Source organism: Streptomyces sp. NPDC027663 (assembly GCF_055566415.1).
Map to the genome: position 1 here is coordinate 1 of NZ_JBVHSK010000011.1, position 228,608 is coordinate 228,608.

The 228,608-nt window shown below is 72.7% G+C and carries 191 protein-coding genes and 4 pseudogenes (1 of these 195 running past the window's edge); 96 read left to right on the forward strand and 99 right to left on the reverse strand.

Annotated elements, in window-relative coordinates:
• Positions 1-177: 177 nt before the first annotated feature.
• Both ACZ4SF_RS26095 and ACZ4SF_RS26100 read left to right on the forward strand, forming a co-directional pair.
• A complete protein-coding gene (locus tag ACZ4SF_RS26095) occupies positions 178-399 on the forward strand; it encodes an amidohydrolase family protein (RefSeq protein ID WP_468388618.1) in 222 nt (73 codons plus the stop codon).
• Entirely contained in the window at positions 396-1,637 is a 1,242-nt protein-coding gene (locus ACZ4SF_RS26100) for a cytochrome P450 family protein (protein ID WP_468388620.1), read from the forward strand. Before ACZ4SF_RS26095 ends, ACZ4SF_RS26100 begins: the two co-directional genes overlap by 4 nt.
• A 214-nt stretch (positions 1,638-1,851) precedes the next feature.
• Here the strand turns inward: ACZ4SF_RS26100 and ACZ4SF_RS26105 are convergent, their stop codons facing one another.
• The gene (locus ACZ4SF_RS26105) at positions 1,852-2,658 is read right to left on the reverse strand and encodes a TetR/AcrR family transcriptional regulator C-terminal domain-containing protein (protein ID WP_468388622.1); all 807 of its coding nucleotides are present in this window, start codon (positions 2,656-2,658) and stop codon (positions 1,852-1,854) included.
• Between the two features lie 115 nt (positions 2,659-2,773).
• Between ACZ4SF_RS26105 and ACZ4SF_RS26110 the strand changes: the two genes are divergently transcribed.
• The gene (locus ACZ4SF_RS26110; protein WP_468388624.1) at positions 2,774-3,658 is read left to right on the forward strand and encodes a siderophore-interacting protein; all 885 of its coding nucleotides are present in this window, start codon (positions 2,774-2,776) and stop codon (positions 3,656-3,658) included.
• A gap of 92 nt (positions 3,659-3,750) precedes the next feature.
• Here ACZ4SF_RS26110 and ACZ4SF_RS26115 read toward each other — a convergent pair whose 3' ends face one another.
• Positions 3,751-4,542 carry an SDR family NAD(P)-dependent oxidoreductase gene (locus tag ACZ4SF_RS26115; protein WP_468388626.1) on the reverse strand — a complete coding sequence of 264 codons (792 nt, stop codon included), beginning with the start codon at positions 4,540-4,542 and terminating at the stop codon, positions 3,751-3,753.
• 169 nt (positions 4,543-4,711) lie between these two features.
• Here ACZ4SF_RS26115 and ACZ4SF_RS26120 point away from each other — a divergent pair, with 169 nt between their 5' ends.
• Complete coding sequence (locus tag ACZ4SF_RS26120; protein ID WP_468388628.1) at positions 4,712-5,329, forward strand: TetR/AcrR family transcriptional regulator; 618 nt, start codon at positions 4,712-4,714, stop codon at positions 5,327-5,329.
• A gap of 228 nt (positions 5,330-5,557) precedes the next feature.
• Here ACZ4SF_RS26120 and ACZ4SF_RS26125 read toward each other — a convergent pair whose 3' ends face one another.
• Both ACZ4SF_RS26125 and ACZ4SF_RS26130 read right to left on the reverse strand, forming a co-directional pair.
• The gene (locus ACZ4SF_RS26125; RefSeq protein WP_468388630.1) at positions 5,558-6,562 is read right to left on the reverse strand and encodes a 2-dehydropantoate 2-reductase; all 1,005 of its coding nucleotides are present in this window, start codon (positions 6,560-6,562) and stop codon (positions 5,558-5,560) included.
• Positions 6,563-6,733: 171 nt separating this feature from the next.
• The gene (locus ACZ4SF_RS26130; RefSeq protein ID WP_468388633.1) at positions 6,734-7,282 is read right to left on the reverse strand and encodes a pyridoxamine 5'-phosphate oxidase family protein; all 549 of its coding nucleotides are present in this window, start codon (positions 7,280-7,282) and stop codon (positions 6,734-6,736) included.
• Positions 7,283-7,745: 463 nt separating this feature from the next.
• On the opposite strand from ACZ4SF_RS26130, the gene ACZ4SF_RS26135 reads away from it, so the two are divergent.
• From ACZ4SF_RS26135 to ACZ4SF_RS26145, 3 genes are all read left to right on the forward strand, one after another.
• On the forward strand, positions 7,746-8,648 hold the full coding sequence (locus ACZ4SF_RS26135) for an NAD(P)H-binding protein (protein ID WP_468388635.1): 903 nt from the start codon (positions 7,746-7,748) through the stop codon (positions 8,646-8,648).
• A gap of 717 nt (positions 8,649-9,365) precedes the next feature.
• Positions 9,366-10,412 carry a helix-turn-helix transcriptional regulator gene (locus tag ACZ4SF_RS26140; protein ID WP_468388637.1) on the forward strand — a complete coding sequence of 349 codons (1,047 nt, stop codon included), beginning with the start codon at positions 9,366-9,368 and terminating at the stop codon, positions 10,410-10,412.
• Positions 10,413-10,704: 292 nt separating this feature from the next.
• Positions 10,705-10,905: a hypothetical protein gene (locus ACZ4SF_RS26145; RefSeq protein WP_468388639.1), complete on the forward strand. Its 201-nt coding sequence runs from the start codon at positions 10,705-10,707 to the stop codon at positions 10,903-10,905.
• A 138-nt stretch (positions 10,906-11,043) separates the two neighbouring features.
• Here ACZ4SF_RS26145 and ACZ4SF_RS26150 read toward each other — a convergent pair whose 3' ends face one another.
• A complete protein-coding gene (locus ACZ4SF_RS26150; RefSeq protein WP_468388641.1) occupies positions 11,044-12,495 on the reverse strand; it encodes a DHA2 family efflux MFS transporter permease subunit in 1,452 nt (483 codons plus the stop codon).
• A gap of 36 nt (positions 12,496-12,531) precedes the next feature.
• A complete protein-coding gene (locus ACZ4SF_RS26155) occupies positions 12,532-13,614 on the reverse strand; it encodes a ferritin-like domain-containing protein (RefSeq protein WP_468388643.1) in 1,083 nt (360 codons plus the stop codon).
• Between the two features lie 358 nt (positions 13,615-13,972).
• Between ACZ4SF_RS26155 and ACZ4SF_RS26160 the strand changes: the two genes are divergently transcribed.
• Positions 13,973-16,783, forward strand: a complete 2,811-nt coding sequence (locus ACZ4SF_RS26160) for an AAA family ATPase (RefSeq protein ID WP_468388645.1) — start codon at positions 13,973-13,975, stop codon at positions 16,781-16,783.
• Positions 16,784-17,008: 225 nt separating this feature from the next.
• Here the strand turns inward: ACZ4SF_RS26160 and ACZ4SF_RS26165 are convergent, their stop codons facing one another.
• The 9 genes from ACZ4SF_RS26165 to ACZ4SF_RS26205 are packed head-to-tail and all read right to left on the reverse strand — an operon-like array spanning position 17,009 to position 35,722.
• Positions 17,009-17,170 carry a hypothetical protein gene (locus tag ACZ4SF_RS26165; RefSeq protein WP_468388647.1) on the reverse strand — a complete coding sequence of 54 codons (162 nt, stop codon included), beginning with the start codon at positions 17,168-17,170 and terminating at the stop codon, positions 17,009-17,011.
• 17 nt (positions 17,171-17,187) lie between these two features.
• The gene (locus tag ACZ4SF_RS26170) at positions 17,188-18,795 is read right to left on the reverse strand and encodes an acyl-CoA carboxylase subunit beta (RefSeq protein WP_468388649.1); all 1,608 of its coding nucleotides are present in this window, start codon (positions 18,793-18,795) and stop codon (positions 17,188-17,190) included.
• Positions 18,792-19,391: an NADPH-dependent FMN reductase gene (locus ACZ4SF_RS26175; protein ID WP_468388651.1), complete on the reverse strand. Its 600-nt coding sequence runs from the start codon at positions 19,389-19,391 to the stop codon at positions 18,792-18,794. The genes ACZ4SF_RS26170 and ACZ4SF_RS26175 overlap by 4 nt, the downstream gene beginning before the upstream one ends.
• Positions 19,388-19,600, reverse strand: a complete 213-nt coding sequence (locus ACZ4SF_RS26180; protein ID WP_468388653.1) for an MbtH family protein — start codon at positions 19,598-19,600, stop codon at positions 19,388-19,390. The genes ACZ4SF_RS26175 and ACZ4SF_RS26180 overlap by 4 nt, the downstream gene beginning before the upstream one ends.
• Positions 19,601-19,638: 38 nt before the next feature.
• Positions 19,639-20,874: a metal-dependent hydrolase family protein gene (locus ACZ4SF_RS26185; RefSeq protein WP_468388655.1), complete on the reverse strand. Its 1,236-nt coding sequence runs from the start codon at positions 20,872-20,874 to the stop codon at positions 19,639-19,641.
• A 1-nt stretch (position 20,875) separates the two neighbouring features.
• On the reverse strand, positions 20,876-25,162 hold the full coding sequence (locus ACZ4SF_RS26190; RefSeq protein ID WP_468388657.1) for a type I polyketide synthase: 4,287 nt from the start codon (positions 25,160-25,162) through the stop codon (positions 20,876-20,878).
• Entirely contained in the window at positions 25,159-29,718 is a 4,560-nt protein-coding gene (locus ACZ4SF_RS26195) for a MupA/Atu3671 family FMN-dependent luciferase-like monooxygenase (RefSeq protein ID WP_468388659.1), read from the reverse strand. Before ACZ4SF_RS26195 ends, ACZ4SF_RS26190 begins: the two co-directional genes overlap by 4 nt.
• Positions 29,715-34,826: an amino acid adenylation domain-containing protein gene (locus tag ACZ4SF_RS26200; RefSeq protein ID WP_468388661.1), complete on the reverse strand. Its 5,112-nt coding sequence runs from the start codon at positions 34,824-34,826 to the stop codon at positions 29,715-29,717. The genes ACZ4SF_RS26195 and ACZ4SF_RS26200 overlap by 4 nt, the downstream gene beginning before the upstream one ends.
• Positions 34,823-35,722: a DUF5829 family protein gene (locus tag ACZ4SF_RS26205; protein ID WP_468388663.1), complete on the reverse strand. Its 900-nt coding sequence runs from the start codon at positions 35,720-35,722 to the stop codon at positions 34,823-34,825. Before ACZ4SF_RS26205 ends, ACZ4SF_RS26200 begins: the two co-directional genes overlap by 4 nt.
• Positions 35,723-36,046: 324 nt before the next feature.
• On the opposite strand from ACZ4SF_RS26205, the gene ACZ4SF_RS26210 reads away from it, so the two are divergent.
• From ACZ4SF_RS26210 to ACZ4SF_RS26225, 4 genes are all read left to right on the forward strand, one after another.
• The gene (locus ACZ4SF_RS26210) at positions 36,047-36,847 is read left to right on the forward strand and encodes an AfsR/SARP family transcriptional regulator (protein WP_468388665.1); all 801 of its coding nucleotides are present in this window, start codon (positions 36,047-36,049) and stop codon (positions 36,845-36,847) included.
• Positions 36,848-36,962: 115 nt separating this feature from the next.
• Positions 36,963-37,202 carry a phosphopantetheine-binding protein gene (locus tag ACZ4SF_RS26215; protein ID WP_468388667.1) on the forward strand — a complete coding sequence of 80 codons (240 nt, stop codon included), beginning with the start codon at positions 36,963-36,965 and terminating at the stop codon, positions 37,200-37,202.
• The gene (locus ACZ4SF_RS26220; RefSeq protein WP_468388669.1) at positions 37,199-38,425 is read left to right on the forward strand and encodes a beta-ketoacyl-[acyl-carrier-protein] synthase family protein; all 1,227 of its coding nucleotides are present in this window, start codon (positions 37,199-37,201) and stop codon (positions 38,423-38,425) included. Before ACZ4SF_RS26215 ends, ACZ4SF_RS26220 begins: the two co-directional genes overlap by 4 nt.
• 170 nt (positions 38,426-38,595) lie before the next feature.
• Positions 38,596-40,146 (forward strand): GMC family oxidoreductase, encoded by a 1,551-nt coding sequence (locus ACZ4SF_RS26225; RefSeq protein WP_468388671.1) that lies wholly within the window; start codon positions 38,596-38,598, stop codon positions 40,144-40,146.
• An 18-nt stretch (positions 40,147-40,164) separates the two neighbouring features.
• On the opposite strand, the gene ACZ4SF_RS26230 is transcribed toward ACZ4SF_RS26225, so the two are convergent.
• Both ACZ4SF_RS26230 and ACZ4SF_RS26235 read right to left on the reverse strand, forming a co-directional pair.
• Positions 40,165-41,019, reverse strand: a complete 855-nt coding sequence (locus ACZ4SF_RS26230) for a TIGR03619 family F420-dependent LLM class oxidoreductase (protein WP_468388673.1) — start codon at positions 41,017-41,019, stop codon at positions 40,165-40,167.
• 9 nt (positions 41,020-41,028) lie between these two features.
• Complete coding sequence (locus ACZ4SF_RS26235; protein WP_468388674.1) at positions 41,029-41,934, reverse strand: proline iminopeptidase-family hydrolase; 906 nt, start codon at positions 41,932-41,934, stop codon at positions 41,029-41,031.
• A 217-nt stretch (positions 41,935-42,151) separates the two neighbouring features.
• Here ACZ4SF_RS26235 and ACZ4SF_RS26240 point away from each other — a divergent pair, with 217 nt between their 5' ends.
• The 6 genes from ACZ4SF_RS26240 (at position 42,152) to ACZ4SF_RS26265 (ending at position 48,656) form a co-directional block, all read left to right on the forward strand.
• The gene (locus ACZ4SF_RS26240; protein ID WP_468388675.1) at positions 42,152-43,183 is read left to right on the forward strand and encodes a methyltransferase; all 1,032 of its coding nucleotides are present in this window, start codon (positions 42,152-42,154) and stop codon (positions 43,181-43,183) included.
• A gap of 1 nt (position 43,184) precedes the next feature.
• Positions 43,185-44,225 carry a methyltransferase gene (locus ACZ4SF_RS26245; RefSeq protein WP_468388677.1) on the forward strand — a complete coding sequence of 347 codons (1,041 nt, stop codon included), beginning with the start codon at positions 43,185-43,187 and terminating at the stop codon, positions 44,223-44,225.
• Between the two features lie 23 nt (positions 44,226-44,248).
• Entirely contained in the window at positions 44,249-44,689 is a 441-nt protein-coding gene (locus ACZ4SF_RS26250; RefSeq protein ID WP_468388679.1) for an acyl-CoA thioesterase, read from the forward strand.
• 331 nt (positions 44,690-45,020) lie between these two features.
• Positions 45,021-46,220, forward strand: coding sequence for a cytochrome P450 (locus tag ACZ4SF_RS26255; RefSeq protein ID WP_468388681.1), 1,200 nt, complete (start codon positions 45,021-45,023; stop codon positions 46,218-46,220).
• Between the two features lie 92 nt (positions 46,221-46,312).
• Complete coding sequence (locus tag ACZ4SF_RS26260) at positions 46,313-47,539, forward strand: MFS transporter (RefSeq protein WP_468388683.1); 1,227 nt, start codon at positions 46,313-46,315, stop codon at positions 47,537-47,539.
• A 76-nt stretch (positions 47,540-47,615) separates the two neighbouring features.
• The gene (locus ACZ4SF_RS26265; RefSeq protein WP_468388685.1) at positions 47,616-48,656 is read left to right on the forward strand and encodes a ketoacyl-ACP synthase III family protein; all 1,041 of its coding nucleotides are present in this window, start codon (positions 47,616-47,618) and stop codon (positions 48,654-48,656) included.
• A 44-nt stretch (positions 48,657-48,700) separates the two neighbouring features.
• Here the strand turns inward: ACZ4SF_RS26265 and ACZ4SF_RS26270 are convergent, their stop codons facing one another.
• From ACZ4SF_RS26270 to ACZ4SF_RS26315, 10 genes are all read right to left on the reverse strand, one after another.
• Positions 48,701-49,162: a hypothetical protein gene (locus ACZ4SF_RS26270; protein ID WP_468388687.1), complete on the reverse strand. Its 462-nt coding sequence runs from the start codon at positions 49,160-49,162 to the stop codon at positions 48,701-48,703.
• Positions 49,149-50,429 carry an Hsp70 family protein gene (locus ACZ4SF_RS26275; RefSeq protein ID WP_468388689.1) on the reverse strand — a complete coding sequence of 427 codons (1,281 nt, stop codon included), beginning with the start codon at positions 50,427-50,429 and terminating at the stop codon, positions 49,149-49,151. Before ACZ4SF_RS26275 ends, ACZ4SF_RS26270 begins: the two co-directional genes overlap by 14 nt.
• Positions 50,426-52,663 (reverse strand): dynamin family protein, encoded by a 2,238-nt coding sequence (locus tag ACZ4SF_RS26280; protein WP_468388691.1) that lies wholly within the window; start codon positions 52,661-52,663, stop codon positions 50,426-50,428. The genes ACZ4SF_RS26275 and ACZ4SF_RS26280 overlap by 4 nt, the downstream gene beginning before the upstream one ends.
• A gap of 6 nt (positions 52,664-52,669) precedes the next feature.
• On the reverse strand, positions 52,670-53,248 hold the full coding sequence (locus ACZ4SF_RS26285) for a hypothetical protein (protein WP_468388693.1): 579 nt from the start codon (positions 53,246-53,248) through the stop codon (positions 52,670-52,672).
• A complete protein-coding gene (locus tag ACZ4SF_RS26290; protein WP_468388695.1) occupies positions 53,245-54,066 on the reverse strand; it encodes a C39 family peptidase in 822 nt (273 codons plus the stop codon). Before ACZ4SF_RS26290 ends, ACZ4SF_RS26285 begins: the two co-directional genes overlap by 4 nt.
• On the reverse strand, positions 54,063-55,766 hold the full coding sequence (locus tag ACZ4SF_RS26295) for a dynamin family protein (RefSeq protein WP_468388697.1): 1,704 nt from the start codon (positions 55,764-55,766) through the stop codon (positions 54,063-54,065). The genes ACZ4SF_RS26290 and ACZ4SF_RS26295 overlap by 4 nt, the downstream gene beginning before the upstream one ends.
• Before the next feature lie 4 nt (positions 55,767-55,770).
• Complete coding sequence (locus tag ACZ4SF_RS26300; protein ID WP_468388699.1) at positions 55,771-57,015, reverse strand: hypothetical protein; 1,245 nt, start codon at positions 57,013-57,015, stop codon at positions 55,771-55,773.
• 11 nt (positions 57,016-57,026) lie between these two features.
• Complete coding sequence (locus ACZ4SF_RS26305) at positions 57,027-57,866, reverse strand: PP2C family serine/threonine-protein phosphatase (RefSeq protein ID WP_468388701.1); 840 nt, start codon at positions 57,864-57,866, stop codon at positions 57,027-57,029.
• An 87-nt stretch (positions 57,867-57,953) separates the two neighbouring features.
• Positions 57,954-58,736 (reverse strand): vWA domain-containing protein, encoded by a 783-nt coding sequence (locus ACZ4SF_RS26310; protein ID WP_468388703.1) that lies wholly within the window; start codon positions 58,734-58,736, stop codon positions 57,954-57,956.
• A gap of 81 nt (positions 58,737-58,817) precedes the next feature.
• Positions 58,818-59,879, reverse strand: coding sequence for a hypothetical protein (locus ACZ4SF_RS26315; protein WP_468388705.1), 1,062 nt, complete (start codon positions 59,877-59,879; stop codon positions 58,818-58,820).
• A gap of 388 nt (positions 59,880-60,267) precedes the next feature.
• Here ACZ4SF_RS26315 and ACZ4SF_RS26320 point away from each other — a divergent pair, with 388 nt between their 5' ends.
• The 4 genes from ACZ4SF_RS26320 to ACZ4SF_RS26335 all read left to right on the forward strand — a co-directional run bounded on the left by ACZ4SF_RS26320 (position 60,268) and on the right by ACZ4SF_RS26335 (position 68,266).
• A complete protein-coding gene (locus ACZ4SF_RS26320) occupies positions 60,268-63,915 on the forward strand; it encodes a CHAT domain-containing protein (RefSeq protein WP_468388707.1) in 3,648 nt (1,215 codons plus the stop codon).
• 1 nt (position 63,916) lies between these two features.
• Positions 63,917-65,857 carry a caspase family protein gene (locus tag ACZ4SF_RS26325; protein ID WP_468388709.1) on the forward strand — a complete coding sequence of 647 codons (1,941 nt, stop codon included), beginning with the start codon at positions 63,917-63,919 and terminating at the stop codon, positions 65,855-65,857.
• Positions 65,858-66,165: 308 nt separating this feature from the next.
• Positions 66,166-66,960 (forward strand): Crp/Fnr family transcriptional regulator, encoded by a 795-nt coding sequence (locus tag ACZ4SF_RS26330; protein WP_468388711.1) that lies wholly within the window; start codon positions 66,166-66,168, stop codon positions 66,958-66,960.
• Positions 66,944-68,266: a hypothetical protein gene (locus ACZ4SF_RS26335; protein WP_468388713.1), complete on the forward strand. Its 1,323-nt coding sequence runs from the start codon at positions 66,944-66,946 to the stop codon at positions 68,264-68,266. The genes ACZ4SF_RS26330 and ACZ4SF_RS26335 overlap by 17 nt, the downstream gene beginning before the upstream one ends.
• A gap of 349 nt (positions 68,267-68,615) precedes the next feature.
• Here the strand turns inward: ACZ4SF_RS26335 and ACZ4SF_RS26340 are convergent, their stop codons facing one another.
• Together ACZ4SF_RS26340 and ACZ4SF_RS26345 are read right to left on the reverse strand one after the other, a co-directional pair.
• On the reverse strand, positions 68,616-69,728 hold the full coding sequence (locus ACZ4SF_RS26340) for a catalase family protein (protein WP_468388715.1): 1,113 nt from the start codon (positions 69,726-69,728) through the stop codon (positions 68,616-68,618).
• Positions 69,729-69,766: 38 nt separating this feature from the next.
• Positions 69,767-70,243, reverse strand: a complete 477-nt coding sequence (locus ACZ4SF_RS26345; RefSeq protein WP_468388717.1) for a helix-turn-helix domain-containing protein — start codon at positions 70,241-70,243, stop codon at positions 69,767-69,769.
• Between the two features lie 99 nt (positions 70,244-70,342).
• Here ACZ4SF_RS26345 and ACZ4SF_RS26350 point away from each other — a divergent pair, with 99 nt between their 5' ends.
• Positions 70,343-73,240 (forward strand): helix-turn-helix transcriptional regulator, encoded by a 2,898-nt coding sequence (locus tag ACZ4SF_RS26350; protein ID WP_468388719.1) that lies wholly within the window; start codon positions 70,343-70,345, stop codon positions 73,238-73,240.
• A 14-nt stretch (positions 73,241-73,254) separates the two neighbouring features.
• On the opposite strand, the gene ACZ4SF_RS26355 is transcribed toward ACZ4SF_RS26350, so the two are convergent.
• On the reverse strand, positions 73,255-73,608 hold the full coding sequence (locus ACZ4SF_RS26355) for a hypothetical protein (protein WP_468388721.1): 354 nt from the start codon (positions 73,606-73,608) through the stop codon (positions 73,255-73,257).
• A 492-nt stretch (positions 73,609-74,100) separates the two neighbouring features.
• On the opposite strand from ACZ4SF_RS26355, the gene ACZ4SF_RS26360 reads away from it, so the two are divergent.
• Genes ACZ4SF_RS26360 through ACZ4SF_RS26370 form a run of 3 tightly spaced genes read left to right on the forward strand, consistent with a single transcriptional unit; the run spans position 74,101 to position 79,098 of the window.
• A complete protein-coding gene (locus tag ACZ4SF_RS26360; protein WP_468388723.1) occupies positions 74,101-74,616 on the forward strand; it encodes a hypothetical protein in 516 nt (171 codons plus the stop codon).
• On the forward strand, positions 74,616-76,919 hold the full coding sequence (locus ACZ4SF_RS26365) for a bifunctional serine/threonine-protein kinase/ABC transporter substrate-binding protein (protein ID WP_468388725.1): 2,304 nt from the start codon (positions 74,616-74,618) through the stop codon (positions 76,917-76,919). Before ACZ4SF_RS26360 ends, ACZ4SF_RS26365 begins: the two co-directional genes overlap by 1 nt.
• Before the next feature lie 10 nt (positions 76,920-76,929).
• A complete protein-coding gene (locus tag ACZ4SF_RS26370) occupies positions 76,930-79,098 on the forward strand; it encodes a bifunctional serine/threonine-protein kinase/ABC transporter substrate-binding protein (RefSeq protein ID WP_468388727.1) in 2,169 nt (722 codons plus the stop codon).
• A gap of 509 nt (positions 79,099-79,607) precedes the next feature.
• On the opposite strand, the gene ACZ4SF_RS26375 is transcribed toward ACZ4SF_RS26370, so the two are convergent.
• Complete coding sequence (locus ACZ4SF_RS26375; RefSeq protein WP_468388729.1) at positions 79,608-79,736, reverse strand: hypothetical protein; 129 nt, start codon at positions 79,734-79,736, stop codon at positions 79,608-79,610.
• A gap of 68 nt (positions 79,737-79,804) precedes the next feature.
• Complete coding sequence (locus tag ACZ4SF_RS26380; RefSeq protein ID WP_468388731.1) at positions 79,805-80,248, reverse strand: hypothetical protein; 444 nt, start codon at positions 80,246-80,248, stop codon at positions 79,805-79,807.
• Between the two features lie 212 nt (positions 80,249-80,460).
• On the opposite strand from ACZ4SF_RS26380, the gene ACZ4SF_RS26385 reads away from it, so the two are divergent.
• Positions 80,461-81,840, forward strand: coding sequence for an MFS transporter (locus tag ACZ4SF_RS26385; protein WP_468388733.1), 1,380 nt, complete (start codon positions 80,461-80,463; stop codon positions 81,838-81,840).
• A gap of 181 nt (positions 81,841-82,021) precedes the next feature.
• Here the strand turns inward: ACZ4SF_RS26385 and ACZ4SF_RS26390 are convergent, their stop codons facing one another.
• The 4 genes from ACZ4SF_RS26390 to lnt form a co-directional block, all read right to left on the reverse strand.
• Positions 82,022-83,941 (reverse strand): helix-turn-helix domain-containing protein, encoded by a 1,920-nt coding sequence (locus ACZ4SF_RS26390; protein WP_468388735.1) that lies wholly within the window; start codon positions 83,939-83,941, stop codon positions 82,022-82,024.
• A gap of 76 nt (positions 83,942-84,017) precedes the next feature.
• A complete protein-coding gene (locus ACZ4SF_RS26395) occupies positions 84,018-84,833 on the reverse strand; it encodes a 3-hydroxybutyrate dehydrogenase (protein WP_468388737.1) in 816 nt (271 codons plus the stop codon).
• A gap of 54 nt (positions 84,834-84,887) precedes the next feature.
• On the reverse strand, positions 84,888-85,367 hold the full coding sequence (locus tag ACZ4SF_RS26400; protein WP_468388739.1) for an NUDIX hydrolase: 480 nt from the start codon (positions 85,365-85,367) through the stop codon (positions 84,888-84,890).
• 77 nt (positions 85,368-85,444) lie between these two features.
• The gene (gene lnt / locus ACZ4SF_RS26405) at positions 85,445-87,055 is read right to left on the reverse strand and encodes an apolipoprotein N-acyltransferase (protein WP_468388741.1); all 1,611 of its coding nucleotides are present in this window, start codon (positions 87,053-87,055) and stop codon (positions 85,445-85,447) included.
• Positions 87,056-87,437: 382 nt separating this feature from the next.
• Here lnt and ACZ4SF_RS26410 point away from each other — a divergent pair, with 382 nt between their 5' ends.
• A complete protein-coding gene (locus ACZ4SF_RS26410; RefSeq protein WP_468388743.1) occupies positions 87,438-88,427 on the forward strand; it encodes an O-antigen ligase family protein in 990 nt (329 codons plus the stop codon).
• A gap of 224 nt (positions 88,428-88,651) precedes the next feature.
• Here ACZ4SF_RS26410 and ACZ4SF_RS26415 read toward each other — a convergent pair whose 3' ends face one another.
• Together ACZ4SF_RS26415 and ACZ4SF_RS26420 are read right to left on the reverse strand one after the other, a co-directional pair.
• On the reverse strand, positions 88,652-89,197 hold the full coding sequence (locus ACZ4SF_RS26415) for a hypothetical protein (RefSeq protein WP_468388745.1): 546 nt from the start codon (positions 89,195-89,197) through the stop codon (positions 88,652-88,654).
• A gap of 367 nt (positions 89,198-89,564) precedes the next feature.
• Positions 89,565-90,350, reverse strand: a complete 786-nt coding sequence (locus ACZ4SF_RS26420) for a glutamate racemase (RefSeq protein ID WP_468388747.1) — start codon at positions 90,348-90,350, stop codon at positions 89,565-89,567.
• A 39-nt stretch (positions 90,351-90,389) separates the two neighbouring features.
• Here ACZ4SF_RS26420 and ACZ4SF_RS26425 point away from each other — a divergent pair, with 39 nt between their 5' ends.
• Complete coding sequence (locus tag ACZ4SF_RS26425) at positions 90,390-91,583, forward strand: glycosyltransferase (protein WP_468388749.1); 1,194 nt, start codon at positions 90,390-90,392, stop codon at positions 91,581-91,583.
• Between the two features lie 6 nt (positions 91,584-91,589).
• Here ACZ4SF_RS26425 and ACZ4SF_RS26430 read toward each other — a convergent pair whose 3' ends face one another.
• The gene (locus ACZ4SF_RS26430) at positions 91,590-92,933 is read right to left on the reverse strand and encodes a TerD family protein (RefSeq protein ID WP_468388751.1); all 1,344 of its coding nucleotides are present in this window, start codon (positions 92,931-92,933) and stop codon (positions 91,590-91,592) included.
• 280 nt (positions 92,934-93,213) lie between these two features.
• On the opposite strand from ACZ4SF_RS26430, the gene ACZ4SF_RS26435 reads away from it, so the two are divergent.
• The 4 genes from ACZ4SF_RS26435 to ACZ4SF_RS26450 all read left to right on the forward strand — a co-directional run bounded on the left by ACZ4SF_RS26435 (position 93,214) and on the right by ACZ4SF_RS26450 (position 98,140).
• Positions 93,214-93,651: a DUF6643 family protein gene (locus tag ACZ4SF_RS26435; protein WP_468388753.1), complete on the forward strand. Its 438-nt coding sequence runs from the start codon at positions 93,214-93,216 to the stop codon at positions 93,649-93,651.
• A 43-nt stretch (positions 93,652-93,694) separates the two neighbouring features.
• The gene (locus tag ACZ4SF_RS26440) at positions 93,695-94,519 is read left to right on the forward strand and encodes an MOSC domain-containing protein (RefSeq protein ID WP_468388755.1); all 825 of its coding nucleotides are present in this window, start codon (positions 93,695-93,697) and stop codon (positions 94,517-94,519) included.
• A gap of 347 nt (positions 94,520-94,866) precedes the next feature.
• Complete coding sequence (locus ACZ4SF_RS26445) at positions 94,867-95,472, forward strand: Rv1733c family protein (protein WP_468388757.1); 606 nt, start codon at positions 94,867-94,869, stop codon at positions 95,470-95,472.
• Between the two features lie 229 nt (positions 95,473-95,701).
• A complete protein-coding gene (locus ACZ4SF_RS26450; protein WP_468388759.1) occupies positions 95,702-98,140 on the forward strand; it encodes a right-handed parallel beta-helix repeat-containing protein in 2,439 nt (812 codons plus the stop codon).
• A 177-nt stretch (positions 98,141-98,317) separates the two neighbouring features.
• Here ACZ4SF_RS26450 and ACZ4SF_RS26455 read toward each other — a convergent pair whose 3' ends face one another.
• Positions 98,318-98,746 (reverse strand): VOC family protein, encoded by a 429-nt coding sequence (locus ACZ4SF_RS26455; protein ID WP_468388761.1) that lies wholly within the window; start codon positions 98,744-98,746, stop codon positions 98,318-98,320.
• 238 nt (positions 98,747-98,984) lie between these two features.
• On the reverse strand, positions 98,985-101,324 hold the full coding sequence (locus ACZ4SF_RS26460) for a hypothetical protein (protein WP_468389065.1): 2,340 nt from the start codon (positions 101,322-101,324) through the stop codon (positions 98,985-98,987).
• A 431-nt stretch (positions 101,325-101,755) separates the two neighbouring features.
• Here ACZ4SF_RS26460 and ACZ4SF_RS26465 point away from each other — a divergent pair, with 431 nt between their 5' ends.
• Both ACZ4SF_RS26465 and ACZ4SF_RS26470 read left to right on the forward strand, forming a co-directional pair.
• Positions 101,756-102,586 carry a DeoR/GlpR family DNA-binding transcription regulator gene (locus ACZ4SF_RS26465; protein WP_468388763.1) on the forward strand — a complete coding sequence of 277 codons (831 nt, stop codon included), beginning with the start codon at positions 101,756-101,758 and terminating at the stop codon, positions 102,584-102,586.
• Between the two features lie 89 nt (positions 102,587-102,675).
• Complete coding sequence (locus tag ACZ4SF_RS26470) at positions 102,676-103,149, forward strand: SRPBCC family protein (protein ID WP_468388765.1); 474 nt, start codon at positions 102,676-102,678, stop codon at positions 103,147-103,149.
• 165 nt (positions 103,150-103,314) lie between these two features.
• On the opposite strand, the gene ACZ4SF_RS26475 is transcribed toward ACZ4SF_RS26470, so the two are convergent.
• The 6 genes from ACZ4SF_RS26475 to cds1 form a co-directional block, all read right to left on the reverse strand.
• Complete coding sequence (locus tag ACZ4SF_RS26475) at positions 103,315-104,619, reverse strand: cytochrome P450 family protein (protein WP_468389067.1); 1,305 nt, start codon at positions 104,617-104,619, stop codon at positions 103,315-103,317.
• 91 nt (positions 104,620-104,710) lie between these two features.
• Positions 104,711-105,313, reverse strand: coding sequence for a GTP-binding protein (locus tag ACZ4SF_RS26480; protein WP_468388767.1), 603 nt, complete (start codon positions 105,311-105,313; stop codon positions 104,711-104,713).
• Entirely contained in the window at positions 105,288-105,659 is a 372-nt protein-coding gene (locus ACZ4SF_RS26485) for a DUF742 domain-containing protein (protein ID WP_468388769.1), read from the reverse strand. Before ACZ4SF_RS26485 ends, ACZ4SF_RS26480 begins: the two co-directional genes overlap by 26 nt.
• Positions 105,656-106,054: a roadblock/LC7 domain-containing protein gene (locus ACZ4SF_RS26490; protein WP_468388771.1), complete on the reverse strand. Its 399-nt coding sequence runs from the start codon at positions 106,052-106,054 to the stop codon at positions 105,656-105,658. Before ACZ4SF_RS26490 ends, ACZ4SF_RS26485 begins: the two co-directional genes overlap by 4 nt.
• A complete protein-coding gene (locus tag ACZ4SF_RS26495) occupies positions 106,051-107,253 on the reverse strand; it encodes an ATP-binding protein (protein ID WP_468388773.1) in 1,203 nt (400 codons plus the stop codon). Before ACZ4SF_RS26495 ends, ACZ4SF_RS26490 begins: the two co-directional genes overlap by 4 nt.
• Positions 107,254-107,484: 231 nt before the next feature.
• Entirely contained in the window at positions 107,485-108,609 is a 1,125-nt protein-coding gene (gene cds1 / locus ACZ4SF_RS26500) for an L-cysteine desulfhydrase Cds1 (RefSeq protein WP_468388775.1), read from the reverse strand.
• Between the two features lie 303 nt (positions 108,610-108,912).
• Here cds1 and ACZ4SF_RS26505 point away from each other — a divergent pair, with 303 nt between their 5' ends.
• The gene (locus ACZ4SF_RS26505; protein ID WP_468388777.1) at positions 108,913-109,236 is read left to right on the forward strand and encodes a hypothetical protein; all 324 of its coding nucleotides are present in this window, start codon (positions 108,913-108,915) and stop codon (positions 109,234-109,236) included.
• A gap of 198 nt (positions 109,237-109,434) precedes the next feature.
• Positions 109,435-109,893, forward strand: a pseudogene (locus tag ACZ4SF_RS26510) (ATP-binding protein); the annotation flags it as partial.
• Positions 109,894-110,531: 638 nt separating this feature from the next.
• On the opposite strand, the gene ACZ4SF_RS26515 reads toward ACZ4SF_RS26510, so the two are convergent.
• The gene (locus ACZ4SF_RS26515) at positions 110,532-110,822 is read right to left on the reverse strand and encodes an SHOCT domain-containing protein (RefSeq protein ID WP_468388779.1); all 291 of its coding nucleotides are present in this window, start codon (positions 110,820-110,822) and stop codon (positions 110,532-110,534) included.
• Between the two features lie 413 nt (positions 110,823-111,235).
• On the opposite strand from ACZ4SF_RS26515, the gene ACZ4SF_RS26520 reads away from it, so the two are divergent.
• Genes ACZ4SF_RS26520 through ACZ4SF_RS26535 form a run of 4 tightly spaced genes read left to right on the forward strand, consistent with a single transcriptional unit; the run spans position 111,236 to position 113,744 of the window.
• Positions 111,236-111,826, forward strand: a complete 591-nt coding sequence (locus ACZ4SF_RS26520; protein ID WP_468388781.1) for a TetR/AcrR family transcriptional regulator — start codon at positions 111,236-111,238, stop codon at positions 111,824-111,826.
• Positions 111,827-111,831: 5 nt separating this feature from the next.
• Positions 111,832-112,227: a (R)-mandelonitrile lyase gene (locus tag ACZ4SF_RS26525; RefSeq protein WP_468388783.1), complete on the forward strand. Its 396-nt coding sequence runs from the start codon at positions 111,832-111,834 to the stop codon at positions 112,225-112,227.
• 30 nt (positions 112,228-112,257) lie between these two features.
• Positions 112,258-112,836, forward strand: coding sequence for a DUF4865 family protein (locus tag ACZ4SF_RS26530; RefSeq protein ID WP_468388785.1), 579 nt, complete (start codon positions 112,258-112,260; stop codon positions 112,834-112,836).
• Positions 112,833-113,744 (forward strand): phosphotriesterase family protein, encoded by a 912-nt coding sequence (locus ACZ4SF_RS26535; RefSeq protein ID WP_468388787.1) that lies wholly within the window; start codon positions 112,833-112,835, stop codon positions 113,742-113,744. The genes ACZ4SF_RS26530 and ACZ4SF_RS26535 overlap by 4 nt, the downstream gene beginning before the upstream one ends.
• 187 nt (positions 113,745-113,931) lie before the next feature.
• On the opposite strand, the gene ACZ4SF_RS26540 is transcribed toward ACZ4SF_RS26535, so the two are convergent.
• Both ACZ4SF_RS26540 and ACZ4SF_RS26545 read right to left on the reverse strand, forming a co-directional pair.
• Positions 113,932-115,182: an ROK family protein gene (locus ACZ4SF_RS26540; RefSeq protein WP_468388789.1), complete on the reverse strand. Its 1,251-nt coding sequence runs from the start codon at positions 115,180-115,182 to the stop codon at positions 113,932-113,934.
• Positions 115,183-115,230: 48 nt separating this feature from the next.
• Positions 115,231-115,881: an alpha-ketoglutarate-dependent dioxygenase AlkB family protein gene (locus ACZ4SF_RS26545; protein WP_468388791.1), complete on the reverse strand. Its 651-nt coding sequence runs from the start codon at positions 115,879-115,881 to the stop codon at positions 115,231-115,233.
• A 67-nt stretch (positions 115,882-115,948) separates the two neighbouring features.
• Here ACZ4SF_RS26545 and ACZ4SF_RS26550 point away from each other — a divergent pair, with 67 nt between their 5' ends.
• A complete protein-coding gene (locus tag ACZ4SF_RS26550; RefSeq protein ID WP_468388793.1) occupies positions 115,949-117,082 on the forward strand; it encodes a methyltransferase in 1,134 nt (377 codons plus the stop codon).
• Between the two features lie 222 nt (positions 117,083-117,304).
• Here ACZ4SF_RS26550 and ACZ4SF_RS26555 read toward each other — a convergent pair whose 3' ends face one another.
• Both ACZ4SF_RS26555 and ACZ4SF_RS26560 read right to left on the reverse strand, forming a co-directional pair.
• Positions 117,305-118,189: a ketose-bisphosphate aldolase gene (locus ACZ4SF_RS26555; RefSeq protein WP_468388795.1), complete on the reverse strand. Its 885-nt coding sequence runs from the start codon at positions 118,187-118,189 to the stop codon at positions 117,305-117,307.
• Between the two features lie 34 nt (positions 118,190-118,223).
• The gene (locus ACZ4SF_RS26560) at positions 118,224-119,105 is read right to left on the reverse strand and encodes an SIS domain-containing protein (RefSeq protein ID WP_468388797.1); all 882 of its coding nucleotides are present in this window, start codon (positions 119,103-119,105) and stop codon (positions 118,224-118,226) included.
• A 232-nt stretch (positions 119,106-119,337) separates the two neighbouring features.
• Here ACZ4SF_RS26560 and ACZ4SF_RS26565 point away from each other — a divergent pair, with 232 nt between their 5' ends.
• A complete protein-coding gene (locus ACZ4SF_RS26565) occupies positions 119,338-120,117 on the forward strand; it encodes a DeoR/GlpR family DNA-binding transcription regulator (protein WP_468388799.1) in 780 nt (259 codons plus the stop codon).
• A gap of 12 nt (positions 120,118-120,129) precedes the next feature.
• On the opposite strand, the gene ACZ4SF_RS26570 is transcribed toward ACZ4SF_RS26565, so the two are convergent.
• A complete protein-coding gene (locus ACZ4SF_RS26570; RefSeq protein ID WP_468388801.1) occupies positions 120,130-120,525 on the reverse strand; it encodes a luciferase domain-containing protein in 396 nt (131 codons plus the stop codon).
• A gap of 341 nt (positions 120,526-120,866) precedes the next feature.
• Here ACZ4SF_RS26570 and ACZ4SF_RS26575 point away from each other — a divergent pair, with 341 nt between their 5' ends.
• The 3 genes from ACZ4SF_RS26575 (at position 120,867) to ACZ4SF_RS26585 (ending at position 124,127) form a co-directional block, all read left to right on the forward strand.
• Positions 120,867-122,030 (forward strand): MFS transporter, encoded by a 1,164-nt coding sequence (locus ACZ4SF_RS26575; RefSeq protein WP_468388803.1) that lies wholly within the window; start codon positions 120,867-120,869, stop codon positions 122,028-122,030.
• 102 nt (positions 122,031-122,132) lie between these two features.
• A complete protein-coding gene (locus ACZ4SF_RS26580) occupies positions 122,133-122,702 on the forward strand; it encodes an HAD domain-containing protein (RefSeq protein ID WP_468388805.1) in 570 nt (189 codons plus the stop codon).
• Between the two features lie 63 nt (positions 122,703-122,765).
• The gene (locus ACZ4SF_RS26585) at positions 122,766-124,127 is read left to right on the forward strand and encodes a C1 family peptidase (protein WP_468388807.1); all 1,362 of its coding nucleotides are present in this window, start codon (positions 122,766-122,768) and stop codon (positions 124,125-124,127) included.
• A gap of 183 nt (positions 124,128-124,310) precedes the next feature.
• Here the strand turns inward: ACZ4SF_RS26585 and ACZ4SF_RS26590 are convergent, their stop codons facing one another.
• Positions 124,311-124,709, reverse strand: a complete 399-nt coding sequence (locus tag ACZ4SF_RS26590) for a MarR family winged helix-turn-helix transcriptional regulator (RefSeq protein WP_468388809.1) — start codon at positions 124,707-124,709, stop codon at positions 124,311-124,313.
• Between the two features lie 85 nt (positions 124,710-124,794).
• On the opposite strand from ACZ4SF_RS26590, the gene ACZ4SF_RS26595 reads away from it, so the two are divergent.
• Together ACZ4SF_RS26595 and ACZ4SF_RS26600 are read left to right on the forward strand one after the other, a co-directional pair.
• Positions 124,795-126,276, forward strand: a complete 1,482-nt coding sequence (locus ACZ4SF_RS26595) for an MFS transporter (RefSeq protein ID WP_468388811.1) — start codon at positions 124,795-124,797, stop codon at positions 126,274-126,276.
• A 71-nt stretch (positions 126,277-126,347) separates the two neighbouring features.
• Positions 126,348-126,620, forward strand: coding sequence for a DUF6332 family protein (locus ACZ4SF_RS26600; protein ID WP_468388813.1), 273 nt, complete (start codon positions 126,348-126,350; stop codon positions 126,618-126,620).
• On the opposite strand, the pseudogene ACZ4SF_RS26605 reads toward ACZ4SF_RS26600, so the two are convergent.
• The 3 genes and pseudogenes from ACZ4SF_RS26605 to ACZ4SF_RS26615 form a co-directional block, all read right to left on the reverse strand.
• Positions 126,617-127,282: pseudogene (locus ACZ4SF_RS26605) on the reverse strand (response regulator transcription factor). The gene ACZ4SF_RS26600 and the pseudogene ACZ4SF_RS26605 sit on opposite strands and share 4 nt — an antisense overlap.
• A complete protein-coding gene (locus tag ACZ4SF_RS26610) occupies positions 127,279-128,499 on the reverse strand; it encodes a sensor histidine kinase (protein WP_468388815.1) in 1,221 nt (406 codons plus the stop codon). Before ACZ4SF_RS26610 ends, ACZ4SF_RS26605 begins: the two are co-directional and overlap by 4 nt.
• Positions 128,500-128,590: 91 nt before the next feature.
• On the reverse strand, positions 128,591-129,241 hold the full coding sequence (locus ACZ4SF_RS26615) for a TetR/AcrR family transcriptional regulator (protein WP_468388817.1): 651 nt from the start codon (positions 129,239-129,241) through the stop codon (positions 128,591-128,593).
• A gap of 184 nt (positions 129,242-129,425) precedes the next feature.
• On the opposite strand from ACZ4SF_RS26615, the gene ACZ4SF_RS26620 reads away from it, so the two are divergent.
• On the forward strand, positions 129,426-130,466 hold the full coding sequence (locus tag ACZ4SF_RS26620; RefSeq protein WP_468389069.1) for a medium chain dehydrogenase/reductase family protein: 1,041 nt from the start codon (positions 129,426-129,428) through the stop codon (positions 130,464-130,466).
• Positions 130,467-130,499: 33 nt separating this feature from the next.
• On the opposite strand, the gene ACZ4SF_RS26625 is transcribed toward ACZ4SF_RS26620, so the two are convergent.
• Complete coding sequence (locus ACZ4SF_RS26625) at positions 130,500-131,192, reverse strand: TetR/AcrR family transcriptional regulator (protein WP_468388819.1); 693 nt, start codon at positions 131,190-131,192, stop codon at positions 130,500-130,502.
• Positions 131,193-131,341: 149 nt separating this feature from the next.
• Here ACZ4SF_RS26625 and ACZ4SF_RS26630 point away from each other — a divergent pair, with 149 nt between their 5' ends.
• Positions 131,342-131,797: a nitroreductase family deazaflavin-dependent oxidoreductase gene (locus ACZ4SF_RS26630; protein ID WP_468388820.1), complete on the forward strand. Its 456-nt coding sequence runs from the start codon at positions 131,342-131,344 to the stop codon at positions 131,795-131,797.
• Here ACZ4SF_RS26630 and ACZ4SF_RS26635 read toward each other — a convergent pair.
• Positions 131,787-133,028: a geranylgeranyl reductase family protein gene (locus ACZ4SF_RS26635; protein ID WP_468388822.1), complete on the reverse strand. Its 1,242-nt coding sequence runs from the start codon at positions 133,026-133,028 to the stop codon at positions 131,787-131,789. The two genes, ACZ4SF_RS26630 and ACZ4SF_RS26635, sit on opposite strands and share 11 nt — an antisense overlap.
• Before the next feature lie 132 nt (positions 133,029-133,160).
• Here ACZ4SF_RS26635 and ACZ4SF_RS26640 point away from each other — a divergent pair, with 132 nt between their 5' ends.
• The gene (locus tag ACZ4SF_RS26640) at positions 133,161-134,516 is read left to right on the forward strand and encodes a M20/M25/M40 family metallo-hydrolase (protein WP_468388824.1); all 1,356 of its coding nucleotides are present in this window, start codon (positions 133,161-133,163) and stop codon (positions 134,514-134,516) included.
• A 237-nt stretch (positions 134,517-134,753) separates the two neighbouring features.
• Here ACZ4SF_RS26640 and ACZ4SF_RS26645 read toward each other — a convergent pair whose 3' ends face one another.
• Both ACZ4SF_RS26645 and ACZ4SF_RS26650 read right to left on the reverse strand, forming a co-directional pair.
• Positions 134,754-135,797 carry an NUDIX hydrolase gene (locus tag ACZ4SF_RS26645; protein WP_468388826.1) on the reverse strand — a complete coding sequence of 348 codons (1,044 nt, stop codon included), beginning with the start codon at positions 135,795-135,797 and terminating at the stop codon, positions 134,754-134,756.
• 155 nt (positions 135,798-135,952) lie between these two features.
• A complete protein-coding gene (locus ACZ4SF_RS26650) occupies positions 135,953-136,144 on the reverse strand; it encodes a hypothetical protein (RefSeq protein WP_468388828.1) in 192 nt (63 codons plus the stop codon).
• Positions 136,145-136,438: 294 nt separating this feature from the next.
• Here ACZ4SF_RS26650 and ACZ4SF_RS26655 point away from each other — a divergent pair, with 294 nt between their 5' ends.
• The 3 genes from ACZ4SF_RS26655 to ACZ4SF_RS26665 all read left to right on the forward strand — a co-directional run bounded on the left by ACZ4SF_RS26655 (position 136,439) and on the right by ACZ4SF_RS26665 (position 139,859).
• The gene (locus tag ACZ4SF_RS26655; protein WP_468388830.1) at positions 136,439-136,810 is read left to right on the forward strand and encodes a hypothetical protein; all 372 of its coding nucleotides are present in this window, start codon (positions 136,439-136,441) and stop codon (positions 136,808-136,810) included.
• Positions 136,807-137,616 (forward strand): maleylpyruvate isomerase family mycothiol-dependent enzyme, encoded by an 810-nt coding sequence (locus ACZ4SF_RS26660; protein ID WP_468388832.1) that lies wholly within the window; start codon positions 136,807-136,809, stop codon positions 137,614-137,616. The genes ACZ4SF_RS26655 and ACZ4SF_RS26660 overlap by 4 nt, the downstream gene beginning before the upstream one ends.
• 218 nt (positions 137,617-137,834) lie before the next feature.
• On the forward strand, positions 137,835-139,859 hold the full coding sequence (locus tag ACZ4SF_RS26665) for an NPCBM/NEW2 domain-containing protein (protein WP_468388834.1): 2,025 nt from the start codon (positions 137,835-137,837) through the stop codon (positions 139,857-139,859).
• A gap of 177 nt (positions 139,860-140,036) precedes the next feature.
• On the opposite strand, the gene ACZ4SF_RS26670 is transcribed toward ACZ4SF_RS26665, so the two are convergent.
• Positions 140,037-140,984 carry an ROK family protein gene (locus tag ACZ4SF_RS26670; RefSeq protein WP_468388836.1) on the reverse strand — a complete coding sequence of 316 codons (948 nt, stop codon included), beginning with the start codon at positions 140,982-140,984 and terminating at the stop codon, positions 140,037-140,039.
• Positions 140,985-141,195: 211 nt separating this feature from the next.
• Between ACZ4SF_RS26670 and ACZ4SF_RS26675 the strand changes: the two genes are divergently transcribed.
• Both ACZ4SF_RS26675 and ACZ4SF_RS26680 read left to right on the forward strand, forming a co-directional pair.
• Positions 141,196-142,245: a LacI family DNA-binding transcriptional regulator gene (locus tag ACZ4SF_RS26675; RefSeq protein ID WP_468388838.1), complete on the forward strand. Its 1,050-nt coding sequence runs from the start codon at positions 141,196-141,198 to the stop codon at positions 142,243-142,245.
• Positions 142,242-143,009 carry a hypothetical protein gene (locus ACZ4SF_RS26680; protein WP_468389071.1) on the forward strand — a complete coding sequence of 256 codons (768 nt, stop codon included), beginning with the start codon at positions 142,242-142,244 and terminating at the stop codon, positions 143,007-143,009. The genes ACZ4SF_RS26675 and ACZ4SF_RS26680 overlap by 4 nt, the downstream gene beginning before the upstream one ends.
• A 132-nt stretch (positions 143,010-143,141) precedes the next feature.
• Here ACZ4SF_RS26680 and ACZ4SF_RS26685 read toward each other — a convergent pair whose 3' ends face one another.
• Positions 143,142-144,440, reverse strand: a complete 1,299-nt coding sequence (locus ACZ4SF_RS26685; RefSeq protein ID WP_468388840.1) for a DUF6986 family protein — start codon at positions 144,438-144,440, stop codon at positions 143,142-143,144.
• 212 nt (positions 144,441-144,652) lie between these two features.
• Here ACZ4SF_RS26685 and ACZ4SF_RS26690 point away from each other — a divergent pair, with 212 nt between their 5' ends.
• On the forward strand, positions 144,653-145,594 hold the full coding sequence (locus ACZ4SF_RS26690; RefSeq protein WP_468388842.1) for an endonuclease/exonuclease/phosphatase family protein: 942 nt from the start codon (positions 144,653-144,655) through the stop codon (positions 145,592-145,594).
• 58 nt (positions 145,595-145,652) lie between these two features.
• Here ACZ4SF_RS26690 and ACZ4SF_RS26695 read toward each other — a convergent pair whose 3' ends face one another.
• The 5 genes and pseudogenes from ACZ4SF_RS26695 to ACZ4SF_RS26715 form a co-directional block, all read right to left on the reverse strand.
• Entirely contained in the window at positions 145,653-146,615 is a 963-nt protein-coding gene (locus ACZ4SF_RS26695) for an electron transfer flavoprotein subunit alpha/FixB family protein (protein WP_468388844.1), read from the reverse strand.
• A 53-nt stretch (positions 146,616-146,668) separates the two neighbouring features.
• Positions 146,669-147,454, reverse strand: a complete 786-nt coding sequence (locus tag ACZ4SF_RS26700; RefSeq protein WP_468388846.1) for an electron transfer flavoprotein subunit beta/FixA family protein — start codon at positions 147,452-147,454, stop codon at positions 146,669-146,671.
• Positions 147,455-147,671: 217 nt separating this feature from the next.
• Positions 147,672-148,181: a flavin reductase family protein gene (locus tag ACZ4SF_RS26705; protein ID WP_468388848.1), complete on the reverse strand. Its 510-nt coding sequence runs from the start codon at positions 148,179-148,181 to the stop codon at positions 147,672-147,674.
• Positions 148,182-148,225: 44 nt separating this feature from the next.
• The gene (locus tag ACZ4SF_RS26710; RefSeq protein WP_399079228.1) at positions 148,226-148,306 is read right to left on the reverse strand and encodes a putative leader peptide; all 81 of its coding nucleotides are present in this window, start codon (positions 148,304-148,306) and stop codon (positions 148,226-148,228) included.
• A gap of 83 nt (positions 148,307-148,389) precedes the next feature.
• Positions 148,390-148,786, reverse strand: a pseudogene (locus ACZ4SF_RS26715) (TlpA family protein disulfide reductase).
• A 250-nt stretch (positions 148,787-149,036) separates the two neighbouring features.
• Between ACZ4SF_RS26715 and ACZ4SF_RS26720 the strand changes: the two are divergent.
• The gene (locus tag ACZ4SF_RS26720) at positions 149,037-149,765 is read left to right on the forward strand and encodes a lysophospholipid acyltransferase family protein (RefSeq protein ID WP_468388850.1); all 729 of its coding nucleotides are present in this window, start codon (positions 149,037-149,039) and stop codon (positions 149,763-149,765) included.
• A 119-nt stretch (positions 149,766-149,884) separates the two neighbouring features.
• Here the strand turns inward: ACZ4SF_RS26720 and ACZ4SF_RS26725 are convergent, their stop codons facing one another.
• The 4 genes from ACZ4SF_RS26725 to ACZ4SF_RS26740 form a co-directional block, all read right to left on the reverse strand.
• Complete coding sequence (locus tag ACZ4SF_RS26725; protein WP_468388852.1) at positions 149,885-150,475, reverse strand: transglutaminase domain-containing protein; 591 nt, start codon at positions 150,473-150,475, stop codon at positions 149,885-149,887.
• A 78-nt stretch (positions 150,476-150,553) separates the two neighbouring features.
• Positions 150,554-151,624: a threonine aldolase family protein gene (locus ACZ4SF_RS26730; protein WP_468388854.1), complete on the reverse strand. Its 1,071-nt coding sequence runs from the start codon at positions 151,622-151,624 to the stop codon at positions 150,554-150,556.
• Positions 151,621-152,379 carry an SDR family NAD(P)-dependent oxidoreductase gene (locus ACZ4SF_RS26735; RefSeq protein ID WP_468388856.1) on the reverse strand — a complete coding sequence of 253 codons (759 nt, stop codon included), beginning with the start codon at positions 152,377-152,379 and terminating at the stop codon, positions 151,621-151,623. The genes ACZ4SF_RS26730 and ACZ4SF_RS26735 overlap by 4 nt, the downstream gene beginning before the upstream one ends.
• 38 nt (positions 152,380-152,417) lie before the next feature.
• Complete coding sequence (locus ACZ4SF_RS26740) at positions 152,418-153,815, reverse strand: DUF6421 family protein (protein WP_468388858.1); 1,398 nt, start codon at positions 153,813-153,815, stop codon at positions 152,418-152,420.
• 405 nt (positions 153,816-154,220) lie between these two features.
• Here ACZ4SF_RS26740 and ACZ4SF_RS26745 point away from each other — a divergent pair, with 405 nt between their 5' ends.
• Positions 154,221-154,904 carry a glycerophosphodiester phosphodiesterase gene (locus ACZ4SF_RS26745; protein ID WP_468388860.1) on the forward strand — a complete coding sequence of 228 codons (684 nt, stop codon included), beginning with the start codon at positions 154,221-154,223 and terminating at the stop codon, positions 154,902-154,904.
• Between the two features lie 38 nt (positions 154,905-154,942).
• Here ACZ4SF_RS26745 and ACZ4SF_RS26750 read toward each other — a convergent pair whose 3' ends face one another.
• Positions 154,943-155,482: a GNAT family N-acetyltransferase gene (locus ACZ4SF_RS26750; protein WP_468388862.1), complete on the reverse strand. Its 540-nt coding sequence runs from the start codon at positions 155,480-155,482 to the stop codon at positions 154,943-154,945.
• Positions 155,483-155,553: 71 nt separating this feature from the next.
• On the opposite strand from ACZ4SF_RS26750, the gene ACZ4SF_RS26755 reads away from it, so the two are divergent.
• Positions 155,554-155,946: a VOC family protein gene (locus ACZ4SF_RS26755; RefSeq protein WP_468388864.1), complete on the forward strand. Its 393-nt coding sequence runs from the start codon at positions 155,554-155,556 to the stop codon at positions 155,944-155,946.
• Between the two features lie 48 nt (positions 155,947-155,994).
• Here the strand turns inward: ACZ4SF_RS26755 and ACZ4SF_RS26760 are convergent, their stop codons facing one another.
• Positions 155,995-156,903, reverse strand: coding sequence for an N-acetyltransferase (locus ACZ4SF_RS26760; RefSeq protein ID WP_468388866.1), 909 nt, complete (start codon positions 156,901-156,903; stop codon positions 155,995-155,997).
• Between the two features lie 174 nt (positions 156,904-157,077).
• Between ACZ4SF_RS26760 and ACZ4SF_RS26765 the strand changes: the two genes are divergently transcribed.
• Together ACZ4SF_RS26765 and ACZ4SF_RS26770 are read left to right on the forward strand one after the other, a co-directional pair.
• Positions 157,078-157,842, forward strand: coding sequence for a VOC family protein (locus ACZ4SF_RS26765; protein ID WP_468388868.1), 765 nt, complete (start codon positions 157,078-157,080; stop codon positions 157,840-157,842).
• 72 nt (positions 157,843-157,914) lie between these two features.
• Entirely contained in the window at positions 157,915-158,967 is a 1,053-nt protein-coding gene (locus ACZ4SF_RS26770) for an aldo/keto reductase (protein ID WP_468388870.1), read from the forward strand.
• 229 nt (positions 158,968-159,196) lie between these two features.
• On the opposite strand, the gene ACZ4SF_RS26775 is transcribed toward ACZ4SF_RS26770, so the two are convergent.
• Positions 159,197-159,778, reverse strand: coding sequence for a MarR family winged helix-turn-helix transcriptional regulator (locus ACZ4SF_RS26775; RefSeq protein ID WP_468388872.1), 582 nt, complete (start codon positions 159,776-159,778; stop codon positions 159,197-159,199).
• On the reverse strand, positions 159,775-161,451 hold the full coding sequence (locus tag ACZ4SF_RS26780; protein ID WP_468388873.1) for an FUSC family protein: 1,677 nt from the start codon (positions 161,449-161,451) through the stop codon (positions 159,775-159,777). The genes ACZ4SF_RS26775 and ACZ4SF_RS26780 overlap by 4 nt, the downstream gene beginning before the upstream one ends.
• A 166-nt stretch (positions 161,452-161,617) precedes the next feature.
• Here ACZ4SF_RS26780 and ACZ4SF_RS26785 point away from each other — a divergent pair, with 166 nt between their 5' ends.
• The 4 genes from ACZ4SF_RS26785 to ACZ4SF_RS26800 all read left to right on the forward strand — a co-directional run bounded on the left by ACZ4SF_RS26785 (position 161,618) and on the right by ACZ4SF_RS26800 (position 165,037).
• Positions 161,618-162,172: a DUF5134 domain-containing protein gene (locus ACZ4SF_RS26785; RefSeq protein ID WP_468389073.1), complete on the forward strand. Its 555-nt coding sequence runs from the start codon at positions 161,618-161,620 to the stop codon at positions 162,170-162,172.
• A 90-nt stretch (positions 162,173-162,262) separates the two neighbouring features.
• Positions 162,263-163,198 carry a M56 family metallopeptidase gene (locus ACZ4SF_RS26790; protein WP_468388875.1) on the forward strand — a complete coding sequence of 312 codons (936 nt, stop codon included), beginning with the start codon at positions 162,263-162,265 and terminating at the stop codon, positions 163,196-163,198.
• A 223-nt stretch (positions 163,199-163,421) separates the two neighbouring features.
• Complete coding sequence (locus tag ACZ4SF_RS26795) at positions 163,422-164,066, forward strand: phosphatase PAP2 family protein (protein WP_468388877.1); 645 nt, start codon at positions 163,422-163,424, stop codon at positions 164,064-164,066.
• A 299-nt stretch (positions 164,067-164,365) separates the two neighbouring features.
• Positions 164,366-165,037 (forward strand): TetR/AcrR family transcriptional regulator, encoded by a 672-nt coding sequence (locus ACZ4SF_RS26800; protein WP_468388879.1) that lies wholly within the window; start codon positions 164,366-164,368, stop codon positions 165,035-165,037.
• An 18-nt stretch (positions 165,038-165,055) separates the two neighbouring features.
• On the opposite strand, the gene ACZ4SF_RS26805 is transcribed toward ACZ4SF_RS26800, so the two are convergent.
• Positions 165,056-165,571: a DUF6214 family protein gene (locus tag ACZ4SF_RS26805; RefSeq protein ID WP_468388881.1), complete on the reverse strand. Its 516-nt coding sequence runs from the start codon at positions 165,569-165,571 to the stop codon at positions 165,056-165,058.
• A gap of 196 nt (positions 165,572-165,767) precedes the next feature.
• On the opposite strand from ACZ4SF_RS26805, the gene ACZ4SF_RS26810 reads away from it, so the two are divergent.
• On the forward strand, positions 165,768-167,105 hold the full coding sequence (locus tag ACZ4SF_RS26810; protein WP_468388883.1) for an FAD-dependent oxidoreductase: 1,338 nt from the start codon (positions 165,768-165,770) through the stop codon (positions 167,103-167,105).
• 136 nt (positions 167,106-167,241) lie between these two features.
• Positions 167,242-168,654 carry a nucleobase:cation symporter-2 family protein gene (locus tag ACZ4SF_RS26815; protein ID WP_468388885.1) on the forward strand — a complete coding sequence of 471 codons (1,413 nt, stop codon included), beginning with the start codon at positions 167,242-167,244 and terminating at the stop codon, positions 168,652-168,654.
• Here the strand turns inward: ACZ4SF_RS26815 and ACZ4SF_RS26820 are convergent.
• On the reverse strand, positions 168,571-168,927 hold the full coding sequence (locus ACZ4SF_RS26820) for an ArsR/SmtB family transcription factor (protein WP_468388887.1): 357 nt from the start codon (positions 168,925-168,927) through the stop codon (positions 168,571-168,573). The genes ACZ4SF_RS26815 and ACZ4SF_RS26820 overlap by 84 nt on opposite strands.
• A 131-nt stretch (positions 168,928-169,058) precedes the next feature.
• Between ACZ4SF_RS26820 and ACZ4SF_RS26825 the strand changes: the two genes are divergently transcribed.
• On the forward strand, positions 169,059-170,138 hold the full coding sequence (locus ACZ4SF_RS26825; RefSeq protein WP_468388889.1) for an NADH:flavin oxidoreductase/NADH oxidase: 1,080 nt from the start codon (positions 169,059-169,061) through the stop codon (positions 170,136-170,138).
• 78 nt (positions 170,139-170,216) lie between these two features.
• Here ACZ4SF_RS26825 and ACZ4SF_RS26830 read toward each other — a convergent pair whose 3' ends face one another.
• From ACZ4SF_RS26830 to ACZ4SF_RS26840, 3 genes are all read right to left on the reverse strand, one after another.
• Positions 170,217-174,527: an HAD-IC family P-type ATPase gene (locus ACZ4SF_RS26830; protein ID WP_468388891.1), complete on the reverse strand. Its 4,311-nt coding sequence runs from the start codon at positions 174,525-174,527 to the stop codon at positions 170,217-170,219.
• Between the two features lie 8 nt (positions 174,528-174,535).
• A complete protein-coding gene (locus ACZ4SF_RS26835; RefSeq protein WP_468388893.1) occupies positions 174,536-175,018 on the reverse strand; it encodes a hypothetical protein in 483 nt (160 codons plus the stop codon).
• A 243-nt stretch (positions 175,019-175,261) separates the two neighbouring features.
• Entirely contained in the window at positions 175,262-176,032 is a 771-nt protein-coding gene (locus tag ACZ4SF_RS26840) for a PaaX family transcriptional regulator C-terminal domain-containing protein (protein ID WP_468388895.1), read from the reverse strand.
• Positions 176,033-176,103: 71 nt separating this feature from the next.
• Here ACZ4SF_RS26840 and ACZ4SF_RS26845 point away from each other — a divergent pair, with 71 nt between their 5' ends.
• Both ACZ4SF_RS26845 and ACZ4SF_RS26850 read left to right on the forward strand, forming a co-directional pair.
• Positions 176,104-177,783 carry a DNA alkylation response protein gene (locus ACZ4SF_RS26845; protein ID WP_468388897.1) on the forward strand — a complete coding sequence of 560 codons (1,680 nt, stop codon included), beginning with the start codon at positions 176,104-176,106 and terminating at the stop codon, positions 177,781-177,783.
• Between the two features lie 145 nt (positions 177,784-177,928).
• Complete coding sequence (locus tag ACZ4SF_RS26850) at positions 177,929-179,911, forward strand: HEAT repeat domain-containing protein (RefSeq protein WP_468388899.1); 1,983 nt, start codon at positions 177,929-177,931, stop codon at positions 179,909-179,911.
• A gap of 29 nt (positions 179,912-179,940) precedes the next feature.
• On the opposite strand, the gene ACZ4SF_RS26855 is transcribed toward ACZ4SF_RS26850, so the two are convergent.
• Complete coding sequence (locus tag ACZ4SF_RS26855; protein ID WP_468388901.1) at positions 179,941-180,528, reverse strand: Rv1733c family protein; 588 nt, start codon at positions 180,526-180,528, stop codon at positions 179,941-179,943.
• A 290-nt stretch (positions 180,529-180,818) separates the two neighbouring features.
• Here ACZ4SF_RS26855 and ACZ4SF_RS26860 point away from each other — a divergent pair, with 290 nt between their 5' ends.
• From ACZ4SF_RS26860 to ACZ4SF_RS26875, 4 genes are all read left to right on the forward strand, one after another.
• Entirely contained in the window at positions 180,819-181,907 is a 1,089-nt protein-coding gene (locus tag ACZ4SF_RS26860; protein WP_468388903.1) for a WD40/YVTN/BNR-like repeat-containing protein, read from the forward strand.
• 93 nt (positions 181,908-182,000) lie between these two features.
• Positions 182,001-182,678: a uracil-DNA glycosylase gene (locus tag ACZ4SF_RS26865; protein WP_468388905.1), complete on the forward strand. Its 678-nt coding sequence runs from the start codon at positions 182,001-182,003 to the stop codon at positions 182,676-182,678.
• Positions 182,675-183,649 carry an N-acetylglucosamine kinase gene (locus ACZ4SF_RS26870; protein WP_468388907.1) on the forward strand — a complete coding sequence of 325 codons (975 nt, stop codon included), beginning with the start codon at positions 182,675-182,677 and terminating at the stop codon, positions 183,647-183,649. The genes ACZ4SF_RS26865 and ACZ4SF_RS26870 overlap by 4 nt, the downstream gene beginning before the upstream one ends.
• A gap of 163 nt (positions 183,650-183,812) precedes the next feature.
• Positions 183,813-184,739 carry a sirohydrochlorin chelatase gene (locus ACZ4SF_RS26875; RefSeq protein WP_468388909.1) on the forward strand — a complete coding sequence of 309 codons (927 nt, stop codon included), beginning with the start codon at positions 183,813-183,815 and terminating at the stop codon, positions 184,737-184,739.
• A gap of 79 nt (positions 184,740-184,818) precedes the next feature.
• Here the strand turns inward: ACZ4SF_RS26875 and ACZ4SF_RS26880 are convergent, their stop codons facing one another.
• Positions 184,819-185,856, reverse strand: a complete 1,038-nt coding sequence (locus tag ACZ4SF_RS26880; protein ID WP_468388911.1) for a lactonase family protein — start codon at positions 185,854-185,856, stop codon at positions 184,819-184,821.
• A 415-nt stretch (positions 185,857-186,271) separates the two neighbouring features.
• The gene (locus tag ACZ4SF_RS26885) at positions 186,272-187,762 is read right to left on the reverse strand and encodes an FUSC family protein (RefSeq protein ID WP_468388913.1); all 1,491 of its coding nucleotides are present in this window, start codon (positions 187,760-187,762) and stop codon (positions 186,272-186,274) included.
• A gap of 230 nt (positions 187,763-187,992) precedes the next feature.
• On the opposite strand from ACZ4SF_RS26885, the gene ACZ4SF_RS26890 reads away from it, so the two are divergent.
• The 3 genes from ACZ4SF_RS26890 to ACZ4SF_RS26900 all read left to right on the forward strand — a co-directional run bounded on the left by ACZ4SF_RS26890 (position 187,993) and on the right by ACZ4SF_RS26900 (position 190,892).
• Complete coding sequence (locus ACZ4SF_RS26890; protein ID WP_468388915.1) at positions 187,993-188,469, forward strand: Lrp/AsnC family transcriptional regulator; 477 nt, start codon at positions 187,993-187,995, stop codon at positions 188,467-188,469.
• A 20-nt stretch (positions 188,470-188,489) separates the two neighbouring features.
• Positions 188,490-189,188, forward strand: a complete 699-nt coding sequence (locus tag ACZ4SF_RS26895) for an HAD family hydrolase (protein ID WP_468388917.1) — start codon at positions 188,490-188,492, stop codon at positions 189,186-189,188.
• 204 nt (positions 189,189-189,392) lie between these two features.
• Positions 189,393-190,892, forward strand: coding sequence for an MFS transporter (locus ACZ4SF_RS26900; RefSeq protein ID WP_468388919.1), 1,500 nt, complete (start codon positions 189,393-189,395; stop codon positions 190,890-190,892).
• A gap of 339 nt (positions 190,893-191,231) precedes the next feature.
• Here the strand turns inward: ACZ4SF_RS26900 and ACZ4SF_RS26905 are convergent, their stop codons facing one another.
• The gene (locus ACZ4SF_RS26905; RefSeq protein ID WP_468388921.1) at positions 191,232-192,044 is read right to left on the reverse strand and encodes a LysR family substrate-binding domain-containing protein; all 813 of its coding nucleotides are present in this window, start codon (positions 192,042-192,044) and stop codon (positions 191,232-191,234) included.
• Between the two features lie 279 nt (positions 192,045-192,323).
• Here ACZ4SF_RS26905 and ACZ4SF_RS26910 point away from each other — a divergent pair, with 279 nt between their 5' ends.
• Both ACZ4SF_RS26910 and ACZ4SF_RS26915 read left to right on the forward strand, forming a co-directional pair.
• Complete coding sequence (locus ACZ4SF_RS26910; RefSeq protein ID WP_468388923.1) at positions 192,324-192,725, forward strand: DUF5997 family protein; 402 nt, start codon at positions 192,324-192,326, stop codon at positions 192,723-192,725.
• A gap of 282 nt (positions 192,726-193,007) precedes the next feature.
• Positions 193,008-193,823: a helix-turn-helix transcriptional regulator gene (locus ACZ4SF_RS26915; protein WP_468388925.1), complete on the forward strand. Its 816-nt coding sequence runs from the start codon at positions 193,008-193,010 to the stop codon at positions 193,821-193,823.
• A 115-nt stretch (positions 193,824-193,938) separates the two neighbouring features.
• Here the strand turns inward: ACZ4SF_RS26915 and ACZ4SF_RS26920 are convergent, their stop codons facing one another.
• Positions 193,939-194,361, reverse strand: a complete 423-nt coding sequence (locus ACZ4SF_RS26920; RefSeq protein ID WP_468388927.1) for a secondary thiamine-phosphate synthase enzyme YjbQ — start codon at positions 194,359-194,361, stop codon at positions 193,939-193,941.
• A gap of 272 nt (positions 194,362-194,633) precedes the next feature.
• Here ACZ4SF_RS26920 and ACZ4SF_RS26925 point away from each other — a divergent pair, with 272 nt between their 5' ends.
• Positions 194,634-195,710 (forward strand): NAD(P)-binding domain-containing protein, encoded by a 1,077-nt coding sequence (locus tag ACZ4SF_RS26925; RefSeq protein WP_468388929.1) that lies wholly within the window; start codon positions 194,634-194,636, stop codon positions 195,708-195,710.
• A gap of 11 nt (positions 195,711-195,721) precedes the next feature.
• Here ACZ4SF_RS26925 and mltG read toward each other — a convergent pair whose 3' ends face one another.
• Both mltG and ACZ4SF_RS26935 read right to left on the reverse strand, forming a co-directional pair.
• Positions 195,722-196,618 carry an endolytic transglycosylase MltG gene (gene mltG / locus ACZ4SF_RS26930; protein WP_468388931.1) on the reverse strand — a complete coding sequence of 299 codons (897 nt, stop codon included), beginning with the start codon at positions 196,616-196,618 and terminating at the stop codon, positions 195,722-195,724.
• A gap of 43 nt (positions 196,619-196,661) precedes the next feature.
• The gene (locus ACZ4SF_RS26935) at positions 196,662-198,464 is read right to left on the reverse strand and encodes an ABC transporter ATP-binding protein (RefSeq protein WP_468388933.1); all 1,803 of its coding nucleotides are present in this window, start codon (positions 198,462-198,464) and stop codon (positions 196,662-196,664) included.
• Between the two features lie 112 nt (positions 198,465-198,576).
• Between ACZ4SF_RS26935 and ACZ4SF_RS26940 the strand changes: the two genes are divergently transcribed.
• The gene (locus ACZ4SF_RS26940; protein WP_468388935.1) at positions 198,577-199,026 is read left to right on the forward strand and encodes a MarR family winged helix-turn-helix transcriptional regulator; all 450 of its coding nucleotides are present in this window, start codon (positions 198,577-198,579) and stop codon (positions 199,024-199,026) included.
• A gap of 62 nt (positions 199,027-199,088) precedes the next feature.
• Here ACZ4SF_RS26940 and ACZ4SF_RS26945 read toward each other — a convergent pair whose 3' ends face one another.
• The gene (locus tag ACZ4SF_RS26945; RefSeq protein WP_468388936.1) at positions 199,089-200,699 is read right to left on the reverse strand and encodes a peptide-N4-asparagine amidase; all 1,611 of its coding nucleotides are present in this window, start codon (positions 200,697-200,699) and stop codon (positions 199,089-199,091) included.
• A 297-nt stretch (positions 200,700-200,996) separates the two neighbouring features.
• On the opposite strand from ACZ4SF_RS26945, the gene ACZ4SF_RS26950 reads away from it, so the two are divergent.
• The gene (locus tag ACZ4SF_RS26950) at positions 200,997-202,505 is read left to right on the forward strand and encodes a M1 family metallopeptidase (RefSeq protein WP_468388937.1); all 1,509 of its coding nucleotides are present in this window, start codon (positions 200,997-200,999) and stop codon (positions 202,503-202,505) included.
• A gap of 247 nt (positions 202,506-202,752) precedes the next feature.
• Positions 202,753-204,675, forward strand: coding sequence for an N-acetylmuramoyl-L-alanine amidase (locus ACZ4SF_RS26955; protein ID WP_468388939.1), 1,923 nt, complete (start codon positions 202,753-202,755; stop codon positions 204,673-204,675).
• A 44-nt stretch (positions 204,676-204,719) separates the two neighbouring features.
• Here the strand turns inward: ACZ4SF_RS26955 and ACZ4SF_RS26960 are convergent, their stop codons facing one another.
• On the reverse strand, positions 204,720-205,484 hold the full coding sequence (locus ACZ4SF_RS26960) for a L,D-transpeptidase family protein (protein WP_468388941.1): 765 nt from the start codon (positions 205,482-205,484) through the stop codon (positions 204,720-204,722).
• 239 nt (positions 205,485-205,723) lie between these two features.
• On the opposite strand from ACZ4SF_RS26960, the gene ACZ4SF_RS26965 reads away from it, so the two are divergent.
• The 4 genes from ACZ4SF_RS26965 (at position 205,724) to ACZ4SF_RS26980 (ending at position 210,486) form a co-directional block, all read left to right on the forward strand.
• Positions 205,724-207,529 carry an ABC transporter transmembrane domain-containing protein gene (locus ACZ4SF_RS26965; protein ID WP_468388943.1) on the forward strand — a complete coding sequence of 602 codons (1,806 nt, stop codon included), beginning with the start codon at positions 205,724-205,726 and terminating at the stop codon, positions 207,527-207,529.
• Positions 207,526-209,307, forward strand: coding sequence for an ABC transporter ATP-binding protein (locus tag ACZ4SF_RS26970; protein WP_468388945.1), 1,782 nt, complete (start codon positions 207,526-207,528; stop codon positions 209,305-209,307). Before ACZ4SF_RS26965 ends, ACZ4SF_RS26970 begins: the two co-directional genes overlap by 4 nt.
• A gap of 402 nt (positions 209,308-209,709) precedes the next feature.
• Positions 209,710-210,180, forward strand: a complete 471-nt coding sequence (locus ACZ4SF_RS26975) for a DUF5709 domain-containing protein (protein WP_468388947.1) — start codon at positions 209,710-209,712, stop codon at positions 210,178-210,180.
• Between the two features lie 51 nt (positions 210,181-210,231).
• The gene (locus ACZ4SF_RS26980; RefSeq protein WP_468388949.1) at positions 210,232-210,486 is read left to right on the forward strand and encodes a type B 50S ribosomal protein L31; all 255 of its coding nucleotides are present in this window, start codon (positions 210,232-210,234) and stop codon (positions 210,484-210,486) included.
• A 35-nt stretch (positions 210,487-210,521) separates the two neighbouring features.
• Here the strand turns inward: ACZ4SF_RS26980 and ACZ4SF_RS26985 are convergent, their stop codons facing one another.
• On the reverse strand, positions 210,522-211,316 hold the full coding sequence (locus ACZ4SF_RS26985; RefSeq protein WP_468388951.1) for a metal-dependent hydrolase: 795 nt from the start codon (positions 211,314-211,316) through the stop codon (positions 210,522-210,524).
• 145 nt (positions 211,317-211,461) lie between these two features.
• Between ACZ4SF_RS26985 and ACZ4SF_RS26990 the strand changes: the two genes are divergently transcribed.
• A complete protein-coding gene (locus tag ACZ4SF_RS26990) occupies positions 211,462-213,975 on the forward strand; it encodes a DEAD/DEAH box helicase (protein ID WP_468388953.1) in 2,514 nt (837 codons plus the stop codon).
• 40 nt (positions 213,976-214,015) lie between these two features.
• Complete coding sequence (locus tag ACZ4SF_RS26995; protein ID WP_468388955.1) at positions 214,016-214,882, forward strand: acyl-CoA thioesterase; 867 nt, start codon at positions 214,016-214,018, stop codon at positions 214,880-214,882.
• A gap of 456 nt (positions 214,883-215,338) precedes the next feature.
• Here the strand turns inward: ACZ4SF_RS26995 and ACZ4SF_RS27000 are convergent.
• Together ACZ4SF_RS27000 and ACZ4SF_RS27005 are read right to left on the reverse strand one after the other, a co-directional pair.
• Positions 215,339-216,172: pseudogene (locus ACZ4SF_RS27000) on the reverse strand (DUF6397 family protein); the annotation flags it as partial.
• 126 nt (positions 216,173-216,298) lie between these two features.
• Positions 216,299-216,712, reverse strand: coding sequence for a roadblock/LC7 domain-containing protein (locus ACZ4SF_RS27005; RefSeq protein ID WP_468388957.1), 414 nt, complete (start codon positions 216,710-216,712; stop codon positions 216,299-216,301).
• A gap of 91 nt (positions 216,713-216,803) precedes the next feature.
• Between ACZ4SF_RS27005 and ACZ4SF_RS27010 the strand changes: the two genes are divergently transcribed.
• Positions 216,804-217,232, forward strand: a complete 429-nt coding sequence (locus ACZ4SF_RS27010) for a PPOX class F420-dependent oxidoreductase (protein WP_468388959.1) — start codon at positions 216,804-216,806, stop codon at positions 217,230-217,232.
• Positions 217,233-217,242: 10 nt separating this feature from the next.
• Here ACZ4SF_RS27010 and ACZ4SF_RS27015 read toward each other — a convergent pair whose 3' ends face one another.
• The 5 genes from ACZ4SF_RS27015 to ACZ4SF_RS27035 all read right to left on the reverse strand — a co-directional run bounded on the left by ACZ4SF_RS27015 (position 217,243) and on the right by ACZ4SF_RS27035 (position 222,264).
• Entirely contained in the window at positions 217,243-217,845 is a 603-nt protein-coding gene (locus ACZ4SF_RS27015; RefSeq protein ID WP_468388961.1) for a GTP-binding protein, read from the reverse strand.
• Between the two features lie 197 nt (positions 217,846-218,042).
• Positions 218,043-218,453, reverse strand: coding sequence for a DUF742 domain-containing protein (locus tag ACZ4SF_RS27020; protein WP_468388963.1), 411 nt, complete (start codon positions 218,451-218,453; stop codon positions 218,043-218,045).
• 18 nt (positions 218,454-218,471) lie between these two features.
• The gene (locus tag ACZ4SF_RS27025) at positions 218,472-218,909 is read right to left on the reverse strand and encodes a roadblock/LC7 domain-containing protein (protein WP_468388965.1); all 438 of its coding nucleotides are present in this window, start codon (positions 218,907-218,909) and stop codon (positions 218,472-218,474) included.
• Positions 218,906-221,443 carry a sensor histidine kinase gene (locus ACZ4SF_RS27030; protein WP_468388966.1) on the reverse strand — a complete coding sequence of 846 codons (2,538 nt, stop codon included), beginning with the start codon at positions 221,441-221,443 and terminating at the stop codon, positions 218,906-218,908. Before ACZ4SF_RS27030 ends, ACZ4SF_RS27025 begins: the two co-directional genes overlap by 4 nt.
• A gap of 47 nt (positions 221,444-221,490) precedes the next feature.
• Positions 221,491-222,264 carry an MHYT domain-containing protein gene (locus tag ACZ4SF_RS27035; protein WP_468388968.1) on the reverse strand — a complete coding sequence of 258 codons (774 nt, stop codon included), beginning with the start codon at positions 222,262-222,264 and terminating at the stop codon, positions 221,491-221,493.
• A gap of 152 nt (positions 222,265-222,416) precedes the next feature.
• Here ACZ4SF_RS27035 and ACZ4SF_RS27040 point away from each other — a divergent pair, with 152 nt between their 5' ends.
• From ACZ4SF_RS27040 to ACZ4SF_RS27050, 3 genes are all read left to right on the forward strand, one after another.
• On the forward strand, positions 222,417-223,016 hold the full coding sequence (locus ACZ4SF_RS27040) for a class I SAM-dependent methyltransferase (RefSeq protein ID WP_468388970.1): 600 nt from the start codon (positions 222,417-222,419) through the stop codon (positions 223,014-223,016).
• 293 nt (positions 223,017-223,309) lie between these two features.
• Positions 223,310-223,603, forward strand: coding sequence for a hypothetical protein (locus tag ACZ4SF_RS27045; protein ID WP_468388972.1), 294 nt, complete (start codon positions 223,310-223,312; stop codon positions 223,601-223,603).
• A 143-nt stretch (positions 223,604-223,746) separates the two neighbouring features.
• Positions 223,747-224,598, forward strand: coding sequence for a hypothetical protein (locus tag ACZ4SF_RS27050; RefSeq protein ID WP_468388974.1), 852 nt, complete (start codon positions 223,747-223,749; stop codon positions 224,596-224,598).
• 121 nt (positions 224,599-224,719) lie between these two features.
• Here the strand turns inward: ACZ4SF_RS27050 and ACZ4SF_RS27055 are convergent, their stop codons facing one another.
• Positions 224,720-224,902 (reverse strand): hypothetical protein, encoded by a 183-nt coding sequence (locus ACZ4SF_RS27055; RefSeq protein WP_468388976.1) that lies wholly within the window; start codon positions 224,900-224,902, stop codon positions 224,720-224,722.
• Positions 224,903-225,375: 473 nt separating this feature from the next.
• Here ACZ4SF_RS27055 and ACZ4SF_RS27060 point away from each other — a divergent pair, with 473 nt between their 5' ends.
• Positions 225,376-228,297, forward strand: coding sequence for a DEAD/DEAH box helicase (locus ACZ4SF_RS27060; protein WP_468388978.1), 2,922 nt, complete (start codon positions 225,376-225,378; stop codon positions 228,295-228,297).
• A protein-coding gene (locus ACZ4SF_RS27065) for an SWF or SNF family helicase (RefSeq protein WP_468388980.1) crosses the window boundary here: on the forward strand, positions 228,294-228,608 show its start. 978 nt of this gene lie beyond the right edge of the window; the window shows 315 of its 1,293 coding nt (coding positions 1-315); the start codon lies at positions 228,294-228,296; its stop codon lies off the right edge, out of view. The genes ACZ4SF_RS27060 and ACZ4SF_RS27065 overlap by 4 nt, the downstream gene beginning before the upstream one ends.

Here is a 228,608-nt window from a genome sequence, read left to right on the forward strand (position 1 = left end):
CCCCCCCCCCCCCCCCCCCCCCCCCCCCCCCCCCCCCCCCCCCCCCCCCCCCCCCCCCCCCCCCCCCCCCCCCCCCCCCCCCCCCCCCCCCCCCCGCCGTCCGGCCGGCCCGGAGCGGCCGCCGGCCCGCGGGCCGCCGAGGGGCCTTTGGCCGACCCGGTCGCGGCGCTCCGGCGCATGTACGTCGACACGAGTCCGTTCAGCGCGGCGCATCTGAGCCTGAACGCGGAGGTGCTGGGCCCCGAACGGATGTTGTTCGGCACCGACTCACCGCCGATGGCCGCGCCGCTGGAGGACTTCGTCCACATGATCGAGAAGCTGCCGGTCGACAAGGCGGCCCAGCAGCTCATCCTCGGCGGCAACGCCGAGGCCCTCTTCGACCTCAGGAGTCGTCCGTGACCACCACGCACGAGGCCGTCACGGCAGCCGAGCGGTGCACCCCGGAGTTCCGGCGCGATCCTCACACGGTCTACGCCCATCTCCGTGACGCGGCGCCCGTCTGCCCCATGAAGCCGCCGCACGGCAACGAGACGTATCTGATCACCCGGTACGAGGACGCGCGGGCCGCCCTGTCGGACCCGCGGCTGAGCAAGGACATGTACGGGGCCATGGACGCGTACCGGAGGATCTTCGGTGACTCGTCCGTCGCGCTGGACGACAACATGCTCAACTCCGACGCGCCCAAGCACACCCGGCTGCGCAGGCTGGTGAACTCCGCGTTCACGCCGCGGCGCGTCGAGGCCCTGCGGCCGCGGATCGAGGAGATCGTGCAGGGCCTGCTCGACGAGTGCCCCACCCGGGAGCCCTTCGACCTGCTGCCCGCGTTCGCGTTCCCGCTGCCGATCACCGTGATCTGCGACCTGCTCGGCGTACCGCCCGGGGACCGGTCGCGGCTGCAGCACCTGTCCACCACCGTGGCCCAGACGGGTTTCGGCGAGGAGTTCAAGCGGGCCCAGCAGAAGGCGGAGGAGGATCTGCACGCGTTCTTCACGGACCTCATCGCCGCCAAGCGCACCCGTCCGGGTGAGGATCTGCTGAGCGCGCTCACCGCGGTCCGGGACAACGACGGCGGGCTCACCGAGAACGAACTCGTCTCCACGGCGTTCCTGCTGATGTTCGCCGGCCACAAGACGACCGCCTATCTCATCGGCAACGCCGTCCACCATCTCCTTTCCCACCCGGCGCAGTTGCGCGCCGTGCGGGAGAACCCGGAGCTGATCCGGGCCGCGGTCGAGGAACTGGTGCGTTACGACGGCTCCGTGGAGAGCGCGACGTTCCGCTACGCGACCGAGGACGTGGAGTACGACGGAACGCGGATCCCGAAGGGCTCCCTGGTGCAGATCGCGCTCAGTTCGGCCAACCGTGATCCGCTGAAGTTCGACGCGCCGGACGAGCTGGACGTGATGCGGCCCGGTAACGCGCAGGACGCCCATCTCGGGTTCGGGCACGGCAGCCACTACTGTCTGGGCGCCCCGTTGGCCCGGATGGAGACGCAGTTGGCCCTCACCCGTCTGTTCGACCGGTTCCCCGGGATGGCCCTGGCCGATCCCGACGCCGGGCCCCGGTGGCTGGAAGTGCCCTTCCCGGCCTTCCGCGGCCTCGCGGAGCTGCCGGTCGTCCTCGACCCCGCCGGCTGACGGCGCTCGACCGTCTGGCGGTCGTTCTCGACCACGCCGGCTGACGGCACTCGGCCTTCCGGCGGTCGTCCTCGATCCCGACGGTGACGGCGATCGGCCGGTGCACACTGCGCCCAGGAGCCCCTGGGCGCAGTGGCCTGCCCGGACATTTCCGGCCGAGCCGAACCCGTTGCGGCGCACTCGTTCGCCGCAGGGCGACCCACGGTCACCGCGCCTATCCCGCCGCCGCCTCGATGCCGTCGAGGAGCACCTCCAGGCCGACCCGGAACGCCTCCCGGGCCTCCCGCTCCATGTACGGCACGTCGCCCTCCGCATCCACCTCGGCGCCGGTGTCGACGGCGAGGGACGCCCCCGACTCCATCGCCGCCAGGGCGGGGAAGCGCTCGGCGAAGTCGGGTGCCACCTCCCTGAGCAGGGCTGAGCGCTCCGCCCACCATTCCTCGTCGGACACCCCGGTCTCGGGCGCCGCCTGCCGGTGCTCCGCTGCGACCCGGGCCATGCCCCGCACGAACTGGAACAGCACGGCGATGACACGGCGGAGCCGCAACGGGTCCAGGCCGGCTCCGTCCAGGATCCGCACCACCGTCTCCAGCTGCGTATATTCGCCCGGTCCGAGCACGGGTCTGGCCTGGGACACCTGAAGCACCCAGGGATGGCGCAGATAGAACGCCCAGGCGTCGCCGGCCCATGCGGTGATCGCCCGGCGCCATCCCGCGCGCGTGTCGTACTCGGTGGGCAGCTCGGCCAGCACCCGGTCGTGCATGAGGTCGACGAGTTCGCTCTTGCTCGGCACATAGGTGTAGAGCGCCATGGCGGTCCGCTTCAGCCGGGCCCCGACCGCCCGCATCGACAGGGCCGCCATTCCCTGTTCGTCGGCCACCGCGACCCCTGCGGCGACGATCGTGTCGACGTCGAGCCCGGGCTTGGGGCCGGGCCCGGTTCTGACGATCCCGGAAACGGCCGTGCGCCACAGCAGGGCCATGGAGCGGCGAGCGTCTCCCTGTCCGGCGAAAACAACCACCCGGTAACTCCTTACTGCATAAAGTAACCTCGCACGAGGTATCTCTTTACGATGTAAAGATATCAGGCGGGCACCGGCCCGCCCCGGGATGCCCGACGCTCGCGGAAGGTTTTCGATGGCAACGCTCCCCGTCTCGCTCATCCAGGTCACCGACGTCACGCGCATCACTCCCCGGATGGCGCGCGTGACCTTCGAGGCCGATCACCTGGACGACTCCGTCGGCCTGAGTCCGGACCAGCAGCTCAAGCTCTGCTTTCCCAGGAAGGGTCAGGCAGTGCCCGTCCTGCCGGAGCAGACCGACGACGCGACGAGCTGGTACCAGGCGTTTCTGGCCGTTCCGGAGGACGAGCGGCCATGGATGCGCAGCTTCACCCTCCGCCGGCGCATCCCCGGAACCAGGACCATCGAGGTGGACTTCGTCCTGCACGGCGACACCGGCCCGGCCACCGGCTGGGCCGGCTCCGCCCGCCCCGGCGACCGGCTCGGCATGGTGGGCCCGTCGGCGGTGTACGCCCGGCCGGTCTCCCTGACCGACGCGATCGCCGACGCCGACTGGCTCCTGCTGGCCGGCGACGAGACGGCGCTGCCCGCCATCGGCACCCTGCTGGAGACCCTGCCGAAGGGGGCCCGCGCGGTGGCATACGTCGAGATCGCCGACGGCGCCGAGCGGCAGGCATTCGAGACGGCGGGCGACGTCACCGTCCACTGGCTGTACCGCGACGGCGCTTCGGCGGGCCGCAGCGACGTACTGACCGACGCCGTCCGCGTGGCCGCGTTCCCGCCGGGACGCCCCTTCGCCTGGCTGGCCGGTGAGTCGGGTGCGGTCCGGGCGCTGCGCCGGCACCTGGTCGACGATCGCGGGGTGGACAAGCGGTCGATCGAGTTCAGCGGTTACTGGCGGTTCGAGCTCACGCAGGACGACGCGCCGACCGCCGAGGACATGGCCGAGGCCCAGGAGCGGCTCGCCGAGTACCGGGCCGCCGCCGGTGACCACTCCTGACGAGCCAGGCGGCGGGGTCCGGGTGCAGGCGGACCGCGCCCGCACCCGGCTCGCGCGGCGGCTCGTGTCCGGCGTCACCGGCCGCCGTCGGTTCAGCGGCTCGCCCGCTGTGCTGCCACGATCGCGTCCATGGTCTTCTCCGCGCCCGCGCGCCGCTGCACCCGTTCGGCGAACCCCGGGAACTGAGAAGCGATCTTGGTCAGGAAGCGCAGTTCGAGCGGGGCGACGTTGATCTCGGCGACATCACGCTCGATCGCCCGCGTCACGCCCTTCACGACCTGCTGCGGAGAGACCGTACGGACGCCACCGGGCGTGCGTGAACCGGTGTTGGCGAACATGCCCAGCTCGCGCACGAAGCCGGGCTGGACGATGGAGACGCCGACGCCGGTGCCGTGCAGGTCCTGACGGAAGGCGAGAGAGAGGCCGCGGAGCCCGAACTTCGTCGCGTTGTACAGGGACGACGACTTGGTGGCGGCCATGCCCGACAGTGAGCCGACGAAGCAGATGTGGCCGCGCCCGCGGGCGACCATGCCGGGGGCCAGCAGCCGCGCGAGCATTGCGGGCGCGCGCAGGTTCACCGCGAGCGCCCGGTCGATCTGCGCCGGCGTGTAGTCGAGCAGGTCGCCGCTGGAGGGCAGGGCAGCGTTGGCGATGAGGACGTCCGCGTCGGCGGCCTCTTCGGCCAGACGCCTGACGTCGTCGTCGGCGGCGAGATCGGCGAGGATCGTCTGCGCACCGTAGCGGTCGGCGAGGGGTTCGAGCGCCTCTTTCCGCCGGCCGCTGAGGATCAGCCGCGTGCCGCGCGCCGACATCTCCGCGGCGATCGCACCCCCGATGCCACCCGTGACTCCGGTGAGCAGAACTGTTGCCCCTGCAATCTGCACGACCCCTCCAGTCTGTTCGTTCGAACGAACAATAGGCAGGGCGGGACCTCCTGTCCACCGGTGAGGAAGGGAAACGTGGTTCCGGCTGCGGGTGCGAGCCGGGCCGGCAGCCGGGGCCGTCGCCCCGCGCGGTCCGGCTCCGGAGACCACTGATGGAACAATGCATGGCATGCCGAACGCCGCTTCCTCCGCCTCGACGCGCCAGCGCATCATCACCGCCGTCCTGCAGATCATCGGCAAGGACGGGGTCGCGGCCGTCACCAACCGGCGGATCGCCCGGGAAGCGGGCGTGTCACTGGGGTCGGTGACGTACCACTTCGAGACGCAGCACGATCTGTTGCGCGAGAGCCTGCTGCACTTCGTACGCGAGGAGGCCCGGCACTTCACCGAGCTGGCCGACCAGTGCCGGACGGACGGCATCGACATCGAGGACGCCGCGTCTCTGGCCGGCCAGGTCGCGTGCGGCACGGCTCTCGACACCGCCCATCTAGCCCCCTTCGAGCTGTACCTCCACGCCGGGCGCGACGAGCGGCTGCGGGAGGCGGCGGCGGAGGCGTTCAGGGCCTACGACCGGCTCGCCGCCCAGATCCTCACCGCACTGGGCGTCCCCGACGGGGAGCGCCTGGCGGCCACCACGGTCGCCGTGGTGATGGGTCTGCAACTGAGGCGTCTGGCCACCGGAAGCCCCGCGGAGGACCTGGTCGACGCCCTTCTCCTGCTCGCGCGAGGAGCTGCCGTCCCACCGGCCGAGGCAGTCCCGTCGCCCGTTGCGGACACGGCCGGCTGAGCACCACCGCGGGACGGCGCTGCGTCAGGCGTTGCGGGGCCCGGCCCCCTCGGTCGGCGTCGGTGCAGCTCCCTGGTCAACACCTGGATCTCCCGGGTGAGTTCCGTGTGCGCAGCGCCGTTCCCCGGTCGTCCGGCTCGACACGGTGGCACCCGTCGGCAGGTGAGCGAGAGGTCAGGGGCGGTCCCTGCATCGACCGCCGCTACCGCCTTCTCCCGGGGGATCCGGTCAGCGCGCAGCGCGCAGCTCGGTGAACAGCTCCGGGCCCGTCCAGGTGCGCGGCATGGACTCGGCCTCGTGCACGAGGCCGACGAGGCGGGCGTTCACGGGAGCGCTGTGCCCGTGGGCGGTGGCCAGGGTGACGATCTCGCCCTGCAGGGAATCGACCTCCGTGGGCCGGCCGCGCTGCAGGTCCTCCCACATCGAGGAGCGGGCGTGGGCGTCGATACGCAGGGATGCCGCCGCCACCCGGCGGAAGACGGCGTCGGGCAGGCTCAGTACGTACGGGGTGACGGCGGGAGCGGTGGGGCCGAGGCGGGCAGGGGCGATCCCGGCGGCGCGGTATGCGGCGAGTGCCTCACGCTGGCACAGAGCGAGGCATCGGCGGTACGCCCGCTGGCCGAGCTGGTCCCGGAGCGGCAGCCCGGAGAGGGCGTTGATCGCGTTGTTCAGGTTCATCAGCAGCTTGGCATGCTGCACCGGGGACATGTCCGTGCGGGCCTCGATGGCCAGGCCCGCCTCGCGCAGGGCGGCGAAGAGCCGGTCGTCGGGCTCGGTCATGAGCCTGCCCGGCATGCCCTGGTGCACGGTGCCGGGTTCGGACTGCACGACGTTGTAGGGCACCATCCCGGCCAGCACCGTGTGTCCGGGGAGCGCGGCGCGCAGGGTCGCGGGGTTGTGCAGCCCGTTCTGGAAGCTGACGACGACGGCGCCGGGTGCCAGATGGGGGGCGAGGTCCTCGGCGGCGGCCTCGGTGCCGGCGCTCTTCACGGTGACCAGCACGTAGTCGGCGCCGGCTGCCGCTTCGGGGCCGGTGGCGAGAGTCAGCCGGTCCGGCGTGAGGTGGACCGGCGGCCGGACCGAGGTGGTCAGGGTGAGTCCCCGCTCGCGCAGCACGTCCATGGCGCCGGACCGGCCGATGAGGGCCACGTCGTACCCGGCGGCGACAAGGTGGCCACCGAGATGACAGCCGATACTTCCGGCGCCGAGGACGGCGAAGCGGGCCTTGGACACGGATGGCTCCTACGCAAGGGCGGGGCAGGGGCAGGGGCACGAGGGTAACCGGACGCCGGCTGCGCGAGGACTGCCGGTACAGGAGTCCGACCGGGTCCGGCGGATCGGCTTCCCTGCCCCGGGGCCCTCACGAGGTACGACGTCCCGACCCGGCTCGCGTACCGCGGCCCGCTAGGCGAAGGTCCAGCGCGTGTGGCTGAACACTCCTCCGTCCCTGCCGAAGCCGTACGCCGTCGCCGGCGCCACGGCGAAGACCACCGCGTCGCCCGTGCGGAAGGCGTCCCCGATGCCGTGGAAGGTGCCTTCGGGCGAGGTGATGTGGTCCCCGTACTGTGTCTCGTAGGCGGCGACGACCTGTTCCAGCGCGGTGGGATCCGTCACTCGCTGCGCGGTGCCCTCGACCACGAGGTCGAGCCCCTCGGTGAGCGAGTTCCGGCCGGTGGTCAGTGCGCAGTGCGCGTCGTGTGCCAGATTCTTCGCCTTCTGCTCCGCGGGCCCGGTGGAGAAGTACAGCACGCCGTCGTGCCATGCGGCGATCACCGGCGTGATGTGCAGCCTGCCGTCGGGCCGCACCGTGGACAGCCAGAAGATCTCGGCGGCCTCCAGCGCCCGTTGGGCCTCCGTCCACTCGGTGGCGGTGACGTCCTTGGACCCGGGGCGGGGGTGGAGTGCGGAGCTGTAGCGGGCGTCCAGCTCCGTCCGGGGTTGCTGTGCGGACATGCGCATGCCTTCCTCGTCTCGTCCATTTCCTGTCCTTCAACGACCCTCAGCCGGGCGAGACGCAGGGCGTGCACCCGTTCGGGTGTCGTCAGCCGCGGTCGCTTGTCCGGGGAAGCCACCGCAACCCCGGCACGGGGCACACCGCGGTGACCGTCCTCGGTGGCTTCGGGGCATCAGCCGAGTGCACCGGCTCTTGTCGACGGTCCCCGAACTCCGGTGACTTCGGGGCGCGAGCCGAGTCCGCCGGGCCGCGTCGACCGTCCTCGGTGGCTTCGGAGCACCAGCCGAGTCCGCCGGCTCTCCCCCTCCCAGCGGCCACCCGGCATCCGGTACGGCCGGAGGGCTCGGGGGCACATATGAGCCGGGCGCCCACCGGCAGGCGCGTGGGCGATCGGCGGACCCCGGGTCCGGACGGTTTCGGGCGGACCTGAGGCGCCGGCCCGGAAGACAGGAGACGATCGACATGAAGGTACGGCCCATCCTGGTCACCGGCGTCGGTGGCACGGTCGGCGGGGTCGGACGCATGGTCCTCGAGCATGTGCGGGCGCACGGTGTGCCGGTGAGGGCCCTGGCGCACCACGATGACGAGCGGGCGTCGGTGCTGCGGGCCCTGGACGGGGTGGAGGTGGTGGTCGGCGACCTCACACGGGGCGCGGACGTGGTGGAGGCGCTGGCAGGCTGCCGCCGGGCCTACTTCGGGATGAGCGTGTCACCGGCGTACCTGGAGGCCGCTACGACGGTCGCGGCGGCCGTCCGGGACAGTGACGGCCTCGATCTGCTGGTGAGCATGTCGCAGATGACCGTGTCCCAGATGAGCCTCACCAGCACCGCCGAATCCCGGCAACAGCGACTGCACTGGCTGGCCGAGCAGGTTCTCGACTGGTCGGGGGCGCCGGTCGTGCATGTGCGGCCCACGGTGTTCATGGAGAATCCGCTCTTCGCCCGGGTCGCCGCGGCCTCCATCCAGCGGGACGGCACGATCCGCCTCCCCTTCGGCTCCGCCCGGACCTCCCCGGTCGCCGCGGCCGACGTGGCGGAGGTGATCGCCCACCTCCTGCTCGCCCCGGCCCCGCCGCCCCGGCGCGTCTACGAACTGACCGGTGCACGCTCCCGCGACATGACGGCCATCGCCGCCGAGCTCTCCACCGCCCTGGGCCGTACCGTGACCTACGTCGACGTGCCGTACGAGGAGTGGCTGGAGGGCGACCTGAAGAAGCAGGACCTGCCGCCGCACACCTTCGAACACATCGCCACGATGGCACGGCTGCACCGCGAACGCCGTTACGACCGCGCAACGAACGACATCGCCGAACTTCTCGGACGTCCCCCTGTGGGGTTCGGCGAGCGGAGGCCGTCCGGAGCGTGAGTGAACCGTGGTGACGACGACGCGGCCGCTCGCTACCGGCCACTGCCCGACTCCCCTGGCCGGCTCCTGGCGTGCCGCATTCCGGCCGGTGTGCCGCGCGAGGTGACCGCCGCCGTCGGCCTTCACGTCCCCGCGTGGGGGCGTCGACGGCGGAGCCGACGTGGTCGCGAGCAGGCGGGCCGTGGACTTCACAGCGGCTTTTCGGCCACGTACACAAGGGCGCCCGTGCGATGGTTCAGGACATCCGCCAGTCGTGATCTTCCCACTCTCCCGAGCCGCTGGTAGCGTCATATGCCACCACTTGACTGAAGTTGTTTTCTGTGTAAGCCGGTGAAGGCGACGCACCGGCGCATGTCCGCGATCGATGTTTCATGACGCGACCGCTGACCACGGGGAGCGAACGGGGGAGGTCCAAGCGGATGTTCACCATGGCCGAGTACCGCCTTCGATGGCGACCTCGGAGGCGGATGCGGACGTTCGACCGGCCTCCGGGTCTCTCGCCGGAGAGCCGTGTGCCGACGAGCCCCGTCTGCGACGCCTGCCGACCACGGGGCCGGCGCCACGGGCGGCCCCGCTCCACCGGTCACTGATCCGGCCCCGCCCCTACGGCGGATCGGCGCATGCACCGATCTCCAGCCGCCGGTCACAGCTGCCACAGGGCGGTTCCCACCACGTTCCCATCGCGATCGCGGCCGGCATGAGGAAGAGGGTTGCCCGATGAACATCCCGTCCGATCACCCGGCAGGCGACGATACCCAGCCGGGTGAGCTGTCACCGGCGGACATGGATCTGTACCGCGAACTCGCCGAGCACGGTCCGCTGCACGCGGAGGAACTCATGGCGCGCGAGAACCGCGAGGTCCTCGCGCGCAGCGTCGCCGCCCTCACCGCGGCCGGTCTGCTCAGACGCGTCGGGGCGGACCGGCTGGCCGTGGCCGACCCCGCGGACGTGTCGAGCCGGTTCCTCAAGCGCTGGGAGGACCGGGTCCAGGCCACCCAGCTGGACCTGCTGCGTGTGCGCGGGCAACTCGCCGAACTGGCGCTGATCCACGCCACGCAGCAACACGGCCGCGGAGGGCCCCACCTGGAACGACTGGCATCGCTGGAGGACGTGACACGGCTGCTCGACCGGCACGCCGGCGAATGCACGCAGGAAGTGCTCGCCGCCCAGCCCGGCGGTCCCCGTCCCGCGGCCCAGTTGCTGGCCGCCCGGGACCGGGACCGGCAACTGCTCGAGCGGGGCGTTCAACTGCGCACCCTGTACCAGCACTCCGCACGCTTCCATCCGCCCACGGTGAAGTACGCGGAGGAGGTCACCAGACTGGGCGCCGAGGTGCGCACGGTCACCGGTGACCTCGCCCGGTTCATCGTCTTCGACCGCAGCGCCCTCTTCCTGCCGTTGCAGGACGCCCCCGGCGGCGCGCTGGTCGTCCGCAGCCCTGATCTCATCGCCTTCACCGTGCAGATCTTCGAGTTGCTGTGGTCGTCGGGCGAACTCATCCACAAGCCCCGCGAGAGGTCTTTCGTCCAGGGCATCGCCGACCAGACGAGACGCTCGATCCTCCAGCATCTGGTCCAGGGCCACGACGACCGGACGACCGCGCGAGCCCTCGGTATATCCGTGCGGACCTGTCAGCGGCACGTCTCGGAGATCATGCAGCGCTTCGGTGCCTCCAGCAGATTCCAGCTGGGCTATCTCATAGGCCGGCACGGTCCGCTGGAGCAGGAGGGCTCGATCTCCGCCCTCTCTCTGAAGAAAGGGTGACGGCGGCGAAATCGGCAACCGGGAAGCCGCTTTGCCGGGGCCGTCACGGCGATTTTCGGCCGAAGCGACACCATCCGCTCCGGCCCCCTACACCCTCGGGTATGTCATGCGGAGCGGAATCGCGCATTCAGGCCACCCGCCGCATATTCCTGTTCCCGCCAGTCATGATCCCGTCGGAGCCTATTCGAAAAAACCGGCGATCCGCTGGGACATAATGCTCGACGGCCGCTTACCGGTCGATCCCGGGAGCGGTGCTCCGTACCGCCACGCCTTCCTGACAGGAGAACGAAGCATGACAGCTCGTCCGGCCAGCATCGGTGCCAGTGCCGGCCTCCTCCTTGCTCTGGCCGTCGGCTGCCTCACCGCATCCACGGTGTCCCCCACGCCGGGGCCGACGGCCGTCGCGGCGACCACGTCGCTGTCCCCGGACGGCGACACGGGCTGGGGCACGGCCCCGGTGGACGACACCGGATGGGGCCGCTCTGCTCCGTGACCGCTGTCCGCCGACCGGCGGGGCCGTCGTGACGGCTGTCCGCCGACCGGCGGGGCCGGCGTGACCGCCGACAGGCGTGACCGCTGTCCGCCGACCCGTACGACCGGCGGACGGCAGTGCCCGTCCTCCCCACTCACCTCACTGCGGCCGCACGGACTCCTGGGCGGCCGCAGTGCTGTCCGCTGCGGCGGCAGCGGGCGGGGGCGCCGGGCGCAGGCCCAGGACGGTCAGGACCAGGCCGAAGGCGACCACCACGGTGGAGAAGACGAAGACGGACGTGAACACATCGCTGCCGCTGATCGTGCGGTGCCCATCGACCAGCACGGCGAACGCGGCGACCCCCAGCGCGCCACCGAACTGACGTGCCGTGGTGTTGAGACCGCTGGCCGTCGCGAATCGGGCGGGCGGCGCGGAGAAGGCGGCCGAGGCCGACGTCCCCATGGTCACCAGCCCCATCCCGATACCGGCCAGCGAGGCCACCGGGAACCACAGCGACCAGAAGGCCGGCCGGTCGCCGAGCGCCAGCACCAGCCAGATGCCGCAGACGAGGAAGACCGCCATGCCGGCGACGGCGGCGGTGCGCGGCCCACCGAGCCGGGGCGCGAGACGGCTCATCCCGAGCGCCGCGACGGACGCCGTGACCGCACCGGGCGTCATGGCGAGTCCGGCCTCCAGCTCGCTGTAGTGCCAGACATCGGTCAGACACAGCACGCTGGCCAGCAGCCAGGGGTACTGCGCCATGCCGTAGAGCAGTGAGACGACGTTGGTGACCGCGAAAGGCCGGTGGCCCAGCAGCGACATCTCCACCGCAGGCGCCGGATGCCGCAGCGAGCGGGGCACCAGCACGCCCATGGCCAGCACGCCCGCCGCGAAGACCGCGAGCGTCCGCGGGTCGAGCCAGCCCCAGTCCGGACCCTCCGTGATGCCGAGGGTCAGGGCACCGACGCCGAGCGTCAGGCACACGGTGCCGAGGGGATCGGGGAAGCGGCGGGCGGCCGAGACCGGCGCGGGCGCCGGCAGCCGGGTGAGCGCGGCCGCGGTGAGCAGGACGCCGAACGGCAGGTTGATGTAGAAGACCGCACGCCAGCCGAGGCTGTCGACCAGCAGACCGCCCACGCTGGGGCCGACCGCCGCGGCGAAGGCGGACGCCGCGCTCCACACGCCGATCGACCTGACGCGGTGCTCGGCGGGGCCGTCGAGCAGCAGGATGGCGAGCGAGGCCGGGATCATCGCGGCGGCCCCGGCGCCCTGCAGCATGCGCATGGCGACCAGCGCGGGCAGGTTGGGGGCGAGCGCGCACAGCAGCGAGGCCAGGGTGAAGGTGACGATGCCGCCGACGAAGAGCCGGCGGCGCCCCAGGACGTCGGCGAGCAGGCCGGCCGAGGCGAGCAGGGCGGCGAAGACCACGGCGTACCCGCTGATGACCCAGGACAGCGCGGACAGGGAGGCGTCCGCGAAGTCCCGCTGAAGATCGGGAACGGCCAGGTTGGTCACGGTGGAGTCGAGCATCGCGAGGAACGTGCCGCCTGACGCCGTGAGCGTCAGGGCGCGTAAGGCACGCGGCGCGGGAGCCGGAGCGGCCTGCTTCACTGGTGAGCACTCCTTGAGTGGTCTGGTGCGGTGCGGTCACGCCTCCCCGGACGCCAGCCGGATGGTCCGCTCGACCTGCGCGACACGCTCCTTGTCGAAGGCTTCCGCGATGTTCTCGTCCTGCTTGGCCAGCGTGTCGATGTCCTGCTGCTCGAAGCCGATGATTCCCATGCCGGCGAACGTTTCCCTCATACGGGGGCCGAAAAGGCCGATGTCCTTGAGCGTAGGCACGATCCGCGAGAACAGATAGGTCTGGAACATGCGGTAGTGCTCGGATGATCGCATATGGCTGATGCATTCGTCAGCGTCGACGTCGAGATTCCGCCAGACTTCCTCGCCCAGGAAGCGCTGTTGCATCAGATGGCAGGCTTCCGCACAGAACTCCTCACGCTCGTTCCGCTCCGTTTCGGTCAGTTCGGGATAGAAATCACGCAATGCCAGCCTGCCGAAGGCGACATGCCGCGCTTCGTCCTGCATCACATATGCATTGAGCGCCTTGGCCAAGGGCTCACTGGCGTGGTCCCGGATCAGACTGAAGGCGGCAAGAGCCAGTCCCTCGATCAGCACCTGCATGCCGAGATACGTCATGTCCCACCGGGCGTCCCCGATCACGTCGTTGAGCAGCGCCTTGAGCCCCGGATTGATGGGATAGGCCAGTTGCAGCTTCTCCCGCAGGTACCGCGAATACACCTCGACGTGCCGGGCCTCGTCCATCACCTGGGTCGCCGCATAGAACTTGGCGTCGAGGTCGGGGACCGTGTGCACGATCTTGGACGAGCAGATGAGCGCACCCTGCTCACCGTGCAGGAACTGGGAGAACTGCCAGGCCGCCAGGTGGTGGCGGACCGTGCCGCGCTCCTTGGCGCCGAGCCGCTCCCACACCCGGGTCCCGTAGATCGCGATCGTCTCCTCGGGCACCCCCATCGGGTCGTCCAGGTCGATCTCGGTGGACCAGTCGATCCGCTCGTTGGCGTCCCACTGCTTCTGCTTGCCCTTCTCGTACAGGCCGAGCAGCCGGTCACGCCCCTCGTCGTACTCCCAGTCGAACACCGTGGTGGAGCCGTCGGGGACCTGCCACCGGGTCTGTTCGACGGGCAGCGCGTAGATGCGAGTGCTCACGAGAATCCCTTCTCCTGGGGTGACCGCCTCGTCAGTCTGGACGAGCGGCGCCCCCGGATGCAGTGGGGATATCCCTGGGTCTTCCCCGGCCTGCCGTCGGACAGTTCCAGGGGCATCTTCGCGTTTCCGCCTGTCGTGATGACGTCGATCTCCGCCCGGCCACCGTGGCGGGTGCCGTCGGCTAGGGTGACGTCCCTGTGAACGAGCCGACGACCCCAACCACTTGACGGCCAGCAGTCTTTCCACTTGCCACGGGGGCTCGATGACACGTATCAGCCATGACCCGCATCAGCTGAGAGGGACATCGGTGGATCATGCTGTCCACAGCGTTCAGGATTTCACAGCGGGAAACCGGGGATTGGCCGGCCGCAGAGCGACACTGGAATCCCTGGAGAACTCCCTGACCCAGTTACAGGCCACCGGCACCCCCCGCGTGGTCCTGGTGACCGGCGACCCCGGCGTGGGCAAGACGGCGCTCCTGGGAGAATTCGCGGACATGGCACGCTCCCGGGACGCCGTGGTGGCCACCGGGCGGGCCGGTGCGTCACTGGGCACTTCCCTGGGCTCGTTCGCCGATGCCTTCGACGAACAGCGGGAACTGGTGCGCACCGTGCTGGCCGACTGGCCGCGGGAACGCCGCGAGCAGATGACCCGCATCCTCCGCGGCGAGCACGCGCGCCGTGACGTGGCCGCGGCCGAGGGTCAGCAGGGGCGCAGAGTGGTCCACGAACTCGTCGAGGCTCTCGCCAGGCCCAGCCTCGTCCTGATCCTCGACGACCTCCACCTGGCCGACCCGGACTCCCTCGATCTGCTCGCCGGGCTGCTGCGCCGGCCGCCCAGGGCCCGGTTCCTGGCCGTGCTCGGCTACCGCGACCGACAGGTGCCGGAGCGGCTGCGCACGGCTGTCCACGGCCGGTCCGAGCGGATCACACTCGACCATCTCCCGCTGGCGCCGCTGTCCGAGCAGGAGGTCGGCCTGCTGCTCGACGGCACCACCGCCCTGTGCCGACAGGAGCTGTACCGTCGCAGCGGTGGCAACCCCGGCTACCTGCGCATGCTCCTCACCGAGCGCTCCCCCGAGGCGCGCGCCGGCATCCTCGACGAACTGGTCCCGCTGGCGCCGCCGGTACGCCGTACCGTGCAGGCGGCGGCGATCATCGGCTGCGAGTTCGACGCGGAACTGCTGACGCGGCTGCTGGAGGAACCCGAGGCGGCCGTGCTGGCCGCGCTCGGTGAACTGGTCGACCGCGACATCGTCCGGACGGTGGCCGCGGGCCATCACTTCGTCTTCCGTCATCCGGTGGTGCACCGCGCGATCTACGACGCCGGCGATCTGGCCTGGCGGGTCGAGATGCACGCGCGGGCCGAGGAGGCGCTGCGCACCCGCGGCGCGTCGGCGATCGAGCGGGCCCCGCACGTGGAGAAGTGCATCAGGTTCGCGGAGTCGGATGCGGTCGACCTGCTGTGCACGGCCGCCCGCTCGGTGGCGGCCACCGAACCGGCCCGCGCCGCCGCCTGGTTCCGCACCGCCCTGCGGGTGCTGCCGCGCGGTGCCGGCCTCTCGGTGCCCAGGGCCCGGCTGCAGACGGAGCTGGCCCGTGCCCTGGCGGACCGCGGCCGTCTGCGCGAGGCAAGGGAACTCGTCCACAAGGCGCTGCACGTGCTGCCGCGGGAACCGGCCGCCGGCCATGCCGAGGCGGTCGTGCTCGCCGCCACCGTGCAGCGGATGCTCGGCGCCCGCGAGGAGACCGAGGTGATGCTGCGCAGGGAGCTCGAGGATCTGTCGCCACACGACGAGGTGGTCGCCGCCGCCCTCAAGTGCCAGCTGGCGGCCGGCCGGCTCTACACCGCCTGCCGTGACGGAAGCGCCGTCCGGTGGACCGAGGAGGCTCTGGAGGTCGCCCGCCGCACCGACCGGCGCGCGTTACAGGCCTCCTGCCTCAGCCTGCTCGCCCTGATCGAGGCGGCCGAAGGCGACGGGCGGGCCGGGACCGGACGGCGCGCCGAGGCAGCCAGGATCCTGGACGGCATGCTCGACGACGAGCTGGCCGGCAGCCTGGACGCCGCCCTGTGGATCGGCTGGAGCGAAATCCTCGGCTGCGCCTGGGACGACGCCCTGCGCCACTTCCGCAAAGCCGTCGACTTCGCCACCCGCACCGGTCACCTGCTCCGTCTGCCGCATCTGCTGGTGGGCCAGTCCTACGCCCTGCTCGCCCGGGGTGAGCTGGCCGAGGCCCAGACAGCCGCCGAGCACGCGGTCCACCTGACCGCGGACGCGGAGTGCCTGGAGGGTGTGATCAACGCCCACGCCATGCAGGCCCTCGTCGACGTCGCCCGGGGGCGCACGGACCGCGCCCTCGAAGCCGCGCTCGCCGCAACCGTCCATCCCCGCCACTCGGCGAGCAACTGGAAGGAGGCGATGGCCCTGCGCATCCTGGCCGAGGCGCGGCTGGCGAGCGGCGATCACGAGGGGTGCCTGGCCGTGGTCTCCGAGGCCGGCGGCCCGGACCTGCCGACGGCGGACGCCGGCTCCCGTCCGGTCTGGTACGAGATGCTCACCCGTGCCGAGCTGTCCGCCGAGCGGTACGGCCGTGCGGCGCACTGGGCCGCACGAGCCGCCTCCGCCGACCCGTCCGGGGCCATGGCCGAGCTGGCCCGGGCGCAGGTGCTCGTGCACACCGACCCCGGGCAGGCGTTCGGTCCCGCCGAGCGTGCCGTGGCGGGGCTGGAGTCCTCGGGCCGGGTGCTCGACGCGCTGCGGGCGCGGATCGTGCTGGGAGTCGCGCTGTGGCACCAGGACCGTTTCGACGATGCGGCGCGGGAGCTGAAGGCCGCGGGGTCGGCTCTCGACCAGTGCGGCGCCGTGCTGCTGGCCCGGACGGCCCGTCAGGAACGGCGCAGGCTCGCGGCGCGGGCGCCGCGGACCAGGGGCCTGATCGGTGGCTCGGAAATCCTGCCGGCCCTGACCAGCCGGGAACGGCAGATCGCGGATCTCGTCGGTGAGGGGCTGACCAACCGGCTGATCGCCAGGCGGCTGCACATCGCGGAGAAGACGGTCGAGATGCATCTGTCGCGCGTCTTCGCGAAGCTCGGCGTGTCCAACCGGGCCGCGGTGGCGGCCGTGATCACCCGGGAGCCGCCCGGGTGGGCGACGCCACGGCCGGCGTGAGATCCGTCCGGCCGGCGCCTGCGACACCGCCCGGCCGGACGCCCGGGCTCGTTCCCTCCCGCAGCGAAGCCCTCCCGGCTCCCGGCCGGCCCCAGCCGGATGCCGGCGGGTCTTGGGAGTGAGGTGCCTTCACCGCTCCGGCCGGGTCCGACGGGATGCCGGCGAATCCTGTGGAGCGGGGGCCGGTCTCAGCAGGACGTCGGCGGGTCCTGCGAAGTGGGGACTTCACCGCTCCGGGTCGGGGCCCAGCGGGATGCCGGCGATGGCGCTGACGAAGCGGGCCAGCGCCCCGGCGATGGAATCGGCCGGGGTTTCCTCCCCGCGGGCCTGCTCCTCAAGGTCGTGCTCGGTCTCCATGGACGGCAGGACCCACTTCGGTACGATCACGCGTGCCGCCTTCCTCGTCACAGGGGAATGTTGCTGTGCTTCTTCGGCAGAGCGGCGACCCTCTTCGTGCACAGCGAGGCGAGCGCCCGGGCGACCGAGATCCGGGTGTCGGCCGGTGCCACCACGTCGTCGATGCAACCGCGCTCGGCCGCCACGTACGGGCTGATCAGCTGCTCCTCGTACGTCTCGGTCAGCCGGGCCTCCAGCTCCGCGGGGTCGTCGGCGGCCGTCAGGTCGCGGTGGAACAGCATGTCCACGCCTCCCCGCGCCCCCATGACGCCGATCTCGGCGGTCGGCCAGGCGAAGCAGATGTCGGCGCCGAGTTCCTTGGAACCCATGGAGGCGTAACCGCCGCCGTACGCACGCCGGGTGATGACCGTGACCTTGGGAACGGTGGACTCGATGTAGGCGAAGCCGAGCTTGGCTCCGCGACGGATGATGCCGCCGTGCTCCTGCACCATGCCGGGCAGGAAGCCGGGCACGTCGACGAAGGTGAGCAGGGGCAGGTTGAAGGCGTCGCAGAACCGCACGAACCTGGCGGCCTTCTCGGACGCGTCGATGTCCAGCGAACCGGCCAGGTGCAGCGGCTGGTTGGCCACGACACCGACGGTGGCCCCCTCCACCCGGGCGAAGCCGCAGATGATGTTGCGGGCGAAGTCCTGCTGGATCTCCAGCAGATCACCGTCGTCGACCACCGTCTCTATGGCGGTGTGCATGTCGTATGGCGCCTCGGCGCTGTCCGGGATCAGCCTGTCCAGCGCCCGGTCGCGTTCGGTCCGCCCGCCGCCGGCCGGTGCCAGGTAGGTCGGCGGTTCGGTGGCGTTGTTGGCCGGCAGGAAGGACAGGAGGTCCTTGACGAAGGCGATCGCCTCCTCCTCCCCGTCGGCGTGGTAGTGGGCGCTGCCGGTGCGGCGGGCATGCACCTCGGCGCCGCCCAGCTCCTCCAGTCCCACGCTCTCGCCGGTCACCGCCCTGATGACGTCCGGACCGGTGACGAACATGTGCGAGGTCCGCTCCACCATGACGACGAAGTCCGTGGCGGCCGGCGTGTAGACGGCGCCCCCGGCGCACATGCCCATGATCAGGGAGATCTGGGGGATCATGCCCGACGCCTCGACCGTACGACGGGCCACCTGCCCGTACGCGGACAGCGCGAGCACGCCCTCCTGCAGCCGGGCCCCGCTGGAGTCGTTGATGCCGATGACGGGGCATCCGGTGCTCATGGCGAGGTCGAGCAGCTTGCCCACCTTGATCCCGAAAACCTCGCCGACGCTGCCGTTGAACGACGTGGCGTCCTGGGCGTAGACGCACACCTGACGGCCGTCCACGGTGCCGACGCCGGTGATCACACCGTCGCCGTACGGCCGTTGGGCGTCGATACCGAAGGCGGTCGAGCGGTGCCGGGCCAGAGCGTCGGTCTCCATGAACGAGCCCTCGTCCAGCAGCAGCGCGATGCGTTCCCGTGCGGTCAGGCGGCCGAGGATGCGTTGCCGCTGGGCGGCCCGCGGCGAACCGGGGCGGCGCGCCCGGCTCTTGCGTCGCTCCAGCTCGGCGATCCGCTCCGCGGTGGTCCTGCGGGTGAGTGTGACGCCGGCGGCGGAGCCGGTGTCCTCCGTGGATTTCATCGGACTCCTTGTGCGGCGGCGCCGTGGCGGGTGCCGAAGGCGTGGGCGAACTCGGTGGTCATGCGCCCGACGGTGGACAGCTGCTCCTGGATGCGCGCACTGCGCCCGCTCTCCGCGGTCAGCGCCACGCCGAGCGGTACCGGCCAGGCGCGCAGGGCGTGCACGATGGAGCGGAGCGCAGCCATCGTGGTGCCCCCGGACTGCGAGCCGTCGCAGCTGACCACACAGCCCACGGCCCTGCCGTGCAGGTAGGGCCGGTGGTCGTCGCGCAGGTCCTCCAGGAAGTCGAGGGCGTTCTTCAGCAGTGCGGCGACCCCTCCGTGGTAGCTGGGAGTGGCCAGGACGACGCCGTCCGCCCGGGCCAGCAGGGCCAGCATGTGCCGGACGGCGGGGGCGCGTTCGCGGTGGTGCGGCAGGAAGAGCGGAAGCGTCCCGAGGAAGGCGCCGTCGAACTTCACCGTGCGGGCGCCGGACTCCTCGGCGCCCCGCAGGGCCAGGGTCAGCGCCCAGTCGGTGGTGGAGTCGGCCCGGCCGGTGCCGCCCACCCCCACCACCAGGGGCCCGTCGCCCCCGGCGGTCGTCCCGATGCCGTTCACCGGCCGGCGGTGCGCAGACTCAGTGGCCGCATGTCGGTCCACACCCGCTCGATGTGCTCCAGGCACTCGGCCCGGCGACCGGAGAACCCTTCCCGGCTCCAGCCCCCGGGGACCGGCAGGCCGGCGTCCCAGACGGCGTACTGCTCCTCGTCGTTGACGACCACCGCGTACTGGGCGGTGTCGGTGTGCTCGGTGTGCTCGGCGTTCATGTCCCTCTCCCTGGGCTGGTCCTGGTGACGGGTCCTGGCTACTTCCGGGTGTCCTTGACGATCCGGCCGCCCTTGACCACCAGCACCACGCGGTCGGGATCGTCGAAGAGTTCCGGCTCGGCGAGCGGGTCGAAGTCCACCGCGATCAGGTCGGCGAGCTTGCCGGTCTCGATGGAACCGATCCGGTCCGCGACGCGCATGATGCGGGCGTTGACCGAGGTGGCGGACATGATGGCCTCGCGCGCCCCGAGGATGCGCGCTTTGAGGGCGATCTCCAGCCCGCGCCGGTTCTGGTTCGGCCCTATGAGGTCGGAGCCCGACCCGATGGGCACGCCCGCGGCGCGCGCGGCGAGCAGACCGTCGGTCATGCCCTGGCGGGTGTCGCCGACCCGGCAGCGGATCTGCTCCGGCAGCCCGTGCTGGTCGAAGTTCTCCTCCAGCACCTTGGCGATGGCCAGGGTCGGCACCAGGCTCACACCGCGCTCGGCCATCATCGCCGCCGTCGCCTCGTCGATCCCGGTGCCGTGCTCGACGCACTCGACCCCCGCGCCGACGGCGTTGCGGACCCCGGCGACGTTGTGGGCGTGCACCGTGACGTAGGTGTGACGGGCGTGCGCCTCGGCGACCGCGGCGGCGATCTCCTCGACCGTGAACTGCGTGTCGTCCAACGAGTCCGAGAGGGAGACCACTCCTCCCGTGACGGCCATCTTGAGGAAGGACGCCCCCTGCCGGAAGCACTCCCTGGCGGCCTTGCGCACCTCGTCGCAGCCGTCGGAGATGCGGCCCACGGCGGTGAGCCCGCGGACCCGGAAGTGGAAGGTGGCGTCCGGCGGCAGGAAGGGCGATCCCAGGTGCCCGTGACCGCCCCCCTGGACCAGCGGGGACGCCGAGGCCCAGATGCGCGGCCCCGGCACCAGGCCCCGGCCGACGGTGCGCAGGACGCCGTGGTCGATGCCGCCGCAGTCGCGCACCGCGGTGAAACCGGCGTCCAGGGTCTGGCGCAGGGTGCGAAAAATGTCGGCGGCCCGTTCGGCGACGGACAGCTCCATGTTGAGCACCGCCCGGGTCTCGCTGGAGTGCCCGATGTGCACGTGCGCGTCGATGAGGCCGGGCAGCAGGGTCAGTCCGCCCAGGTCGATCACGTCGGCGTCACCGACCGGCCCGCGGTCGTCGACCGCGCCGATCCGGTCGTCCTCGATCCGGACCGCGCCGCCCCGGACGGGGTCGTTGCCCAGTCCGTCGAGGACGGTGGCTCCGGTCAGCAGCAGTGTCATGTCAGTTCTCCCTTGCGCGCGGGCGCGTGGTGGTGGAGGCCTCGGTGTCCGACGGGTTCCGGGGCGGGGGCAGCAGCCCCTGGCGTACGAAGAAGCCGAGCATCCGGGTGAAGTAGCGGCCGTCCAGGGCGGGTGCCGCGTCCAGCTCGGCCCCGGCGTGCGCCCGGACGTTGGCGCAGTCCATGGCCGGCATCCGGCGGTCGGGCACCTCGCCGATCATGGCCAGCAGCGGTGCGAGCGCGTTGTCGTCACCCTCGCTCTCGACGCGTTCGACGAGTGCCGTGCGCCAGGCGTCGAACGCGACACTGCGGACCGGGAACCCGTGGGACCGGATGTGTTCGAAGATGTCGTCCCAGGCCAGCGGCCGGGGGTCGATGGTGTGGTAGGTGCGGCCGAGGGCGCCCGGCTGCAGGGACAGGGCGACGACGAGCCGCGCGAGGTGGTCGACGGTGCCGACGGACAGCGCGTAGCGGCGCCGCGGGGCCAGGCCGAGCTGCACACAGCCCTGGATGACCTTCGTGATGTAGTCCTCGCTGTTCGCGGCCCCGCTGCGCGAGTCGGGCAGGACCCCGCCCGCCCGGAAGACGGAGACGGGGACACCGCGCTCGCGGGCGAGGCCGATGATCCCCTCGGCGACCCATTTGCTCTGGCTGTAGGCGGTGTCGTGACCGACGGGTGGCGGCAGCGGGTCGTCCTCGTGGATGCGGTCGGCGTCACCGAGCATCGCGCCGGCGAGCACCGCGAGGGTGGAGATGTGGTGGACGGGCTTGAGCCGCTTGCGGGTGGCGAGCCGCAGGATCTCCTGGGTGCCGAGGACGTTGGCGGCTTTCAGGGCGCGGTAGGGGCGCACGAAGTTCACCCAGGCGCCGCAGTGGTGGACGGCGTCGACCCGGTCGGCCAGTTCGTCGAAGGCGGCCTCGTCCAGCCCGAGTCGCGGCCGGGCCAGGTCACCGGTGACGACCCGCAGACGAGGGCTGTCGCCGCCTTGCAGACCGTAGGAGGCCAGGGCCGCGCGGATCCGCTCCCTGCCCTCCTCGGGGGACCGGGCCCGCACGAGGCAGACGACGTCGGCCGAGGTCTGCCGCAGCAGTTCGGCGCAGAGGAAGGCCCCGACGAACCCGGTGGCTCCGGTGAGCAGGACGGCCCGGGGCGGTCGCTGCGGGTCCGGCGCCGGCAGCCCCTCGGCGGTGATCTCCTCGTCGAGCGTGACCTCGGCGTCCAGATCGGGGCCCTCGGGGGCGGGCCGCCCCTCGCCCGCGAGAATCCGGTCCACCAGTGCCGCCAGGGAGGCGACCGTGGGGGCGCCCAGGACGTCACGGGCGCTGAGCGCGGTGGCGCCCGCGCGGCGCAGCTGGCGCGTCGCCTGAGTCACCATCAGGGAGTGCGCCCCGAGGTCGAAGACGTCGTCGTCTACACCGATCGTCTCCAGGCCCAGCAGGTCGCACCAGATGCGCGCCACCTGCCGCTCGCGCTCGGTGCGGGGTGCGCCGTCCTGGTCCCGAGGATCGTTTTGGCCCTGTGGCCCGGCGGGCCCGGGTGCGGCGGTGGGCTCCGGTGCGACGGTGGGCTGCGGCGGCGCCTGCCGCGCGAGGGTGCTGCCGTGCTCCACCCAGTGCCGTGGCCCGGCGAACACGCGCCCCGGCAGCGGCACGCGGCGCGGGACGGCGGCACCGTGGAAGGCCCTCCAGTCCACGGGGACGCCCGACTGCCACAGCCGGCCCACGGCGGTCACCAGGTGCGCCAGGTCGGGCAGCGGGTCCCGGGGCAGCCCCATGGTGGGCACGGCCACGGGGGCGGGGGCCAGTTGCTGGACCGTGGCCAGCTGGGTCAGTGCCCGCCCCGGGCCGACCTCGACCAGCACGCGGCCGGGCCGGTCGAGCACCGTACGCAGTCCGTCGGCGAAGCGGACCGGCTGCCGCAGGTGCCGCGCCCAGAGGCCGGGGTCCTTCGCCTGCGCGTCGTCGATCCAGTCGCCGGTCACACCCGACACGTAAGGGATGCCGGGGGACGACGGACGCAGGGCCGACAGCCGCTCGGTGAAGTCCGGCAGGTACGGCTCGACCATCCACGAGTGGCTCGCCACCGGCACGCTGACCTTGCGGCAGTCCACGTCCTGCGCCCGCAGCCGGGTCAGCAGCGCGGCGACGTCCTCGTCGGGTCCGGCCACCACGGTCAGTTCCGGCGCGTTCACGGCGGCGACCGACAGCCGGTCCCCCAGCAGCGGCAGCAGCCGCTCCTCCGGCAGCGCGACGACGAGCATCCGGCCCGGCGGCATCGCGGCGAACAGCTCACCGCGGGCCCGGGTGATCTCGAGCGCGTCGGGCAGGGTGAGGACGCCCGACAGGGCCGCGGCGACGTACTCGCCGAGGCTGTGTCCGATCATGGCTGCCGGGCGGATGCCCCAGGCCATGAGCTGCCGGGCCAGCGCGTACTCCACGGTGAACAGCGCGCAGACCGCGCCCGCACCCTGCCCGCGCCCCATGGTGGCCGCCCCGCTCACCAACTGCCTGCCCTCCAGCGGAGGGAAGGCCGAGGGGAACAGCAGACGCCTGAGGTCGAAGCCGAGCCGGTCCCCCAGCAGCTCCGCGCACCGGTCCACCTCCTCGCGGAAGACCGGTTCGGCGCGGTAGACGTCGAGCCCCATGCCGGGGTGCTGCATGCCGCCTCCGGGGAACATGAAGACGGCCTCGTGGACACCCTCCGGCGCCGGGCGGACGACCAGGCGGCCCGGGTCGGTACCGCCCAGGGCGTCCACGGCGTCGTGGCGGTCGCGGCAGACCGCGAACCCGCGCACCGCGAAGGCCCTGCGGCCTTCCTGGAGCGTGAACGCCACGTCGTGCAGCGGCAGTCCGGCGCCGGGGCCGTCCAGGTGCCCGGCGAGTCCGGCCGCACCGGAGGTGACGGCCTGCCTGGTGTCGCCGGACACGGGCAGCAGCTGCCAGGGGCGTGCGGGGGCGGCGGGCCGCGGCCCCCGGGGGGCCTGTTCGAGAACGACGTGGGCGTTGGTGCCGCCGACGCCGAAGGCGCTGACTCCCGCCCGCCGCGGGCCGTCCGGCCGCCAGGCCCGGGCCGCCGTCGGGACGTGGAACGGCGTCCGGTCCAGGCGCAGTTCCGGGTTGGGCGTACGGAATCCGACCGTGGGCGGGATGATCCCGTGGTGCACGGCCAGGGCCGCGCGCATCAGGCCGGCGGCGCCCGCGGCCGCGTCCAGGTGCCCGATGTTCGCCTTGACCGAGCCGAGCGCGCAGTGTCCGCCCGGATCACCGAACGCCTGTGCCAGGGCGGTCACTTCGATGGGGTCGCCGACCCGGGTGGCCGTGCCGTGCGCCTCCACGTATCCCACGGTCGCCGGGTCGACGCCGGCCAGGGCGAGCGCGGTGGCGACGACCCTGGCCTGACCGTCCACGCCCGGCGCGGTGAAGCCCGCCTTGAGCGATCCGTCGTTGTTGACGGCGGAGCCCCGCACGACCGCGTAGATGTGATCGCCGGCGGAGAGCGCGTCGGACAGCCGGCGCAGGACCAGCACCACGACGCCGTTGCCGGGCACCGTGCCCGCGGCCTCGGCGTCGAAGGGCCGGCAGTGGCCGTCGGCGCTGAACAGGCCGCTCTCCGCAACCGGGTAGCCGGTCTTCAGCGGTACGTTCACGGTGACCCCGCCGGCCAGGGCGATGTCGCACTCGTGGCCCAGCAGCGACTGGCAGGCCACATGGGTGGCGACCAGCGAGGTCGAGCAGGCGCTCTGCACCGTGTAGGCGGGCCCGTCCAGGTCGAGCAGGTGGGCGACGCGGGTGGCGAGGAAGTCCTTGTCGTTGTAGATCCTTGCGGCCGCGGCCATCGGGGACCGCTGGAAGCGGGCGTTGGTGGCCAGGTTCGCGGTGAGGTACTTGTTCATGAACGAGCCGGCGAAGACACCGACCGACGCGTCCACGCGTGCCGGGTCGTAACCGCTGTTCTCGAAGGCCGCCCACGCGGTCTCGCAGAAGAGCCGGTGCTGGGGGTCCATGGCCTCGGCCTCGGCGGGTCCGAGCCCGAAGAAGGCGGCGTCGAACCGGTCGGCGTCGGGCAGATGCCCGGACACCGGCACATGGTCAGGGTCGTCGACCACCGCCGGGTCGCCGCCCGCGGCCAGAAGTTCCTCCCGGCCGAACCGGGTGAGGGACTCCACCCCTTCGCGCATGTTGTGCCAGAAGGTGTCCGCGTCGCGGGCCCCCGGGACCCGGCAGCCCAGCCCGATGAGGGCCACCGCCTCGATGTCCTCGTCCATGCCGTCTCGTCCCCCGTCCGTCATGTGTCCCTCCGCTCGCGTCGCAGCCTCCCGTGGCGGTCGCGGGCCCGGGCCTGCCGGGCGGCGTGCTGCCGGGCCCCGTCCCGCAGGTCCCTGCGCGCCGCGGCGCCCCCGTCGTCCGCCGCGTCCGCGAACGCCGCGGCCAGCGCCCGGACGGTGGGGTGGCGGAAGAGGTCCACCAGTGTCAGGTGCTCGCCGAGCACCGGTTGCAGCCGTGTCCGGGCCTGCACGGCGAGCAGGGAGTTGCCGCCGTGCTCGAAGAAGTTGTCGGTCACGCCCAGCCGCTCGACCCGGAGCACTCCGGCGAGGACCTCTGCGGTGCGCCGCTCCAGGTCGCTGCCCGGGGGTTCGCCGGACGCGGTGCCGCGCGGCCGGGGGGCGGGCAGGGCCGCCTTGTCGACCTTGCCGTTCGGGGTCAGCGGCAGCGCGTCGAGCAGGACGATCTCGGCGGGGACCATGTGGGCGGGCAGGGCGCCGGCGGTGTGCGCCGTCAACTCGGCGGTGTCCGGCACGCGTCCGGCCGTGGTGCCGACGACGCAGTACGCCACGATCCTGGCGTGCTCCCCTTCTCCCCGCACCGTGACGGCCGCCGCGCGCACGCCCGGATGCTCGCGCAGGACGTTCTCGATCTCGCCCGGTTCGATCCGGTGGCCGTGCAGCTTGACCTGCTGGTCCAGCCGGCCGAGGAACTCCAGGTTGCCGTCGGCGCGCCGCCGCACCAGGTCACCGGTGCGGTACAGGCGGCCGCCGTCCGCGGCGAAGTGGTCCGGCAGGAAGCGCTCGGCGGTGAGGGCGGGCCGGCCCAGGTAGCCGCGGACGATCCCGGGGCCGCCCAGGAGCAGTTCGCCCGGGCTGCCGAGCGGCGCGGGCCGCAGACGGCCGTCGACGACGTGGGCCCGGGCGGCGGGCAGAGAGGTGCCGATGGTCACCGGGCCGGTCGCGTCGATCGCCGCGGCACTCGCCCACACCGTGGCCTCCGTGGGGCCGTACATGTTGTACGCCCGTCCCGGCAGGAGCCCGGCGAGGTCCCGGGCGAGCGGCCCGGGCAGGGCCTCACCCCCTACCAGCAGCCGGTCGAGTCGGGCCAGCGCGTCGCGGGCCTCGGGGTCGGTGGCCAGGACGCCGGCGAGCGAGGGGGTGCACTGCAGATGGGTGACGCCGTGACGGACGAGCTGGCGGCCGATCGGCTCGTCGGCGCGGGCCCTGCGCCGGCGGTCCTCGGACAGCTCCCGCACCCTGGGCAGGAGAGCCAGCGACTCGAGCACCTCGTCCGGTGCCACGCCGAAGTCGATGAGGCAGGCGATCTCGTCGACGCCGGCGCCCTTGAGGCGGTCGACGACGTCGGCGCAGTGCTCGGGGGTGCCCAGGAGCCCCGAGGTCTCGAAGAAGCGCTCGAAGGCGCGTTCCACCAGGGCGTCGAGTTCCGCCTCGGGCAGCAGCCGCGGGTCCGTCTCCTGGCCCAGGGCCTCGCCGAGTCCGGAGAGCAGGTCGAAGGAGGACTTGATGTACGCGCACAGCGGTGCCCGCACCGTCTCGCGCACGGCGTCGGTGTCGGCGCCCACGAAGGTGTGCAGCATCAGGCTGACGTGTCCGTCACCGGGATGACCGGCCTCCCGCCAGGCCGCCCGGTAGAGGCGGACCTTCTCGGCCAGTTGCTCGGCGGTGTGGCCCAGCAGATGGGTGAGCAGTCCTGCGCCCGCCTCGCCGGCCAGGCGGAAGGTTTCGGGACTGCGCGCGCTGGTGATCCACAAGGGAAGGTCGGGCTGGAGCGGCGGCGGGAAGATCCGCACCTCGCTGTCCTTGCCGATGCCGTTGCGGCGGGTGACGGTGCCGCCTCGCCACAGTGACCGCAGTTCGGTCATGGCCTGAAGCATCCGTTCCTTGCGGTCGCGGTAGCGGTCGGGGGCGAGGACGAAGTCGTCGGGCTGCCAGCCGGAGGCGACGGAGATGCCCACCCGGCCGCCGGAGAGGTGGTCGACGACCGCCCACTCCTCGGCCACCCGGAGGGTGTCGTGCAGCGGCAGGACGACCGATCCCGCCCGGACGGCGACGCGCTCGGTGACGGCGGCCACGGCGGCGGCGGTGACGGCCGGATTGGGGTAGAGCCCGCCGAAGGTGTGGAAGTGACGCTCGGGCGTCCACACGGCGGCGAAGCCGTTGGCGTCGGCGAACCGGGCGCCCTCCAGCAGCAGCCGATAGGCCTCCGAGGCCTTCGCGTCGTCGGGACTTCCGCCGAAGTAGAACAGGCTGAAGTCGACGGCCCGGGACTGGTCCGCCGCGGTCACCGCCACACCGCCCGCGCCCGCGGTGACGGCGGTCGGCTCGTCGCCGCGCACGACGATCCGGTGCCCCTGCGTCAGCGGCCACAGCAGTTCCAGCACGGAGATGTCGAAGGACATCGAGGTGACGGCGAGCCAGGTCGCACCGGGACCGGCGTCGTCCAGGCGCCGGTCCATGGCGGACAGGAACCAGGACAGGTTGCCGTGCGTCACCATGACGCCCTTGGGCCGGCCGGTGGAACCCGAGGTGTAGATGACGTAGGCGAGCCGGTCACCGCCCGCCGGGGCAGGGACCTCCTCGTCCGCCTCCGGGGCCGGTGCGTCCTGGAGTACGGGCGCACCCCCCGCCGGGGCAAGGACCTCCTGGTCCGCCTCCGGGGCCGGTGCGTCATGGAGTACGGGCGCGTCCTGCGGTGCCGGGTCGTCCGTCAGCAGCGGTGTCGCCGTGGTGCCGGCGAGCCGGTGCAGCAGCCCGCGCCGGGTCAGGACGAGCGGTGTCCGGGAGTCCTCGACCATGAAGGCGAGGCGCTGCGCGGGATAGGCCGGGTCGAGGGGGAGGTAGGCGCCACCCGCCTTGAGCACGGCCAGGAGCGCCACGACGAGCTGCGGGGAACGGTCGAGGCACACGCCGACCGGGGTGTCGGCCCGTACTCCGGCGGCGCGCAGGCGGCCGGCCAGCTCGTCGGACCGGCGGTCGAGTTGGCGGTAGGTGAGCGGTCCGCCCCCGTCCTGCGTGGCGGCCAGCACGGCGACGGCGTCCGGGGCGCGGCGCGCCTGACGGCGCACCAGCTCGTGGACGGGTGCCGGCTGCGGGCCTGTCCGGGGCGCGGGGTTCCACGCGGTGAGGATGTGCCGTTCCTCTTCCGGGGTGAGCACGGGAAGCGCTCCGACCGGGAGGTCCGGGTCGGCGACCGCTGCGGTGAGGAAGGTGCGGTAGTGGGCGCCGAACGCCTCGGCCGTCCGCCGGTCGAAGAGGTCGCTGCTGTACTCCAGCCGGGCCCGCAGCCGGTCGGCGCTGCGGGTCAGGCTCATGGTGAGGTCGAACTTGGCGGTCGCGGTGTCCCCCGGCTCCATGCGGACGGTGCAGCCGGGCAGGACGAGTCCGGTCTCGGCCTCCTCGTGGTAGCTGAACATCAGCTGGAACAGGGGGTTGTACGCCGGGTCGCGCTGCGGCCGCAGTTCCTCGACCAGCCGCTCGAAGGGCAGGTCCTGGTGGGCGACCGCGGCCCGGCTCTCGGCGCCGGCCCGCGTGACCAGCTCCCGGAAGGCGGGGTCGTCGTGGACGCCGATCCGCTGGACCACGGTGTTGGCGAAGAGGCCTATCAGGCGTTGCCAGTCGGCGTGCGGGCGGCCCGCGACCGGTGAGCCGACGACGACCTCCCCGGCGCCGGTGTGCGCGTGCACGACGGCCGCGAACGCCGCCAGGAGGACGGCGAAGAGGGTGGTCCCCCCGGCGCGTGCCAGTTCCCGCGCCCGCTCGACGACGTCGGACGGCAGCGCGAGGTCGACATGGCCGCCGCGGTGGCTCTGCACGGGCGGCCGCGGCCGGTCGGTGGGCAGCGTGGCCAGCGCGGGGGCGCCGGCCAGCCGGCCCTTCCAGTAGTCGAGCAGCTCGGCCAGCGGCTCACCGGTGAGCAGTTCCTCCTGCTGCGCGGCGACGTGCCGGTACTGCACCGGGAGAGGCGCGGGCGGGGCGGTGTGCGGGTCCGGGTACAGGAAACCGGCGTACAGGGCGCCCAGTTCCTCGGCGAGGAGGTTGAGGGACCAGCCGTCGCAGGCGATGTGGTGCAGCGTCAGGCACAGCCGGTGCTCCTGCGGTGCCAGCCGGAGCAACACCGGCCGGAGCAGGAGGTCCGACTCCAGGTCGAACACCGTGCGGGCCTGGTCGTCGCAGAGGCGGTCGGCCTCGGCCGCCGGGTCCCCGGCCGCGGACAGGTCGATCAGCTCGACGGGGACGGGCCCGGCCGGCCGGACGAACTGCCGGGGCACGCCGTCCACGGGGCGGAACACCGAGCGCAGCACCTCGTGGCGTTCGACCACGGCGGTCAGCGCGTGCTCCAGGGCGGACCGGTCCAGCGGCCCGGTGATCCGGTAGGCCAGCGGGACCACGTAGACGGCGCTGCCGGGGTCCAGCTGGTGGAGGAACCACAGCCGCTGCTGCGGGTACGACAGGGGGTGGTGCCGCTCGGCGATCCGCTGCCGGAGTCCGGCCGCCAGCCGGGCCCGCCGGTCCCCGGGGGATTCCCCGGGACGGTCCTGCGGTGTCGGATGCTGCGTCATCGTTCGACCTCGTTGTCAGCCATGTCCTGCAGGAGCCGGGCCACTTCGTCGTCGGAGAGTTCGTCGAGCCGGGCGAGCAGCCGCTCGTCGTCGGTCGGGTCGTGCGCCGGGGCGCCGTTGCGGGGCGCGGCGTCCACCTCGGCGGCCAGCCGGGCCGCCGTGGGCTCGGCGAGGAAGCGGCTGAGCGGTACGCGTACGCCGAAGTGCTCGCCGACTCCCGCCACCAGCCGCATGGCGAGCAGGGAGTTGCCGCCCAGGGTGAAGAAGTCGTCGGTGGCACCGACGGGAGAGTGGCCGAGCAGTTCCGCCATCCGCTCGGCCACGGCGCGTTCGGTCGGGTTGCGGGGGGCCACCCGCTGCGCGGCGGGGGGTGCGGTCTCGGCGACAGCGGGCAGGGCCGTACGGTCGATCTTGCCGCTCGTGGTGAGCGGCATGGACGGCAGGAATCCGAACGCGGCCGGGAGCAGGAAGGCCGGCAACACGGCCGCCAGGAACGTGCGCAGGTCCGCGGCGGACGGTGCGTCGGTGCCCGGCGGCGGGGCGACGTAGGCGACCAGCCGGCGTCCGGCCGGGCCGTCGTCGACGACGACCGCTGCCTGGCCGACCCCCGGGTGCCGGGTGAGCGTGGCCTCCAGTTCCCGGGGCTCCACCCGGTAGCCGCGGATCTTGACCTGGTCGTCGGCGCGGCCGAGGAAGTCCAGGGCCCCGTCGGAGCGCCGCCGGACGATGTCGCCGGTGCGGTACATGCGCGAGCCGTCGGCGGCGAACGGGTCCGGCAGGAAGCGCGCGGCCGTGGCTCCCGGCCGGGCCGCGTAGCCACGGGCCACGCCGGGCCCCCCGATGTACAGCTCGCCCGGGACGCCGGGCGGTACGAGACGCAGCCGGCCGTCGAGCACATAGGCCGTGGTGTGGGCGATGGGCCGTCCGATGGGGACCGAGGCGGCTCCGGCGGGGACCGTGTCGATGCGGTGGCACACCGCGAAGGTGGTGGTCTCGGTGGGCCCGTAGCCGTTGCTGAGGGCGGCCGGCCGACGGCCCGGGTCCTGTTCCAGCAGGGCGCGCACCCGCCCGGGGTGCAGGGCGTCTCCGCCGACGATCAGGTGTTCCAGGCCGGCGAAGGTGTCGGGGTGCCGGCTCATCACCTCGTTGAAGAGGGCGGAGGTGAGGAACATGGCGGTGATCCGGTGACGGTGCAGCGCCTCCCTCAGCCCGCCGGGGGCGAGCAGTTCGCCCGTGTCGACGACGCACACGCAGCCGCCGTGCAGCAGTGCTCCCCACACTTCGTAGGTGAGCGCGTCGAACGAGGCGTCGGCCACCTGGGCGATGCGCTCGTGCGGGCCGAAGTCGGCGTAGTCGGTGCCGCAGACCAGCCGCAGCACCGCGCGGTGGGGCACCATCACGCCCTTGGGGCGCCCGGTGGAGCCGGAGGTGAACAGGATGTAGGCGAGGCTGTCCGGGGTGGCGCGCGACTCGGGCGGGACGGGGGGCACGGCGGCCAGCTCGTCCTCGTCGAACGTCAGGATCCGCGCGGTCGTGCCGTCCCCGAGCCTGGACCGCAGGCCGGGGCGGGTGATCACCAAGGGCGCCGCGGTGTCCTCCAGCATGGCCTCCAGCCGCTGCGCGGGGTACCGGGGGTCGAGCGGCACGTAGGCCCCGCCCGCCTTCGCCACCGCGAGCAGCGCCGTCAGCATCTCCTCGCCGCGGTCGAAGAGGACGCCCACGGGGACGTCACGGTCCACTCCGGCGGCCCGCAGCAGCCGGGCCGTCCGGTTGGCCCGCTCCTCCAGTTCCGCGTAGGTGACCGTGCGGGCCCCGTGCACGAGCGCGGGGGTGTCGGGGTGGCGGGCCGCGCACTGCGTGAACAGCTCGGGAAGGGTCCGGTCGGCGGGGTACGGGGGGCGTGCTCCCCTGGCCGCGTCGAGGACCTCGGCCTCGGCCGCCGGGGTGAGCAGGCCGATGCGGTCGACGGGCGTGTCGGGGGCGTCCAGGGCGCGGTCCAGCAGGGTGAGGTAGCGGTCCACGAGGTCGCGCATGGTCGCCGCGTCGAACAGGTCCGTGGCGTACTCCCAGATGAGGGTGACGGAGTCGTCGCCGGTCCCGCTCTCGGTGCCCGCGACGCCGTGTCCGGCGCGCTGTTCGGCGCGTGGCAGCACCACCACGTTGAGGTCTGTCTTCGCCGACTCGTTGTGCAGTTCCCTGACGGTTCCGGTCACTCCGGCGAAGCGGAGGTCGGGGATGTGGGAGTCGTGGAAGCTGAACATGACCTGGAACAGGGGGTTGCGCGAGGGGTCGCGGGGCAGGCGCAGTGCTTCCACGAGCCGGTCGAGGGGGACGTCCTGCCATTCGTGGGCGCGCGCCGTGGTGGCGTGGACCTGGCGCACCAGCTCCCGGAAGGTGGGCGCGGCGGACAGGTCGATGCGCAGCGGCAGGCTGTTGACGACCATGCCGATCAGGTTCTCGACCTCGGTGAGCCGCCGGTTGGCCACGCCGGTCCCGACGACCAGGTCCCGCTGGCCGCTGTACCGGCTCAGCACGGCGGCGAAGCCGCTGAGCATGGTGGTGTAGAGGGTCACGGCCGAGGAACGGCTGAACGCCCGCAGCCGGCGGGTGAGCCGCCCGGGCAGTTCCACGCGCAGCGCGGAGCCGGCGAAACTCTGCGCGCGGGGCCGGGGCCGGTCGGTGGGCAGGTCCAGTGCCGGTGGCACGCCGTCGAGTTCGGCGGTCCAGTGCGCGAGGTGGGCGTCCAGGACGTCACCGGACAGCCAGGAGCGCTGCCACAGGGCGAAGTCCGCGTAGCTCGGGGTGTCGCGGCGGGCGGCGGGGACGCTCCCGGCCGCCAGGTCGGTGTAGACGTCGCGCAGTTCGCGAAGGAACAGGGCGAAGGACCAGCCGTCGTGGACGAGGTGGTGTTCGACATGGACGAGGGTGTGGTCGTCGGACGCGTGCCGGATCAGGACCCAGCGGGCGAGGGGCGGCGCGTCGAGGTCGAACGCGGGCCGTACGGTGTCCCGGACGGTCTGTTCGGTGCGCCCTGCCCGCTCGTCCTCCGGGAGGCCGGACAGGTCGACGAGCGGCAGCCGGACCCGCATGGGCGGCTGCCGGAACTGCCGGGGCGCTCCGGCCACTTCGCGGTAGGCCATCCGGAAGACGTCGTGGCGCCGGACGATCTCCGTGAGGGTGTCCGCGAGAAGACGGTCGTCGAGCGGACCGCGCAGGCGCAGGGTGGCCTGCGCGTTGTAGGCGAGGTTGCCGGGGGCCAACTGCTCCAGGTACCAGATGCGTTCCTGGGGGAAGGACAGCGGCACCCCTTCGCCGTCCGCGGTTCCCGCCGGGGTGAGGGGCGGCGCGGGCGGCGCGGACCGGCGCGTGCCGTCACCGGGGTCCCCGCCGGGCGCGTCGGTCTGCGCATCGAGGTGGCGGGCCATGGCGCGTACCGTCGCGGCCTCGTACAGGGTCTGCAGGGACAGGTTCCTGCCCAGTTCCTCACGGATGCGGGCGGCGAAGCGGCCGGCGAGGAGGGAGTGGCCGCCGAGTGCGAAGAAGTCGGCGCCGGCCGGGACCGGGCCCCGGCCCAGCAGATCGCCGAGGATGCGGGCGAGATCCCGCTCCGTGGGTGTGGCGGGCGGGCCGGCGCTCGCCGGGGCCTGCCCGTGTGCGGGTGCGGGCAGCCGGGAACGGTCGATCTTGCCGCTCGGGGTGAGCGGCATCCGCTCCAGTACGACGACGGCCGCGGGGAGCAGATGGGCGGGCAGGCGTCCGGCGAGGAACTCCCTCAGCCGCTCGGCACCGAGCCCGGCGCCCGTGGCGTAGCCGATGAGTTCGGGCCCGGCGGGGGTCTCCCGGGCGGTCACCGCCGCATCCGTCACGTCGGGGTGCTCGGCGAGGTGGTGGGCGATCTCGTCCGGCTCGACGCGGAATCCGCGGATCTTGACCTGGTGATCGATGCGGCCGAGGAACTCCAGCGCTCCGTCCGGGTGCCGGACCACGCGGTCCCCGGTGCGGTAGACCCGTGCGCCGGGGCGGAGCGGATCCGGGACGAAGCGTTCCGCGGTCAGGCCGGGGCGGCCGCGGTAGCCCCGGGCCACGCCGTCGCCGCCGACGACGAGTTCGCCGGGCGTGCCGTCGGGCAGCGGACGCAGGCGGTCGTCGACGACGAGGGTGTGCGCGCCGGGGACCGGGGTGCCGATACGGGGTTTGCCGCCGCCCGGCGCGAGTTCGGCGACGGTGGCCCACACGGTGGTCTCGGTGGGTCCGTACGCGTTGAACATGCGCCGGCCGGGCAGCCAGCGCTCCGCCAGGTGTTCGGGCAGTGCCTCGCCCGCGCAGATCAGCACGGCCAGGTCCGGCAGTTCGGCGGCCGGCAGCGTGGCCAGTACGGACGGCGGCAGCGTGACGCGGGTGATCCGCAGGTCGCGCAGTGCCTCGACCAGCTCCGGACCGGGAGGTATGTCCTCACGGGCCGCGAGGACGAGTGTGGCCCCGGCCGACAGGGCCATGACCACCTCGAACACGGACGCGTCGAAGCTGGTCGGCGCGAACTGCAGGACCCGGTCCCCGGGCGCCGCCGCCCCGAACGTCCGTGCCTGCGCACGGGCGAGGTGCACCAGACCCCGGTGGGTGAGTTCGACGCCCTTGGGGCGGCCGGTGGAACCGGAGGTGTAGATGACGTAGGCCAGGTCGTCGGGGCGCACCCGGATCCGGGGCGCGGCGCCGGGGCGGGCGCCGGCGGTCGCGACGCCGGGGTCGAGGAACTCGGCCTTCCCGGCGGGCAGTCGTGCGGCCGTCGGCGCGTCCGCGATCACCAGCCGGACGCCCGCGTCATCGATCATGTACGACAGCCGCTCGGCGGGGTAGCCGGGGTCCAGGGGCAGCCAGGCCGCTCCGGCCCGCAGCACGGCCAGCAGCGCTGCCGGAAAGTCGGGGGAGGCGCTCGGCGCCACTCCGATCAGGCTGCCGGTGGTGACCCCCCGCGCGGTCAGTTCGGCGGCGAGCGCGGCCGAACGGGCGTCCAGTTCCCGGTAGGTGATCCGCTGCCCGCGGTACTCCACGGCGACGGCGTCGGCACCGGCCGCGGCGACGACGCCCTCGAAGATCTCGCAGAAATTCATCCCTGGTCCGTTCCCCCAGCGCCGGCGACGGCTTCGTCCGTCGCACCCGCATTCGACTTCGAATCCCTCGGCTCGTCGAAGCACCAGCGAGCCCTGCCCGGTTCGACAACCAATCGCGAGGTGTCTCCGAAAACGTATTCCGCAGCGATCGGAAAGTGCTCGTCGGTGTTTTCGGCCGTGGCCATCTCTATTTCCGTGACGCGCTCCGTCGATCCGTCCGCGAACGCCATGTGCAGCCGCAGGCCGTACCCCTCGACACAGAGCCCGCCGGACAGGGGGGCCACGGTGTAGCCGAACGCGGCGAGGGCCTCGGCGACGGCCCGGGCCCGCTCGGGCCGCAGCGCGAGCCTCACGCCCACGATGTCCCGCAACAGCCAGGAGCCGTCGTCGGGGGCGCCCAGCGCCGCGTCCAGGTAGGCGCTGCGGCACAGTGCGCCGTCGGGTCCCGGCCGGGCGCCGAGCGAGGTGAAGTACTCGGGCGTGACCTCGTTGAGGAAGAGCAGGACCGGACTCGCCTCGCCCAGCGCGACGTTGATCAGGTGGTACCAGGGCCGCCGCTCGCCGCCCTGGTCGTCGGCGCGTCGTACCAGGTCGTACTGGTGGCGCACGGTCCCGGTGGCGTCGAGCAGTTCGCGTGCGGCCTGTGAGGAGCCGGGTTCCTCGAAGGAGAAGACGAGGCCCGCGGTGATCGGCGACGCGCTCGGCAGTCCCGTGCCGAAGCATTCGACGAGCGTGTTGCGGCCGGCGACGCCGAGTGTGGAGTACTGCCCCGCCAGGGAGCTGTCGGCCTCCTTGCGCTTCGTCCGGCCGAAGCGCCGTGCGAGGAAGTCACTGGCGGCCGCGGAACGGTAGGCCGTCTCGTCCAGCAGGACCATGACGTGATCGAGGCGGGGCACGGGGCGCCTGCCGTCCGTTGCTGATCCGGTCGTCACTCATTCACTCCGATCGGCCGTCGCCCAGGGTTCGCACCCGGGTGGAATTCGGTGGGAGAAGTTTTGCCGCACCGGCGCTTAGGACGTCATTGGGGGAATCCCGGGGTCCCCCTGGGGCACCCCCTGGGTCACCCCCCGGCCCGGGTCCCTGTACGGCCTTCCCTGTTGCAACCCTGGGAGAAATGGGAATGCTTGACACTCCTCCTTTTCGGCGACCACCATCGAATACCCGCCGAACTACCTAGGAGAGCTGTGCGCATAGAGATTCTTGGCACCGTCTCTGTGTACGTGGATGAGCGCGAGCGTCCGATCAAGGCCCACAAAGTGCGCGCTCTGCTCGCCACCCTGGCGCTGGACGCCGGCCGCTCGGTGTCGAACGTGGAACTGGCGGACGAGCTGTGGTCGGGCCAGCCGCTCGGCAACGTCCAGAACGCCCTCCAGGCGCACGCCGCGCGGTTGCGCAAGGTCCTCGACGGGCCGAAGCGACGGCCCGGCGGCGAGACGGTCCTGCGTACCGTGCAGGGCGGGTACGTGCTGGACGTGCCCGGCGACGGTGTCGACGCCAACCGGTTCCTGGAGCTGGCGGGCCAGGGAGCCGCCGCCCTCCGGGTCGATCCGCGGCGGGCGGTGCGGCTGCTGGAGTCCGCGCTCCGGCTGTGGCGCGGCCCCGCGCTGCTGGACGCCGGCGACGGGCTGCGCTGCCGGGCCGGGGCGGCGCTGTACGAGGAGCGCCGGCTCGCGGTGTGCGAGAACCTCGCGTTCGCCCGGCTCGTCGTGGGCGACGCCGGACAGGCAGCGGCCGAACTGCGCCGCCTGGAGACGGAGCACCCCCTGCACGAACGGTTCTGCGAACTGCTGATGATCGCTCTGTACCAGCTGGGACGCCAGGGCGAGGCGCTGCACACCTACCACCGCATCCGTGAACGCCTCGACCGGGAGCTCGGACTGGAACCGAGCGCGCCGCTGCGCGCCCGGCACACCGAGATCCTCGCCCAGCGCCAGGTGCTCACCCTGATGCCCACGCACGCCCGCGCCGGCGGTCCCGTGCTCGCGGTCCCGGCCGTCCCGGCCTGGTCGCGCTCCGCCTGAACACCCCCGCGCGGCGTCGCGGTTCCGCGCCGTACCACCCGGTCCGCCGAAGGCCGCCGGCACGACGCCGCCCGCGCGGATCCCGATCCGTCGTTCTCACACCCTTGGAGCAGCCGTGTACGAAAAGCTCGCCGACATCCTCGTCAACCACTTCCAGGTGGACCGCTCCGCGATCAGCCCGGACGCCACCTTCGAGGACCTGGAGATGGATTCGCTCTTCCTGGTCGAACTGCTGCTGGTGGTGGAGAAGGAGCTGGGCGTCAAGGTCGGCGACGACGCCGCCACGCCCCGCGACACCATAGGCCGGGCCGCCGAGATCATCGCCGCGCAGGCCGACGCCGCGGCGGCGTCATGACCCGGCCGGCCGTCGCCGTCACCGGCCTCGGCCTGGTGACCGCCGCGGGCATCGGTGTGGAACCCACGTGGTCGGGGGTGTGCTCCGGCGTGTCGACGGCCCGCAAGGATCCCGCGCTCGCCGGCATCCCGGTGGACATCTCGTGCACCGTCCCCGGCTTCGACGCCCGGCGGCACGTGGGGCGCCGCAGCGTCCTGGTGCACGACCGTTTCACCCAGCTGGCCGTCGTGGCGGCGCGCGAGGCGGTCGCCGACGCCGGCCTGGATCCCGCGAGTTGGGACGGCGCCCGGGTCGGCGTCGTCGTCGGCTGCGGCCTCGGCGGTGTCGCGACCTGGGAGAAGCAGCACAGGACACTGCTCGACGACGGCCCGGGATCGGTCTCCGCCCTGCTGATCCCGATGCTGATACCCAACATGGTGGCGGGCCATCTGGCCATGGAGTTCGGTGCCCGCGGGCCCAACCTCGTCACCGCGACCGCCTGCGCCTCCGGCGCGACGGCCATCGGAACGGCGCTGGATCTGCTGCGCGACGACGTCTGCGACGTCGTGCTCACCGGCGGCACCGAATCCGGGGTCGTCCCGCTGATGGTGAGCGGTTTCGCGCAGATGGGGGCGCTGTCCTCGCGGCGCCTCGACGACCCCGCGGCGGCCTCCCGCCCGTTCGACGCCGACCGCGACGGCTTCGTCATCAGCGAGGGAAGCGGCATGCTGGTGCTGGAACGGCAGGCGGACGCGCGAGCCCGCAACGTCCGCACCCGTGCCCTGATCGCCGGTTACGGGGCATCGGCCGACGCCCACCACATCACCGCGCCCGACCCCGAGGGCACGGGAATGACGGCGGCCCTCGACGCGGCGCTGGCCCAGGCAGGCGTCACCGGGCAGGACGTCGACCACGTCAACGCCCATGGCACCTCGACGCCGCTGAACGACGTCATCGAGGCCCGGGCACTGCGCAAGGCGCTGGGCACCGGACCGGCGGTGACCTCGGCCAAGGGTGTGCTCGGCCATGCGCTCGGCGCCGCCGGCGCCATCGAGGCGGCCCTCACCGTGCTGTCCGTCGAGCGGTCGCTGGTCCCGCCGACGGCGAACCTGTCGACGCTCGACCCCGCGGTCGAGGTGGACGTGGTGGCCGGTGAACCGCGGCACCGCGCCGTCGAGGTCGCGGTCAGCAACTCGTTCGGATTCGGCGGCCAGAACGCGGTGCTGGCCTTCACCTCCGCCTGAGCCGGGCGGACGGCCGACGGCACCGCGTCCGAAACGGCGTCCGGCGCGACATCCGGCAGGGCATCCGGCACGACGTCCGAAACGGCGTCCGGCACGGCATCCGGCAGGGCGTCTGACAGGGCGTCCGGCACACCTCACTCCGCCAGGACCTCACAAGGAGAGCGGCACACGTGACGCAATCACACAGCTCGGGGCCGCCCGGCCCCGGCCACGACGTCATCGTCGTCGGGGCGGGCTCGGCGGGCTGCGTCGTGGCTCGCCGGATGACCGACCGGGGAGCACGCGTGCTCCTGCTGGAGGCGGGCGGACCCGCCGACAACCCGGCGATCCACGACCCCCGGCGCTTCGGCGAGTTGTGGCTGAGCCCCCAGGACTGGGGCTACCGGACGGTCGGGCAGCGGCACGCGGCCGGGCGCAGACTGTTCTGGCCGCGCGGCAAGGTGCTCGGCGGCTCCAGTGCGCTGAACGCGATGATCTACGCCCGGGGCGCCGCCGCCGACTACGACCACTGGGCGTACCTCGGCAACGACGGCTGGTCCTGGCAGGACGTCCTGCCGGTCTACCGGTCCATCGAGGACTTCGACTCGGGGGCGGACGAACTCCACGGCACCGGCGGACCGTTGCGCGTCCTGTCCGCGTACCGGGCCGACCCGGTCCACAGGGCACTGATCGAGGCGGCGGCCGAGATCGGCATCCCCCACCAGGACGACTACAACACGGGCTTCCCCGAGGGGATCTCGCAGACTCAGCTGAACATCGTCGACGGCCGCCGGCAGAGCGCCGCGGACGCGTACCTGACCCCCGTCCTCGGCAGTCCGCAGCTCACCGTGCGGACCGGCGCGCGGGTCCGCAGACTGCTGCTCGACGGCACGCGCTGCACCGGCGTCGAATGGGCCGAGGACGGCCGCGTCCACACGGCCCGTGCGGCCCAGACCGTGGTGGCCGCGGGCGCACTGGAATCACCGCGCCTGCTGATGCTCTCGGGCATCGGCGACCCGGAGCACCTGCGGTCCGTCGGTGTCACGCCCGTAGTGGAACTGCCCGGAGTCGGGGATGATCTGCACGACCACGTCCTGGCTCCCGTGGTGTTCGCCACGGAACGTGATCCGGGCCGCCCTTCGCCCGGCCTGTCGCCCGCCCAGACCCATCTGTTCTGGCGCAGCCGCTCCGGCCTGCCCGTTCCCGATCTGCAGCCGCTGCACTTCCCGGTGCCGATGTATCCGCAGGGGGTGAGCGGACCTGCGACGGGCTTCACGCTGCAGGCGGGCATCGTACGGCCGTCCAGCCGTGGCACCGTACGGCTCACCGGTCCCGATCCCGAGGACGAGCTGCTGATCGACCCGGCGACCTTGCGGACCGCCGCCGACACGACGGCGCTGCTGGCCGCGGTGGCCCTGTGCCGGGAACTGGGCTCGGCCCCCACGCTGCGCAAGGAGTGGGGTGCGCGGGAGATGTACCCCGGGCCGGACGCCGCGGCCGGTGCGCGGGAGCCGGCTCTGCTCGACCGGATCCGGAGCACGGTCGCCACGTACCACCACCCTGTGGGGACGTGCCGCATGGGCATCGACGCCCGGGCGGTGGTCGACCCGCGGCTGAGGGTTTACGGGGTCGACGGGCTCCGGGTCGCCGACGCCTCGGTCTTCCCGTCGGTGACCACCGGGAACACCCACGCGCCGGCGCTGCTGGTGGGCGAGCGCGCGGCGGCCTTCATCGCGGGGTGACAGCCGCCGCCTCGCGCGTCACGGGCGCGGGGCGGCGCCCAGGCGGGCCGGCGCGTGCGCCTCGACGAAGTCGGCGAGCTGGTCGGCCGTCAGATCGACCGGCGGGACCACCACCAGCCGGTCCACACCGAGGTCGCGGTAGGCCCGGACGACATCCGGACCGAGGCGGCGGGCCGGCGCGACGGAGATGTGCAGCGGCCTGTCCCGCCCGTGCTCGGCGGCGAGCGCGCGCAGTCCGGCCACCTGCTGTGCCGTGGCGCGCAGGCCCATCAGATAGCCGAACCAGGCGTCGCCCCGGGTCACCGCGCGCCGGTGTGCCGCCGTGCTGTGCCCGCCGATCACCACCGGGATGCGCGTCTGGGCGGGGCGCGGGTGGGCGTCGACCGCTTCGAAGCTCGTGTGGGTGCCCCGGAACGCGGGGCTCTTGTCGTACCAGAGGCTCTCCATGGCCTCCAGGTACTCCTCCGCCCGCCGCGCCCGGCCGCGTGGGTCCACGCCCAGGGCGCGCAGTTCCGGCTCCAGATAGCCGACCCCCACCCCGAAGAGCAGCCGGCCCGAGCTGAGGACGTCCACGGAGGCCAGTTGCTTGGCCAGGACCAGCGGATTGCGCTGGGGCAGCACGATGCAGCCCGCGCCGAGCAGCAGATGCTCGGTACGGGCTGCCAGATGGGTGAGCGCCACCACCGGGTCCAGCAGCGGCGTACCGGGGTCCAAGGGGGACTCCTCGGTGCGCGGGGACGGCAGGACGACATGGTCGCCGACCCAGAGCGAGTCGTACCCCAGCCGCTCGGCGAGGCGCGCGATCCGCTCGGCCGTCGCCGGGTCCGCCGCGGCGTTCATGTTCATGGAGAAGAGCCCGATGGTGGGTGCCATGGGGGCATGCTACTGGTCGGCGCGATCGATGAACTTCCTTGCCAGATCGAGGAATTCGGCGGGCCGTTCCAGGTGTGGATGGTGGCTGGCCCCCTCCAGGATCGCGCGTTCGGCGTACGGCAGCGCCTCGTACAGCTCGTCCGCGGCGGCCGGTGTGACCTCGTCGTGGCGGCCCGAGGCGACCAGGACGGGCGTCCGCACCAGACGCAGCCGGTCGCGGATGTCCCACGTACGCAGGCTGCCCGTCATGCTGAACTCGCTCTCGCCCATCATGGCCCGGCACACCGTGGGGTCCTCGCGCATCGCCGCCACCGTGCGCATCAGGCACTCCGGCACCGGGCGGGCCAGGATGACGTGCCGCCGGTAGAACTCCAGCATCGCCTCCTGGTAGGCGGCCGAGTCCGTGGTGCCGGCCGCCTCGTGCTGCAGGATGACCGCACGCGCCGGCTCGGGCAGGGCGTCGACCAGCCCGCGCACCTCGGAGATGTACGTCCGCGAGGCGGCGAAGGCGCCGGTCGTGATGAGGCTGCGCAGCCCCCGGGGCCGGGTGACGGCGAGTTCGAGACCGAGCATGCCTCCCCAGGAGTGGCCCAGCAGATGGAACCCGTCCTCGATGCCCAGATGAGCGAGCAGCAGCCGGAGTTCCTCCAGGAACAGCTCGACCGTCCAGTAGCCGGCGGGCGCGTCGGGGCGGTGTCCCGAACGGCCGCCGCCGTACTGGTCGTACAGGACGCACGGTCGTCCGCCGCCGGCCGGTCCGGACAGCGCCTCGGCGATCGGCGTCAGGTAGTCGTGCGTGAGGCCGGGGCCGCCGTGCAGCAGCACCACGGGGGGCCGTCCGCCGTGCAGGTCGCCGTGGACCCGGTACCAGGTGTGCCGTTCCTGCCACTGCATCGTGCCGTCGAGCGCGGTCATCGGGCCTCCCGTCGTCGGGCTCCCGCACTGCAGCGGGCGCCCGGACGAGTCTGGGCCGAGGCGCTGACCGGTGGCTGACCCGTGCCTGACGGCCGGGGCGGCGAGGGGCCCCGAACGCGTTCGCGAGAACGGTCAGACAACCGTCAGGGTCCGGTCAGCCGGCCCCCGCAGACTGCTCCTCGACGGACCATCGGACGAACCGCCGGAGGGACACACGGTGAGTGACGACAAGGCTCAGCAGGCCGCGCAGATCGCGGCCGCCATCAGGCAGGTCCTCGGGGACTCGCTCGGGTACCTCTACCCCGCCGCCCTGCGCGTGGCCATCCGCACCAAGATCCCCGACCACCTCGCCGCGGGCCCGCGGACCACCGGACAACTCGCCGACGCCACCGGCCTGCACGCCCCCTTCCTCTACCGCGTCCTGCGCTTCCTCGCCACCCGCGGCGTCTTCCGCGAGGACGACGACGGCGCCTTCCACATCACCCCCGCCGCCCAGGTGCTGCGCTCCGACGTCCCCTACTCCGTCCGTACGACCGCGCTGCTGCTGACCGACGAGATGTACTGGAAGTCGGCGGAACGGCTGGAGGACACGGTCCGCGAGGGCACCACGGCCTTCAACAAGATCTTCGGTTCCCCGCTCTTCGACTACCTCAACACCCATGAGGAGAGCGCCCGCGTCTTCCACACCGGCATCGCCGACCTGTCCACGATCGAGCAGGGCCGCGTGGCCGACAGCTACGCGTTCCCCGAGCAGGGCACGGTCGTCGACGTGGGCGGCGGGCCCGGCGGGTTCCTGCGCACCATCCTCACCAAGAACCCAGGTCTGCGCGGAGTCCTCTACGAGCAGGCGCAGGTGCTGGAGCAGCACATCCTGGACGCACCGGAGATCGCGGGCCGGTGGGAGACGGCCGAGGGCGACTTCTTCGAGACCACCCCGACCGGCGGCGACCTCTACCTGCTCAAGCGCGTCCTGCACGACTGGTCGGACGAGGACTGCCTGCGCATCCTGCGCGCCTGCCGCAAGGGGATGGACGCCGACGCCAAGCTGCTCATCGTCGACTGCGTGGTGCCGCGCGGCAACGATCCCGACCCCGGCAAGCTGTACGACATCGCCATGATGACGATCTTCGACGGCATGGAGCGCACCGAGGCCGAGTTCGACAGGCTGCTGACCGCGACGGGTTTCAGGCTCTCCAGGATCGTCCCGACGAACGGGCCGGTCTCGATCGTGGAAGCGATACCGGCCTGACATGCCTGACATGACGGACGACAAGGCTCAGCAGGCCGCGCAGATCGCGGCCGCCATCAGGCAGGTCCTCGGGGACTCGCTCGGGTACCTCTACCCCGCCGCCCTGCGCGTGGCCATCCGCACCAAGATCCCCGACCACCTCGCCGCGGGCCCGCGGACCACCGGACAACTCGCCGACGCCACCGGCCTGCACGCCCCCTTCCTCTACCGCGTCCTGCGCTTCCTCGCCACCCGCGGCGTCTTCCGCGAGGACGACGACGGCGCCTTCCACATCACCCCCGCCGCCCAAGTGCTGCGCTCCGACGTCCCCTACTCCGTCCGCAGCGCGGCACTGCTCTTCACCGACGAGATGTACTGGAAGTCGGCGGAACGGCTGGAGGACACGGTCCGCGAGGGCACCACGGTCTTCGACGACATCTTCGGCGTACCCGTCTTCGACCGGGTCGACGGCGACGGCGCACCAGCGGTGCTGTTCTCCGAGGCACTGGACAGCCTGTCCATGACCGAGCAGGCCGCGATCGCCGACAGCTACGCCTTCCCGCCCGCCGGCACCGTCGTCGACCTCGCGGGCGGCACCGGAGGCTTTCTGCGCACGGTGCTGGCCAGGAATCCCAAGTTGCGCGGGGTCCTGTTCGAACGTGCGCCGGTGCTCGCCCGGCACCGGCTGGACGACCCGGCGACCGCCGGCCGCTGGGAGACCCTGGCCGGCGACTTCTACGAGTCGGTGCCCGCCGGCGCGGACGTCTACGTCCTGAAGCGGATCGTGCACGACAAGTCCCGGGCCGACTGCCTGCGTATCCTGCGCAACTGCAGGAAGGCCATGGGCGAGGGCTCCCGGCTGCTGATCGTCGACGCCGTGGTGCCGGAGACGGACGTGCCGCCGGGGATCGTGCTGTCCGACGTCCTGATGCTGACGGTGTTCGAGGGCAAAGAGCGGACGAAGGACGAATTCGCGTCACTTCTCGGCGAGGCGGGACTGAACCTGTTGCGCATCCATCCGACTCCCGCAAGCCTGTCGATCATCGAAGCCGGCACCGGCTGACACCTACCGCGGGAGGCACCGAGATGACCGCCCTGCCTCAGATCGTCGTCGAGCGAGGGCATGTGGAGCCCGGGTACGCCCACTACGACGACTTGGATCTGATGGGATTCGTCCACAACTGCCGCTATCCGGTGATGGTGGAGCGGGCACTGACCGGATTCTGGTCGCGCAACGGGTTCACCTACGCCGAAGGCAAGTACAGCCAGCCGGACATCTTCCTGGCGGTCGCCGAGTTCTCCATCCGCTATCGGGCGCCGATCCGCGGCACCGTCCCGTACGCGGTCCACTTCTGGATCAGCAAACTGGCCGAGTCGAGTGTGGTCTACGACTTCCGGGTGCTGTCGGAGGACGGTCGGACGGTGCACGCGGAAGGACACCGGGTGCACATACGGATCGACACGGAGACGTTCCGGCCGACTCCGTGGACCCCCGCCTTCCACGAGGTGGCCGAGAAACTGCTGTAGCGGCCGGCACGACGGCACGACGGCCCCGGGACTCGTCCCGGGGCCGTCGTCGTGTCCGCCCCGCGTCCGCCCCACCTCCACCCCGTGCCCGTCCCGAGCCCGCCCCGGGTTCACCCGTGGCCGCCCGTGTCCTCCCGTGGCCGCCTCCGGCCCGCCCGTGGCCGCCCGTGTCCTCCCGTGGCCGCCTCCGGCCCGCCCGTGGCCGCCTCCGGCCCGCCCGTGGCCGCCTCCGGGCCGCCCGTGCCCGCGCTCATGCCTCGTCAGGCGGCCGTCAGTGCTCCGTCAGCGGAGCCGGACAGACTGACGGGCGACCCGAACGATGGAGGCTGCGATGTCCGAGGAACACCCGACGATCGCCTATCCGGTGGTCCGCACCGACCCCACCCGGCCGCCCGAGGAGTACGCGCGGCTGCGGCGCGAGCAGCCCGTGTGCCCCATCACCCTGGCGACCGGCGACCCGGCGTATCTGGTCACGCGCTACGACGACGTGCGCACCGTCCTCGCGGACCGCCGGTTCAGCCGGGCGCTGATGCTGGAGCCCGACGCCCCCCGCTTCCAGGCCGCCGCCCCTTCCCCGGACGTGATCCTGAACATGGACCCGCCCCGGCACACCCGGGTCCGCAAGTTCGCCTCCCAGGCCTTCACACCGCGCCGGGTCGACGAGCTGCGCCCCCGGATGGAGGTGATCGTCGGCGAGGTGCTGGACGAGATGGCGGCCGGCCCCCGCCCGGCCGACCTGAACGAGGCCTTCGGCCGCCCGATCCCGCTGCGCATCGTCTGCGAGATGCTCGGTGTCCCCCTCGAGGACCAGGAGCAGTTCGTCGGCTGGACCGAGCGGATGATGTCGCTGCGGGACTACCCGCCCGAGGAGGTGCGCCAGGCCTTCATGGACATGCGCGCCTACTTCTCGGACCTGGTGGACCGCAAGCGCGCCGATCCCCGTGACGACCTGCTCAGCGCCCTGACCACGCTCTCGGATCACGAAGGGCCGCTCACGCAGGCCGAGTTGGTGGGCATGGGCACGGCGCTGCTGGTCGCCGGGCACGACACCAGCATCACCGTCTTCGCCAGTTCGGTGCTGACCCTGCTGCGTCATCCGGAGCAGCTGGCGGAGCTGCGCAAGGACCCCTCCCTGTGGCCGGCGGCGGTCGAGGAGCTGCTGCGTCTGGACAACCCCGGCGGCGTGATCTCACCCCGCCGTGCCTCGACCGACATCCGGCTCGGCGACACCGTCATACCGGCGGGCGCCGCGGTGATGCAGCACATCGGCTCGGCGTGCCGTGACGAGTCGGTGTTCCAGGACCCGGAGCGATTCGACCTCCACCGGACCGAGTCCACCCAGCTGTTCTTCGGCCACGGACCGCACTTCTGCATCGGGGCGCCCCTGGCCCGGGCCGAGATGGAGATCGGGCTGCGCATGCTCTTCGAGCGTTTCCCCGACCTCGAACTCGCGGTCGACCCGCGGTCCCTGAAGTGGCGGGACTTCGCGGCGCTCGGCGGCTACACGGAGTTCCCGGTCACATGGGGATGACCGGCGCCGGGCACCCGTCGTCGTCACCGGCCGGGGGCAGCACGGGGGCCCGGACCGGCGACACCGGGGTGCCCGGGAGCACGGATGAGCCCGTGACCCGGGTCCGGGCTCCGTTCGTGGCCGGTCTCGCGCTCGCCTCGCTGGGGCTGTGGACCGCCTTCTACACGCCCGTCCAGGTGTTGCTGGCCCGGCAGTTGCAGGTGATCGACCCCGGCGGCAAGGAGACGGCCCTCGCCCTCGTCACCGGGATCGGGGCCCTCGTCGGCCTGGTGGCCACACCGCTGGCCGGTGCGCTGTCGGACCGTACCGCCTCCCGGTTCGGCCGCCGCCGCCCCTGGCTGGCGGGCGGCGCGCTGTGTGCCGCCGCGGGTCTCGCCCTGCTGTCGCGGCAGGGGACCGTGGCCACGGTGGCCGGTGCCTGGTGCCTGGCCCAGCTGGGGCTCGGCGCCGTGCTGGCCGCCCTCGTCGCCGAGATCCCCGATCAGGTCCCGGCGTCCCAACGCGCCCGCGTCAGCGCCTGGATCGGTGCCGCCCAGCCGGTGTCGGTGCTGCTGGGCACCGTACTGGTCACCGAGGTGGTGACGGGCACAGCCGCAGGTTACGCGGTTCCGGCGCTCGCCGTCGTGACCGGTGCCGCCCTGTTCCTGGCCCTCGTCACCGACGCCCCGCCGGGGCACCGGCCGGCGTCGTCCGGCGCCCCGCGTCACATCCTCCGGGGCACCTGGGGGTCGTTGCGCCGCCACCCGGACTTCGCGCTGGCCTGGGTCACCCGCTTTCTGATCCAGTCCGGCAACGCCATCGGAACGCTGTACCTGCTGTACTTCCTGCGCGACGAGGTCCACTTCGAGCAGCGGTTCCCCGGCCGCAGCGCCGAACAGGGCCTGACGGTGCTGGTGTCGCTGTACGCGCTGGGCATCGTGGGCGCCGCCTTCGCCGGCGCGGCGTACTCCGACCGGTACGGCCGCCGGCGCACCCCGATCGTGGTGGCCGGCACCATGATCGCCGCCGCGGCGCTGCTGCTGGCGGTGTGGCCGAGCTGGACGGCTGCCCTGGCCGCGGCTCCTTCGATGGGACTCGGTTACGGCGTCTACGTCTCCGTCGACCAGGCCCTGGTCACCGACGTACTGCCGAGTTCGGGCGACCGGGGCAGGGACCTCGGTGTCACCAACATCGCCAACGTACTGCCGCATGTGCTGGGTCCGCTCGTGGCGGCGGCCCTGGTGAGCGCCCCGGGCGGCTACCGGTCGCTGTTCGCGGTCACCGCCGTCCTGACGCTGGCCGGCGCGCTGCTGGTCCGCCGCATCCGCGGCGTGCGCTGAGCCGCGGCCGAGCCCCGGGGCCCGGCGGCCCGTGCCACCCCCTACTCAGTGAACTTCCTCAGCGAAGAAGGACCTGATGACCGACGAGTTGTACATCGCCGGCTGCGCTGCCTGGCTGCCGCCGCCCGTTCCGGCGGCCGACGCGGTGGCATCGGGAGCGTTTCCGGCGGCCGAGGCCCGCAGGACCGGCATGCAGTCGGTCACGGTCGCCTCCCCGGACGACTCGGCACCGGCGATGGCCGCGCGGGCCGCACGAGCCGCCCTGGGCCGCGCTGGACGCTCCTCCAGCGAGGTGGGACTGCTGCTCCACGCCACGTTGTACGACCAGGGCCATGACCTGTGGGGCACGGCCTCGTACGTCCAGGCGCTGGCACTCGGCACCGGGCGGCCGGCCTGCCCCGCCGTGGAGATCCGCCAGGTGTCCAACGGCGGAATGGCCTCCATGGAACTCGCCGGGGCGTTCCTGTCCTCGGCCGAGACGTCCCACGCGGCCCTGCTCACGGCGGGCGACGTGTTCTGCCCGCCCGCCTTCGACCGGTGGCGCGCCGATCCGGGAACGGTCTACGCCGACGGCGGCGCGGCCCTCGTCCTGGCCCGGGACGGCGGCTTCGCGCGCGTGCGCAGCCTGGTGACCGTCTCCGATCCGGGCCTGGAACGCATGCACCGCGGGGACCACCCGTTCCGGCCGCCCGCCGACGGGCGGGTGCGGAAGGTGAACCTCGAGGAGTGCAAGGAGCAGTACCTGTCCCGGCACGGGATGCGGGCCACCGTGGACCGGGCCGCGCGGGGGCAGCGGTCCGCCGTGGAGGAGGCGTTGGCCGGCGCCAAGGCTGAACTCGGCGACATCGCCCGGTTCGTGCTGCCCCATCTCGGCCGCCGCAGGCTGGAGTCGGCCTACTTCCGGCCCTTCGGGATCGCCCCGGAGCGCACGACCTGGCCATGGAGCCGGACGGTGGGGCATCTCGGGGCCGGTGACCAGTTCGCCGGCCTGGCACGGCTGGTCGAGCAACGCGAGGTGCTGCCCGGCGACCTGGTCCTGCTGCTCGGCGTCGGCGCGGGGTTCACCTGGTCCGGCGCCGTGGTGGAGATCCTCGAACTCCCGGACTGGCAGGAGTGACCGCCGGCCGCACCGGCACCGTCGTCGCGTGGTACGGCAACCTCTCACAGCCCGAACTCCCGGTGGCACCAGGTGAACAGATCACGTGCCTCGTCGAGCCATCGGTCGGCCAGCGCGTCGAACGCCTGCTGGGACAGCGCACAGACCAGTGGCAGCGTACGGATGCCGCTCAGGTACGCGGGCCGGCCGCCGCCGAGGTTGCAGACCGCGAGCATCGGGGCCAGCCGATCGACGTTCCAGGCATTGGCGGCGGCCGCCGCGAGGGCGATCCGGTCCTCCGTCAGATAACGGTCGTCCGTGACCAGCACCAGCAGCAGTTCGTTGCGCGTCGTCGTGAACGCCACGGTGATCCTCCGCCGGGCGTCCGCGTGGTCCAGCCCGACCGTCACGGAGTGCGCATCGGCTTCGAGGGGAAGACCGTGCCGTGCTCCCCACGTGCGCACCAGCCGATGCCAGTGATCGGCCAGCACGAGCCCGCCGGACGACGGAAGGTCAGGTTCGGACACGTCGTACCGCCTGCAGCACCAAACGGTCGGTCAGACCGGCGTCCAGCAGAACTCTGACCCCCGCCGGGAGCGTACGCACCGGACGGGGCTGCTCCAGCGACGCGTCGGGAAGGGACGGCGGGGCGGTGACACGGGCGGGAACCGCGTCCCGGGCGAGCCAGGCCGCCCCCTTGGCCACCGCGAGTTCCGGCTCGGACACGTCCAGCACCGGCCGCCTGGAGCGGGCGGCCAGCAGTTCACCGACCATGGGGAGCCGGGAGCTGCCGCCCACCGGGACGATGAGGTCGAGATCCGCCCAGCCGAGGCCGTGGGCCCGCAGCACTCGCTCGCACTCCGCGACGGTGTCCGACAGCAGCGGGCGGATGGCCTCGCTCAGCTCGGCCCGGGTGAGCGTGACCTCGACGGGAGGATCGAGCATGGTGAGCAGATCGGTGTGCTCCGACGAGACGGACAGTTGCTGCTTGAACGCCGTGCACACCTCCGCGAGCTGCGTCCTGCGGCGCAGCACGCCCGGGCCGCGGTCGGAGGACCGCACCGAGTCCAGGGCGGCGGCGGGACAGCGGGCCTTTATCAGGCCGAGGACCGCCTGATCGATGGCCAGCCCGCCGACATGGGGCAGACCGCCGGGGGAGCCGAGAACGGTGAGGCCGTCCCGGGTCCCCCGGCCGATGGCGAGGTCGAACGTGCCGCCCCCCAGGTCGTACACCAGGATGGTCCGCTCCCGGTCCATACCGTGGTCGTGCAGGGCGTGGACGGCGGCCGCAACCGGCTCCGTGTGCACTTCGACCGTCTCCCGCGGGAGGCCCGCGGCCTCGGCGGCGTCCACCATGAGCCCCCTGCGGGCTCGCTCCCATGTGGCCGGAACGCTGATGCCCACCCGGTCCGGCTCGGCCCCAACGGCACGGCGGGCCTGTGCCACGAGGAAGCCGAGGACCCGTGCGGTCAGCTCCTCGCTGGTGAAACGGCGCTCGCCGAGCCGGTGCGGGAACGGCTCGCCGAACTCCCGCTTGAATTCGGCCCGGAAATACTCGGGACGGCGCAGGCGCGCGTTCTGGGCCGCCTGCCCCACCACCATGGATCCGTCGGGCAGCAGACACACGGCGGTGCGTACGGAGGTCGCCCCGTGAGCGCTCACGGGGTCGCGCACCGGCAGCGGGGGGTGCCCCTGACGCAGGACCACCAGGGCGGAGGTCCAGGTGCCGAAGTCGATGCCGTAGACCACGCCGTGGCCTCGGTCCGCCGTGTCCCCTGTCGTTGCATCGGTCATGGGGTGTCGAACTGGTCGGGGTCGAAGGAAGCGCCGATCACCGGCGGCAGGGTGGTGTCGATTCCCGCCGGGTCCGAAGGCCAGTCCGTCCCGGCGCCATGAGGTGCCTCCTGGTCGGGGACGACGATCGCCGTGCCGGCCGGGACGTCCTGGCCCAGCCCGTGCAGTGCGGCATCCAGGACGAGGTCCACCGCGACGTCGCCGGTCACCGCGGCCACCGTGGCCCCGGCCATGGCGGCGGCCCCGGAGCCTGCGGCCGGTGCGGCGTGCGGCGACACCCCTGACGGCGCCGAGGGCGGTGCCGGGCGCGGTACCGAGGGCGGCGCCGGGCGCGGTGCCGGTTGCGACGGCGCGGGCCGCGGTGCGGGGGGTGCTGCCGACCGCTTGGCCAGGCGGTCCACGCGGGAGCGCAGCCGGTCGAGTTCTCCCTGCAGGTGGCGATAGCGCTCCTGGCGGGCACGTAGTTCGCCGCGCCTGCGTGCGCAGGCCTCCTTGGTCTGCCGGCCCGCCTGCTGGAGCCTGCGGCACGACTCGGCCAGCGACTCCTGTTGGGCGGCGAGCTGGGCGTTCAGTTCCTTCACCATCGACTGGGCGATGTCCCCGTACGCCTGTTGGAAGGATTCGGATGCGTGCCGCCGGTTGGCGGCGAGCTCCTGGCAGACCAGCTGGAGCAGCCGCGCATCACGCTCGCGCCGGGCGCGCTCGCGCAGATCCTGCCGGTGGTTGCGGAGGCCGTGGACCAAGCCCATCAGGCCCAGCCCGGTGGCCACCACCATGCCGCTGAACGGTTCGATCATGGCGACGCCCGCTCCCACGCCGAGGCCGGCCATGCCGGTGGACCAACTCGCCCGGAGCTGGTCGAAGATGCGGGCCGGCCGGACGTTGAGCGGCACGGTCGGGACCGTGATGCCGGGGGTGAAGGGAGGCTGGGGTGCCTCGGGCGACGTGAGACGGAGACTGGTGAGCCGGGCGAATTCCTCCATGATCTGCATGGCCACGCCGGCCAGCCTGTCACGTGCCTCGGTGAGTGCCCCGTGCATGCCGGAGGCGACCTCGCCGATCAACTCGTCGGAGCCCGGGTCGGCTCCGGCGGACACCTTCTCCTGGTAGCGGCGCAGCACCGAGTCGAAGGTGTCCTGCAGCGCCGCGCGGGCCTGCCGGGTGTCCACCTCGAAGCGCCGGGTCAGCTCGGTACGCCAGCCGGCGCTGCCGGAACTCAACTGCGTGAGCCGGGCGGTGGTCTCCTCGACCTGGCCGCGGATCCGCCGCAGGGACTCGTCGGACTCCAGTGCGGCCAACTCGTTGACCAGCGGAGACCCCGCCGTCGCCAGGGCGTCGCCCAGCCCGTCCAGCGCCCGGCGAAGCTGTGTCGCCCAACTCGTGGTGGCGAGCCCTTCCCACAGTTCGAGCTCCAGTTCCGGGAATCCCGAGTCGGCGAGCAGCCGGTCGTCGGTGCGGTCCCGGAGCCATTTGAGTTTGCGGTAGGAGGACACCGGCACGATCACCAGGTCGTCGGCCGGCCTTCCGGTGCGTGCCGCGAGCTTCTCGCGGGTGCCCGCGACCACCGGGCCGGCATCCCGCACCTTGTCGGTCTTGGTGACGGCGGTGACGACCACCTCGCACTTCGCCAGGGCCTCGCCCAGGAAGTCCAGCTCGTACGTGGCGGGCGGCTCGATCGCGTCGCAGACGAAGACCAGTCCGTCGGCCCGCTCCAGGAAGGCACGGGTGGCCGCTGTGTGTTCACCGTTGACGCTGCCGACCCCGGGGGTGTCGACGACCACCAGGCCCCCTTCCAGCGGGGGTACCGGGGCCTGGATCTCGACCAGCCGGACGTTCTTGTGATTGCCGGGGTTGCCCTGCTCCGTGACGTAGTCGGCGAGCTGCGGGAGAGGCAGTTCGAGCCGCCGGGTGCGGCCCCCGGAGCCCGTGTCCCCGAGGTGGACCACGGCGCGCTCCTCGGCTCCCCACGCCAGCGTGGACACCACACAGGTGGCCACGTCGACATCCACCGGGAACAGACCGGGCCGTTCCACCAGCGCATTGAGAAGCGACGACTTGCCGCGCTTGTACTCACCGACCACCACCACATGACAGGTGCCGGCTTCCAGGCGTTCCCTGGACCGCGCAAGCAACTCCCGCTGACGGGGTCCCAGTTCGTCCAGCAGTTCGTCGAGGACTTTCGGATAGGCGGCCAGCACGTCGGTGCGAAGACGACTGGTGGCGTTGTGCCGCATGGTGGTTCACCCTTCGTCGGGCGGATGGTCGCCGGGCAGGTACTGCTGGAGGAACTTGGGCGCAAGCCGCCGGTAGGAAGGAACGAGACAGGGCTCCATCAGCCGGCCCAGCAGCGCACGGAACTCCGCGGTCACCGCCCCGTCGGGCTGCCGCCCGAGCGAGAAGGCGGCGAAGAGTTCGTCGTACACGCCGAACAGACGGGTGCGCAGCGCGCGGTACCCGTCATGCGACAGCATCTCGACGGCGGGGTGGGGGAATCGGCCGACGGGATGCGCCCACTCCTGCCGGGAGCGGCGCGGCTCCTTGAAGCGCAGGTCGGAGTACTCGACCAGACGCCCGGTGGACCAGTCCAGGGTGACAGTGGCGAACGGCGGGAAGAGATCGGCGCCGCCTGCCGGATCGGGACGCAGGACGAACAGCGGCAGCCGGGCGAAGACCCGCGGCTCGCCGTCCTGGATCACCGCGAGGGGAACGGGCCAGGCGATGCCGCACTCCATGGGCGCGACCTCGCGCATGGTCCGTGAGCGGCGCAGTGTTCTGACGAGATCCTCGCAGCGGGGCAGATCACGACCGGTACGGGTCATGCCGGCACCGCCCCGGGGGAACCGGCTGCCACCAGCAGGTTGCCGGAGTCCTGCCACGCTCCCAGGAACTCGTCCAGCGGAACGGCCAGGCCCTGTCCGTCCGGATGCCCGGAATCGTTGAGGATCACCATGGGGGAGGCCGGGTCGCTGTGGTCGAACCCGGTGACCCACACGGCGTGGTCGGCATCCTGGCCCGGGATACCCGGCACACCGCCCACGGGGTCGTCGGTCGGGTCGTACCCGGGGGTCCAGATCTCGCCGGAGTCGAGCCCCACGATGGCGGCTCCACCGCTCGCGACCACCTGTTCCAGCTGCTCCAAGGTCGCCCCTTCCACATGCTCGACCGGGACACCGTGGTACTCCAGCAGGTTTCCCACATCGTCGGGCGCGGTGCCGGAACCGTCGAACCAGCCCATGCTCGCCGCCTCCTGGGTGAGCTGCTCCTCGCTGAACTCCTGCCCGGTGAGATAGGTGAGGACCATGCCCTGCGCGCCGATGGCACAGGCGTTCTCACCGGTGTGCGGGCGCCACATCTCCATGGCTTCGCCAGGGTGTCCGGAGACCGCCGTCGGATCGCTGTGCGCCGGATCGAAGTTCGGCAGGTCGGGAATGCCGCCGACGGCCGGTTCGAGCGCCGGCGCCGGCGCCCAGCTGTCCTCGTGGGGCACCACCGCAGCAGCCGGGTCCATGGGGTCGCCCAGGAGCATCTGGTCCGTCAGGTTGACGGGGGACGCCGGATCCATGTAGTCGGTGAGGTCCACCTCGGCCTCGGGGTGGATGCCTGCACCGGCACCCGGGTCGTCCGGTTCCCAGCTCATCGCGCGGTCCCTTCGTCGTCGTTCCCGTACAGCAGCTGCCCGGCCCGGCCGATCTGGTCGGCCACCCGCTCGTAGGAACGCAGCACCACCCGCGCCGCGGTCAGGGTGGGCCCGTCGACCAGCGGGTCGGAGCACAGGGCGGCCCACTGGGCGGCGTGGCGGCGGGCCGTCGCCAGCAGCGTGTCGACGGGTGTGCCGACGGGCAGGCCCAGCCGGGCCGCACAGCTGGTGCCGTGTTCGCCGGTGACGGCGAGCAGTTGGGACTCCTGCTCCTGCGTCAGGTCGAGACCGCCGTCGTAGTACGCGCGCAGCGCGGCCAGTTCCGCCGGCCCCGGATCGGTGACCTGGAGCCGTTCCAGCAGTGTGGCCACCCGGTCCGCCGCTGCGGGTACCGGCCGCCCGGTGAGCTGCGCCGTGGCCCGCAGTCGGGACACCTCGTCGGCGATCTCGCGGCGGCCGTGGTCCAGCTTGATCAGCCCGGCCCGGTTGCCGAAGTGCCGCAGCACCGTCTCCCGCAGAGCGAGCACACCGCTGCGCTCGAGCAGCGTCCGGCGCACCGCGTCCTCCCCCAGGCCCTCCCGCAACAGGCCGCAGGCCAGAAAGACCCCCCACGCCCCCATCCGGCCGACCAGATCGGCGCGGACGCCGGCCGGGACCGGCAGCTGCGGATAGTCGCGGCCGCAGAAGTGACCGACGTCCTCCATGAGGTCCGCGAGCCGCCGAGGCGGCACCTTCGCCAGTGCCGACAGCGGACCGAAGGCCTCGGAAGGCATGCGCTGGGCGGCGATGCCGAGAAGACCGGCGACGGGCACGACCGTGCGGAACACGCGCCGCACGGCGGGCCGTAGCGCGTACGAGTCGGCGATACGGCGGGCGGTCTTCATCGGGTCGTGGTCCAGCGGATCGGCGGGCATGCCGTCGCGGCCGGTTTCGCCGATCGGCGGCCAGTACTGGTCGCTGCGCGACAGCACCCCGAACGCCTTCAGTGGGCTCACGACCGCCCCGTACGCCCCGGCGAAGCTGTCGACCGCCTGCTGGTCGGCCCGGCCCAGACCACGGCTGAAGACGAAGACGACCGCGTCGGCCCGGTCCATCTCCGCCGCGCTCAGGTCGTGCACCGACCGGGCGTCCCCGCCCAGTTCCCCGAGCACCCGGGCGGCGTCCTCGCGCTCCGCCGGATCGTCGATGCCGAGGAAGGACAGGGTGTTGTCGGCATCGGTGCCGTGCACACTGCCGAGCCCCGGAGTGTCCACGATACGGAACCGGCGCAGCAGCGCGCTGGGCCAGCCCACCTCGACCTTGCGAATGGCACGCAGCTGCCGCAGCCCCGCGGCGTCACGCACCGTCAGCCGGGACAGCGCGTCGGGTGGCCATTCCTCGACCGGGCGTCCGTCCTTGAAGTGGACCAGCAACCGCGGCCGCTCCGCGTGGTGGAACTCGGCGACGTTGAAGGTGAGTTCCAGCTGGCCGGTCTCACAGACTTCTTCGCCGAGCAAGGCGTTGACCAGCGTCGACTTGCCGCGTTTGATCTGGCCGGCGACAGCCACCCGCAAGGGCTGCGTCATGCGGATCCCCGCGGCGCGCAGGATGACGGGGAGGTTGCCTGCCTCCGGGCCCGTGGGGCCGAGTTCCTCGGCGATCCGGGCGAACACCCCTCTGTGAGGGCCTTCGGCGGACGGCGGAAGGAGCGTGTTCGTCATGCCGTCACACCCCCCAGTGGAGGCGCAGGAGGAAGAACAGCACCACGGCTGCGCCGATCAGGAGGGGCTTGATCCAGTCCGACCAGGGGTCGTCTCCGTTGGGAGGCACGGCTTGCTGTCCCGGCGGGTTGACGGGAACGGGCGGCGTGACTCCGTGGATGGCCGGCCCCGGGGAGACCGGCTGGGGCACGGGGGGCGGCCCCATGGGGGGTGGCTGCGGCGTCTGCTCGGGTGCGTTGAAGGCGTCGTGGCCCGTCGCGTCCGCCCGGTGGCACCAGGGACAGTGCGCCAGGTGGGCCCCATGGGCGTGCCTCGGCCGCCGCGGGCAGATCGTGATCGCGCCCTGCGCCCGCGACTCCTCCAGCGCCGCGAGCCACTGTCGTGACGTCGGACGCTGCGCTGTGTCGAGCAGCCCCGATCCGAACGCCTGGCGGGCCAGGGTCAGCACGGCCGGCGGCAGTACCGTCGGATCGACCAGGCCGCGCGGGATGATCAGCGATTCCGGCCGTACGACGAACGAGCGGCTGGCTGTGATGTTGTCCGAGATCTGGACGTCGTCCTCGCTGTCCCGGGGCACGCCGCCGAACGGGTGGTACCCGGCGGTCAGCAGCTGGTAGACGAGGACCGCCAGCGCGAAGTCGTCGCTCGGCACACTCCCGGGAGCGCCCTGCAGCCGCTCGGGGGCGGCGTAGTCGGGTGTGTGGAGGGTGGCGGGGAACGTCTCACCGGTGCCCGGGTCGCTGAAGCCGATCGAGTCGCAGTCCAGGAACGTGGCGAAGCCGCGCTGGTCGACGACCACGTTCTTCGCCGAGAAGTCACCGATGACCAGGCCTTCGTGATGCAGCCTGGCCGTCATGAACGCCAGGTTCCAGCAGATGCCGAGCAGGAACCTCCAGTCGGCCTCGGCGGGGAACCTGCGCAGCCGCTGCTCCCGGTTGAACAGCGCCATGAGCTGGATGTGGTCCGGCCCCGCGAAGCGCCCCATGCCGTACCCGAGGAAACCGCCGTCCGTTGCGTACGCGAGCCCCACCGGCCAGGCCAGTTCGGGTGGTTGGCCCCCGTCCAACGGGCGTCCCGCCAGGGGGTTGAGGGCGAGCATCCGCCGTAGCCGGTGCTCACGTGCGGCGTCGGGCTGGTGGTAGACCTTCACGACCAGGTCGTCGGCGCCCTCCACCGGATGTACCGCCGCCTCCAGGCCCGAGCCCAGCGCCTGCTCCAGGAGCACCACCGGCCTGCCGTCAAGAATCACCCTCCGCCCCGTCACGGCAGCTCCCCTCCGAACCCCGGACCATCCGTCGTACGGACCGCCCGCACCAGCGTCTTGTCGTCCGCGTTGAGCGCGGTGAGCCGGTCCGACAGCAGCAGCGCCTCCAGCTCCCGGGCGTCGGACCGCGGGTCCGGGCCCGGACGGTCCAGCGAGCGCAGCACCGAGGCGGCGAACGAGCGGTTGGCCGAGAGCACCGGTCCTTGCGCACGGGACAGCGCAGCCTGCGCCAGACCGTCGGTGGAGACCACGACACCGTCCACGCCGTCGTCCCGCACACAGGCGATCCCCACCCTCAGCGCGGCGTCCGCCGAGCTGAGGAACGTGGTCTCGTTGCCGTACTCGCCCGCGGCCTCGGGCTGCGGCAGCAGATGGAACTGGGGTTCGCCGTCCTCCTCACCGGCGCGCAGCACCACGAACCCGTCGCCCAGCGAGGTGTAGCCCAGCCAGCCGGGACCCAGCACCACCACGGTGAGGGTGGTGGCGAAGTCCGCCGGGCCGCTGCGGCCGGCAGTGCCGCCCGCGCGGTCGGCGGACAGTGCCCAGGTGCCGTCGAGGAACGCGTCCAGCACCTCCGAGAAGGCATCCCGCAGCTGGTTGCGGAGATCCTCGGCGCTCCGCGGCACGCCCTCTCGCTCGCCCAGACGGGCCCCGTACACCGACGTGGCCAGCTGGACCGCCAGCTGCGCGCCCTCCTGTGAGCGCGGTCTGCTGCCCGCGCCGTCCGCCACCGCCAGGACCGTGATCGGGGAATGCGCCGGCCCGCTGTGCGTCGTCCCCCACGCGTCCTGGCACGGCATCCCCTGCTGGGCGTGCCGGTACCCCTGCACGCTCATGCCGTGCACCCGCCACGCCCGGCCCTCGACCGGTCCGGTCCCTGTAGCCCGCGCCACCCGATCGCTCCTCACCCTCGCTGCTCGCTCTCAGGAACCCCAGGCCGGACGCTGCGTCTTGAACCGGTTGAACAGCTGCTCGAAGGTCTCCTCCTCCGCCCCCTGCTGTTCGGCGCTGGCGCTCGCGGACATGGTCTGCAGCAGGTCGCGGAACGGGAAGCCCTTGAGGGTGGCGTGGTACTTCGGCGCCAGTTCCCGGAGCACCTGCTGACCGTGTTCGCTGATCCCGCCGATGCCGAAGGCGTAGAAGCGGAAGCGTTTCGCGTCCTGTTCCGCGGCGAGCACCGGGACGAGCCGGCGCCAGGCATCCGTCGCCATGCCCTGGCTGTCGGTCGGCAGGCCGTCGGTCACCAGGCAGATCTGCGGGCGGTAGTACTGCAGCCCGGATCGGCGAAGCTCCGCTTTCCGTTCCGCCACCAGGCGCATCCCGGTCTCCACGGCCTCCGTGAGCAGCGTGACGCCAGAGGCGGTCAGCTGCGGCGGCCGGAACCGGTGGGCGGTGACGAAGGGACTGGCCGGGGCCTGGGGGTCGAGGAGGTTCGGGCCCTGCCAGACTCCGATCCCCGTGCCGCCGAAGGTCACCACGGCGATCTCGACGCTGGAGCTGAGGCCCACGTCGTCCTGGATCTCGCGCCCCCAGAGGGCCAGTGCCTCGTTGAGCAGCCGGATCGGCTCGCCCGCCATGGAGCTGGAGATGTCCAGGCACAGCAGCAGCGGCAGCCGCTGGGAGTTGTTGCCGAGTTCGATGTCCGCGTACGCGGCGGGCAGGTCCTGCGGCGGGGTGGTCGGCGGGCCCGGATTCGCTGGGTGCATGGGACGTGATCCCCTTGTCGTGTCCGTGGTGCGGTGCGGGTGTTGCTCGTTGCTGTCCGGCTCCGGTGTCCGGCTCCCGTGTCAGGTTCGAAAGTCGCCGGGTGCGTAGGCGAGGCGGGCTCCGGGCCGGCAGTCGGTGACGTCGACGGTCGCGCCGGGGGCCGGTGGGGCCAGGTGCGGTTCGGCCCAGCTCGCGCGGTACAGCCAGCCGTCCAGTTCGACGTATCCCTGGGGATGCAGGCCTGTGCGTACGGTCGCCGGGCGGACGGGGCCGTCAGGCACGGCGCGCGGGCCGCCCGGGGCGGGCTCCGCACGGTCCGCGGGCCACGGCCGTTGCGGTGCACCTCGCGGCGGCGCGGGCGTGGATGCGGCGGTAGGGGCCGGCGACCAGGAGTCGGTCGCGGGCGTGGGGGCGGGCAGGGTGGCGTCGTCTGCGCCTCCGGCGGCGGAGGCGGGCCGGTACCTGGTCCGGAGGACCGCCAGGACGAACAGCGCGGTCCCGGCGGTGAGCAGCATCACCAGCAGCTTTCCTGCCGGACCGGGGTTTTCCTCGTCGGAGTCGTCCGGCGGGGGCAACTGGAGCCGGTGCAGCTTGACGGGCCCTCCGGCCTTCTCGAGTGCCCCCCGCTCGTGCGGCGCCATACGGGGGTCGGATGCGGGCAGCCCGGCTTCCTTCACCTGAATCCGCTGTCCGTTGCCCTGTTCGAGGAGCCGGCACAGATTCGCCTGGTCATGTGCACAGAGCTTCAGTTTCCTGACGTCGTGCAGGACCGGGTGCGCCGGTGTGCTGATGACGGCGTCCCGGGCGACGACCGCCCTTGCGTCCGCCAGCAGCAGGAGCACCGCCCCGCCCGGCCCGCTGTCGGGTCCCGTCTGGACGACCACGAGTCGCACGTCGTGCTTCTCCTTGGCGGCGAGGACACGCCGCATGCCCTGCTCCACATCGCCGCCGTCCAGGTCGAGCGGCTGCTCCACGGTCACCACGAGGGCGCCGTGCTCCGGGGCCTCGGCGATCGCTTCCGCCGTGCGGTCGAGCTCCGTCGGAACCTCGGTGCCGTCGCCTGCCGAAGCACCCACCAGGGGGACCGTCAGGATGAGCAGCGCCGACAGCGTCGCCAGGGCGCGTCCGACCGCCCGTGCCATATGTCCCCCCGGGTACTCCCCCGATGCCGCGCAGGACCGGTCCTCGCCCCTGCGCGCCGACCGGAACAGCGTGGCAGGGCACAGGTGACCGCCGAGATGGTTGTCGGACAACTTGGGGCCGTGAGCAGGAGTGTGGAGTCGCGTGACGGCGCGCACGAACGCCGTTGTGCGCCGGGGCGCCGCCCTGAGTCGCGCGAGCGGGAACCTGCTTCCGACGTGCTGAGACGGCCGTTCCATGACACTCTCGCCCCCCATCTGCACATGGCTCCCGACCCGCTCCGCACCATGCCACTCACCAGCAGCGGAGATCCCGTCGTATTGCGGAATCGGCCACGGGAGTGGTGCGGTATCAAAGTCCCGGCTCATACCGCGGGGACAGGGGGAAGGCATGGCCGACACTGAAGGCGGGGCCGTGGCCGGGGAGGCCGGGGGTGCCCACGAGCGGCTGATCGGACTGCTGCTGACCGAACAGAAAGGCACCGACCCGGCGCCATACCTCTCCGGGGAACCGAGCACCCAGGACCCCGCGTGGGACAGATGGCTTCAGCCCGCGGCGGCGCTCGCGGCCGGCGAACCCAAGAGGGCCCTGGCTCTCCTGGCGCGTTCCAGGCCCGCGATGCCCGGCCACGCATCGCTGGACAGGGCACTGCGTGCGGCAGCCGTGGCGATGGAGCACAACTGGCACCCGGGCGCGGCGCCCCTCCCCCTCCGGCGCGAAGCCTTCCGCGCACTGACCGATGCCGGCTCCGGGATGGAGGCGGCCATCGCCTCGATCGCGGATCCGCCGGTCCGGCTCTGCGCACATCTCGCCGGGCAGGTCGGCGTCGTGCTGCTCTCCGCCCGCGTGACGCTCGGCCACGCCACGGCCTCGGTCGCGGCAAGGGCCCGGACCTTGCGATACGCAGCGCGGAACGCCTGGACCGAGCGAGAGCCGGCGGACGACGTGCTGCAGCCGCTGGAGTGGTTCGACGGACTGTACGAGGCGCTTCTGGACCTCGGTCACGCGGACGCCCGCGCGTACCACCGGCTGCTCGCGGCCGATCTCCGTGTCCGGGCCGGTGACCGGGCGGCGGCAGCGCCCCTGCTGCGGGAAGCCGAGCAGTGCATCACCGGCAATCACGCCGCCGAGGGCTTCGCTGCATTACTCACCGGTGACTGGGAGCTCGGCCCCCCGGGAACAGCGGAACACTGCGCCCTCGAACCGGCCCCGCCCGGCCCGGAAGTGCTTGCGGCGGCCGCCGACAGCTACGAGCGCGCGGAAGCGTCGTACGGTTCGGCCGGATCCTCGCGCGGCCGGGCGGCGGCGCTGCTGCGCCTCGCCCACACGCACCGGCTCGCCGGCCGGCACACGAAGTGCCGCGATCTTCTCGACCAGGCCCTCGGACTGGCGGTTTCCGCCGGCGACGGCGGGTGCACGGCGCTGCTCCGCGTCCACCGAGCGCTCGACCTGATCGAGGCGGAGGAGCCCGGGGAGGCCGAAGCCGCGGCCGCCGGACAGATCGTCGACTGGGCCACGACGGAGGGCAGTTCGTCATGGCTGCGGGGGCTGCGCCACCTCGTCGAGGCCCGGTCGCGGTATTGGGGCGCGCGGGGCGAGGCCGTCAAGAGCAAACGGGCCGACCTGCTGGCGAACCGGCTCACCGGTGAGCCCGCGGGCGACCGGGGACACCCGGCGGCCCGCGCCACGGCGGGCACCTACCAGCGGGCCGGCCACCGCCTCGCCACGTTCGTGCTCACCGGCATGGAACAGCAGGAACACCTCGACCGCATCCAGCGGCGGACCGACCGGGGCGAGCTGCCCGACCTGGCCGACTGCCTCGGCGTCATCCAGTGCGGCAAGGTCCTCCACGACCAGGCGTCGGCCCTGCGGGACCCTGATCTGATCGCCGCCACACGCTCCTCGACCCAGTCGGCGATCGACGTCGCCGAGCGCCTTCTGACCACCGCGAACGCGAAGGACACGGACACGGCCGACACCGACCCGGTCTCCCCGGAGGCGTTGTGGACCGTGCTCGGCATGCTTGAGTCCGACCTCGTCACCTCCCGTGCCCAGGAGACCTGGTTCCGCTCCCGGCGCGCCCGCTCGGCCGGACTGGTAGCGGAAGCCGACCTCCACGCACACCAGACCCTCCGGGAGGCCGAACGGATCACGGACCCGCTGTTCGCGGGACTCGTGCGCTGCTCCGCCCATCTCGACCTGCGCAACGGGGACGCGGCCCGCGCCGAAGTGGCGGCGATCGAGGAGCACCTCTCCGCGATCCAGGCCGCCGCCCTGTGGCTGAGCGTGGGCGAGCCCGAGCGCGCCGCACCGCATGTGCGCCGGATCGGCGCCGGCGGCCCCGCACCCGCACAGCCCTGGGAACTGCCCGCGATCGAAGCGGACCTGGAGCTGGGCAGGGACGGGTACGACAAGGCGGCCGATCACGCCCTGCGGGGGCTGTCGGCATACGAAGAGCGCCGCATCAGGCTGGCCCGTGACGCGTTGCGCGCCTCGTCCGCCGACGATCCGGTGGTCGCCGGCCTCTATCACGCCGCCGTGCTGTCCCTGCTGGAAGGCCGCGGACCCGACGCGGTCGCTGCCTCCTTCGACCTGGCCGAGCGCACCCGCTCCGGCTTCCTCGACGCCGTGCGCGCCCTCGACTCCGTGGGCGGCGACCGGGCGGCTCACACCGCGGTGAAGAACTGGCTGGCCGCCGAGATCCGCTGGTCCGCGCAGTTCGAGACCGAGGCCGCGGCGATCCGCCGCAGCGCGGTCACCGCGCCGGCCCACGAGCGCAGACGCCGGATCGACGAGGCGGAACGGGCCCTGGACGCGGCCGAGTCGGAGGTACGCAGGCTCGCCCCCGCCGCGTTCACCGCGTCGCACACCACCGAGCCGCCGGACGCCGCCGCCGTCGCCGCCGCACTGCCTCGGGACGCCGTCCTGCTCACCTACCACCTTCACGACGACGACCTCGTCGGCTGGGCCATGACCCGTGAAACCCTGCGCCCGCGGCGCCACGCCCGCTGGGCCCACGGCACTGTCGCGAGCGTGCGCCGGTTCCACGCCTGGTGTGCCGGTGAGGACGGCGGCGGTGACGGCGAAGCCGATGGCCAGGAGCTCGCCCTGCTGCTGCTGGAGCCCTTCCGCCGGCAGCTTCGCGACCGGCGGAAGGTGATCGTGGTCCTGCCGGCCGGTCTCGCGCTGTTGCCCTTCCACGCGCTTCCCTGGCAGGGAGACGTGCTCGGCGCCACCCATGAGGTGTCGTACCTCCCTGCGGCGTCCCTCCTCACCCGGCTCCACCGCCAGCCCCCGGAGCGGCCCTGGCCGGACCTCGACGCACTCCTGGTGGGCAACCCCGCCTGCGCCCCCCGCCTCGGACTGGCGCCCCTGCCCGGCACCGCGGCCGAGACGGTGGAGATCGCCCGGCTGCTGCCCCGCCACCGACTGCTGACGGGAAGTGCCGCGACGCGGGCGGAGGTGCTGCAGGCGGCGAGCAGCTGCGGGGTGCTCCACCTCGCCACCCACGGGCTGGTCGACGACCTCGCTCCCCACCGCGGCCGGCTCCAGCTCGCCGGGGACGACCACTTCGGACTCGCCGACCTGCTCACCGCCGCTCACGCCCCGCAGTTGCTCACCCTGTCCGCCTGCGACACCGGACGCGGTACCGCCACCGCGGGAGGTGACGTCCTCGGGCTGACCCGTGCGGCGCTGATCACGGGCGCGCGGCACGCCGTGGTCTCGCTCTGGCCGGTTCGTGACAGCACTGGCTGCCTGGTGGTCACCCGGACCTACCGCCGTCTCGCCGACGATCCGGCGGCCTCCGTCGGCGCGGCGCTGGCGCAGGCCCGGCTGGAGGTGCGGGACCTGTCGGGTACGGAACGGGACGAGGAGTTCCTGGCGCTCAGCGCCCGGGCCGGCGTGCGTCCGGGACCCGCGTACCGCTCCCGGTCCTGGCCCCGCCTCGGGACCAGGGACAGCGAACAGCTGCGCTCCGCGGAAGCGGACGACCGGCACCCGTACCACTGGGCGCCCTTCATCCACGTGGGGGTATGACATGACACTGCGCGCGGTGCTGATCGGCGCCCAGACATTCGGCCTGACGGGCGTGCACACCGACGTCGAGGTCATGCACCGGGTGCTGGGGAAGCACGGCTTCACCGACATCCGTGCCCACGTCGAGAAGGAGGCGTCCTACGCGGGCATCACACGGGCGCTGCAACAGCTGTGCCGGGACACCAGGTACGGCGACGGTGTCGTCGTCTACTTCTCGGGACACGGCGCGCTCCACGGGGACCTGCAGTACCTTGTGCCCGTCGACATCGAACAGAGCACACCCGACGATTTCAGGGGCTATGTGGCCGCGGAGCTGACCGCCGCGGTCCGTGTGCTCAGCCGTATCACGCCCAACGTCACGTGCGTGCTCGACGCGTGCCACTCCGGTGGAGCGGTGCGCGACGCCGGCCGCGAGCCGGGCCGGTGGCTGCTCAAGTCGGTGGCTCCGCCCAAGGTGATGCACGACGACGGGCTCGCCCGCGCCGCCGCCCTCGCCCGCCGGAACGCCCCGCTGGTCCCGAATGCCGTCAGGCTGTCGGCCTGTCCGCAGCACGGGACGGCGTTCGAGGCCGAGATCCGCCCGGGCGCCGGACGCCAGGGGGTGTTCACTGCCGCACTGGCCGACCTGCTCGACGTACCCGCGGCCCGCACGGTGCCCTGGTCATCGCTGATCGCTCGCGTGCGCGACCGGGTCAAGCAGCGGCAGCCGCTGCAGTGGCCGGACGCCGGAGGGCCCTCCGGGCGGCTGCCGTTCTCCCTGGAAGAGCGCTCGGAACCGGACCGGCTGCCCCTGGTCCGCAGGAACGGCCGGTTCGTCGTCCCCGGTGGCGCTCTGTTCGGCCTCGACCGCAGGGACACGCTGCGCATGGTGTTTCCGCGCGACGGCCTCGGGCGGGACCCGGTGTGCTTCGAAGCCACGGGCCAGGAGCCCGGAGGCGGGGAGCCGGGCGAGGGCACGGCCGAGACGGTGCAGGCCACCGTGGACACGATGGAGGGAGGCGATGCCGTACTGCGTACGGCGTCGAAGACCGATGCGCCCTCCGGTGAATCTCCCCTGCCTGCCGGGCTGTTCACGGCGGAGCTGCCACCTGGCTCGTACGCCCTGCCGCTGCGCGTGCACGATCGCCGGCTGGTGTGCGTCGACGGCCGCGGCCCCGTTGCCGACGCGCTGCGTCGACGGCTCGCCGACTGTCCCCGGCTGGCCGAGACCCGCAAAGGTGCCTTCGCCACCGTCCGTCTCCGCAACGGCACCGCCACCGTGGTGAACGGCGACGGCCTGCCCTTCCGGGAGCCGTCGGAGGCGACTCCGTCTCAACTCGCCCGGCTCACCGGGCTGCTGGAGGACCTGGCACGGGGCGATCGGGTGCGCGCCCTGCGCGACCCGGAGGGCGGGGCCCTGCTGGCCGCCGAAGTGGAGGTCCGGTTCGAGATCGAGGACCCGGCCCGCAGCGGCATCTGGCGCACCCTGCCACGGGTGGGCGAGCGCCTGTACGACCGGGACCGTTACCGCGTCACCGTGACGAACCATGCCGAGGAGCCGCTGTACTTCTGGGTGCTCGGTGTCGGACTGAGCGGTCGTACCACCCCGGTGACCAACGACCAGCCCAGCGGCTACCGTCTCGAACCCCACGGTGCCCCGTACCGCAGCACGCGCACGACGAGGCCTGTCAAGATCACATGGCCCGCAGACGTCCCCCGTTCGGGGGCGCGACCGGAGACCGTGCACCTCCTCGTCGGTGACCGCCCCATGGACCTGAACGTGCTCACGTCGGCCGAGGCCCGCCGGACCGCGGGAGCCATCGAGCCGGCCCTGAAGCCTCTGCTGCAGGAGGTGTGGGGGGCGTTCAGGGATCAAGTCATGGAAGGGGCGGAAGAGTTCCACTACTGCGTCCGCAGCGTGCATGCCGTCGCTCTGCCGTACCCCAGGGAGGCCGGCGCATGAATCCACTGCGCTGAGCCGGCGCTGCGGCGCCGGCCGCGCCGCGCGGGCGGGGCGAGCCGCCGCGGCCGCCCGCCCGCCGCCGGCTCCGACGGTACGCGGCGCGAGCACGGGGAACCGGTCGTCGTTCGACGGCCGGGTTTCGTGCCGTCCTCCTCGCGCAGCGAGCATGTGTTCCCGGGAGTGCCTCCCGGCAGGCGGTGCGGAGCACAACTTCTTTGCCGAACCACGGCTTTGACGCTGACCGGAGCATTACGATGCCGCATGTCGCAACTGCCACAAGGCGCCGGTGAGGTCGGGAAGGTGCCGCTATGCCGGAGAAGCATCCCACAAGCCTGCGGCCCGGGGACCACTGGCCGCACGGCACGCTCCTGGCGGAGCTGGCCGGCTCCGGGGAGGCCGTGCAGGCCCTGCTCTCCCTGGGGACACCCCGTACCTACGCCCCGGGGGAGACACTGCTCGGCGAAGGCCGGCAGGAGACCTTCGTCCTGCTGTTGACGACCGGCGTCACCAAGGTCACGGCCCTCTCCGAGAACGGCGACACGGCTCTGCTGGCAGTCCGGCTCGGTGGAGAAATCGTGGGTGAGTTCGCCGCGTTGGACAACGGACCGAGGTCGGCCACCGTCACCGCGGCAGGTGCGGTGACCGCCCGGCGCATAGGGCAAGGGGACTTCCTCGGCTGCCTGGACCGGTATCCCGCGGCCGCCCTGGCGGTGAGCCGGATGCTCGTGCGCAAGAACCGCTGGTCGGTGCGGCGCAGGGGTGACTTCCGCAGCTGTCCGGTGGCCACCCGCGTGGCCCGGGTCCTCCTCGATCTCGTGGAGGACTACGGCCGGCCGCAGGGGGACGGCGTCCTCATCGGGCCACGCCTGACCCAGGCGGAGATCGCCGGGCTGGTCGGGGCCAGGGAACGCCGCGTGCACCACGTCCTCGGTGAACTGGCCCGCAGGGGCGTCGTCCAGGTCGGCTACAGCCGGCTGACGGTCCTCTCACCGGACGGACTGCGCATGTCCGCCCGGCTGACCGGGACGGACGACGACCCGGTACCGACGCCGAGTACCGGCCGCCGCACAAGAGGTGAGGGGAGCCGTGGAGTTGGGACGTGACCACGCACAGGATGACGAACTGGCCGCCGTCGACCTGCTGGCCCGCGACACGGCGGTACCCAAAGGAGGTGAGCCCGTTCGCGACCGGATCACCGGCGCTTCCCTGGGACGCCCCCTGGCCTACGCCCTGCCCCCGGTCGCCGTCGGCCCCACCGCGATCGGACGAGCGCCGCGCGACATCCTGCTCTGTTTCCCGTTCGACCTCGAGGAACTTCCGGGCGGCCGCGACTACCGGGAGGCGACCCTCACCGTCCGGCTCGACGACGGTTCGCACGCCGTGACCCTGCACCCGGCCCCCGGCAGTACGGCAGCCGACGGAGCCGACGTCGCCGCCTTCGGGCTCGGAAAGGACCGGCTCCAATGGGTGTTCCGGGCGCCCGGGCGCAGCGGTGCGCTGCGCCCCGACGGGCGGTGGGCCCAAGCCGTCGTCCGGCTCCCGGCGGCCTCGACCGGGCTGTCCGGCAGTCTGAGCCTGTCAACGGTCACCGTGCAGCCGGTGCTCGGAGGTACGTTCCGGCGCAGGGAGGCGCAGACCCCGCAGGAGACACCGTTCCGGCTCCCGGCCGCCGACCTCTGGCCCGCCGCCGTACGGCCCACCGATCCACAGGGTGCCCTGCCCGGCGCCTGGGCACTCGCCTCCTACGAGGACAGTGCCTCGGCCGCCGGAGAGCGACTGCCACCGGGACTACGGCGCCTGTGCCTCGCCGTGGACATCGAGAGGTACAGCGTCCGCGACAACACCGACATGGTCCGTGTGCAGCGAGTCCTGCTGCGTGCCCTGCGCGCGGCGTGCCTGCGGGCCGGCATCGACTGGCACAGGTGCGGTCGCCAGGCACAGGGTGACGGCTATCTGCTCGTGTTCGAGCCGGGCGTCGACGAGACCCGGGTCGTACCGGATCTCCTGGACGGCCTCGCCGCGGCGCTGGCCGAGGCCAATGCCACCGCCCGCCCCCCGCAGCGCGTCCGGATGAGGGCCTGCCTGCACCAGGGCATCGTCCACGAGGCGGACAGCGGGTACGCGGGCTCCGCGGTGGTCTCCCTGTTCCGTGTCCTCGACTCCGACCCCGTGCGCCGTACCCTCGCCGACAACCCCGCGACCCACCTGGTCGCCGCCTTCTCGGACGGCCTTTACCAAGACCTCGTCCCCCACGGCTACAGCGGTCTGACCGGCACGGGGTTCCGGCGCGCGGAGATCCACGTGCCGGCCAAGAGCTTCACCGGCGTGGCCTGGATCCGGCCACTCCCCACTCCGGCGCCGCGGGAGAGCCGGGCACATGAACGCCCGGCTCCGGCGGCGGAAGGATGATGCCGCCTTTCGCGACCGCACTCCCCGTCGTCCGCGCTGGACACCACAGCGCAGGGTGGTCCGCGAGGACGCCGGCAGTGCAGGTGCCTGGCTGTCAGGGGCAGCACGCTTCCCTGGTCGGTCGACGCCGCGGGTTGGTCAGCCACGCCGTCCGCTCGTCCGGCTTGATGCCGGGAACGTCTGGTGTATCGCCGGCCACCGCGCGTCGCCGGTTCACCGCGTGGACGAAAGCGGGTTGTGGCGGCGGCTGCACCAGGCGGTGCTGGACAGCTCGGTGCCCGCGGTGAGCTGGACAGGACCTCGGTTGTCGTCGATGCCTCTTCTGGCGGCGGGGCGCGATCGAGACAGCTCAGCCCAGCAGCTCAGCGCTGCCGGCCGGTTCGCGCCGCTGTTGTCCGTTGATGCGGTGCCGTTCGATGGACGAGCGCCGGTACACCTCCTGCCGCACCCGCTGGATCTCGCCGATGGGTCGGTGGTCCTCGCGTGATCGCCACGGCGTGATCGACGTGGCGTCGGCGGCCGCCAGGTTGTCCTTCCCGCCGATCTCCTGGCGCGGGAGATCCACCCGGGCGACCGTCACCCAGGGGGACAGGTCCTCGGGCCATTTGACGGACGTGTTGTCCACCGGCATACGGGCAAGATCGGTGTTGAGCTGGACCTGGAGTTCGAAGGAGTGGTCTCGCTCCGCAGCCTCGGCCACCAGGGTGCGGCGGAATGCCTCATTGTCCGCGCGCACGTCCACGATCTGGTGCGTGAGCGAGGCCAGGGACGCGGCGGTCGGCACAGTACGGATCTTGGCGATGTGGTCGCCGTACCGGAAGGCGCCCATGCTGTTGTAGCTGTACGACAGCAGGTTCCTGCGCGGGACACCGGTGAACGACAGCATGGCGAGCAGTTCGTCCCACAGCCAGCTGTCGGGATCGGTGAGCGTCTGCCGACGGGTCAGGAACTCCGCCATCCAGGTCTTGCGGCGGGCTGGGTCCACGAGGGCCTCGGGCAATTCGGCGAACAAATCCTCGATCACCATGTAGTCGTAGGCCGTGTTCGCGAAGAAGACATCGTTGTTGATCAGGTTGAGGTCGAAGGTGCCGCTGTCTCGTTCGTCGTCCAGCAGCGAGGGGCCGGCAACTCCGAACAGCTTGATGCCCATTCCGCACGCCGCGCCCAGTTGGTGGTCGGGGCGGTCGTGGCCCAAGCCGTTCGAGTAGCGGACGACGGCATCGTAGGCGGTCGGCCGGGCGAAGATTCCCTGCCGGTAGAAGCCAGGATTGTCACCAACCGTGACCGTGGCCCTGAGGAGGCCGTAGGTCTTGCCGTGAGCCGTGCGGACAGCGCGGCCGACGGTCTCGCGCTCGACCGAGGCGCGAGTACGACGCGCCACCTGGGCAACGACCGCTTCCATCTCCTCCCGGTAGGACGGGCGTTCGACGGGTCGGTAGTCCTCGTAGCGGACAGGATTCATTGTGCCGCCTCCCTCTCGTGGTGTACTGCCCACAGACGCTAGTGCCCAATTCGATTGTGCACAATATAATTGTGGGCGATCACACGTCTCCGGCACCGATCGTCTGTGCTGGCTACTCGTCGGCGCCCAGCGCCCGGGATGCACTCAGAGGACGACGGAGAGAAACGGACGGCTCCCAGAAGCAGTCCAGCAGCCACCTGATCTACCTCACGCAGGAGCAGGCAACCCCGGACACCACCTCGTATCGGAGACGGGACGATCCCGTAGCGACGCATCTTGCGGTACATCGTGGCGCGGGAGATCCCGAGGTCCTGGGCGGTCCGCTGGACGTTGGAGTTGCGGTCCATCAACCCACGCAGAATGGCGTCGCGTTCCAGCGCCTCGATGGTGGTGAGGACCTTGTTCGACGACACCCGGCACTCCGGCGGCAGGTCCTCCACGTGGATCGTCCGGCCCGAAGGCCGTCGCGCCAGGCCCCGGCTTCCGCCACCGGGTCGGGTCACCTTCACATTCATTGACCCGCGTAAAGGAGGGGCACAAAACCTCCCCTTAGGGTGACCTGTGGGGAACCAAAGATCCACGCAGGTGAGAGATCACCATTGGGGGACGAGAACGTGGCGGGACTGGTAGGCAGATCGGCGGAGCTCGAACGGCTGGATGCAGTGCTGGCAGGCCTGGGCCGTTCCGGGCTGCCGGAGGTCGTCGACGTCGTCGGTGAACCCGGCATCGGCAAAAGCAGGGTGCTCGACGAGGTGTGCGCGCGGGCCCGCAGGGCCGGGTTCACCGTACTGCGCGGACGGGCCACCGAGTATGAACAGCAGGTTCCTTTCCATCTGTTCACGGACGCGTTCGCCGATGCCGATCTCGGCGCACAGGCCGCCTTCGCCGACCCCGCCTTCGCCGAGGTGCACTCGGTGCTGCACGGCGTCCGGCAGGCCCCGGGCGACGGTTGCGTCGAGAGCGCCGCCGCCCGGTTCGGGCTGCATCGTGCGATCGCAGCGCTCCTGACGCAGCTGGGTGAGCGTGGTCTGGTGCTGGCTCTGGACGACGTGCACTGGGCGGATCCCGCGTCACGCGAGCTCGTGGACCACATGATCCGGCACCCCGCGCGCGGACGCGTCCTGCTGGTCGTGGCCCGGCGGGTCCGGCAGACGCCGACAACCCTGACCGCGGCGCTGACGCGCGGCACGGACAGCGGGACCGTGCTCCACCTCCCCCTGGAGCCGCTCTCCGAACAGGAATCCGTCCTGGCGCTGGCGCCCGACATCGCCGAGGACCAGGCCAAGCGGCTGCACGCCGCCAGCGAGGGCAACCCCTTGTATCTGCTGGCGTTGGGGCACGCCCACCGCACCGGGGCGTCTCTGCCTGGCCACACCCCGGACACCCACGCCGACGCCACGGACGCCGGGTACGCGGCCGGCGTACCCGGCGGGCTCGCGGCGCTGCTGCTGGACGAGTTGGGGACGCTCACCGGGTCGCAGCGCCGGCTCGTGGAGGCGGTCGCGGCGCTCGGCGACCACGCCTCGTCCGCCCTGCTGGCCGTGGTGAGCGAGCTCTCCGTCCGGGACGTGGAGCAGGAGACCACAGCCCTGGTGGCGCGCGATCTGCTGCGCGCCGGGCCGGGCGGCCGGTGGATGTTGCGTCATCCCTTGGTCCGGGCCCTGGTCTACGAGAGGACCGCGCCGGGGCGGCGTGCCGAATTCCACCGCCGCACCGCGCGGGAACTCGCCCGCCGCGGCGCTCCCGCCACCGAGCGGGCCCACCACGTCGCACGGTCGTTGACCGACTGGGATGCCCAGGCCGCGGAGGTGCTCACCGAGGCTGCCGCACGGTTCGCGTCGACTGCGCCGGCCATCGCCGCCCAGCTGCAGGATGTCGTCCTGACCCATATGCCGGACACTCCCGACCGCTTCACGCGACGCGGCGAACTGGTCCTGGCGCGCGCCCGCGCGCTCGGCGTCAGCGGGAACCTACGGGAGAGCCGGGACCTGCTGCACTCCCTCATCGAGACCGCCGGCAAGGACCATCCCGAACTGCGGACGCGGGCCGTCGCCCAGTGCGCCGTGATGGAGCGGCACCTCGGCCACTCCCCCGAGGCCACCGCCCTGCTGCGCCGGGAGCTGTCCCGCGATCCCGGCCCGTCCCCCGCCCAGGCGGTCTCCCTGCGCCTGGCCCTCGGCATGTCCTCCTTGCTGACCGCGTCCTATCCGCAGGCACGCGCGGACGTCGCGCAGGCCGTCGCCGTCGCCCGCGCCCACGACGATCCCACCGGTGAGGCGGCGGCGCTCGCGCTTGCCGCCCTGGGCGAGGCGTACGAGGGCGAGACGGAGGCGGCGGCCGGGTTCGCCGACTCCGCCGCGTCACTCGCGGACTCGCTGACCGATCCCGGCATCGCCGGTCTGTGCGAGGCGCTGGTCTGGCTGTCCTGGGCGGAAACCCTGCTGGAGCGCTACGCCGATGCCGAGCGGCACATCACCCGGGGGCTGGGCATCGCCCGCCGCACCGGACAACTCCACGTCCTGCCCCATCTGTTGACGAGCCGGGCCTTCGTCCACCTCACCACCTGCCGTCTGCCGTCAGCGCTGGAGGCCGCCGAGGAGGCGGAGTCCATCGCCCGGGCCGCGGGCAGCGACGACCTTCTGGGCTTCACCCTTGCCATCAAGACGCTGGTGCTGTTGCTGGCCCGACCGCTGGGCGACGGAAGCGCCCTGGCCACCGGTGAGGAGGCCACCGCCGCGGCCGGCCGCAGCAGGGGCTGGTGGTCGTCGCTGGCCTGGTGCATGCTCGGGCACGCGGCCTTCGTCAGCGGTGACCCTCATCGCGCCCAGGAGGCCATCACGACGGCAGGCGGCGGCCCCGAACTGCCCCTGCTGCAGCCGTCGATCCGTCCGGGCCAGCTCGACACGCTCGCGGCCGCGGCCCTCACCGCCGGGGACGTCGAGGCGGCCGGCCGCTGGGCCGCCCAGGCCACCCACGAGGCCGGCCGGCTCGGCCTCGACGGTCAGCGCGCGGCCGCCCTGCGCGCCCAGGCCACACTGGCCGAGCACCACGGCGAGACGGGCAAGGCCGTACGGCTCCTCGACGCGGCGGCGCAGGAATACGTCCGCTGCGGCCAGACCCTGTGGGAGGCGTATTCCTTGCTGCGAGCGGCACCCTTGGTGCAGCGCTCCGGGCAGGGAGCGCGCGCCGCCGCGATGTGGCACCGGGCGCACCGCATCGCCGTCGGCGGCGGCGCACGCCTGCTGGTGGACCTCGCCGAACTGATCCGCCCCCAGGTGATGGCGGAGACACCGGCGCTCCCGGCGCAGCTCGCGGAACTGACCGTGCGTGAGCTGGAAGTGGCCGAGCTGGTGGCGCAGGGGCTGAGCAACCAGGACATCGCCGCCCGGCTCCACCTCAGCCGACGCACGGTCGAGACCCACCTGTCCTCGATCTACCGCAAGGCGTCGGTGCCGTCCCGCGCGGCCCTGGCCGGACTCATGACCCGCGTCGGACTGGGAGCCGGGTCGTGAGCGACGCCGGTGGGTCAGTTGTCGGCGCAGGTCTCGGCCGCCTGCGGCTGCGGCGCCGGGATCACCACAACGGCGACGGCGACCGTGGCGAGCCACACCCCGTACAGCACCACCGGGCGTGCCCGGCGCCGCGAGGCCACCCACGTGATCCCTCCTGCCGCTGACCCCGCGGCCGGCACCGCCATCCACAACACGCCCTGCTCCAGTGCGGCAGCACGGAACTGACCGCTGACCTGCGGGTCATCGGCCCAGGAGAACTGGATGAACGCCCAGCACACGACGCTGACCACCAGGACTGCCAGGACCTGCGCCGAGTTCCGGGCCCGGGGCGTGCCCGGGAAGGACGCGGGCCGGGGGGATCCCTGCATCGCCTCAGTGTGGCGGTGCCGTGGGGACTGGCGCATCCGTGGAATTACGTACTCAACGCCACCTCCGCACCGAACACCCTGCGACATGGCGAAACCCGTAGTCGATTACGTGTTTCCACTGAGGCCGCCGCCCCCGCCGCCGTCTACGTTCGACCAGTCGGACAACTCAAGCGGTGCAGAGGGGAATGCGTGAGAGGCAACGCCCACGGCGTACGGGGTAGTTGGGTGACACTCCTGGTGACGGGGAGTCTGCTGGCCGGGTGTTCGGCTCATGGGGCGGACGGCGGGTCCCCGCGGCAGAGCGGGGGGTCCGCGCACACCGCCTCGCCGCAAGCCACGGCGCGCCCGTCCGGCGGGTCGACCGCCACCCCCGTCTTCACACCCGACGCGTCCTTCGTCCCCAGAACCTCGAAGGACGGACAGAGGCTGGTGGACTCGGTGGTGTTCACTCCGGGTGACTGGGGGCGGGGCTTTGTCGCCCAGGATCCTGCCGTGAGCCGGCCGGGCACCTGGGCCGTGCTGGACGACGGCTGCCGCTGGGAGCGGGAGAAGGCTCCTCGGGGAGTGCTGGCCAGCCTGTCCCGCTACAGCCTGCTGCCCGCCGGCGGCTCCGAGGGTGCCGTCAAGGTGACCGCCGCGGCCACGGCACACTCCTCCGCCCTTGGCGCCGACGAACAACTGAGCACCACCCTGGAGGAAGTCCTGCGCTGCCCGGAGCAGCACCCCCGGGCCGACGCCCGGATCACAGGCCTGAACTCGCTCGGCACCCCCTTCGGCGCCCGCGAGCAGGAGTACGCCGATGACTCCGTGCTGGAGGCCGGGCAGTACGTCGAGGAGGACGGTGCCGCGCAGCCGTACCGGTGGATGGTCGCACGGCTGGGCACGGTCGTCGTGGCCGTCTCCGTGACGGGCGCGAAGGGGCACACCGAGCAGGAACTCCAACAAATGGGCGCCGACGTCCTGGGGCAGATGCTGGTGCGCGTCCAGCAGCGGTTGAAGGGGAAGTGATGGAGCCGTTGCGTACTTCCGATCCGTCCAGGCTGGCGGGTCATCGACTGCTCGGGCGGCTCGGCGCGGGCGGGATGGGTGTGGTCTACCTGGCCCGCTCGGCGGATGGTTCGCTGGTCGCACTGAAGGTGATCCAGGCCGAGTACGCCGAGGACGCCGGCTTCCGGGAACGGTTCCGCAGGGAGGCGGAGACCGCCCGCCGGATGACCAGTCCTTGGGTGGCGTCCCTCGTCGACGCGGACCCGGATGCGGCGCAGCCCTGGCTGGCCACTGCCTTCGTGCCGGGACCCTCGCTCGGTGAGGCCGTCGCGGCCCACGGGCCGTTGCCCGTACGAGGCCTGCGTGTACTGGGGACGCGGCTCGCCCAGGCGTTGGGGGACCTGCACGGCGTCGGCCTCGTGCACCGGGACGTCAAGCCGGGCAATGTGCTTCTGGCGCTCGACGGGCCCCGGCTGATCGATTTCGGTGTGGCCCGCGATCCGCAGGACACCGCGCTCACCTCGACCGGTGTGGTGGTCGGTACTCCCGGCTTTCTGCCACCCGAACAGGCTCGGGGCACAGAAGGGTTGGCTGCGCCCGGCGACATCTTCTCGCTCGGCTGCGTGCTGGCCTTCGCGGCCACCGGCCGTCCTCCGTTCGGCACCGGCTCGCCGGCCGCGCTGCTGTACCGCACCGTGCACGACGCCCCAGACCTGGAGGGCGTGCCCCGGCCGCTCGCCGAGGTGGTGCGCGGCTGCCTGGAGAAGGACCCGCGGCTGCGGCCCACGGCGGAGGCGCTGTCGGAGACGCTCACGGTCACCGCGTCCGAAACGCCACCCGACCCACGGAAGGCGCTGCAGGCGGTGCGTCCCGCGACCCCGCAGGACACCGACGCGCCGGATGCGGTCGCCGACGGCGAGGCCGAGCAGGCGGCCGACGGGCGACTCCCCGCGGACGACGCCTGGTTGCCCGAGCCGTTGGTCCGGCTGATCGCGGAACGCTCGGCGGCCGGCCTCGCCCTGCCCGCCGTCGACGTGACCGAGGTCGACCCCGCGTCCGCCGGCACCGCCCCGCCGGACACCGCGGCCGCGCAGCCGGCGGCCCGTGCCGTCGGCAGACGCCGGTTCCTGCTCCTGACCGGAGGCGCGGCGGTCGTCGCGGCCGGGGGTGGACTGGCGGCGTGGGCGGGGCTCGACGGGGAAGGCGGCGGCGAGGACGACGCCACGCCGACGGCCACGGGTCCGGTGTACACCCTCGGTCTGCACGCTGATCTGACGGGTGACCAGAAGGCAGTCGGCCGGGCTCAGGATCGAGGGCTGCGGCTCGCGGTCCACGAGTTCAACTCCCGTGCGGGCAAGTCCTTCACCCTCGCCGTGAAGACGGTGGACGACGGTGGCGACCCGACCCGGGCACCCAGGGCGGCCAAGGAACTCGTCGCCGACCGTTCCGTGCTGGCGGTGATCGGTCCCACCACGGACGCCACCGCCCTGGCCTCGCTGGCGACGTACGACGCCGCGTCGCTGCCGCTGATCGCGGTGACGCCCGGCGCCACCGCGCTGCAAGTGATGGGCAGTCGGTCCTTCCTGCACGCCCGGGTGACGGACACGCTGCTGCCCTTCTATCTGGACGCGTACCTGCGCGGTACGGCGAAGTCGCGCACGGTCGGGATCGTCGACGACCGGGCGGCGGACGCCTACGCCTGGGAGATCAGCAGCACCCTCACCACCCTCCTTCGCAAGGTCCCGATGCCTGCCGTGCCCAAGGTGGTCAGCGCACTGCGCACCGACTTCGGGCCGACCCTGGACGCCCTGCTGGACGGGGGCGCCGACTCGGTGGTCTTCGCCGGATACCACGACCGGGCCGCGCTGCTGGCCAGGGAGCTGACCAGCCGTGACTTCGCGGGAGTCAGGGCAGCCGCCCAAGGGGTGCTCGACGCCCGGTTCCTGTCCGCCGCGGGGGACGCGGCCGACGGCTGGGTGATCGTCGCCCCGGCCATGGACGCAACCGTGGCGCCTGAGGCGAAGGCGTTCAGGGCTGCCCACCGCAAGCTCTTCGGAGCGGAGCCAGAGCGGTACGCCGTGGAGACGTACGACGTGGCGCAGTTCGCCGTGAAGACGTTGCGGTCGCTGAGCGTGGGGCGCCGCACGCGGCAGACTCTGACGACGGCACTGCGATCGGGGTCGCACAAGGGCATCGCCCGGAACCTCGCATTCTCCAAGGAGACCGGGGCGCTGGTGCCCGACGGCAGCGGAGTCCACCTGTGGAAGGTCGAAGGCGGCAGATTCGCGTACCAGGGACCGGCGCCGTACCAGGTGGCCGGCTGATGGGGCGTTGATGGAGCCGTTGCGCGGAGCCGACCCGGCCAGGATCGCGGGTCACCGGCTGCTGCGCCGCCTCGGCGCGGGCGGCATGGGTGTGGTCTACCTGGCCCGCTCCGGTGGGGGTTCGCTCGTCGCGGTTAAGGTCATCCGCGCCGCACACGCGGACGACCCGGGCTTTCGGGCCCGCTTCCGCCGCGAGGTGGAGACGGCGGGCCGGGTGGCGAACCCCTGGGTCGTGCCGCTGCTCGACGCGGACCCGGACGCGGAGTCGCCGTGGCTGGCAACGGAGTTCGTGCCGGGGCCCTCCCTCGCGGAAGCGGTGGAGGAGTGCGGCCCTCTGCCGTACCGGAGTGCCCGCGTCCTGGGGGCGCGGCTGGCCGAGGCGCTGGAGGCGGTGCACGGGGCGGGTCTGGTGCACCGGGACGTCAAGCCGGCCAATGTGCTGCTCGCGGTCGACGGGCCGCGGATGATCGACTTCGGGATCGCCCGGCCGCTGGAGGACACCGCACTCACCGCCAGCGGGATGGTGGTCGGCTCCCCCGGCTTCCTCTCCCCCGAACAGGCCCAGGGGCAGGGCCGGGAGATCGGGCCGGCCAGCGACGTATTCTCGCTCGGCTGTCTGCTGGCGTACGCGGTGACGGGCGAGCGCCCCTTCGGGTGGGGCTCGGCGGCCGAGGTGCTGGTGCGTACGGTCCACGACGAGCCGGACCTGGACGCCGTACCGACGCCGTTGCTGCCGCTGCTGCGGGACTGCCTGGCGAAGGAGCCCGGCGCCCGCCCCACCGTGCCCGAGGTCCAAGCGGCTCTGGACCGTGCGGGCGAGGCCGGTGGCTGGTTGCCGGAGTCGCTCACCCGGCTGATCGCACGCCGTTCGGCCGCCGTCCTCGCTCTGCCCGCGGTCGAGGCGACCGAGGTGTCCGGCGCCCCGGCAGGCGCCGACACGATGCCGGGCTCGCAGGAACGGCCGAAGGGCGCCACGCGGCGCCGCCTGCTGATGCTGGGCTCGTCCGCCGGGGTCGTGGCGGCGGGTGCCACGGCCACCTGGTGGACCGCGGGTCGCCCCCGCCGTGCGCCGGCGCAAGGGGGCGGCACACGGCTTCCGGAGCAGGTGGTCGCCCTGCACGCCGATCTGACGGGAGACCAGAAGACGGCCGGCCTGGCGCAGGAGAACGGCGTCCGGCTCGCCGTCGACCACCTCAACCACCGTGCCGACCGCGGCTTCGACCTCACCCTCCAGGTGCACGACGACGCGGGCAGCACCACCCGGGCACAGCAGATCTCGCGGCAACTGTCGGCCGACGGCCGGGTCCGCGCGGTGATCGGGCCGACCACCGACGCCTGCGCCAAGGCCGTCCTTGAGCAGTACCGGAAAGCGCTGCTGCCCATGGTCTGCGTGTCGGTCGGGCTCGACGGAGTGTCCGCCGGAAGGTACCGGACGTACGCGGCCACCCGGCCCCCCGACCGCAACTTGGCGGCACCCCTGATCGCCCACCTCGTCCGCACCGTCCGAACGCGCAGAACGGTGCTGATCGACGACGCGGCCCAGGGCGACTTCAGCTGGGAGCTCTGCGCGGACGTCGCCCAGGCGCTCCGGTCCGGGCAGCGCACCACGACCCGGCGCACCCTCGCCGCCGAGGACGACACGGCCGACGACTTCCGTGCCCTCGCCGAGACGGTGACCGGCTGGAAGGCGGACGCAGTGCTGTTCGCCGGAGGATTCGAACGCGCGACGAAACTGGCGCGAGCACTGCGCGCAGCCGGCTACTCCGGAGCCCGGTTGGCCACCCAACGCGCCCTCGACACCCGCTTCTTCACCGTGGCCGGGGACGCCGCCGAGGGCTGGGTCTTCGCCACCGCCTTCCTCGATCCGACCCGTGTGACGGCGGCGAAGTCCTTCGTCGCCGACTACCGCCACCGCTTCGGCACCGCCCCGCCCTGGTACTCCGCGGAGGCCTACGACGCGACACTCTTCGTGGCCCGCGCGCTGACGACGCTGGGCGCGTCCCTCACTGAACGGGGACCGCTCGTGGGGCGGCTGCGGGAGACCGACTACCGAGGAATCACCAAGCGACTGCGCTACACGGGCTCAAGCGCCGGCTACACCACGAAGGCGATGTACCTCTTCCAGGCGTCCGGTGGCCGCTTCCGCTTTCTGGGCCAGTTCGAGGACGCCACGGCCTGACCCGCGCGGCGGAGCCCGATCGCGTCACGGCTCCTCGGCCGCGCTGTGCGTGATCCTGTCCTCGAAGGCCTCCAGCACTTCTGCAGCCATGGCTCCACCCCCCTTGTCTCCCTCGACCCTGAACCAGATCAGATCGTTGGTCACGAGGATGACACCGGAGGCCAAAGGCCACTCGCCGGTTGTGGCTGTCCTTCACGGCCGTCTTCCCCAGCCGCTGAGCCCGCCCTCCCGGCGCACAAGGAAGTGCCGCACATGAGCCCCCGGTTCACCGAGCGCTGATGGTGTCGAGGACCCCCGCTTCTTCGATCAGACCGACGGGCCGCAGCCGCCCGACGAACACCGCTGACGGGGCATGTCCACCGTCGCCGCACTCAGCACATGGCTCATCCGCACCAACCGCAGCCGTAACGGATCCCGGACACACCGGTACGAACACGGGAGCGTCGTCCAATTCCTCCGGACGAGATCGGTGATCTCGCCCTTCAGGGCGGAACCGAGCACCCGCTTGGTCAGCTGCAGGCCCTCGCCGCGGGCCCGGTAACCAGCATCGCGACGAGCCGCTCGTCCGACGCGGCCGACGTCATCGCACCACCAGCCGATTCCTCCGCGGACTCGCGCCCGATCATCGTCTCGCTCACGTGGCGTCTCTCCCTTGATCACCAGATCCGCCGCTGATTGGACAGTCTCCAGGCCCCCGAGAGGACGTTCAGCGCTCCGGGGCACCGTCTCCAGCGAGCGCGACGAGGTCCGGAAGCACCCCCGCCAGTTCCTCCAGCAGCCTGTCCATGTCCACCACGTCCGGCAGCGGGTGGTGAACGAAGCAGACCTCGTCCTTCGTCACCGAGACCGCCGGTCCGGCGAGCTTGACCAGGCGCTCGGGCAGCTCCGTGGCATAGAACCGCTCGGTCGTCCCCGCGCAGTCGTCGCTCATCGGCAGGTACGGCGCATCCTTGTGGACGGTGAGTCCGAGTTCCGCCGCACTCCAATTGCGCTCCAGACGCAGGTTCGGTCCGCTGCCCGGCACCTCGAACACGACGACCAACCGGTGGGCGTCGACCTTGCTCGTCAGGTTCTCAACGAGCCTGGCGACGGTGACCAGCGACCACTGCTCGTCGGACAGGTCGATCTTGTAGGGCTTGGGCACGCCCACGGCGACCAGCCCAGCCCGCCACGGCCGCCGAGGACAGCACCAATTTGTCTCCTCTTCAAGCCTCTCCGCCACCCCTCCACGAGCTGGCATGGAGGCTCGACGCATAACCCTGCCTCGAACTATGTTGCCCCACCACATGTGCCCCTGACGTGCGGCTTCCTACCGTGTGCCGACACATACCCGTCCCCACCGCACACGAGGAAGTGGCGCACATGGCCTCCGAAGCAACATCCGCTCCCCCACCTCCCGCCAGACTCCCCAGAATCGTCGCCGCCAGTCTCATCGGGACCACCATCGAGTGGTACGACTTCTTCCTCTACGGCTCCGCCGCCGCGCTGGTGTTCAACAAGCTGTTCTTTCCGGACTCCGATCCGCTGGTCGGGACGCTGCTGTCGTTCCTGACGTACGCCGTGGGGTTCGCGGCCCGTCCGCTGGGTGCGCTCGTGTTCGGGCACTACGGTGACCGACTGGGGCGGAAGAAACTGCTCGTGCTCAGCCTGGTGCTGATGGGCGGGGCGACGTTCGCCATCGGGCTGCTGCCCACGCACGCCACCGTAGGAAGCGCCGCTCCGGTGCTGCTCACCGCGCTACGGCTGGTGCAGGGATTCGCGCTCGGTGGCGAGTGGGGCGGCGCCGTGCTGCTGGTGTCGGAGCACGGGGACGCGCGGCGGCGCGGCTTCTGGGCCTCGTGGCCGCAGACCGGCGCGCCGGCCGGGCAGTTGCTCGCCACCGGCGTGCTCTCGCTGCTCACCGCCGTACTGTCCGACGACGCCTTCGGAACCTGGGGCTGGCGGATACCGTTCCTGCTGTCCGGCGTGCTCGTCATCGTCGGTTTGTGGATTCGTCTGTCTGTCGATGAATCACCGGTCTTCAAGGACGCGTTGGAGCGGGCCGAGGCACGGCGGGACGTGGAGCCCGAGAAGCTGCCGCTCGTTTCCGTGCTGCGCCACCACTGGCGTGACGTGCTCGTGGCGATGGGCGCCCGGATGGCGGAGAACATCAGCTACTACGTCATCACAGCGTTCATCCTCGTGTACGCGACCACCGCGGCCGGCGTCTCCAAGCAGACCGCGCTCAACGCCGTGCTGATCGGCTCCGCCGTGCACTTCGCCGTCATCCCGGCCTGGGGCGCGCTGTCGGACCGGATCGGGCGGCGGCCGGTCTATCTGCTGGGCGCGGCCGGTGTCGGGCTGTGGATGTTCCCGTTCTTCGCGCTCGTGGACACCGGGTCGTTCGGCTACCTGATCCTCGCGGTGACCGTCGGACTCGTGCTGCACGGTGCCATGTACGCGCCCCAGGCCGCGTTCTTCGCCGAGATGTTCGCCACCCGGATGCGGTACTCGGGTGCGTCCATCGGCGCCCAGTTCGCCTCCGTGGCCGCCGGTGCACCCGCTCCGCTCATCGCCACCGCGCTGCTCGCCGACTACGACAGCTCCACGCCGATCGCGCTCTACGTGATCGCCGCCTCCGTGCTGACCCTGGTCGCCGTGGCTCTCGCGCGCGAGACGCGGCACCGTGACCTGGCGCGGGTGGAGGAGGGAAGCGGCGAGTCCTCGGGGGCGAGTCCGGCCGCACCGGCACGGACCGTCTGACCGTCTGGCCGTCAGCCTCGCGTACCGGCCGCCTGTGCGTACCGGCCGCCTGCGCGTACCGGCCGCCTGTGGCCGGGCGCTCGGGGCACGGCGCTCGGAGCACGGCCCTTGCGGCTTGGCGTGCGAGGCGAAGGCCCAGCCCTCCGCACCTTTCCGCCGACCGGCCTCCGCGCGGGGCCGGTCAGCGCCGTTCCGGCGCGGCCAACCGGTGGAGTCTCAGGGCGAGTTGGATCTCCAGGGCCCGGGCCGGTGTCTGCCAGTCCTCGCCGAGCAGGCGGCCCACGCGCTCCAGCCGCTGCGCCACCGTGTTCACATGGACGTGCAGCGCGTCCTTGGTGCGGGCCGGGCTCATCCCGCCCGCGAAGTACGCCTCCAGGGTCTGCAGCAACTCGGTCCCGCGCCGCTCGTCGTACGCCACCACCGGGCCGATGGTGCGGTCGACGAAGCCGGCGATGTCCCGTTCGCCCGCGAGGAGCAGGCCGAGGAAGCCGAAGTCCTCGGCCGCCGCTCCGTCCCCGGCCCGGCCGAGCAGGCGCAGGGCGTCCAGGCAGCGGCGGCCTTCTGCATAGGCGGCGGCCACGGTCTCGGGGTGCGCGGCGAGGTCGGTCACGGGCGCGGAGGCGCCGACCGTGACCGGCTGGTGGACGGCTGTGCCCAGATGGCGGGCGGTGCGGCGGGCCACCTCGGTGGCGGTGTCGTCGGCAGCCAGGGGCAGCAGCAGGACGGTGCCGCCGTCGCGGGCCGCGGCCAGGCCGTGCCGGGTGGCCGCGAGGTGGGATGCGGCGGCCCAGAGCCGGCGGCGGGCCGCGGCCTCCTCGTCGGCGTCGGCCGCCGGGCCGTCGAGGCGGGCGGCCAGTACCGCATGGGTCGCGTCGAGGTCCGCGTGGAGGCGGGTGGCGCGTTCGCGCAGCAGACGCGGGTCACGGTCACGGGTGTCCAGGAGGTCGTCCAACAGCTCGCCCCGCACGCGCTGTTCCGCCTCGGCGGCGGATCGGCGGGCGAGCAGCAGCAGTGAGGTGACCATCGCGGCCCGCTCCAGGGTGCGCTGGTCGACGGGGTCCAGGCCGGGGTGGCCGCGCAGCACCAGCGCGCCGAGGAGTTCGCCGCCCGCGGCCACCGCGGCGATCCAGTCGCCGCCGTGCAGCACGGCGTGGCCCTCGGCGCGGGAGGCCTCCAGGGCCTCGGCCGGAGCGGCTCCGGCCTCGGTGAACCGGACGGTTCCGGCGAGGACCTGGGAGACGGCGGCGGCCACGTCGTGGACACCCCCGCCGCGCAGGACGAGTTCGGCGAGCCGGTCGTGGACCTCGGAGGCGCGTTCGATGACGGCACTGCGGTCCCGGATGATCTCGTTGGCGCGCTCCAGCCGGGCCAGTGCGGAGCGGGTCTCGGTGAGCAGGTTGGCGGTGTCGATGGCCGCCGCGGCGAGCGCTGCGAAGGAACCGAGCAGGGCGATCTGCTCGCGCTCGAAGACCCGGGCCCGCCGGTCCGCCGCGAAGAGGACGCCGATCACGTGCGGGCCGAGCGTCAGGGGCACGCCGAGGATGGCGACCAGGCCCTCGTCGCGCACACCGGCGTCGATGGCGAGGGTGTGCTGGAACCGGACGTCCTGGAAGTAGTCGTCGGTGACGTACGGCCGCGCGGTCTGGGCGACGAGTCCGCCGAGCCCCTCTCCCATGCCGAGGCGCAGCTGCTGGAAGCGGGCGGCGACGGAGCCTTCCGTGACCCGCATGTAGGTGTCGCCGCGCTCCGGGTCGTTGAGGCTGAGATAGGCGACGTCCGTGCCGAGCAGGGAGCGGGCGCGCTGCACGATCGCCTGCAGGACGGCGTCGAGGTCGCGCAGTCCGGCGAGGTCGTGGGCGGTCTCGAAGAGCGCCGACAGCTCCGCCTCACGCCGGCGTCGGCCCTCCAGCTCCGCGCGGACGCGCAGGGCGAGGAGTCTGGCCGCTTCCAGTGCGGCGATCCGGCCGGCCGGCTCGCCCTCGGCACGGGCGAGCAGCACGGGCTGCTCGTAGGCCTCCACGGAGGCGTCGCGGGCCAGCAGGTCGAGGTACGGGGCCTCGGCGCTGCCGCTGGGTGCCGACTGCAGGTGATCGCGGGACATGGTCACAGGATTGCGTATCGGCCACCCGGCGCGGCAGGCCTGTGGAAAACTCCCGGAGCCGGTGCTGCCGCGCTGGTCAGTGGGCCGTCCATCCGCCGTCCAGGACGAGCGAGGTGCCGGTGACGAAGGACGCCTGCGGGCTGCACAGGTAGGCCACGGCCTCGGCGACCTCGTCGGGTTCGATGAGCCGCTGCAGCGCGCTGTCCTTCAGCAGGACCTCGGACAGCACGCGCTCCTCGGGGATGCCGTGGGCCTGTGCCTGGTCGGTGATCTGCTTCTCCACCAGTGGGGTGCGCACATAGGCCGGGTTCACACAGTTGGAGGTGACCCCGTGGGCGGCGCCTTCCAGGGCGGCGGTCTTGGACAGGCCTTCGAGGCCATGTTTGGCGGACACATAGGCGGACTTGAAGGCCGAGGCGCGCAGACCGTGGACGGAGGACACATTCACGATCCGGCCCCAGCCTTGGGCGTACATGTGCGGGAGGGCACCGCGGATGAGGCGGAAGGGAGCCTCCAGCATCACGGTCAGCACCGTGTGGAACACCTCGGGCGGAAACTCCTCGATCGGCCGCACGAGTTGCAGTCCGGCATTGTTCACCAGCACATCCGTGCCGGCGGCGGCGTCTTCGGCGGCGTCCAGGTCGGTGAGGTCCACGACCCGCGGTACGACGGTGCCGGGGAGGCCGCCGATCCGCTGCGCCTGCTGGACCAGTTCGGCCAGTCCGGCCGCGTCCCGGTCGACCGCTCGTACCTCGGCCCCGGCGGCGGCCAGCCGCAGCGCGCAGGCGCGGCCGATGCCGCCGCCGGCACCGGTGACGAGAGCCGTACGGCCGTCGAGGTCGAGGGCTGGGGAATGGAGAACGGGGCCGGGCAGGGGGGCGGGCGAGGTCATGCGGCGACCCTATGCGGGACCCCGTGGTCACCACATGTGGTGACCACCCATACTTCAGCCGACAGTCGTAGGGTCAAACCATGTGGGTGCCTCAGACATGGCTTGCTTGATCCGGAAGAGGCCGAACTCGTGCAGTTTCGGCAGGGCGTCCGCCTCGAACCAGCCGACTTCCAGTGACTCGTCGTCGTTGACCCGGGCCTCACCGCCCACAGCCCGGCAGCGGATGGTGATGTCCATGTACTGGCAGATGTCGCCGTTGGGATAGGTGAACTGCTCCAGTGCCTGGACCAGAACGATCCGTTCGGGCACGCAGTGCACCGCCGTCTCCTCGAAGACCTCCCGCACGGCGCAGGCCGCGGGCTGCTCGCCGGGCTCCGGGATACCGCCGATCACCGACCACTTGCGCGTGTCGGACCGCCGGCCGAGCAGCACCCGGCCCTCGTCGTCGAAGACGATCGCGGTGACCCCGGGGAGCCAGAGCAGTTGCTGCCCGGCGGATTCCCTGAGCGTGCGGATGAATTCGGGAGTGGCCATGGTCCGACCCTAACGGGCCGGTGCGCCTCTCCCGGCCCGTTCAGGGGTCGTACCGGGGTCAGAGAGCGGTCGTACGACTACGCGTCGCCGGCGCGCCGGGCGCGCAGGCCCGACCCGATCGCCCAGCCGATCCCGCCCACGGCGACCAGCACCAGGGCGATCTCCGGAAGGATGCCCAGCTCCGTCGCGGGCGTCCGGGACGTGCGCAGCGGCACCTTCTGGACGAGGTAGGCGGGCACGAACATGCCGGTCTTCCGGGTGATCCGCCCGTCCGGCATGATGAACGCGCTGACACCGCTGGTCACCGGCACGGTCACGGTCCGGCTGTGCTCGACCGCGCGGATACGGGACATGGCGAGCTGCTGGTACGTCATCTCGCTGCGGTCGAAGGTGGCGTTGTTGCTCGGCACGGAGATCAACTGCGCGCCGTGCGTCACCGTGTCCCGCACGGCCCAGTCGAAAGCGGCCTCGTAGCAGGTGGCCAGGCCCACCTTCGAGCCCTCGATGTCGAACACGCCCGGCTTGCCGCCCCGGCTGAAGTCCTGGCGGGCCATGTCGGTCCAGCTCTTGTTCATCGCGCCGACGAGCGAGCGGAGCGGGAGATACTCGCCGAAGGGCTGGATCTGCCGCTTGTCGTAGGTCTGCGTCGGACCCTTGACCGGGTCCCACAGGATCTGCTCGTTGAACAGCTTGCCGTCCCTCTCGACCACACTGCCGACGGACACGGGCACGCCGATGTCCTTGGCCGCCTGCTCGACGACGGCGGCGGCGTCGGCGTACTCGAAGGGGTCGATGTCGGAGGAGTTCTCCGGCCACAGCACGTAGTCCGGCCTGGCAGCCTTGCCCGCCCGGACGTCGGCGGCCAGCTTGTGCGTCTCGCGCGCGTGGTAGTCGAGCACGGCCCGGCGCTGGGCGTTGAACTCCAGCCCGGCGCGCGGCACGTTGCCCTGGATGAGCGCGACGGTCGCGGTACCGTCCTCCGCCTTGTCGCTCACCAGCCCGCGGGCCGCGACCGCGCCCACCACCGGTACGGCGACGCTCAGCAGCGCGGCGGCCGCGGCGGCCCGCCGCACGGTCCGGGTCCGGCGCCGCTCGGCGATCAGCCGGCCGGCCTCGTACAGACCGAATCCGCACAGGACGACCGCGAAGCCGAGCACAGGGGTGCCGCCCACCGCGGCGAGCGGCAGGAAGACACCGTCCGCCTGACCGAACGCGATCTTGCCCCAGGGAAAGCCGCTGAAGGGCACGCGCGCGCGTACCGCTTCGCCCGCCGTCCACAGGGCGGCGGCCCACACCGGCCAGGCGGGCAGCTTGGCGACCGCGGCGACGCCCACACCGACCAGGGCGACGAAGACCGCCTCGATGGCGACCAGGGCCACCCAGGGCAGGGGCCCGACCTCCACGCTGGTCCACACCAGGAGAGGCAGCAGGAAGCCCAGCCCGAAGAGGTAGCCCAGGCCGAGGGCCGCCTTCCAGCTCCGGCCGCGCAACACCCAGCCGAAACCGGCGAAGGCGGGCAGGGCCAGCCACCACAGGGTGCGCGGCGGGAAGCTGACGTAGAGCAGCACGCCGCAGAGCGCGGAGGCGGCGGCCGGGACCAGGCGCAGCAGCCGCCCGCCGCGCGCGCCGGGGGCGGGCTGCGGCTCGAGCTGGTCCGGCTGGTCCACGGAAGTTGCGGTGACGGTCACCCGGGTGAGTGTACGGCGGTTGACGTAGCCGCCGACAGCGCGGTCCGGCGGCGGAGCATCGGCGGTTGTCGCTGGTGGGCGCCGTTTCGTCCGCGTCGGCGGTCCCGGGCCCCGCCCGCCGGCACCTACCGGGGCAGCGCACCGCCGGCCGACCGGAAACGCGGGTATTCCGGCCCGCCTCGTCCCCAAACCGGTCATCAGCCGTTACGGTGTGCCCAGCCTCGGCAGCGCGGCCGGACCCGGCGCGCGGCTGTGGCCTGCCACAGGTCGGGGGACCGGGTACGAGGGGCGGCGGGTGGGGTCGACGGGGACGGGATCCGCGACCGGTGCATACGGTGCGGACGCCTACAGCAAACGAAGAAACGTTTCCGACGGGACGGGGATGATCCTGTTGGGGGCTTGCGCCGGGTGGTCGCTGATCACCGCGGCGGCCCATGACGGGCGGCCCGAGGGCATGCTGCTCGCGGTGCTCGCCGTGGCCGCCGGTTATGCCGCGGGCCGGGTCTCCGGTGCCCTGCTGCCGGTGGCCGCGCCCGGCATCGGTGCGGCGGCCGGGCTCGCGCTGACCGTGGCGCTGCCCGGGCTCTCCCCCGGTCCGTGGTACGCCGCCCCGCTCGGGCACGCCGGTGCCACGGCCGCCCTCCTGGTGCTGGCCACCGGGGCCGCGTGCTGTGCCGCCTGGGCGACGACCGTACCGGCGCTGCGGCTGGGCCTGCGCGTGCTGGCTTGCGTGATCGTGGCCGCCGGGGCGGTGCTGGGGTCGGCGGCGGGGTGCGTGGCCAGCGCGGCCGTGCTGCTGTGCTCGTCCGCCGCGGGCTCGGCGCGCCGCCGGGGCGCATGGCTGGCAGGCCTGGCCGCGGCGGCAAGCCTGGTGGCAGGCACGGTCTGGGCGGTCGCCGCAAAGGCCCTGCCGGACGACGTCGCCGGGGCGCTCGAAGACCGGCTCGCCCCGTATCGCGTGCAGCTCTGGCAGGACGCGCTGCGGATGGCGGGCCGGAACAGCGGCCTGGGGGTCGGACCCGGCAGGTTCGGCGAACCGGGCCGGACCGGGCCGCGGACGCTGCTGTCCGACGGAACACCGCACTCGGCCCCACTGCAGCAGGCCGCCGAACAGGGCCTGATCGGGGTGTTCCTGCTGGCCGCCGTGTTCTGCTGGGTCCTGTACGCGCTGTGGCGCACTCCGCGCTGCACGCCGGTCGCCCTCACCACGGGCGCGGCCCTCACAGCGTTGGCCGCCCTCGCGTCGGTGGGCAACGCGCTGAGCTTCACGACGGTGACGGCCGGCGCGGGACTGCTGGCCGGCTGGGCGACGGCCCGGCCATGGGCGGGCGACGCGGCGAGACCGGGCGACGCGGCGACACCGGGCGTGTGAGCGAGGTGCGGTGCGAGCCGCTGACACGTCGCAAGGCCGGCCGGCCGCTGACGAGGTGCGACGCGAGTCGTGGACACGAGGCGGCACCGACTCCTGACGAGCTGCGGCACCGACCGCAGGCGCGACGCAGTGCCGGCCACTGACGAGGTGCGGTGCGAGCCGTGGCGGCATGTTGCCGAGCGGACTGCCCGGCGCTGCGCGGGGCGCGTGGGATCAGCGCCGTCTCAAGCGGCCGTTCCGGGCCTGATCGTGCGCAGCCGGTCCCTGATGACCCGTACCGCCGACTCCGCGTTGTCCACGGTGATCGTGAACGTGTGGCCGTCCCACAGGCGCAGCACGATGCCCTCACCACGGCGTACGACGACCGCCGTGCCCTTCTCGGGGCGCCAGCGGTAGCCCCAGCCGCCCCAGTTCCGGGGCGTGACGTGGGCGGTGAAGTCGGCGCCGGCCACGTTCGAGAGCGGAATGCGGCGGCGCGGCAGCCCGATGTGGCCGCAGCGCACTTCGACGCACTCCTTGTCGAGCTTGAGATCGACGTGCACGAAGGCGAGGGTGCCGAAGAGGACCAGCAGGCCGGCCGCGATGCAGCCGACGACGGACATGACCAGCGGGGCGACGCCCGAGTTCCAGGCCGAGTCGACGGCCAGCTCGATGCCGAGCGCCATGCAGGCGGCACCGACCAGCGCGAGCAGCCACTGGACCCGGTTGGTGGCACGTCCCGTCCAGACGTCCGGATCTCGTTTGTCGTCGGCCTCGGGGTGGTCCCTCATATCTACGAGGTTACTCAGGTTTCGCTGCGCGGGTAGGGCGTGGCGCAGGGTGACTGGCCCGGGCCGAGCACGGGAGTCGTGACGCGGGTGGTTCGGTGCCGGCGTGCGCCCCGGCGCGCAGGGGCGCACGCCGGCGCCTAGTCCTGACGCGCCGGGCACCGGACCACGCCGGCAGCCGCGGTCGGGCCGATCAGCGAACAAAGGCGAAGGCCGGAACCGGTCAGCGGACCACAGCGAGCGCCGGGACCGGTCAGCGGACCACAGCGAGGGCCGGGACCGTTTCGTGCCACCGCGACCAGGCCGGGACCCGGGTCGACCCGCGACGGTCGGCGGATCAGGGCAGGGGCCGGGACCCGTTCCGCGTCGGTCAGCGGACCGGCGCGACGGCCTGCAGGAAGCGGCCTTCCGGGTAGGACAGGGCCGTGTCCGGGAGGTTTGCCTCGCGGCCGCTCAGCAGCACCGTGAGGCTGGTGTCGGCGACGGCGGCCGGGGCCGGCTCCACTCCGATGCGGCGCATGGCCTGGGCGGCCACCGCTCCGGCGGTGCCGTGCAGGACGAGGGGCGGACGGCCGGGCTGCTGGACGGCGGCCCGGATGCGCTCGGCGACCAGCTCGTAGTTGGTGCAGCCCAGGACCACTGTGGTCACGTCGTCCGGGGTGCGCGCGGCGGCCGAGGCGATCGCGGCCTCGATCGCCGTCTCGTCCGCGTGGTGCACCGCGTCCGCGAGACCGGGGCACGCCACCTCGGTCACGGCTACACCCGCGGCGAACTGCTTGATCAGCCCGCGCTGGTAGGCGCTGCCCGTGGTGGCGGGGGTCGCCCAGATCGCGACGGGCCCGCCGCCCGCGGCAGCCGGCTTGATCGCCGGGACGGTGCCGATGATCGGCAGCTCCGGCTCGAAGCGGGCACGCATCGCGGGCAGGGAATGCACCGAGGCGGTGTTGCACGCGACGATCAGGACGTCGGGCTCATGCGCGGCGGCGGCCGCCGCGACGGCGATGGCACGCTCGGTGATGTCCTCCGGGGTACGCGGCCCCCAGGGCATTCCGTCCGGGTCCCAGGACAGCACGAGGTCCGCGTCGGGGCGCAGCCGGCGTACCGCGGCAGCGGCGGGAAGCAGGCCGATTCCGGAGTCCATGAGCGCGATCTTCACCCGGCCACGATAGACGATGGGCCCCTGGGGGCCGGCCGGGTGGGGCAGACTGCGGCCGTGAGCGCCTTCCTGTGGATCACCGTCGTGTCGCTGGCCGCCTGGTGCTGGCTGCTGCTGGGCCAGGGCTTCTTCTGGCGCACGGACGTCCGGCTGCCGCAGCGCCGGGAACCGGACGCGTGGCCGTCGGTCTGCGTGGTCGTGCCCGCTCGTGACGAGGCCGCCGTGCTGCCGGCGAGCCTGCCCTCGCTGCTGGCCCAGGAGTATCCGGGGCGGGCGGAGGTCTTCCTGGTGGACGACGGGAGTACGGACGGCACCGGGGAGCTGGCCAGGGAACTTTCCCGGCGGCTCGGCGGGCTGCCGCTGACCGTGGGCTCGCCCGGTGAGCCGCCGGCGGGGTGGACGGGCAAGCTGTGGGCGGTGCGGCACGGCATCGGGCTGGCCCGCGCGCGTGAGCCCGAATATCTGCTGCTGACGGACGCGGACATCGCGCACGCCCCGGACAGCCTGCGCGAGCTGGTCGCGGCGGCCCGGACCGGGGGCTTCGACGTCGTGTCGCAGATGGCGCGGCTGCGGGTGGAGAGCCTGTGGGAGCGGCTCGTGGTGCCGGCGTTCGTGTACTTCTTCGCCCAGCTGTATCCGTTCCGGTGGATCGGCCGGCACGGGTCACGCACGGCCGCGGCCGCGGGCGGCTGCGTGCTGCTGCGTGCGGGCATGGCCGACGAGGCGCGCATCCCGGATGCCATCCGGCACGCCGTCATCGACGACGTGGCGCTCGCGCGCGCGGTGAAGAGGGCCGGCGGTCGGGTGTGGCTGGGGCTGGCCGAGCGGGTGGACAGCGTGCGTCCCTATCCGCGGCTGCACGATCTGTGGCGGATGGTCTCGCGCAGCGCCTACGCACAGCTGCGGCACAACCCGATGCTGCTCCTCGGCACGGTCGCCGGGCTCGCGCTGGTGTATCTGGTGCCGCCCGCCGCCGTGGCCGTGGGCGCGGCCCGGGGCAGTACGGCGGCGGCGGTGGTGGGCGCGTCGGCGTGGGCGGTGATGGCCGCAACGTACGTGCCGATGCTGCGCTACTGCCGGCAGCCGCTGTGGCTCGCCCCGCTGCTGCCGTTCACCGCGTTCCTGTATCTGCTGATGACGGTCGACTCGGCCGTGCAGCACCAGCGCGGGCGGGGGGCCGCCTGGAAGGGCCGCACCTACGCCCGCCCGGACGCCGCGCCCGACGAGGGCTGAGCCCGGTCACTTGCGGCCGGGTGTCCAGTTCATGCCCCAGCCGTAGGCACGGTCTATGGTCCGCTGCGGGCTCGATCCGCGCTCCGGCACCAGGTACCGCGCCTCGCGCCGGACGATGAGGTCGCCACCGCTGTTGGTGATCAGGGCGAGCGCGCACACCGGGGAGGCAACGGTGCACTCGTCCAGCGAGAACTCGATGGGGGCGCCGTGCTGCGGCTGGAGGGTGACGGTGGCGTGCAGGTCGGCGAAGGAGCTGGCGCCCTGGTACACGGTGACGAAGACGAGGATGCGCCGGAAGTCCTGTGCGTGGTCGAGGTTGACGGTGAGGTTCTCGCCGCTCGCCACGGCGCCGGTGCGGTCGTCGCCGTCGAGGTGGATGTACGGCGGGCGGTGGAGCGAGCCGAACGCGTTGCCCAGGGCCTGGACGACTCCCTTGCGGCCGTCGGCGAGTTCGTAGAGGGCACACAGGTCGAGGTCGAGGTCGCCCTGGCCGCCCCACCGGCCGCCCCAGCCCGGCAGTTGTTTGCGCATCTGCCAGTTGAGGTTAACCCGCATGGCACCCGAGGTGCCGCCCTGCTTGGCCAGCGACACGGAGGGGGCCGCCTTCGTGAGGGTGACCTTGGACAGGCGGACGGGCCGGGTGGCGGGTGCGGGCGGCGGTGCCGGAGCGGCGGCGGGACGCGGGGGCGTGTTCCTCGGGGCCGCGGCGGGGGGCGCCGGCGTGGTCGCGGGAGTCCCGGCGGGCGGTGGCACGGTCACGGGAGCCGTGGTGGGGGGCCGTGGCGTGGTCGCCGGGGTCGTGGACGTGGGCGGTGCGGGGTGCTGGGGTTCGTCCACGGTGATGCCGAAGTCGGTTGCCAGGCCTTCGAGTCCGCTGCTGTAGCCCTGGCCGACGGCACGGAACTTCCAGCCGCCCTGACGGCGGTACAGCTCACCGAGGACGAAGGCCGTCTCCACGGACGCGCCGGCGCTGTCGAAGCGGGCGACGGCCTGGCCGGAGGCGGCATCGGTCACGTCGATGTAGAGGCCGGGGACCTGTCCGAACGTCCCCCCGTCCGCGGATGCGGCGAGGACGATGCGCTCCACGGCGCCCTCCACGCGGGCGAGGTCGACCAGCAGGGTGTCGGTGACGTGGGCGCCGGCCGTCCGCTTGCCCTCGTGGCGGACCGCCCCGGAGGAGTGGGCCGGCTGGTTGTAGAAGACGAAGTCCCCGTCGGAACGGACCTTTCCGGCTGCGAGCAGCAGCGCGGAGGCGTCCGCGTCCGGTACGCCCGGCGCGGTGCGCCAGCCCAATTCGATACGCAGGGCCGTGGTCGGCACCGGCGCGTTCGATCCTTTCGGCATTGACATGTCCGCCCCCAAAGCGTGTCGGCTTCCGGGTTTCGCCCGGCCGTCCCTACCTGCACAACCTATTCCCGGGCGCGGCGTACGCCCACGAACGGCACAGGAAGATCGCCGGTCAACCGCCGGTAACCCGCCAGGACCTCGGCCTTTACACGATCCAAACGTTGAATCGCGTCCCTTTTTGCCAAGTTCGCTCGGATTGGGGATCCCAGACCACTGCCGACACGGAAAACAACCCTCTTATCGGTCTCCCCAACCAGCACATCGTGGGCTTAACTTATGTGCCATGACCTCCCCCCGCTCCACTTATGGTGGCGGCTACTACTCCGCCTCCTTCCCGGACACCCCGATCTACGACTCCCTCGTGGCCGAGCGGGGCACCCCGCAGATCGCCCCGATCCGGGTCCCCGCCGCCTACGACACGGGCAGCAGCCTCCCCGCCCTGCCGTCGGCCCTGCCCGCCCTCCCGGCGGCCCCGTCCCAGCAGGCCCCCGCCTACGGCTATCCGCAGATGCAGCAGCCCGCACCGCTGCAGCAGGCGCCCACGGCGTACATCCCGCAGCAGGCGAGCGCCCCGCGCGGCTACCCCGGTCCGCAGGCCCCGCAGCAGCAGCGGCCGATGGTGGCGGGCAACGGCTACGAGGCCATGCGTCCGGCCGCGCCGCGCCCTGCGCCGGCTCCCTACCAGGACCAGTACAACAACCAGCAGTACCGCGGCTACTGACCGGCGCATCCCGGCTGTCGGTGCCACCTGGCACGATGGCGGTATGGGAAACGCCGAAGTGCTGTCGATCCACGTCCATCCGGTCAAGGCTCTCCGCGGGCTGTCGCTCCGGGAGGCCGTCGTGGAGCCCTGGGGCCTGGCCGGGGACCGACGCTGGGCACTGATCGACGACGGGGGAAAGGTCGTCACACAGCGCGAGCAGCCGCGTCTCGCGATGGCCGCCGCCGAGCCTCTGGCCGGCGGCGGCCTTCGTCTGTCCGCACCCGGGCAGTCACCGCTCACGGTCGAGGTGCCGCAGCCGGCGGCGACCGTGCCCATGAGCATCTTCGGCACGAAGGTCGAGGCGGTCCCGGCCTCGGCGGACGCGCACGCCTGGTGCAGCGCCTATCTGCAGGCGGAGGTCCGCCTGGTGCACCTGGACGATCCGGCCACCCGCCGCCCGATCGATCCCGACCACGCCCTGCCCGGCGAGACCGTGAGCTTCGCCGACGGCTACCCCCTGCTGGTCGCCACGACGGCATCGCTGGACGCCCTGAACTCCCTCATGGCCGAGGGTCCGAACGCTCAGGAGGGTCCGCTGCCCATGAACAGGTTCCGGCCCAACGTCGTCGTCGCCGGCACCGAACCCTGGGCCGAGGACCACTGGACCCGGATCTCCGTCGGCGAGGTGGTCTTCCGGGCCCCGAAGCCGTGCGGACGGTGCGTCGTGACGACCACCGACCAGGACACCGCCGTACGCGGCCGGGAACCGCTCCTCACCCTGGCGCGACACCGCAGGATCGGCGGAAAGCTGGTGTTCGGGATGAACCTCGTGCCCGTCTCGCCGGGCACCGTCCGGGTGGGCGACCCGGTGCGTGTGCTCGAGTAGGTTCCGCGCTCCGAGGTCTGCGATGGTCCGCCGCTCCGAGGTGTCGGGGTGGTCCCCTGCTCCGCGAGGTCGCGGGTGGTCCCCACCACGCGAGGTCTCGGGCAGCCCCCCGGGCTCCGACGTCCTGAGATGCTCCCTGGGCTCCGCGGTGCCGAGGGGGACCTGTCTCCCGTTCCGCTCGCCGGGGAACCCGGGGCGGTGCCCCGGTCGTTGAGGGGGCGTGAGAAATTCATGAGGAGCCGTGTGCGTCAGGTACCGCGGCGGACGTGACGTCGCTCTCTCCGGGTCCGGACCGGGGGGTGAGCGCCGATGCCGGGGGATATGACGGACCGGAAGGGGGTGGGGAGATGCGGGCACTCAGTGGGCTGTGGCGCTGGCGGCACAATCCGCTGCGCCGCGCGACCGATACGGCCGAGGCGTGGGTGGCCCTGGTGGCGCTGCTGCTGATCGCCGTGGCCGCACCCGTGACCGGCTGCCTGGTCGGTGCCGCCGCCCAGGACTCCCTCCAGCGGTCCGTACGGCAGCAGCAGCACGCGCGCCACGTGGTGACCGCCACCGTGGTCCGGGATCTGGGCGGGGCCCTGCCGGAGGCCGACCCGGACACCAGCAGCGCGAGCCAGGCCCGCAGCCGTGTCATCGCGCACTGGATCGCGCCGGACGGCACCCGGCAGCACGGCCCGGTGCTCGCGGACCTCAAGTCCCCTCACCCAGGTGACCGCTTCAGGCTCTGGACCGACCCGCACGGCCGAATAACCACCCGCCCCCTGGACTCCGCCACGGCAACGGCACATGCGGTGCTCGCCGGGTTCGGCGCGGCCCTGGTGACGGCGGTCCTGGTCGAGTGCGGCCGGCGCCTGGCCGTGTGGCGCATGGTCCGCCGGCGGTTCGCACACTGGGACCGGGCCTGGGACCGGGCGGGCCCGGACTGGGGCAAGGCGGGCACCGGCAGCTGACGGCCTTCCGGCTCTGGTCAACCCGGCATGCATGCACACGCTACGGTGGACCGGCCGAAGCGCTTTCGGCGACAACCCGCGGGTGCGTGAACCCCGGGGCGCGCAGGTTCCCGGAGCGCGAACGCGCTCATGCCCCGTGGGCCGAGCACGGTCGCGGTCCCGGCACCGGCGGCAACGCCCCGACGGACAGCGAGCCATCAGTACGACGAGGTGGGGGCACAGCAACGCCATGGCACAGGGCACGGTCCAGGTGACGCACACCGGTACTTCGCGGTGGCGGCGCCGCACGGGTGAGTACGCTTCGCTCGCCGCCGCCCTGGAGGCCGCCGCCGACGGCGACGTCCTCACGATCGCCCCCGGCACCTACCGGGAGAACCTCGTCGTCCAGCGGCCGGTGACACTCCGTGGGCCCGAGGGCTCGCCCGGCTCGGTGCGGATCGCGCCCGTGGACGGGGTGCCGCTCACCGTGCGGGCCTCGGCCGTGGTGCAGGACGTGCACGTGGAGGGCCAGGACGCGGCGGCGCCGGCGCTGCTGGTCGAGGAGGGCACACCCGAGCTGACGGACCTGCGGATCGTCACCCGGTCCGCCGTCGGCATCGAGGTGCGCGGGGGCGCCCGCCCCACCGTGCGCCGGTGCACCGTCGACAACCCGGCCGGTATCGGCATCGCCGTACTCGACCGGGCGGGCGGGGTGTTCGAGGAGTGCGAGGTCGTCGCGGCCGGGCAGGCCGGCGTGACGGTCCGCGGCGGGGCGCATCCGCGGCTGGAGCGCTGCCGGGTCCACCACACCTCGGGCACCGGGCTGTCCGCGACCGGCGAGGACTCCTCGCTGGAGGCGCTGGGTTGCGAGATCTACGAGGTGCGCGGCTCCGGTGTGCAGGTGACCCAGCGGGCCACCGCGCACCTGACCGACTGCGATGTGCACCGCACCGCCGCCGACGGCATCACCATGGACACCGACGCGGTGCTCACGCTCGCCGACTGCCGCATCCACGACATCCCGGAGAACGCGGTCGACCTGCGCTCCCGCTCGGTGCTCACGCTGACCCGGACGACGGTCCGTCAGTTCGGCCGCAACGGCCTGTCGGTGTGGGATCCGGGGACCCGGGTGGACGCCAACCAGTGCGAGATCTTCGACAGCACCGGCGACTACCCGGCGGTGTGGGTGAGCGACGGCGCCACCGCCGTGCTCGACTCCTGCCGGGTGCACGACGTACCGGACGCGCTGTTCGTGCTGGACCGCGGTTCCCGTGCGGACGTCGTCGACAGCGACCTGTCCCAGGTGCGCAACACGGCGGTGTCGGTGAGCGACGGCGCGACCGCTCAGCTGGACGACTGCCGGATCAGGGAGGCGGCCACCGGCGCGTGGTTCCGCGACCACGGCAGCGGAGGCACGCTCAGCAACTGCACCCTGGACGGCACCCAGACAGGGGTGATCGTCACCAAGGGCGCCGACCCGACGATCGAGCGCTGCACGGTCGACTCGCCCACGGAAGCCGGTTTCTACGTGTCGGCGGGCGGCCGGGGCAGCTTCCTGAACTGCCGGGTGACCGGCAGCGGCGGATACGGCTTCCACGTGATCGACGGCTGCCGTGCGACGCTGCGCAGATGCCGTACCGAGCGGTGTGCGCGCGGCGGTTACGAGTTCGCCGAGGGCGGCCCGGACGCGGGGTCCGGGGTGGGCCCGGTCGTGGAGGACTGCACCAGCGACGAGAGCGGCGGTCCGCGGACACCGACGGCTCGCGAGACAGCCGTACAGACGGTGACGCAGTCCGCCGGCCTGCTGGGGTCGTTTCCCGGGCAGCGGGCGGCGGACCAGGAGCCGCCGGTCACCGTCGCACCGCCGGAGAAGGCGCAGCGCACCCCGAAGGACGTGCTCGGGGAACTCGACGCGCTGGTGGGCCTGGAGAGCGTCAAGCGTGAGGTGCGGGCGCTGACCGACATGATCGAGGTGGGCCGGCGCCGGCAGCAGGCGGGGCTGAAGGCGGCCTCCGTCAAGCGGCACCTGGTCTTCACCGGCTCCCCCGGCACCGGCAAGACGACGGTCGCCCGGCTCTACGGCGAGATCCTCGCCTCGCTGGGCGTGCTGGAGAAGGGCCACCTGGTGGAGGTGTCGCGGGTCGACCTGGTCGGCGAGCACATCGGTTCCACGGCGATCCGCACCCAGGAGGCCTTCGAACGGGCGCGCGGCGGTGTGCTGTTCGTCGACGAGGCGTATGCACTGTCCCCGGAGGACGCCGGGCGGGACTTCGGCAAGGAGGCCATCGACACCCTGGTGAAGCTGATGGAGGACCACCGGGACGCGGTGGTGGTCATCGTCGCCGGGTACACCGCGGAGATGCAGCGCTTCCTTTCCGTGAACCCGGGTGTCGCCTCCCGTTTCTCCCGCACCATCACCTTCGGCGACTACGCCCCCGACGAGCTGCTGCGGATCGTGGAGCAGCAGGCCGACGAACACGAGTACCGGCTGACGCCGGGCGCGTCCGAGGCGCTGTTGAAGTACTTCACGGCGATCCCGAAGGGCCCGGCGTTCGGCAACGGCCGCACGGCCCGGCAGACGTTCGAGGCGATGGTGGAGCGCCACGCGAGCCGGGTCGCCCAGCTCGCCGACCCCACCACCGACGACCTGACGCTGCTGTACGCGGAAGACCTGCCCGATCTGCCCTGACCGTGCCGGGCACGCAGGACCTGCCGAACCGACCTGACCGTGCCGGACGCGGAATACCCTGCCCGGACCGCACTGACGCTGCTGTACCCCTGAGTACCTTCCCGAACCGCCCTGACCGGCCCCGCCGGCGGCCGCCCAACCGGGAGGCTCGCCGTGCAGGGCCTCGCGGCGCCCGTGTCAGGGGCGGATGTACGGACGGGTCATGATCTCCATGTTGTGGCCGTCCGGGTCGTCGAAGTAGGCGCCGCGACCGCCGAACAGACGGTTGATCCGGCCGGGTTCGGTATGGCCGGGGTCGGCGTAGTAGGTGACCCCGACAGCCTCCAGACGGGCGATCATGTCGTCGAACCGCTCGTCGGGCACGAGGAAGGCGTAGTGCTGGGACTGGATCGGCTCGTCCCTCTTCTCGTAGTAGTCGAGCGTCACGCCGTTGCCGAGGTCGACGGGGAGGAAGGGTCCGAAGGGGGCACTGACCTCCAGGCCCAGGATCACGGCGATGAACTCGGCGGACAGACGCCGGTCGCTCGCGTAGACGGCGGTGTGGTTCAACTGGACGGCAGCCACAGGCGGCTGGGCGGCGTGCGGGTACTGCTGGTCATAGGACAAGGCTGATGTCTCCGGTCTTGGCTTCCGCTGGGATGGGGCGCCGCGCTCGGGCGCCGGGAAGAAAGACGGAGAGTGTGGCGGGCCTCTTGCCCGCCTCGCGCTCACGCGGAGGCCGGTAGCCCCACTCGTGTATGGCCCATGGCCGACCCGGCAGTCACACAAAGGACCTTACAGATCATCAGAAGCTGGAGCAACGCCGTTCCTGGTCCGCTGATCTGCGGCTTGCCGGCGGCCACGGTCACGAGCCCTGGTCCGTATCGCCCGCGTCCCTGGCCGGCTCGGGACGCTGGCCCGGCAGCTCCGGATGCAGGCGGGCCAGCAGGCGGGTCCGTTCGTGGGCGAAGGCCGGGTCGGACTGGTAGTCGGAGTGGCCGAGGATGGGGGCCGGGAGGGGGTGGTCGGCGGTGCGGCCGTAGGCGAGGGGGTCGCGCAGCGGCTCGTGGTCCACGTCCGGGGTGGTGCCACCGGGCGCGCGGACGGGGCCGCCGATGGGGTCGGTGGCGCGGTGGAGGTTGCGCCAGCAGGCGACCTCGCGGTGCAGGGCGGCGAGTGCCGGCGGGCCGAAGTGGGCCGGGAACCAACGGCCGTACAGGCGCTCCAGCGGGGAGCCGTAGGTGAGCAGGGCGACCCGCCCGCGGACGGACGGCGGCAACTGCCAGGCCGCCGCGGCGGCGAGGACACTGCCCTGGGAGTGACCGGACAGGACCAGCCGGCCGCCGGTGTGCCGGGTCCAGGTCGCCATGCGCCAGGTGAGGTCCGGTACCGCGCGCTCGGCGTAGCAGGGCGGTGCGAAGGGATGGGCGGCGCGCGGCCAGAAGGTGCCGACGTCCCACAGGATGCCGATGGTGCGCCGTGCGGAGGCGTCCTTGTAGGCGCGTCTGCCCCAGGTGACGAACAGCAGGAAGCCGAGGCCGACCAGCCAGGAGCCGAGCGCCTGCGAGGTCTCGGCCACCGCCTGGACGACGTGGTGGGTGCGGCGGGCCGCCCCTTCGGGGGTTTTCCCGGTGGCGACGGCTCCGGCCAGTGCCATGGTGCCCAGCAGCAGGGTGGTGGCGGTGAGCACGGCGACGACGAGGGGCGCCCGGTCGGTGAGGGTGGCCATGGCCCGGGCGTGGGCGATGGCGCGGGTGCGGGACGGGTCCTCGGGCTCGCCGGGGTGCTCGCGGCGGACGCGGGCACGCTCGGCGCGGGCGAGCCGGGCGGTGCGTGCCGCGAGCCGCGCGGCCAGGAGCAGCAGCACCGCGAGGACCGGCGGAATGGCGGACGCCTGCCAGGTGAGCAGGACGGGCGGGCCGGGGAGCAGGGCGCGGGTGCCGTCCAGCCAGTCGGCGACGCGCTGCGCTACCCCGCCGGAGACCACTCCGCCCAGCGCGCAGCCGAGCAGTGCGACCGCGGGGCCGCCGAGGCCGCGCATTCCGGCGCGCGGGTCGGGCCTGCGCCGGTACAGGTCCGCGGCCACGGCACCGAGGGTGACGACGAGCATGCCCTGGGACAGCATGAGGGCGCCGAAGGACGGATCCCCGGGCAGCCGCCCGGCGGACTGCCAGCCGGGCCGGGACCAGCCGGCGTACAGCAGGCTGAGCAGCAGCAGGGCGAGTGCGCCGAGCGGCAGGCGGCGTACCAGGTGGTGGTCGAGCCGCTGGTCGAGGCGGTTCTCGCTGCGGCCCCGGCGGCAGACCACGGCCACCACCGCCGCCCCGCAGCTCAGCAGGGCCACGGGCAGCAGCCGGCTGAGAACGTCGAGGGCCGCGGGGCCGCCGGGGCTGTGGTCGAAGCGGACGGCCGGGGTGGCGACGGCGGCGGCCACGGTGAGCAGGCCGGCCGCGGTGTGGGCGGCGCGCAGCCGGGCGACCAGGCGGCGCCCGTACCAGAAGCCGGGCCGGGCCAACGCGCCGGCGTCGGTGTCCGGCTCGGGGTCGAGGGTGAGCGGGCGGTGGGACTCGTACGCGCTCCAGGTGCGGTGCGAGAGGTACCAGAGCAGGCCGGTCAGCGCGGCGGGCAGCGCTGCGGCGAGGGCTAGCCGGCGACCGGGGGCGCTCCACCAGCCGCCGGACGCGGTGGGTGCTCCGGGTACCGAGGGGGCCAGGAAGCCCAGCCAGGAGTGGCGGCGTACGCAGGCGCGGGTGCCCGCGCACTGCCAGGCCACGAGGTCCAGGGCCACCTCGCAGGCGGCGGCGACCAGCAGCACTGTCAGGGTGAGGGCGGTCAGCCGTACGAGGAGGCCGTAGAGGCGGACGGTGCGGGGCCGGCCGGGTGCGGCGGGGCGCATCCAGTGGGCGAGGTTGACCACCATGAACGGCAGCAGCAACAGCCACAGGGCGCGGCTGCCGTCGCCGGAGGTGAGATTGCACCAGACGTACGCTTCCTGGACCGGTCCGCTCCCGGGATTTCTCCCGGCTGCGCTCCCGGGCCCCTTCCCGGCTGCGCTCCCGGGCTCCTTCCCGGCCGGGGCGGGGCCGGCGTCCTCGGCGCGCCGGAAGACGGCGGCCGTGTCGTCGCCGGTGACCCGGACGGTGCGCGGGTCGCCGAGCATTCTCTCGGGCGTGGTGCCGCCGACCCCGTGCACCAGCAGCTCCAGATCGGTCTCGGGCCGGGCGGGCCGGTCCGCGTGCCGCCCCGCTTCCTCGTCCCCGTACCGCCCTGAAGTGCGGCCTTCGTGCTTCCCGGCGGGCCGGTCCACCCGCTGTCCCGAGGACTGTCCCTGCGCACGTTCCACTGTTCCGGCACTTCCCCCGTGACGCCCTGACGTCTGTGTCGTGCGGGTTCCAGGATCTCCGGTCCGGCGGTCGTGCACACCCCTCGTCACGGAATCTCCCCGAACCGTGTGAGGCCGGGTGGGACGGCGGATGGCACGCGTGGCGGGTGTGCGGGTCGGCAGGTGGTGGCGCGCCCTGTGGCACCGCGTGAAAAGATGGGACGCCCGCGCACTGTCGGACGGATGGAACCTCCAGGTCGGAGCCGGTGCGCCGGGCGTGTCGGACGGTTGGCGGCGAAAGGACCGGAGCGTACGTGAGTGAGAATCAGAACCTCCTCGCGGAGCAGCGCCGCGCCCTGATCCTGGACGAGGTCCGGCGCCGGGGCGGGGTACGGGTCAACGAGCTGACCCGCAAGCTCGGTGTCTCGGACATGACCGTGCGCCGCGACCTGGACGCGCTCGCCCGTCAGGGCATGCTGGAGAAGGTGCACGGCGGTGCGGTGCCGGTGGTCGAGGCCAGCACCCATGAGCCGGGGTTCGAGGCGAAGTCCGGGCTGGAGCTGACGGCCAAGGAGGACATCGCGCGGGCCGCCGCCCGGCTGGTCAGCCCGGGTACGGCGATCGCCCTGTCCGGCGGTACGACGACGTACGCGCTCGCCCAGCACCTGCTGGAGGTGCCCGATCTGACCGTGGTGACGAACTCGGTGCGGGTCGCGGACGTCTTCCACGCGGCGCAGCGGACGTCGGGGCAGCGGCAGGGGGCCGCCACGGTGGTGCTGACCGGCGGGGTGCGCACGCCGTCGGACTCGCTGGTCGGTCCGGTGGCCGATCAGGCGATCGCCGCGCTCCACTTCGATCTGCTCTTCCTCGGTGTGCACGGCATATCGGTGGAGGCCGGCCTGTCCACGCCGAACCTCGCGGAGGCCGAGACCAACCGGCGTCTTGTGCACTCGGCGCGCCGGGTCGTGGTGGTCGCGGACCACACCAAGTGGGGCACGGTGGGCCTGAGTTCGTTCGCGACGCTGGAGCAGGTGGACACGCTGGTGACCGATGCGGGGCTGCCGGCGGAGGCGCGGGCGGAGATCTCGGAGCACCTGCGAGTGGTGGTGGCGGGCGAGCCCGGGGAAGACGGCACAGACATCTGACAGGCGGTCAGCTATGGTGACTGCGCCCGATGATGGCGGCTCGGCCCGGTCGACCGCAGCTGCGGAAGTGGCACAAGGGGGTTACGTCCATGGCTCGTCGTCTGCGCCCGGTGAGTATCGACTTCGTCGAGGCCGCGCCCGTACGTCTGGTCTTCGCGCGGGGCGTCTGCGCGCCCCCCGAGCAGGTGTACCGCGCGCTCGCGGAGGACGTGCCCGGCTGGGCGGAGTGGTTCTCGGCGGTGACGCTCGCCCGGCCCACCGACGGCGGCGCCGGGCGTGAGATCCGGCTCCGTGGCGGGACGCGGTTCGCGGAGACGGTGCTCGTGGCGAAGGAGCCCGAGGTGTACGCGTACCGCGTCGACACCACCAACGCGCCGGGCGCCCGTGCCCTGGTCGAGGAGTGGCGCCTGACTCCTCGGGGCACCGGGACGCGCGTGCAGTGGACCTTCGCCGCCGACGGGCCGGCGCCGTTCCGGTTCACCCTCGGACTGGCCCGGGCGGGCCTGGGGCTTGCCTTCCGCGACGCTGTGACGACCTTGGACCGGCGCCTGACGAGGCCGTGATCAGGCCGTGATCAGGCCGTCGCGGTGACGGCCGGTACCGGCGCGGGTCGCCGGACGACGGGCACCGCCGTGATCAGGCCGTCGCGGTGACGGTCGGTGCCGGCGCGAGTTGCCGGACGACGGGCACGGCCCGGTCGGCGGCGGCCGCGTCCGGCACACGGCACGTCAGACCCGGAAGACGTCCAGGAACGTGCTCCAGAAGCCCTTCTTCCTGGCCGGTTCCCGACGCGCCGCGGCGGCCGGAGCCGTGGGCGGCCGCTGCTCCGCCGCCGTGGGGACGGCCCGGCTCTGCAGCGCGGCGGCCATGCGGGTCGCCGGCGTCGGGCTGAAGGCCACGGGCAGCGCCACCAGTGCCCGGTGGAACGGACCCGGCCGCCATGCCAGCTCCTTCTCGTGGACGGCCAGCGTCACGTCGGGCAGCGCGTTGAGGATCTTCTCGATCGCGGTGACGGCGATGACCTGTGCCGGGTCCTTGGCCGGGCACGCGTGCGGGCCCGCTCCCCACGCCAGGTGGGCGCCCCTGCTGTGCGTACGGCGGGCGTCGGCGAGCGCGGGATCGCTGTTGGCCGCCGCGAAGCTGATCACGACCGGTGTGCCCGCCTCGGCCACCACTCCCCCGAGGTCCACGTCCTGGACCGGGTAGTGGGTGGCGTAGTTGGCGATGGGCGTCTGGTCCCACAGGACGTGATCCATCGCCTCCTCGATCAGCAGTCCGGAGTCGCGTCCGCCGGCGCCGGGCGACAACAGCAGGAGCAAGGCGTTGCAGATCAGGTTGCGCTGGGGTTCCACACCGGCGCCCATCAGAATGATCAGCTGGTCCCTCAGCTCCTCGTCGGTCAGGCCCGCGGGGTGCTGGATCAGCCAGGAGGTGACGTCGTCGCCGGGCCGGCGCCGCTTGAGGGCGACCAGCTCCATGAGGCAGGAGTTGATGTCCTCGCTGGCGCGCTGGGCGTCCTTGCCGTCGAACATCGCCGACATGGCGCTGGTGAGAGTGTCACCGATGTCCGCCGGGCAGCCGAAGAGCTTGTTGAACAGCAGCAGCGGCAGCAGTTTGGCGTAGTCGTTGAGGAGGTCGGCGCGGCCTCGCTCGCTGAACTGGTCGATGAGGTAGTCGGCGATGGGCTCGACGTCCCGGCGGACCCGGGTGATGTTGAGCCGGCCGAGGCTGTCCGTGACGGCCTTGCGCAGCCGCAGGTGCACGGCGCCGTCGGTGAACAGGCAGTTGGGCCGGTACGCCATCATCGGCAGCACCGGGTTGTCCGGCTCGATCCGCCCTTCGTTCAGCGCCTTCCAGCGGCGGGCGTCCCGGGCGAAGAGCGTGGAGTTCTGCAGCACGCGCAGCGCCATCTCGTGGCCGACGACCAGGGTGGCGTCGACGCCGGGGGCGAGTTCGACCGGGCCGGCCGGACCGTGGGCGCGCAACCGGTCGTAGACCTGGTGGGGGTCGGCGGCGAACGCGGCGTCGTGCATGGGGCATCCGGCCGCGGGGGCGGGGGCTGACTGGCGGTCCATGGGGTTCCTTCTGCTGGCTCCGGGCCGGTGGTCCGGGTCGTTGGGCGTGTCAGGCTGCTCGGGTGAGCAGATGACGCACGAGCGCGATCAGCGCATGGGCGGAGGACTGCCGGTCGCGGGCGTCGCAGTAGACGACGGGGGTGTCCGGAAGCAGGTCGAGGGCCTCGCGCACCTCCTCCTCCTCGTACTTGTGGTCCGGCCGGAAGCTGTTGACCGCGATGGCGTACTCGAGGCCGTACCCCTCGACGAGGTCGATGACGGGGAAGGTCTCCTCCAGCCGGGCGGGGTCGACCAGGAGGAGTGCCCCGAGCGCGCCGCGGGCCATGTCCTCCCACAGCTGCATGAAGCGCTGCTGTCCGGGGGTGCCGAACAGGTACAGCACGAGTTCGTCGCTGAGCGTCAGACGGCCGAAGTCCAGGGCGACGGTGGTGGTCGACTTGTCCGTCACGCCCCGCAGGTCGTCCACGTGGAGCGACGCCTGCGTCATCTTCTCCTCGGTGCGCAGCGGGGTGATCTCGGACAGCGAGCCGATGAAGGTCGTCTTGCCCACGGCGAAATGGCCGACGACAAGGATCTTGGCAGCGTTGGTCACCGCGCTGGAGACGTAGATGGATCCAGAGGCCGTCTCAGCCGATGAGGGATTGGAGTCCATGCAGAACCTTCTCGAGGGTCGCTCTGTCAACGTTCTGAGCCCGGGGCGGCTCGGCGCGGCGCAGGAGGTGGCCCTGCTCGGATAAATCGGTCAGCAGCAGCCGGGCCACCCCCACCGGCAGCCCCACGTGCCCGGCCACTTCGGCGACCGACAGGTAGCCGCCCGCGCACAGCTTCCAGATCGCCATCACCTCGGGGCCGGCTCCCAGCGGAGGGGTCCGCTCGGGAGCCAGGGTGACGAGGGTGTGCAGCGCCAGGTCGTCCGAGGCCGGCAGGGTCCGGCCGCCGGTGATGACGTAGGAGCGGACGAAGTCACTGGTGACGGAGGCTTCCTCGGGCGTCGTCATACGCCGGCGCCGTCCGAGCGGGGCGCCACGCTCATCGCCTTGCTGAGGCCGGCCACCGTCTTCTGCATGCGGAACGACATGGCCTCCATGTCGACGTCCAGCGCGGCGGAGACGGCGAGGTACGAGCCCTGGCCGGCGGCGATCAGGAAGATCCAGCCGCCGTCGTACTCCAGCAGGGTCTGCTTCCAGATTCCGTGTCCCGCTCCCACGAATCCCGCGACGGCGCGGCTCAGCGACTGCATCGAACTCATCGCGGCGGCGTTCGTCTCGGCATCGTCCCGCGGGATGTCGTCCGAGCGCTGCAGCAGCAGGCCGTCGCCCGAGACGAGGATCGCGTGCCGGGCTCCGCGTACCTCGAGCACGTCGTTCAGCACCCAGGACAGGTCGATCTTCACTTGTTGTCAGGTCCTTCCGTGGTGTTCGTGGTGCGCCCGAGCTGTGTGCCGCGCGCGAACGCCCCGATCCGCGACGCCGTGACCTCGCTGGCCGGCTCGGACGTCTCCTCATGGCCGGCGCTGTCGAGGGCCGGGACCACCGTGACGGAGCCGTTGCGGCGCCGGCGTTTTGGCAGACCGCCCGAGGTCGTACCCACCACGTGCGAGGGGCCGACGACCGGCACGGGCGCCAGTCGCTGGGGAGCCGCCTCCGTACCCGCTGCGTCCTGGGCGTCGGCGGCGGGGGAAGGACCGTCGGCCGCGAGAAGGCTTTCGGGCACACGAATCACTGCACGCACTCCGCCGTAGGGGGACACGGAGCCGACGGAGACGGCGAAGCCGTAGCGGGCGGCGAGCATGCCGCACACGGCGAAGCCGAACCGCGGCGGATCGCCGAGACCGGTGATGTCGACGGGGCCGTCGACGGACAGCAGTGCCGCGGCCCGGTCCTTGGTCTCCTGGTCCATGCCGAGGCCGGCGTCGTCCACGATGAAGCACACGCCGGTCGGTACGGCCTGGATGTTGACCTCGACCGGTGTTCCGGGCGCGCTGTAGGTCGTCGCGTTGTCCAGAAGTTCGGCCAGTACGACGGCCACCGGCTCGACCGCCTTGCCGACGAGGGAGACGTTGACCTGCGAGTGGACGCCGACCCGGTCGAAGTCCCTGATCCTGCCCTGGGCGCTGCGGGCCACGTCGTACACCGTGGCGGCACCTTCGCGCCGGCCCAGCCATCCGCCGCAGAGCACGGAGATGCCCTTGGCCCGGCGGCCGAACTGGCTGCCGGTGTGGTCGACCGTCATCAGGTCGGCCAGCACGTCCGTGGTGTCGCCGTACTTCTTCAGCAGGCTGTCCAGGAGGACCTGCTGCTCCTCGGCGAGCGACTGGAGCGTGCCCATCGCGGACTTCAGCACCGCCTTGGTCGCCGCCTCGGCGTCGGCCCGTACGTCCGCGAGGTCTCGCTGCTGCTGTGCCGTCAGCCCGGCGATGTGCGCGTGCAGCCGACCGACGTCGCCGCGGGCCTCCCCCAGTCCTGCCTCCAGGTCCTTCCTCGTTCTTCGGAGCGCCATGTTGGTTCTCCGGGCCCGCATCACTGCGACGACCGCAGCGATGAGCACCACCAGCAAGATCCACAGCAGTGGATCCTGGGTCAATGACGTCATGAGACTCTCTTCAAGTCGCATCGCGCCGTGGAGCATGAGAGCGCGATGGTGCCTGTGACTGTCCCCCCGGACGTGTTCATGACACGCCGTCAGCCCACTGAAAAGTGGGATGATCTTATCAGTCACCTCGGCACAACACGCTTGCCCAGAGCCCCAATTGAGCCGTCACCAAACCCACACACCCCCGTCACCCGCCCGTCGGGCAACAGGTGATCCAGGGGCGGCCCCGGCTCAGTCCGGCCACACGCCCGTCGTCAGGAACGAGTCGAGCACTGCCGCGTACGGAGTGATGTCCAGCCCCTGCTCCCGGAGCCACGCGTCCGAGTAGTACTTGTCGAGGTACCGGTCACCCGGGTCGCACAGCAGGGTGACGACGCTGCCCGTACGCCCCTCGGCGACCATCTCCGCGACGATCTTCAGCGCGCTCCACAGCCCGGTGCCCGTGGAGCCGCCCGCCTTGCGGCCGATGGCGCCCTCCAGGGCCCGTACGGCGGCGACGCTGGCGGCGTCCGGGACCTTCATCATCCGGTCGATCGCACCGGGCACGAAGCTCGGCTCCATGCGCGGCCGGCCGATGCCCTCGATCCGCGAACCGCAGTCACAGGTGACGTCCAGGTCGCCGCTGGTCCAGCCTTCGAAGAAGCAGGAGTTGTCCGGGTCGGCGACACAGATCCGGGTGTCGTACTGCATGTAGTGGACGTAGCGCGCCAGGGTCGCCGAGGTGCCGCCGGTGCCGGCCGTGGCGACGATCCAGGCCGGCTCCGGGAACCGCTCCAGATGCAGCTGACGGAAGATCGACTCGGCGATGTTGTTGTTGCCGCGCCAGTCCGTGGCACGTTCGGCGTAGGTGAACTGGTCCATGTAGTGGCCGCCGGTCTCCACCGCCAGGCGGGCGGACTCCTCGTACATCTTCCGTGAGTCGTCCACGAAGTGGCACTGCCCGCCGTGGAACTCGATGAGGCGGATCTTCTCTGCGCTCGTCGTGCGGGGCATGACCGCGATGAAGGGCACGCCGATCAGCTTGGCGAAGTAGGCCTCCGAGACCGCCGTCGAGCCGCTGGACGCCTCGATCACCGGGCGGCCCGGCCGGATCCAGCCATTGCACAGGCCGTAGAGGAACAGGGAACGGGCGAGTCGGTGCTTGAGGCTGCCGGTGGGGTGCGTGGACTCGTCCTTGAGGTAAAGGTCGATGCCCCAGCGCTCGGGCAGGGGGAAGCGGAGCAGGTGCGTGTCCGCCGATCGGTTGGCGTCGGCCTGGACCTTGCGCACGGCTTCTTTCAGCCAGGCGCGGTAGGCGGCGTCGCTGCGGTCGACGTCGAGAGTGGCGCCGGTTCTGACTCGGGGGGTGGTGCTCACGGCGGGGCTCCTTACGCTCGTCGCCGACGGCGCCTCATGCGGGCCGGCAAGTCGAGCATAGGCACCTTTGACACCGCTTCCCACCTGCATAAACGCGCCTTTGGGCGGCCCAAAGACGCTCTGGGGCACACACGTGCGACAGGACCGGGGGCGCATGGACCGGAAGTGCACCGGCCGCCCGTCGCACCCGTCCCGTGCGTACTGGTGCTCCTCGCCGCATGGGGGCAGACTGCACGCGACGGGACCGCCCTCCCGAACGAGGGCGCACCGGTCCACGGGCAGACCGCAAGGGGGCGGCGAGACATGGCGGAGCCGGAGTTCACGGCCACAGGCGTGCGCATCGGCAAACGGCTGCGTTCGCTCACCCGGGCCGGACAGGTCCGGATCAGCGACGGCCGGCTGCAGTTGCTCACCAGCTACGGCAGCGAGATCGACAGCGCGCCGGTGCAGGCGGTGCGCGCGTCCAGGCCGTGGTTCGCGCCGGACGACAGGGCGCTGGCCGACGTCAACGGCACGCGGTATCTGCTGACCCTGGGGGAGCACGATCCCGCGCCGGGCCGGCCGGGGCCGCCCGCGGCACGGCGGTTCATCGAGGCGGTCCGCCGGGCGGCCGGACGAGGCGGCTGAGCGTCGCGGCGAGTTGCGGGAGCGCTTCCGCTGCGTCACGCTGTTCTCACGTCACTCTGGGTTTACCGGCGATAACGCTGCGAACCAGCCCGCCGGCCACGACAGCAGGCGGACGTTTGGACGCAAGCACCCTGCTGGATCCGTTGTTCTCCGTGTTTCTTCCGGTCCCTCCGGACCTCGCATCGGGGAGTCGCAGCCGTGATCAGTCACCCAAGCAGGCACTGCACGGTGGAGCTCCAAGCCCTGCCGTCGCGGATCGGCCAGGTCCGCAGAATCGTATCTGCGCAGTTGCGTTACTGGCATATGGACCCGTTGATAGACCGAGCCGCGCTCGGCGTGACGGAGTTGCTCAGCAACGTCCACCGCCATGCCAGGCCCGACAAGTCGTGCACCGTCGAGCTGGAGCTTCTCCAGGACCGGCTCACCGTGTCCGTGCGCGACCATGACCCTCGTCTTCCGGTACCGGCCGACACCCCGGACACCGCCGACGACACCCCGCTGGCCACCTGCGGGCGAGGCCTGGCGATGGTGGCCGCAGTGAGCGAGAGCTGGGGCGCGCGGCCGGACGGCGAGGACGGCAAGGTCGTGTGGTTCACGTTGCCGACCGCGGCGGCGGGCCAAAGCCGTCCGGCACGGCCGGCGCGCGGGACGGTGCGGGCAGCGCCCGCGTCGGCGCCCGCCGGGCCGGGGGTGCCTGTTGCGACGGGGGTGCCTGTCTCGATGGGGGCCGGGGCGCCCGGTCCGCTGGGTGCGCCTGTTCCCGCAGGGGCCTCTGCCGGCGCGGGAGCGTCCGTTCCGGAGGGGGCATCTGTGCCCGCAGGAGCCTCGGTCGGCGCGGCGGCGTCCGTTTCCGAGGGAGCACCTGTTCCCGCGGAAGCCTCCGTTGCCGCGGGAGCATCTGTTCCCCAGGGAGCGCCGGCTTCCACCCCCCGGCCGGTCGTTCCCCGCTGACTCGCACTCGGGCGCACGACACCCCGCAGTCCGCTGTCCGCAGCGCGCGGTCCGCAGTCCGCAGTCCGCAGTCCGCAGTCCGCAGTCCGCAGTCGCAGCACAGCGCAGCAGCGCTCGACGGCAGCGTGCCGCCCCGCACCCCTCGAACGGGGCGCGGGGCGCTCGCCATTCCGCGCCCCGAGACGGCTGGCGGTCGTCTCTCCGCCCCCTCCCACGGCGCGCGGTGCTCTCCACTCCGCCCGGGCCGTCCGCGGCGGGCGCCCCCGGTTGATCACGACCTCGCGGACCGGGCCGGTCTGCGGACTTCGGCGATCCGGTACGGACTCAGGTCGCGATCGCCGTGGTCATGACGCACCGCCCTTGCCCATACGGCCGAACTGCTCCTCCAGGACGGAAAGGCGGCGCCAGTACTCGTCCTCGTCGATCTCGCCGGAGGCGAAGCGCCGGCCGAGGACCGCGAGCGGCGAGTCGCCGGCCGGGCGTCCCCCGTCCAGGGGCCGCCAGGGTGCGCCGCGGCCGCGCAGGCCGGTACGGCGCAGGACGGTGACGGCGCCGATCACGACGGCCGCCCAGATCAGCGGGAGGAACAGGATCCAGGGGCCGGGTCCGCCGTCCCAGTTCGCCAGGGTCTGCACAGCGGGTCATCTCCTCGTCGGGATGGAAGCTTCGGGCGTTGTTCCGAGACTCCCTCCGGCAAGGGGTCGGGGTCGTCGTGCGGCAGGCGGCAGTACGCGTACCTCCCGGGGAGTACGACGCCGGGGCGCGGCTGCTGCCGGCGAACTCGCACGCCCGGCGGGCCGACGCACGCCCAGCGGGCCGACGGCCGGTGAGACGCACGCTCGGCGAGCCGCCGGCCGGCAGACCGGCACGCACGCTCACCGGAGCCGACGGCCGGCGAACTGGCACGCACGCTCACAGGAGCCCACGGCCGGCGGAGTGGCACGCTCACCGGAACCGACGGCCGTGAGACGGACGCTCGGCCGGACGATGGCGGCGGGCTCGCGAAACGGTCGCTGTCCCGAGGGACTGGCATTCTGTAACTACCAGTATGTACAGTAGTTTCGTGAGCACCTCGGAACGACTGATCGAGTCCACCCGCCAGCTGTTGTGGGAACGCGGGTACGTAGGCACCAGCCCCAAGGCGATCCTTGAGCGCGCGGGCGCCGGCCAGGGCAGCATGTACCACCACTTCAAGGGCAAGCCGGACCTCGCCCTCGCGGCGATCCGACGCACCGCCGAGGAACTGCGGGCGACCGCCGAGGCCGTCCTCGCCGGGCCCGGCACGCCGTACGAGCGCATCGAGGCGTACCTGCTGCGCGAGCGTGATGTGCTGCGGGGCTGCCCCGTCGGCCGGCTGACCATGGACCCCGACGTGATCGCGAGCCCGCAGCTGCGCGCGCCCGTCGACGAGACGATCGCCGCCATCCGCGGGCGTATCGCCGAGATCGTCGAAGAGGGCAAGCGGCAGGGGCAGTTCGCGCCCGGGCTGGACGGAGCGGAGATCGCCGCCGCGGTCCTCGCGACCGTGCAGGGCGGCTACGTCCTCGCCCGCGCCTCCGGCTCGCCCGCCGCCTTCGACGCCGGCGTCCGCGGTCTGCTCGCCCTGCTCGCGCCCCGAACTCCCGGACAGGAGAACTGAGTCACGTGCACATCACCAGACGGCGTCCCGACACCCGGCAGGGCCCGGCGGAGAACTTCACCGGCACGGTCTGGCTGGACGAGATAGCCGCCCCCGCCGCCCCGTCCCGGCTGCGCATGTTCAACGTCCACTTCGCGCCGGGCGCCCGCACGGCCTGGCACCGGCACCCGAACGGGCAGGTGCTGCACGTCCTGGAGGGCGAGGGGCTGGTGCAGCGCAGGGGCGGTGCGGTGGAGGAGATCCGCGCGGGCGACACGGTGTGGATCGAGCCGGACGAATGGCACTGGCACGGTGCCGGGCCCCGCACCTTCATGACCCACCTCGCGGTCGTCGAGGCCGCCGCGGACGGCACCACCACCGAGTGGGACCGGCATGTGTCCGCCGCCGGCCACTCCGCCTGATCACGCCCGACACGATGGAAGGAGTGCCTGATGCACGCCCTGCAGTACGAGATGACTCTCCCCGCCGACTACGACATGGACATCATCCGGGCCCGGGTCACCCGCGTCAGCCCGGCGCTGGAGGACTGGGCAGGCCTCGGTCTCAAGTCGTACCTGATACGCGAACGCGGCGTGCACGGCTCGCCGGTGAACCAGTACGCGCCGTTCTATCTGTGGAACTCGGTCGAGGGCATGAACCGTTTCCTGTGGGGCGGCGCCTTCCAGGGACTCGTCGACGACTTCGGCAGGCCCGCGGTGCGGCAGTGGACCGGGCTCGGCTGTGCCGAGGGCACCGGTTCGCGCCCCACCACCGCCGTACGGCGGCGCCGACCGGTACCGGAAGGTGTCGAGTTGAAGGCTCTGATGGAGGACGCGGTGGCGGAGGCCGGACAGTTGGCGGCCGAGGACGGTGCGGTGCTCGCCGCGGCGGCCGTGGACCCGCACCGATGGGAACTGGTCCACTTCTCCCTCTGGGAGCACGACGCCCCCAAGGCCGACGGTGACGTCTTCCAGGTGCTGCACCTGTCCGCGCCCGGCCTGGACCGGCTGCCGCGCGGCCGGCAGTGGTGAGTCACGTCCGCACGGTCCTCGGCGACATCCGTCCCGAGGAACTGGGCGTGTGCGACGCGCACGACCACCTCTTCCTGCGCAGCCCGCGGTTGCCGGGGCAGGAGCTGGCGGATGTCGCCGCCGCGCGGGCCGAGCTGGAGGCCTTCCGCGCGGCGGGCGGAGCCGCGGTCGTCCAATGGACGCCGTACGGCATGGGACGGCGGGCGGCGGACCTGCCGTCCCTGTCCCGACGGACCGGGGTACGGCTGGTCTGCGCCACGGGTCTGCACCAAGCCGCGCACTACGAGCCGGAGTTGCTCGCCCGTCTGCGGGGCGGGCGGCTGGCCGAGCTGTTCGTCTCCGAACTCACCGAGGGCATCGGCACGACCGGGGTGCGGGCCGGTCTGGTCAAGGTTGCGGGGGGCTTCCACGCACTCGACGCGCACGCCCGCTGGACCATGACGGCGGCGGCCGAGGCACACCACGCCACCGGTGCGCCCATCGCCGTACATCTGGAGCTGGGCACCGGAGCGCTGGACGTCCTCGATGTGCTCTGCGGCGAGCTGGACGTACCCGGTGACCGTGTGGTCCTGGGCCACCTGAACCGCTCCCCCGACCCGGTGGTGCACCGGCAGGCCGCCGCGTCCGGCTGCTGGCTGGCCTTCGACGGCCCGTCCCGAGCGCATCACGCCACCGACTGGCGCATGCCCGAGGCGGTACGTGCCCTGGCGGACGCCGGCTTCGGCGACCGGCTCCTCCTCGGCGGGGACACGGTGACCGCCTCGGCACGCTCGACCGACGGCGGGCCCGGCATGCCGTACCTGCTGCGCCGGGTGCGGGAACGGCTGACGGCGGCGGTGGGCGCGGAACTGGTGGACCGCATCCTCACCGAGCATCCGGGCCGGGCGTTCGCGACGGGCTGGGCGTGAAGGGCCGGCGGACCGGACCGCGCGGCGTCGGTCGACGGCCGCGTGAACGGGCCGCCGCCGCGGCCCAGCGCGGCTCCGGGTCTCATCCGACCGACGCAGCTCCAGGTCTCTCCGGTCGGAACCGACGCAGCTCCAGGTCTCTGCGGTGGCTCCAGGTCCCGTCGGTGACGCGCCGGCGGGCGTTCCGCTAGGCAGCCCCGGCGCGCAGCGCGGCCAGCGGGTCGTCCAGGACCGGCTGCCAGGCCAGTTCGGCCGCGCCCACCAGGCTGTTGTGGTCCAGGGTGCACGGGAGGATGGGGACTCCGCCGCTCTGGCCCCACAGGCTGCGGTCGGCGACCACGGCACGCAGCCGGGCCGCGTCCGCGTCCAGCAGGGTGCGGTGCAGGCCACCGAGGATGATGCGGTCGGGGTTGAGGATGTTGACCAGGCCGGCCAGACCGAGACCGAGGCGGTCGATGAGCGCTTCGGCGGCGGTGCGCACGACCGGGTCGTCGTACTGCGTGCGCAGCAGGTCGTTGGCTTGCTGGAGCAGGGACACCTCGGGGCCGGGGTCGCGGCCCGCCTCCACGAGCAGCGCCAGCGGGTCGGCCTCGACGTCCAGGCAGCCGCGGCTGCCGCAGTGGCAGGGCCGGCCCTCCGGATTCACCGTGAGGTGACCGACCTCCAGCGCGAGGCCCGAACTCCCGGTGTGCAGACGGCCGTCCAGGACGAGCGCACCGCCGACACCCCGGTGCCCGGTGGCCACGCACAGCAGGTCCCGCGCGCCCCGACCGGCGCCGTGCCGGTGTTCGGCGAGCGCGGCGAGGTTGACGTCGTTGCCGGCGAACGCGGGTCCTGCGATGCCGGCGGCACGCACCTGCTCCGCGAAGATCCGCCGGACGGGGGCGCCGACGGGCCAGGCCACGTGCAAGGGGTTGAGAGCCAGGCCGTCGGGTTCGGCGACGGCGGACGGCACGGCGAGCCCGGAGCCGACGCAGCGCCGCCCGGTCTCGCGCAGCAGCTCCGCGCCCGCCTCCACGACGGAGCCGAGCACCTTTGCCGGGTCGGCGTCGACGGTCTCGCAGCCCGGCGCGGTCGCCACGATCCGCCCGCCGAGTCCGACCAGCGCGGCCCGGAAGCCGTCCGCGTGGATCTGCGCCGCGAGGGCCACCGGCCCGTCCTCGGCGACCTCCAGCCGGTGCGAGGGACGCCCCTGGGAGCCGGCCGCCGAGCCGGGCCGGGCGTCCACCCGGATCAGGCCCAGCGCCTCCAGCTCGGCGGCCACCGCACCGGCCGTGGCCCGGGTGACGCCGAGTTCGGCGGTGAGCACGGCCCGGGTCGGTGCCCGCCCGGTGTGCACCAGCTCCAGGGCGGGTCCGAGCGCACCGCGCCCCCGGTCCAGCCGCGCCCTCGTGGTGGTCCTCTCCCCCGCTGCCCGGGGTTCCGCCTTGCCGCTCATGAGGGGGAGTCTCCCATGATCCGCACCCGTGGTGGCCTGCGCCGCCGGCTACAGACCGCTCACCCGCAGGGTGATGTTGAGCCGTCCGGCCAGGCCCAGCCAGGCCGGCGCCGTGCCCGGGCGGACGCGCGGGACGCCGTGGTGGGCGAGCCGGGACGGCCCACCGAAGACGAACAGGTCGCCGCTGCGCAGTTCGACGTCGGTGTACGGCTTCACGCGCGTCTCGGTGTTGCCGAAGCGGAACACGCAGGTGTCGCCGAGGCTCAGCGAGACCACCGGCGCATCCGCCTTCTCGTCGCTGTCACGATGCATGCCCATGCGGGCGTCGCCGTCGTAGAAGTTGATCAGCGCGATGTCGTACGGGAGCGCGGGCAGGGCGTGCGGGCCGAGCGCGTCGGCCACCGCCCGGCGGCCCAGCGCGCCGAGCCAGTCCGGGAACGGCTTCACGGTGCTGCCGTCGCCGTCGACGACCGTGCGGGCGTAGGCGTAGGGGTACCAGTGCCAGCCGAGGCAGACCTGGCGTGCGGTCATCGTGCCGCCGCCGGGGGTGCGGACCGTGCGCAGTCCGGCCGGCGGTCGTGCCCACTCCCGGCAGGCGGTGAGCAGGGCGCGCTGCCGTTCGTCGTCCAGCCAGTCCGGGACGTGCACGGCGCCCGGCGCGACCTCCGCGCGCTCCCGGGGGAACAGCTCGTCCTCCATGCCCCCATCCTGCCCCACCACCTCTGATCTGCGGCTCCGCTAGCCTGGACGCACGATGAGCGACCGTATGACGACACCGTGGGGCGAGGTCGAGCTGACCCGCTTCCCCGAGGATCCGCGTGACCGGCTGCGTGCCTGGGACGCCTCCGACGCGTACCTGCTGCGCCACCTCGCCGAGGAGAAGGTGCCGCTCACGGGCGCGGTCGTGGTGGTCGGGGACCGCTGGGGCGCCCTGGTCACCGCGTTGGCGGAGCAGCGGCCGACGCAGATCACCGACTCCTTCCTGAGCCAGGAGGCGACCCGGGCGAACCTGGCGCGGGCCGGGGCCGAGCCCGGTGCCGTACGGCTGCTCACCACGCAGGATTCGCCGCCGGAGCGGGTGGACGTGCTGCTGGTGCGGGTGCCGAAGAGCCTGGCACTGCTGGAGGACCAGTTGCTGCGGCTGGCGCCCGCCGTGCACGCGGGCACCGTCGTGATCGGCACCGGGATGGTGAAGGAGATCCACACCTCGACGCTGCGGCTGTTCGAGCGGATCCTCGGGCCGACCCGGACCTCGCTGGCGCAGCAGAAGGCGCGGCTGATCTTCTGCACACCGGACCCGGCGCTGCAGCGGCCCACGAACCCGTGGCCGTACAGCTACGCCCTGCCGGACGACACCGGCGCGTTGTCGGGGCGCAGGGTCGTGAACCACGCGGGCGTCTTCTGCGCCGACCGGCTGGACGTCGGCACCCGCTTCTTCCTACAGCACCTGCCCGGCCCGGGCGCCGGGCGCGTGGTGGACCTCGGGTGCGGCAACGGTGTGGTCGGTACGGCGGTGGCGCTGGCCGATCCGTCGGCCGAGGTGCTGTTCGTGGACGAGTCCTTCCAGGCGGTGGCCTCGGCCGAGGCCACGTACAAGGCGAACGGGGTGCCGGGACATGCCGAGTTCCGGGTCGGGGACGGGCTGGCCGGAGTGGCGCCCGGCAGCGTGGACCTGGTGCTGAACAACCCGCCGTTCCACTCCCACCAGGCGACCACGGACGCCACGGCGTGGCGGATGTTCACCGGGGCGAAGCGTGCGCTGCGGCCGGGTGGCGAGCTGTGGGTGATCGGCAACCGCCACCTCGGCTATCACGTGAAGCTGAAGCGCCTGTTCGGGAACAGCCAACTCGTGGCCAGTGACCGGAAATTCGTGGTGCTGAGGGCCGTCAGGAAGGGCTGAGCGCGTCCGCGCGCCATGGACGCCGGCCATCTGCGGGTGCACGTCGCGTACGGCGACGGCGTGCCGCGGCTGCGGATCGAAGCAGCCGACCGCGACGGTCAGGAAACCCGGGCCGCAGGGGAGGCCCGGGGCCAGGCGGACGAGGGTCGCCGCCGCCGTCGCGAACACGACCGGCACCGGTGGCGCAGCCGCCACAGCGGGAAGCGTGCGCCGTGACCGGGATCAGGCGGCGGTGCGGGTGACGACTCCGATGATCCGGGCCACCTCGTGGGCCATCGCCTCCCGGCCGACGCTGAGGTACTTGCGGGAGTCGACGGCCTCCGGATGGGCGGCGAGGAACTCCCGGATCGCCCCGGTCATGGCGACGTTGAGGGCGGTGCCGACGTTGACCTTGGCGATGCCGCCCCCGACCGCCGCGGCCAGCCCCTCGTCGGGCACGCCGGAGGAGCCGTGCAGAACGAGGGGCACGGTCACCGCGGCGGACAGCCGTTCGAGCAGCCGGTGGTCGAGGGTGGCGGTGCGGGTGGTCATGGCGTGGACGCTGCCGATGGCGACGGCCAGGGCGTCGGCTCCGGTGCCGGCGACGAAGTCCCGCGCCTGGTCGGGGTCGGTGCGGGCGCCGGGTGCGTGCGCGTCCAGCGAGGTCCGCACGGTCCGCCCCCATCCGCCCTGTCCGGCCTTGCCGCCGACCTGCCCCAACTCCGCCTCGAGCCACAGGCCCCGGGCGTGCGCCCAGTCGGCGGCGGCCCGGGTCGCGGCGAGATTCTCGGCATAGGGCAGGCGGGCCGCGTCGTACATGACCGAACTGAACCCGGCGCCGGACGCCTGCCGCAGCAGGTCGTCGCTCTGCACATGGTCCAGGTGCAACGCGACGGGTACGGCGGCCCGTTCGGCGACGGCGGCGGCGGCGCGGGCCAGCGGAAGCAGCCGGCCGTAGCGGAACTTGACGGCGTTCTCACTGACCTGGAGGACGACGGGTGTGCCGGCCGCCTCGGCGCCGGCGACGACGGCTTCGACGTGTTCCAGGGTGACGACGTTGAACGCGGCGACGGCGGAGCGGGCTGCGGTGGCGCGGGTGACCAGCTCGCCCGTGAATGCGAGGGGCACGTGCGGTGTCCTTCCGGGACGGGAGCCGGCGGGCTCAGGGGGTGAGGATCACCGAGCGGGTGAGGTGACGCGGCTGGTCGGGGTCGAGGCCCCGGGCGGCGGCGACGGCGACCGCGAGACGCTGCACGCGGACGAGTTCGGCGAGCGGGTCGAGTCCGCCGTCGATCCACGACGCGCCGGTGGCACGGACCTGGTCGGCGAGGCCGTCGGGTGTCTCGCCGAACATCCAGGTGACCGTGCCCTCGGTGGTGATGCTGATCGGGCCGTGCCGGTACTCCATGGCCGGGTAGGCCTCGGTCCAGGCGAGGCAGGCCTCACGCATCTTCAGCCCGGCCTCGTTGGCGAGTCCGACGGTCCAGCCGTGCCCGAGGAAGGTGAACTGCGTGCATTCCACGAGCCCTGCGGGCAAGGGGGTGGAGAGGGCGGTGCGCGCGTCGGCGACGACGGCGTCGGTGTGCAGTCCGAGATGGGCGCGCAGAAGGGTGAGTGCGGTGGTCGCGAACCTAGTCTGTACGACGGAGCGCTCGTCGGCGAAGTCCAGGACCACCAGGGCGTCGGCGGCCGACATGACCGGGGTGGCGGGATCGGCGGTGACGGCGGTGGTGCGCGTCCGCCCCTGCAACCCCGCCAGCAGTTCGAGCACTTCGGTGGTGGTGCCGGAGCGGGTGAGGGCGATGACCCGGTCGTACGACCGCGCGTGCGGGAACTCGGATGCGGCGAAGGCGTCGGTCTCGCCCTGCCCGGCCCCCTCGCGCAGGGCGGCCACCGCCTGCGCCATGAAGTACGAGGTGCCGCACCCGACGACGGCGACCCGCTCCCCCGGCTCCGGCAGCGCGTCCCGGTGCCGCCCCGCCTGCTCGGCCGCCCGTATCCAGCACTCCGGCTGACTGTTCAGCTCGTTCTCGACATGGGTCATGCCCACACCCTCCCCTTGCTGATTGTTCCTGCAAGATATAGCGAGCTTTCGAGCACAATCAAGCATCCGGGCACAAGGCAGAGTGCGCTAGGGTCGCCGCAGGACCGGAGACGATCGCAGAACGATCCGTGAACGGTCGCCGAGCCGGCCGGTGAGCGGTCGGGCTATCGACCGGTCGGACGCGGAGCCGGCCGGTAGCGGTCGGGCAACGATCGGAGAACGGAGGCCGCGGATGTCCCGGGACGCCCGCTGGAAGGCGCTGCTGGAACTGCTCGTCGAGCGCGGCCGGCTGGAGGTCGAGGAGGCGGCAGCCGAGCTGACGGTGTCGGCGGCCACGATCCGCCGGGACTTCGACCAGCTCGCCGAACAGCAGATGCTGGTGCGTACCCGGGGCGGTGCGGTGGTGCACGGGGTGTCCTACGAACTCCCGCTGCGCTACAAGACGGCCCGCCGGGCCTCCGAGAAGCAGCGCATCGCCAAGGCGGTCGCCGAACTCGTCGCGCCGGGCGAGGCGGTGGGACTGACCGGCGGTACGACGACCACGGAGGTGGCCCGCGCGCTGGCCGTGCGCGGCGACCTGACCGCGGGCTCACCCGCGCTGACCGTCGTCACCAATGCGCTCAACATCGCCAACGAGCTTGCCGTACGGCCACAGTTCAAGATCGTGGTGACGGGCGGGGTGGCACGTGCACAGTCGTACGAACTCATCGGTCCGCTCGCGGACGGGGTGTTGAGCCAGATCACGCTCGATGTGGCCGTGCTCGGTGTCGTCGGCTTCGACGTCACGCACGGGGCGGCGGCGCACGACGAGGCGGAGGCCGCGATCAACCGGCTGCTGTGCGAGCGGGCCGAGCGGGTGGTGGTCGCCGCCGATTCCAGCAAGCTGGGCCGGCGTGCGTTCGCCCGGATCTGTGGGACCGAGCTGGTGGACACGCTCGTGACGGACACGGCGGTGGAGCAGGAGACGGTACGCCGGTTCGAAGACGCAGGCGTACGGGTCCTGACGGTGTGACCGGCGGCGGCCTCAGAAAGCGCCGAGGTCCGCCTTCACGAACCCCGCACCCCGCTGGTCGTTGCAGCCCACCACCGGCCGGTCCGCCGGGTCGGTCCAGGTCTGCTGGGCCTTGAGGGCCACACTCACCAGGGTCAGCAGCAGATCGACGTCGCTCGCGGCGTCGAGGCGCAGGGTCACCCACTGCGAGCCCGGAACGATCCTGATCGCCCCCGAGCCCCTGAGGTCCTTGGCGAACCGCCGGATGGCCGGGTCGGTGAGCCGCAGATCGACGTCGCGTTCGGAGTGGAAGTGGGCGATCTCGCCGTGGGCCGAACTCACCGCCCGTCCCGTACCGCAGCTCGGCACGGCCTGTCTCAGGTCCGGCCAGGTCGCCAGTTGCGCGAGCGCGCGCGAGGCCAACGTCATGGGCCCATCATGGCGCGCTCACCCGCCGGCAACCAGCTCGTGAGCAAGCATTAACCGACCTGTATCCCCTGTGCGTTCCACAGCCCGCACGGACGCCCTCTTCTCGAACGCCCTCTCCCGCGGCTGCGGTTGCCCGTCCCGTCGGACACAGCCGGGCGAGGACCGCAGACCGGCGCGTACTCGGACACCCGCTCGACCGGCCCCACCTCGCTCATCGGCCACCACTCCCCCGAACGTACGACTCCGCGAGGCGGCCCTTGACGGCCTCGCTTGCCCAGCGGCCCGGCCCACCCTACGCTGAGTTTGTGCCGCAAATAAACAAAACCCGATCGCACAGCGTCGTGCCGGGCCCGTCCCTCACCGCGCTGCGTGCGGCGATCACTGCCTTCTTCGCCCTGGACGGCTTCATCTTCGCGGGGTGGGTCGTCCGTATCCCCGACATCAAGGACCAGACGCACGCCTCGGCCGGCGCGCTCGGACTGGCGCTGCTCGGCGTCTCCGCGGGCGCCGTGCTCACCATGACGCTGACCGGCCGGCTGTGCCGCCGCTACGGCAGTCATCCGGTGACCGTCGTCTGCATGGTGGTGCTCGCCCTCAGCGTCGCGCTGCCCCCGCTGACCCACTCGGCACCGGCGCTGGGAGCCGTCCTGCTGCTGTTCGGCGCGGGCTACGGCGGGGTCAACGTCGCTTTCAACAGCGCCGCCGTCGACCTGGTGGCCGCCCTGCGCAAACCGATCATGCCGAGCTTCCACGCCGCCTTCAGCCTGGGCGGCATGGTCGGGGCGGGCCTCGGCGGGCTCGTCGCCGGCGCCCTGTCACCCACCCGTCATCTGCTCGGCCTCACCGTGACCGGGCTGCTCGTCACGGCTGTCGCCGGGCGCACCCTGCTGCGTCAGGCGCCGCCCGTACCGCCGGAGCGGACACCGTCGCCGTCGGCCGCCGAGACGACACGGCAGCCGGCCGGACGCGGGCTCGTGGCCGTCTTCGGGCTCGTCGCACTGTGCACGGCCTACGGGGAGGGTGCCATGGCCGACTGGGGTGCGCTCCATCTGCAGCAGGACCTCGCGGCCTCCGCGGGCACCGCGGCAGCCGGGTACGCGTGTTTCGCGCTCGCCATGACCGTCGGCCGGCTGACGGGCTCGACGCTGCTGGCTCGCTTCGGGCGGTCCCGTACCGTGATCACCGGCGGCACCGTCGCGGCCGCGGGCATGCTGCTCGGCTCGCTCGGCCCATCCGTGTGGGCGGCGCTGATCGGCTTCGCCGTCACCGGACTCGGACTCGCCAACCTCTTCCCGGTCGCCGTGGAGCGGGCGGGCGCGCTGGCCGGCCCGTCCGGGGTCGCCGTCGCCTCCACGCTGGGCTACGGCGGCATGCTCCTCGGCCCGCCCGCGATCGGGTTCACGGCCGACTGGTTCTCCCTGCCCACCGCGCTCACCAGCGTGGCCGCGCTGGCCGCCGTAGCCGCCGTCATCGGGGTGGCGACGCGGCGGGCACTGGGCCGCTGACCTCTGCGGGCGGCCGGGCCGGATCGGGGCCCCCTCGACCGGACCTGCCGGCCAGGAGCCAAGCGCTCTCACCGGTGCGCCGCGGCGGGCTACCGTGACGCCATGACCGTGTTGTCGGAGCGCCCTCTCCCGCTGCTGTTCCTCGACATCGACGGGCCGCTCATCCCCTTCGGCTCAGCGCCCGGCCGCCCTCGGACGACTTCCGTCTCCGCCTCGGGGGAAGTGCCGGGTCCGGGCAACCCGCTGCTGGGACGCCTCGACCCCACCGTCGGACCACGCCTTGCGGATCTGGGGTGTGAGCTGGTGTGGGCCACGACATGGCTCGACGCCGCGAACGAAGTGGTCGCTCCTCGGATCGGGCTGCCGAGTCTGCCGGTGGTCAGGTGGCCGGACACCCCTGCGGACGAGGGGCCGCGCGGTCTGCACTGGAAGACGCGGCACATCGTCGAGTGGGCCGGTCACCGCCCGTTCATCTGGGTCGACGACGAGATAGGCGCCATGGACCGCCTCTGGGTCTCCGCACAGCGCCGGGAGCCGTTCCTGCTGCACCGCGTCGACCCGAACGAGGGCCTCGCACAGGACGACTTCGCCGTACTCGCCGGCTGGCTCCGCGCTGCTCCGCCCGCTCACCCGGTGACAGCTCACCGCCGACACTCCGTTGACTCCGGTTGAACGGCCGTGCGACGGTGAGAGCGCGCTCGTCCCGAGGACCCCGGGCACTGGAGGCAGGCTGCCGTGACCTACGGAATCGACGACTCCCGCGAGGCCATGGACCGCAGTCTGACCCCGGACCGACTCGAGATCTTCGAGAAGGATTTCGCCGCCGATCCGGTGAACCGGCTGATGCAGAACGCCGTCACCCAGACACCCGTGGACGACGTCGCCCTGGACCGGCGGATCCTCACCGGTATCGATCACTCGGTCTCCCACCACCTGGACGACTGGAAGGTCACCAACCAGAAGCAGAGCGGGCGCTGCTGGATGTTCGCGGGGCTCAACCTGCTCCGCGTCGGCGCCGCGCGGAAGATGGGCGTGAAGGACTTCGAGTTCTCGCAGAACTACCTGCTCTGGTGGGACAAGTTCGAGCGGGCCAACCACTTCCTCGAGGCGGTCGTCGAGACCTCGGACCGCGATGTGGACGACCGCACGGTGGCGTGCCTGCTGGCCGACCCGATCGGTGACGGCGGACAGTGGAACATGTTCGTGGCGCTGGTCGTCAAGCACGGCCTGGTGCCGAAGTCGGCCATGCCGGAGACGGACAGTTCCTCCTCCACCCGGGCGATGAACAGGGCGCTGAAGACCCTGCTCCGCCAGGGCGCCCGTGATGTGCGCGCGCAGGCCGCCGAGGGGGTCGCGGCGCAACGGGAGCGCAAGCGGGAGGTGCTGGCCGCCGTGCACCGGGTGCTCAGCATTCATCTGGGCACGCCTCCGCGACGCTTCCTGTGGCAGTGGGAGGACAAGGACAAGCAGTTCCACCGGGACGGCTGGCTCACGCCGGCCCAGTTCGCGGCCTCGTACGTGCAGCTCCCGCTGGACGACTACGTCTGCCTGGTGCACGACCCCCGGGAGTCGAGCCCGGTCGGACGCACTTTCACCGTCGAGTACCTGGGCAATGTCGTGGACGCCCCGCCGGTGGTCTATCTCAACGTGCCGATCGACCTGCTGAAGCGGCTGGCCATGGATGCGGTCGTCGGCGGCGAGCCCGTGTGGTTCGGCTGTGACGTGTCCAAGATGATGCGCGCGGACGCCGGCGTGTGGGACGCCGGGCTCTTCGACTACGCGGCCGTCTACAGCGCTTCCTTCACCATGGACAAGGCCGCCCGGCTGTTGCATCACGACACGCAGATGACCCACGCGATGCTGTTCACCGGCGTCGACGTGGTGGACGGGAGCCCGCGCCGCTGGCGGGTGGAGAACAGCTGGGGCGAGGAGAAGGCCGACAAGGGCTTCTGGACCATGAACGACTCGTGGTTCGGTGAGCACGTCTTCGAGATCGCGGTCCGGCGCTCGGCGCTGCCCCCGGAACTGTCCGCCGCCCTCGATGATCCGCCGATCGTCCTCCCCGCCTGGGACCCCATGGGCGCCCTCGCGGACTGAGGACACCAGCGACGGCGGATCGCAACGGCACAAGACCGGTAACTATCCGCAAAGAGCGGCGACTTCGGCCTTCCCTCACAGGTACGTGGCCCGCCGCGGCACACCGGCACCGTGCACCGGCGGGGCCGGCGCCCTCGCCGCTCGCCGTCCTGTGGCGGGATCCGTCGGTGATCCGAGATCCGGTCAGCCGGCGCCGGTCAGCATCCGGGCCAGCACGGCGCGCTGTACGGGCCGCACCTCGTCGTGCAGCGCGCGCCCCTTCACGGTGAGCGACACGCGCACCCCGCGCCGGTCGTCGGGACACATGGCCCGCTCGACCAGGCCGTCTCTCTCCAGGCGGCCGATGAGCCGGGACAGCGCGCTCTGACTGAGATGGACGCGGTCGGAGATCTCCTGCACCCGGTAGGCACAGCTGCCGTCCGACGGGGCGCCCTCGGCCAGCAGGTCGAGGACCTCGAAATCGCTGGCACACAGGCCGTGGGCGTGCAGCTCACGGTCCAGTTCGCACTGCGTGCGGGCGTGCAGGGCCAGGATGTCCCGCCATTGGTCCACGAGCGCCTGTTCGGCCTTCTTCGCCGCCATGAGCGCACCGTAGCAGAGAAAGCCATTTATTGCGTCGGAATTAAATGCGCTTGCATTCAATGCATGCGCATGTAGTCTCGTCGCCATGACCACTCCGCTCACCACCTCCGCGTCCCAAGGACGGTGGACTCCCCGGCTGTGGGGCACCCTGCTCGTGCTCTGCGCCGCGATGTTCCTGGACGCGCTGGACGTGTCCATGGTCGGCGTCGCCCTGCCGTCCATCGGCTCCGATCTCCACCTGTCCACGTCGGCCCTGCAATGGGTCGTCAGTGGCTACATCCTGGGCTACGGCGGCCTGCTCCTGCTCGGCGGCCGGACCGCCGACCTGCTCGGCAGGCGCCAGGTGTTCCTGGTGGCGCTCGGTGTCTTCGCCCTGGCCTCGCTGCTCGGCGGACTCGTGGACTCGGGCCCGCTGCTGATCGCCAGCCGCTTCATCAAGGGCCTGAGCGCGGCCTTCACGGCTCCGGCGGGCCTGTCCATCATCACCACGACGTTCCCCGAGGGTCCGCTGCGCAACCGGGCCCTGTCGATCTACACCACCTGCGGCGCCACCGGCTACTCCATCGGCCTCGTCTTCTCCGGTCTGCTCACCGAGGCCGGCTGGCGGTTCACGATGCTGCTGCCCGCGCCCGTCGCCCTGCTCGCCCTGCTCGCCGGCCTGCGCCTGCTGCCGCGCACCGAGCGCGAACGCGGCCGGGGCGGCTACGACATCCCCGGTGCCGTGCTCGGCACGGCCTCGATGCTGCTGCTGGTCTTCACCGTGGTCGAGGCGCCCGAGGCGGGCTGGACCTCGGCCCGTACGATCCTGTCCTTCCTCTCCGTCGCCGTCCTGCTGGTGGTGTTCGTCCTGGTCGAACTGCGCAGCCCCAGCCCGCTGATCCGGCTCGGGGTGCTGCGCTCCGGATCCCAGGTCCGGGCCCAGCTCGGCGCGTTGACGTTCGTCGGCAGCTACATGGGCTTCCAGTTCCTGGTCACGCTCTACATGCAGCAGGTGCTGGGCTGGTCCGCCCTGCACACCGCGCTGGCGTTCCTGCCGGCGGGTGCGCTGGTGGCGCTGTCCGCGACCAAGGTCGGAGCCGTCATCGACCGGTTCGGCACACCCCGCCTGATCGTGCTCGGCTTCGCCCTCATGACGGCTGGATACGCACTGTTCCTGCGCATCGACCTCGACCCGGTCTACGCGTCGGTGATCCTGCCGACCATGCTGCTGGTCGGGGCGGGCTTCGCGCTGACCTTCCCGTCCCTCAACGTCCAGGCCACGAACGGCGTGGACGAGCACGAGCAGGGCATGGTCTCCGGTCTGCTCAACACCTCGGTGCAGGTGGGCGGCGCGATCTTCCTGGCCGTCGTGACGGCAGTGGTGACCGCGCACAGTCCCGCGAAGGCCACCCCGCAGGCCGTTCTCGACAGCTACCGGCCCGGCCTGGTGGTGGTCACGTTCATCGCGGTGGCCGGCCTGCTGATGTCGCTCACCGGACTGCGCCGGTCCCGTGCAGGAGGGTCCGTCGTGGTCGCCCGGTCCACAGTGAAGGAGGCGGACGCGGACCGCGTGCCGGTCCGCGACTGACGGGGAACGCCTCCCTGTGCGCCCGGCGGAGCTGTTTGCTCCGCCGGGCGCACGGCCGGGAAACTGACGGGATGTATGACCACGGGGGCCGGCGCAACAAGGCCGAACAGGACGCGGCGACGGTCGAGATCGGGTACGCGCTGGTCAGCGCCGCCTTCGCAGCGGCCCTGCTGTTCGGGGCCGTGGCCGGGCCGGCGCTCCTCTTCGACCTGCCGCACCCGCTGGCCGTCGGCTTGTGGCGGCTGGGCATCGCCCTCGCGGCGGTGCTGTTCGTCGCCCGCGTGGTGAGCGTGCTGGTGCGTTTCCGCCACCGGTCCCGACCGGGCCCGCGCGAGGAGGCCTAGCCCAGCCAGCCCGGCCGCACCAGCCCCGACTCATAGGCCAGGACCACGAGTTGGGCACGGTCCCGTGCGCCCAGCTTGACCATGGTCCGGCTGACATGGGTCTTTGCCGTGAGCGGGCTGACCACCAGCCGGCGGGCGATCTCCTCGTTGGACAGGCCGATGCCGACCAGCGCCATCACCTCCCGCTCCCGCTCGGTGAGCCGGGCGAGGGCGTCGGCCGCCGCGGGCGCCTTGGAACGGGCGGCGAACTCGGCGATCAGGCGGCGGGTGACGCCGGGGGACAGCAGCGCGTCGCCCTCCCTGACCGCCCGTACCGCGCGCACGAGTTCGTCCGGCTCGGTGTCCTTCACCAGGAAACCGGAGGCACCCGCGCGGATCGCCTCGAAGACGTACTCGTCGAGTTCGAAGGTGGTGAGCATGACCACCTTCACCTCCTGCAGCTCCGCGTCGGAGGTGATGCTCCGGGTCGCGGCCAGGCCGTCCAGGGCGGGCATACGGATGTCCATGAGGACGACGTCCGGCCGGAGTTCACGCACCCGGCGCAGCGCCTCCTCGCCGTCGGCCGCCTCGCCGGCCACCTAGATGTCCGGCTGTGCGGCGAGCAGCGCCCGGAAACCGGCGCGCACCAGCGACTGGTCGTCGGCGAGCAGTACCCGGATCACTGGTCCTCCCTGAGCTGCGACGGCAGGACGGCGAGCACCCGGAAGCCGCCGTCGGGGCGCGGGCCCGCATCGATGGTGCCACCCAGCGCGGCGGCCCGCTCCCGCATGCCGGCCAGCCCGTTCCCGCCGCCGCCGGCGTCCGCGCCGGTCGCCGGTCCCTCGTCGTCGATGCGCAGCCGCAGTACGCCGTCGCCGTACGCGAAGTGCACGCGCGCGTGACGCGATCCGGAGTGCCGCACGACGTTGGTCAGGGCCTCCTGCACGATGCGGAAGGCGGCCAGTTCGGCGCCGGGCGGCAGGTGCGGTGGCACACCTTCGACGGTGACGGTCAGCCCGGCCGCCGCGGCCTGTTCCACCAGCTCCGGCAGGCGGTCCAGGCCCGGCGCCGGCGCGCGGGGCGCGGCACCCGGCGCGCGCAGGGTGTCCAGGACCTGACGCACCTCCCCCAGCGCCTCCTTGCTCGCGGCCTTGATGGTGGTGAGCGCCGCCCGCGCCTGCTCGGGGTCGTGGTCGAGCAGCGCGAGTCCCATGCCTGCCTGGACGTTGATGACGGAGATGCTGTGCGCGAGGACGTCGTGCAGCTCGCGGGCGATGCGCAGTCGCTCCTCGTCCGCGCGCCGCCGCGCCGCCTGGACCCGGTCCGCGCGCTCCCGCGCCCACTGCTCGCGCCGCACCCTGGCCAGCTCCGAGAGGGCGACGACGGCCAGCACCCAGGTGGCGACGACGATCTCCTGGCCCAGGCCGGCACCGCGGTCCCCGGCGGGCGGAAGCCGCCGGAAGAGCCAGAACGCGACCAGGGCGTGGCCCGCCCACAGCAGCCCGCCCGCCGTCCATGCGGCCCGGCGGTGGCCGGCGACGACCGCGCTGAAGCAGCCGACCGCGACGGTCAGGAAGACCGGGCCGTAGGGAAAGCCCAGGGCCAGGTAGACGAGGGTCGCCGCCGCCGTCGCGAACACGACCGGCACCGGGTGTCGCAGTCGCCACAGCAGGAGCACCGAGGCGACGAGCAGCAGCACGCGCGCGTAGCCGTTCAGCGGTACGCGGTCCGGCTGGCCGTGCGCGGCGACGTTGCTGCCGATGAGCACGCCCGCGGTGACCAGCGCGGTGGAGCGCCAGGGCAGGCGCGCGCGGGCCGGCTCCGCGTCGCCGGCGCGCTGCCACCACGGGGGCCCGTACCGCCACACGTGCAAGGGTCCGCGTCCGTGCCGCTCTTCCATGTCCAGCACGCTAGCCGCCGATTGCGCGCCGGCACGTCAGCCGGGCGAGGTGATCACGCCTACTCCCGGGGGAGTACGGCCGCCCCTCCGGTCAGGGCTCGCCCGCCAGTCCTGCCGCCTCGGAGGCGAACAGCAGCTCCGGATCGAAGCCCATGCCCGTGAAGTGGCCGGCGAGTTCCAGCGCGAGGACGCCGTGCAGACGGGTCCAGAACGCCAGGGCACGGTGCAGCACAGGCGGCGGGGCGGGGTGGTCGCCCGCCCATGCGCGGTGGTCCGCGAGGTGGGTCTCGAGCGCGTCGGCCGACGGGGTTCCGGGATCACCGGCCGCACAGACGTCGAGCAGGGCGGCCATGATCTCCTGGGCGATCGCGGTGATGTCGTCCGGAGCCCGGTAGCCGGGGACCGGTGTGCCGTAGACGAGGAAGTAGCGCTGGGGATCCTTCAGGGCCCAGCCGCGCAGCGCCCGGGCCAGGCCGGGCAGGTCCGAGCCCGCGTCGGCCGCGGCGCGGAAGGTGTCCGCGAGGCTGCGGTAGGCGTCCCGGACCAGCTCGGTGATCAGGTCGTCCCGGCCGGAGAAGTACCGGTAGAGCGCCGGGCCGCTCATGCCCAGCTGCTTGGCGATGGCGTTGAGGGACAGTCCCGACGCGCCCGCGGTAGCGATCTGCTCCCAGGCCTTGGCCTTGATCTCCGCCCGCACCTGAGTGCGATAGCGCTCCCGGGGACTCGCCGCGCCTGCCGTCATCGCCTTCACGCTCCTCGTGGGTCGGGTTTCAACCTATCACTGCTGAGAGAGGCCATAACAAGAGATCGGGGTGAGAGCTTGACATGGAAGAAGTGAAGCATCACTTTAGTTATAGCTTCTAACGCCAGCGAGTTGCTCTAGCAGCTTGCCGCTGGCAGTCCTTCTCTTCGCCCTGGAGGTCGTCATGGTGGAAAGCACGGAACTCGTCGAGGTCGTCCTGCCGGGCACGGTCGAGCCGGACGGGCTGCAGTTGCGGCGCCGGCCCGTCCCGCGACCCCACGCCGGACAGATCGTGGTGCGGGTGGAGGCCACCGGGGTGTCCTTCGCCGAGCAGCAGATGCGCCGGGGCCGCTACTACGACCAGCCGCCGTTCCCGTTCGTGCCCGGCTACGACCTGGTCGGCACGGTGCTCACGACCGGCACCGGCGTCACGCCGCGCCTCGTCGGCAAGCGGGTGGCGGCGCTGGTCAAGACCGGCGGCTGGGCCAGCCACGTGGTGCTCGACGCGGCCGACGCGGTGGAGGTCCCGGCGGGGATCGGCGCGGCCGAGGCCGAGACGCTGGTGGTCAACGGGATCACCGCATGGCAGATGCTGCACCGCAAGGCGCGGGTGCGCAGCGGCGGCACGGTCCTGGTCCACGGCGCCAACGGCGGGGTGGGCACAGTCCTGGTCCAGCTGGCGCGTGCGGCGGGTCTGAAGGTGATCGGCACTGCGTCCGCACGTCATCACGGGGCCCTGCGCGACCTGGGCGTCACCCCGGTCGACTACCGCACCGAGAATGTCCCGGCGCGAGTCCGTGAACTCGCCCCCGGCGGGGTCGACGCCGTCTTCGACCACCTGGGCGGGCGCAGCGTCACCGACTCCTGGCGGCTGCTCGCCCCCGGCGGGACCCTCGTCTCCTACGGCAGCGCCACCACACGGGACGACTCCGGCTCCAAGCAGTGGCCCGTCCTGAAGATCCTCGGCCGGGTGTGGTGGTGGAACGCGCTGCCCAACGGCCGCCGCGCGTACTTCTACAACGTCTGGGCGGGGCGCGCCCTGAGCAAGGACCGCTTCCGGGCCCGGCTGCGCGCCGACCTCACCCAGGTGTTCCAGGCCCTGGAACGCGGCGACCTGACCGCACGGATCGCGGCCCGGCTGCCGCTCACCGAGGTCGCGGAGGCGATGCGGCTGGCCGAGTCCGGCACGGCGGCCGGAAAGGTCGTCCTGATTCCCGGGGCATAGGTGTGGCCGGCAGCCGGGCCCGGCCTCCGGCCGTCAGGGGCGGACGAGTCCCACGTCCTGGGCGAGCCGGGCGGCCGCATGCCGGAAGAACGTCTCGCGGTCCTCGACCACCCGGTTGAACTGCCCGAACAGCTCGAACCCGATCAGCCCGAACAGCTGGGCCCATGCCGCCACCATGGCCGCGGCGACCTCCGGCGGCAGATCGGGAGCGAGGTCGGCGGCCATCCGCTCGGCCTCGGGCCGCAGGCCGTCGGGGAGCGACGGGAGGACGAGGCCCTGCCCCTGGTGCGCGTCCCGGACGATGCCGATGAGGGCGAGGCCGACCCGGGAGGCGGCCCGGACGGTGGTGTCGGGGGCGGCGTACCCGGGCACGGGCGAGCCGTAGATCAGCGCGTACTCGTGCGGATGAGTGAGGGCCCAGGCGCGGGCCGCCTCACAGACAGCCGTCCAGCGGGCCACCGGCGGGGCGTCGGATGCGGCGTCCCGGGCCCGTTCCGCGGCCTCGCCGAGGGAGTCGTAGGCATCGATGATCAGGTCGGTCAGCAGGTCGTCGCGGCTGGGGAAGTAGCGGTACAGGGCCGACGACACCATGCCCAGCTCGCGGGCGACGGCCCGCAGCGACAGCCTGGCCGCACCCTCCGCCATCAGTTGTCTGCGCGCCGCTTCCTTGATCGCTGCGGTGATTTCCTGCCTGGCCCGTGCGCGGGCGCCCCGTGCGGTGCTCATGCCAGCAGTGTGCCACGAGCAAGAGCGGTGCACACAAAGGAGAGCGTCGAACAAATAAGAGAGCACTGCTCTTGCTATGGAGCACCCGTCTACTCCAGACTGGGGTCGACCGAGAGCACCGCTCTCCCCAACTCGCCGTGGGAGTCATCATGACCGCGACCTCGCCGTACTACCTCAAGGGCAGCCCGCTCACCGTCCGCCTGAACAGGGTGATCGGCTGGCTCGCGCGGCACGGGCTCAGCCTCGCGGGCACCGCCGAGATGTCGGTGCGCGGCCGCAAGAGCGGCAGGATGCAGCGCATCCCGGTCAACCCGCACGCCTACGAGGGCGGCCAGTACCTGGTCTCGGCGCGCGGTCACTCGCAGTGGGTGCGGAACATGCGTGCGGCCGGCGGCGGCGAACTGCGCGTCGGCCGCACAGTGCGCGCCTTCACGGCGGTGGAGCTTCCCGACGCCGAGAAGCTGCCCGTCCTGCGGACCTATCTGGAGAAGTGGGGCTGGGAGGTCAACCAGTACTTCAACGGGGTGACCGCCAAGTCCTCGGACGAAGAGATCATCGCCTGCGCCTGCGACCACCCGGTCTTCCGCATCGTCGTCACGAGCTGACGGGTTCCTCCGCGGGGGCGGCGGGCCCCCGGTCCAGTGCGGTCAGGGCGCGCTGGGCGAGCGGGTGGGCGCGCACCATCTCACCCAGCGACGTGGAGCCCTGGGTGATCTCCTTGAACGCCCGCCACGCCGGACGGAAGCCGGTGAGGGCCGCGTGGAAGAGGCCGGGACGCTTCTCGAACACGGCCAGCATCCGCTTGCCGACACTCATCTCGACACCGAGCCCCGCCTTGATCGCGAAGGCGTAGTTCAGGGCCTGGCGACGGGTGTCGACGGCGTCGTTCGCCTCGGCGATCCGCACCGCCCACTCCCCCGCCAGCCGGCCCGAGCGCAGCGCGAAGGAGATTCCCTCACGGGTCCACGGCTCCAGCAGGCCCGCCGCGTCACCGCAGACCAGCACCCGGCCGCGGGAGAGCGGCGAGTCGTCGGCACGGCAGCGGGTGAGGTGCCCGGAGGAGACGGCCGGCTCGAACCCGGCCAGGCCGAGCCGGGCGATGAAGTCCTCCAAGTACCGCTTGGTGGCGGCACCTTCACCGCGCGCGGAGATGACTCCGACGGTCAGCGTGTCGCCCTTCGGGAACACCCAGCCGTAACTGCCCGGCATCGGGCCCCAGTCGATGAGAACGCGGCCCTGCCAGTCCTCGGCGACCGTCTCCGGCACCGGGATCTCCGCCTCCAGGCCGAGGTCGACCTGGTCGAGCTTCACTCCGACGTGGGCTCCTATGCGACTGGCGCTGCCGTCGGCGCCGACGACCGCGCGGGCCAGCACCGTCTCGCCGCCCTGGAGTATCACGGCGACCGTGCGCCGGTCCGGAACCGCGGAGCCGTGCTGCTCGACGCGCTGCACCGTGACACCCGTCCGCAGCTCGGCGCCCGCCTTCTGCGCGTGCTCGACCAGCTGCTGGTCGAACTCGGGCCGGTTGATCAGCCCGAACAGCATCTGCCTGGAACGGCGGGTACGCGTGAAGCGGCCGTTGTTCGAGAACGTGACCGCGTGCACCCGGTCCCGGAAGGGGAGCTCGAAACCGGGCGGCAGCGCATCGCGCGAGGGCCCGATGATGCCGCCGCCGCACGTCTTGTACCGGGGCAGCTCGGCTTTCTCCAGCAACAGGACGCGCCGCCCCGCGACCGCCGCCGCGTAGGCGGCCGAGGCCCCCGCGGGTCCCGCGCCCACCACGACGACGTCCCACACCTGCTGCACGTCGTCCGCCGAAGAGTTCTCGCTGCTCACGATGGTCTGCCGCTCCGATGAAACCGCTGCCGAAGTGTCCCCCCGCATCCTACGGTCGCCGTCCGCGCAGGCCGCTGTGGGAGGATCGCTGTACTCACCCCGTACAACGTCGCACCCACGAGGAGCGTGCCCATGTCGTCGAATCCGGTCGCCGAGACCGTGGCCTCGCTGCTGCCCCGGGCGAAGACGGAGCTGGCCGAGCTGGTCGCCTTCAAGTCGGTGGCGGACTTCGCGCAGTTCCCGAGGAGCGAGAGCGAGGGCGCCGCGCGCTGGATCGCCGACGCGCTGAGCGCCGAGGGCTTCGTCGACGTGGCACTGCTGGACACGCCGGACGGCACGCAGTCCGTCTACGGCCACCTGCCGGGCCCGGAGGGTGCCAAAACGGTTCTTCTCTATGCGCACTACGACGTCCAGCCGCCGCTGGACGAGGCCGGCTGGACCACTCCGCCGTTCGAGCTGACCGAGCGCGACGGCCGCTGGTACGGCCGCGGCACCGCCGACTGCAAGGGCGGCTTCCTCATGCACCTGCTCGCGCTGCGTGCCCTCAAGGCGAACGGCGGCGTGCCGGTGAACGTCAAGGTGATCGTGGAGGGCTCGGAGGAGCAGGGCACGGGTGGCCTGGAGCGGTATGCCGAGCTGCACCCCGAACTGCTGGCGGCGGACACGATCGTCATCGGTGACGCGGGCAACTTCCGGGTCGGCCTGCCGACGGTGACGACCACCCTGCGCGGCATGACCCTGGTCCGGGTGCAGATCGACACTCTGGACGGCAACCTGCACTCGGGCCAGTTCGGCGGTGCCGCCCCGGACGCGCTGGCCGCGCTGATCCGGGTCCTGGACTCGCTGCGCGCCGAGGACGGTTCGACGACGGTCGACGGGCTGGACTCCACGGCGCAGTGGGCCGGTCTGGAGTACACCGAGCAGCAGTTCCGCACGGACGCCAAGGTGCTGGACGGCGTCGGGCTGATCGGTGACGGCTCGGTCGCCGACCGCATCTGGGCCCGTCCCGCCGTCACCGTCCTCGGCATCGACTGCCCGCCGGTCGTGGGCGCCACCCCCTCCGTGCAGTCGGGCGCCCGTGCCCTGATCAGCCTGCGGGTGCCGCCGGGCGTCAACGCGGCGGAGGCCACCAAGCTGCTCCAGGCCCACATCGAGGCGCACACCCCGTGGGGCGCACGGGTCACCACCGAGCAGATCGGCCAGGGCCAGCCGTTCCGCGCCGACCCCTCCAGCCCCGCCTACGCAGCGATGGCCGACGCGATGGCGGTGGCCTACCCGGGCGAGACGATGCAGTACGCCGGCCAGGGCGGCTCCATCCCGCTGTGCAACACCCTCGCCGGTCTGTACCCGCAGGCGGAGATCCTCCTCATCGGGCTCAGCGAGCCGGAGGCGCAGATCCACGCCGTCGACGAGAGCGTGTCCCCCGAGGAGCTGGAGCGGCTGTCCGTCGCCGAGGCGCTGTTCCTGCGCAACTACGCGGCGGGCTGACCCCTTCTGCCCACGGCAGAGGACCCCCGCTCCCCGGCGGGGGTCCTTCCTACGGTCGGGGCATGGACGTCATCGTGGGTCGGTGCGCGTACCGTCGAAGGATGCGCGCGCCGTCGAAGGGTGCGCAGTCGGAGGGTGCGCGCGCCGTCGAAGGATGCGCATACCGTCGGAGGGTTCGCACACCGTCGGAGGGTTCGCGGCCGCTGTCGCCGGTTCGCCGGGCACCCCGGGGACGGTTCAGCCGACCGGCACCCCGGCCTCCAGGTAAAGGGCGGCGCCCCGCTCGCGCGCGCGTAGCGCCCAGCGCAGCCGCTCGTAGCGGACGGGCGGCAGCATCCCGGCGGCCTCCTGCTCGGTGGCGAACCGCCAGGCGCGCAGCTCCGGGCCGGGCAGCAGCACCCGGGACGCCTCGCCCGACTCCAGCCGGCCGCCGTCGAAGAGCAGCCGCAGCCCGCCGTAGCCGGGCGGCGCGGGCCGCTCCCAGTCCACGACGAGCAGCCTGGGCACGTCCCGCAGCCGTATCCCGGTCTCCTCGGCGACCTCGCGCATCCCGGCGCGGGCCGGGGCCTCGCCCCGCTCCACCACGCCGCCGGGGAACTCCCAGCCGGGCTTGTAGGTCGGGTCGACGAGCAGCACCCGGTCCTGCTCGTCGAAGAGGAGCACTCCGGCGGCGAGGGTCTCGGCGGTCGGCTCGGGGGTCTGCACGATGTCGCAGGCCGGCACGGCACCGCTGCCGACGGCGTCCGAGATGCGGACGGCCGTCTCGTAAGGGGTCAGGGCGCTGGTGTCCAGGAGGTGGGCGTCGGCGGTGAGCCAGGTGGAGAGGGCGGTGCGGTAGGGCTCGATGTGGTCGTAGGCCCACTGGCGTGTCCTCAGCTCGCCGTCGGGCAGCTCGGGCGGGATCTGCCGCCCGGCTATCCGCTCGCGCAGGATCGTTTCGGCCGGGGCGAGGAGCAGATGGTGCACCGGGATTCTGCGGGCCGCGAGGCCGCCGAAGATCTCGTCCCGGTACTCTTGGCGGAGCAGCGTCATGGGCACCACGAGAGTGCCGCCCAGCTCGGCGAGCATCGCGGCGGCGGTGTCGATGACCAGCCGGCGCCAGATCGGCAGATCCTGATAGTCGCCGACCTCGGCGAGGCACTTGGCCGGCAGCAGGTGTGTGAGCCCCCCGCCGATGACCTCGGGGTCGAAGAGCGTGCTGTTCGGGATCAGCTCGATCAGCTCCCGTGCGGTGGTGGTCTTCCCCGCACCGAACGCGCCGTTGATCCAGACGACGGTCACGGACTCCCCCTCTTCTGTTTGGCCCCCTGAGGCTTGCCCGCTCCACCCTGCCACGGAAACCCCGTCCCGTTGAGGGCGCCTGCCCATGCGCAACACAGGGGCGCCGGTGCCTCCGGCGGCGGAGGCACCGGCACGCACGCCGTACGGCGGTGGGCCTACTCCTGTCCGAAGGCGTCGCCGTCGAGGGCGAGGCTGTCCTGGCTGACGACGCTCTTCGCCCCGTCCAGGGTGTCCGAGACGTTCACGTCACCGGTGGAGCCGTCGTCCGCCGCGGGGGACGGGGTGATGGCAGCCACGACGAATCCGGTGGCGAGGCTGGCGATGGCGAGCATGCTGCGCTTCTTCATGCGCTGAACAACTGCGCGACGGGCCCGGAGTCACGCGGATCGCCGCAGTCGAGTTCTTGCGCCGACCGTTGCTCCAGGACGGGCGTCGTCCTGGACGCACCTGCCCTGGACCATCGCTCCCGGACGTGCCTCATGCAGGCCCCACCCGTCCAGGACCGTCGCTCCCGGACGTGCCTCATCCGGGCCGCACCCGTCCAGGACGCACGACGGCGGGGAAATCTCCTGGCCCGGGTGATCACGGCGCGGGTATCGTCCAGGGCCTCGTCCGCCGTGACCGCCCAGGAAGGTCCAGTCATGCCCCGCCCCCGCTCCACCACCACCCTCTGGCGCCCGACGGGCCCCGCAGAGCTGGAGCTGGTCCGGGAGCTGGACCGGCGTGCCTGGCCGCCGCGGCTGCCGGAGCAGCCGATCTTCTATCCCGTGCTCAACGAGGACTACGCGATCCGCATCGCCCGGGACTGGAACGTCAAGCACGACGGCGCCGGTTTCGTGACCCGCTTCGAGGTCGACACCGAGTTCCTCGCCCGCTATCCGGTCCGCCAGGCCGGCGGCGAGACGATCCTGGAGCTGTGGGTTCCGGCGGAGGAACTGGACGAGTTCAACGCCCACATCGCCGGCCGCATCGAGGTCGTGCACGAGTTCCGGCCGGCCGAGGAGCGCCCGTGAGCGGCCCCCATGCCCTCGGCGCGGCCGGCCCCCATGCATTCGGCACGGCCGGCGGCCCTGCCGGAGAGCTGCTGAAGGACGTCGGACGGTCGGGCGACCGGCTCGTCCGCAGCGCGGCGGGGCTGACCGAGGCCGAACTGCGGGCCCGGTCGGAACTGCCCTCGTGGACGCGCGGCCATGTGCTCGCCCACGTCCTGCACAGCGTCGACGCCCACGTGTGGCTGCTCCGGCTCGCGCACACCGGCCGCGAACCGGGGCCACGCGCGGACGCGGCGGCGCTGGGCGCGGCGGTACGGCGGGACTCCGCGCTCCCGGCGGACCGGCTGGCGGGCCGGTTGCGCGAGAGCCTCGACCGGTTCACGGCTCAGGGGCGCGAGATGCCCCCCGACGCCTGGGACCGGCTCGTCCCGGCGCTGGCCGGCTGGCGCCACCCCGCCTGGCATCTGCTGCTGCGCTGCCTGCGGGAGCTGGAGACACACCACCTGGACCTCGGCACCGGCCACGGCACCGACCAATGGCCGGACCGGTACGTCTCCTGGGCGCTGGACGACACCCTCACCACCCTGCGCGTCCAGGGCTTCCCGCTCGCCTCGGTGGCCGCCACGGATCTCGGCCTGCGCTGGTCCCTGGCGTCCGGCGGACCCGCGGTCGCGGGGACCGGACACCAGCTGCTCGGCTGGCTCAGCGGCAGGCGGCCGTTCGACGGGTCGGTGACCGGCGGCCCGGCCGGCCCGCTGCCGCTGCCGCCTGCCTGGCCTCAGCCGCCGCTGCCGGGCTGGGGTCGCGTCGGTGACGACCGCTCCTGAAGCCAACACTTCCGAACGTTCCGGTATGCGGCGGTAGCCCAGTTGCCGCGTGGGCGGGGTTTCTGACGGGCTGTCGCCCAGCAAGTCGGTCCTCTTCCAACAGACTCCGACACGTCCTACCGTAAACGCGCACTGATGACGCGTACATGTCGCCTGGCGCCGGGCCGGGCCGTCGCATGCCGTCATCCCGCCTTTCGCGAGTAGGAGGAACGTCAACGATGCGTCACCCTCACACCCGCACCACCCGCCGGAGAGTGGCCGGAGCGCTGGCCGCAGGACTGCTGTGCGCGGCAGCCCTCGCCGCTCCCGCTCCGGCTCTGGCCGCCCCGCCCACGCCACAGGCCCGGTCCCTGGCCGACGGTCTCGCCCCGACCCCGCCCATGGGCTTCAACAACTGGAACTCCACCCACTGCCGCCCCGAGTTCGACGAGGCCATGGTCAAGGGCATCGCGGACCTCTTCGTGGAGAAAGGCCTGAAGGACGCGGGCTACCAGTACGTCAACCTGGACGACTGCTGGGCTCTGCCGCACCGTGACACGAACGGCAGGCTGGTGCCCGACCCCGCACGCTTCCCGGGCGGGATCAAGGCGGTCGCGGACTATGTCCACGCCAAGGGGCTCAAGCTCGGCATCTACACCAGCGCCGGCATCAAGACCTGCAACAGCGCGGGCTTCCCGGGGGCGCTGGGCCACGAGTACAGCGACGCGCGGCAGTTCGCCGACTGGGGCGTGGACTACCTGAAGTACGACAACTGCAACAACATGGGCGTGGATGCCCGGCAGCGCTACCGGACCATGCGCGAGGCGCTCGAGGCGACCGGGCGCCCCATCGTCTACAGCATCTGCGAATGGGGCGAGAACAAGCCCTGGGAGTGGGCCTCGGACGTCGGCCACCTGTGGCGGACCACCGGGGACATCAGCGACAGCTGGAGTTCGATGCTGTCGATCCTGAAGCAGAACCTCCCGCTCGCGCCGTACGCCGGCCCCGGTCACTGGAACGACCCCGACATGCTGGAGGTCGGCAACGGCGGCATGACGGACACCGAGTACCGCTCGCACTTCTCCCTCTGGTCGGTCATGGCCGCGCCGCTGCTCATCGGCACCGACCTGCGCAAGGCAACTCCGGCGACCTTCGACATCCTGGGCAACAAGGAGGTCATCGCCGTCGACCAGGACCCGCTCGGCAAGCAGGGCACCGTCGTCGGCTCCGCGGGCGGACGCTGGGTCGTCGCCAAGGAGTTGAGGGACGGCAGCCGCGCGGTGGCCCTCTTCAACGAATCCGGCACCGCCCAGCGGATCGCCACCAGCGCGAGCGCTATCGGCCTGCCCGACGCCGACGCCTACACCCTGCGAGACCTGTGGCAGCACCGCGGCTTCAACACCGCCGGCACCGTCGCCGCCACCGTCCCCGCACACGGCACGGTCCTGCTGCGGGTCGCGGCAGACCCGGACTGGGCCGCCCACCCGCCCGCCGTCGACCTCGGCCTGGACGGCAGCCCGCTGGTCGAGGCGGGCACCCCGGCCACGCTCACCAGCGCCGTCACCGACCTCGGCCGCACCCCTGCGCGCCGCGTGTCCGTGTCCCTGACCGGCCCCGACGGCTGGACCGTACGGCCCGCCTCGGCGACCACGGCCGCCGCCCTCACCACCGGCAGGTCCCTGCGCACCGGCTGGCGCGTGACGGCGCCGGCCGGAACGCCGGCCGGCTCCTACGGCCTCACGCTGCAGACGCGTTACCGCTCGCCCTCCGGCCAACGCGTAAGCAGCACGCTGCCGCTGACCGCGTCCGTCGTCGTGCCACCGCCCGCAGGCACCTCGTACCTCGGCGACCTGCCCTGGCTGTCGGCGACCAGCGGCTGGGGGCCGGTGGAACGCAACACCAGCAACGGGGAAAGTGCCGCGGGCGACGGGCATCCGATCACCATGGGCGGGACGGTGTACGGCAAGGGGCTCGGCGTGCACGCGCTCAGCGACGTCTCCTTCTACACCGGCAAGGCGTGCGAGAAGGTCACCGCCGAGGTCGGCGTGGACGACGAGAAGGGGGCGAAGGGCACCGTCGCCTTCGAGATCTGGGCGGACGGCACCAGGGCCGCCGCCACCGGCGTCCTGACCAACGCCAGGCCCGCCCAGCCGGTCACCGCCGACATCACCGGCGCCCAGGTGGTCCGGCTCGTCGTCACCGACGGCGGGGACGGCATCGACTCCGACCACGCGGACTGGGCGGACGCCCGCCTGATCTGCTGATCTCCACAGGCTCACCGCAGTCGGATCCGGCCTGCGAGCCACACAGCCGCGAACCCGCCCAGCCGCAGCCGCGCCCACCACTGCCGACACCCACAGCTCACCGCGGTCGGGTCCGGCCTGCGAGCCGGCGCAGCCACGACCCGTCCAGCCGCAGCCGCGCCGAACGCCGGCCGACGCCTAAAGGCCGGCCGGATCCGGCTTCCGGGCCAGCGCGGCCGCGGCGGCGCCGACCAGCCCCGCGTCGGTGCCGGTCTGCGCGGGCACGACGGTGAGCCGCTGCACGAAGGAGAGGGTCGCGTAGTCGGTGAGGGCCTTGCGCAGCGGCGTGAGGAGGATGTCGCCCGCCTTGCCGACGCCCCCGCCGATGACCGCGATGTCGATCTCGACCAGCGTCGCGGTGGCGGCGATACCGGCGGCCAGCGCCTGCGCGGCCCGCTCGAAGGAGGCCACCGCGACCGGGTCGCCCGCGCGGGCGGCGGCGGCCACCGCGGCCGCAGAGGTGTCGCCGTCGGGGCCGGGACGCCAGCCCTGCTCCAGCGCGCGCCGGGCGATGTTGGGGCCGCTGGCGATACGCTCCACGCAGCCGCGCGAGCCGCACGGGCACGGGTCGCCGTCCAGGTCGACACTGATGTGGCCGATGTGCCCGGCGTTGCCGGTCGGACCCGGGTGGAGCCTGCCGCCCAGCACCAGGCCGCCGCCCACCCCGGTCGAGACGACCATGCACAGCGCGTTGTCGTGGCCGCGGGCGGCACCCTGCCAGTGTTCGGCCGCCGTGATCGCGACGCCGTCGCCGATCAGCTCCACCGCCAGGCCCCCGGTGGCCGCGCGCACCCGCTCGACCAGCGGGAACTCACGCCAGCCCGGCACGTTCACCGGACTGACGGTGCCCGCCGAGGCGTCCACCGGGCCGGCGCTGCCGATACCGATGGAGCCGGCGCGTCCCCACAGCGGCGAGCCGGCGAGGTCGCCGAGCACCTCCGCCACCGCCCGCATGACCGTTTCGCCATCCTGCTGGGCGGGCGTGGCCCGCTGGGCCCGGGCATGTATCCGTCCGTCGCCGTCCACCAGCGCGCCGGCGATCTTGGTGCCGCCGATGTCCAGGGCCGCCACGAGGTCGGTGTGCATCAGAGTCAGATCTCCCCGTTGAAGCTTGAAACCAAAGAAAGACAGCCGGTCAAGCGGTGGGGGCGCAGGCCGGAGACAGCGGTGGACAGTCTCTCTCGCATCTGACAACGTTGTCCAGGCTCTATGCTCGACGCCACATCCTCATACAAGCCCACGGATCGCGCACCGCCTCCCGTGGAAAGAGACGTACGAGAGACAGGACCGACGCATCGTGCCCGAGACCACCCGCCGCGCAGACCGCCTCCCCGGGAACCGGTACGGCAACCGCCCGACGATGAAGGACGTGGCGGCGCGCGCCGGTGTGGGACTGAAGACGGTCTCCCGGGTGGTGAACGGCGAGCCCGGAGTCACGCCCGACACCGAACGCCGGGTGCAGGAGGCCATCGACGCGCTCGGCTTCCGCCGCAACGACAGCGCCCGGGTGCTGCGCAAGGGCCGTACGGCCAGCATCGGCCTGGTCCTGGAGGACCTCGCGGACCCCTTCTACGGCCCGCTGAGCCGTGCCGTGGAGGAGGTGGCCCGCGCCCACGGCGCCCTGCTGATCAACGGGTCCAGCGCCGAGGACCCGGAGCGCGAGCAGGAGCTGGCGCTGGCCCTGTGCGCGCGCCGGGTGGACGGCCTGGTGGTGATCCCGGCCGGGGACGACCACCGCTATCTGGAGCCGGAGATCAGGGCCGGCGTGGCGACGGTGTTCGTGGACCGCCCGGCGGGGCGGATCGACGCCGACGTCGTCCTGTCCGACAACTACGGCGGCGCCCGGAGCGGTGTCGCCCACCTCATCGCGCACGGTCACCGCCGGATCGGGTTCATCGGCGACATGCCCCGCATCCACACCGCCGCCGAGCGGCTGCGCGGCTACCGGGCCGCCATGGAGGACGCGGGGATACCGGTCGAGGAGCGCTGGATGTCCCTCGGGGCGACGAATCCCGAGCGGGTGCGCCGGGCCGCCGAGGAGATGCTGTCCGGGCCCGACCCGGTCACCGCGGTCTTCACCGGCAACAACCGGGTCACGGTCACCGTGATCCGGGTCCTGGCCGAGCAGTCCCGGCGGGTCGCCCTCGTCGGCTTCGACGACATCGAGCTGGCCGATCTGCTGCAGCCGGGCGTCACGGTCGTCGCCCAGGACGCGGCCGCCCTCGGCCGTACCGCCGCCGAGCGCCTCTTCCGTCAGCTGGAGGGTACGCTCATGGCGCCCGAGCGGATCGAGCTGCCGACCCGGCTGATCACCCGCGGTTCGGGCGAGCTGCCTCCGGCGGACTGAGCGTGGCCACGCTGGAGGAGCTGGGCCTCGCCGTGGCGCCGCGCGACCGTCCGCTGACGTATCCCGGCGCCTGGCCCGCCGACTCCGGACTGCTGGACGGTGACCGGATGCTGCCGTTGGAGCGCCTGGTGTACGACGACCGGGCGCCGGTCCTGGCCATCGGCTCCAACGCCTGCCCCGGCCAGCTGCGGCACAAGATGACCGAGTTCGGCATCGACGCCCCGGTACCGATGGTGCGGTGCCGGGTGACCGGCATCGACGTGGGCGTCTCCGCGCATGTGAGCCGCTTCGGCTATGTCTCCGCCTCGCCCGTCAGATCCCCTCGCGCCTTACGGGAGCTGTTCGTCATCTGGCTCGATGCGCGGCAGCTGGACGTGATCGACGCCAGCGAGGGCGTACCGCTGCCCGAAGGCAACTTCCGGCGGGCCTGGCTGCCTGCACCGGACGTACGCGTCGAACTCCCGGACGGACAGGTTCTGCCCGGGGTGTACTCGTACGTCAACCGGCACGGGGTCCTGCGCAACGGCGACGGTACACCGCGCAGCCATCCCGGCCAGCACACGCTCCTCACCGAACTCCTCGTCGGATCGGCCCGGTTGCGGCAGCTGTTCGGGGTGACGCCCGAGGATTTCAGCGCCCGGGCACGCGGCGACGCCCGCCTGTGTGCGCAGGGCACGCGACTGTTCGTGGAGCACCGGTGGGTGACGAGGTCGGGTCTGGAGCCGTACGCCGACGGCCGGCTGCAGGCCGGCGACCACGGGTGACGCCGGACAGCCCCGCCGGCCCGCAGGCCACCGCGCTCCCCCGTACCCGGCCCGGCGCGGCGCCGCCCCGTTCCCGTGTCGCTGCCGCCTGTCGGCGAGCGCGTCCCGAGGACGGGGCGGGGCCGGGGTCGCCTACTTCGCGGAGGCCGTCAGGTCGCCGCGGCGGGGCGCGGCGAAGCTCTCCAGATCGGCGCGGGTCAGGCCGCTGAGGCGGGCCACCTCGGCAATGTCGAGGGCGCCGCAGTCCAGGCCGCGCAGCAGGTATCCGCTGAGGGCCTTGGCGGTGGCGGGCTCGTCCATGACGTCGCCGCCGGCCCGGTTGGCGTACCGGGCGAGCCGGCCCGCGGCCTGCTCGAAGCCCTCGCGGTAGAAGGCGAAGACGGCCGCGTAGCGGGTGGGGATGTGGCCGGGGTGCATGTCCCAGCCCTGGTAGTAGGCGCGGGCGAGGGCGCGGCGGGTGAGGCCGTAGTGCAGGCGCCAGGCGTCGTGGACCTTCTCGGTGGGGCCGACCGGCAGGACGTTCGTGGAGCCGTCCGAGACCCGCACGCCGGTGCCCGCCGCGGCGACCTGCATGACCGCTTTGGCGTGGTCGGCGGCCGGGTGGTCGCTGGCCTGGTAGGCGGCGGAGACGCCGAGGCAGGCGCTGTAGTCGAAGGTGCCGTAGTGCAGCCCGGTGGCGCGGCCCTCGGCGGCCTGGATCATGCGGGCGACGGCGGCGGTGCCGTCGGTGGCGAGGATGGACTGGCTGGTCTCGATCTGGATCTCGAAGCCGAGCCGGCCGGCCTCCAGACCGTGCACCTTCTCGAAGGCTTCCAGGAGCCGGACGAAGGCGCCGACCTGCTCGGGGTACGTCACCTTCGGCAGCGTGAGCACGAGCCCCTCGGGCAGGCCGCCGGCCTCGACCAGGCCGGTGAGGAAGACGTCGAGGGTGCGGATGCCCCGGTCGCGTACGGCGGCCTCCATGCACTTCATGCGGATGCCCATGTACGGCGCCGCGGTGCCGTTCTCGTACGCCTCGGCGATCAGGCGGGCCGCGCGGGCCGCCGTCGCGTCCTCCTCGGTGTCGGGGCGGGGGCCGTAGCCGTCCTCGAAGTCGACCCGCAGATCCTCGATGGGCTCCCGCTCCAGCTTGGCGCGCACGCGCGAGTAGACAGGCTCGGCCAGCTCGTCGGAGAGGCCCAGGACGGCCGCGAAGGAGGCGGCGTCGGGGGCGTGGGCGTCGAGAGCGGCGAGGGCCTGGTCGCCCCAGCTGCGGATGGTGTCGGCGGCGAAGGCGTCACCGGGGACGTAGACGGTGTGGACGGGCTGCCGGGTGCCGGGGTCGCCGGGGTAGCGGCGCTCCAGCTCGGCGTCGACCGATACGAGAGAGGCGCTGATCTCCTCGCTGACGGCGCCCGCGAGGCTCGTCGCCACCTTCTCCTGCTGACCCATCCCACACCCTCCAAGCTTTCCGCTCTACGGAATCAACAATCCGTATAGCGAAGTTATCTGCCAACCTTCCCGCTGGTCAACACCGCATTCCATGCGCTCCACCCCGCCATCGCGGCCCGTTCACATCCACCTGGGATCGTTGAGGCAGCACCCTCCTACCGCACAGCGCATTCAGCAACGACTCGCCGGAAGCCCTCGCAGAAGGAGCACCCGTGCCGATCCTCAGCCGAGTCACGCGCCGTATGGGCCTGAAGACCGCGTTGGCCGCCACGATCTCCGTACCCCTGTCCAGTACAGCACTGTCCGCCGGCCCCGCCTCGGCGGGCGGGCACTTCGGCGGTCCGCTCCGGGTCATGTCGTTCAACCTCCGCTACGCCTCCGCCGCCGAGCCCAACAGCTGGGCCGCCCGCCGACCCGTGATGAGTGCCCTGCTGCGCCACGAGCGCCTGCACGTCATCGGCACGCAGGAGGGCCTCTACCAGCAACTGCGCGACATCGAGGCCGCTCTGGGCGCCCCCTACGACTGGATCGGCGCCGGCCGTGCGGGCGGCAGCCGCGACGAGTTCATGGCCGTCTTCTACGACACCCGCCGACTGGCCCCGCAGGAGTACGACCACTTCTGGCTCTCCGACACTCCGGACGTGATCGGGTCCAACACCTGGGGCGGCGGCTCCATCCGGATGGTGACCTGGGTCCGGTTCCGGGACCTGGACGGCGGCCGGGAGTTCTACGTCCTGAACACCCACCTCGACAATCGCAGCCGCAAGGCACGCGCGCGTGCCGCCGCGCTGATCGCGAACGTGGTGTCCCCCGCCCGGGCGGAGCCGGGAGCCCGGGGAGGCGTCGCCGGCCTCGACCGCTCGCTCCCGCTCCTCGTCACCGGCGACTTCAACGTCGCCGCCCACAAGAAGCCGGTGTACGACACGATGCTGGGCGCCGGTCTGGTCGACACGTGGGAGGCCGCGGCCGAGCGGAGCAAGCTCTACGCGACCTTCCACGGCTACCAGCCGCTGACGTCCGACGGCGACCGCATCGACTGGATCCTCGCCACCCCCGGGGTCACGGTGCACCGGGCCTCGATCAACACCTTCTCGGTGGACGGCCAGTTCCCCAGCGACCACCTGCCCGTGCAGGCTTCCCTGACGCTGGGATGAGCCGAGGCCCCGGTGACCGCATCGGTCACCGGGGCCTCGGACACGCCTGGGGCTGGGCTCAGCCCTTGCGGACCTTGATCTCCTCGGTCAGCTGCGGCACGACGTCGAACAGGTCGCCCACCACACCGAAGTCGACCAGCTCGAAGATCGGGGCCTCGGCGTCCTTGTTGACGGCCACGATGGTCTTCGAGGTCTGCATACCGGCGCGGTGCTGGATCGCGCCGGAGATGCCGTTGGCGATGTACAGCTGCGGCGAGACCGACTTGCCGGTCTGGCCGACCTGGTTGGTGTGCGGGTACCAGCCGGCGTCGACGGCGGCACGCGAGGCACCGACGGCCGCACCGAGCTGGTCGGCGAGCGCCTCGATGATCGAGAAGTTCTCCGCACCGTTGACACCACGGCCGCCGGAGACCACGATCGCGGCCTCGGTCAGCTCCGGACGGCCGGTCGACTCACGCGGCGTACGGCCGGTGATCTTGGTGCCGGTGGCCTTGTCCGAGAAGGAGACGGACAGGGCCTCGACCGCACCGGCGGCCGGGGCGGCCTCGACGGCGGCCGAGTTCGGCTTGACCGTGATGACCGGGGTGCCCTTGATGACGCGGGACTTGGTCGTGAAGGACGCGGCGAACACCGACTGGGTGGCCACCGGACCCTCGTCGCCGGCCTCGAGGTCGACGGCGTCGGTGATGATGCCGGAGCCGATGCGCAGCGCCAGGCGGGCGGCGATCTCCTTGCCCTCGGCGGAGGACGGGACCAGCACGGCGGCCGGGGAGACGGCCTCGTGGGCGGCCTGGAGGGCGTCCACCTTCGGGACGACCAGGTACTCGGCGTACTCGGACGCGTCGTGGGTGAGGACCTTCACCGCGCCGTGCTCGGCGAGCGTGGCGGCGGTGTCGGCGGCGCCGTTGCCGAGGGCGACGGCGACGGGCTCGCCGATGCGGCGGGCCAGGGTCAGCAGCTCCAGGGTGGGCTTGCGGACGGCGCCGTCCACGTGGTCGACGTAGACGAGGACTTCAGCCATGGGATTGCTCTCCTGCGTAACGAAGTTGAGGGGCGGTCAGCGGGCGCGGGCCCTTAGATGAACTTCTGGCCCGCGAGGAACTCAGCGAGCTGCTTGCCGCCCTCGCCCTCGTCCTTGACGATGGTGCCGGCCGTGCGGGCCGGACGCTCGGTCGCGGCCTCGACCTTGGTGAACGCGCCGTCCAGGCCGACCTCTTCGGCCTCGATGTCCAGGTCGGACAGGTCCCAGGACTCCACCGGCTTCTTCTTGGCCGCCATGATGCCCTTGAAGGACGGGTAGCGGGCCTCGCCGGACTGGTCGGTCACGGAGACGACGGCCGGGAGCGCGGCCTCGAGCTGCTCCGAGGCGGCGTCGCCGTCGCGGCGGCCCTTGACCGTGCCGTCCTCGACGGAGACCTCGGAGAGCAGGGTGACCTGCGGGACACCCAGACGCTCGGCGACCAGCGCGGGGACGACGCCCATGGTGCCGTCGGTGGAGGCCATGCCGGAGATGACCAGGTCGTAACCGGCCTTCTCGATGGCCTTGGCCAGCACCAGGGAGGTGCCGATGGCGTCGGTGCCGTGCAGGTCGTCGTCCTCGACGTGGATGGCCTTGTCGGCACCCATCGAGAGCGCCTTGCGGAGCGCGTCCTTGGCGTCCTCGGGGCCGACGGTCAGGACGGTGACCTCGGCGTCGTCCGCGTCCTCGGCGATCTGGAGGGCCTGCTCGACCGCGTACTCGTCCAGCTCGGAGAGCAGACCGTCCACGTCGTCACGGTCGACGGTCAGGTCATCGGCGAAGTGCCGGTCGCCAGTGGCGTCGGGCACGTACTTCACAGTGACAACGATCCTCAAGCTCACGCCGGCTCTCCTACTGCATCGTCATTTCGGGCTGCCTCTTGAAAGGCAGCATAGGCGCCTCAAGCGGCCGATCCCGGTCGGGGCGTCGGCGCGCTCCGACCGAAATATTACTCGTCAGTACACCCAGTTCCTGCCCGCTAAGCAAGCGCTTTGAACTGTGACCTTCGCAACGCAGCGTAACCGGAATCCGACGGCTGCACAGGGGCGGAAGACGTGATCATTCCCGCAGGCCGCTGAAGCGGCCCTGGTGGTAGAGGAGCGGACGGCCGTCGCCCGAAGGGTCACCGACGACGACCTCGGCGAGCACGATCCGGTGATCACCGGCCGGCACGCGCCCCACGATCCGGCACACCAGCCAGGCGAGCACGTCGTCCAGCACCGGTACGCCTTCCGGGCCCTCCCGCCACGCGGTGGGCGCGCCGAAGCGGTCGGCTCCGCTGCGGGCGAAGGTGGCGGCCAGCTCGCTCTGGTGCTCGCCGAGCAGGTGCACGCCCACATGGTCGGCCTCGGCCATCGCGGGCCAGCTGGAGGCGCCGGTGCCGATACCGAAGGACACCAGGGGCGGGTCGGCGGAGACGGAGGTCAGGGAGGTGGCGGTGAAGCCGACCGGGCCGCGGGCGCCGCGCGCGGTGATCACCGCGACACCGGCGGCGTGCCGGCGGAAGGTGGAGCGCAGCAGATCGGGGGAGGCGAGCCGAGGGTTGCCGAGGGAGGGCGTGGCCGTCATGGAGTTGTCCTTCTGCGAGGGATGAGGGGCGGTTCCGGAGCTGCTCAGCAGCCGGGACAGCACGCGCTCGCGGTGCGGGCCAGGTCGACGTGGACCCGCCCGTGGAGAAGGAGTTCGATCGGCATAAGGTCAGGCTGACGATAGGTGGTGCGCGCAGTCAAGTGGGTTCCAGGATCTGGGAGCTGTCTCACCGTGCCCTGAGACCCAGTCACACCGCCTCGCCCAGGGCCGCGATGACGTCCGCCGTGCGGGGCTGTCCGACGGCGCGTCTGACCACCCGGCCGCCGGCGTCCAGGACCAGGACGGTGGGTGTCTTCAGGATCTCCAGGTCGCGTACGAGATCCAGGTGGGCCTCGGCATCGATCTCGAGGTGAGCCACGCCCGGGACCATGGCGGCGACCTCGCCGAGCACGCGCCGGGTGGCCCGGCAAGGGGCACAGAAGGCGCTGGAGAACTGCACGAGCGTGGCCCGCTCCCCCAGTTCGCCGCCGAGTTCGGCCGCTCGGAGCCGCTTGCCGTCGTCGCGCCCGCGCACCCGCACCTCTTCCGTTCCGCCGCTTCGTGCGGCACTTCACGACTTCATGGACGCCCGCCGCCGCGAGCAGGACATCAGGGCAAGCATTCCCGGGACCGCGAAGATTCCCGCCTCGGAGATTCCCGTCGGAGTCGGGAGAGGCACAGATTCGAGCCGGATGTAGGCCGACGTGACGAGGATCTCGCCGCCGCGGGGCACCAGGGCTGGCTCACCGTCCGTTCTTGGGGCACGATCTGCGAGACGCCGTAAACCTACGGCTGCGTAACTTTCCCCGCCGGGAGCCCCTTCCCCGAGCAGAGCAGAAAGGGTCTGTCCCGCCCATGGCAGAGCTGGTCTACCGTCCCGTCGTCGGTTTCGCCAAGACGTTGTTCAAGGTCTGGGATCTGAAGATCGACTGTCAGGGGTCGGAGAACATCCCGCGCACGGGCGGCGCCGTGCTGGTGAGCAACCACATCAGCTACCTGGACTTCGTCTTCAACGGCCTGGCCGCCCTCCCGCAGAAGCGCCTGGTGCGCTTCATGGCGAAGGAGTCGGTCTTCCGGCACAAGGTCTCCGGTCCGCTGATGCGCGGCATGAAGCACATCCCGGTGGACCGCAACCAGGGTGAGGCGGCCTACGAGCACGCGCTGGACTCGCTGCGCTCCGGCGAGGTCATCGGGGTGTTCCCGGAGGCGACGATCTCGCAGTCCTTCACGCTGAAGAGCTTCAAGTCCGGCGCGGCCCGACTGGCCCAGGAGGCGGGTGTCCCGCTCGTGCCGATGGCGGTGTGGGGCACCCAGCGGCTGTGGACGAAGGGCCACCCGCGCAACTTCAGGCGCAGCCACCTGCCTGTCACCATCCGAGTCGGCGAGCCGGTGCAGGCCCCGCGTGAGCAGTACGCGGGCGCCATCACCCGGCGGCTGCGCGAACGCGTCCAGGAGCTCCTGGAAGCCGCCCAGCGCGCCTACCCCGGCCGCCCCAAGGGTCCCGAGGACTCCTGGTGGCTGCCGGCCCACCTGGGCGGCACGGCACCCACGGCGGAGCAGCTGCGGGCCGCCGAGGTGCGCTGAGCCTGCGGTCCGGGCGGGCTGACCGGGGCGTTACCGCCCCCGTCAGCTCGTGTTCGCCGATCGACACCGGCTCCCCTGCCCCGATCCGCGCCCAGGAACCGAAAGCCGTCCGGCTCGTCTCACAGCGCGACCGGGAGCGTCTTCCACAGGTGCGGCCGGTCGGGAGCCGCGCGCAGGGCGGCGAGGACGGCCGGATGCGGTTCGGCGTACAGAATCGGGTAGTCCTCTTCTCCGGACGCCGGGTCCGGGATCCAGGCCAGCCGCTCGCCGTCCAGGGAGAACCGCGCGTCGACGCCCGGTTTGTTCCCGCGGGGGTCCTGCCGGTGCCAGGCACCGTCGAAGCGGACGGCGACCAGGCCGTGGACCGCGTGACCGCCCTCGTCGTCGGCGAGGCGCTGATAGCACAGGGCGGTCGGGATGTCCTCGGCCCGCAGCAGGGCGGCGAGGGCATGCGCCTTTGCGTGACAGATGCCGGTGCCCAGCCGTAGCACGTCGGAGGCCCGCCAGGTGACCCTGAGGTCGCCGGAGTCCTGGGAGTGCGGGATGGCGTCCCGTACGAATTCGTAGGCGGCGCGCGCATACTCATACGAGTCGGCGGCATCCGCCGCCAGGCGCGCGGCCGTCTCCCGCACCACCGGGTGGTGGTGGTCGATTACCTCGTCCGCGGTCAGGTAAGCGGACAGGCCGGCAGTGTTCTGGATCGGCTCCATGCCCGCAGAGCATAGAAATGCGATCACCCGAGAGTCAATGACTTTTCGGATGGCCGCATATCTATGCACACGGGAAGGCTAGTGGGCCATCTCCTCCTTGAGCGCCGCAAGGAACGCGTCGACGTCCTCCTCGGAGGTGTCGAAGGAGCACATCCAGCGCACCACCCCGGCGGCCTCGTCCCAGAAGTAGAAGCGGAACCGCTTCTGCAGGCGCACACTCACGTCGTGCGGGAGCTTGGCAAAGACACCGTTGGCCTGCACCGGGTAGAGGATCTCCACGCCGTGCACCGAACGGACACCCTCGGCGAGCCGCTGGGCCATCTCGTTGCCGTGACGGGCGTTGCGCAGCCACAGGTCCTTGGCGAGCAGCGCCTCCAGCTGCACGGAGACGAAGCGCATCTTGGACGCCAGCTGCATCGACATCTTCCGCAGGTGCTTCATCTTGCGCACCGCGTCCTGGTTGATGACGACCACGGCCTCGCCGAACATCGCGCCGTTCTTCGTCCCGCCCAGGGAGAGGATGTCGACGCCGACCGCGTTGGTGAACGTCCGCATCGGCACGTTCAGGGAGGCGGCCGCGTTGGCTATCCGGGAGCCGTCCAGGTGCACCTTCATGCCGTGCGCGTGGGCGTGCTCGCAGATCGCGCGGATCTCGTCGGGCGTGTAGAGCGTGCCCAGCTCGGTGCTCTGGGTGATCGACACCACCTGCGGCATCGCGCGGTGCTCGTCCTCCCAGCCCCAGGCCTGCCGGTCGATCAGCTCGGGCGTGAGCTTGCCGTCGGGCGTGGGGACGGTGAGCAGCTTCAGGCCGCCCATGCGCTCGGGCGCGCCTCCCTCGTCCACGTTGATGTGCGCGCTCTCCGCGCAGATCACCGCGCCCCAGCGGTCGGTGACCGCCTGGAGAGCGACCACGTTCGCGCCGGTGCCGTTGAAGACCGGGAAGGCCTCCGCGGTGGCACCGAAGTGACCGCGGATGATCCTCTGGAGGTTCTCGGTGTAGTCGTCCTCGCCGTACGCCACCTGATGGCCGCCGTTGGCCAGCGCCAGGGCGGCCATCACCTCCGGGTGCGCCCCGGCGTAGTTGTCACTGGCGAAACCGCGGATCTCCGGGTCGTGATGGCGACGCGCGTCGGTCTTGGGAGGATTCACGGCTTCTCGGTCAGCCACAGACGGATTCCGTTCACTTCGGCGGCGGACTTGCTCCAGACGCCCTCGATGGCCTCGGCCAGGTCCTTGACGTCCGTGAAGCCCGCGAACTTCGCGTTGGGGCGTTCGGCGCGCATCGCGTCGTGCACCAGCGCCTTCACCACCAGGATGGCAGCCGCCGAGCGCGGGCCCTCCGCGCCCTCGGCGATCCCCGCCTTGCGGAAGCCGTCGGCCATGGCGAGCGTCCACGCCTCGGCGGCGGCCTTGGCCGCGGAGTACGCCGCATTGCCGGCCGTCGGCTTCTGCGCGCCGGCGGCGCTGGTGAGGACGTACCGGCCGCGGTCGCTGCGCTGCAGGGCGTCGAAGAAGGCGAGAGACGTGTGCTGGACCGTGCGGACGAGCAGCTTCTCCAGCAGCTCCCAGTCGGCCAGGTCGGTCTCGGTGAACGTCGCGCTGCCGCGCCAGCCGCCGACCAGGTGGACCAGGCCGTCAACGCGGCCGTGGTCCTTCTCGATGCGCGCGGCCCAGTCGCGGGTGGACTGCAGGTCGAGCAGGTCGACCGTCTCGCCGGTGACCGTGGCGCCGCCGCGGGCGTAGCGGGCCGCGTCGACGGCCTCCGCCAGGCGCTCCGGGTTGTTGTCGGCGCCGACGACCACCGCGCCCGCCTCCGCGAGCCGCACCAGCGTCGCGTGTCCGGCGGGTCCGCCCGCGCCGGCCACCGCGATCACCGCACCACTGAGAGACCCGTTCCCCACCATGTTCTTCCCCTTTTGAGCAGTGTGCTTCGGACGGCCGCTCACGCGGCGAGCCGCTCGGCGCTGTCCGCCGTGATGCCCTTGGTCGAGGCGATCACATTCTTCAGCTTCTTGGACAGGGCCTCATAGAACATGCTCAGCGGAAACTCGTCCGGAAGCACGTCGTCCACGAGCTTGCGCGGGGGCTGGGTCAGGTCCAGGGCGTCGGGACCCTTGGCCCACTTCGAGCCGGGGTGCGGGGCGAGGTAGGTGGAGACCAGCTCGTAACCGGCGAACCAGTGCACCAGCTTGGGGCGGTCGATGCCGTCCTTGTAGAGCTTCTCGATGTCGGCGCACAGCTGGTTGGTGACCTGCGGGGCGCGCTCCCAGTCGATGGAGAGCTTGTTGTCGGTCCAGCGGACGACGTCGTGCTTGTGCAGGTAGGCGAAGAGCAGCTGGCCGCCGAGGCCGTCGTAGTTGCGGTTGCGGTCGCCGGTGACCGGGAAGCGGAACATGCGGTCGAAGAGCACCGCGTACTGCACGTCACGGGCCTGCGGGACGCCGTCCGCCTGGAGCTTCACGGCCTCCTTGAAGGCGGTGAGGTCACAGCGCAGCTCCTCCAGGCCGTACATCCAGAACGGCTGGCGCTGCTTGATCATGAACGGGTCGAACGGCAGGTCGCCGTGGCTGTGGGTGCGGTCGTGGACCATGTCCCAGAGCACGAAGGCCTCTTCGCAGCGCTTCTGGTCGTGGACCATCGCGGCGATGTCCTCGGGCAGCTGGAGGCCCAGGATGTCCACGGCGGCGTCGGTGACCCGGCGGAAGCGGGCGGCCTCGCGGTCGCAGAAGATGCCACCCCAGGAGAAACGTTCCGGCGCTTCACGGACGGCGATGGTCTCCGGGAAGAGCACGGCCGAGTTCGTGTCGTAGCCCGAGGTGAAGTCCTCGAAGGTGATGCCGCAGAACAGCGGGTTGTCGTAGCGGGTGCGCTCCAGCTCGGCCAGCCAGTCCGGCCAGACCATGCGCAGCACGACCGCCTCGAGGTTGCGGTCCAGGTTGCCGTTCTGCGTGTACATCGGGAAGACGACCAGGTGCTGCAGGCCGTCCGCGCGGTTCGCGGCGGGCTGGAAGGCCAGCAGGGAGTCCAGGAAGTCCGGCACCCGGAAGCCACCCTCGGCCCAGCGGCGCAGGTCCTTCACGAGGGCCTGGTGGTAGGCGGCGTCATGCGGGACCAGGGAGGAGAGCTGCTCGACCGCGTCGGCGACACGCTCGACCGCCGCCACGGCTTCGGTCTGCTGCGGGGCGCCCTCGGCGGCGAAGTCGATCGATCCGTCCTTCGACTGCCATGGCCGGATCTGCTCCACCGTCTCCTTGAGAACGGGCCAGGACGGGTGCTCGACCACCCTGGTCAGCGAAGAAAGCTGCTCCTCCGCACCGGCCTGCTCAAGAATTTCCATCATGTCCCATCCTTCACGGGAGAACCTCGCGTATGGACACCGTATGCATACCCGGTTTCTCTCAGCAAGAGCCAGGTCGGGAAATTATTCTGTCCGATGCCTTGGTCACCGACATTTTTCCGGCGGTAAACCGTGACGACGCTCACTTCCGCCGAGGGCGAGGTGAGCGCGGCACGTCTGCGACCCGGTGGGTCAAGGCTCACAGGGACTCGCCCACGACAGGGTGACGGCCGGGGCGGATACCGGCCAGTCGCCGCCTGGCTCGAGCCCTCGCACCCCGCGCACATGCGGGTTCATCGCGCGTTCCGGCCGTTAGGCTGCGACCCTGCCGCGCGGACGCCGGGGTCCGGAACGGGGGCCACCGGTCCGCGCGTCGCCGAGCCGCCGTCGACGGAAGCGAGTTGAACCTTGAACTTCCTTACCATCGGTCACCGCGGGGTCATGGGCGTCGAGCCCGAGAACACCCTCCGTTCCTTCGTCGCCGCGCAGCAGGCCGGCCTCGACCTGATCGAACTCGATCTGCATCTGAGCAAGGACGGCGCCCTGGTCGTCATGCACGACACGGACGTGGACCGCACGACCGACGGCTCCGGCCCGATCGCCGAGAAGACCCTCGCCGAGCTGCGCGCCCTGGACGCGGGACGCGGGGAGCGGGTGCCGGTGTTCGAGGAGGTCCTGGAGGCGGTGCGCACGCCGCTGCAGGCCGAGATCAAGGATGTGGCGGCGGCGCGGGCGCTGGCCGAGGTGATGCACGCGCGCGATCTGACCGGGCGGGTGGAGGTGTCCTCGTTCCACGACGAGGCGGTGGCGGAGATCGCGCGCCTGGTGCCCGGTGTGCGCACCGCACTGATCGCGAGCCGGTACGGCACCGAGGTGGTCGACCGCGCCGTCGCCGTGGGCGCCCCGACCGTCTGCCTCAACATCCGCCGGCTCACCCTGGAGATCGTCGAGCGCGCCCGCGCGGCCGGCCTGCGGATCATCGGCTGGGTGGTGAACACCCCGGACCAGCTGCGGCTGGTCCGGGCCCTGGAGCTGGACGGCGCGACGACCGACTACCCGGAGATCAAGCGCACCGGGCGCTTCACGGCGTAGCGCTCGCGCCGACAGGTGCAGGGAGCACGCCGAAACGATCAGGCGAGCTTCTTGACCAGCAGCTCGAACTGGAGGTCGTCGCGCTGCGGGATGCCGAAGCGCTCATCGCCGTACGGGAACGGCGTCATCTTTCCCGTACGGCGGTAGCCGCGGCGCTCGTACCAGGCGATGAGGTCGGTGCGGACCGAGATCACCGTCATGTGCATCTCGGTGACGCCCCAGTCTTCACGGGCCTGGCGCTCCGCCTCCGCCATGACGATCTTGCCGAGGCCTGCGCCCTGCAGGGTCGGGCCGACCGCGAACATGCCGAAGTAGGCGTGGGACCCACGGTGTTCGAGCTGGCAGCAGGCGACGATCCGGCCGTCCTGCTCGACGGTCAGCAGCCGGCTGTCGGGCGACTTGACGACCTCCAGCACGCCTTCGGGGTCGGTCCGCTGTCCGCCCAGGATGTCGGCCTCGGTGGTCCACCCGGCCCGGCTGGAGTCTCCGCGGTACGCCGACTGGATCAGCGCGACCAGGGGTTCGACGTCGGCGTCGGTGGCGTCGCGGAAGGTGAGTCCGATGGCGGGGGTGTCCATGGGCGCGGTCTCCGATCTCGGGCGTGGCTGAGCCAGGGATGAGCGTAACTCTGCCACTACGCTCCACATGCATGGTGCAGGTACTCAGCAGCCGGACACTTCTGCAGCCCACCGATCCCGAGCGGTCCCGTGTCTTCTACGGCGGGCAACTGGGCCTGGCCGTGTACCGGGAGTTCGGTACGGGGCCCGAGCGGGGGACGGTGTACTTCCTGGGCGGTGGCTTTCTGGAGGTCTCCGGCAGGTCCGAGGTTCCGCCCTCGCCCGCCGTGCGGCTGTGGCTCCAGGTGGCGGACGTGACGGCCGCGCACGAGGAGCTGCGGGCGAAGGGCGTGGACATCGTCCGTCCGCCGGTGCGGGAACCCTGGGGCCTGGTGGAGATGTGGATCAACGACCCGGACGGCATCCGGATCGTCCTGGTGGAGGTTCCGGCGGACCATCCGCTGCGGTACCGGCCGGGCATCTGACCCTCTTCGACGGTCCGGGCGGCGCCGCATCGGCCGCCCGGCACACCGTCAGTCCGGCCGGTGTTCCCAGCCCCGGTCGGTGCGGGTCAGTTCACGGAAGCCCGCGGTGCGCAGTCGTGCGATGGCCGTCGCGTCCTCGGCGTCTTCGTAGGCCAGCACCCGGTCCGCCCCGCACAGGTCGAGCCAGTCGGCGGCGTGGCCCAGCAGCAGGTGCTCCCAGCCTTCGCCGCGCCTCTCCGGCCCGACGTACAGATTGCCCACGTCGGCGAGGCCCGCGCCGCGAGCGTGGCGCTCGGGGCGGGCCAGGGAGGTGCCGACCTCGACGAAGGCGACGGCACCCGTGTCCGTGACGGCGGTGAAGCGGGTGCCGCACTCCCCCACCGACCGGTCGACCCGGACTCCGGGGCGCGGCTCGGCCCGCGGCAGGTCGGCGAGTCGGGCGAGGAGGATCACCTCCGTGTGCCCGGTGTGCCGGAAGCCGGCGCGGGCGTAGACGGCACGGACGTGGGGCCAGGTGCGGGGCAGGCCGTACACGGCGGGGGCGGGCAGGTCGCCGGAGGCGCGCCGGACGCGGACGTTCCAGCGGGCGAGCCGGGCCAGGCAGGCGCTCATCAGGAGGTCGGCTGCCTGCTCGGTGGCGGGCCGGAAGGAGGCGGGCGGGTGCCACAGGAACCAGTCGATCTCGCCGGCGTTCCGGTGGTCGGGGCCGACCTCGTCTCCGGCTCGGTAGCGCAGCAGATGTGCCGCCGCGACGACGTGCCCGCGGTCCTCGGCGACGAACGTGACCCGCTCGTCCACCCAAGGATCGGTGACGAACTCGCCGGGCTGCCGTTCGAGGGCGCTCAGCACGGTGTTGACGGACACGCAGACGCCGGGCACGACCGCCGCCACATGGGCGTTCACCAGGTCGGTCAGCTGATCGCGGTCGTCGCGTCGGAAGGGGCGTACCTCGGGCACGGGTGACCTCCGGTCTCGGACGGGTTCGGGAGGGCCGCCGTGCGATGCGGTACGGCGCCGAGCGTACGCCGCACCCGGACCGGTGGGCCACCGGTTTCCCGGATGGCTGCGGCCCGCAGCGGCGGTTAGCGTGCCAGAGGGGGATCCGCTGCGCCCCGGCAGGAAGGAACCGCCATGAAGTTCGACAAGCCGGTGACCGGCGGTCCCTGCTGGACCGAGCTGGGGACGAGCGACCTGGAGGGGGCGAAGCGGTTCTACGCCGAGCTGTTCGGCTGGCGGCCGGAGACCGACCCGCGCCAGGAGGCGGGTGGCTACACGGTGGCGCACCTCGGGGACGCGGCGGTCGCCGCGCTGAGCCCGCTGTACCAGGAGTCCCAGCCGGTGGCGTGGAACGTCTCCTTCGCGGTGGCGGACGCGGACACGGCGGCACGGCGGGTGGAGGAGGCCGGCGGTTCGGTGATCCTCGGCCCGATGGACGTCTTCGACGTGGGCCGGTTCGCGGTGGCTCGCGACCCGGCGGGCGCCGCGTTCCAGCTGTGGCAGGCGCGGTCCTTCCCGGGCGCCGCTCTGTTCAACGCGCCCGGCACGCTGGGCTGGGTGGAGCTGGCGACCCGGGACACCGACCGCGCCCGGGACTTCTACACCACGGTGTTCGGCTGGAGCGTCAACGCCTCGCAGTGGTACACGCAGTGGGGCATCGACGGCGCGGACTTCGGCGGCATGGCCGACATGGGTGACCGGTTCCCGCCCGAGGTGCCGCCGCACTGGATGCCGTACTTCGCGGTCGAGGACGTGGACGAGGCGGCGCAGGTCGCGGCAGGGGCGGGCGGCACGGTCGTCGTGGCCCCCGCGTCGGTGCCGGGCGGACCGCGCATCGCGGTGCTGCGGGATCCGCAGGGGGCGGCGTTCGGGGTGCACCGCGCGGGCGAGGAGGGCTGAGCGGCGGCTTGCCCTGGAGGGCACTCCAGCTCCTAGCGTCGTACGCACCATCTGCTCGGAAGGGAAGCACACGTGCGGTACACGCTGTTCGGACGGACCGGTCTGCGCGTCAGTGAGCTGGCGCTCGGCACGATGACCATCGGCGACGACTCGGGATGGGGCTCCGACAAGGACACCAGCGCCCGGATCGTCGGCGCCTATGCCGACGCGGGCGGCAACTTCGTCGACACCGCGAACAACTACGCCTCGGGCAACTCGGAACGCATCCTCGGCGAGCTGCTCGACGGGCGCCGTGACCGGTTCGTGCTGGCGAGCAAGTACACCTGCGGCACCCGCGACGGTGACCCCAACTCCGCGGGAAATCACCGCAAGAACCTCGTGCAGTCGGTCGAGGACAGCCTGCGGCGGCTGCGCACGGACCGGCTCGACGTGCTGTGGGTGCACGCCCGCGACAACTTCACCCCGGTGGAGGAGGTGATGCGTGGCCTGGACGACGTCGTGCGCAGCGGCAAGGTGCTGTACCTGGGGGTGTCGGACTGGCCGGCGTGGGAGATCGCCCAGGGCAACACCCTGGCCGAGCTGCGCGGCTGGACGTGCTTCGCGGGCTCGCAGCTGCGCTACAGCCTGCTGGAGCGCACCCCGGAACGCGAACTCCTGCCGCAAGCACGGGCGTTCGACCTCACGGTGTTCGCCTGGGCGCCGCTGGCGGCGGGCCTGCTCACCGGGAAGTACCGGCGCGGGGAGCCGGGCCGGCTGGACGCGGCCGGGAAGAAGCCGGAGGCCTGGAAGGAGGACGTCATCAGCGCGGTTCTGGACATCGCCGGGCAGGGCGGCTGGAGTCCGGCGCAGGTGGCCCTTGCCTGGCTGCTGGGCCGGCCGGGGAACGTCGTACCGATCGTCGCCGCGACGAAACCGGAGCAGCTGACCGACAACCTGGCGAGCACCGGCGTCCGGCTGGACGCGGACGCGGTGGCGCGGCTGGACGAGGTGAGCGCGATCCCGCTGGGCTTCCCGCACGACTTCCTGCGGGAGCCGGCCGTCACCCGCAACGTCTACGGCGACCGCTGGCCGGACATCGAGGACCGCCGCTCCACCTACCGCCGCACGGCGCACGACGTGCTCTAGCCGACCGCGGCTCCCCGGGCCCACGGGACGCCCGGGCGGCCGTGGATCGCTGATCCGCGGCACTCCACCCGCCCGGGGATCGGCAGGGCCGCGGGCGCACTCCAGCCCGTCCGGGCACACGGGGGCGGGTGGTGCTTCAGCCGCCGGCGAGCCGGCAGGCCCGCGGGGGCGCTTCAGGCGTCCGGGGATCGGCAGGGCCGCGGGCGTGGATCTTCGGTCGGCCGGGGGTCTACGCCCGCAGTGCGTGTGGCTGGGCTTCCAGGCGGCTGAGCAACTCGGAGAGCAGGCCGGCGAGTTCGCTCTGGCCGTCGGCGGGCAGGACGGACAGCACAGAAGTCTCGTAGGCGAGTTGCTCGGGGAGGATGCCGTCGACGAGGTCACGGCCGGCGTCGGTGAGGCGGAGGTGGGCCACGCGGCGGTCACGGGTGTCACCCCGGCGTTCGACCAGGCCGCGCTCGGTCAGCTGCTTGAGCCGCTTGGTGACGGCGGCCCCGGAGGAGAACGTCTCGCGGGCCAGCTCCCCCGGCGTCAGTTCGTGGCCGGTGCGGCGCAGCGCGCCGAGCAGATCGAACTCGGGGCGGCTGAGGCCGGCCCGGCGCAGCGGAGCGTCCTCGGTCTGCTGGAGCAGGGCGGCGCAGCGGTTGATCCGGCCGATGATCTCCATGGGACCGGTGTCCAGCTCCGGGTGGACGGCCCGCCACTGGCGGACGACGGCGGCGACGGTGTCGCTCCGCGCAGGGTCGGTACCGGCCCCCGGCCGGGTACCGGTCGCGTCGCTTCCGGGCGTCGGTCCGCCGTTCGTCCCCGTCATGGCCGTATGTCCTCCGTCGTCCTGTCCGGGTCCGGGTCCTGGACCCGGTCCTGCGGTACGAGCCCCTGACGCCGTACCGTCGCCGCGAGCGTACGGTGTCCGGACTGTTCGGTGAGCACGACCCGCTCCTCGGGCAGCGCGCGCTGCCACCACTCGCCGGACGCGGCGTCGGCCGTGGCGCGCAGGTCGACCAGGGCGGCGGCCAGGGTACGGCGGGCGGACTCCAGGGCGCGCGGCGCCGGGTGCGGCCCGGCGAGCAGGCGGGCGGCGTTCTCACGGGCGCGTTCCGCCGCGCTCAGCACGTGTTCCAGGCGGTCGCCCGCACGCCGGTTGGTGACGGCGACGGCGGCGACGAAGCCGACCACCGCACCGACGAGGGTGTCCGCGACCCGTTCGGTGATCAGCTCGCCCGGGTCCTGGGTATGTGCGAACTCGGTGATGAGCAGGGCCATCGGGGTGACGCACACGCTGCCGAGCCAGTAGTTGCGGCCGATCAGGGCCTCGGCGCCGAAGTTGAAGGCGAGGCAGCACAGCACCAGGGCCGCAGGGTGCAGGCCGGCGAGCGGGGCGACCGCGGCGAAGACGAGGACTCCGACGAGGTTGCCGACGACGCGCTGGACGCCCCGGCTCCAGGTGAGGGTGACGTTGGCCTGGTAGAGGGAGGCCGCGGTGACCAGCGCCCAGTACGGACGGCCGACGCCGAGAGCGAGGGAGGCGTATCCGGCGAGGGCACAGCCGATCGCGGTGCGTGCGGCGAGCGGGGCGAAGGGGGCGAGGCGGTGCCGGAGCGGCCGGCGCGGTACGGCGCGTTCGGCTGCCGCACCGACGAGTGCGCCGGCACGGTCGCGCGGCTGCTCGACGCGCGGGACCGGGCCCGTGCCGCGCAGCTCGCGGGCCCAGGCGCGCAGCCGGGCGGGGTCGGTGCCGGCGGGTGCGGCGAGGGCGGCTTCGGCGCGGACGAGGAGTTGTTCGAGGGCGCGCCGGGTCCGGTCGGGGCGGGCCCCGGCGGCGAGCAGCGACTGCCGGGCGGCGTGGACGGCGGCGGCGCTCGCGGCCCGCGCCCGGGCATGGCCGTCGGCGGTGCCGCGGGTGTCGGCGTACGCGGCGGCGGCGTTCAGGGCCTGGGCGGTGGCACGGCGCTCGGGGCCGTGCGGGCGGAGCAGACCGGGCGCCATGCCGACCAGCCAGGCCCAGGCCCCAGCGGCCAGGGCAAGCCCGACGTGTCCGGGAACCTGGCCGAGGGACTGCGGGGCGAAGAGCGAGGCGGAGCTGATGAAGGTGAGGACCACACTGCCGGGCGGCCCGATGCGGGTGGCGTCGCACGCGGTCTTCTGCAGGGCCGCGAGGGCGGCGCCGACGGTGACCAGGACGACGGCGTCCGTGGTGAGCGACGCGGCGAACAGGGCGACGGCGAGGCCGCCGACCATGCCGAGCACCACCCGGGCGAGGGCGCGGGCCCGGGCGGGGTAGGGCCGGTTGTGGCCGTACAGCGCGCACAGCGATCCGGCCATCGTGTACATGGCGAGGTCGAGGCGGCCGAGCGACAGCAGCGTCAGGTTGGGCGGGGCGACCGCGGCGACCGCGCTGAGCGCAGGCTTGAACCAGATGTCGGAGGGCCGCCCGAGGCGGAGCACTCCGGCGAGGGGAAGACGGTGGGCGATCGCACTGCTCATACCATCAATTTAACATGTGTTTTACTAGTAAAATGAACCTGCTGGGGGGGTGCACCGACGGACCACACTCCCCCGCATGCTCCCCGTGTACACCCTTGCGCTCGCGTACGCCCCGTCCGCCCTGGGCATCGCATCCCTGGACCGACTGTCGAACGGGGAGGTGCGCGTGCACGGACCGGCGTCGGCAGCCTGGCTGCTGGTCGCGCTGTGTACGGCGACCGGGGCCTATTGCCTGCTGCGGATGCGCAGCGCCGTCGAGGAGCAGCGCCGGGCCGCGGGCGGCGAGGCACTGATGGGCTTCGGCATGGCCGTGATGGCCGTGCCGGCGGCGGTGTTCACGCCACCGCGATGGGCCTGGCCCCTCTACGCGGCCGTGTTCGCCGCGGGAGCACTGCGCACGCTGTGGACCGCGCGGGGCGGCCCGCACCACCTGCACCACCTGGTGGGCAGCTCCACGATGGTGTACATGGCCGTGGCGATGGCCGTGTCCCCGCCCGCCGAGGCCCACCATGCGCACGGCGGCAACGGCGTACCGCCGGTGACCGGCGCGCTCCTGCTGTACTTCGCCGGTTATGTGCTGCTCTCCGGCGTCCGACTGGTGCCGGCCGCCGCCACGGCCGCCGGGTCCGTACCGGCCCGCTGGGGTGACCGCCCCGAGGTGTCCCGGGCGTGCCGGCTGGCGATGGGGATCGGCATGGTGGCGATGCTCCTGGCGATGTGAGCCCCGGTTCCGGAACGTACACGTCGATTGCGTCACTTCGGTGCGGCGGAACGTACCGCTGAGCGGCCCTGCACTCATAGGGTGCTGACCATGATGGTCCCCGTGGCCCTGCTGCTGCTCGGCGCCCTGACCGCCGTCGTCGCCCCGCGGCTGCTCGCCCGGGCGGACTGGCCGGACCGTGAACCGGTCGTCGCCCTCTGGGTGTGGCAGTGCGTCGTGGCCGCCGTCCTGCTGTGCTGCGCCTTGTCGATGACGCTCAGCGCGGCGGCGGCCTGGCAGGCGGTACGCGGGCATGTGTTCGCCACGGCCCCGCGCACGGTCGTGGACGCGTACGCCCTCGGCACCGCCGGTCCCTGGGCGGCGCCCACCGCCGTACTGCTCGCCTCCGGCGGGCTGTGGACCCTGGCGATGCTGGTGCGCGAGGTCGTACGCGCCCGGGTGCGGCGGCGCACGCGACGGGCCGGACTCCTCGTGCGGGCACCGCTGTTGCCCGGCGAGGAGCGGGTGAGCGGCCGCCTCGTGGTACTGGAGGGCGGGCGCCCCGACGCCTGGTGGCTGTCCGGTACGGCACCGCAGCTGGTCATCACCACGGCTGCGCTGCGCCGCCTGAAAGGGCGTCAGCTGGAGGCGCTCCTCGCCCACGAGCAGGGGCATGCACAGGCACGGCACGACTGGCTGCTGCACTGCTCGGCCGCGCTCGCGAGCGGCTTCCCTCAGGTCCCGGTGTTCGCCGCGTTCCGCGACGAGATGCACCGGCTGGTCGAACTGGCCGCCGACGACACGGCCTCCCGCCGTTTCGGCCGGCTGACGACGGCCCTCGCCCTCGTCGAACTCAACGAGGAGCGGGGCGTGTTCGGCCCGGGTCCGGCCCCGCAGGCGCACGTACCGCAGCGCGTGCACCGCCTGCTGACCGCCCCGGACCGGCTCCCGGCACGGCATCGCCTACGGCTGACGGCCACCGCCGCGCTGGTTCCGGTGATCCCGGTGCTGGTGGCGCTGGTGCCCGGGCTGCGGGCACTGAGCTGACACGGTCAGGGCACCCCGGACCACCCGCCACGCCGGGCTTGGCCACGTCGGCCGCATCGACAAAGATCGCGGCATGCACCATCGGCCCCCTGAACCCCCGCGCCCGCCCTCGTCGCCACCCCCTCCCGCCTCTCCGCCCCCTCCTTCTCCGCCCCTTCCACCCTCTTCACCCCCTCCCTCCTCACCGTCCCCCCGCCGGCCGACGCTCCGCACGGTCGCCCTCGTGGCCGCCGCACTCGGGCTCGGTTCCGTGGTGTTGCTGATCCTGGTCGCGGTTCGCTGGCATCCGCTGCTGGGCATGGACGGCGACATCTCCCGCACGACCCACCGCTGGGCGGTCCACGACCGCGAGGTCACGGACGTCTTCAGGATCCTGACCGACTGGGTGTGGGACCCGCTCACCATGCGCCTGGTGTGCGCGGTGGCCGCGGTGTGGCTGGTCTGGCGCCGCGCGGCCTGGTGGTCGGCCCTGTGGCTGGGGGCCGCCTGCGCGGTGACCGCGGTCGTGCAGCAGTCGGTGAAGGCCGCCGTCGGCCGCCCCCGCCCGGTCTGGCCGGACCCCGTCGACTCCGCCCACTACGCGGCCTTCCCGTCCGGGCACGCGATGACCGCCACCGTGGTGTGCGGCCTGCTGCTCTGGCTGTTGCACCGCTGCGGCCCGGGCCGTGCCGTGTGGCGTACGGCCGTGGCGGCGGCGCTGGTCTCGGTGGTCGGGGTGGGCGTGACCCGGGTGTGGCTGGGCGTCCACTGGCCCTCGGACGTGCTGGGCGGCTGGCTGTTCGGCGCGCTGGTGGTGGCTCTGGCGGTGATGGCCCACGAGTGGCCGCTGCGCGGCCGGGCGGAGCCACCGGCGGACCATCGCGGGTAGAGCCCCGGCATGGCTGCCGTGCTCTTCGGCTTCTCCGGGACGCTGTTCCGCATCGAGTCCGCCGAGCCATGGCTGCGTGCGGTACCGACCGGGACCGGCCACGTCCTGCCCGAGCCCGAACTCATCAGGGCCGCGTATGAACCGAGCGAGCCGCCGGGGTGTTTCCCCCGCACCGTCCGTCTGAGACGATCCCCCGTGTCGCCCCAGACGGACGGCCGTTGCGGGCAGCCCCTGGACAGGGGAACGCCCGGTGCGCTGAGTATAGTTGGCTGACAGCCAGTCAACGCAGGAGTTACAGGATGTCCCCGCGCAGCGCCTCGGTCAATGAAGAATTGCGGCGGCGTTCCCGGGAACGGCTGCTGCAGGCGGCCGTCGAGCTGGTCGGTCAGCGCGGGTTCGAGGCCACGACGCTGGGCGACATCGCGGACCGGGCCGGTTCGGCTCGCGGGCTGGTGTCGTACTACTTCCCCGGCAAGCGCCAGTTGGTGCAGTCGGCCGTGCACCGGCTGATGCACCGCACACTGGAGGAGGCCCTGGAGCGGGAGCCGTGCACCGAGGACGGCCGGGAGCGGCTGGCCCGGGCCATCGACGCGGTGCTGGGGCTCGCCCGGGCCCAGCCGGTGCTGATGCGCCAGCACATGGCGGGACTGCTCCAGGCCGAGGGCTTCGTGCAGTGCCCGGAACAGCGCCGGCTGTCGGAGCTGCTCGGCGACACCGTCGCCCGGTACGGCTCGCAGAACGTCTCGGCCGACTATCCGATGCTGCGGGCTCTGCTGATGGGCGCGGTGTACGCGGTACTGGTGCCGGGCGTTCCCATGCCCGTTCCGGTGCTGCGGGCCGAGCTGTTCGAGCGGTACGGACTCGACTGGGAGCTGGGCGTGCCACCGGAGAGCGCCTCGGACGCGGGGCCGCGGGAGCAGGATCTGTCCCGGTTCTTCGCCACGGAGGAACGCCCCGGCAGCACCCTCTGACCGGGGTGCTCCGCCCGCTCAGCGGCGCGCGTGACGGGGTGTCAGGTAGCCGGCGTCCCGCGCCTGGGCGATCAGCTGGAGGGCGCGCCGGCGGCTGTGTCCGGTCGCGCTCATCACGGCGAGCACCGGATCCGTGCCGCCCTGCTGTGCCGTGCGGTACTCCTGCGCCACGAGCCGGCGGCCCTCGATGCCAGGGGGCCAGGCCGGCCGGGCACGCCGGGCGCCCTGGCAGCCGGCGTCCGGTCCGGGGCCGCGCCCAGCCGTCGGGCCTCGGCTCTCCGTCCCGGCTCGGCCGTCCTCCTGCACGGTCGCACCGCACGCCTCGAACAGGGGCCCCTCGATCCAGTCGGCGAGCACCGTCAGATCGGCGAGGGACAGGGCCGGCTGGGCCTTGACGTCCTCGATGGACACGCATTCCTCGTTCACCACGGCCAAGGCGTCGACCCGGGCGCCGTCGGGGAAGGCCAGCCTGACCTGGAACCAGGAGGTGGCACCCCCCTGGTCCCGCACCTTCCACGCGGGCCGCACGGACACCGTGCCGTCCTCCGCGCCCCGATCGGAAAGATTAAGAAACGATGCTTCCAGCACACACGCAACGTAACCGCATGATCACACTCCATCTGGATGGACACGCGCCCGCGTCACCCCGCCGGCCCCTGCCCCAGCGGGCCCGGCGGTGCCATGCTGGAGCCGTCCGCACACCTCCCTCCTTGGGGCAAGGAGTACCGCCGTGCTGCGTGTCGCCGTCGTGGGTTCCGGGCCGAGCGGGTGTTACACCGCCCAGAGCCTGGTACAGCGTGATCCCCAGGTCTGCGTGGACGTCCTGGACCGGCTGCCGTGCCCGTACGGCCTGGTCCGCTACGGCGTCGCGCCCGACCACGAGAAGATCAAGTCCCTGCAGGGCAGCCTGCGCGGCGTGCTGGAGCACGAGCGGGTGCGGTTCCTCGGCGGGGTGCGGGTGGGCGGCGGACCCGGCGGTCTGCCGGTGGAACGGCTGAGGGGGCTCTACCACGCGGTGGTGTACTGCGTGGGCGCCGCCACCGACCGCAAGCTCGGCATTCCCGGCGAGGATTTGCCGGGCAGCTGGTCGGCGACCGAGTTCGTCTCCTGGTACAGCGCACACCCGGACGCGCCCGACGCGGGCTTCCTGCGCGGGGTGCGGTCGGCGGTGGTCATCGGGGTGGGCAACGTCGCCGTGGACGTCGCCCGCATGCTGGTCCGGGGCGCGGCGGAGCTGCGTCCGACGGACATTCCGCAGGCGGCACTGGACACGCTGGCCGCGAGCGGGATCTGTGAGGTGCACATGGTGGGCCGGCGCGGACCCGCACAGGCCCGCTTCACCACCAAGGAGCTGCGTGAGCTGGGCGGGCTGCCCGGTACGCACGTCACCGTGGAGGAGGCCGAGCTGGCGCTGGACCCGGGCGATCCGGGCGCGCTGCCGGCCGTGCAGCGCCGCAACGTGGAGGTGCTGCGCGACTGGGCGGCGCGGCCCGCCACGACGGCCACCCGGCAGATCCGGCTGCGGTTCTTCCTGCGGCCGGTGGAGCTGCTGGAGGACGGGGGCCGGGTGGGGGCCGTCCGCTTCGAACGGACGGTGCCGGACGGTCAGGGCGGTGTGACGGGCACCGGGCGGTACGAGGACGTGCCCACGCAGCTGGTCCTGCGCTCGGTGGGCTATCGCGGGGTGCCCCTGGAGGGGCTGCCCTTCGACCCGGCGAGCGGCACCATCCCGCACCAGGAGGGCCGTGTCCTGCGGGACGGTGTGCCCTCCCCCGGCGAGTACGTCGCCGGATGGATCAAGCGCGGCCCCACGGGTGTCATCGGCACCAACCGGCCCTGCGCCAAGGAGACGGTGACCTCGCTGCTGGCGGACGCCACCGCACTCGGCGACGCGGACCTGCCGGCCGATCCGGTCGCGGCCCTGCGGGCGGCCGGCATCGCACCCGTGCCCTGGGACGGGTGGCTGGCGATCGAGCGGGCCGAGGCCGAACTCGGGGCGCGGCTGGGCCGGAGCGTGGTCAAGCTGGCCGACTGGGACACCCTGCTCGGTGCGGCTCGGGTGTCGTAGAGCACGGGGAGTGGCCGGCGGCCGGGCGGGCAGGACGCACACCGGCAACAGACGGGAAATCGACACATCGTTCCATGCCCTTACGGTCTTGTGCTGTTCGGATGCCGCACCCTCGGCCCGCCGCTCTGGAGTCCCCATGGCCACGACCTCAGCCGTGCACCCGGTCGACGAGGTTCCACCCGTACGCCAACTGGCCGCCTTCGGGCTGCAGCATGTGCTCGCGATGTACGCGGGAGCCGTCGCCGTGCCACTGATCGTGGGCGGCGCGATGAAGCTGTCACCTGCCGACCTGGCGTACCTGATCACCGCCGATCTGCTGGTGTGCGGGGTCGCCACGCTGATCCAGTGCATCGGATTCTGGCGGTTCGGGGTCCGGCTGCCGATCATGCAGGGCTGCACGTTCGCCGCCGTGTCCCCGATGGTGCTCATCGGGACGACGGGCGGCGGACTGCCCGCGATCTACGGCTCGGTGATCGTCGCCGGGCTCGCGATCGTGTTGCTCGCGCCGGTGTTCGGCAGGCTGCTGCGCTACTTTCCGCCCCTCGTGACCGGCACGGTGATCCTGATCATCGGGGTCTCACTGCTGCCGGTCGCGGGCAACTGGGCGGCGGGCGGCGCCGGCGCGAAGGACTTCGGCGAGCCGGAGAACCTGGCGCTGGCGGGCTTCGTGCTGGCGGTGGTGCTGGCCGTGCAGCGGTTCACGCCCGCGTTCCTCTCCCGGATCGCCGTACTGGCCGGCATCGCGGTCGGCCTGGCGGTCGCCGTACCGTTGGGGTTCACCGACTTCGGCGGGGTCCGGGACGCCCGCTGGGTGGGCATCAGCACGCCGTTCCACTTCGGTGCGCCGGAGTTCCGGGCGTCCGCGATCGTGTCGATGCTGGTGGTGGCCTTGGTGACGATGACCGAGACGACCGGTGACCTGATCGCCGTGGGCGAGCTGACCGGGCGCAGGGTCGAGCCGCGCCCGCTGGCCGACGGGCTGCGCGCGGACGGCCTGTCGACGGTGCTGGGCGGGGTGTTCAACACCTTCCCGTACACGGCGTACGCGCAGAACGTGGGTCTGGTCGGCATGACCCGGGTGCGCAGCCGCTGGGTGGTCGCCGCGGCCGGCGGGATGCTGGTGGTGCTCGGGCTGCTGCCCAAGCTGGGTGCGGTGGTCGCGGCGATTCCGGCGCCGGTGCTCGGCGGGGCCGGGCTGGTGATGTTCGGGACGGTGGCCGCGAGCGGTCTGCGGACGCTGGCCCGGGTCGACTTCCAGGGCAATCACAACCTGACGGTGGTGGCTGTTTCGGTGGCGATCGGCATGCTGCCGGTGGGGGTGCCCACCGTGTACGCGAAGTTCCCGGACTGGTTCCAGACGGTGATGAACAGCGGCATCAGCGCGGGGTGCCTGGCCGCCATCGCGCTGAACCTGCTCTTCAACCACCGTCCGGCCAAGCGCCGCCCGGTCGCCGCCGACGGTGGTTCAGCCGACGCCGGCGAGTCGGCCGGCCTGCCGCTCGGCGGCGGTCAGCAGGCTGTCGAGCAGCCCCGGGAAGAGGACGTCTAGATCGTCCCGGCGCAGGCCGTTCATCTTGGCCGTGCCCCGGTAGACCTGCCGGATCACCCCGCTCTCGCGCAGCACCCGGAAGTGGTGCGTGGTGGTGGACTTGGTCACCGGCAGCTCGAACTGCGAGCAGCTCAACTCCCCTTCCTGGGCTGCGAGTTCGCGCACGATCTGCAGCCGCATCGGGTCGGAGAGCGCATGCAGCAGGGGCTCCAGCCGGATCTCCTCCCGCTCCGGGTGCGGCAGCGCGCGGCCGGTGGTGGCGGTGTCGGTCACGGCGGCTGCCTTTCGTCACGGAATCTCTCGGCCGTCCTCCATTGTACGAGGGGCATCGTAGTTTGACACTCCTCGTACTACGAGAGGTACCGTACAAGTCCATCAGCGGTCCCTGACGAACGGAGTCCGTCGTGAGTGAGCTCTTCGAGCCCATCACCCTGCGCGAAGTGACCATCCCGAACCGGGTGTGGATGGCCCCGATGTGCCAGTACTCGGCCGAGCCGGAGGGTCCGCTCGCCGGTGCCCCGCACGACTGGCACTTCGCGCACTACGCGGCGCGGGCCGCCGGCGGCACCGGGCTCATCGTGACCGAGGCGACCGCGGTATCGCCGGAGGGCCGGATCTCCCCGTACGACCTGGGCCTGTGGAACGACGCCCAGGTGGAGGCGTTCCGCCGGATCACCCGCTTCCTCGTCGCCCAGGGGACCGTGCCGGCGGTCCAGCTCGCCCACGGCGGCCGCAAGGCCTCCACCGACCAGCCGTGGAAGGGCGGCGCGCCCCTCGGGCCGGAGGCGTACGGCTGGCAGCCGTACGCCCCGAGCGCGGTGCCGTTCGACGCGGACCACCCCGTGCCGGCCGAGCTGACCGCCGAACAGATCGCAGAGATCGTGGGGCAGTTCGCCGCCGCCGCGCGCCGGGCGCTCGCCGCCGGCTTCGAGATCGCCGAGATCCACGGCGCCCACGGCTATCTCATCCACGAGTTCCTCTCCCCGCACTCCAACCACCGCACCGACGCCTACGGCGGCTCGTACGAGAACCGCACCCGGTTCGCGCTGGAGGTCGTGGACGCCGTACGGGACGTGTGGCCCGCGGACAAGCCGGTGTTCTTCCGGATCTCGGCCACCGACTGGCTGGAGGAGGCCGGCTGGACCGCGGACGACACCGTCCGCTTCGCCCACGACCTGCACGCCCACGGCGTCGACCTGCTCGACGTCTCCACCGGCGGCAACGCCCCGCGCGTCCCCATACCGGCCGGGCCCGGCTACCAGGTCCCGTTCGCCGCCCGGGTGAAGGCCGAGACCCCGCTGCGGGTCGGCGCCGTGGGCCTGATCACCGGGGCCGAGCAGGCCCGGAAGATCCTGGCCAACGGTGAGGCCGACGTGGTGCTGCTCGGCCGGGAGCTGCTACGCAACCCCTCCTGGGCCCGCCATGCCGCACGCGAACTGGGCGGCGAGGTCCGAGTGCCGGACCCGTACCACAGTTCGGTCTGAACCGGGGCCACCCGCCGGACCGCGCACCACCCCGGGTACGAGCCCGGCCCGCCGCTGCCGGCGGGCCGGGTTCCCGGGTCACGTCGTCGGCAGCAGCCGACCGATGGTGCTCTCCAGGCGGGGCAGGGTCCGCTGCCCCGCCAGTGCCAGCGCGATCGCGGCCACGACGCCCGCCCAGGCGACCGGGCCGAGCGGGGTGCAGCCGAACGCGCGGCTGACGCCCGGGGTCTGGACGACGGCCACGAGGGCCACGGCGGAACCCAGTGAGGTGATCTGCACCAGGTGACTGTCCCTGCGGTCCAGCAGTGTCTGCACGAGCTGGGTGCCGACCACCCCGCACAGCGCCATGGTGCTGGAGCGGCGGGCGGTGCCCGGAGTGAAGCGGCCGATCAGCCAGGCCGTGAGCGCACCCAGGCAGGTGGTCAGGGCCCGGTGCCGGATCTGCCGCAGCAGCGGCTCGCCGAGGACGGTGGCCGCGTCCTCCGGCGAACCGTTCTGCACCCGTGCCGCGCCCTCGCCACCCTCCTTCTCGGTCACCGCCACCGCCATCGACGGGAACAGATCGGTGAAGAGGTTCACCATGAGCATCTGCCGGGTGGACAGCGGAGCGCGCCCGGACAGCAGCGTGCCGAGGATGCCGAAACCGACCTCGCCCGCGTTGCCGCCGATCAGGATGGCGATGGCGTCGGCCACGCTGTGCCACAGGGCACGGCCCTCGCCGACCGCGTCGATCAGCACGGTCAGGTCGTCGTCGGTCAGCACGATGTCCGCCGCGTTGCGTGCGGCGGCCGAGCCGCGGGCGTTGATGCCGACGCCGATGTCGGCGGCACGGATGGCCGCGGCGTCGTTGGCGCCGTCGCCGACCATGCCCACCACCCGGCCGGCGTCCCGCAGCGCCTCGACGACCTGCAGCTTCTGCTCCGGCGCCACCCGGGCCACCACGCCTGCGTCGCGCAGGATCCGGGCCCGGGCCGCGCGGTCCGCCGCGGCCAGTTCGTCGCCGGTGACGACCACGGTGTCCTCCGGCCAGCCGAGGTCGGCGGCGATGGCCCGCGCGGTCTGCGGGTGGTCGCCGGTGAGCATGACCGGTCGTACGCCCGTGCCGTGCAGCCCGCTCACCAGCGCCGTGGAGGTCTCGCGCGGCACGTCGGACAGCGCCAGCAGGCCGGTGAAGTCCAGGTTCTCCAGCGCCCGCTCCAGGGCATCGGACTCCTGCTCGCCCTCGCCCAGCCGCCGTTCGGCCACCGCCAGCACCCGCAGACCGTCCGCGGCCAGCGCGTGCGCGCCCTCGGAGGCCTGCGCCGGGAGGCCGGAGCAGGCGGGCAGCACCGTCTCCGGGGCGCCCTTGACCACGAGGACGGGCGGGCCGTCGCCGCTCCGGCCGACGGAGGCGGCGTAACCGCGCGCCGCCTCGAAGGGCAGTTCGGCGAGCTGCGTCCAGTCCGGGTCGGGTCCGGCGGCGGCCAGCACGGCCTCGTCGGTGGAGTGCACGGGCCGGTCGGAGCCGCCGTTCAGCTGCGGGCAGGCCCGCGCGGCGGCCCGTATCGTCCCCTCGGAGCCGGCGTCGTCCACCGCGTGCACCGCGCCCTCGGCGTCGGAGGTGCGCACCAGCCGCAGCCGGTTCTCGGTGAGCGTGCCGGTCTTGTCGAAACAGATGGTGTCCATCCGGCCCAGCGCCTCCAGCGTGCGCGGGGTGCGGACCAGGACACCGTCACGGCTCAGCCGCCGGGCGGCCGCCAGCTGTGCGACCGTTGCCACCAGCGGCAGTCCTTCCGGTACGGCCGCCACGGCCACCGCGACCCCGCCGCTGACCGCCTCGCGGATCGCGGTGCCGCGCAGCAGCGCCAGCCCCGTCACCGCGGCGCCGCCCGCCAGCGTCAGCGGCAGCGCCTTGCGGGTGAGTTCCTGGAGCCTGGCCTGCACTCCGCCGGCCGCGGGCGTGCGGGCGGCGAGGTGGACCGCACGGGCGGCCTCGGTGCGGTCGCCGGTGTCGACCACGACGGCCCGGGCCTCCCCCGCCACCACGGTGGTCCCCTCGAAGACCATGCAGCGCCGTTCGGCCACGGGGGCGTGCGGGGTGGAATCGGTCTGTTTCTCCACCGGCAGCGACTCACCGGTCAGGGCGGACTCGTCGACCTCCAGGCCCTCCTGCCACAGCAGCCGGGCATCGGCGGGCACCACGTCCTCCGCCTGGAGCTGGATCACGTGGCCGGGCCGGAGCCCGCCCGCCTCGACGGTGCGGGTGCCGCCCTCCGGGGCCTGCTCCTCGGGCGGTACGAGGCGGGCCTTCTGCTTCTGGTTGGCGACCAGTCCGGACAGCGCTTCCTCGGCCCGCAGCCGCTGGATGCCGCCGACCAGGGCGTTCAGATCGAGCGCGCCGACGACGAGCAGCGCGTCCACCATGGAGCCGAGGATCGCCGACGCCGCCGAGCCGACGGCCAGCACCGGGGTGAGCGGGTCGTGCAGTTCCCCTCGGACCGCCCGGCCGAGCCGGTAGGACCAGCGCAGGGGCGTGGCGGCCGGGTGCATGACGACGCCCCGGGCCGTCGTGCGCAGCCGGGCGGTCAGTCGGTCGTACGGGCCGGTGTCGGCGACCGGCTCGTGCTCCAGCCGTTCCCGGGTCTGATCGGGGTCCAGGTCGTGCCAGTGCACGCGCGCCCGGGGGTGCGGGGTGCGGGCCGCAGCCACGCCGAGCGCCGCCCGTATCCCGGAGAGCAGGGCCGTCGCGGCACCGGCGTCGACGGGGGCGTGCCGCAGTCCCGGCAGCACGGCCCGCCGGCCGCCTCCGCCGCCGGACTCGCCGACCGCCACCAGCAGTCCCGACAGCGCGGCACCGGAGCGGGCCAGGGTCTGGGCGCGCCGGCCGACGCCGCGGGCGGCCGGGATGGCGGTCAGGACCCGCCACAGGTCGGGCAGGCCGTGCAGGGCGAGGATGTCCGCGCTCCACACGACCGCGCCGTCCCGGTCGGTCAGGGCGACCGCGACGTCCGCGGCGCGCAGCGCTGCCAGGACGTCGTGCTCGTCGCCCGACCGCACCCGGGCGGCGACCAGCACGGCGCCCTCGTCGCCGCCCGCCTCGTACACGACGTCGTCCAGCGGACGGCGGGCGTCCACGACTTGGTCCGCGAGGCCGGTGAAGTCCTCCAGGGCGGGATCGTCCACGAGCACCACACGCAGACCGGCCCGGCGGGCCGCGTCCAGCACGGGCTCGGCCCACGGGTCGGCCTCACCGGCCTCGGTGCGCAGTGCGCCGGCTTGCAGGACGAGCGTGCCGGCCATCTCCAGCTGGCGCAGCCGGGCCGGATCGCGCACCAGCACCCCCGTGCGGGCCAGCGCTGCGCTGAGTACGGCGTGGAAGGCGGCGGGACCATAGCGGGCGGCCTTCGGGGAGCCGGCGAGCACCGCCTCCGCCGCCTCGGCCCCGTCGTGCTTGACGAGCATGGTGGCCACCGCGCCCAGCAGGCTGCCCGCGGAGGCGTGCGCCGCGTACTCCTGCGCCGGGGAGACGTGCAGCGGCGGACGCGGCGGTCCCTCCGGAGCGAGGCTGACCCGGCCCGGCGCGCAGAGCCGGTCGTGCAGCGCGTCGAAGGCGGCCGAGCGGGCCACGGTCTCGGCCAACTGGCAGGCCCGCAGGGTGCCGTCGAGGATCAGTGAGGTCGGGCTCTGGCCGGCACCGTGCACGGCGGCGTTCGCACAGGCCAGCACGAGATCCATGCGGGCTTCGCCGAGCCGGGCGCGCAGCCAGGCGCGGAAGCGCGGGTTCTCCCGCAGCAGGGTCACGACCGCGGTCAGCATCCGCGGCGAGGGCGGCAGCCGCAGCGCGTAGGCGGTCAGGGCCACGCCGATCCCGACGCCGTCGGCCGCGAGCGTGGCCGCCGCGGCGCGCACCCCGGCCGGGTCGGCGGGGTGCGTGTTCTCCTCCACGTCCGCGCCGGCCAGCGCGAGGCCGTGCCGGGCGGCCAGGTCGGCAGCGTGTTCCACGACCCGGTCGGCGGCCTCCTCCTCGGTCGCGGTCACGACCAGGCGTGCCAGCCCCTCGTCCCAGTAGGCGATGAGCACGTCGGGCCGTTCGGCCAGTGCTTCGGCCATCCGGCGGGCCAGTTGGCCGGTGCCGCCGGCGCGCCGCACGTACTCCTCCTCCAGGGGCCGCAGGGCCAGGTGTGCGCGGGCACCGGCGCGCCAGTGCGTGCCGGCGCCGGGCAGCGCGTTGCCGGCCACGCACCTCACCCGCGCTGCGGCGTCCGCGCCACGCACGCCGGCACGCGCGGTTGCCGCGGCGGCACCGGCGGCCATGCCGACCGCGGGTGCGGCCGCTCGCGCGAGCAGACGCGGAGCCGCGGGCAGCAGGCGGGCGGCAGCAGCGGGTACCGTCAGCAGACCGAGGGCCATGTCCCTCCTCAGAGCGTGGTGCGGTCGGGCCGTGCGGCGGGCCCGAGGGGACCGGAGGACGGTTTGGCGGCCGATGCCCGGACGCCGGGGGCGGCCTCGGGTGCGCCGGGGGCTGCCGTATCGCCCGGCTCTGCCTCGCTCCGGCCGGACGCCTCGGTGGGGCGGGCCGGTTCGCTGCCGGACCTGAGCGACGCGGTGCCGGTGTCAGGCGCGGGTTCGAGGCGTTGTTCGGGCGCGGGCCGGGGCTGGGTGAGCCAGGCCACCGCCGCTCCGGTGAGCGCCACGGGCCACTCCACCACGCCCGCGACGCCGAGCACTCCTGCCCCGGTGTACACCGCCATGCGCCGCCCACGGGGCGAGACGGCGCCGACCTTGTCCAGTGTTTCCCCGGCGGCCCTGCTCACCGCTCCGGCGCCGGGCACCCTGCGCAGTACCGAGGCCGCGCCGCGCAGGGGCGCCGTGAGGACCGACGACGACTTCTGCTCAGCCATGACTCTCCTCGGGTGAGATCGTCTTGCGTGTCCCACCGAGTGCCCACAACCGTGCTGGTCATCCCAGTTTCTCCAGGGATCACCCCTTCTTCCAGGGAACGCCACCGTATGCCCGGCCGTCACTTGCCCGGCCACGGGATCCCTGACCCGAGGGCCGGTGCGCGACGCACGAGACACGGCGCCCGGAAAACGCTTGTCCGAAGCGCTCGGCGTCTCCGCTCCCGTCCGTCAGCTCAGCTCAGCTCAGCGCTCACGGTCACGCGGGTCCAGGTCCAGGTCAAGATCCGTGGCCAATTGGCGCCGGTAGCCGGCGTAGGCCGAACGCAGGGCCCCGCCTGGCCAGTCGGCGGGCAGGAGGGCCGACGGCAGGACCGGGTCGGTCAGCAGGTGACGGACAGCCGCCGCGTAGCCGGTGAGGCGGTCGGCCGGACGGACCGCGCCGGCCGTGCGGGCGAGCAGCGAGCGGGCGGTGGCCGCCCAGTCGGCCAGGGGCCAGAGCCGGACGGCCAGGTCGCGCGGCGGTTCGCCGGGGCGGGCGGTGTACGTCAGGGCCACCTGGTGCAGGGCGGCCGGCAGGGGGCGCTCGAGGTTGGCCGGGCGCAGCCAGACGCCCTCGCGGAGTTCGGCCAGGCGCAGGGCGGTGAGGCGGGCACGCAGGTCGGCGCGTTCGGCGGGGCCGCGGCCCGTCGTCGTGATCACGACCATCTCCCAGTCGCCGTCCCACGCGCGCGTGCGGGGGTGTACGGCGTCGTCCTGGCGCCGCTGCCGGTCCAGCAGCCGGTCGCTGAGCCGGTAGATGCCGTCACTGCGCCGCAGGTCTCCCGCGGCGACCATCCGGCTCAGCGCGGCACGGAGCGTGGAGCCGCCCACCCCGAAGGGCTCCACCAGCCGGACCAGGTCCTTCACCGGCAGCTCCGGCGGATGCGTGCCGAGCAGCAGGCTCAGCACGACCGACCGGGCCGACAGCGGCCGCAGGGCGGCCGCGTCCGGTTCCGCCGAGACGTTCATGCGCATGGATCCGTACTGTACGTGCGCCTTTCTGTTGCATCATTGCTGCGACCGCAGGAAGAGTGCAACATGCTCCTATGGTCTCCCTTCCCGCGCAGCCGCAGCTGCCGTCACCGGCCCCGCAGTCGTACGCCACGCACGACGTCACCAACCAGGCCACGCCGCTCGCCCCGTACGACGCCTCCGACGACCCGGCCCTGCTGGAGGGGCTGCGCCGGGAGGGCGCCGGGTGGGCCGAGGCGGACCTCCGGCACCTGGGGGCGCGCGCCGGCAGCGTGGAGGCGCAGGAGTGGGGTGAGCAGGCGAACCGGTACGAGCCGGTGCTGCGCACCCACGACCGCTACGGGCACCGCGTCGACGAGGTCGACTTCCATCCCAGCTGGCACCACCTGATGCGCACGGCGGTGGCCGAGGGCCTGGCCGGCGCCCCGTGGGCCGACGAGCGGCCGGGGGCGCACGTGGCCCGGACCGCCGGCGGGTTGGTCTGGGGACACACCGAGGCGGGACACGGGTGCCCGACGTCGATGACGTACGCCGCCGTCCCCGCCCTGCGGGCGCAGCCGGATCTCGCCAAGGTGTACGAGCCGCTGCTCACCAGCCGGGAGTACGACCCGGAGCTGCGCGCGCCCACCGAGAAGCCGGGACTGCTCGCCGGAATGGGCATGACCGAGAAGCAGGGCGGCTCCGACGTCCGCACGAACACCACCACGGCCACGCCCACCGACGAGCCGGGCGTGTACACGCTGCGCGGGCACAAGTGGTTCACGTCGGCACCGATGTGCGATGTCTTCCTGGTGCTCGCGCAGGCCCCAGGCGGTCTCTCGTGCTTCCTGGTGCCACGCATCCTGCCGGACGGCAGCCGCAACACCTTCCGCATACAGCGGCTCAAGGACAAGCTGGGCAACCGGTCCAACGCCTCCTCGGAGCCGGAGTTCGACCGGACCGTGGCATGGCTGGTGGGGCCGGAGGGCCGGGGCGTGAAGACCATCATCGAGATGGTCAACTGCACCCGGCTGGACTGCGTGATGTCCTCGGCGACCCTGATGCGCAAGTCGCTGGTCGAGGCGGGTCACCATGCCCGGCACCGCAGTGCGTTCGGCGCGCGGCTGATCGACCAGCCGCTGATGCGCAACGTCCTGGCCGATCTCGCGCTGGAGTCGGAGGCGGCGACGACGCTCACGCTGCGGCTGGCCGGCGCGGCGGACCGCGCGGTGCGCGGGGACGCCGGGGAGCGGGCCTTCCGGCGTATCGCGACGGCCGTCGGCAAGTACTGGGTGACCAAGCGGGGCCCGGCCTTCACCGCCGAGGCCCTGGAATGCCTGGGCGGCAACGGGTACGTCGAGGAGTCCGGCATGCCCCGGCACTACCGGGAGGCCCCGCTGCTGTCGATCTGGGAGGGCTCCGGGAACGTCAACGCGCTCGACGTGCTGCGCGCCCTCGGCCGCGAGGCGGACACCGCCGACGCCCTGTTCGCCGAACTCGCCCTCGCGCGCGGGGCGGACGCCCGCCTCGACACGGCCGTGGGCGCGCTGAAGGACGAATTGGCCGGAACCGATCAGACGGGCGCCCGTCGGCTGGTCGAGCGGATGGCACTGGCGCTGCAGGCCTCCCTGCTCGTCCGGCACGCTCCGCACCCGGTCGCGGACGCCTTCTGCGCGACCCGGCTGGGCGGCGACTGGGGCCACGCGTTCGGCACGCTGCCCTCCGGTACCGGTCTGGACGCCATCCTGGAGCGCGCTCTGCCCGGCCGGAACTGAACCCTCCGCGCGCGCGTGCGCGCGGTCCCCTCTCCCATGGCCGGTCACCGCCGACGGATCGCACACAGTCAGCATCCGCTTCCGGACCGTTGTCAGTGCGGTGGTGCACACTCGCGATCAGTGGCACTCGCCTGGGGAGGACAACGTGTTCACGGGGATCGACGAGGTCGACTGGGCCTCGCTGCGGCACGCGTACGGCAGCGCGGAGGACGTGCCCGCCTGGTTACGGGCCCTGGCGTCCGAGGACGCCGCCGAGCGGGCGACCGCGCTCGACGGGCTGTACGGCGCGGTGCACCACCAGGGGAGGGTCTACGACTCGACCCTGGCCTGCATCCCTTTCCTGTTCGCGCTCGCGGCCCGTGAGGAGGTGCCGGACCGGGGCTCCGTGGTGGAACTCCTGGTCAGCATCGGCGGGGAGGGCGCCGTTGCGGACCGGCGGGCCCGGGAGGCGGTGTGCGAGGGCGCCGAGGCCTTCACCGCCCTCGCCGGGGACCCGGACCCGGCGGTGCGCCGGGCGGCCGCCGGGGCGCTGGCACGGTTTCCGGCCGAGCCGTCGCGAGTCCTGGAGCTGCTGCGGCAGCGGCTGCGGGCCGAGCGGGACGACTATGTCCTGCCGGCCCTCACCGAGGCCCTCGGCCTGTTCGCCGACCGGTACCCCGCGCACGCCGACGGCGCGGTGGACCTCCTGGCGGAACAGAGCGCGCCGCCGTACGCGCCGGGGCTGCGGCTCGCGGCGCTCGGGCAGCTCGCGCTGCGCGCGCCGGGCCGGCTCCCCGGCGACCTGGTGCCGACCGCGGTCCGGCTCCTTCGGCAGCGGTCCGCGCACCGCAGCCGGGCGCAGGAGCACTGCGGCACGGACACCCTCGTGGGGCGGATACGGCGGCTGCGCCCGTCCGACGAGGAGGGCGCGGTGCTGCTGCGCACCCTGCACGGCGCGCTCGGGGACCGGGTGGACGACCGGACAGCCCTGCTCACCGGGCAGTTGACCAGTCCGGACCCGGTGGACCGGTGCAATGCCGTGTGGATGTCGGCGGGGCTGTTCCGCGGCTGGCGCGGCGAGTACGGCGAGCCGGTCGGGCTGCTCGGCGCCCAGCTGAACACCGAGCAGGACCGGTTGCGTGACGCTGCCGTCTCGGTGCTGGCGGAGCTGTTCGCCCTGGCCGCGCCCGCCGCGGACGACCTGCACGCCCTGGTGACCGCCCGGCCCGACCTGTGGACGCACCGCTGGGAGCGCTGCCCGCCCACGCTGGGCGGCCCCCTCAAGGCCCTGGCGAGGAGCGGCGATCCGCGCGCCGTCCCACCGCTGGCCCAGCTCCTGGCCGGTCCGGCGGCACCCGTCGGCCTGGGACAGGAGGCAGCGCACCTCGGGCGGGCCGCGGCTCCCCTGGCGCCCGCGTTACGGCACCGGCTGGGCCGGATCCCGCTCGCCTCCCCCGCCGCGGCCCGGCTCGCCTCCCCGCTGCTGTCGGCGGTCGGGGCCGTCGGCGACAGGGACTCCGTGCCCGAGGTGTTACGGCTGCTCTCGGGCGCTCCCGACAGCCTGGGGGCACGGGAGGCGGTCGTCGGCGAGGTGATCGGGACGCTGGAGGAACTGGGCGCCACCGCGGAGGCGGTGCCACTGCTGCGCGCCTTGCTGCACACGCGGCACGCGGCCGTCGCGGCGGGCGCGCTGTGGGCGGTGGAGGGAGACGGTGCGGCCGTACTCCCCGTCCTCCTGCGCGAGTTGGCGCAGCCCGACCCCGTGGCTCGCGGCTGCGCCGCCCGGCAGCTGGGCGGACTGGGCCCGGCCGCCCGCGCCGCCCTGCCCGATCTGCACCGGCTGGCCCGCTCCGGTCCGGCGCGTGAGCGGGTACCGGCGGCGTACGCAGTGTGGCGCATCACCATGGATCCCGCCCCCGTGCTGCCCGTGCTCCGGGCCGCCTGGGCGCAGGATCCACGCAGCCGGGGCGCCATCGCCGGCTGCCTGACCGCGATGGGCCCGGCCGCCGCCCCGCTGCGGGACCTGGTCACGGCCGAACTGGCCACGCCCCGCCGTCACACGGGCCGCGACGTGGCGTACGGCAGCCGTGACATCCCGGAGGACGAGGAGCTGGTGCGGATGTGCCGGGAGGTGGTGGCGAGTTTGTAGCCGAGGGGCGCGGCGGGCCGGCGGCCACTTCAGACCATCCGGCCCCACTGCGGGCCCAGCCGGGCCCATTCCGTGTCCCAGGCGTCCATGCGGCGGCGTTCCAGGCGGCCTCGTAGGGCCAGGCCGCCGACGAAGGGGACGGCTGCGGTGCTCACGCCGACCAGGATGCCTGTCAGGGCGGCCCGGAAGGCGGCCTCGGAGACGGTCGTGGGACGGCTGACGAGGTGGCCCCGCGGATCCGTCCAGACGGTGACCGGCGAACCGGCCTTGCTGCCGGGCTCCACCCGTACCTGTCCGGTGTGAGCGGAACCGTCGGGCACCGTCCAGCGGACCTTGGCCCAGACCCGTTCCCCGGCGGAGGTGTGGTTGCTCTGCGCCGGGGTCGATCCCGGGAGCTGTGTGACGACGCGGGCGACGGCGGGCCGCCAGGTGAGGCGCTCGTAGGCGAGGCCGTGCTCCACCGAGCGGGCGGTCGCGAGGCCGGCCAGTACTCCGGCCAGGACGGTCAGCAGACAGGCACCGAGCACCACCCAGGCCTCCACCACGTCGGCCCGGCGTTTGAGCGGATTGCGCCGCCAGCGCCACAGCCACACCTTCGGACCACGGAACGCCTTCAAAGGCATCCTCCTCACGAGCGCACCGACCGGCCGGACCGCCCTCCCATACGGGAGAGCTCGCTCCGTTGCTCACGACGAGCCGTCCGCACGACGGTCGCACGAGACACCGCTCTCGCGCAGGCGCATGCCGCAACGGGCCGGCCCGATCTTCGCCACCAGTCGGCGACACAGCCGTGACCTGCGGCGACGCTCACACGGGGGAGAGTGTCAGTGGGGGGGGTGCACACTTGCCGACAGCTGGACGACTACTGGACGACCACGCGGACAAAGACGTCCCGGAGGTGATCGGCATGGCCGAGGTACTGCTCGCGGTGGGCACCCGCAAAGGCCTGTTCATCGGACGGAAGCGGGGCAGCGGCCCCTGGGAGTTCGACGAGAGCCCGTACTTCAACGCGCAGGCGGTCTATTCGGTCGCGATCGACACCCGGGGCGCCCGGCCGCGGCTGCTGGCGGGCGGCGACAGCGCGCACTGGGGCCCGTCGGTGTTCCACTCCGACGACCTGGGCCGGACCTGGACCGAACCCGCGCAGCCCGCCGTCAAGTTCCCCAAGGACACCGGCGCTTCCCTGGAGCGCGTCTGGCAGCTGCACCCGGCCGCGGCGGAGCCCGACGTGGTGTACGCGGGCACGGAACCGGCGGCGCTGTACCGGTCGGTGGATCGCGGTGAGAGCTTCGAGCTGGTCCGGCCGCTGTGGGAACACCCGACCCGCTCGAAGTGGGTGCCGGGCGGCGGCGGTGAGGGCCTGCACACGGTGCTCACCGACGCGCGCGACCCGCGGGCGGTGACCGTGGCGGTGTCGACGGCGGGGGTGTTCCGCACGACCGACGGCGGTGCGAGCTGGGCGCCGTCCAACTCCGGCGTGTCCGCGGTGTTCCTGCCGGATCCGAACCCGGAGTTCGGCCAGTGCGTGCACAAGGTCGCCAGAGACGTGGCCGCCCCGGACCGGTTGTACCTGCAGAACCACTGGGGGGTGTACCGCAGCGACGACGCGGGCGGGCAGTGGACCGACATCGGCGAGGGCCTGCCGTCCACGTTCGGCTTCGCGGTGGCCGCGCACCCGCACCGGGGCGACACGGCGTACGTCTTCCCGATCAACGCCGACGCGGACCGGGTGCCGGCCGGGCGCCGCTGCCGGGTCTTCCGCACGGCGGACGCGGGCCGGACCTGGGAACCGCTGTCCCGGGGCCTGCCGGACGGGGACCACTACGGCACGGTCCTGCGGGACGCCCTGTGCACGGACGACGCCGACCCGGCCGGGGTGTACTTCGGCAACCGCAACGGCGAGGTGTTCGCCTCGGCCGACGACGGCGACACCTGGCAGCAACTGGCCGCGCATCTGCCGGACGTGCTGTGTGTGCGCGCGGCGGTGGTCGGCTGACGAGCGGGCGGGGCGGCGGGGTGGTGGATCCTGCGGGTCGTGCTCCGGCCGGTGGTTGATCGCCGGCCGGCGTACGGCAGTAGGGTGACGCCCGTGGCACCACGACCCTTGCATGAAATCGTCGAACCGGGCTGGGCGAAGGCCCTGGAACCCGTCGCCGGACGGATCGCCGAGATGGGCGACTTCCTGCGTGCGGAGATCGCCGCGGGACGCACCTACCTTCCGGCCGGACCGAACGTCCTGCGGGCCTTCCAGCAACCCTTCGACGAGGCGCGGGTCCTGATCGTCGGTCAGGACCCTTATCCGACCCCGGGGCACGCGGTGGGCCTGTCGTTCTCCGTGGCGCCCGAGGTGCGCCCGCTGCCGCCGAGCCTGATCAACATCTTCCGCGAGCTGAACAGCGACCTGGGACTGCCCCAGCCGTCCACCGGCGACCTCACGCCATGGACGCAGCAGGGCGTGCTGCTGCTCAACAGGGCGCTCACCGTGGCTCCGCGCCGTCCGGGCGCCCACCGTGACAAGGGCTGGGAGGAGGTCACCGAGCAGGCGATCCGGGCCCTGGCAGCCCGTGGAAAGCCACTGGTCTCCATCCTGTGGGGCCGGGAGGCCCGCAATCTGCGTCCGCTGCTCGGCCGCCTGCCGGCCGTGGAGTCGGCACACCCCTCGCCCAGATCGGCCGACTACGGCTTCTTCGGCTCGCGCCCGTTCAGCCGGGCCAACGACCTGCTGATCCAGCAGGGCGGACAGCCGGTGGACTGGCGTCTGCCGTGACCGGACCGGGGTATCTCGCCGTGGACTCCGGCGGTTCCGGCCTCCGGGTCGCCGTCGGTGTCCCGGGCCGGGAGCCCTCGGCCCAGTGGGAGACCCGGGAGCCGGTCCGTACGGGTGCGCAGGGCATCGACCCCGCTCACCTGACGGAGCGACTCGTGCCGGTGGCACGCCGTCTGGCCGCCGAGGCCGGGGTGGACGAGCTGGGAACCGCCGTGGTCGGCGCCGCCGGGTTCGCCACCCTGGGCGACGGCCTGCGCACCGAACTGCCCGGCGCCCTCGGCCGGGAGCTGGGCGTGCGGAGCGTGGCACTCGCCGCCGACGCGGTGACCGCGTACGTCGGTGCCCTCGGCCCGCGTCCGGGCGCCGTCCTGGCCGCGGGCACCGGGCTGATCGCCGTCGGCACCGACCTGAGCGGCTGGCGGCGGGCCGACGGCTGGGGGCATCTGCTGGGCGACTGCGGCAGCGGTGCCTGGATCGGGCGGGCGGGCCTGGAGGCCGCACTGCGCGCCCACGACGGCCGGGACGGCGGTTCCGGCCCCCTACTGGCCTGCGCCGAGGAGCAGTTCGGCCCGGTGCACGGCCTTCCCGGCCGACTCTACCCACGCACCGACCGGGCCGCCGTACTGGCCTCCTTCGCACCGCGGGTGGCCGCATGCGCCGCGGACGACCCCGTCGCCGCGGACATCCTGCGCACGGCGGCCCGGCACATGGCCGAATCGGCTGCCGCCGTGTGCCCGGACGCAGGCGCACCGGAAGTGGCCCTCACCGGCGGCCTGTTCAAGATGGGCGACCCGCTCCTCGTACCGCTGCGTGCGGAGTTGGCGCGGCGGATGCCGCACGCCCGGCAGGTGCCGGCCGAGGGGGATCCGCTGCACGGCGCGGTCCGGATCGCGGAGGGGCTGGCGGCGCAGCGGCTCGCCCTGCCGGGTGAGCCGGCGATGCTCTGCGTGATCCACGTCCAGGGTGACTGAGAGTGCACGGAAGTGGCTCCCGCCGGACGCCGGCACATGCCGGCAGCACGTACCCGGAACGTGTGCCAACCGTACGTAACTCATCAGACAAAACCGGACGGAAACCGCTCACCTGCACCCTCCCCGAACGGCGGAGCCCACGAAACCAGTAACATGCGGCGCCATGAGCTCCCCCACTGGACCCGCGTCCGGCCTGCCCGTACGAATGCCGCGACCCCGCCAGCCCGGACGGCACCGCCGCCCGGAGCCGCTGGTGGCTCCCGAGGGCGCGCCCGCGCTCGTCCTCGCGGTGCCCGGCGCGCCCGGCGCCGCCACGCGCAGTCTCGCCGAGGAGGTCGTGAGCATCGCCCGCTCCGAGCTGCCCGGCCTGGACGCCCGGATCGGGTACCTCGACGGGGACGACACCGAGTTCCCCACGCTCCGCTCCGTGCTGGCGCGCACCGCCGAGGAGCGCACCGCCCGCTACGAGCAGGCCGTCGCCGCCGGGTTCGAGGGAGTCAGGGAGCCCGACGGCCCGGTCGCCGTCGTCGTCCCGCTGCTGGCCGGCCCGGACAGCGCACTGCTGCGCCGGATCCGTCAGGCCGTGATGGACAGCCGCGTCGCCGCCGAACTGACCGACGTCCTCGGCCCGCACCCGCTGCTCGCCGAGGCGCTGCACGTGCGGCTGTCCGAGGCGAGCCTGGCCCGCGCCGACCGCGCCCGGCTGTTCACCGTGGCGACCGCCGCTGACGGCATCATCCTGGCCTCCGTGGGCGGCGAGGAAGCCGTGCAGGCGGCCGGGATCACCGGCATGCTGCTCGCCGCGCGCCTGGCCGTGCCGGTGATGGCAGCAGCCCTGGACCAGGAGGGTTCCATCTCCTCCGTGGCCGACCAGCTGCGTTCCTCGGGCTCGCAGCAGCTGGCCCTGGCGCCGTACCTGATCGGCCCGGAGATCGACCCGGCGCTGCTGGCCGCGGCGGCTTCGGAGGCGGGCTGTGCCACGGCGGAGGCGCTCGGCGCGTACCCGGCGATCGGCAAGCTGACCCTCGCCAAGTACACGACGGCGCTGGGCATCGCCCCGCAGCAGCCGCAGGGCACTCCGGTGCGCTGACGCATCCGGCATCTGAACGACACAGGGCCCGCTCCCGTCCCGGGGGCGGGCCCTTCGTCCTGCCCGGGGCCGGCCCGGTTCAGCCGAAGACGACGCAGGAGGCCGCGGCGACCCGCACCGAGCCGTCGTAGCGCGGCAGGCCCGTCGCCTCGTCCAGGGCGAACCAGGTCACGTCGCCGGAGCGCTCGTTGGCGGCGTAGAGGAAGCCGTCGTGATGGGCCAGCGCGCGCGGCCAGCGCCCGCCGCAGGGCACGGTGCCGGTGAGCCGCAGTCCGCCCGCCTCGACGGCGAGTACCGACAGGACGTCCTCGCCTCGGGTCGCCGTCCACACGAAGCGGCCGTCGGGCGACACGGCGATGCCCGAGGGGTAGGCGTCGCCGGCGGGGGCACCGTGCAGCACGGGAACCTCGGTCAGCGGCTTCAGGGAGCCGGCCGCGGAGTCCCAGCGGCACACCGTCACGGTCGGGGTCAGCTCGTTGACGACGTAGGCGTGCTCGCCGTCCGGATGGAAGGCCAGGTGGCGGGGGCCGGAGCCGGGGCGCAGCGCCATCTCGCGGTGCACGACGGGGGAGCCGTCCGCGAGGGTGCACACCCGTACCGAGTCGGTCCCGAGGTCGACGCTGACGGCCCACCGGCCGCTGGGGTCGGGCTGCACCTGGTGGGCGTGCGGTCCGCGCTGGCGCCGGTCGTGCGGACCCGAGCCGGTGTGCTGGAGCCGGCCGGAGGGCTTGGTGGCGAGGGTGCCGTCCGGGCGCACGGGCACGGCGGTGATGCTGCCGCAGCCGTAGTTGGCGGTCAGTACATGCCCGGCGTACAGGCTGAGGTGGGTGGGGCCGCTGCCCTCCACCGGTACGGGCGGGCCCGCGGGTTCCGGACGGTGGCCGTTGACGCGGTAGGCGGCGACGGCTCCGTCGGCCGTCTCGCTGACCGCGTAGAGCATGTGGCCGTCCGGCGCCAGGGCCAGGTAGGAGGGGTCGGGAACGCTCTGGACGACGGAGACGAGGGCAAGGGCCCCGCCGCCCGGCACGACCTGCGCGGTCACGAGCCCGGGGCCGCCCGCCGCCGTGAACGACCCGATGAAGGCCCGGCGCCTGCCCGTCCTGCCGTCCTGTGCCACCGCTGTCCCCTCTCGGTCGAGCCGATCGAGCCGGCCGAGCCGGTCCGCGGCCGACGGTAGCAGTCGATCAGCCGCGGTCTAGACCAAGAGGGGTGGGTGGCGAGGCGGTTCTTTCCTCGGATCTCAGGTTCCGGACGGACACCGGTCGCCCGGCGCGGGACGGGCCGCGCGACTGGTATCCGTCCGCGCCCGGCGCGGGACGGGCCGGGGCAGGGCGGCAGAACCAGGACCCGACGGACGGGAAACGGAGGTCCTCAGTGGCGCTGTGATGCGGCCGGCCCGGGGCACACCCCCGGGCCCCGCCAGGCACCCCGGCTCAAGCCTCCACCGGCCCCAAGGCCGACGCTGTCCGCAGCGCAACCGCGGACGCGCCCAGCCCGGCGCACAACCCCCGGGCCCTGCCGGACACCCCGGCTCAAGCCTCCACGGGCCGGGAGGCCGACGGTGTCCGCAGTGGCTCTGCGAGGTCGGCGAGGGCGCGTTCCAGGCCGTGGAGGTGGGCCAGGGCGGGCTCGGCGGGCGGTTCGGCCGGGCGGTGGAGGGGGTCGGTGCGGCCCGCGGTGAGGGCCTCGACGGCGGCCTCCACGCGCCAGCAGGCGGCGGCGAGGCGGGCGTCGTGGGAGGCTTCCGGGTCGGCGGCGACGGCCACCAGGCCCCGGATCTCGCGGGCGCAGTCGTCGAGCAGCGCCAGGACGCGGCGGGCACGCGCCTTGCGCGCCGGCATCGGGTTCAGCGGGTGCACCAGCGGGGCCACCGAGAGCCGGACCCGGCCGAGCAGCTGCTCCAGTTCGGCGACGCGCGGCGCCGGGTCGGCCGTGGCGGAACCGGCGAGACGGGCCGCCGCCTCGGCCGTGCAGGCGTGCACGCAGCGCAGGGCCCGCTGGATCCAGGCGTCGGTGGTGGCGTGGGTGGTGACCGGCAGCACGAACAGCACGGCGAGCGCGGCACCGAGCGCGCCGACCCCGGTCTCGGCGAGCCGCAGCGCGAGCAGCCCGGGGCTGAGTACGCCGAGCAGGCCGTAGAGAAGCTCGGCGAGCAGCGTCACCCAGAGCATCATCCAGGTGTAGGAGACGGCGGCCGTGTAGAAGATGCCGAAGACGGCGAGCGCCACCAGGACGGCCGTGGGGACGGGTGCTCCGTGCACGGGGACGGCGACGAGAAAGCCGAGGCCGATGCCGATCACGGTGCCGAGGACCCGGCGGAAGCCGCGTACCAGTGTCTCGCCGCGCGAGGCGGTGTTCACGAAAATCCACCAGGTGGCGCCGACGGCCCAGTACCAGCGCTGGCCCGAGACCAGTTGCCCGACCACGAGCGCGAACCCGGCGCCGGCGGTCGCCGCGACGGCCTGCCGCGTGGTCACCCGCGCAAGACCGGTCCCCGCAGGCGGGGCGGGCACGGCCGCAGGCGGCATGCGGCGCTCGTAGCACCACGCACCGAACCTCACCGCGGCCGCGGTGAGGACGGAGAACAGGACAGCGGCGTACAGCTCGGGCAGCCGGTCCGGCGTGGCGTGCAGGAACTGCGCCACGAAGAACGTCATGAACGCGAACACGCCGAGGCTGTGCCCCCGCGGTCCCCAGCGGCGTGCGTACACGCCGGCGCCGACGACGGCCAGGAAGGTCAGGTCACGCGCGACGGGGTGATCGTGCAGCTCGGCCGCGGCGGCGAGCACCGGCAAGCCCACGACGGGCAGCAGGGCGGTGGTGACCGCCTGCCCGCGCACAGTCGGGTCGGCGACGGTGAACAGGGCGAGCAGCGCGGCGAGGCCGCCGGTGACAGCCCCGACGAGGGAGTGTCCGGCCAGGAGGCAGACCGTGACCGCCGCCCCGATGCCGAGGACGGCCCGGGCGGCGAAGCGCAACCGCGCCCGGCCCGGGTCCGGAGCCACGAACACCCTCTTCAGCACTGCTGCCCTCCCCTGCGGAACACCGGCACAGAAAAGGCGCCGCGGGATCCGCAGCGCCATCGACGCGTCCATGAGAGCATCACCGAGGTCACTGGCTCAAGTGCTGCCCGGAACACTGTGCCATTGGCCCAGCTCCGATCGCTCCCGTACGTCCAGCGGAATGCCAACGGACCAGGTCGGGCGGTACACCGGCCCGCTGGCACCCTGAGCCATTGGTACAGTCGTATGTCATGGCCGTGGACGAACTCGACACCCGCATCCTGCGGCTGCTCCTGGAGCAGCCACGCACCAGCGTGCGCGAGTACGCCCGCATCCTCGGGGTCGCGCGCGGCACGCTCCAGGCCCGGCTGGACCGGATGGAACGGGACGGCGTGATCACCGGTACGGGCCCCTCCCTCTCGCCCGCCGCGCTGGGACATCCGGTGCTGGCGTTCGTGCACATCGAGGTCACCCAGGGCCATCTGGACGACGTCGGGGACGCGCTGGCCGCCGTACCGGAGATCGTGGAGGCCTTCTCGATCACCGGCGGCGGGGACATGCTCGCCCGGGTGGTCGGCCGGGACAACGCCCATCTGGAGGACGTCATCCAGAAGCTGATCAGCCTGCCGGGCGTGGTGCGCACCCGTACGGAGGTGGCGCTGCGCGAACGCGTCCCGTTCCGGCTGCTGCCGCTGGTGGAGTCGGTCGGCCGGGCGGCCCGCGTCTGACGCTTGGCATCCTGGACGCCATGAGCGATCTCGGTGCCCTCTCCGTCGTCTTCGATCTCGACGGCACGCTGGTGGACAGCGAGCCGAACTACTTCGAGGCCAGCCGGCAGACCCTGGCCGAGCACGGCGTCCCGGACTTCACCTGGACGGACCACGAGGGCTACGTCGGCATCAGCACCCAGGAGTCGGTGGCGATCTGGCGGGCACGTTACGGCCTTCACATCTCGGCGGACGCACTGCTGGCCGCGCTGAACCGGCGCTATCTGGACCTGGCGCGCACCGGCACGCGCGCGTACCCCGAGATGCGGAAGTTCGTGGAACTGCTCGCCGCCGAGAACGTACCGATGGCGGTGGCCTCGGGCTCCTCCCCGGAGGCCATCGAGGCGATCCTGGCGGGCACCGGCCTCGATGCCTTCCTGCGCACGGTGGTCTCGGCCGACGAGGTTCCCCGCGGCAAGCCCGCCCCCGACGTGTTCCTGGCGGCGGCCCGCCGGCTCGGCGCGGCGCCGGCCGACTGCGTGGTCCTGGAGGACGCGGCCCCCGGCGCGGCCGCCGCCCACGCGGCCGGAATGCGCTGCATCGCCGTCCCGTACGTCCCCGCCCAGGCCGACGCCCCCGAATTCGCCACGGCGTCCCTGCTCCTGCGGGGCGGACAGTCGCAGTTCACGGCGCAGTCGGCGTATGCGTGGCTGAGGGATGCGGCGGACCCGGCCCGCTGAGCGGCCGCCCTGACCGTCGCCGCCGTCGCCGGTGCCCGTGTCCGCCGGCGCCGGACAGTGGCGTGTCCGGGCGGCGGGACGATGGTGCCAGGGCTCGGAAGGGTCCTCGTCAACCTGGAGGCGGGGCCGGCCGGGGAGCCGTTCCGGGGTCACCCACGGTGGTTCCGCGTGCGCGGGGAGCCATGACTGCATAGCGTGACCCCCATGAGCACAGATCAGGCCCGGCCCGCCCCCGACGAACGGCGGTGGAAGGCGCTCGCGGTCTGTCTGGCAGCGGGATTCATCTCGCTCCTCGACACCTCGATCGTGAATGTGGCGCTGCCCTCGCTGGAGCGGGGGCTGGGGGCCTCCGAGGCGACCCAGTCGTGGGTGGTCTCGGGGTACGCCCTGACTTTCGGGCTCGCGCTGGTCCCGGCCGGCCGGCTGGGCGACATGCACGGCCGGCGCCAGGCCTTCCTGTTCGGGCTCGCCCTCTTCACGGTGGCCTCGTTGGCCTGTGGACTCGCGGCCAGCCCCACCTGGCTGGTGCTGTTCCGGCTGATCCAGGGCACGGCGGCGGGCATGGTCGCACCGCAGACCTCGGGTCTGATCCAGCAGATGTTCCAGGGCAACGAACGCGCCAAGGCCTTCGGGGTGCTGGGCACGGTCATCGGGGTGTCGACGGCGGCGGGTCCCCTGGCCGGCGGCCTGCTGATCGACGCCGCCGGTACCGACGACGGCTGGCGCTGGGTGTTCTTCGTCAATCTGCCGATCGGGGTGGCCGCGTTCGCCGCGGGACTCCGGCTGCTGCCCCGCTTCCCGGCGACGGGACGGCACGAGGAGTTCGACCTGTTCGGGGTGCTGCTCCTCGGTTCGGGCGTGCTCGCGCTCATGCTGCCCCTGGTGCAGGAGCAGCAGTGGACCGGACGGGAGAAGTGGGCGCTGCTGCCGCTGGCCGTGGTGCTGCTGGGCGCGTTCTGGGCCTGGGAGAAACGGCAGGGACTGCTCGGGCGCGCTCCGCTGGTGGATCTGGGGCTGTTCTCCCTGCGCTCGTTCACGCTCGGCGCGCTGATCAGCTTCGCCTACTTCGCCGGATTCACCACCGTCTTCTTCCTCTTCGCGCTGTACCTGCAGAACGGCGTGGGATACAGCGCGCTGGCGTCGGGCCTCACGGTCCTGCCCTTCGCGGCGGCATCCGCGGTCGGAGCCGCCGCCGGCGGCCGGCTGGTGGTGCGCTTCGGCCGCAAGCTGGTCGTCGCCGGCCTGGCCGGCGTGGCCTTGGGGCTGCTCGGGCTGGTCCTGGCGGTGGAGTTGGTGCCGGGGCAGAACCTGGGCTGGGCGTCGGCGCTGCCGCTGCTCGTGGGAGGCATCGGCTCCGGCCTGACCGTCTCCCCGAACACCACCCTCACGCTCACCCGTGTCCCCGTACGCCGTGCGGGAGCGGCCGGGGGCGTCCTTCAGACCGGCCAGCGCGTCGGCTCGGCGGCCGGGATCGCGGTGGTGGGCTCGGTCTACTTCGCTCACCTCGCCAACCACGGCCGCACCGACACGGCGATGCAGCTGGGGCTGCTGTCCGCCGTGGGGATCATCGTGGTCGCGCTCGTGCTGGCGGTCGCGGACATGCGGGACCGCCGGCTGCGTCCCGAATCCGAGAAGGCCACGGAGACGGTGGGACGGGGCTGGGGAGAGGGCAGCGCGGAGGAGCGAGCGCGACCCGGCGCGTGACAAGGGACGGGCCGGCGCGTGAGAAGGGGCGGCCCGGCGCGTGAGTAGGGACGGGCCGGCCTTCCGGCTCGTCCGGCGTCAAGCCAACGTCCGGTGTCATGTCCGCCCGGCCTCGCGCCGCGTCCGGCGTCGTGTCTGGTCCGACGTCACGTACCGACCGGTGTCATGTCTCGTCCGACGCCACATGTCGTCCGACGCCACATGTCGGCCGGCGTCACGTCTCGACCGACGTCACGTCTCGACCGACGTCACGTCTCGACCGACGTCACGTCTCGACCGGCGTCACGTCTCGACCGACGTCATGTGTCGTCCGGCCTCACGCTTCGACGACCGCTCGTCTCAGGACCTCCGGCGCGGCTTCCCCCGCTTGGCCGGCTTGGCGGGCTTGCCCGCGCCGGTGCGAGCACCGCGTGCCGTGCGGCTCGCCGGCTTTGCGGACGACTTCGCCGACGACTTGGACTGCGCCTTCGCCGCCGGTGTCTGCCGCTTGCCGCCCCCGTCGGAGCCCTTGCTCTTCTCGGCAGCCGCGGGTTTCGCCGTCGTACGGCCCCGGGTGCTGTTGACGGTGCGTCCGCGGACGATGCCGATGAAGTCCTCCACCAGGTCGGTGGTGGCCTCCTCCGGCCAGGACAGGGCGACGCTGGACTGGGGCGCGTCGACGACCGGGCGGTAGGTGAGGTCCCGGCGGTGGTACAGGCGGGCCAGTGACTGCGGGACGACCAGGAGGCCGACGTCGGCCGCCACCAGCTCGATCGCGTCCGGAGTCGTGGCGGGCCGCTCGAAGGCCGGTTCACCCGGCGGGGCCGCCCAGTCGAAGACGTCGTCGAGAGGGTGGAAGAGCACCTCGTCGGCGAGGTCGGCCAGGGTCACCTCGTCGGCTGCCGTGATCACGTGGTCCTTGGGGACGATGACCACGGAAGCCTCGGTGTACAGCGGGATCGCGCTGAAGTACGTGCGGTCGACGGGCAGCCGGACCAGGCCCGCGTCGGCTTCACCCGCGCGCAGGACCTCGGGCGCCTCGGCGGCCTGGACCTGGACGAGGGCGAGCGGGATGTCGGGCAGGCGCTCGTTCCAGATCTTCACCCACTTGGCGGGCGTCACTCCGGGAACGTACGCGAGCCGGAACGACGTTGATTCCTCCGAGCCTGTCACCAGGCCAGGTTACCGGCCGCCGCGAAGCCCTCCCGTCACCGGCCGCCGCAAAGCCCTCCCTCACCGGCCGACGCGGGCCATCCCGCACCGGCCGACGCGGGCCATCCCGCACCGGCCGCCGCGGAGCCATCCGCCACCGGTCTTCACAGTCCTCCGGTCACCGGACGTGGCAGGTCCGTCCGTCCCCGAGCGGAGCAGGTCCGTCCGTCACCTGGCGTGGCCGGCCTCTCTCGTCGGCTGTGGTCGGCCCCCGCGCACCCGGCCGATACCCTTGACGTCATGAAGTCGCAGCAGAGCACCCAGACGATGAAGCCCGCTACCGCGGCGAAGAAGCTGGGTGTGTACCTCCCCGCCACCCCCGCCTCGTTCCAGGAGGGTGTGGTGTCGCGCGCCGAGCTGAACGAACTGCAGGCCAACCCGCCGGAGTGGCTGCGCGAGCTGCGGCTCAACGGTCCCCACCCGCGCCCGGTGGTCGCCGCCAAGCTGGGCGTGTCCATCGCGGGCCTGGCCCGCGGCGGGGTCACCGAGCCGCTGACCACCGAGCAGATCGAGGCGCTCAAGCAGGAGCAGCCCGAGTGGCTGGAGAAGGAGCGCGCCACTCAGGCCGAGGTCCGCAAGGAAGCCGCGCGGATCAAGAACCTGAAGAGGGAGCAGGAGAACGGCGACGCCGAGCGCGGCTGATCTCCCGCCCGTTCGTCCACGACGCCCTCCGGCTCCGCCGAGGGCGTCGTCCATTGTCGGCGCGGCGGCGACCGTCGCCCGGCCGGGGCCCACGTGAGGGGCGCAGGCCGGCGACACCGGACGGGCCGCCGTTCCCCCGTGCCGGCGGCCTGTCGGACGCCATGCGTCCGAGCAGGCCGGTGTCGCCGGTTGAAGTGTGCGACAGCCGGGGACCGCATGGGTATGCGTACAAGTACGTACGCCGACGGGGACCGGACACACAGGCCGACCGGAGAGGGACACGTGCGGCTGGACAAGGCCTACGAACGCATGACGGCGGTGGCCGTGGCCGCGCTGCACGAACGGGACCCCGAGCGGCTCTGGCCGTTGCTGGCCGGCACGCTCGCGGATCTGTGCGGCGGTGACGCGGTCATCCACAAGCTGGACGACTGGAGCGAGAACCAGGGCACGATCGGTGCGGTGCCGGACGCCGCCGCGGCGGAGCTGGCCCGGCTCGGGGACGCCGGCCTGAGTCTGCTCCGCGCCGGTTTCCCCTTCGCCCGCCACTATGCGGCCGGAACCGGCCGGGCGCCGGTCACCGCGCACCGTGCGGTGGGCCGCGACTGGCCGGGCAGCCCGACGGCACGCCTGCTCGGCGAGGCCCTCGACGTCGACCACGTGCTGGGCGTACCGCTCCCGGGAAGCACCACCCCGATCACCGGCTGCCTCGTCTACCGTGCCGGTACGGACTTCAGCGACGACCACCTGACGCTGGCCGGGCACGCGCAGCCGCTGCTGGCCGCCGTCGAGCGGCAGCGGCAGCTGCTGGAGGAGTGGCGGCGGGCGCTCGGCCCGGCCGCGGCACCGGACCAGCGGGCGGCGGACTGCGCGCTGACCCCGCGGGAGACCGCCGTCCTGCTGCTGCTCGGCGACGCGCTCACCGCCGCCACCATCGGCCGCCGCCTCGGCATCTCGGTCCGTACCGTGCACAAGCACGTGGAGAACATCTACCGCAAGCTGGGCACCCGCGACCGCGTCGGTGCGGTGCTGCGCGCCCAGCAGCTCGGGTTGATGCCGCCGCCCCGACCGGCCGGGCCCGGGGCGGTCCCCACCGACTGATCAGCTCCGCGGCTGCGGCTACCGTCGGACGGAAGTCAAGCCGAGGAAGCTCAGCCGGACCCTGCGGTCGGGGTTGTCCTCACTGATCGCATCCCGGCTGCGGCTCCCCCGCAGTTCAGCCCAAGAAGCTCAGCCGCACCCTGCGGTCGGGGTTGTCCTTGTTGGTGTCCACCAGGCACACCGACTGCCAGGTGCCGAGTTCCAGGCGCCCGCCGATCACCGGAAGGGTCGCGTGCGGCGGGACGATGGCAGGCAGGACGTGATCGCGGCCGTGGCCGGGAGTGCCGTGCCGGTGCTGCCAGCGGTCGTCGGCGGGGAGCAGGGTGTGCAGCGCCGCGAGGAGGTCGTCGTCGCTGCCGGAACCCGTCTCGATGACGGCGATTCCGGCCGTGGCGTGCGGGACGAAGATGTTGAGCAGGCCGTCACGGCCGGCCGCCACCTGCCGCAGGAACTCCTCGCAGTCGTCGGTGAGGTCGACGACGCGTTCCCTGGAACCCGTCGAGACGTGCAGCATGCGCGTGGTGAAGGCATCGGACATGCCCTCATCCTGACCCATACGCCGGTTTCCACACACGGCGGCACCACCGACGTCCGATACACGCGGTCCACATGGCGAGACGTCCGATACGCGCTCCACGGGGCGAGACGTCCGATACGCGCTCCACGAGGCGAGACGTAGACGGCACGGCCGCCGTCCCGCTGCCTTCACGGTGGACCGGGATGTGCGCTCACAGCGGCGGGCGCGCCGACTGCGGCCTGCGGCGCCGAGCAGCCGGGAAGATCCACCGGAGGCTTCCTGTTGGTGGAATCGTGAACGAAACACGTGAGGTCGAGGTCGTCGTCACCGGCGCCGGTCAGGCCGGTCTGGCCGCCGCCTATCACCTGCGGCGCACCGGCTTCGAGCCGGACCGCGACTTCGTGGTCCTCGACCACTCCCCCGGGCCGGGCGGCGCCTGGCAGTTCCGGTGGCCCTCGCTGACCTTCGGCAAGGTGCACGGCATGCACGCGCTGCCCGGCATGGAACTGACGGACGCCGACCCGGACCGCCCCTCGGCGGACGTCGTGCGGGAGTACTTCGACCGGTACGAGCGCGCCTTCGGCCTGCGGGTGAGGCGGCCCGTGGATGTGCGGGCGGTACGCGAGGGCGAGGACGGGCGGCTGCTCGTGGAGACCTCGGACGGCGACTGGTCGGCGCGGGCGCTGATCAACGCGACCGGCACCTGGGACCGGCCGTTCTGGCCGCGCTACCCGGGACAGGAGACTTTCCGCGGGCGGCAGCTGCACACCGCGCAGTACGCGGGGCCCGAGGAGTTCGCCGGGCAGCGGGTCGTGGTGGTGGGCGGTGGCGCCTCGGGCACGCAGCATCTGCTGGAACTGGCGCCGTATGCGGCCTCGACCACCTGGGTCACCCGGCGGCCTCCGGTCTTCCGCGAGGGACCGTTCGACCAGGAGGCGGGCCGCGCGGCGGTCGCGCTGGTGGAGGAGCGGGTGCGGCAGGGGCTGCCGCCGCGCAGTGTCGTCTCGGTCACCGGACTTCCCCTGAACGACGCCGTCCGGCAGGGTCTGGCGGACGGGGTCCTGGACCGGTGGCCCATGTTCGACCGGATCACTCCGGCCGGCGTGGAATGGCGGGAGGGGCGGCACGTGGACGCCGACGTGATCCTGTGGGCGACCGGCTTCCGGGCCGCGCTCGACCATCTCGCTCCGCTGCGGCTGCGCGAGCCGGGCGGCGGCATCCAGGTCGAGGGCACCCGCGCGGTCGCCGATCCGCGGATCCACCTGGTCGGCTACGGCCCCTCGGCAAGCACCATCGGCGCCAACCGGGCCGGGCGCGCGGCCGTCCGGGACATCAGACGGCTGCTGACCGGGGAGTCCGTCGCCGCGTGAGTCCCGTGGGCTCAGCGGACCACCGGCTGATCGGCGGCCGGGGACTGCACCGGACTCCGGCTCGGGGGCTGCGCCGTGGCGGCGCTCGGGTACAGGGCGTTGAACTCCGCCACATTGCGCATGTGTTCGGCGTAGTCCGCGGTGAAGCGCGTGTCGCCGGGCTTGACCGTGACGAAGTACAGCCAGTCGCCGGGTGTCGGGTTGAGGGCGGCGCGCATCGCGTCCTCGCCGGGGTTGGCGATCGGGGTGGGCGGGAGGCCCGTGCGCTCGTAGGAGTTGTAAGGGCTCTCGATCTGGATGTCGCTCAGCCTGGTGTGGACGGTGTTGCGGTTCATCGCGTAATTGATGGTCGCGTCCATCTGCAAGGGCATCCCGCGTTCGAGCCGGTTGAACACGACGCGCGCGGCCTTGCCCATGTCCGACTTGGTCGCGACCTCCGCCTGGACGATGCTGGCGATGGTGACGGCCTGGTAGACGTTCACCGCGTTGCGCTGCGCCCCGGCCGCGACCGGCGCGCCGTTGAACTTGTCCATGGCGGTGTCGACCATGGATCGCAGCACGGACTCGGGGGTGGCCCCTGGTCGGATCGGATAAGTGGCCGGGAAGAGATAGCCCTCGGGGTTTCCCCCGGCCTCGTTGGGCAGTTTGAGTGCCGCCTTGCCGAGGGATTTGAGGGTGCTGCCCGGGGGCACCTTCAGGGCTTTGTCGATCGCGTCGTAGACCTGGCTCGCACGCCAGCCTTCCGGGATGACCAGCGTGGCGGGCTTCCCTTCCAGGTGGCCGCGCGTCAGGGTCAGCAGCGGCACCGCCACGGCGGCAGCGGCCACGACGGCGCCGGTCACGACGAGGGCGAGTCTGCCCCGGCGTGTCAGTCGGGTCCTTCTCCGTGACGGAATGTTCATCTGCATGCGGGCACGGTAATACGCATATCGTCACAAACCCGGTATCTTTTCAGTTTGTCGGTTGCAGTTGCGCGTCCCGGCGCACCAGGGCCGCGTACCGGGCGTCCAGCGCCAGCAGTTCCTCGTGCGTGCCGCGTTCTGCGACCTGTCCGGAGTCCAGGACCACGATCTGGTCGGCACTGCGGATCGTCGACAGCCGGTGGGCGATGGTGATCGTCGTGCGGTCGGCCGACAGGGCGTCGATGGCCTCCTGGACGGCGGCTTCCGTACGGTTGTCGAGCGCGCTGGTCGCCTCGTCGAGGATGAGGACCGGCGGGTCGCGCAGGATGGTGCGGGCTATCGCCAGGCGCTGTTTCTCGCCGCCGGAGAAGCGGTGCCCGCGTTCGCCGACGATCGTGTCGTAGCCGTCGGGCAGCGCGGCGATGTGCTCGTGTATCTGCGCCGCCCTGGCCGCCGCCTGCAGTTCGCCGTCGGTGGCGTCCGGCTTGGCGAAGCGGAGGTTCTCGGCGACGGAGGCGTGGAAGAGGTACGTCTCCTGCGAGACGACGCCGACCGCACGGGCGAGGGTGTCGAAGTCGAGGTCACGGACGTCGACTCCGTCGAGGGTGACGCGGCCGCCGGTGACGTCGTACAGGCGTGGCACCAGGTAGCCGAGCGTGGACTTGCCGGCGCCGGTCGGGCCGACCACGGCGAGGCTGCCGCCGGCGGGCACGGTGACGTCGATCCCGTCAAGGACGGGACCGCCCTTGTCGTCGTACCGGAACGTGACGGTTTCGAAGCCGACTTCGCCCTTCACCTGGTCCAGGCGGACGGGCTGCTCGCGCTCGGTGATGTCGACCGGCAGGTCCAGGTACTCGAAGATGCGCTGGAAGAGCGCGAGCGAGGTCTGGATCTGGACGCCGGTGGCGAGCAGGCTCACAGCCGGACGGAACAGGCCCTGCTGGAGCGAGACGAAGGCGACGATGGTGCCGAGGGAGACCTCGGGGCCGCCGAACCGGAGGGCGAGGCCCGCGGTCCAGTAGATGACCGCCGGCATCGCGGCCATGACGATCGCGATGACGGCCATCCGCCAGCGTCCGGCCATGTTCGACTTCACTTCCAGGCCGACCAGGCGCTCGGACTCCTGGGCGAACGAGGCGGTGAGCGAGTCCGATCGGCCCATGGTGCGGCCGAGCAGGATGCCGCTGACCGAGAGCGACTCGGTGACCGTGGCCGCCATCGCGGCCATCTGCTTCTGCCGCTCTGTGGTGATCTTCTTGCGTTCGTTGCCGACGCGGCGGCTGATCCACACGAACACCGGGAGCAGGAGCAGCGAGACGATGGTGAGCCGCCAGTCGAGGGCGACCATCGCAACGATCGTGGCGACCACGCTCGTGGCGTTGGACACCAGGGAGGTGGCCGTGGAGGTGACGGTGGCCTGCATGCCGCCGATGTCGTTGGCGATGCGGGACTGCACCTCGCCGGTGCGCGTCCGGGTGAAGAAGGCGAGCGACATCCGCTGCAGGCGGCCGTAGACCGAGGTGCGCAGGTCGTGCATGACGCGCTGGCCGACGGTCGTCGAGATCAGGGTCTGCAGCACGCCGAAGACACCGGCCAGGACGGCACTGAGGACCATGCCGAGCGCCAGCAGGCTCAGCAGGCCCGTACGGCCCTGGGGGATCGCGACGTCGAGCGTCTCCTTGAGCAGGAAGGGCGTGGCCACCGAGACCAGCGACGAGGCACCGACCAGAAGGCCGACGATCGCGAGCCGCCCGCGGTAGGGCCGGAAGAGTTTCAGGATGCGGCGCACCTGCCGGGGCTGTTCGGCCGCACCGGCAGGCGGGGTCCAGGAGGGTTCACGGTCGGGGTGCATGGGCTCCTACGAGATGTGCGGGCGCCGGCCGGAGGTGCCGACGATGAGGGAACGGATCATAGCTCATTGTTACCTATACTCACAATGAACGGCATCCTGATATTGTTCCCGCATGACCATCCCCGATCCCGACGGCCTGCTCGCCGAGCAGTTGCTACGGCTCACCCGCCGGGTGCACCGCATCCAGAAACGCCATCTGGAACAGCGCGACCTGGGCGTCACCCCGGCCCAGTCCCGGCTGCTGCGCACTCTGGCGCACTACGACACACCGCCGCGGATGGCCGATCTCGCCGAGCGCCTGGAGGTCGTGCCCCGTGCGGTGACCACGCTGGTCGACGGGCTGGAGGCGAGCGGGAAGGTGCGGCGGGTGCCGGATCCCGCCAACCGGCGTGTGACCCGGATCGAGCTGACGGACGAGGGGCGCGCGACACTGCGGGAACTGCGCACCGCACGCCGCTCGGCGGCCGAGGAGATGCTCGCTCCCCTGACCGAGAAGGAGCGCCAGGTTCTCGGGGTCCTGCTGGACACGCTGATCGACGGGGATGCCGCCACCCGCTGCTGAAAGCCGACGGCCCCCCGCTCCCGAAGCCGGAGCGGGGGGCCGCGCCTGTCGCACCGCCGGCCTCAGCAGCGGCTGTGGTCCTGCGTCAGCATCCCCTGAACGGTGGTCAGCGAACGGTCGTGACAGCCGTCCGAGCCGAGCAGGCGGTAGCGCTCGGTCGAGGTGCCGACCGCATGCCGCTGGTCACGCGGGACGTCGACCGTGTACGCGGCGTCGCCACGGTAGGTGTCGTCGAGCCGCGACCAGGCGGTGCGCCGGCCGCCCTCGCGGGCCACCACCGACGCGCGGTCGCCGAGGGTGAGCACGGTGCGCAGCCGGCTGTCGGCGCCGAGGGTGATGGCGCCGTCGACGGTGTACGTCCGGTGCGTGCGCGTCGACCGTGCGGGGCCGTGTCCGCCGACGGTGACGCTCTGGTCATCGGTCCAGGTCGCGTCGAGTCCGTCCGTGTTCTCGCCGTCGGTCCAGCGGTGCACGGAGGTGTGGGCGAGCGTACGGGTGACGGTGGTGGTCACGCGGCCGTGCGAGGTGTCGAGGTATCCGGACACGGTGAGCCGATGGCCCGCCTCGGTGTCCACGCGGTTCTCGGCACCGGGCGTGTAGGCGGAGGAGTTGGCGAGGCCGCTCGCCTCGGCCGCGGTGAGCGCGCCGGTGACGTGGGCGCGGTGCGCGTCCCGCCAGACCAGTACGTTCACCGGTGTGCTCCAGCCCGGCTGCCCTGCGGGCACGCCCGCGACGGCCACCTCGACACGATGCGGACGGCCGTCGTTGAGCAGGCCGGCGAAGGGCGTGAGGTCGTACTCGACGGGCCGGACGTCGAAGGCGCGGGGCGCCGGGACGACGTACCAGAGGAAGGGGTTGGACCAGCCGCCCGTCCACACGTTCGGGAACGGCGCGGCGATGCCGGCGAGTTGTCCGTCGACCTTGATCTGAACCTCGCGGTAGGGGCCGTGGTCGGCCTTGCAGGAGTAGGGCGCCGGGTCGGGCACGGTCAGGTACCAGAACTCCTCGCAGCCGCCGCCCGATCCGGTCGCGTACACCTCGGCGACGATCCGCTCGCTGTTGCGCGGGGTGGTCAGGGTCGTGCCGTCGGGCGTGTCGGCGAGGGTGAGGACACGGTCGGGGGCGGGGGCTGCGGGACGGCCGGCGTAGAAGGTGAGGGTGACATGCACGTCGATGACACCTGTGTATGTGTCGTCCACGACGTTGCCGATCAGCATCTCGACGTCCTGGGGACTGCGGAAGGTGTCGCTGTAGCGGGTGACGTCCTTCTCGACGTGCCACTCGATGCCGTCGGGCGAGGGCTCCGGCGTGGAGGTGCGCAGGACCTCGACCCCGCCGACGTGCAGGTAGCCGAGCCGGTCGTACTGACGGCCCTTCACCTTGCCGTCGAGGCGCAGGACGACCTTGCTCCAGCGGTCACCGCAGCCGTCCGGGGGTGCGTACGTGCCCCGGTAGGGCGTGAAGTCGCGGAACCGGGCGTCGGCGAGGGTGACCTGGCACGACCTGGTGTGCGGCCGGTCGACGGGCGGCGCCGCGGTCACCGGGTCGTGCCAGTCGGTGCCGAACTCGGCCGGTGCGTCGGCGGCTCGTGCGGCCGGCGTCCCCGCACCGAAGAATGTGCCCGCCAGAAGGGTCGCCCCGGCGAGCATGGACATGACTATCCGTCTTCTCATGGCCGGTGTTCTACGAGGAGACGAAGCGGTCCCGCAATGACGCCTCGGGCAGATCGGCGCGATCCGGGCGGCCGCCACCCGGTCCCGCACCCGCCCCAACGTAGGAACATTTAGTGTTATAAACGGATCTTACTGGCATAGTGCCGACATGGAGATCATGACCGCCGGCAGACCGGCCGGGCGCACGGCCGAGAGCCTGGTTCGCCGATCCCGCGACACCCACGGGGCCCTCCGGTGAAGGCGCCGTTCTCGCGCACCACGCACCCGGAGCCCCGGCCTCGGCGCCACCACCCCGTCGTGCGCACCGGTCGCGCGGTCCTCGTCCTCGCCTGCACCGGAGTCGTCGCACTCATCACCGACGCCCTGTTCGCCGGCGCGGGTCCGCCCGCGGAGCACGGCTCCCCCGCCCCCGGCTCCTCGGCCGCGCCGGCCGGCGCGCACCCGTCCCCCGGCGCACGGGGCATCGGCGACCCCCTCATGCCGCTCGCCGGCAACGGCGGCTACACCGTCCGCCGTTACACACTCGACTTCGACTGGCAGGCACCACGGACACCCTTCGCGGCCGGCGCCACCATCAGTGCCACCGCCACACAGGCCCTGTCCCGATTCGACCTCGACTTCGCGGGCAACACCCTGCACCGGGTCACCGTCGACGGCGCACCGGCCACCGCCGTACGCGACGGCGACGAACTCGTCGTCACTCCCGCGAACCCGATCCCCCGGGGCGGCACGTTCACGGTCCGCGTCACCTACACCGCCGACCCGACCCAGGGGCGGCACCGTGACGACGCGATCCAGGACTACGGCTGGGTGCCCACGGCCGACGGCACCATCGTCTGCGCGCAGCCCGACGGCGCCCGCATGGTCTTCCCGGCGAACGACCATCCGAGCCTGCGGGCGCCGGTCACCTTCCGCATCACCACACCCGCCGGGCTCCGCGCGGTGGCCAACGGCCGGCTCGTCGGCACCGACCGGCGACCCGACGGCCGCACCCGGTGGACGTACGACTCCGAGCAGCCCATCGCGGCGCAACTGGTCCAGATGGCGATCGGGAGGTTCACGTTCGTCGACAGCAGGGGCCCGCGCGGGCTGCCCGTCCGGGACGTGGTCCCGGACGGCCTGGTCGCGGACACCGAGGCGTACCGCTCGCTCACCCCGGAGCACCTGGCCTGGCTGGAACAGCGGCTCGGCCCGTACCCCTTCCGTCGCTACGGCGTGCTGGTCGGGGACACCGACCTGCCGGTGGCGCTGGAGACGCAGTCGCTCTCCGTCGTGCCGCGGGACGACCTGCTGGGCGAGCGGGTCGACGCCGAACGCAACCTCGTCCATGAGCTGACGCACCATTGGACGGGCGACAGCGTCGCCATCCGGCGCTGGTCCGACCTGTGGCTGAGCGAAGGTCACGCGCGCTACTACGAACGGCTGTACTCCGACGCGCACGGCGGCGACAGCTTCGAGGACGCGATGCGCGCGGCGTACGAGCAGCACGACCAGTGGCGTCACGACGAAGGCGCACCCGCCGAACCCACCGAGGAGACCCTGTTCAAGGTGATGCGCTACGACGGCTCGGCGCTGGTGCTGTTCGCGCTGCGGGAGAAGGTCGGCGCGGAGACCTTCGACCGGATCGAGCGGGCCTGGGTGACCCGGTACCGGGGGCGTACGGCCGGCACCGCGGACTTCGTCGCGCTCGCCTCCCGGATCGCGGGCGAGGACCTGACGCCGTTTCTGAAGCCGTGGCTGTACGGCGCGCACACCCCGCCCATGCCGGGTCGTCCCGGCTGGCGGGTGGACCCGGTCGAGGACTGAGCCCGGCGGTGCCCCGGGAGGCGGAGTCACTGCCGCCGACCGGGTGGCCTCTACGGGACCGCTGGTCCACCCCGGTGACGCTCGCCACGCGGTGGCGCGCGAGGCACGGAAACGTACGGGGGGTGGCCTTACGAACAACTCCTTTGTCCTGGTTGCGACGAGCGTGGTTGGGAGAGCCTCCGCGATGAGAAGAAATGTTTCTGCGTATGTCCCGGACGGGGTCCGGAGGTGCCGCCGGACGGCGTGCTTGATCGCGACGGCGGCTCTGCTGCCACCGCTGCTGATCCTCCCGATGTCCGGCACCGACGACGCGGCGGACCGGCGTCTGCAGGACGCCTTCACGAACGCAGCGCGCGAGTTCCACGTGCCCCGCAGTGTCCTCCTGAGCGTGTCGTACATGCAGTCGCGCTGGGACACCCACCCCGGCGCCCCCAGCGTCGCGGGCGGCTTCGGGCCCATGCACCTGGTGGACACCGATCGCGTCCCGGCCGAGGCGCCCGACCGGCCCGCCCAGCCGCGCGCGGGGGCGGCTGGGTCGTCCGCGGAGCACACGGCGGGCACCTCGGCCGGGCGCGCGGTACAGCCCGCGGACCTGCAGCACGCGGCACGGCTCATCGACGCCCCGGCCGGACGTCTGCGCACGGACGCCGTCGCCAACGTGCGCGGCGGCGCGGCACTGCTCGCGGCCACGCAACGGCAGCTCGGCAACCCCATCAGCGACGACCCGGCGGACTGGTGGGAAGCGGTGGCGCACTTCCCGGGCACCCGTGACGTCGCGGCGGCCGCGTCGTACGCCGACGACGTCTTCGCCCTGATCCGCCGGGGAGCGCACCGCACCACCGCCGAGGGCCAGGACGTCAGTCTTCCCGCCGCACCCGGCGTGCGGCCGCACCACAGAACCGCCGGCCCGCAGCGGCCGAAGGACGTCGAGTGCCCGGCCGAACTGGCCTGTGACTGGCTCGGCGCGCCGTACGAGGAGATCGACGACGGCGATTACGGCAACCACGACCTGGCCGACCGGCCCAGGGACCAGCCGATCGAGTACATCGTCATCCACGACACCGAGGCGGAGCTGCCGAGCATGCTCCAGACGGTGCAGGATCCGACGGAGTCCTCGTGGCACTACTCGATCCGCTCCAGCGACGGCCACGTCACCCAGCACGTCAGGACGAAGGACGAGGCCTGGCACTCCGGCAGCCAGTTCGTGAACGCCCGCTCCATCGGCATCGAGCACGAGGGGTTCCTGACGCAGCCCGGCACCTGGTACTCGGAGCGGATGTACCAGTCCTCGGCACGCCTGGTGCGGTACCTGGCGAAGAAGTACGGCGTCCCGCTCGACCGGCAGCACATCTTCGGCCACGACAACGTGCCCGCTCCGACCTCCGACAGCATCCCCGACATGCACGACGACCCGGGCCCCTTCTGGGACTGGCGGCACTACTTCGACCTGCTCGGCGCGCCACTGCGGGCCACCGCGGGTGCGGACAGCGACATGGTGACCATCCTGCCGGACTACGGCAAGAACAAGCCCGCGTTCACGGGGTGCGGCGGAAACGGTACCCCCTGTCGGCCGCACGGCTCCAGTGCCGTCCGCCTGTACACCCGACCGGACGAGAAGGCCCCGCTGATCCAGGACCCCGGGCGAAAGCCGGACGGTGAAGACTCCACGGTGGACGTCAACGACCTGGGGTCGCGTGTCTCCGCCGGCCAGACCTTCGCCGTCGCCGACCGCAGCGGTGACTGGACGGCGATCTGGTTCCAGGGCCACAAGGCGTGGTTCAAGAATCCGAGGACCCAGCCGACCGCCGTCGGTGCGGCCGGGCGCATGGTCACGCCGAAGGAAGGCCTGGACGAGATCCCGGTGTACGGCCGCGCCCTTCCGGAGGAGGACGCCTACCCGGACGACGTGGAGGAGCCGACCGAGTCGCCGCTCCCGTACAGCCTCCTGGCGGGCCAGCGGTACGTCACGCAGTCCGGCGTCGGCAGCTCCTACACCCCCAAGTCGTTCAGCGAGGCGCCCAACCCGGTGGTGTGGGGCCGGGAGACGTACTACGAGATCCAGTTCGGCCACCGGCTCGCGTACGTCCGGGCGAGCGACGTGGACGTGGTGGACTCGTCCAGCGCCGCGGCAGGCGCGCCGGGACACGAGGCCGGCCCGGCCGTGCACTGACACCGCGCCCCGGTGAAGGGGGGTGGGACTGCGGCACTGCGCCGTCATCCCGCCGCCAGGGCCGCCCTGTCTCCCATGACCACGACCGGATCGCGAGCCGGGTCGAGTGTGCGCAGCAGCGACTCCATGGCCTGTCTGGAGACGCTGACGCAGGCCGAGGTGCCGCTGCCGTGGTCCATGTGCAACCAGATGCCGCCGCCCCTGTCCGCACCCCAGGGGCGCGTGGTGTCCTTCGGCGCAGTGCCCTTGACCCGGTTGTAGTCGATGGCGATGACGTAGTCGAAGTCGTGCTGGTGCGCCGCGTCCCACTGGGGCGGAGGTGCGTAGGCACCCTCGTCCCGGTCGTAGGGCAGCCTGGTGCCCGGGTCGGCGAGCACACCGCCCGCGTCGGAGAGCGTGAACACGCCCACCGGGCTGCGTCGGTCGCCCTCGTGGTGGTCCGTGGTCCAGCCGTTGCGTCCGTTGTGGGCGGGCCAGCTGCCCGCCGGACGCCAGTGGGCGCCCTGCCGCAGGTACAGCACGACCCTGGAGTCGGCCGAGTGCTCGTTCCTGCCGTACACGGCCACGACCTGGCGGGAGTCGGCGGGGATCCTCCGGTGCAGGCGGGGACCGACGCCCGGGATGCGGGTCGGGCCGGTCGTGGGTGCGGACGACGGGGCGGGTCTCTGCGCACCCTGACCGTGGGCGCCCTGCGCCGCGTGGCTGCGGGCGGGGCCGGGGGCGGCGGTGCCGCAGGCGGAGAGCGTTGCGAGGAGGGCACCGAAGGCCGCCACCACGACCGTCGTGCGCCGCACACTGTCGATCTGCACCCGCCCATGGTGACATCGCGAACCGGCGCATTGTGCAGCCTTCCGGGCAATCGCCCGGCCGGGTGACGCGGTCACGCGGCACTTGACCGGCGGAGGTGACGGGACCATGGCCGGAAGTCTGCGAATCGACGGCCCGTCCCGGAAAACCGTTTGAAATCCACCACTCTGCGACGCGAACCTTTCACGGCTTGCTGCCGCTCGCCGCCGATTCCCTCCCTGACACGAGCCACTGGGACGCCATGCAGATTCAAGATCTTCCGTATTCCGATCCGGGCGTGCCCGACGCACGTTCGGGTCCTCGATTCCTGTGGTGGCTCTGGCGGAATCAGCTGGGCGGGCAGCTGAAGGCGCTCGCCTGGGGCCTGTTGCACTTCGTCTCCGTGTCCGCCCTGCCCTTCTGCGTCGGTCTCGCCGTGCAGGCGGTCATCGACCGCTCCGGCACCCGGCTCGCCCTGACGGGTGGTCTGATGCTGGTGTGCGGCACGGGCATCGCCGTCGGCGACACGTTCCTGCACCGGGCCGCCGTCACCAACTGGATCACCGCCGCCGCCCGCGTCCAGCAACTGCTGGCGCGCAAGGCCGCCGAGCTGGGCTCCGCCCTGACCCGGCGGGTGGCCGCCGGCGAGGTGGTGGCCGTGTCCACCGGCGACGTGGAAAAAGTCGGCTGGTTCGTCGAGGCCGTCTCCCGCTTCACGGCTGCCGCGCTGACCGTCCTGATCGTGTGCGTGAGCCTCCTCGTCTACCAGCCCGCGCTCGGCGTGGTCGTCGCCGTCGGCCTGCCCGTGGTGGCGCTCGCGGTGCTCCCGCTGCTGCCCCGGGCGACGCGTCGCGCCGACGAGCAGCGCGCCAAGGCCGGCCGGGCCACCGAGCTGGCTTCGGACACCGTCGCCGGACTGCGGGTGCTGCGCGGCATCGGCGGCGAGGAGCTGTTCCTCGACCGCTACCGCCGCGCCTCGCAGGAAGTACGGCACGCCGCCGTGCGCAGCGCCCGGATGTGGTCGCTGATCTCCGCCGTTCAGGTGCTGCTGCCCGGCCTGCTGCTGATCGCGGTCGTCTGGCACGGCGTCCACCTGGCCCGCCAGGGCCGGATCACGGTCGGCGAACTCGTCACCGTCTACAGCGCGATCATGATCCTCAACTACCCTCTGCGGCACTTCGAAGAGATCGCCATGGCGTACTCGTTCTCCCGCCCTTCGGCCAAGAGGGCCGCCCGGGTGCTGTCCATGGAGCGGGCCACGGCCACCGCCGGCACCCGCGAGGCCGAACTGCCGGCCGGTGATCTGTACGACCCCGGGACCGGTCTGCTCGCCCCGGCCGGACGGCTCACCGCCGTGGTGTGCGGTGACCCGGACGCGGCGGGCAGGCTCGCCGAGCGGCTCGGCGGCCATGCCGCGGAGCCCGGCCGGTCGGTACTGCTCGGCGGGGTTCCCCTGGACGAACTCCCGCTGGACTCCGCCAGGACCTCCGTCCTGGTCCAGGACAAGGACCCGGTGCTGCTCTCCGGCACCCTGCGCGAGCTGCTCGACGTGCCCGCCTCCGGTGCCGTGCGGGCAGCGGACGCTCTGGCCGCGGCACAGTGCGAGGACGTGCTGGACGCGCTCGTGCAGGGTTCGCTGGACGTCGTGGACCCGATGGACGCCCGCATCACCGAGCGCGGGCGCTCCCTGTCCGGCGGCCAGCGCCAGCGGCTCGCCCTCGCCAGGTCGCTGATCACCGATCCGGAGGTGCTGGTGCTCGACGAGCCGACCTCGGCGGTCGACTCGCACACCGAGGCACGGATCGCGGACGGGCTGCGCCGGCTGCGGTCGGGGCGGACGACGGTGGTGTTCACCTCCTCACCGCTGCTGCTCGACCGCGCGGACCGGGTCGCCCTGGTCCACGAGGACGAGGTCGTGGCGGTCGGCGTGCACCGCGAACTGGTCGACAGCGAACCGCGGTACCGGGCCGTGGTGACCCGTGAGACCGACGAGGAGCTGGCCGCCGCCGAGGAGGGCGTGCTCCTGGAGGCGCTCCAGGAACTGGAAGAGATCGAGGAGAGCGCATGATCGGCGTTGCGCCACCGGCGTACGACCCTGCGGCGCCGACGACCGCCACCACCCTGCCCGTCGGCGCCGCCGCGACCGTACGCGCCTACGTCACCGAGCTGTTCCGCCGGCACCGCCGCGCCTTCCTGCTGCTCATCGCCGTGAACACGGTGGCCGTGATCGCCTCCATGGTGGGCCCGTACCTGCTCGGCGGCCTGGTCGAGCGGGTGACCGACGGGGCGCGGGAGCTGCATCTGGGCCTGACGGCCGGACTGTTCGTGCTCGCGCTGGCCGTGCAGGCCGTGTTCGTCCGGCAGGTACGGCTGCGGGGCGCGATGCTCGGCGAGCGGATGCTGGCCGACCTTCGCGAGGACTTCCTCGTCCGGTCGGTCGGGCTGCCGCCGGGCGTGCTGGAACGGGCGGGCACCGGTGACCTGCTCTCGCGGATCACCACGGACATCGACCGCCTCGCCAACGCCATGCGCGAGGCCGTGCCGCAGCTGGCCATCGGTGTCGTGTGGGCCCTGCTGCTGCTCGGCGGGCTCGTCGTGACGGCCCCGCCGCTGGCCGCCGCCGTGCTGCTCGCCGTACCCGTGCTGGTGGCCGGCTGCCGCTGGTACTTCAAGCGTGCGCCCTCGGGCTACCGCTCCGAGTCCGCCGGGTACGCCGCCGTCGCCGCAGCGCTCGCCGAGACCGTGGACGCGGGCCACACCATCGAGGCGCACCGGCTCGGTGACCGCCGCGTGGCCATGTCGGAGCGGCGGATCAAGGAGTGGACCGCCTGGGAGCGGTACACCCTCTGGCTCCGCTCCGTGCTCTTCCCGGTCATCAACGCCGTCCACGTCATCGTGCTCGGCTCGGTCCTGATGGTCGGCGGAGCGCTCGTCCTGCACGGCTGGCTCGGAGTGGGCCAGCTGACCACGGGCGCCCTCGTCGCGCAGATGCTCGTCGACCCGGTGAACCTGATCCTGCGCTGGTACGACGAGGTGCAGGTGGCCCAGGTGTCGCTGGCCCGTCTGGTCGGCGTGCGGGACATCGAGCCCGACGCCGGGGACGCCTCGCTGGCCCCCGACGGGCGGGACGTGCATGCCGAGCGGGTGCACTTCGGCTACCGGGAGGGCGTCGACGTCCTGCGCAGGGTGTCCCTGCAGGTCGCGCCGGGCACCCGGCTGGCGCTGGTCGGCCCCTCCGGCGCGGGCAAGTCGACCCTGGGCCGGCTGCTCGCCGGCATCTACGCGCCCCGGGACGGCCGGGTCACCCTGGGCGGGGCCGAGCTGTCCCGGATGGCCGCGGAACGCGTCCGCTCGCACGTCGCCCTCGTCAATCAGGAGCACCACGTCTTCGTGGGCGCCCTGCGCGACAACCTCCTGCTGGCCCGCGCCGGCGCCACGGACGCCGAGCTGTGGGCAGCCCTGGGCGCGGTCGACGCGGACGGCTGGGCGCGGGCGCTGGACGACGGCCTGGACACCGAGGTCGGCTCCGGCGGCCTGACCCTGACTCCGGCACAGGCGCAGCAGATCGCGTTGGCCCGTCTGGTCCTGGCCGACCCGCACACCCTGGTCCTGGACGAGGCGACCTCGCTCCTCGACCCCCGCGCCGCCCGCCACCTGGAACGCTCCCTGGCGCGGGTCCTCGACGGTCGCACCGTCGTGGCCATCGCCCACCGTCTGCACACCGCCCACGACGCCGACGTGATCGCCGTCGTGGAGAACGGCCGGATCAGCGAGCTGGGCAGCCATGACGAGCTGGTCGCGGCGGACGGGGCGTACGCGGCGTTGTGGCGGTCCTGGCACGGGTGAGGGGCCACGGGGTGCGGGGTGGCCGGGCCGGCCGGGGTGAGGACGGCGGGGGCACCGGGCCGCCGGGCCGACGGCGGTAGGACCGGCGGAAGCCTCCGGCGAGCGAGCCGACGGCGGTGAAGACGCCGGGGTGCCGGCGCCTGGCCCGACGGGGGTGCGGACGACGGGGCTTCCTGCGGACGGGCCGGGCAGGGGTGGGGGCGCGTGCACGGGCTCGCGCTCGCGGCCGGGCCCGTGCCGTTGCGCAGTGCCGAGCAGGGGTGGAAGTCTGGAAAGCGGCACCGGCTCGGGAAGCACCCGGGAAAAACTCGGTCCGCGGCGTGCGACCCCCGTGCCGGGCGTGCCGGCGGCCCGCCGCCCGCTAGGGCGGCACCCGGCCGTCCTCACCGCTTGGAGGTACTCGTGGACAGCGCCGACGGCTGGGGGGACGACGTCTACCAGCCCGATCCCTCGGAGATCCGGGAGGACTCGGGGGTGCTCGACGTCGAGGACACACTGGACTTCGACGGCGTCAGCGACCCCCTCGACCGCGGCTGGTCCCCTCCCGAACGTCCGTGGGCGGTGGAGCGCACCGGTGTGACAGCCGCCGAACGCAGGGCGGGCGAGACCCTCGACCAGCGACTCGCCGAGGAGCAGCCGGACCTCGCCACGCCCTCCGGCGACGGCATCGGCGACTGCGACGGCACGGACGGGGAACTCCTGGACAACGAGGTCGGCGACTCCCGCTCCGGCCGGCTGGTGGCCCCTGACGAGGGCGCCCACGAGGACGAGGAGGCCGCCCTCGTCGCCACCGACGTCGGTATCGACGGTGCCGCCGCCTCCGCCGAGGAGGCCGCGATGCACATCGTCGACGAGGACTCCCTCTCCGGCTGAGCCGGGCCTTCCGGCCCCGCCCTGCCCGACCGCCCCGCTCGAGGAGCCGCCATGCAGCAGGACAAGCACCCCGACTACCATCCCGTGGTCTTCCGCGACCGCGCCGCCGGATACGCCTTCCTGACCCGCTCCACCGCCCGGAGCGAGCAGACCATCGAGTGGGACGACGGCGAGACCTACCCGGTGATCGAGGTGGAGATCTCCTCCGAGAGCCACCCCTTCTACACGGGCAAGGCCCGCACGGTCGACACCGAGGGCCGCATCGCCCGCTTCGAGCGCCGGTACGGCGGGCCGGACGCGGGTTAGGCGGGGAGCCGGACGGCCCGCTGCCGAGGAGTACGTCAGATCACGTTGAGAGCGGCGGCGCAGCCCACCCCCCCGAGCAACATGAACGCCGGCATCAGCACCTTCAGCTCGACCCAGCTCCCGGCCCGGAACCGCAAGGCCTTCGGCGGCCCGATCGGGTACCAGCGCTTGCGGCCCACCGGGATCGGCCACAGGATCGGGCAGCCGGACACGGTCAGCGCGTCCCCGATGTCGTGCACCAGCGCGCCCAGCACGACCGGCAGTCCCAGCCAGAGGTACTCCTGTCCGGGCCCGCTGAACAGCCAGTCGGAGCCGTGACCCGGCTTGTCCAGCACTCCCGCCAGGATCCAGGCGCTGGTCGCAGCCAGCAGCCACACCAGCACATCGCTGCTGGAGCCGCGCGCCGCCCGCCACAGCAGACCCTCGATCGCCAGCACCATGTGCGCGAACAGGATCCCCAGCACCGCCCAGCGGCCGCCCGTGATCGCCGCCGCGGAGCAGCCGGCGCCGATCAGGACCGCCCACAGCCAGGTGTGGGTCAGCGTGCGGTGACCGCCGGAGCGGCGCGGGTCGCCCTGCTTCCTGGTCGCCTTGTAGACGGCGTAGGACAGCTTGTCGACGATCTCGCAGATCCAGCGGGAGATCGGCCCGAACGCGCGCGAAATCGTGGCGGCCTTGTGATCGAGATCCGGGGCGAGTGCGGCACCGGCACAGATCAGGGCGCCGCAGAGCAGGACCGGCCAGGGCATCGCATGACCGGCCGCGGCGGCGGCCGCTCCGACGCCGAGCCAGGCCGCGGCCCCCGACAGTGAGTGTGCTGGTCCCATCATGGCCGCTTCCCGCCCCATTCCTCGTGCGCCGCTGTCCCGTTGACCCGGTGCGCTGACGCTGCGTCGGCGACACAGCGTAGCGGCCGTGATCTTCGTACCCGCAGCCGATTCCCCGCTCGGGCGGAAGGCCAGGCAAGATGGGGTCGTGACCCTCATCGATCAGCTGCCGCCGACCGCCGACCCCGACGCCCTGTACGAAGCCTTCGAGTCGTGGGCGCAGGAACGCGGCCTCACCCTCTATCCCCACCAGGAGGAGGCGCTGATCGAGGCGGTCTCCGGGGCGAACGTGATCGTCTCGACGCCCACCGGCTCCGGCAAGAGCATGATCGCCGCCGGCGCGCACTTCGCCGCGCTGGCCCGCGACGAGGTCACCTTCTACACGGCTCCGATCAAGGCGCTGGTGTCGGAGAAGTTCTTCGAGCTGTGCAAGCTCTTCGGCACCGAGAACGTCGGCATGCTCACCGGCGACGCCTCCGTGAACGCCGACGCGCCCGTGATCTGCTGCACCGCCGAGGTGCTGGCCTCGATCGCGCTGCGCGACGGCAAGAACGCGGACGTCGGCCAGGTCGTCATGGACGAGTTCCACTTCTATGCCGAGGGAGATCGCGGCTGGGCCTGGCAGATCCCGCTGCTGGAGCTTCCACAGGCGCAGTTCATCCTGATGTCGGCCACTTTGGGTGATGTGTCCTTCTTCGAGAAGGACCTCACCCGCCGTACCGGCCGCCCCACGGCGGTGGTCCGCTCGGCCACTCGTCCGGTGCCGCTCTCCTACGAGTACGAGCTCACCCCGCTCACCGAGACGCTCACCGACCTGCTGGAGACCAAGCAGGCCCCGGTGTACATCGTGCACTTCACGCAGGCGCAGGCCGTGGAGCGGGCGCAGGCGCTGATGAGCATCAACATGTGCTCGCGCGAGGAGAAGGACCAGATCGCCGAGCTGATCGGCAACTTCCGCTTCACCACCAAGTTCGGCCGCAACCTCTCCCGTTACGTCCGGCACGGCATCGGCGTCCACCACGCCGGCATGCTGCCGAAGTACCGGCGTCTGGTGGAGAAGCTCGCCCAGGCCGGTCTGCTGAAGGTCATCTGCGGCACGGACACGCTGGGCGTGGGCGTCAACGTGCCGATTCGCACGGTGCTGTTCACGGCGCTGACCAAGTACGACGGCAGCCGCGTACGCACCCTGCGGGCCCGTGAGTTCCACCAGATCGCGGGCCGGGCAGGCCGGGCCGGTTTCGACACGGCGGGGCTCGTCGTCGCCCAGGCGCCGGAGCACGTCATCGAGAACGAGAAGGCGCTGGCGAAGGCGGGCGACGACCCGAAGAAGCGGCGCAAGGTGGTGCGCAAGAAGGCGCCGGAGGGCTTCGTCGGCTGGACGGAGAACACCTTCGAGAAGCTGATCGCCTCGGAACCGGAGCCGCTGACCTCGCGTTTCCGGGTGACGCACACCATGCTGCTTTCGGTGATCGCCCGCCCGGGCAACGCGTTCGAGGCGATGCGCCATCTCCTGGAGGACAACCACGAGCCGCGCAGGCAGCAGCTGAGGCACATCCGCCGGGCGATCGCCATCTACCGCTCGCTGCTGGACGGCGGGATCGTGGAGAAGCTCGACCAGCCGGACGCCGAGGGCCGCATCGTCCGGCTGACGGTCGACCTCCAGCAGGACTTCGCGCTCAACCAGCCGCTGTCCACGTTCGCGCTCGCCGCGTTCGAACTCCTCGACCCCGAGTCGCCGTCCTACGCCCTCGACATGGTCTCGGTCGTCGAGTCCACCCTGGACGATCCCCGGCAGATTCTCGTCGCCCAGCAGAACAAGGCGCGCGGCGAGGCCGTGGCCGCGATGAAGGCGGACGGCGTCGAGTACGAGGAGCGCATGGAGCGCCTTCAGGACGTCACGTACCCGAAGCCGCTGGAAGAGCTGCTCTTCCACGCGTACAACACCTACCGCAAGAGCCACCCGTGGGTCGGCGACCACCCGCTGTCGCCGAAGTCGGTGATCCGGGACATGTACGAACGGGCGCTGTCCTTCACGGAGCTGGTGTCCTTCTACGAGCTGGCCCGCACCGAGGGCATCGTGCTGCGCTACCTCGCCAGCGCCTACAAGACCCTCGACCACACCATCCCGGACGACCTCAAGTCCGAGGATCTGCAGGACCTGATCGAGTGGCTCGGCGAGATGGTGCGCCAGGTGGACTCCAGCCTGCTCGACGAGTGGGAGCAGCTCGCCAACCCCGAGGAGATGACCGCCGAGGAGGCTCAGGAGAAGGCCGACGAGGTCAAGCCGGTCACCACCAACGCCCGTGCCTTCCGGGTCCTGGTCCGCAACGCGATGTTCCGCCGGGTGGAGCTGGCGGCGCTGGACCACGTCGAGGAACTGGGCGAGATGGACGCCGAGTCCGGCTGGGACGCCGATGCGTGGGGTGAAGCGATGGACAAGTACTGGGACGAGTACGAGGACCTCGGCACCGGCCCCGACGCCCGCGGCCCCAAGCTGCTGGTCATCAAGGAGGAGCCGGAGAACGGGATGTGGCGCGTCCGCCAGATCTTCGACGACCCGAACGGCGACCACGACTGGGGCATCAGCGCGGAGATCGACCTCGCAGCCTCGGACGCCGAGGGCCGGGCGATCGTCCGCGTCACCGACGTCGGCCAGCTGTGAGCCGTTCACGGCCAGTGGCAAGCCAAGGAGAATCCCACCGATGACGAATCCGGCCGAGAGACTGGTCGACCTGCTCGACCTGGAGCAGATCGAGGTCAACATATTCCGTGGCCGCAGCCCGCAGGAGTCCCTGCAGCGGGTGTTCGGCGGCCAGGTGGCGGGCCAGGCGCTGGTCGCCGCCGGCCGCACCACGGACGGCGAGCGTCCGGTGCACTCGCTGCACGCGTACTTCCTGCGTCCCGGCCGGCCGGGCGTGCCGATCGTGTACCAGGTGGAACGGGTCCGCGACGGGCTCTCCTTCACCACACGCCGGGTCACGGCCGTGCAGCAGGGCCGCACGATCTTCAATCTGACCGCTTCCTTTCACAAAGCCGAGGAAGGACCGTTCGAGCACCAGTTGCCGCCGGCCCGCGAAGTGCCTGACCCCGAGTCGCTGCCGACGGTCACCGATGAGGTCCGCAAGCATCTCGGCGCGCTGCCCGAACAGTTGGAACGGATGGCCCGCCGCCAGCCGTTCGACATCCGGTACGTCGACCGGTTGCGCTGGAACGCCGATGAGGTCCAGGGCGCCGAGCCGCGCAGCGCGGTCTGGATGCGCGCGGTCGGCCCGCTGGGCGACGATCCGCTGGTCCACACCTGCGCACTGACCTACGCAAGCGACATGACCCTGCTCGACGCGGTGCGCATCCCGGTCGAGCCCCTGTGGGGGGCACGGAACTTCGACATGGCCTCGCTCGACCACGCCATGTGGTTCCACCGGCCGTTCCGTGCGGACGAGTGGTTCCTCTACGACCAGGAGTCCCCGATCGCCACCGGCGGACGCGGCCTGGCCCGAGGACGCATCTACGACCTGCAGGGGCGACTGCTCGTCTCGGTCGTCCAGGAGGGCCTGTTCAGGGCCCTGTAGGACCGGGCGACGCAGTCCACGACCGGCCGCTCAGACCTGCGCGGGACGTGGACCTCGCCGCCGCAGCCAGGCCCGCAGACCGCGCTGCGGCCGCGGCGGGCCCGGATACCCCGGCTCGTGCCCCCGCGGGAGGGGAGGCGTCCCCGGTCGCACCGCCTGCCGCGTGAGCCGTGTCGCCGGCTCCCGGGGGCGTGAGGCCGGGTGCGGGCGCGTAGTCGCCGGTGTCCGGTGTTGCGTGGGGCGTGTCGTGTGGGGCATGGGCGGCGGCGCCCCTTCCGGCGGCCTCGTCGCCTCCTCGATGGACGGTGTCGCCCCTTCCGGCGGCCTCGCCGCCTTTGCGATGGATCGCGTCGCCCCTTCCGGCGGCCTGGTCGCCGTCGCGTGGTTCATGTCCCCCGTCCTCGATACCGGTGGCCTCGTCGCAGCATCCGTCGACCGGGTGACCGTCCGGGCCATCGGCGGGATGGGCCGTGCGACCGCTCGGAGCGCCGGTGGGACGCGGCGGGCGGACGGGCGTGGGGCGGGCGAGGCGGCGCGGGCCTTCTCCATCGCGTGTGCCAGGTCGCTGCGCAGCCAGCCGATCTCATCGGCGTCCTGCGCCGTCGTGATCTCCTCGGCGAGGTGCGCGGAGGGCGACCCAGGAGCGCCGTGAACGGGTGCCGGGGGCCGGAAGCGGTTCAGGTGGGCACGCTCGTACGGATCCCTGACGATGTCGGCGATCTCGATGGGTGGGAGGAGTGCGGCCACGGCCCCGGCGCGGGCCCACGGGTCGTCGGCCTGCCGCAGCAGGAGCCCCAGCCGGCGCCCGCGCCAGTTGCGAGCCCGTAGGTCCACTCCCGCTGCCAGCTGGCCGCGCAGGGTCTCGGGTGTTCGCCCCTTGAGCAGGTGCGCATTCTCGGCGCAAGCGGCGAACTCCCTCAGCTCTTCCGCCAGATAGAGCCACACCACGGCCCGATAGCGGTTCAGGTAGACCTTCACGGGCACGAGCAGGCCCAGGCGGGCGAGCCGGGTGAACCGGCCTGCCGGGATCTCCATGAGGGCTGCGCCCTCCGCGGTGCCCACGGCCCGCACTCGCGCGCGGAGCGATTCGGGGAAGCCGTCCTGCGCGCGGAGGCGGTCGATCTCCGCGCGCTCCACCCGTCGGCCTCCTCCGCCCTCGTCGGGTACGGTCCGGATCCGGCCGAACTGCACCGCGAGGTCGAACTCGCTGCGCTTGAGCCCGAGTTCGCGTGCGGCGCGGCTCGGCGTGCAGGTGCCGGGCCGCGGTGGCCCGAAGGTGTCTGCCGGCATGGTCGTACTCCCCCGTGGAGTGGGTGGCTCACGCCTCGTGCGTTCGCCGTGCACTCACCGTAGCCGCTTCGCCGCAACACGTGGCAGGCCTGTGGATAACTCCATGGAGGAAGGGAAACCTGCAGGTCAGAGGTCGGTGATGTGGGTCCGCTCGGGTTGCCGGGCGTCGACGCCGAGGTGTTCGCCGACCCGATTGACGAGCAGGGTCATCTCGTAGGCGATCTGGCCGATGTCGGCCTCGGCTCCACTGAGCACGCACAGGCAGCTGCCGGTGCCGGCCGCGGTCACGAACAGCACGGCATCGTCGTACTCGATCATCGTCTGGCGCACCCTGCCCGCGCCGAAGTGGCGTCCCGACCCCTTGGCGAGGCTGTGCAGTCCGGATGCCACCGCGGCCAAGTGCTCGGCGTCCTCGCGGCGTAGACCCGTACTCGCCCCGGTGACCAGTCCGTCGTTCGACAGGACCAGCGCGTGGCGTACGTGGTCCACCCGCCCGGTCAGATCGTCCAGGAGCCAGCCGAGTCCCTGGTTCTGCGCCATGTCCTTCTCCCCGTGTGACGTCTCCCCCTGGCTGGAGGAACTCTCCGCCAGCCTTCCCCACGACCGGCGTGCGAGCAAGCAGGATGGGCCCATGGCAGAGAAGATGACCGATGAGGAATGGCGGGCGTTCGTCTCGAACGGCACCCGCACCGGCAAGCTGTCCACCGTCCGCGCCGACGGCAGCCCGCACGTGGCTCCGATCTGGTTCCTGCTGGACGGGGACGAACTGGTCTTCAACACCGGCAAGGACACCGTCAAGGGGCGCAACCTGGCCCGTGACGGACGGGTTGCCCTGTGCGTGGACGACGACCGTCCGCCGTTCCACTTCGTGGTGTTGAACGGCCGCGCCCGGCTGTCGGAGAACCTGGACGAGGTACGCCTGTGGGCCACCCGGGTCGCCGCTCGGTACATGGGTGAGGAACGCGCCGAGGAGTACGGCGCCCGCAACGGCGTCCCGGGTGAGCTGCTGGTCCGTGTCGGCATCGACAGGGTGGCGGCCGTGAAGAACATGGCGGCCTGAGCCGGCCCGGTCAGCCGACCGAGTCCAGGAGCCGGGCGGTGTGCATCCGCCCGGCGTACTCCACGAGCCGGATCAGCACCTCCTTGCCGGAGTCCCGGTCCCGTGCGTCGCACAGGACCACGGGGGTGCCGCGGTCGAGGTCGAGTGCCCGGGAGACGTCGTGGGCACCGTACGCGCGGGCTCCCGCGAAGCAGTTGACGGCCACCACGAACGGGATGCGCCGGTGCTCGAAGTAGTCGACGGCGGGGAAGCAGTCCTCCAGGCGTCTGGTGTCCGCGAGGACCACGGCTCCGAGGGCGCCCTGGGCCAGCTCGTCCCACAGGAACCAGAAGCGGTCCTGGCCCGGCGTGCCGAACAGGTACAGCGACAGACCGGAGCGGATCGTGATGCGGCCGAAGTCCATCGCGACGGTCGTGGTGACCTTGTGGTCCACCCCGTCGGTGTCGTCCACCAGCTGGCCGGCTTCGCTGAGGAGTTCCTCGGTGCGCAGCGGCCGGATCTCGCTGACGGCGCCGACCAGGGTCGTCTTGCCGACGCCGAAGCCACCGGCGACCAGTATCTTCAGCGCCAGGGCGGTGGTGTCGCCGACGGCGTCGGAGTGCTCGGAGACCATGATCACTTCTCTCGGGAGGGCCGGTTGCGGCCGGCGTCCGCGTGCTCCGGTGGTGAAGGCAGCATCATGACAACGGGAGCGTGTGCCGGGGTGGTTGGACCGAAGTGCACCTGATGTGACCGAATTGCGCCCGGTCGGTGGCGCACCATGTCCGGATCGGGCCGGGGCCGGGCGTACGGCGGTGTCCGCGCGTTCATCTACAGCGCTCGCAATCCTTCGATGACCTCGCGCAGGATCCGCTCGTCGGGCAGGTGTGCCGGGGGCACGGGGCGGCTGATGGTCACGCAGCCGATCTCCAGGAGGTCTCCGAGGAGCACCCTGATCACGCCGACGGGAAGGTCGGCGTCCGCGGCGAGTTCGGCGACGGACTGTGTCTCCGTGCGGCACAGGTCGATCAGGGTGCGGTGCTCGGGGCCGAGTGCGATGCCGTCGAGGTCCGGTGCGGCGGGATCGAGGGTGACGAGCGCGATCAGGTCGAAGCGCACGCCCGTGGGGCCCGGCTGGGTGCGGCCGCCCGTCATGGCGTAGGGGCGTACCAAGGGGCCGGCCTCGCCGTCGTACCACTGGCTGCCCGGCTCCCGCGCGCCGCCGGTCGGGTTCTCGGTCATCGCTGCGGCCTTTCCGGCTCATCCGGCGGCGGGTGGCTGTGCCGCGAGGCGCGGGGGCGTGTAGAGGTGCTCGCCGACTCGTTTGACCAGGCGGGCCATCTCGTAGGCGACCAGGCCGATGTCGGCGGTGACGGCGGTCAGCAGGGCGAGGCAGGAGCCGTCGCCTGCGGCGGCGACGAAGAGGAAGGCGTCGTCCATCTCGACCATGGTCTGGCGCACTCCGCCCGCTCCGAAGTGCCGTCCGGCGCCCTTGGCGAGGCTGTTGAAGCCGGAGGCGACGGCGGCGAGGTGTTCGGCGTCCTCCCGCGCGAGGGCGGTGGAGGCGCCGACGGCCAGCCCGTCGTTGGACAGCACGACGGCGTGCCGTACCTCGCTCACGCGCACCACCAGGTCGTCGAGCAGCCAGTCCAGTTCGCCGGACCGCTGGCCGGCCCTCGTGTTCGGGTCCTGGATCATGCCGGGTCTCCTTCGCTGCTGTCACTGCGCGTTCCGGGTTCCGGGGCGGAGCCGCGTCCGGGTCGCCTGCCGCCGCCGCGCGCCCAGCCGTCGCGGTAGGCCGCCATGCGGTCCCGTACGAGTTCGGGGGTGCGCCGGTCGTCGCCGTGCCGTGCGGGGTGCGCGGCCGGCTCCTCGGCGCGCTGTACGCGCAGTTGCGGGGCGAGGCTCGCCTGGCGCACGCGGCGCGGGAGGTCTTCGGGGGGCTCGGAGTCGTCCTGCGGGCGGTGCAGCCTCAAAGTGGTGACTCCGGGGGGCGGGGGTTGGCCGGTGGTGTCGTGGGCGCGAGGGCCGGTGGCGTGCGGGCCGGGGCCGGTGGCGTGCGGGCCGGGGCCGGTGGCCGCGAGGGCGGGCCTGTCCGACCGTGCGGCGACGGCCTCCTGAAGCGGTGTCGCGCCGGGTACGCGCGCGTAGGCGCGTTCCTCATCGGGGCGGGCTTGCTCGTCCTGACGGGTGGAACGTTCCGGCGAGCCACTGTGCAGCAGGGCGGTCGGCACCAGGACGACGGCTGTGGTGCCTCCGTAGGGAGAGGTGCGCAGGTGCACCTTGATGCCGTGACGGGAGGCGAGCCTGCTGACCACGAACAGACCGAGCCGGTCGCTGTCGAACAGGTCCAGCGTCTCGGACTCTTCGATGCGCCGGTTGGCCTCGGTGAGGGTGTCGGCGCCCATGCCGAGTCCCCGGTCCTCGATCTCCAGGGCGTAACCGTTGCCGACCGGTTCGCCGGTGACGCGCACGCGCGTGTGAGGCGGCGAGAACTGGGCGGCGTTCTCGACGAGTTCGGCCAGCAGGTGGGTGAGGTCCGCGACCGCCGCACCGATGACATGGGCCTCGGGGAGCTGGCGGACCTCCACGCGCGCGTAGTCCTCGACCTCCGACACGGCGGCGCGTACGACGTTGGTCAGGGAGACGGGCATGCGCCAGGCCCGGCCGGGTGCGGCGCCGGAAAGGATGATCAGGCTCTCGGCGTGGCGTCGCATGCGGGTGGTGAGGTGGTCCAGCCGGAACAGGTCGCTCAGCTCGTCGGGATCGTCGGAGCGCCGTTCCATGCTGTCCAGGAGGCTGAGCTGGCGGTGTACCAGGACCTGGCTGCGTCGGGCGAGGTTGACGAAGACCCCGGAGATGCCGCTGGCGAGTTCGGCGCGCTCCACGGCGGCGCGCAGTGCGGCGCGGTGCACGGTGGTCAGGGCTTCCGAGACCTGCCCGGTCTCGTCGTCGGCCGGGGGTCCGGCGGGCGCCTCGGCCCGGATGTCGATCTCCTCCCCCGCGCGCAGTTTCCGCATCGCTTCGGGGAGTTTGCGGCGGGCGATCTCCAGTGCGTCGTTGCGCAGGCTCACGAGTTCGACCACGAGGGCCCGGCCGATACGGACGGAGATGACGAGCGAGGCGGCGACGGCGGCGAGGCCGAGGAGCACGGCGGCGCCGGCCGGGCTGATCAGACCGCGCGCGACCGGGTCGGCGCGGCCCGCGACGGCGCGGCCCGTGGCCGTCTCGATGCTTCGCAGCCCGTCCTGCACGCGCGCGTGGTCGGCATTCCAGCCGGCCGGAAGTGCCGTGCCGGACGACTTGGCGGTCAGGATCTCGTTCTCGGCCGCGACCAGCCCGGTGTAGGGGCTGCTGGAGGCGAGGTCGTGCCAGGCGGCACGCTGCGCGGACGGCAGATCGGCGACGGCCGCCTCGGTCAGGGCACGGCGTGCGGCCACGGCGGAGCCGAACAGCTGCCGCCGCTCGCCCTGCAGTCCGCCGACGGTCCGCGCGCCGCCGAGTACGGCGTCCTCCTGGGCCAGTGCCTCGGCGGCCCGGGAGAACTCGAGGAGCACGCGCGCGTCGGAGCCGACGTCCGCCTGCTGGACGCCCGCGAGGGCACCGTCCACGGCGAAGGCGCCTTTGATCGTCTGCGTGTACTGCGTGTAGACCTCGCTCCAGCCGGCCTTGTGGTCGAGTACGGCGGTCCGCAGCGTGCGCAGCCTTTCGGCGCCGGTGACGAAGGCGTTGAGGCGTCCGGAGACGCCGGAGGGCAGTTCCTGGCTGTCGGCGACCGTGTTGTCGTGGCCGAGCCGCAGCTTGGCCACGGCCCGGTCGGTACGTGCCGTCAGGCTTCGGAGGTCGGCGTCGTTCCCGATACCGGTGACATAGCGCACGGCCGCGCCTCGCTCGGCCTGCAGCGCGGTGACGGCCGCGCCCACGGGGGTGCGCAGTTCGGCGTCGACCCGCTGGGACTGGCGCAGCCGGGCGACGTCCTGGGCGGTGCTGACAGTGGCGTACGCCCACAGGGCGAGCAGGGAGACGACGGGCACCATCAGGAGGCTGACCACCTTGGCGCGCACGGTCCGGGGTCGCAGGTGCCGGCGGCTCCCCCGCGCGCGTGCCGGTCTCTGCGGCGTGCCGAGCGGGTGGTCGGTGTCCTCGTCGGCGGGCGGTCCGGCGTGGGCGCGGCGTCCGCGCGGCGGGGGCGCCGGGGTGACGGCTGTGGCGGGTGTACGGGGTGGGCGCATGGCCTCCTCGCTCGGGACGTGGTCGGTGCGCTCGGGCCGGGGCCCCGCTAGCGGGCGGCGCTCTCGACGGGCCGCTGGGCGGAGGCGGAGGCCTCGCGCTCGTCGGCCGTGGGCGAGAGGGCTACGAACGCCGAGGTGATGAAGAGGTAGGACCCGAGGCCGACGGCGAGGGGGAAGATGAACTGCATCGCCGTGGCCCCGGGCAGGGCGTCGCCGGACGGCTCCACGCGCACGCTCACCGCGAACATCCCGGTGTAGTGCATGCTGCTGACGGCCGCTCCCATGACGAGGGAGGCGCCGGTGACCGCGAGGGGTGACTTGATGTTGAGTCCGGCCCACAGGGCCGCGGTCGCCGCGACGACGGCGATCAGTACCGACAGTCCGACGAGGGCGGGTTCGTACGTGACGCCGCCGTGCAGCCGGACCGCTGCCATGCCCAGGTAGTGCATGCTGGCGACGCCCAGGCCCGTGGTGAGTCCGCCGAGGAAGAGCGCACGGTTGCGGTCTCGGCCGTAGCCGACGGCGAAGACGCCGGCGCAGACGACGACCATGGCGACGAGGAGGCTGAGGATGGTCAGCGGCACGTCGTAGCGGATGTCGGTGCCGCTGACGCGGAAGCCGAGCATGGCCACGAAGTGCATGGTCCAGATGCCCGTCCCGATCGCGGTGGCCGCGGTCACGAGCCAGTTGCGGCGCGAGCGGCCGGTGGTGCCGAGTGCGCGGACGGTGCAGCGCAGTCCGAGCGCGGCGCCTATGCAGGCCATCAGGTACGACAGCGCGGGGGTCAGCCAGCCGAAGGCGGCGTGGTCCAGGTGTCCCATGGCCCCGGGACGCTAGCCGGGGCAGGGGCGCACGAAGGGGGCGCATTTCGAAAGGTGTTGGAATATGACACAGAGATGCGCCGGAACGATCGCGTCCCGCTCGAACATGCGCACAGCCATATCCCTCGTGACGGTGAGGAATCATGCGGAACATGAGCGACGACCACACACATGTCCAGGAGTTCTTCACCGCGCGGGCGGCCGCCTGGGACACCCGCTTTCCCGACGACGGCCCCGCCTACGCGGCCGCCGTGTCGGGCCTCGGACTGCGGGAGGGCGACCGGGTACTGGATGCGGGCTGCGGCACGGGCCGCGCCCTGCCGCCCCTGCGGGCCGCCGTGGGCTCCTCCGGGGTGGTGCTGGGTGCCGATCTGACCCCGGCGATGCTCGAGGCCGCCGTACAGGCGGGCAGGGACCGTGCCGGGCGGCTGCTGCTCGCGGACGTCGCAGCGCTGCCGCTCGGTTCGGGTTCCCTGGACGCCGTGTTCGCCGCCGGCCTGATCGCCCATCTGCCTCGCCCGGCAGACAACTTGCGGGAGTTGGGCCGTGTGGTACGGCCTGGCGGCACGCTCGCTCTCTTCCACCCCATCGGCCGCGCCGCGCTGGCGGCACGGCAAGGCCGCCGGATCACCCCGGACGACCTTCGGGCCCAGCCCAACCTCGCTCCGCTCCTGGCCCGTTCGGGATGGCGTATGACGTCGTACGTCGACGAGGACGCCCGTTTTCTCGCGCTCGCCGTCCGCGACCGCTGACGACGGGGCGGGTCGGCCCGCATCCGGCGACGATCTCGTGCCCGCTCGGCACGGCGCAGGTGCGGTACCGGGCCGGTTCGAAGGCATGTGTGCAGGCCCAGGGGAACTCGGACGTCCCACCGGTGCGGCGGATCTACGGCGCGTCGGCCACCGGGCCCAGCCGACGGATCCACCCGAGCCGCTCGAAATGCTTGACCGCGCCGTCCCCCTTCTGCCGCCGGAACTTCAACTCTACGTTGAACCAAAGCAGATGCGTGATCGACGCTGAATCCGTACAGGAGAGGATGGTCCACGTGTTCGACAAGATCCGCAGGTACTCCGGCAGGCTCCGCACCACCACACGCGCACAGCCGGGTAGCGGCGAGCGGCGAGCGCACAACTTGTTCGAAGCGGCGGCGGTCTATGTGGTGGCCCGTGCGGAAGACGACCAGGACGGGGTCGAGGAGGCGGCGGCCTGGGTGTCGCCGGAAGCACTGTCGTTCGGGGTGAGCGAGCTGGCCTGCCGGGCGGTCGTCGCATTGGCCCGGGAACGGGAGGAATCGCCCGACGCGGTCGCCCGTGATCTTCTCGGGCTGCCCGCGGCCTGAGCGGAACACCACTCTCCGGATGTGGCCGTTTCGCCCCTGTCCAGGTGGAAACCTGCAGCTCCGCGTGGTGTCCGGAGTCGTGACAAGCGGCTTGCGATCGCACTAGGGTGCGCGCCGAAGGACGAACCATTGGGGAGGCAGGGATGAGCGGGACGGACGATGAGGCCGTCGCCGCCGCGGACGACGCGCTGTACGTGCTGACGGCGGTGCTGCTGACGCCTGCGCAGTTTCCGAGCGTGCTGGGCGACGATTACCCCGAGGCATGTGCGGCGCTGGGCCTCGCACCTCGCGCCGACGGGTACGGCCTGGTGCTGGGCCAGGACGGGGACGGTGCCCGCTGGACGGTCGTCATCGACGACGTCTCGCTGGTCGCCGTGGCGATCGCGTCCTGGGACTGCGGCATGGAGTACGACCTGTCGCCGGACGAGCGCGCGGTGGTGACCGCCCTGCCGGGATGGCCGCTGGCCGTCGCCGTCGCGGCACCCGGGGTGCCCGCCCCGCACGACCCGTCTCCCGAGACGGCGGACGGGCCTGCACTGTGCCCGCCGGACACCAGCTCGTGGGGGCCCGCCCAGCGCCGTCTGGGTGCCGACGAGATCGCGTTGCAGTGGGCGGCCTGGCGTGAGCAGATCGATGACGCCGCGTTCTCCGCACCTGGTGAGCCCGCGGCGGCGGCGACGTCCGCGCCGGAGGGCGAGAGGGGCGGCCACGGCGCGACGACGGGCGGCCATGCCGGGATCCGCCGGGTCCTTGCGGAGGCCCGTGCCTACGTGGACTCCCCGCCGCCGCTCGGCCGGGTGCGCTCGTCCTTCGCCCCGGGCGAGGCCCGTACGCTGCGCGCCGACGGCCCCGGCTGGTCGATCGTGGCCCGCACCGACGACATCGCGTTCGTCCTGCTCGACGAGGAGCCCGGCGAGGTCCTGCCGGTGGGCCGCGGGCCCGAACTGCCGGGTCTGCTGGAGGCGCTCGACAAGATGGCCGTCCGCCCCCTGTGAGCCGGGCCGACCGGACGGCACCTCGTGCACGGCGGCCGGGAGCCGCGCCCCACAGGGCGGCGCGGCCCCAGCCGCCCGGGCAGGCGCCCCGGTCGTGGCTGTCCGACGGTGCGCCGGTGTCTCAGCGGCCTATCTCCTTGCGGGCCACCCGGCGCAGCCTGCGTCGCTGCGAGGGGTCCAGGGCCAGGTACGCGGCCACCGGAACGCCCACCACGATCAGGAACGCCACCCACCAGGGCAGCCAGATCAGCAGGATCAGCCCGACCGCCACGCCCCCTGCGGCGATCTTCGCGTTCATGGACATGAGCGTCGCCTCCTTCGCGGCCACTGCCGCTCTCTGATCTGAGAACGGCCCCCCGCGCCCCACGGTTCCAGGCCTCGCCCCTGAGACACCCCTGAGCCACACCCCTAGTGGCTCCAGCCGCTCCCAGGGCAGAGGGCAGTACAGGGCGGACCACAGCCTCCTGTGTCTGCCTCGGCAGCCGAGGGCGGTGTGGCCCTCGCCGAAGGCGCGCTGGTTCTCGTACCCGGTCGACCACCGCACGGCCTTCTCGTCCTCCCGCGGTCCTCTCTCTCCCGCGCCCGTGTCCGAGGTGTCCGCTGCGACCGTCGCATGTCGTGGGCAGGCACTACCCGCGCACGACTGCCGTCGGCGGGCATCACCCATGCACAACTGCCGTCGTCGGGCATCACCCGTGCACGACGCATGGTGGCCGTTCGTCCTGTACCCTCGGCGACCACAGTCGAGTAGTCAAATTTGAGGAGTTCGGCGGAACTGTGCAGACGATCTCCACGGCATCACCCCCCGAGCTGTCCGAACTGGCCCGCTGCAGCGCGGTGTTCCTGCCGTCCGACCCCGCGCGCGCGGGCAGGATCGCGTTCTGGCGGCCGGACGGCGAGGCTCCACCCGGCATCCCGGAGAGTTCCCTGACACCTCTGGAGCTTGCGCTGCCCTCGGCGGACGGCGGCGTCGCATGCGTCCCCGTGCCCGCCCTCGTGCTGCCCGTGGGCAGCGCCCTGCGGGTCCTGGCACGCGTGCGTGCCCTGCCGCAGGAGCACCGTGCTGTCGCCTTCTGGCGCACTGCCTACGAACTGGCCCTGGGCTTCCTGGCGCGCGGACTGCTGTTGCCCGGCCTGTCCCCGGGGGAACACGATGCCTGGCGTGTCGGGCCGCTGTCCGCGCGCGATGCGGACCTGGTCCGCGAACTCGCCGCCGCCATGCCTCCGGAGGCACATGCCGTGCCGCTCGCAGCCGGCGGTCCACCGCGGTTGCATGACCCGGAGTGGCTGCTGCGCGTCTTCCTGGACGCCGTCGCCGACGTCCTCCCGCGCTCACCAGCCGCTCCCACGGTCACCGGCGGCCCGGCGTTCGCAGGGCCCGAGCCGCAGCATCTGCCCGCATTGCGGGCGTGGGCCGACGACATCACCGCCGGCCATGACGCGGGCGTGCGGCTGTCGCTGCGCGTGGAGGCGTCCGGACTCGATGCCGCCACCGAGTACGACGTTCCGGTCCGGTTCCGTGCGGTCCTGCTGGTGCACGGTCACAGCGGATCGACGGACGTCATGGATGCCGCCGCTCTGTGGACCGGTGCGGCGGACGGGCGCGAGGCGCTCGGGGAGCATGTGCCTGCGGGCTCGCCGGCGGCACCGCGCGCCGCAGGCGGCTGGGCGCCACGCGCGCGTGCCGACGCGCTGCTGGTGCTGCGCCGAGCCGCCCGCGCCTGGCCGCCGCTGACGCCGTTGCTCTCCGCGGCCGTTCCCGACGCCGTGGACCTCGCCGACGACGAGATCGCCGAGCTGCTGGGCGAGGGTGCGCGGGCACTGGCCGCGATCGGAGTCGACGTGCACTGGCCGAGGGAGCTGACGCGCGGCCTCACCCCGCACGTGACTCTCGGCCCCCCGGACGACGGCACCACACCGCGCGGAGAAACGATGACTGCGTCGCCGTTCCTGTCGGCGGACGCGAGGGTTCCGTTCAGCTGGCGGTTCGACCTGGGCGGACGTGAGCTGTCCCGGGAGGAGCTGGACCGGCTCGCGGAGGCCAAGCGTCCCCTGGTGCGGCTGCGGGACGGATGGGTGCTGGTCGATCCGCGGGAGGCGGAGCGGGCCCGGGCCCGGCAGAACCGTTCGCTCGCGCCCGTCGAGGCGCTGGCGGCGGCTCTCACGGGCTCGGCGGAGGTCGACGGGCGGCAGGTCGACGTGCGGCCCACCGGATGGCTGGAGGCGCTGCGCGAGCGGCTCACGGCCCCGGAGACGGCCCGCCCCGTCGGGCAACCGCCCGGCCTGGCCGCGACCATGCGGGACTATCAGCTGCGCGGTCTCGACTGGCTGGCCCGTACGACGGCCCTGGGTCTGGGCTGCTGCCTGGCCGACGACATGGGCCTCGGCAAGACGATCACACTGATCGCGCTGCATCTGCACCGGCAGACGGACCGCGCGGCGGCCGGCCCCTCACTCGTCGTCTGCCCGGCCTCGCTGCTGGGCAACTGGCAGCGCGAGATCGAACGGTTCGCGCCGGGTGTGCCGGTGCGCAGGTTCCACGGCCCCGGACGCGACCTGGGTTCCCTGGCGTCCGGGGAGTTCGTGCTGACGACGTACGGCACGATGCGCCTGGACGCCGTACGGCTCGCCGGGGTGTCCTGGGGCATGGTCGTGGCCGATGAGGCGCAGCACGTGAAGAACCCCTACGCAGCGACCGCACGGGCGCTGCGGACCGTAGGGGCACGCGCGCGTGTGGCGCTCACCGGCACTCCGGTGGAGAACAACCTCACGGAACTGTGGGCGATCCTGGACTGGACGACGCCCGGCCTGCTCGGCCGCCTCGGCACCTTCCGCGCGCGGTACGCACAGCCCGTCGAAGGCAGCCGGGACCCCGCCGCCGCGCGACGGCTCGCCGGACTCGTCGGGCCGTTCCTGCTGCGACGCCGCAAGTCCGACCCCGGCATCGCCCCCGAGCTTCCGCCGAAGACGGAGACAGATCACCCGGTGGCGCTCACCCCGGAACAGGCGGGGCTGTACGAGGCGTTGGTGCGTGAGACCCTGGACCGGATCGCCACAGCCGGCGACATGACCCGCCGTGGGCTGATCGTGCAGCTGCTGACCGGCCTGAAGCAGATCTGCAATCACCCGGCGCAGTTCCTGAAGGAAGCCGATCCGCGGCTTGCGGGGCGCTCGGGGAAGCTGGAGCTGCTGGACGAACTGCTCGGCACGATCCTCACGGAGGGTTCGGGCGTGCTCGTCTTCACCCAGTACGTGCGCATGGCCCGTCTGCTCGAACGGCATCTGGAAGCCCGTGGGGTGCCCTCGCTGCTGCTGCACGGCGGCACCCCGGTCACCGCGCGCGAGGCTCTCGTGCGACGTTTCCAGGCGGGCGAGGTGCCGGTGTTCCTGCTGTCGCTCAAGGCCGCCGGAACGGGCCTGAACCTCACCCGGGCCGAGCACGTCGTGCACTACGACCGCTGGTGGAACCCGGCCGTGGAAGCGCAGGCCACCGACCGCGCGTACCGCATCGGGCAGACCCGGCCGGTGCAGGTGCACCGGCTGATCGCCGAGGGAACCCTGGAGGACCGCATCGCAGACATGCTGGGGCGCAAGCGGGAACTGGCCGACGCGGTGCTCGGCGCAGGAGAGGCGGCCCTGACGAAGCTGACGGACGCGGAACTGACCGCTCTGGTGGAACTGCGCGGGGAGGCGCGATGAGCCGCTACGACGACGCGAACGGCCGTGACACAGCTCGTACGTTCGCCGCGCTGCCGCCCTCGCAGGGGCGGGCATTCGCGCGGACCTGGTGGGGGCGGGCCTGGCTGCAGGCCCTGGAGGACGCGGCCCTGGACTCGGCGGCGGTAAAGGCGGGGCGCAGGCTCGCGCGCGCGGGCGGTGTGGGCGCGGTGACGGTGCGGCCCGGCCGGGTCACCGCCGTCGTGCGGGATCGCGGGGGTGCGGCCCACCGGGCCGACGTACTGGTGCCGGAGCTGTCCGGCGAGGAGTGGGGGCGGTTCCAGGACCTGGCA

Coding starts and splice junctions, on each gene's coding strand:
- ACZ4SF_RS26095 (WP_468388618.1), top strand. CDS start 178: ATGTACGTCGACACGAGTCCGTTCAGCGCGGCGCATCTGAGCCTGAAC.
- ACZ4SF_RS26110 (WP_468388624.1), top strand. CDS start 2,774: ATGGCAACGCTCCCCGTCTCGCTCATCCAGGTCACCGACGTCACGCGC.
- ACZ4SF_RS26120 (WP_468388628.1), top strand. CDS start 4,712: ATGCCGAACGCCGCTTCCTCCGCCTCGACGCGCCAGCGCATCATCACC.
- ACZ4SF_RS26130 (WP_468388633.1), bottom strand. CDS start 7,282: ATGTCCGCACAGCAACCCCGGACGGAGCTGGACGCCCGCTACAGCTCC.
- ACZ4SF_RS26135 (WP_468388635.1), top strand. CDS start 7,746: ATGAAGGTACGGCCCATCCTGGTCACCGGCGTCGGTGGCACGGTCGGC.
- ACZ4SF_RS26140 (WP_468388637.1), top strand. CDS start 9,366: ATGAACATCCCGTCCGATCACCCGGCAGGCGACGATACCCAGCCGGGT.
- ACZ4SF_RS26145 (WP_468388639.1), top strand. CDS start 10,705: ATGACAGCTCGTCCGGCCAGCATCGGTGCCAGTGCCGGCCTCCTCCTT.
- ACZ4SF_RS26170 (WP_468388649.1), bottom strand. CDS start 18,795: ATGAAATCCACGGAGGACACCGGCTCCGCCGCCGGCGTCACACTCACC.
- ACZ4SF_RS26180 (WP_468388653.1), bottom strand. CDS start 19,600: ATGAACGCCGAGCACACCGAGCACACCGACACCGCCCAGTACGCGGTG.
- ACZ4SF_RS26185 (WP_468388655.1), bottom strand. CDS start 20,874: ATGACACTGCTGCTGACCGGAGCCACCGTCCTCGACGGACTGGGCAAC.
- ACZ4SF_RS26190 (WP_468388657.1), bottom strand. CDS start 25,162: ATGACGGACGGGGGACGAGACGGCATGGACGAGGACATCGAGGCGGTG.
- ACZ4SF_RS26195 (WP_468388659.1), bottom strand. CDS start 29,718: ATGACGCAGCATCCGACACCGCAGGACCGTCCCGGGGAATCCCCCGGG.
- ACZ4SF_RS26200 (WP_468388661.1), bottom strand. CDS start 34,826: ATGAATTTCTGCGAGATCTTCGAGGGCGTCGTCGCCGCGGCCGGTGCC.
- ACZ4SF_RS26220 (WP_468388669.1), top strand. CDS start 37,199: ATGACCCGGCCGGCCGTCGCCGTCACCGGCCTCGGCCTGGTGACCGCC.
- ACZ4SF_RS26230 (WP_468388673.1), bottom strand. CDS start 41,019: ATGGCACCCACCATCGGGCTCTTCTCCATGAACATGAACGCCGCGGCG.
- ACZ4SF_RS26235 (WP_468388674.1), bottom strand. CDS start 41,934: ATGACCGCGCTCGACGGCACGATGCAGTGGCAGGAACGGCACACCTGG.
- ACZ4SF_RS26245 (WP_468388677.1), top strand. CDS start 43,185: ATGCCTGACATGACGGACGACAAGGCTCAGCAGGCCGCGCAGATCGCG.
- ACZ4SF_RS26250 (WP_468388679.1), top strand. CDS start 44,249: ATGACCGCCCTGCCTCAGATCGTCGTCGAGCGAGGGCATGTGGAGCCC.
- ACZ4SF_RS26255 (WP_468388681.1), top strand. CDS start 45,021: ATGTCCGAGGAACACCCGACGATCGCCTATCCGGTGGTCCGCACCGAC.
- ACZ4SF_RS26265 (WP_468388685.1), top strand. CDS start 47,616: ATGACCGACGAGTTGTACATCGCCGGCTGCGCTGCCTGGCTGCCGCCG.
- ACZ4SF_RS26275 (WP_468388689.1), bottom strand. CDS start 50,429: ATGACCGATGCAACGACAGGGGACACGGCGGACCGAGGCCACGGCGTG.
- ACZ4SF_RS26280 (WP_468388691.1), bottom strand. CDS start 52,663: ATGCGGCACAACGCCACCAGTCGTCTTCGCACCGACGTGCTGGCCGCC.
- ACZ4SF_RS26285 (WP_468388693.1), bottom strand. CDS start 53,248: ATGACCCGTACCGGTCGTGATCTGCCCCGCTGCGAGGATCTCGTCAGA.
- ACZ4SF_RS26290 (WP_468388695.1), bottom strand. CDS start 54,066: ATGAGCTGGGAACCGGACGACCCGGGTGCCGGTGCAGGCATCCACCCC.
- ACZ4SF_RS26295 (WP_468388697.1), bottom strand. CDS start 55,766: ATGACGAACACGCTCCTTCCGCCGTCCGCCGAAGGCCCTCACAGAGGG.
- ACZ4SF_RS26305 (WP_468388701.1), bottom strand. CDS start 57,866: ATGAGCGTGCAGGGGTACCGGCACGCCCAGCAGGGGATGCCGTGCCAG.
- ACZ4SF_RS26310 (WP_468388703.1), bottom strand. CDS start 58,736: ATGCACCCAGCGAATCCGGGCCCGCCGACCACCCCGCCGCAGGACCTG.
- ACZ4SF_RS26315 (WP_468388705.1), bottom strand. CDS start 59,879: ATGGCACGGGCGGTCGGACGCGCCCTGGCGACGCTGTCGGCGCTGCTC.
- ACZ4SF_RS26320 (WP_468388707.1), top strand. CDS start 60,268: ATGGCCGACACTGAAGGCGGGGCCGTGGCCGGGGAGGCCGGGGGTGCC.
- ACZ4SF_RS26325 (WP_468388709.1), top strand. CDS start 63,917: ATGACACTGCGCGCGGTGCTGATCGGCGCCCAGACATTCGGCCTGACG.
- ACZ4SF_RS26330 (WP_468388711.1), top strand. CDS start 66,166: ATGCCGGAGAAGCATCCCACAAGCCTGCGGCCCGGGGACCACTGGCCG.
- ACZ4SF_RS26340 (WP_468388715.1), bottom strand. CDS start 69,728: ATGAATCCTGTCCGCTACGAGGACTACCGACCCGTCGAACGCCCGTCC.
- ACZ4SF_RS26345 (WP_468388717.1), bottom strand. CDS start 70,243: ATGAATGTGAAGGTGACCCGACCCGGTGGCGGAAGCCGGGGCCTGGCG.
- ACZ4SF_RS26355 (WP_468388721.1), bottom strand. CDS start 73,608: ATGCAGGGATCCCCCCGGCCCGCGTCCTTCCCGGGCACGCCCCGGGCC.
- ACZ4SF_RS26365 (WP_468388725.1), top strand. CDS start 74,616: ATGGAGCCGTTGCGTACTTCCGATCCGTCCAGGCTGGCGGGTCATCGA.
- ACZ4SF_RS26370 (WP_468388727.1), top strand. CDS start 76,930: ATGGAGCCGTTGCGCGGAGCCGACCCGGCCAGGATCGCGGGTCACCGG.
- ACZ4SF_RS26385 (WP_468388733.1), top strand. CDS start 80,461: ATGGCCTCCGAAGCAACATCCGCTCCCCCACCTCCCGCCAGACTCCCC.
- ACZ4SF_RS26390 (WP_468388735.1), bottom strand. CDS start 83,941: ATGTCCCGCGATCACCTGCAGTCGGCACCCAGCGGCAGCGCCGAGGCC.
- ACZ4SF_RS26395 (WP_468388737.1), bottom strand. CDS start 84,833: ATGACCTCGCCCGCCCCCCTGCCCGGCCCCGTTCTCCATTCCCCAGCC.
- ACZ4SF_RS26400 (WP_468388739.1), bottom strand. CDS start 85,367: ATGGCCACTCCCGAATTCATCCGCACGCTCAGGGAATCCGCCGGGCAG.
- ACZ4SF_RS26410 (WP_468388743.1), top strand. CDS start 87,438: ATGATCCTGTTGGGGGCTTGCGCCGGGTGGTCGCTGATCACCGCGGCG.
- ACZ4SF_RS26415 (WP_468388745.1), bottom strand. CDS start 89,197: ATGAGGGACCACCCCGAGGCCGACGACAAACGAGATCCGGACGTCTGG.
- ACZ4SF_RS26430 (WP_468388751.1), bottom strand. CDS start 92,933: ATGTCAATGCCGAAAGGATCGAACGCGCCGGTGCCGACCACGGCCCTG.
- ACZ4SF_RS26435 (WP_468388753.1), top strand. CDS start 93,214: ATGACCTCCCCCCGCTCCACTTATGGTGGCGGCTACTACTCCGCCTCC.
- ACZ4SF_RS26440 (WP_468388755.1), top strand. CDS start 93,695: ATGGGAAACGCCGAAGTGCTGTCGATCCACGTCCATCCGGTCAAGGCT.
- ACZ4SF_RS26445 (WP_468388757.1), top strand. CDS start 94,867: ATGCGGGCACTCAGTGGGCTGTGGCGCTGGCGGCACAATCCGCTGCGC.
- ACZ4SF_RS26450 (WP_468388759.1), top strand. CDS start 95,702: ATGGCACAGGGCACGGTCCAGGTGACGCACACCGGTACTTCGCGGTGG.
- ACZ4SF_RS26470 (WP_468388765.1), top strand. CDS start 102,676: ATGGCTCGTCGTCTGCGCCCGGTGAGTATCGACTTCGTCGAGGCCGCG.
- ACZ4SF_RS26475 (WP_468389067.1), bottom strand. CDS start 104,619: ATGCACGACGCCGCGTTCGCCGCCGACCCCCACCAGGTCTACGACCGG.
- ACZ4SF_RS26480 (WP_468388767.1), bottom strand. CDS start 105,313: ATGGACTCCAATCCCTCATCGGCTGAGACGGCCTCTGGATCCATCTAC.
- ACZ4SF_RS26485 (WP_468388769.1), bottom strand. CDS start 105,659: ATGACGACGCCCGAGGAAGCCTCCGTCACCAGTGACTTCGTCCGCTCC.
- ACZ4SF_RS26495 (WP_468388773.1), bottom strand. CDS start 107,253: ATGACGTCATTGACCCAGGATCCACTGCTGTGGATCTTGCTGGTGGTG.
- ACZ4SF_RS26505 (WP_468388777.1), top strand. CDS start 108,913: ATGGCGGAGCCGGAGTTCACGGCCACAGGCGTGCGCATCGGCAAACGG.
- ACZ4SF_RS26520 (WP_468388781.1), top strand. CDS start 111,236: ATGTACAGTAGTTTCGTGAGCACCTCGGAACGACTGATCGAGTCCACC.
- ACZ4SF_RS26530 (WP_468388785.1), top strand. CDS start 112,258: ATGCACGCCCTGCAGTACGAGATGACTCTCCCCGCCGACTACGACATG.
- ACZ4SF_RS26540 (WP_468388789.1), bottom strand. CDS start 115,182: ATGAGCGGCAAGGCGGAACCCCGGGCAGCGGGGGAGAGGACCACCACG.
- ACZ4SF_RS26545 (WP_468388791.1), bottom strand. CDS start 115,881: ATGGAGGACGAGCTGTTCCCCCGGGAGCGCGCGGAGGTCGCGCCGGGC.
- ACZ4SF_RS26550 (WP_468388793.1), top strand. CDS start 115,949: ATGACGACACCGTGGGGCGAGGTCGAGCTGACCCGCTTCCCCGAGGAT.
- ACZ4SF_RS26560 (WP_468388797.1), bottom strand. CDS start 119,105: ATGACCCATGTCGAGAACGAGCTGAACAGTCAGCCGGAGTGCTGGATA.
- ACZ4SF_RS26565 (WP_468388799.1), top strand. CDS start 119,338: ATGTCCCGGGACGCCCGCTGGAAGGCGCTGCTGGAACTGCTCGTCGAG.
- ACZ4SF_RS26570 (WP_468388801.1), bottom strand. CDS start 120,525: ATGACGTTGGCCTCGCGCGCGCTCGCGCAACTGGCGACCTGGCCGGAC.
- ACZ4SF_RS26580 (WP_468388805.1), top strand. CDS start 122,133: ATGACCGTGTTGTCGGAGCGCCCTCTCCCGCTGCTGTTCCTCGACATC.
- ACZ4SF_RS26590 (WP_468388809.1), bottom strand. CDS start 124,709: ATGGCGGCGAAGAAGGCCGAACAGGCGCTCGTGGACCAATGGCGGGAC.
- ACZ4SF_RS26595 (WP_468388811.1), top strand. CDS start 124,795: ATGACCACTCCGCTCACCACCTCCGCGTCCCAAGGACGGTGGACTCCC.
- ACZ4SF_RS26600 (WP_468388813.1), top strand. CDS start 126,348: ATGTATGACCACGGGGGCCGGCGCAACAAGGCCGAACAGGACGCGGCG.
- ACZ4SF_RS26610 (WP_468388815.1), bottom strand. CDS start 128,499: ATGGAAGAGCGGCACGGACGCGGACCCTTGCACGTGTGGCGGTACGGG.
- ACZ4SF_RS26615 (WP_468388817.1), bottom strand. CDS start 129,241: ATGACGGCAGGCGCGGCGAGTCCCCGGGAGCGCTATCGCACTCAGGTG.
- ACZ4SF_RS26620 (WP_468389069.1), top strand. CDS start 129,426: ATGGTGGAAAGCACGGAACTCGTCGAGGTCGTCCTGCCGGGCACGGTC.
- ACZ4SF_RS26625 (WP_468388819.1), bottom strand. CDS start 131,192: ATGAGCACCGCACGGGGCGCCCGCGCACGGGCCAGGCAGGAAATCACC.
- ACZ4SF_RS26630 (WP_468388820.1), top strand. CDS start 131,342: ATGACCGCGACCTCGCCGTACTACCTCAAGGGCAGCCCGCTCACCGTC.
- ACZ4SF_RS26640 (WP_468388824.1), top strand. CDS start 133,161: ATGTCGTCGAATCCGGTCGCCGAGACCGTGGCCTCGCTGCTGCCCCGG.
- ACZ4SF_RS26650 (WP_468388828.1), bottom strand. CDS start 136,144: ATGAAGAAGCGCAGCATGCTCGCCATCGCCAGCCTCGCCACCGGATTC.
- ACZ4SF_RS26655 (WP_468388830.1), top strand. CDS start 136,439: ATGCCCCGCCCCCGCTCCACCACCACCCTCTGGCGCCCGACGGGCCCC.
- ACZ4SF_RS26665 (WP_468388834.1), top strand. CDS start 137,835: ATGCGTCACCCTCACACCCGCACCACCCGCCGGAGAGTGGCCGGAGCG.
- ACZ4SF_RS26670 (WP_468388836.1), bottom strand. CDS start 140,984: ATGCACACCGACCTCGTGGCGGCCCTGGACATCGGCGGCACCAAGATC.
- ACZ4SF_RS26685 (WP_468388840.1), bottom strand. CDS start 144,440: ATGGGTCAGCAGGAGAAGGTGGCGACGAGCCTCGCGGGCGCCGTCAGC.
- ACZ4SF_RS26695 (WP_468388844.1), bottom strand. CDS start 146,615: ATGGCTGAAGTCCTCGTCTACGTCGACCACGTGGACGGCGCCGTCCGC.
- ACZ4SF_RS26705 (WP_468388848.1), bottom strand. CDS start 148,181: ATGACGGCCACGCCCTCCCTCGGCAACCCTCGGCTCGCCTCCCCCGAT.
- ACZ4SF_RS26710 (WP_399079228.1), bottom strand. CDS start 148,306: ATGCCGATCGAACTCCTTCTCCACGGGCGGGTCCACGTCGACCTGGCC.
- ACZ4SF_RS26720 (WP_468388850.1), top strand. CDS start 149,037: ATGGCAGAGCTGGTCTACCGTCCCGTCGTCGGTTTCGCCAAGACGTTG.
- ACZ4SF_RS26725 (WP_468388852.1), bottom strand. CDS start 150,475: ATGGAGCCGATCCAGAACACTGCCGGCCTGTCCGCTTACCTGACCGCG.
- ACZ4SF_RS26735 (WP_468388856.1), bottom strand. CDS start 152,379: ATGGTGGGGAACGGGTCTCTCAGTGGTGCGGTGATCGCGGTGGCCGGC.
- ACZ4SF_RS26740 (WP_468388858.1), bottom strand. CDS start 153,815: ATGATGGAAATTCTTGAGCAGGCCGGTGCGGAGGAGCAGCTTTCTTCG.
- ACZ4SF_RS26750 (WP_468388862.1), bottom strand. CDS start 155,482: ATGGACACCCCCGCCATCGGACTCACCTTCCGCGACGCCACCGACGCC.
- ACZ4SF_RS26755 (WP_468388864.1), top strand. CDS start 155,554: ATGGTGCAGGTACTCAGCAGCCGGACACTTCTGCAGCCCACCGATCCC.
- ACZ4SF_RS26765 (WP_468388868.1), top strand. CDS start 157,078: ATGAAGTTCGACAAGCCGGTGACCGGCGGTCCCTGCTGGACCGAGCTG.
- ACZ4SF_RS26775 (WP_468388872.1), bottom strand. CDS start 159,778: ATGACGGGGACGAACGGCGGACCGACGCCCGGAAGCGACGCGACCGGT.
- ACZ4SF_RS26780 (WP_468388873.1), bottom strand. CDS start 161,451: ATGAGCAGTGCGATCGCCCACCGTCTTCCCCTCGCCGGAGTGCTCCGC.
- ACZ4SF_RS26790 (WP_468388875.1), top strand. CDS start 162,263: ATGATGGTCCCCGTGGCCCTGCTGCTGCTCGGCGCCCTGACCGCCGTC.
- ACZ4SF_RS26800 (WP_468388879.1), top strand. CDS start 164,366: ATGTCCCCGCGCAGCGCCTCGGTCAATGAAGAATTGCGGCGGCGTTCC.
- ACZ4SF_RS26815 (WP_468388885.1), top strand. CDS start 167,242: ATGGCCACGACCTCAGCCGTGCACCCGGTCGACGAGGTTCCACCCGTA.
- ACZ4SF_RS26830 (WP_468388891.1), bottom strand. CDS start 174,527: ATGGCCCTCGGTCTGCTGACGGTACCCGCTGCTGCCGCCCGCCTGCTG.
- ACZ4SF_RS26835 (WP_468388893.1), bottom strand. CDS start 175,018: ATGGCTGAGCAGAAGTCGTCGTCGGTCCTCACGGCGCCCCTGCGCGGC.
- ACZ4SF_RS26840 (WP_468388895.1), bottom strand. CDS start 176,032: ATGCGCATGAACGTCTCGGCGGAACCGGACGCGGCCGCCCTGCGGCCG.
- ACZ4SF_RS26845 (WP_468388897.1), top strand. CDS start 176,104: ATGGTCTCCCTTCCCGCGCAGCCGCAGCTGCCGTCACCGGCCCCGCAG.
- ACZ4SF_RS26860 (WP_468388903.1), top strand. CDS start 180,819: ATGGCCGAGGTACTGCTCGCGGTGGGCACCCGCAAAGGCCTGTTCATC.
- ACZ4SF_RS26875 (WP_468388909.1), top strand. CDS start 183,813: ATGAGCTCCCCCACTGGACCCGCGTCCGGCCTGCCCGTACGAATGCCG.
- ACZ4SF_RS26890 (WP_468388915.1), top strand. CDS start 187,993: ATGGCCGTGGACGAACTCGACACCCGCATCCTGCGGCTGCTCCTGGAG.
- ACZ4SF_RS26895 (WP_468388917.1), top strand. CDS start 188,490: ATGAGCGATCTCGGTGCCCTCTCCGTCGTCTTCGATCTCGACGGCACG.
- ACZ4SF_RS26900 (WP_468388919.1), top strand. CDS start 189,393: ATGAGCACAGATCAGGCCCGGCCCGCCCCCGACGAACGGCGGTGGAAG.
- ACZ4SF_RS26910 (WP_468388923.1), top strand. CDS start 192,324: ATGAAGTCGCAGCAGAGCACCCAGACGATGAAGCCCGCTACCGCGGCG.
- ACZ4SF_RS26920 (WP_468388927.1), bottom strand. CDS start 194,361: ATGTCCGATGCCTTCACCACGCGCATGCTGCACGTCTCGACGGGTTCC.
- mltG (WP_468388931.1), bottom strand. CDS start 196,618: ATGCAGATGAACATTCCGTCACGGAGAAGGACCCGACTGACACGCCGG.
- ACZ4SF_RS26935 (WP_468388933.1), bottom strand. CDS start 198,464: ATGCACCCCGACCGTGAACCCTCCTGGACCCCGCCTGCCGGTGCGGCC.
- ACZ4SF_RS26940 (WP_468388935.1), top strand. CDS start 198,577: ATGACCATCCCCGATCCCGACGGCCTGCTCGCCGAGCAGTTGCTACGG.
- ACZ4SF_RS26945 (WP_468388936.1), bottom strand. CDS start 200,699: ATGAGAAGACGGATAGTCATGTCCATGCTCGCCGGGGCGACCCTTCTG.
- ACZ4SF_RS26965 (WP_468388943.1), top strand. CDS start 205,724: ATGCAGATTCAAGATCTTCCGTATTCCGATCCGGGCGTGCCCGACGCA.
- ACZ4SF_RS26970 (WP_468388945.1), top strand. CDS start 207,526: ATGATCGGCGTTGCGCCACCGGCGTACGACCCTGCGGCGCCGACGACC.
- ACZ4SF_RS26980 (WP_468388949.1), top strand. CDS start 210,232: ATGCAGCAGGACAAGCACCCCGACTACCATCCCGTGGTCTTCCGCGAC.
- ACZ4SF_RS26985 (WP_468388951.1), bottom strand. CDS start 211,316: ATGATGGGACCAGCACACTCACTGTCGGGGGCCGCGGCCTGGCTCGGC.
- ACZ4SF_RS26995 (WP_468388955.1), top strand. CDS start 214,016: ATGACGAATCCGGCCGAGAGACTGGTCGACCTGCTCGACCTGGAGCAG.
- ACZ4SF_RS27005 (WP_468388957.1), bottom strand. CDS start 216,712: ATGGCGCAGAACCAGGGACTCGGCTGGCTCCTGGACGATCTGACCGGG.
- ACZ4SF_RS27010 (WP_468388959.1), top strand. CDS start 216,804: ATGGCAGAGAAGATGACCGATGAGGAATGGCGGGCGTTCGTCTCGAAC.
- ACZ4SF_RS27015 (WP_468388961.1), bottom strand. CDS start 217,845: ATGGTCTCCGAGCACTCCGACGCCGTCGGCGACACCACCGCCCTGGCG.
- ACZ4SF_RS27020 (WP_468388963.1), bottom strand. CDS start 218,453: ATGACCGAGAACCCGACCGGCGGCGCGCGGGAGCCGGGCAGCCAGTGG.
- ACZ4SF_RS27025 (WP_468388965.1), bottom strand. CDS start 218,909: ATGATCCAGGACCCGAACACGAGGGCCGGCCAGCGGTCCGGCGAACTG.
- ACZ4SF_RS27030 (WP_468388966.1), bottom strand. CDS start 221,443: ATGCGCCCACCCCGTACACCCGCCACAGCCGTCACCCCGGCGCCCCCG.
- ACZ4SF_RS27035 (WP_468388968.1), bottom strand. CDS start 222,264: ATGGGACACCTGGACCACGCCGCCTTCGGCTGGCTGACCCCCGCGCTG.
- ACZ4SF_RS27040 (WP_468388970.1), top strand. CDS start 222,417: ATGAGCGACGACCACACACATGTCCAGGAGTTCTTCACCGCGCGGGCG.
- ACZ4SF_RS27050 (WP_468388974.1), top strand. CDS start 223,747: ATGAGCGGGACGGACGATGAGGCCGTCGCCGCCGCGGACGACGCGCTG.
- ACZ4SF_RS27055 (WP_468388976.1), bottom strand. CDS start 224,902: ATGTCCATGAACGCGAAGATCGCCGCAGGGGGCGTGGCGGTCGGGCTG.